Raw genomic sequence first — 230,686 nt, forward strand, 5'->3', positions numbered from 1 at the left:
TTGTCAGCAGTAGGGTGACAACCACAACAATGTTTGACAGTAGATTACCTACCGCTTCATCACGCTTAGCGCTCTCGCCGCCGATTTCGATGTGATAGCCAGCAGGAATTTCTAGCTGATTAATTTGATCCGTAATGGCGTTAAGCACTTTAGCTGGCAGCACACCACTGGTGATATAAGCCTCGATGGTGTTTACCCGCTCTCCGTTGCGCCTTGGAATAGCGCTGCGACTAACATTGATTTGACTGTCAGCTAACGCCGATAGCGGAATTCCTGAACCGTTAGCTGACACTAAATTCAAACCATCAAGACTACTGGTTTGGTCACGATTTTCATCGCCAAGTCTAACGCGAATTGGCAGTGATTCGGTTTTCTCTAATATGCTGCCGCCAGTAACACCGGTTGTTGCCATTTGAATTTGATTCGCTATATCAGCAAGGCTTAAGCCACTCATTAAGCTGGCATCTTCATTCACTTGTAGCCATACCTTTGGCGTGCTTGGACTCAGGGTTGCGCGAGTATGCAGCACATCGGGTGTTTGCGACAAAATTTGCCTTACTTCATCGCCAAGTAGTTTAAGCGTGTCGAGTGATGGACCGTAAATCATCAACTCTACCGGCGCGTTGAATGGCGGGCCTTGCTCTAGCTTGCGTACCAGTACTTGTGCTTGTGGGTATTCAACATCTAACTCGGATTGCAGCGATAAAATTAGCCTATTTGCCGCTTCAAAATCAGTCACTTTTACCATGGCTTGCGCATAGTTAGTCGCGCCTTGCTGACGTTGAGTGAGGTTATAGTAAAACGATGGCGTATTACCACCAACAACCCAGCTTACCTCAAGTATTTCTTCAATGGCCTGCAGCTTGGCATCAATTGATTTTACCTGAGTTAGGGTATTGTCGATGCTTACGTGAGATGCCAAATACACCTCTATTTGGAACATGTCTCTGTCTGATGGTGGGAAGAACTGCTCGGTCATTTTCCCAGCCGCAATAAAGCCGCTTACCGGTAACACACCCACTAAGATGGCAGTCAATATTGGGCGTTTAAGCGCAAAGTGCAAGCTAAAGGTAAATGCTTGGCTAAGACGCGGAAATGCCATGCCTTGCTGATACCAAGCTGTCGGCGCTTTATCTTGTGAAAAACGTCCAGCAAGCCCAGCAATCACAGTGTGAGAGATGATGTAAGAGCCAAGCAGGGCAAACATGACCGAAATAGCAATGCCACCAACGAACTCGCCAGCTGCACCTGGCATTAGTACGATTGGCGCAAACGCTAGCATGGTGGTAATGGTTGAGCCTGCAAGCGGTAACCACAGGTGGTGAATGGTGTTTTGCACAGCTTGTAGTTTACTTTGTCCGTCGCGGCGCTTTTGCGCAATGGCATCAACAATCACGATGGCGTTATCAACCATGATCCCCAGCGCAACAACCAGACCGGTAACCGACATTTGATGAATTGGCAGGCCTGTATATTTCATGCAGGCTAGGGTAAATAATGCGGTCAGCGGCAGCGATAGCGCCACAATCAATGCATTGCGTAAACCTAATGTCAGTAGCAGCACACCGACAATTAACACAAAGCCTTGCAACAGGTTAATGACCAAATCGCCAAGGCGCACGCTGGTGTAACCTTGCTGGTCAAATAGCCACTGCACCTGAATATTACTAGGTAAATTGACTTCAAAGTCTGCGATGACCTTTTCAACTTGTAACTGCCATTTATCGACGCGGTTGCTATCAATCATTCGCGCGGCAAGCAAGATACCTTGCTCTGAATCAACCAGTGCAATGCTACTGGCTGGGGTTTTCGGCTGACGACTTATTTTAGCCACATCGCCAAGGCGAATGATTTGCCCGAATTGATCAACTTTAAGTGGTACTCGGCGAATACGGCTTTGTGAATCTAACTCACCCGATACCTCAACGAGTGCGCGAAAGTGTTGGTTGTTGAGCTCGCCCGCAGAGATTTTACTGTCTGCATTAGTCAGAATTTGCGCAATAGCTGCAGGGGTTAGGTTTAACTGGCTAATCTTATGACCGTCTAGCTCGACCAGTATTTCTTCTTGCGGCGAGCCATAGAGTTTGACGAAATCTGTGCCATTGAGCACTCGCAGCTTACTTTGCAGCTCTTTGGCGTAGCGGTTAAGAATATCGGCGCGTACTGGCGAGTCATCTGCCCAAACCAGGCCTAAAATAGCGGTGTTTGCGTAACCAACCTGATCGTCCAGAATCCCGTTTTGCGCAGGCACTGGCAGTAGATGTTGTGAATCGCCGATTAAATCTCTTGCTCTTGACCAGACTGGTTCAGTGTCAATTACCGAGTCTTTTAACTCTAATTGAATCACCGAAATGCCTGGGCGAGAGGTAGACTGAACCAGTTTTAGCTCTTCTAGTCGCCTAAGCTCATTTTCTAAAACTTCAGTGACTAATGCTTCAACACGCTCTGCTGATGCGCCAGGGTACTGGGTAATGACTGATGCAAAACGGTTGGTTATGTGTGGATCTTCGGTGCGCGGCAAACTGGATATCGCGCCAAGTCCAGCAACAACCAGCAAGGCAATAAACAGACTTGCCAGACGACCATTTTCTAAAAAGGCTTTAATCATAATGCCTCCGCAGGTGTTGGGCTAACCTGCTGACCCGCGACTAGTTTGTGTAAGCCTTCAACCACTAGCAGTTCGTTGGCATCAATTGCGCCTTTAATAAATGCTTTGGTGTCATCGGTATAAATAATCTCAACATCGCGGCGCTCGGTAACGGTTTGACCTTGCTCACCTTGCTTAACCACAAACACATTCCATAAGCCGCGCACGCCATCAGTTAATGCTGAAATTGGCACCCAGTAACCTTGGGTTGCCATAGTTTGCTGGTAATCAAGATAGGCAATTTCACCATTAATGATGGTTTCTTTAGGATCGAGCGCGATACGTAATTGTACTGTGCGAGTAACGGTATCGACTTCGCCGCTAATACCAGCAATCAGCCCAACCATATCGTGCTTGCCAACGGTGACGTCGACTTGCTGATTAGTTCGTAGGGTTTGCGCCACATCAACAGGCACACCTATGTAGGCCAGCTGATTATGCTGACCAATGAGAGTAAATACTGGCGTGCCAGCATTGACCACTTCGCCTAAATTTTGCTGACGCTTGCTGATAATGCCTGAGAAGGGGGCTACTAGGGTTGATTTTTCAATGCGCAAGCTGGTGGAATCTAAGTTGGCTTCAAGGCTCTGTTTACTTGCTTTGAGGCTTTGAACGCGCTGCTCACTCTCGTCAAGTTGTTGCTCTGAGGCATAGTTTTGTTTGCTTAGCTTGACTACGCGATCAAGGTTGTTGATGGCCAAATCAAGATCCGACTGGGTTTGTTTTAACGTGGCTTTAAGCTGCTTTTGCTCAGCAAGTAGCAGACTGGTGTCGAGCTTTGCCAATATCTGGCCTTGGGTGACGCTATCACCACTGTCGACAAGCAGGGTATCGAGTTTTCCACCTAGCTCAAAACCAATGCCTGTGGTGTTAGCAGAGCGGATTACACCAGTGTAGGTTTGATGTTGATCAAATGAGTCTGACTTAGTTAGCGCTAAGGTGGTGACAGGTTGCAATCTTGCTTGAGTTTGCACCTCCTCTTGTTCACTGCAGCCGCTTAACGTTCCGGCGCTGAGCGCTGCGATGACGACAACCGAGGTTGATGCCTTTAATACACGCTGGTTGATGCCATGCATAGTGCGGCGGCAATTGGCTAGATAAGTCATTACAACATTCCTTTTGATCCTTTGTTGCTTTTTCTCAGCAGGCTTGTTTGCTAATGCGCATGTTTCACATCATTAATCACGCAAGGTTTGCGGCCTGCTTGCAACAATTTGTATACATTCTAGACTGGCAAGTCTAATTTAACCAAACTGGACTGTCTAGTCTAGTTTGTGTTTTAATGAACCCACATTAGTCAAATTATGGCTAACCGGTAAGGCGAGAAACATGCAAAAACACATACCAAACAACCCGATAAAACTGACTCGAAGTGAGCAAAAACGGCAGCAGATTTTAACTTCTGCGATTGAGTTATTTTGTAACCAGGGTTTTGTGCACACCAGTATGGACGAAGTCGCTAAGCTTGCAGGTGTATCTAAACAAACGGTTTACTCTCACTTTGGCTCCAAAGATATTTTGTTCGCTTCGGCCATTGAGTCTAAATGTGTGGTGCATCAACTCACCGGAGATTTGCTGGAAGACCCTGCTCAGCCAGAGTTAGCACTCAAAACCTTTGCGAAGCACTTTGGCGAGATGATTATTTCTGAAGAGGCGCTGACCGTTTATAAGGCTTGTGTCTCTCAGGCGGATACTCACCCAGATACTTCAAAGCTCTACTATGAAGCTGGGCCTTTGCATGTTTTTGAATTGCTTGAAACCTACTTTGCTAAGGTAAATGAGCTAGGTCGTTATCATTTCGACAAGCCAAGGGATTGTGCCGTGCGGTTTTGTCTGATGTTATTTGGTGAGCAGCGAGTCGCACTAGAGTTAGGGTTAAACTTTGAGGAAGACATGTTGCTGCGCCAGCAATACTTGCAAGACTGTGCTGATATGTTCTTACGCGCTTACCGAGCCGATAGCCGGTAATTAACCATTCGATACCTAGGGCCTGTTAATCTTTGCTGATTAGAATTTGTTCGAATTAAAAGCACTTTAATCGCGACGCGAGCGATGACGTCTAGTCACCTAAACCTATTGATTTTAACAACAGGGCTCGCAACAAACTAAGCTCTTTGCTAAGGGCGTAGGTGCTTTTAAACGAACCTTTCAGGCAGCGCTTGTTGTCATTTCTACTGCGTTAACGACTTATCATGTGGAGCAACCACACATCAAAGTCGTTGCCTTGTATAAATTTCCAACAAGCGGCTGCAAAAATAATCTTGAAAGACCAACTGGCCCTAATGCTATACAGTTTTTATTTCGATATTTTCTTCATTTAATTGAACATTTTTGTGAACATGGGCGTATATTATGACATGATCCAACTCACAATAATTATTGGCAGCGCAATCTGGTTTAGCCTGCCGAAACGAATGGACTTCGACAATGACTGTATCAAATAACGCTAAGTTTGTTTCCGGTAGTATTCTTGCTTTAGCTCTTTCCAGTTCCATTGGGAGCGCCCAAGCCGCCTATAGTTATTCGCCTTTTAAATTTAACGTCGCTCGTACCTCTGCGCCCAATGCTCAAGTTGGCGATCAAGGTAATGAGTTTAAGCGTGATGTTTGGATGATAGGTCTCGCTGCCACTATGCCGTTAAACAGGCAGTGGTCGATAGGCGCGAATCTGGGGTACGACAACCTCGATTATGGATGGAAAATTAATCAAGGTAACCAACTCGTGAGCAACGAAGTGCCTTGGAATTCAATCAACCGTTACAGTGTTGGCTTGTCGGTCAATTATCGACCAAACGAGCAGTGGATGTTAATGCTTGCTCCAAAGCTGCAATACGCTTATGCCAATACCGCGTCATCGTCTAACGCCGAGAGTTATGGTGTTGTGGGGATGGGTATGTACCGCTTTGAGTCGGGAAATATGTTAGGAATGGGTGTTGCGTACCTAAACGATATTTCTAAAGTACGCACTATTCCTTATCTGGCGGTGAAATGGCAGATAAATGACAACTGGGTTCTGACTAACCCATTTCAAGCTGGATTTAGTGGACCAGCTGGTCTAGAGCTTAGATACAAACTAAACGATGACTGGGACTTTGGATTTGGTTCATCACGTCGCACCGAGCGCTTCCTTGTGGAAGATGATGATGTCAGCATTGAAATTGAAGAATGGGTGAGCTTTTTACGTGCAGGTTGGCAGGCGAGCAAAAGTGTTCATGTCAACATGTATGGCGGCTATTACTTCTCTGGTGAAATGGAGCAGAGCCAAACAGAGTTTTCTCAAGAGATAGAAAACCAATTTGCCGGTGCAGTGTCGTTTGAAGTGAAGTTTTAGATATTCAGGCACACATGTATAGAGAAGGCCTCTAAGTTAAATGACTTAGCGGCCTTTTACTATGTTAGCTATCTTGGATTTAATCAGGCTAGGTATCTCTATCTTTAAATCTAGAAGTAGGTGACTTCTTTGACTTTTCTTGGGCGGTTTTGTTGCTGATATAAGTGCCATACCTGCTCAAAGTCTAAGGACAACTCTGTGACATAAAACTCCCCTGAAGGATAAGTTTTCACTATCTTAGCGCCTCGAATAATGCCACTAACACTGGCGCGAACCTGATCATCATTTAATACCCAATCACTCACAGAGCTATTAGCGTCAATACGCTGACCATAGACTTGCTCGGCAAGCTCACGGTAGGCGGCAATTTTCGACGCCTGCATTGCCATTAATACTTTTTGCGACTTGTTGTCACTAAGTTGTAACTCAAGTGGCGCGTAACCTACAGCAGTAATCGTTGGAAAGTTTTCAGGCGCTTCAGTTTCCCACTGCACATATTTATCAGGCGATGCGCAAGCGGTTAACGTCAGTAACAACGCTGCAATGATTAGGCTTCTCATTGGTTGTCTCCTATAACTGAATAGCGCCCATCGGCAGCATTGGCGTGGCGATATAACAAGCCGTTACGATTTTCGATAGTTGATGGCGCTTGCAGGTAACCTGACAGGCTTGCACCGTCAACAAACGACTGAACAGAAGATACCACGCGGTTATTGGTAATATCGACGATGCGGCCGTTAAACACTACGCCTTCATTAGTCAGTGACATGGTTGAAACAAGTACATGGGCAACAGGCAGGTCGCTTGGCAGCATCTCCCAGTTACGTGATAGTAAAAACTCGCCTTGATCAGTAACGCGAATAGCGTTGGCTACATTGAGGTCGACAACGTTGAATTCATGGGCGTGGAATGCTGTCATTAAACCTTGCTGCAACTGGGCTGCAAGTGGGTTGGTCTGGCTATAATCGGCTGTCATCACCGGGGTTGCCACTACCAATGGTTGGTCGCTTCTCAAGCCATCGTTTTGCAGCACGAGTTCATTGGCTAACGTCTCTGCCCAAGTATTTACCTGGCCTTTAGGTGCAATGCCTGATGCCATGACATCATAGGTTACTTGCGGCGACTCTGCTGATATCTGCCCATCAACTACCTGCAAGTCATTGCTAAACGATAAGCGCTCAGCAGTGGGAACTTGCGTTGAGCTACATGCGCTGGTGCCAAGTAGTGCAAGTGCAACAACTGACAAGTAATGCTGCAATTTCATATTTATTCCTTCGCCTTAAGCCATGGTTGACGCAAAAATCGTCTATGGCAAATACCTGATTATCTAAATTATCGGCGCGGCTTCAGATTACTTTACTGATAATCATGGCTTATATGTGCTTTCACTACTTGTAGCTACTTGAGCAGCTTAGGCATAAAATTTGCTTTTATCTAACTAGGTATAGATTGGCGTAGTATTCAGACAAAAATTTGGCAGTCTGGCCGCTAGCTGTGTTTGTGCTGACTGTAGACTCAATTAACGTCATCAGCGCATCACAAACAAACGTTAACGCTCAAATGTAGAATAGGTAAGCGAATGAAACATAAGCTTGAACAGGTTAAATTTCCAAGGTTTTGGCAATTGGCTGACTGTAGTAAGTTGTCAGTACACTTTTCGTTACCTAGCTGTTCGTTTACTCGCGCTTTGGCTGCACCTGCACTGGCAGCTTGTATTGCTTTGCTGTCAAATCCAGCGATTGCTGAGCAGGTAGAGGTAACCGGTAAAGCAACCATTGTGAATGGTAATATTGAGAAAGCCCGTGAAGATGCAATTAGCCAAGCGCTAAATTATGCCAGTCTTAAAGCCGGGGTTAACTTTTCCAGTAATCAACAAATTGACCAAGGTAAGCTAACGCTGGACTCGTTTCAAATTCAGCGTATTGGCGCAGCTAATGATGTGCAATTGGTTAGCGAGATAATCAGTGACGACAAAATCTCAGTCGTGCTAAGAATGGAAGTGGTTGAGCAGCAAAGGGCTGAGCAATGCGTTAGTCAGGGTTTAAAGGCGACAATCATGTTGCCGAAAGCCTCAATTAAGAATAAACGCGATCTAGCCTACGGTCAGCTAGCATATTTACAACGTGATTTTTCTATTCAATTTGGTGATGCGTTAAATGCCTATTCCCAGTACAGCGTTGCCAATGTGCATGCTGACGAGTTACTAGACCATACCAATAAGCTCACGAACTATCGCGGCAATGTGCTGCCTAGCTGGCTAAGTGAGGCGACCGATAGTCATTATGTATTGCAGCCTGAGATCACCGATATTTCCGTAGAGGATTATGAGACCTCATTATTTGGTTTGGTCGAGCATTATCCAGAGCGTTACATCAAATTTAAGCTTAATTTGTATCATGGCATTAGTGGTGAGCTTGTGTGGTCAGATTCTTTTGAAAGCTCGTCTACTTGGGAGTTTGACAAGAGCCAGGCTGTATCAACAAGCTCAGCGCGTTTTTGGCAATCCAGCTATGGTTTAAAGCTTAATGAGTTATTTGAGCGCAGTTTAATTGAGTTGGATAACCAACTTAATTGTCGACCTTTACTTGGGCAAATCGTTGCGCGTCAGGGTGATAGAGTTGTGTTGAACTTAGGCCGAAATAATGGCGTTAAAATGGGCGATAAATTCCAAATCGTTTTGCAGCGTAATATCCCCGATAGAATTAACACCATGCGCGCCGTGGCCAGTAAAACCCGCGCCAATGTGACTATTGATCAAGTGACAGAGAACACAGCGACTGCAATTATTTCTGGAATAGAAAGCGCTAATAACATCCAGATTAACGATATAGCGATCAAGATTTAACCAATTAAATTTTAACGAGTTTAATCCGTGAATATATCGATAACAAAGGGTTTTCATCGACGGGAATTTGCGTATAATCAGCCCAAGTCTCCCTATAGCTCAACAGGATAGAGCAGCCGCCTCCTAAGCGGCCGATCAGGGTTCGAGTCCTTGTGGGGAGACCAGTCCGCATGTTTTTTCCTTAAAAATCAAACTATTAACTTTTTCATTGAGTTCTGTGCCGCCTATGTGCCGCCTTTGAATACACGTTTTTAGCACTTTTTGTTATAACCATATCGAATAATCTCAGTTTTAAGGCATTAAGCTCGGTTATAGACTTTCAGCTCTGTTTTTTATAGTTTTAGGCTAAATCAAAGACAAGGATGAAGTTTCGCGATGAGTGAATCGAATAAGGACAAAAGTACTGGCGCTGATAATAGTCCCGACCAAGCTGGTGGCGATAGAATTAAACGAGATTTTTTCGATGAAATGCCTTTTGATATACGGGCTGTTATTAACGCAGCGTCAAATATTGATGACCAAGATGTATCAAATCTTGTTGGTAAGGCAAATGATACGCTTGATTCATTCATCGCTCTTATGGAAAGCGATTCAAAATTAAAGGAGTTGCTTCCAGAAGGTGTTAAGGAAGAAACCCTAGCCCGTGAATTGGCTAAACTACCCGAAAGCCAAGTTATCATCGAACAAGAAAGGCTGGAAGGCGCTAAGGTTTTTGAAGCATTTTTTTGTGACCTTATAGATCAAGATATAGCCCCTGATATTGAAGCAGCCAGAAAGTTGGCGGCTGCAAAATCAATTACTGATGCACTTGCTGACTTATTCCCTGCCGAACAGTCTCAAATCTTTAATTATATCCCTGAAGAAGTAGCTGAATTACTTCAAGGTGCCTTCGTTTGTCATATGGCAGGCCTGCCAGACCAAGCTAAATTGTTTTATAAAATCTTTACTCAAAAGCAGTTTATGAACGCTCCAATTTACACTGGGTTTCAAGACGAAATCACCAAAAATAAAGGTGCTATAGAGCTTGCAAAGCTTCACTCACAAAAAGGGCAAGATTCCCGCCATAGTAAGAATAGGAAACGTAAAGCATACGCTCTTGAACTATACAAACAGCGGAAGTTTAAGAACCCAAAACAAGCAGCTGAGCGGCTATTCCCGCGCATTAATGAATACGCTAAATCTCTGCAGCACCCTTTCTCTAGTGAATATCAAGGATTTAATACTGTTTATCGTTGGTTCTTAGAGCTAACAAAAAAAGCAAACTAAAAAGTGCTTCTCACCCTGAGAAACACCTTTTTGAGCCTCACAAGCGCATACACTTTACCAACATGATCATATTGTAACTCCGACAAACACAAACTAATCGGAGTTAATTATGCAAACACTACTCACCCCTGCGGAAGTGGCGAGACAATTAGGAGTGACAATCGGCACTCTCTCAGTATGGCGTTGTACAGGACGTTACCCTCTCAGATTTATCAAAGTTGGTCGTCGTGTGATGTACCGTCAAAGCGATGTTGAAAACTTCGTTAACGGGAGGGTTTATGACCACACTCTATAGTTTTTTTACATTAAACCTTTTTGATTGTGTTCTTATCTTTGGCTTGATAAAGCTTCAGGCAAAGCTCGAAGGTATAAATGGTTGGCTTCAAGGCTTTAACAGCAGATCGCCATTAACGAGTACCACTAAGGAACAGATAGATAAAACCACTTTATACCCGTTAACGGGTACAACGCCTAAATTGGTCTCAATGTACCCGTTACGGGCTGCTGCACTCGTTAACGAACATAAGCCCGTTAATGTAACGAAAACTCCTACTGATAATAAAGGGGGCAAGTAATGGCCGCATTAAGTAAAGACCAACTTGCCTTGCTTTATTGGCTAGGTAAAACAGGCAATAGCATCTCAGTGTGTATCGAACTATGCCCTGATATTGGCAAAATCATTAGAGGTGAACGACCGAGCACAAATGACCAGAAAACCGTTGAAGCATTTCAACGGCGAACACTATTTAAACTAAAGGCTTGTGGTTTCATTAAGGAGGATATCCATTACATAACGGGTATTCGCTATCTAATATGCACAATCAACCAACGAGGAATAGAAAAGCTAAAACAAATAGATGTCCAATTACAGGGGGAGCTTAACCATGCCTGAAGTTCATCCTCATGATGCGGATTGGGTTAAAAGCCGTTTGCTTGGCTTACCCCAAATCCATAAAAATGCTGTTATGAATAACTACCAAAAACAGCCAAACAGAAGGGAGGCTAACACCTACATTCGCCATATAGCAAAAGCAATATCGAAAGTGCTAGGCCATAGAAGTAGCATGTACTGCGTTAGCATTGAAGATAGCAATTACCAAATCAGAGCGAATAACCATGCTCGACAATGCACAATTATTGAAGCAAGGTTTAACTCAGTAAGTTTATTTAAGGCCTATAGCGCAATTGTAAGGTATGTAACTACTTACCAATTAACACCACATCCTTTGTCTGAAGAAGTATTAAGCAATCTTAAAAATGATTGTTTAAGTCAGGAAGAGTTAATCAAAGTGTTAGGTGTTATTAAACGTGCTTGTGATGCGTCGTGGTGGAAGCCTAAACTTAGACGGTTGCACAATAAGCAAATAGAAACTGTTTCAAGGTTACTTAACCTGGTTAACAAGCATCGTGGGATTTATGCGAGTAACACAACCGTTGAAAACTATATAGCACAATGGAAAAGTAACCGTGAATTGCTAGAGAATACCTTAGCTACAAACGAGCTGGACTACAGTGTGAGTCTGGCTGAACTTTCAGATTTGAATGTGTCCAACCCTAAAATTCGTAAAGCTGAATTAATGGTTCGCATCCGTGGGTTTGAGGAATACTCGCTTGAAATGGGTTATGAAGCTGTTTTCCTCACCATGACCACACCATCAAAATATCATCGAAGCTTTGCTAAATCAGGTGCTGAAAACCCTAAGTGGCAGGGTGCAACACCTTTGGATGGGCAACATTACTTAAACCGAACTTTTCAGCGAATTAGGGCATCTTTGAACCGAAATAAAATCACTCCATTTGGTTTTCGTGTTGCTGAACCTCACCATGATGGCACTCCTCACTGGCATTTACTGCTATTTGTACCTGAAGAGCAACAAGAAAAATTGGTTCAAATTTTTGAAGAGTATTGCTTACAAGAAGATGGTGATGAACAAGGGGCAAAAGAGTCCCGCTTCAAAGTTGAATATATTGATTCAAGCAAAGGGTCAGCTACTGGCTATATTGCTAAGTATGTTGCAAAGGGAGTTGATGGTGAAGGTGTAGAACATGACCTATACGGTAATGACTCGATAACTGCCGCAATCAGAATTCGGGTTTGGGCATCATGTTGGGGAATTCGCCAGTTCCAGCAAATTGGTGGTGTAGGTGTCACTCAGTGGAGAGAGTTAAGACGGCTAGACAAAATTACTGACCAAGGCTTACAGTGGATTGAAGACGTTAGACAAGCAGCTGATGAGTCTAATTGGTGTCGATACACCGAATTGATGGGAGGTGTATTTTGCAAGCGTGAAGATCAACTGATAAGGCCGCTTTATGCGTTTAAACAGCAAAGGTCTAATAGCGAGCACTCAAGCCAATCCCGTGATATTGCTAGAGAAGAAACATTTGAGCAATCAAATGCAACTCAAGAGGACTGTATTCCTCATCCAAGAATTGCTGCAATCAATACCGAAATCACCGAATTTAATTCGGTAAACATACCGAAAAATCCCGAAAACAATCCCGAAATCAATCCAGCAATGACCAAATTAGATTCGGGAATCGAGACCGAAAATCCTGCAATATTCAAGGAATCATCTACAAGTCGGTTAGTCGATTCAGGTGAGTTAACCGAACCACTAAAAATGAATAAGTATGGTGATGAGCTAATCACTCAGCTTAAGGGCATTGTCTGTTTAGGTTTTGAGATTATCACTCGAGTACACGAATGGACGTTGAGCTACTCTATGGCTGATGATGAAAATGCCCTTACTTGGAGTACTGTCAATAAGTGTACTGAAAGTGCTGATACAACTTTTAACCATTTATATTGAAACTGGTCACTGTCAATTCATTGAAAATTAAGTAGTATGTTATGGATTGAAAACACGTTTATATTGATACTTAAGGAAGAGTAATGATAGACCCATTGTCACAATTGTTTGTAGCTTATCTGCATACAGCCTCTAACAGTATTACTGAAGTCTATACAGACTCAATGAATACAAGTGTGACGACAAAAAGCTTGGTTTATCAGAATACCAATATTCGTTTACAGCATCAGCTCTGGAAAATCAGACCAAACAGTGTTTGTGCTAACCACTCACAACAAGCCACTCAATTCTCGAAGTGTACTCAACAAGCAAAAGCAATGTTCACTGAATTATGTTCAGAGCTTTCTTGCATGGATAATTTGAGCAACAAAGGCCGCAGCGTCACTAATATGTACTGTAACGCTTCGCTTAGTTACAAACCTATGGTTGCTTATATTGGTGAGCCAGAGCTGAAGTCAGAGCAAGAATTAAAGCAAAAAAAGTGTAATTTAATGATTTTGAAAGCAATGCAGGATGATAGCCCTGAAACGTTAGAACAAAAAGAAAAAGCCTGTGGAACTTAATACTAGAAAAAATCTATAAGGTAACTTTTAAGGCAATCTTTGGGGATGACGTAATGTTTACTCTGACCCCACTAATTTCAAATTAATGTATTATCATGGAAAATAGTTGAAGAATGATAGATATGGAAAATAGCTTTGTTAGTCGAAACCTAAGAAGAAGTATCGGGTACTCAGACATTTATAGATATGACATACTTTCTAATGAAGAAATAAGAAAAGTGACGATAAATGAATCGATCACACAACTCGAAAACGGTACTGTTTTTAATGGTTTCTTAAAAAGCCAATTGATTAACGATAAAAAAGCTTTCATTGTCTCAAATGCTACATCTATTCCCGTGCTTAAGCTATTATCCGAAAATTTAAAATCCGTATATAGTGTAAAAGCAAGTAATAGAGACACTATAATCCCACTATTAAAATCATTTATTCAAGAGAATACAAGTTACTCTATATTTAGATTTGACATTAAAGAGTTTTATGAGTCTTTTGATAGGCAAAAAGTACAAGAAAAAATAAAATCTGATTCACTTATTTCAAAAAGTAGTTTAAGAGTGTTAGAGCTATTATTTACAGAGCTAAATAGAATTAATTCTAAAGGGCTTGTAAGAGGGCTCGGGATTAGCTCTATAATATCAGAGCTGATGATGAAAGACTTTGATTTAAAAGTAAATGAAAACAAAAATATTTTCTATTACGCGAGATTTGTTGACGACATAGTCCTAGTATGCTCACCAACGACTAAAAGGTCAGATATTATATCCAACCTTAGTCAAATGTTACCTACACCGCTAGAGTTCCATAAGTCTGGCGACAAAACATATCACAGTAAATTAAACAAAACCAACAACACAATCCCTAAGAATATAACGCATAGCGCTGAATTCAGTTTTCTTGGGTATTCTTTTAGCGCATCAAATAATGTTAATCAAAATGACAATATTTACAACTTAAGAAAAAGACATGTAAACGTTGGTATATCAAAAAATAAAGTCAACAAACTAAAAAATAGGCTTAGGCAGAGCTTTATAAAATATTTATGTGGCAAGCCTCCAATGGGAACTGATTACGAAGAACTTTTGCTAAGACTTAAGTTTTTAACTGGCAACTATTATCTACCAATGAATAACCATGGCGTCAGGATAAAATCGGGTATTTATTATAATTACAAACATATAAATAAAATGTCAGATCTTGATGAGTTAGATCGTTACTTAAGGTTTTTATTATTTTCAAGAAAAAACAAACTATCGAGAAGAATATCAAGATCTATCCCCATAGATTTAAGAAGAGAGTTATCCCATTTTAGTTTTAAAAAAGGTCATGTTGATAAAAAATTTCATAAATTTAGCATGGATGAACTAAAAATAATAAATAGAGCCTGGCTATGAAGCAAAAAAAGAAATTAAAAACAAGCGACTTTAATCGAGTGCTTTTATCAGAGACTATTCCATCTGATATACCACTAATATTCACTAATAATTGGTTTTATCGGCATGCTTGTACTATTTCGTCAAAAAAAGATTCAACTCTTAAATGTATTTTGTCCGACCTGTTCGAAGAAAAAAATATATATAATCACACAATACCTATGCGCTTTCGTATAAGAAAAGACGAAAATAGCTATCGAGAAATAGGAATTTTACATCCAAGATCACAATACAAATTTATTGAGTTTTATAAAAACTTCACCAACAGCATAATACATTATTGCTCCAAAAGTAAATTTAGCATAAGACATCCATACAAGGTTTCTTCAAGTTACTATGTAGCCAATAAATATGAAAACGCAAAGAAATACAAAATAGATAGTTGTGAAAAATCTTCTGACGAAACAAAGTTCAAACATGCAACTTCATTTTTTTCATATAATTCTCATACAAAGCTGCACAATTTTTTCGATAGTTCTGACTTTGTTAGGTTAGAAAAAAAATATAACGAATTCTGGTGCGCTGATATTTCTAAATTTTTCGATAGTATTTATACACATTCTATTGAATGGGCAACTAAAAACAAAAAACACTCTAAATCAACAACTGGCACTATAGAGACCTTTGGAGCAATTTTTGATAAGCTAATGCAGTCCACGAATTACAATGAAACTAGCGGAATTATAATTGGAAATGAAATTAGTAGAATCTTCTCAGAAATAATTCTTCAGAAAACAGATAATGAAATTTCAAACTCTCTGTCTGCTCTTGGGTTTCAATATGAAAAGGATTACGAAGTAATAAGATATGTCGATGACTACTTCATATTTTCTATTAATGATACTGTAGCTGGCGCAATACTAAATGAAATACAGTCAGAACTAAGTAAGTTTAGACTTCATATAAACCAAGCCAAAACCATAAAGCAAAAAAGACCTTTTATTACTGGAAAATCAAAATCGAAGCTATTCGTAAATGAAGCGTTGGAAGAGTTGTTTTCATTATTTTTTCAAGATGATGGAACTTTCAAATTACTCAATAAAAAACCGATTAGAAAAAGAGAAAAAGTTGTAATAAAATTTTTAAATAAGGTTAAGATGGCTTGTGATTCCGATTCCAAAGCATATTCAACTATGGCGGGATATATTATCGGTTCAATACTCAGAAGAGTAACATTAATATCAGAGATTGATACTGAAATTTCAGAAGCTGATGCCACACACTTTAGGGATGCTTCTATTATTTTCTTAGATATTGCCTTCCATTTCTTTGGGATATCTCCAAATACAACAAACAGCAATAAAATATCTATGACCTGTTACATTCTATTTGCTTTTTTCGATGAGAATATAAAATCAGAATCAAAAACAATAAAACTATTGATAAGTCAATTCATCAAAGACTTTTTTGAATCAAGCTCTTGCCTTTCTTTAATAGGAAAGGATAGCTATTTCTCTATAGAATTAGCAAACCTACTGTATGTATCTAGAAATATGGGAGTTGACTATTTATTATCACCTAAAAATGTTAGTTCTGTTTTTGGGATTGAGCATATAGATAAAGATAGTAAGTATTTTATTGATAATGAATGTTGCAGCGACTATTTCAGAATAGTTAGCACTCTTTACTACATAGGAAATGAGAGTGAGTACAACACTATAAAACAAGAGTTATGTAAAGCCATATCAAAACGACTTAATCACATGAATATGATCTTTGAGAATACGAAAGTAATGTTATTAGCACTTGATTGTATTGCATGTCCTTATATAGATGAAATAGATAGAAAAAAATGGAATAAAAAACTACATACTCAGCTTCGAAATAATAAAAAAATTAAAAGTGTCGAGGAAACAGAACTCTTTGAAGTTATTTCTAGTAATTGGTGGTTTATATCTTGGGATTACCCAGATCTATGGAATACTTTAGAGAAAAAGCAGTTGATTTTAAACTACTAACTTAATAGAATCAGCTTGCCAAGGTCGGTGCGTTTCAAACAATTTTATTGTTGCCAGTTTTACAAAGTTACGTGTCTGCGTAAAACTTTTACTTTTAGAGGTGTTAGCTTGCCTCTAAGGGTAGCTACCCGCCCAAATCTTTGAGGTGCTGTAGCACACACCTTACGCCCGATCTTGGCACTCATTTTAAATTAAAAAACCAGCGTAAATTTTATCGGTCGCTCGCCCTAACAGCTCTCCATCTTCCTCGTCTGAAACCCGTTCAATATGAATTATTCGTGGTTTGCTTCTTCGTAGAATCCAGTTGACTTATTAACTACATAGAGTTTATTGCCCTGCAAATACTCACCCGCAGGTAAATTACTGGTGTTTTAACCCTCCCTTAAATCGTGAATGGTGACGTTTGGTAAAAATGGCCTGTAGAATCTAGGCTAAGATAGTAACTTTTTGAAACAGCTCTTTACGTTCATCTTCACCTAGCTGTTCGATTTCCCTCACTAATCTATCAACTTTCGATCCATGCACAAATGTCCCAAGTAAATGTGCTGTGGTGATCCCTAGTTCTTGCCTAACATGTTCAATATCTAAATGAGCATAGGTGCTGGCTGTGATACTGATATCGCTATGGCCTAAAAGCTTACTGGTTGTTTGGATGTTACCGCCACGCATGACGCTCCAACTGGCAATGGTTCGCCTTAAATCGTGAATGGTGACGTTATCACCTTTTTCTGTGCCACGAAGCTCTGCACGTTCTGTAATGCGATGCCAAAAGCTGCCTTTACCTGCCTTCTCGATAACATGACCTGATTGACTTCGTTCATTTGGAAATACAAACTTTTCACCTGTATTGGCTTCAGTGCTGCGACGTTGGAGAATGTCCATAGCCTCTTTAGTTAGCGGAACGGCATGAGGCTTTTTAGACTTAATCTTACTGGTAGGTATTATCCAAACGGCTCTGGTATGGTCTACTTCTTTCCATTCCATGCTAAACACGCAGTTTTTACGCTGGCCTGTAACCAAAAGCATCATTACTACGTCTTGGTATATTTGCGGTTCGTGTTCTAACGCCTCTAGTAGTCTTCTTACTTCATGCTCACTTAAAATGCGTTCGCGTTTGGTATCGGCGAGTTTCTTAATGTGTGCGAACGGGTTTAGTGGTTGCTCGTTGAACATAGATTTGAGCAAAGTTAGACATTTATTGCGAATAGCGGGGGAGTTGTTGGTGATAATTCGTTTTATGAAGTTATCTGCATCGGTCTTAGTAATGGTTTCCGCTTTTAAGTGGCCGATGTGTTGAAGGTGTTTAGCCCAAATTGATTGAGCGTCTTTCAATGATTTTGGTCGGCGCTCACCAGATTTGATTTTAATCTCAAACTCGGCGACATAAGCGTCAAAAAGTTGTTGTACGGTGATGGATAATGCTTCTTGGCGAGCTTGTTCTGCTTTGGCTTGGCGTTTAGATTCATTTGGGTTTATACCCTCTGAAATGTTTACCGCGACTTGCCTTGCTTGTTTACGTGCTTGCTCAATCGTAATGTCAGGGAAAAGACCAATAGTGACTGTAACGTCTTTTCCTAAGTGTTTGCGTCTAAAGCGAAAGTATCGCTTGCCAGAAGGCATAACTTCTAAAAGTAGGCCGTTGACGGAGTCTCGCTGCCCTAGATCGGCAATTCTATAGCGTTTTTTGGTGATTTTTGCCTGTTCGAAACCACGTTTTGTAAAGCTAATTCCTTTTTCCATAATCACTTAGCCTTAAAAATTGTGCCGCCTATGTGCCGCCTCTGGGATATATTTTGACTAATTTACAGTAAATTTAGTTAATGTCAAAAACCCAGTTTTGAACATAAAGCATTGAAAAATAAAGGTTAGTAAATATTGGTTAAATTTGGTTAAAGTCGGCAAACCTCACTTGTGGGGAGACCATATATTGCTTAAATACCGTGTTTTACATCGACTCCCATCATTGCCCATCACCCACCTCGTCATACAAAACTCGTGTGTCATACATAATTGCAAACCGACAAAGGCCTCATTAAAAAATGTAACTCTTTGGGCTCTCGCATGATTTACCCACTCAAGGTTTTAGATATTATAAATATTAGTCACAGTGGTTAAGTAGCAACTGTTCAATTTGTTACTGTCAGTTAGGGGGAAGTTTGTGATTAGGAAGTATGTAAAACAAGCTACAGATGAAACAGAATTTCTGGGGCATTTTACTGACCGAAACTTTATTAATTTTTGTCTAATCGCTTTTCAGAGTAAGCATCTTTAGCACGTTTTTGCCCAAAAGTTAGTTAGCATACTGGACAGGTTTATAACTCAAATCGAATGTCTATGAACTTCCAGTAGATATGAAAGCATGACTATGAATCCTTAATATAAAACTTGAATAACGGCAAGGAGTTACGCTCAAAGTAGGTGCGGCCTAACTCTTTCTGTCAATGTACTGCGAGATAGGGAAACCAGAGTCGGGTGATTGCGTAAAGCCCTGCCAATTATTAAAGAGGAAAGAACAAGTAACTGTTTGATTTCTGCTACTGAACCTTATGTGTTACTCGGCCATCCATAACTGTCATTAACAGCGAAATTTGATGTGCTGTGCCAGGCTTAGCCTCATATGGATCTGATTCTAAGACTACGAAATCGGCATATTTGCCTACTTCTAAACTACCAATTTTATCTTCCATGTTTAGCATCCAAGCAGCGTCGATAGTGATGGCTCGCATCGCCTGATGAATGGTCATAGGTTCCCAGCTAGGTGGAAAAACTTCTGTATTTTTAGGATCAGAGATATCTAAACCGGTAGTAGCGCCATCTACAACGAACAAAGGTGCTTGCATAGTTGGAGAGGTGCTTGGCACATCGGCTGAAATACCCACCTTTACGCCGTTGCGTGCAAAGTGTGCGTAGCGACCTAGAGAAGTTTCGATACGGGGGTAGCCAATCATTCTTTCATTATCTAGTTTGCCGCCGCCGAACGTGTTGGTGAAACTCGGAGTTGAGTTAACGGGTATCTTATTATCTATGATGCGCTTCTGGTCGTCAGGGTGAACCCAAATTGCATGGTGCAGTGCGCTACGATTATTTGCGTCTATCTTTCTTGCTTCTATTATCGCATCCACGGCTGCGCGAGAGGAGCGATCACCGTCGGTATGAATAAATACATCTAACCCTTCTTTTGCAGCTTTGGTTACAATCGACATTGTTGTGTCAGGCTGCACGTTAAATGTTCCTCTATGCTCTGGTTGATTTTTATAAGGGTCGATGAAAGGTGCGGTACCAGCTACTGTATTTCCCTCAGGATGGATTTTCAAACTACGAGAACGGAGTAAGTCACTGTTGTATTTTTTGTTCATTCTTACCCCAAAGTTTACAAATCGTTGAGGATCGCCTTTAGGTGTTTTGAAGAATGGTTGAGCTTGGACTCTTAAAGGGAGTTTGTCAGAATCAGCCCAGTCTTGAAGAATGTCCATCGCCGTCTCGAAGTCCTTTTCCATTCCTCCATGAACATCTTTGATGTTAGGCGTGACGATGCCTGGGACCAAAACCATCGTAGTACCGTTGCTCGCAGCAAGGTTTAATAGATACTCAGCGCTCTCAGGGATCATGTTGTCAGGATCCCATGCCCCAATATCAATATAAGATTGAAACCATTGAATTTCTATTGCGGCTCCTGTTGGATTTCCTTCGCTATCGCGCACCCAATATGTCACTCCCGGCACGGCATCAGGTGTATCCTTGGTTATATTTGCCGCTTTGAGCGCAGCTGTGTTCATCCAAGCATCATGAATCGTGTTATCTAGGATAATGGCTGGTCGGTCAGGGACGGCTTTGTCCAGATCCGCTGCGATGGGTAGACCTTCTAACATGTTTTTGTCCCAACCGACGCCTTTGATCACCTTATGATCCGGATTAGCTTTAGCGTACGCCTTAATTCTAGCCAGAGCATCTTGTTTTCCTGTTGCGTCGTAAAGCTGAACGCCTGAGGTCGTCCACTGTGAGGCTATTAGGTGATCATGTGTGCTTATGAAACCGGGCAATAGCGTCTTACCATCTAAGTCAATTACTTGAGTGTTTGCTCCTATCCAGCTTTTGGCGTCATCTTCTGTGCCTACCATGACAATTTTATTCCCCTTAATTGCCAAAACTTTGGCTAATGGTTTTGCCTCGTTCATAGTTCGAATATTTGCATTTGTGTAGACGATATCTGCAATGGTGTTACCAAAAGCATTAAAGGTGGTGAGGGCCAAAATAATAAAAACTAGAATCAACTTGTGCATAACGTTCACCATGGGATTAAGTGTATTTGAAAGATTAGTGATAGCTCATTAATTAGTTACGTATTGGAGTTCGAAGAGTTGGGGCATTAACTATCCGATGTCTAATAAACATAGAACAATTATTGTACTTAACAAGAACAGCATCATTGGTCCATGTTTAATGAAATAGCCCTTTAAGGTGGGTAAGTTGATCGCGAAATACTATGCTCTATACATACTAAATTCTGAGCAAGCCTACGGTTCCTTATGTGTTGGTTTGTAATGCTCAGTTTATTTTTTAGCAGTACATCTTGTGCTGCAGATACTATTGGGTGGTTTGATTTAGCTCCAAAAGTAGTCCACAACGATATTAAGTATTACGCCTACAAAGTTGTGAACTTACATAATGGCGTTGTACCTGATCATAAGTTTACAAGACTTCAGGAGATGCGTGACCAAGAGGAACTCCATCAAGTGGTCCACGAGATGAACAATCAGCATATTTGTAGTGGCATAATGTAGAGCACTGGCAAATAGAAAAGAGAGAGGAATAAGTAACTGTTTAAATTCTGCTATCGAGCCTTATGTTTTTTAGGCCATCCATAACTGTCATTTCAATAAAAAATAGAGCCCACTAGGGACTCTATTAATCAATTTATCTGTAAAACTTACCTTAAGCCTTAAAGTTACTGCCTAAGGTCGAAATCGTAGAGGTTTTACCTTTGTCGGTATATGTCATGCTTGATGAATTACGGCTGGCATGTAGGGCTTGGGAGAAACGATTGAGACTTGCCATGCTCAGTTCAATGAGTTGAGCATTTTCGCTGTTTAGCTGTTTGCATTCATCTAGCAAAGCTTTTGCATCTGTGACTCGCTGAGCGAGTGCTTGCTCATCGACCAACATTTGCTTATCTGGGTGAGTGGCTAGAGTTTTGTCTTGTTCCTGCAGAGAAGTAAGGCATTGCTGCTTCTGCTGTGCGAGCTTTAGCAGTTGGTCCGCATCTTGAGCGATAAGCGCTTCTTTTTCTGCGGATATAATGGTTCGCAGCGACGTCAGGGTAGCGTGCTGTTGGGAAAGCAAATTAGCAATTTCTGTCATAGGTTACTCATAGTTATGCCTGTCTATGCCCATGTGAAACACGTGAGCTAAACAATAATCTTTAGAGTAACGACAAACGATTACTCTTCGTTTAAATTCAGGCCGTCGAGCTGGGCTTCGAAACTAGCAATGTTTGCCGCTAGTTTTTCAGGGTCTACTTTATAGCGACCTTCTGAAATTGCTTGTTTGATTTCAGCAATCTTAGCCTGATCAACATCTGGTAATGCTGCCATTTTACTTTGTGCGCTTTGTAAACCTTGAGCTTGCGAAGTAATGCTTACTGAGTCACCTTTGACTGCAGAGCTTGCCTGCTCAGTTTTAGCACCGCTGCCAGCATCTTGGCTTGCTTTTGCTTGACGAGATGTCTGCAAAGGCGTGCTGGTGGCCGTTTTTAATTTGTTAATGTCAATTGCCATAATAGGCTCCAACGTAAGTGATGAGGTTTCCCAATAAGGCTATCGGCCAGTAGAAAAATAACTTTAGAATTATTTTACATTTTAACTTCTACTTCGCCAATGCCAATCACTTGCGCATCTAACTGTTTGTTAGAGTTTGTATTTTTGACTTTGATCACATCGCCTATATTACCATCACGCATGGCTTCGCCTGTGGTTTTTATTTGTAGCGTATCGGTTTTCGCCCAAATAGAAATTGCATCGCCTTTGCATACGAAACACAGGCTACGCTTTAACAGCGGTGAGCCTTGACTGGTTTTGCGTTTTACTCTAGTGCCAACAAGCTCATCGATGCTCGAGTAATATTCACCGCGAAGGCTGTATTGATCCATGTACGCCAGAGTGAGTTGGCTTGATGACAATACCGTTTTTGGTGACAGCACTTCTTTGGCCACGACAACCGGATATTCAATCGCGACTCGCACGGCGACATAGATTTGCCATGGGTAAGCAAGGTCGGGGCTATCGCAGCTAATTTTTACCGTATTAGTACGCGAGATTTCTCTATCTGTTGCCAGGTTTGCTGAAATCGGTTCATAGCATCTTGGTGGTTGCTGGCGGCCTTCTAGGTTTTGCGGCGTAATCGTTACTTTTGCATTGGGCTTTGGCGCAATTTTTTTAGAAATCACCTCTTTAGCTAACATATCTATGGTCGATAAGTTAGGAGTAACGATGCTTTGCTGAGCCTCACCTTTATTTGATTCGTTTGCCGGTGATTGATTGGCACTTAACGGCAAGGTGTGGGTTATCAGCAAACAAAATAATAAAATTTTTACTTTCATAATGAAGATACTAGCGAGTTTTGCCAGATTACACCTATACTCTTTAAATGTTATTCAAAATAATAACTTTGGGTTTAAATTTCATGTTTTGCATGAGAATTGAACATTTGTTGCAACACGCTGCTCGGCAAAATGTAATTACACTACTTTTGAGTTGATTTTGCGCAAGTTTGCGATAAGTTTGTGAACAAAGTTAATGAATCAAAGTTAATTTTGAAATAGGATTCCCTGTTGGGCATTAGCATTAATTAAGCAAAAACTATGCCCAGCTATGTAGTCAGTTTTTTGGCAAATGTCATTCATGTTCATGATTGCGCTATTTGAACATTCGTCGTTTAGTTAGTTATGGCGATGACCGTTGAGATAAAAACTTGCAACCACGTGAGAAGACAAAGCTATTTGGCTGGTGTCGCCATTGAGTAACACATTAACAACAACAAGGCAGTGTTATGTCGAGTATTCTTGAGTCTGTAAATAAACGTACGCAACTGGTTGGTCAAAATAGATTAGAACTGCTGCTGTTTAAATTAAATGGTCGTCAGCGCTTTGGGATTAACGTCTTCAAAGTGAAAGAGGTGCTGCAGTGTCCGCCGCTCACGAGTCTGCCAAAATTAAATTCTTATATTAAAGGTGTTGCCCATATTCGTGGGGCAACCATTTCAGTGATTGACTTAAGTGCGGCAACAGGTGGCCGCCCGTTAGAGTCGACTGAAAACTGCTTTATTATCATTTCTGAATATAACCGCAGTGTTCAAGGTTTCCTAGTGAGTTCAGTCGAGCGCATTATTAATATGAACTGGGAAGCGATTATGCCGCCGCCACAAGGTGCGGGTCGTTACTCATACTTAACTGCAGTGACAGAGATTGAAAATGAGCTCGTCGAGATTTTAGATGTAGAGAAAATCTTAGATGAAATCTCACCAGTAAAAACTGCTATTAGTGAAGAAGTTGACGAAACACTGACTATAGACCGTGAGCAGAACTACCACATTATGGTAATTGATGATTCAGCTGTCGCACGTAAGCAGATTATTCGCTCGCTTGAGTCATTGAACTTACAGATTGATACTGCAAAAGACGGTAAAGAAGCGTTAGATAAGCTTAAAGCGGTTGCTGAAGAGATGACCGATGTGTCTCAAGAGATCCCTCTGATCATCTCAGACATCGAAATGCCAGAGATGGACGGGTATACATTAACGGCAGAAATCCGTGATGACCCTAAACTGAAGAACATTAAAGTGGTACTACACACTTCATTAAGTGGCGTATTCAATCAGGCTATGGTTGAAAAAGTTGGCGCTAACGACTTTATTGCTAAGTTTAACCCTGACGAGCTTGCCGAAGCCGTTAACAAGCACCTGAGTGTATAAGTTATTAGTTTGAACATGGGCAGGGATAGCTCTTAATTTAGGAAGTAAATGTGACTAATAAATCACTTGCTGAATCAGAGTATAATCAATTTAGGCTTTTCTTAGAGCAGCACAGCGGAATTGTGCTCGGTGAGAACAAGCAGTATTTGGTGCGAAGTCGACTAGCGCCGTTAATGGGTAAGTATAACTTGCCGTCTTTATCTGAAGTGGTTAAACGTTCAATGAAACCTACCGAGCGGCAAATGCGCGCCGAGGTGATTGATGCTATGACCACCAATGAAACCTTGTGGTTTCGTGACCGATACCCATTTGAGTTGCTACAAAATACTTTACTGCCGAATTACGGCAAGTTAGGCAGACCATTGAAAATTTGGTCTGCGGCTTGCTCTTCAGGGCAAGAGCCATATTCGTTAGCCATGACTGTGCTGGAGTATCAGCAACGTAAGCCTGGTGCATTATCGGGCGGGGCGTCAATTCAAGCGACTGACCTGTCACCATCAATGCTAGAGCGGTGTAAAGAGGCTGAGTATGACAGCTTGGCATTAGCTCGTGGCTTGTCTGAAGAGCGCAAGCGTCAGTTTTTTGATGCTTTGCCATCGGGCAATATGAAGGTTAAAGCTAATGTGAAGCGCCTAGTCAATTTCCGCGCTCATAATCTTCTTGAAAGCTATAGTTTGTTGGGTAAATACGACATTATTTTTTGTCGTAACGTATTGATTTACTTCGCTCCTGAAGCAAAAGCTAAAATACTGCGGCAATTTGCTGCCGCTTTGAACCCAAAAGGGATTCTGTTTTTAGGGGCTTCTGAGTCTATCGCTGGATTGACTGACGAATTTGACATGGTGCGTTGTAATCCAGGGATTTATTACCAAAAGAAATCTTAATTTTATAATTCAATAGCTTAATATATTTTTTCTTGTGACACGCCACGTACGTTTGTTCGTGGCGTTTTTATTGCACGCCAATTAACCTCCCACCATCGTATTACTTTATAGTCTTTAAAATTGTTGGCACAGCCTTTGCTTTTATTCCAATAAGCGTTAAAGGAGGCAATTTTATGGCGATTAATTTTGATAAAGCATTAGGAGTACACCAACACTCGCTTGGTATTCGTGCCCAGCGCGCTGAGGTGCTTTCTAGCAATATCGCTAATGCCGATACTCCTCACTATAAAGCGCAAGACGTTAACTTTGAGGCGGCAATGAAAGCGGCAACTTCTCGCCAGAAGGGGCTATCAATGTCGCAAACGTCAGAAAAACACTTTGATCTTGCCGCATTAAGTCGTCAACACGTGCAGTACCGGGTACCAAATCAGCCCGATACCGGAGACGGCAATACAGTTGATATGCAGCAAGAGCAATCAGCCTTTATGCAAAATTCACTTGAGTATCAGATGTCACTTGGTTTTCTAGATGGCAAGTTTAAAGGCATGCGTAAGGCATTAACGGGGCAATAATTATGAGCTTATTTAATATCTTTAATGTATCTGGTTCAGGCATGTCTGCTCAGTCAGTAAGACTCAATACTACTGCCAGTAATATCGCTAATGCCGATTCTGTATCAAGCAGTATTGACCAAACTTATCGCGCTCGCCACCCAGTTTTTGAGGCCGAAATGAAAAAGGCACAGGGTCAACAAACTGGCAATCACAGCGTGAAAGTTGCGGGTATCGTTGAGAGCGACAAGCCGCTACTTAAAGAATTTGCTCCTGATCATCCTATGGCTGACAACGATGGTTTCATTTACAAGCCAAACGTGAATGTGATGGAAGAAATGGCAGATATGATTTCTGCGTCGCGCTCGTATCAAATGAATGTCCAGGTGGCGGATGCAACTAAGAATATGTTGCAGCAAACGCTTCGCATGGGTAAGTAATTTTAAGTATTTAGTGGAGATTAAGTCGTGAGCATTATTAATCCTTACAGCCAATCAGTGCCGCAAGCAGCGGGTACGACTTCAAACACCTCTGCGGTTACGAGTGCCTCTGTTCAAAAAGAAACTGTGGTTACAGGTAACTCATATTTAGATGGTTTGCGCTTGCAAGAAGAAGTGGTACCAGAAAACAACAATGACCAGATGCTTAAGCAAGAAGACTTCTTTGCTCTGCTCAGTCAGCAGTTGTCAATGCAAGACCCATTCAAGCCAGTTGACAATGACCAAATGATTGCTCAGATGGCGTCGTTTTCAACGGTAGATGGTATCGCAAACCTTAATGAAGAGATTATTAACTTAAATACAGTAATGAGCTCAAGTCAGGCGCTTCAAGCCTCTGGCCTTGTTGGCCGTAAAGTACTTGTGCCTTCTGATACAGGTCATTTGTCGGCAGAAAGCCCTGAAGTGAAAGGGGTGATCACGACGCCTTCCGCAGTCGACACTATCACGGTTCGAGTTGAGGATGAGTCTGGTCAGACAGTAGCGACATTTGAAGTAGATGGCAGCGCCGGCGGTAACATCGACGTGTCATGGGACGGTTTAGATAAAAATGGGGAACCAGTACCTGAGGGACAATACTCGCTCAAGGCCACTGGTAATGTGGATGGTACTTCAGAAGAGCTACCTGTATCGACTTATGCTCACGTGACCAGCGTGTCATTGGGTACAGCGTCAACAGGTGCAATTTTGAATTTACGTGGTATAGGCGGCATTAAATTGTCTGATGTGCTAGCGGTATCTGAAAGCTAATACATAACTTTTTAAGCATTGATTTGCTAGTCAGAAAGCTAGCTAAACGAAGGAATAACAGGGGTTTATTATGTCATTTAATATTGCATTGAGTGGTATTGCAGCAGCACAAAAAGACTTGAATACTACCGCGAACAACATTGCGAACGCTAACACGATTGGTTTTAAAGAATCTCGTGCAGAGTTTGCTGACGTGTACGCCAATTCTATTTTCTCCAACAGTAAAACAGCAGTTGGTGGTGGTGCGACAACAACGCAAGTGGCGCAGCAATTTCATCAAGGAAGCTTACAGTTCACTAATAACTCGTTAGATATGGCGATTAGCGGTGGTGGTTTCTTTGTGACGTCATCTGAAATTGGAACCCAGGACCATGCATTTACTCGTGCCGGTGCATTTAAAGTTGATACTAACAACTATATGGTCGACTCAGCGGGTAACTTCTTACAAGGCTTCCCAGTAGATGAAGACGGTAATTCGACTTCGGTGAGCTTAACCACTACTCAACCGATTAAAATCCCTGATACTGCAGGTAGTCCTGTAATGACCTCTAACGTGGGTCTGCAGATGAACCTTAACGTAGGTGAGAGTGAGTTAGACCCTGCAGCGTTCGATCCAAATGACTCAGACACCTTTAATAGCTCTACATCAGTGACCGTTTATGATTCGCTAGGTGAAGCTCACATTATGACCACTTACTTTGTCAAGCCTCAAGGCGGCTCGCATACAGGTGAGAGTAACTGGGTAGCATACTACGCAGTAGATGGTAAGCCGGTAAATATGACTGGTGGTACAGCAGGTACTTACCCACAAGATACAACCGGTGACGGTAACCCTGATTCAACTGGTACTGCGCAAACAACTGGTGGTTGGTCTGGTAGTGTTGTTAAGTTTAACGATGTAGGCGCATTTACCGGTACAGACCCTGCAGTACTCACAACTGAAGTGTTAGGTGTAAACGGTGCTGATGTATTGGGTCCTGGCGCTGATGGTTCACAAACAATTACGATTAACTATAACAACCCAACTCAGTATGCATCGCCATTTGAGGTGACAGAGTTAACTCAAGACGGCACCACGGTTGGCCGTTTGACCAATGTAAACATCGGTAGTGATGGTCTGGTTAATGCCAGTTACAGTAACGGTTCTAGTGTACCGCTTGCACGTGTTGCACTGGTACGTTTTGCTAATGAGCAAGGCTTAACTCAGGTGGGTAACACTTCTTGGAAAGCCAGCCTAGACTCAGGCCCAGCGCTTGCTGGTGAAGCAAACAGCGGCACATTTGGTAGCATTCGTTCATCAGCGCTAGAGCAGTCGAACGTTGACTTAACCACTGAGTTGGTTGACTTAATTTCTGCGCAGCGTAACTTCCAGGCTAACTCGCGTACCCTAGAAGTGAACAACACCCTTAACCAAACAGTGTTGCAGATCCGCTAACTTCTATCTATCGTGTTGCCGCTTCCTTGCGGCAACACTTTTCCTTATTTTTGATGTCATTTTTCATTCCCGCTTCTCGCTAAGTTTTTGACTACTCCTCACTCGTCTAGTTACCGCTAATTTTAAATTAAATCAAACTATATCAATGTCTTATTTCGGTCGTTAAACATAACTTTGTTTTTGGCACGGCAGTTGCAGATATCTTTGCATTAAAGCAACTAAAGCAAAAAGTTTGACGGAGCGGTTATGGACAAATTTCTTTATGTCGCCATGACAGGGGCAAAACAAGGTATGAACGCACTTGCAGTGCGTGCCAATAACCTTGCCAACGCCAATACCGATGGCTTTAAAGCAGACATGAATCAGGCTCGCGCCATGCAAGCCTTTGGCGAAGGTATGCCTACCCGCGTGTTTTCTATGGCTGAAAGCCCTGGCGCAAACTTCAGAGAAGGCCCTATTCGCACCACAGGTCGTGATTTAGATATTGCCATTAACGGTGATGGTTGGATGGCGGTGCAAGCGCAAGATGGCAGCGAAGCTTATACCCGCGCGGGCAGTTTAAAGTTTGATAGCACAGGTTTGCTTGTTAACAGCTCAGATCGAGCGGTGATGGGAGAGGCCGGTCCTATTGTACTGCCACTGCCGATTGAAAAGGTTCATATCTCCGGCGAAGGCATTATTTCTGTTCGCCCACAAGGTGCGACCGCTGAAGTGATTGAAGAGGTTGGCCGGATTAAATTCGTTAACCCAGGCAACGATCAAATGATGCGCGGTGAAGATGGCTTGTTCCGTTTAGCTTCCGGTGAAGTTGCAGCAACAGACCCAACAGTGCGTGTTGAAAATGGCGCAGTTGAGGGCAGCAATGTTAACGCTGTTCACGAGATGGTTGAGATGATCAACATTCAGCGTCAGTACGAAATGCAAGTCAAGATGATGAAAAATGCGGAAGAGCTAGACCGCGCGTCATCATCATTATTAAGAATGAGTTAGGAGTAACAAATTATGCACCCAGCACTCTGGATCAGTAAAACCGGCCTTGATGCTCAGCAAACCGATATCTCTGTTATTTCTAACAATGTCGCTAATGCTAGCACTGTAGGCTTTAAGAAAAGCCGCGCTGTATTTGAAGACCTGCTATATCAGACTGTAAACCAAGCTGGTGGCGTTAGCGCTGACAACACCAAGTTGCCAAATGGTTTGAATATGGGTGCAGGTACTAAAGTTGTTGCCACCCAAAAAATGTTTACCCAGGGCAATATGCTTACCACTGACAATGCGCTGGATCTAATGATTGAAGGTTCTGGCTTTTTTGAAGTGCAGCTACCTGATGGCAATACCGCTTATACCCGTAACGGTCAGTTTAGTTTGGATGATACTGGTCAAATCGTGACGCCAGGTTCAGGGTATGTGGTTCAACCCGCAATCACCATTCCTGAAGATGCCACCAGTATTACGGTATCGTCGCAAGGTGAAGTGTCTGTGATGACCGCTGGCGCAACTGAAAGTCAGGTAGTTGGCCAGCTTTCTATGTCTGATTTCATTAACCCTGCGGGTTTAGACCCGTTTGGTCAAAACCTGTACACAGAAACTGGTGCCAGTGGTGCACCTATTCAAGGTACACCATCTGAAAACGGCTTAGGTGCCATTCGTCAAGGCGCGCTGGAAACGTCGAATGTAAACGTTACTGAAGAGCTGGTGAACTTGATCCAGTCACAACGTATCTATGAGATGAATTCGAAAGTAATTTCAGCGGTTGACCAGATGCTGTCTTACGTTAACCAAAACTTATAGAGGTGGGTTATGGGTAAGTATCTTTTTATGGGCACGCTGATATTGATGCTCGGCTGCAGCTCAACTCAAAATAAACCAATTCCGGACGATCCGTATTACGCGCCTGTGTACCCGGACGCTCCGCCGACTAAGGTGCAAAATACCGGCTCTATTTTTATGGACGCCCATGCTTCAAGCCTGTATTCAGATATTCGCGCCCATAAGGTTGGCGACATCATTACAGTGGTGCTAAGAGAGTCAACTCAGGCAACGAAAAGCGCCAATAACGAGATGAAAAAAGATAACTCGATTGGTGTTGAGCCAGTTTATGCCGGTGGTAAAAACGTCACAGTCAAAGGCGTTCCAATTGATTTTCGCTATTCAGATAGCATGAATACCAAGCGTGAAGCCGATGCCGACCAATCAAACAGCTTAAACGGCAGCATCTCTGCCAATGTGATGCAGGTGCTAGGTAACGGTAACTTAGTTATTCGCGGCGAAAAGTGGATATCTATTAATAATGGTGATGAGTTCATTCGCGTGACTGGCATTGTACGTAGTGAAGACATCACTCCAGACAACACGATTGAGTCAACTCGAGTGGCCAATGCGCGTATTCAATATAGCGGTACTGGCACCTTTGCCGAGTCACAGCAAGTTGGTTGGCTAAGTCAGTTCTTCTATGGCAAATGGTGGCCATTCTAGGAGCAGCTTATGAAAACCAAATTGATTCTTTGTATCGCACTCATTGCGATGACATTAAGCTCATCCACTTTCGCGCAGCGACTAAAAGATATTGCCAACATCCAAGGTGTGCGTAGCAACCAACTGGTAGGTTATGGTTTAGTCGTGGGTTTGCCAGGTACCGGTGAGAAAACTCGCTATACCGAACAAACCTTTAAAACCATGCTTAAAAACTTCGGTATTAACTTACCTGAAAACGTTAACCCTAAGATTAAAAACGTTGCGGTAGTGGCTGTTCACGCTGAAATGCCAGCGTTTATTAAGCCAGGTCAAAACCTTGACGTTACCGTATCAAGTTTAGGTGAAGCTAAGAGTTTACGTGGTGGCTCACTGCTGCAAACCTTCTTAAAAGGGGTTGATGGCAACGTGTATGCTATCGCGCAAGGTTCGCTGGTAGTTTCAGGTTTTAGCGCTGAAGGTTTAGACGGCTCGCAAGTTATTCAAAATACACCAACCGTGGGACGTATCCCAGGTGGCGCGATTGTTGAGCGCAGTGTGGCATCACCATTTGCCAATGGCGACCATTTAACCTTCAACTTACGCCGAGCAGATTTCTCTACTGCTAAAAGAACTGCTGATGCGATTAACGGGTTACTTGGCCCTGGTATGGCACGAGCGATTGACGCTAGTTCAATTCAAGTTAGCGCACCGCGTGATGCATCACAGCGCGTCTCTTTTCTTGCCACATTGGAAAACATTGAAGTCGAGCCAGCTGATGAATCAGCCAAGGTAATCGTTAATTCCCGTACCGGCACTATTGTTGTTGGCCAAAAGGTTAAGTTGTTGCCTGCTGCGGTAACCCATGGTGGTCTTACTGTCACCATTGCTGAGGCAACTCAGGTGTCGCAGCCTAATCCATTTGCGGGCGGGCAAACTGTGGTGACCACCGAAAGCACCATTGATGTAGATGAAAGCGACAATCGTATGTTTATGTTCAATCCAGGCACGACTTTAGATGAGTTGGTTCGAGCGGTGAATTTAGTCGGCGCTGCGCCATCGGATGTATTGGCAATTTTAGAAGCACTAAAAATGGCAGGTGCTTTGCATGGTGAACTCATCATCATCTAAAAATTGTCGCTAAGGCAAATGGTATCACTATGGATAAGCTGTCAAATTCATCGCATTTTCTGGATCTAGGGGGCCTAGATTCACTGCGCGCCCAAGCCCAGAAAGATGAAAAAGGGGCTTTGACAGCAGCCGCCAAGCAGTTTGAAGGTATCTTTATTCAAATGCTGATGAAAAGCATGCGTGATGCCAATTCCGCCTTTAAAGCTGATAGCCCATTTAACAGCCAGACTACCGAGTTTTTCGAGCAGATGCGCGACCAACAAATGTCGGTCGATTTATCTTCCAAAGGCATGTTGGGACTCGCAGAGTTGATGGTGCAGCAGTTAGACCCAGCATCGAGCAATGTTAAACCCGCATCTGTACTGCGAAATGGTACTGACAGCGATGTGACGGGTTTAGCAACTCAGGCGGTAGATTACTCGCGCAATAAGCTGCGAATTAATACGGCTCAGCCAGCTCAGGCTGATATAGATAACCTTCAAAATACAGGTTTATCTAGCAGTTTCCAGGCAGGTATTGCCGGGGCGCAAGCTGCAGGTTTTAACCCTGATGAAGAGTTTAATGCCCAACAGCAGATGCAAAGTATTTTGCAAGGCAATATCGGGGCATCACAAGCGCTTGCCACTAACTATTCATCAGCAATGAACGCTGGTTTTGGCGGCAAGCTACAAAGCGGCAAAAGCTTGCCTAATTCATCATCGTCTATGCAGGGTTTTGATACCCCTGAGCAATTTGTTTCAACACTTTATCCATATGCCAAAAAAGCGGCGCAATCACTTGGCACTACGCCTGAAGTATTAATTGCCCAATCTGCGCTAGAAACTGGCTGGGGACAAAAGGTGATTAAAGGCGCTGACGGCGCGCCGAGCAATAACTTATTTAATATTAAAGCAGATAAGCGCTGGCAAGGCGACAAAGCCCAGGTTAGCACGCTGGAATATGAGCAAGGTGTTGCAGTAAAGCAAAAAGCTGATTTTAGAGTTTATGACAGCATTGAGCACAGTTTTAACGATTTTGTGGAATTTATTAGTGGTAGCGAACGCTACCAACAAGCAACGAATGTTGCCGCCAAGCCTGAGCAGTTTATCAAGGAATTACAACAAGCAGGCTACGCGACTGACCCACAATATGCCAACAAGGTAATTAGAGTCATGCAATCAGTCACGCAAAGTGTCAAGTCAATGTTACCTGGGGAGAATAACTAATGGCGGTAGATTTATTAAATATTGCTCGCACCGGTGTATTGGCTTCTCAATCACAATTGGCGGTGGCCAGTAATAATATTGCGAACGTCAACACTAACGGTTATCACCGCCAAGTGGCAACGCAGTCTGCACTTGAATCGCAATATTTAGGTGGCAACTTCTTAGGCACGGGTAGCTACGTTAATGACGTAAAGCGTATTTATAACGATTATGCGGCGCGCGAGCTTCGTATTGGTCAAACTGCATCAAGTGCTGCGCAAACTAGCTATTCCAAATTAAGTGAGCTAGACCAGCTATTCTCTAAAGTTGGCTCTATGGTGCCGGATGGCTTGAATAACTTCTTTTCCAGCATTAACAGTGTGGCTGATTTGCCTACCGATTTAGGTCTACGCAATAACGTCATTGACAGTGCAGGGCAGCTCGCAACCAGCTTGAACCAAATGCAGTCTTATATTGATGGTCAGGTTAAGCAAACCAATTCACAAATTGAGTCTATCACCACGCGCATTAATGAGATCAGTAAAGAGTTGGGTAGCATCAACCTTGAGCTGATGAAAACTCAAACTGAAGATCCACAGCTGCTTGATAAGCAAGACGCGTTAATTAATGAGCTAAGTGAATATAGTGCAGTGAATGTCATTCCACTAGAGAATGGAGCTAAGTCTATTATGCTCGGTGGTTCTGTAATGCTGGTGTCAGCTGAAGTGTCAATGACAATGGGCGTCACGCCTGGTGACCCATATCCAAATGAACCAAGACTGACAACTAGTTCTGGAAACAATTCTTTAGTGGTTGACCCAAGTAAACTAGGTGGCCAGCTAGGTGCTTTGTTTGAATATCGAGATGAGTCTTTAATGCCGGCGAGTCACGAACTTGGTCAACTGGCTTTAGGTATTGCAGACACTTTTAATCAAATGCAAACCAAGGGTTTTGATTTGAACGGAGAAGTCGGTGGTGACATGTTCCGTGATATCAATGACCCACTAATGGCAATTGGCCGCGCTGGTAGCTATAGCACCAACACTGGTAATGCGACGCTATCTGTCAACATTGATGACGTGGGTACGCTTACCGGTTCTAGCTACGAGTTAAAGTTCACCGCGCCAGCAACCTATGAGCTAACAGATACACAATCAGGTGAAGTCACGCCGCTTACACTAAACCCGCCAAGTGAGTTGGTAGGTGGTGCTGGTTTTACTATCAATATTGATGCAGGTGCAATGGCTGATGGCGATCGATTTGAAATTCGCCCAACAGCGAATGCGGCGAGCAGTATTGCAGTAACCATGACTGATCCTCGCAAACTTGCCGTTGCTGGCCCAACGATTACCGCAGATGAAAACAATACCTCTGCAGCAAGTGTGTCGCTAAATGGTATGGATCCAACGGCCGCTGGCTTTCCTGGCGTAGGCAGTGAAATTACTTTCCAGTTAAATACCGCCACTAATACTTATGAAGCATTTGATGCCGCAGGTACTTCGCTCGGTACAGGTACTTATACGCCACCTGAGGTGAACGCGTTTGGTATTAGTTTTGATGTAAGTAACACCAATGGTGCGACGGCTGAGCGTTTCAAGTTTGATTTGACTTTTGCTGAAGGTAACAACAATAACGCCATCGAGATGGCTAAGCTTGCCAACGAAAACCTAATGAATGGTGGAACAACCACGCTGACTGGCGTATTTGAAAACACCAAACTTGATATTGGTAGCAAAACCAAAGCTGCAGAAGTGCGCGTTGGTTCAGCTGATGCCATTTATCAGCAGGCATATAACCGGGTACAAACTGAATCTGGCGTAAACCTTGATGAAGAAGCAGCAAATCTACTGCGTTTTCAGCAAACTTATCAAGCGTCGGCTCGAATCATGTCAACTGCACAAACCATTTTTGATTCATTGATTGGCTCAGTTCGATAGGGGTAATTAGCAATGCGTATTTCTACTGGACAAATGTTCCATCAAACCACAACAAGTATTCTCAACAGGCAGAGTGATACGAATAGAATTCTTGAGCAATTATCGACAGGAAAAAAGATCAATACTGCAGGTGACGATCCCGTCGCTGCGATCGGTATCGATAATTTGACGCAGCAAAATGCACTTGTTGATCAGTACGTTAAGAATATCGATTACGCCAAAAACCGATTGGGCGTGACAGAAGGTAAGCTCGGCAGTGCTGAAACTTTAATTGCTAGCATGCGTGAGCAATTGCAACGTGGTGCAAACGGCAGTTTATCGCAAACCGAGCGGCAAATGGTTGCCGAAGAAATGAGGCAAAGCCTTGATGAGCTGATGTCTATTGCTAATACCAAGGATGAGTCTGGTCGCTATTTGTTCGCTGGTACCGAAGTCAATCAATTGCCTTTCGCTTTTGATGCTAACGGGGAAATTATATACAGCGGTGATAGTGGAGTACGCGACAGTGTTGTAAGCAGTGGGATCACCATCGGCACAAATGTGCCGGGTGATACGGCGTTTATGAACGCACCTAATCCGCTTGGTGATTATGGCGTCAATTATTTGCCGTCACAACAAGGAGACTTTACCGTACAAAAAGCAAGTATTTTTGACGATAACGTCCATGTATCAGGCACTTACACCTTTGATTTCGTCGATAATGCCGGGGTGATTGACCTGCAGATCACTGATCCCAATGGTGCGACTACCACAGTGCCAAATTTTGATCCCACAAATCCTGTCACGATCAATGGTATGGAGGTAAAAGTAGAAGGGACACCAGCCGCTGGTGATTCATTTACCTTAGAACCACAAGAAACCGTTAGTATTTTAGATACGCTAAATCAAGCACTTGCGTATCTTGAAGATCCTGATGCTGTATCTACACCACAAAATAAATCAATTTTGGCACAACTATTGAATAATATTGATAGTGGTCAAAATCAAGTCAGTACTGCTCGCGGTATTGCTGGTAACAGCTTGAAAAGCTTAGAAAGCATTTCAACTAACCATGCGGAAGAAAAGGTCGTTAACTCTAGTGCCTTATCTTTGCTTGAAGATTTGGACTATGCGGAAGCGATTACAGAATTCGAAAAACAACAATTGGCTTTAAATGCAGTATCGAGTGTGTTTGGTCAAGTCGGATCACTGTCTCTATTTAATTACATCTAGGTAGATGTAGATCGTTAAATTGTAAGATTTAGCCAAGCTCCAAGTCTTGGCAACAAAACTAGGAATGAGGAAAGATTTATGGCTATTACAGTTAACACCAACGTTACGTCAATGAAGGCGCAGAAAAACCTAAACCAATCAAGTAGCGCATTGGCGACTTCTATGGAACGTTTGTCGAGTGGTATGCGTATTAACAGCGCAAAAGACGATGCGGCAGGTCTAGCTATCTCTAACCGCCTTAACTCCCAGGTTCGCGGTCTTGAAGTGGGTATGCGTAACGCGAATGATGCGATTTCGATTGCGCAAATCGCCGAAGGCGCGATGCAAGAACAAACCAACATGTTGCAACGTATGCGTGACCTATCAATTCAGGCCGAAAACGGTGCAAACAGTGCGGATGACTTAACGTCTATCCAAGAAGAGATCACTCAGCTGGTAACAGAGATCACTGCGATCGGTAACTCAACAGCGTTTGGTAATACTAAGCTAATGACTGGTGACTTCTCTGGCGGTAAGCTATTCCAGGTTGGTCACCAAGAAGCTGAAGATGTCACTGTGACAGTAAACACCAACAACTCAACAACGCTGTCGGTTAATACTGTGAATATTACCACTTCAGCTGGCCGTAACTCTGCATTAGGTAAAATTGATGCGGCAATTAACAAGATTGATACCCAGCGCGCAGACTTGGGTGCGGTGCAAAACCGTTTATCGCACAACATTGCTAACAGCGCTAATACTCAAGCAAACGTTGCAGATGCGAAATCGCGTATTGTAGATGTGGACTTTGCCAAAGAAACATCTCAGATGACGAAGAATCAGGTGCTACAGCAAACGGGCTCGTCAATGCTTGCGCAAGCGAACCAGTTACCTCAGGTAGCATTGTCATTACTTGGCTAATATAAAGACTAGCCAGTTCTGACGGCGATAGGTGACTGTATTTGTTCTATTGCTGATGTGAGCCCTTTTGCTTATTGGTAGAAGGGCTTTTGTTTTGTGGAACTGATCTTTCCTTTGCCTTATTTTGCGAGGGATTTTGGTTAAAAATGAGGTGTTTTGATCATTTTTAGCACAAAAAATTGATTCTTAACCTATTGATTTATATGTGATGTTAACGATTGTGAGTGAAAAATAGCAATTTTTTTTAAAATTTTCCTAAAGCAAAATAATACCTGGCCGTTAAATATACTGTAACCAGTAAGAAATGCCTGACTTGCTCAGCTTAAACAGCAAACAGGCTTAAGTTTTAAGTCAGGTAATTTTATAGAGGAAAAACATCATGGCTATTACAGTAAACACTAACGTAACATCATTAAAAGCCCAGAAAAACTTGAACAGTTCTAACAGTGCATTAGCCACCTCTATGGAACGTCTATCTTCTGGTCTTCGTATTAACAGTGCTAAAGACGACGCTGCGGGTCTTGCGATTTCTAACCGTCTTAACTCACAGGTTAACGGTCTTGAAGTAGGTATGCGTAACGCGAACGACGCTATCTCGATTGCTCAAATTGCAGAAGGTGCGATGCAAGAGCAAACTAACATGCTTCAACGTATGCGTGACCTAGCGATTCAATCTGAAAACGGTGCAAACAGTGCTGACGACTTAACTGCGATTCAAGAAGAAATTACTCAGTTAGCTGCTGAAATCACTGCAATCGGTGATACCACTGCATTTGGTAACACTAAACTAATGACGGGTGATTTCTCTGCTGGTAAAACATTCCAGGTTGGTCACCAAAATGGTGAAGATGTAACTGTTAAGGTTAAAGATACCGATGCAACAACACTTTCTGTAAATGCGATTGTTGTTACTACATCTGCTGGTCGTAACTCAGCACTAGGTAAAATTGATGCTGCAATCAAAACCATTGATACTCAGCGTTCCGAGTTAGGTGCGATTCAGAACCGTTTATCTCACAACATTGCTAACAGTGCTAACACTCAAGCAAACGTTGCAGATGCTAAATCTCGTATCGTAGATGTGGACTTTGCGAAAGAAACTTCTGCAATGACTAAGAACCAAGTACTGCAACAAACAGGTTCTGCAATGTTAGCGCAAGCTAACCAGTTACCTCAGGTAGCACTATCACTACTATAATCTAGTTAGATAGTTCAATAAAAAGTTGTGATAGGGAGGTTCGTTTACGGATCTCCCTTTGTCGTTAAGCCGGTACTATGATTGACTAAAGCGCACGGCTATTGTGTTAAAGCGAGGTGATATATGGAGATCCAACAAAACACCGCGGCGAGTTTTATTACTCAGGCTGAATCAAATAAGGCTGAGTTAAATAAGCAGCCGCTATCTGCCGAGGATAAGGCGACGCCGACAGAGCTAACACGTACATCTAGCATTCAGGCTGTAAAGCAAGCTGAAAAAGCTAAAGAAGGCGAAGATAAGCAGCAAGAGCAAGAGGAATTAACCCAGGTAGCTGATGACCTAACTGAAATGGTGTCAATGATGCAAAAAGGGCTAAAATTCTCTGTAGATAAAGATTCTGGTGAACAAGTTATTAAGGTTCAAGATATTGAATCTGGTGATGTGATTCGTCAAATTCCAAGTGAAGAGGCGCTGCGCTTAGCTGAAAAATTAAGTGAAGTGTCTGGCATTTTGATGAAAATTGAAGCCTAAGAACAAACTATTGTTCTTTGGCGCTTTTTTTGGCTTTACCCTTAAGGTATAACACCTGGGTAAAAGGAGTAATATATGTCTTTAACAGCAACAGGTATCGGGTCAGGTCTTGATATCACTTCGATTGTGAAAGTTCTTGTTGATGCAGAAAAAGTGCCAAAAGAAGCTATCTTTGATAACACCGAAGCGAATATTAAATCCAAAGTATCGGCAATTGGCACCCTAAAGAGTAAAATCTCAGCTTTCCAAGATGCCATGGAAAAGCTTAAAGATGGTAGCTCGGTTAACCAACGCACGGTATCGACTGGCGAAAGTATGTATGTAAGCGCTGAAGCAACAAGCTCCGCCAAAGCTGGTAGCTATGAAATTCAGGTCGAACAGCTTGCTAAATCCCACAAAGTTGGTGGTGCGTTTAAATCTGATGCTGCGCAAACAGTTGGTGCCGGTTCAATTGATTTAACTATAGGAAGCGAGAGCTTTTCAGTTGATATTGAAGCGACTGATGATCTAAATGCGATCGCCGCTAAAGTTAACGATGCGACAGATAACATAGGCGTAACTGCAACTGTGATTACCAGTGATGGTGGTAGTCGCATCGTATTTACGTCAGATACCGAAGGTACAGATAGTCAAATTTCTGTTAATGCAACAGATACTAGTGGTACTGGGTTATCTGATATGTTTAATGGTGCGAACCTGACTGAAGTTCAAGCTGCGCAAAACTCCATTGTTCATATTGATGGACAAAAACTTACGTCGCAAACCAACGAAGTCAGTAATGCAATATCTGGGGTGACGTTAGAGCTAACCAAAGCAGATTTGAACGAAACAACCACGCTAAAGATTGGGCTCGACGAAGAGGGCGTTAAAGAAAATATCCAGGGGTTTGTTGATGCCTATAACTCTCTGGTTGAATCAATAACAGATCTTTCAACGTACGACACCGAGAAAGAAGAAGCTGCTGCATTGCAAGGTGATTCGTTGTTGAGATCGCTAAGTTCTCAACTTCGCTCGATCGTGAGCGACCGTGTAGACGATGGTAATGGCAATACCACAGCGCTCTATGATATTGGTGTTGAACTCGACCGTTACGGTAAGCTGAACATAGACTCAAGTAAACTTGATGAAACCATCAAGAATGATATGGATAGCCTAGAAAACCTTTTTGCCAAGGACACAGTTGGTCTGGCCGTTCAGTTTGATGAACTTGCTGAAAATTACGTAAAATCAGGTGGTCTGATTGATTCTCGTAACAATAGCTATACGGAAGAAACTAAGCGTTTAGCGGATCAGCGTGAAGCTTTTGAATTGAAAATGACCCAGCTAGAAGCAAGATTAACCAAGCAATTTAATGCGATGGATCTTGTTGTTGCTAGCCTCAATGCCGAGAGCGCGGGACTTTCAGCTAAGCTCGCCTCATTACCAGGTGTCGTCTCACAATAATTTTAAAAATGGGTAGTTAGAGACTTATCCAGAGCAAGTCGTTAACATAAGCTACCCACTAGAGTTATCAAAGTAGGTAACTAAATTGCAGCAGTATAATGATATTGGGCAGCTCAATCATGAGATTGGGTTGCTCCTCGATGCGATAGACACCACGCCAGCAGAAGAAGAAAAATCTGATTTGTTGGTACAAACCTTGCTAGACCTTATTGGTGAGCGTCAAACTTTCGTACAAGCTATTATCGAAAGTGAGGATGTGACGCAACAAGAGGTGCAGGCTCAACTTCAGTTAACTCAAGAGTTTGCCGCTAAAGCCAATAAAGCGCTAATTCATCGTCGTGACTTGCTGACTACGCGTCAGTCAAACAAGCGAAAAATTAACGTTTACAAAGACATAGATTTAAATAGGTAGGTGAAAGATGAGAGGTTCATTACAGTCTTATCGTAAAGTTTCCCTTGAAAGTGAGATTGCAGTTGCTTCCCCTCATAGGATCATTCAGATGATGTTCAGTGGGGCGTTAGAGCGTTTAGCGCAAGCTCGATTCGCTATTGAGCGCAATGATATTGAGAACAAAGGGATTTTCATTGGTAAGGCCATCGGGCTTATCAATGGACTAAATAACAGTTTAAACATGGACGAAGGCGGAGATATCCCCGTTAACCTAAGTCGATTGTATGATTTTATGTTGATAAAGCTCTCCGAAGCCAACATCAATAATGATGTGAAGGCTATCGATGATGTGTCAGAGATCCTACGTACCATCAAAGAAGGTTGGGATGCTATCCCTAATGATGAGCATCATATGAGTAGTGCTGATAGCGCTAATTAAGCTTTAGTGAATAAAGACGCTTTCGGGCGTCTTTTTTTGTGCCTGTAATCTGACGGTCATACCATAAAGCGTTAAAAAAGCTGATAAAGTGAGCAAAATTGAACTAAAATCAACCGAGTGTTTGATTATATTTAGTCAGTGCTTGCTAATAGCTTCAGCTTAATACACTATTTGTATATTCGTACCGAATGCTAATACTTATGTGTAAGTGTCGGTGAATTGTGTAGTGAAAGTAGAAATATCTGCATAGCGAAATGACGGTTCGTTGAGCAGGCTAAATTACAGTATGTAAGTGGATTTTTATAGTAAAAGAAAGTCACATTATAGTGATTACTATTAAACACTTCAGCTTACTCTGGAGAGATGACTCAACGTAAACCTAGTACTTTTTAAAGCTTGGCTTTCTGAATGATGCAAATAGAACAAAAAATCTTAATTGTCGGAACCCCATCAGAACGCGTTTCCCGCTTGTGCTGTATTTTCGAGTTTTTGGGAGAACAGTGCGAAATTATAACTGCAGATGCGTTGGTTGAGCTGCTAGAAGCTGCTCGTTATCGAGCTCTTGTCATTGCAACTGATGAAGTTGTCCCTGAATCTATCAAAAACATTGCTTCTGTTGCGCCTTGGCAACCGATTTTGTTGCTCGGTGCAGCTGAGCTAAAACTTTCCAATATTTTGGGTATCGTTGAAGAGCCGCTAAGTTACCCTCAATTGACCGAGCTGCTGCATTTTTGTCAGGTGTTCGGCCAAGTCAAAAAAGAACAAGTTCCTACCAGTGGTAATCAAACCAAACTTTTCCGTAGCCTTGTCGGTCGCAGTAACGGTATTGCCAACGTACGCCACTTGATAAATCAAGTCGCAGGTTCAGATGCAACAGTACTGGTGTTAGGCCAGTCAGGAACTGGTAAAGAAGTTGTGGCGCGTAATATTCATTACATGTCAGAACGCCGTGATGGCCCATTTATTCCTGTTAACTGTGGTGCGATTCCTCCTGAGTTATTAGAAAGCGAGCTTTTTGGTCATGAAAAAGGTTCGTTTACAGGCGCTATTTCAGCTCGTAAAGGCCGGTTTGAATTGGCTGAGGGCGGTACCTTATTCCTTGACGAAATTGGTGATATGCCGCTGCAGATGCAGGTAAAGTTACTGCGTGTATTACAAGAGCGTGTGTTTGAGCGTGTGGGCGGCAGCAAAACCATTAATACTAATGTTCGCGTTGTCGCTGCAACTCATCGTGATCTTGAATCCATGATTGAGGAAAACGAGTTTCGCGAGGATTTATACTATCGTCTCAATGTTTTCCCAATTGAAATGCCTGCATTGAGTGAGCGTAGTGAAGACATTCCACTGCTTTTGCAAGAGCTTGTTAGCCGCGTGTTTAATGAAGGTCGTGGTAAGGTTCGTTTTACTCAACGTGCGATTGAATCACTTAAAGAGCATACCTGGTCAGGCAATGTGCGCGAATTATCTAATTTGGTTGAGCGTTTAACTATTCTGTACCCTGGTGGTCTAGTTGATGTTAACGATTTGCCAAGGAAGTATCGCCATATTGACGTACCAGAGTACTCTGTTGAGGTCAGTGAAGAGCAACTTGAACGAGATGCATTGGCTTCAATCTTTAATGATGAAGAGCCTGTTGAGATCCCTGAGACTCGTTTCCCTACAGAGCTTCCTCCAGAAGGGGTGAATCTGAAAGATTTACTTGCAGAGTTAGAGATCGACATGATCCGTCAAGCGCTTGAGCAACAAGATAGTGTCGTTGCTAGGGCCGCAGAAATGCTTGGTATCCGCCGTACCACTCTAGTTGAGAAAATGCGAAAGTATGGCATGGGCAAAGACTAAGCCTAAATTGGTGCTTTAAATAAAAACCTGCAGCAGCAGGTTTTTTTGTACCTGAGCGCCGGCTTTTATCCTTGTCAAAGCTGAGCTAAATTAAGCTAACTGAACTAGGCTTAACAGCGCAAGTGCTGACTTCTATTAGCCTTCAGCAGTCATTCTTTAAGCTTTATTGCAAATTAAATTAATCGACACATCTGCTTTAATATGAGCTGAGGTTTGGCTTTGCCGCGAGTTTTTGATTTGAATATTGCTTAGTGTTTGCTCTGGCACTATTTCAGATCTCACTGGGGCTAATATGAATTAGCGTGTTAGCGAACATTAACCATTGGCATGATACGTGCAGAGTAACGTCAAACGTAAATCTTTTGACGGAGTTTCCATGTATTCAGCTCAAGCTATCACTGAATATCAATCGAACAATGATAAGCAGCCTCAGGCAGCGCTTAGGCAAGTGGATTGTCAATCAGTTGAAGCACCAAGCACGGATGCAAGTATGACTATTTCTACCTTAAAAGAGGCGGCGAATATGTCTAATCAAATGGCGCACATTCTTCAGGCTATGCCGTCTGGAGTGGTCATTATTGATGGTAATGGTGTAGTAACACTCGCTAACCCAGTTGCAACGGAATTGTTAGGTAGGCCATTGCAAGGGGCAAAGTGGTTTGATGTTATCAATCGCTCATTTGCGCCGCAAAAAGACGATGGTCATGAGGTGTCGCTGAAAAATGGCCGCAGGGTTAAATTGGCGATTACCCCTCTGACTCCAGAGCCTGGCCAGTTGATAGTGTTAACAGACTTAACAGAAACTCGCTTACTCCAAAAGAATTTATCACACATGCAACGCCTATCTGCGCTAGGAAAAATGGTAGCATCATTGGCTCATCAGGTGCGCACGCCATTGTCTGCAGCGTTGCTGTATGCATCAAATCTTGGTAGTCCTAAACTAACAGAATCCGCCAAGCAGCGTTTTCAAATCAAACTTGTCGACCGATTAAATGAGCTCGAGCGCCAAGTAAATGACATGCTGCTAATGGCTAAAGGTCGCCAGGATGAACTAGCTGATACAGTGACGCTAGGTCAGCTGATTGAGCGTGTTATGGATAACTGTGAGCCGATTGCGCTTAAGCATAGTTGCGAACTAACCGTTGAAAATACCAGTGAGAGCCAGATACAAGCCAATGCTAGCGCCCTAAGCTCAGCATTTAACAATCTAATCATTAATGCGCTGGAAGCCGGTGCTAACTTAGTCAAAATTGTTGCGAGTGAAGATCAGCAGCAAGTGTTTATTGATGTGATTGACAATGGCAAGGGTCTCGACAGTGCCAACGCTAAGCAAATTTTAGAGCCTTTCTTCACCACAAAGTCACAAGGTACAGGCCTCGGCTTAGCCGTGGTGCAATCAGTAGTGCGTAATCATCAAGGTGATATTCAACTTAAAAGCAAACCGGGCGAGGGCTGTCATTTCCGACTAACCTTTAATAAGCAAAATGCTCGTCAAGGAGGACAAGATGCCTGAAGCGAAATTACTGTTAGTTGAAGATGATGCATCTTTACGTGAGGCATTACTTGATACCCTAATGCTCGCTCAATATGAGTGCGTTGATGTTGCTAGTGCTGAAGAAGCGATTATGGCGCTAAAGCAAAATACCTTTGATATGGTGATAAGCGACGTACAAATGCCAGGTATTGGTGGTTTAGGTTTGCTGAATTATTTACAGCAACATCACCCTAAAACGCCGATGTTGTTGATGACCGCATTTGCCACCATTGACAGCGCGGTAGAAGCGATTAAGCAAGGTGCGGTAGATTACCTCGCCAAGCCGTTTGCACCAGAAGTATTACTGAATCAGGTGTCACGCTACTTACCCCTTAATGACAACTCTGGGCAACCGGTAGCGGCAGATGATAAATCTTTGGCATTGCTGAATTTAGCTAAACGTGTTGCTAGCTCAGATGCGTCAGTGATGATCATGGGGCCTAGTGGTTCGGGTAAAGAGGTGATGGCGCGTTATATTCACGACAACAGCCCACGTCATGAAGCGCCGTTTGTAGCTATTAACTGTGCGGCTATTCCTGAAAACATGCTTGAGGCGACGTTATTTGGCTACGAGAAGGGCGCTTTTACCGGTGCTTATCAAGCCTGTCCTGGTAAATTCGAGCAAGCCCATGGCGGAACTTTACTGCTTGATGAAATCTCTGAGATGGAATTGGGTCTACAAGCAAAACTGCTCCGAGTTTTGCAAGAGCGGGAAGTAGAGCGTTTAGGCGGACGTAAGACCATCAAGCTTGATGTGCGCGTACTGGCAACTTCAAACCGAGACTTGAAAGCCATGGCAACTTCAGGTGAGTTTAGGGAAGATTTGTACTACCGCATCAATGTATTTCCTCTGACTTGGCCAGCGTTAAACCAGCGCCCCGCGGATATTATTCCACTTGCTAATCACTTACTGGCTAAACATGCTGAGCGCTTGGCAATCACACCTGTGCCAACACTTGATGAAGCCGCCACGCGGCGGTTACTGACTCATCGCTGGCCGGGGAATGTGCGAGAGCTAGATAACGTGGTGCAGCGCGCCTTGATTTTACGAGTCGGTGATGAAATCAGTGCTAACGACATTATTCTCGATAGCGCTGACGTGCCAGCTGCGGTTGAACCCGCAGCAGAATTGACGAGTGCGCCACAAGTGGAAGCGCTAGGCAGTGAGCTTAAAGCGCAAGAGCACGTGATTATTCTTGAGACCTTGAATCAGTGCAATGGTAGCCGTAAACAAGTGGCAGAAAAGCTTGGGATCAGTGCCAGAACACTAAGATACAAGATGGCAAAAATGCGCGATATGGGTATTCAGATCCCTGCCTAAGTGCATATGAATAAGTGTAGCCTGTATGCTGTTATCAGCAGCAGGCTATTCTCTTTGTGTAGCTAAACCTCACAAGAAACAGCAACACTTGCTGAATTAATCAACAATCACTTCCCTAAAAAGTTCAACAGTTATTCTGTTGGCATCCTAATTGCTTTAACTCTATATAGATTGAGAATGCCGTCAATTAATCGACGAAGGAGTTAAACATGCAGATCAGCAACAACCCACTACTACAAGAAATGCAATCACTACGTGGTGAAATTGCTCCTTCAATTGACACCAACATTCGTCCTGGATTAACTCAGCAGGTAAACAACACATCGGGAGCTGATTTTGGTCAGCTGTTGTCAGATGCAGTTGGCAATGTAAGTGGGCTGCAAAAGAACTCGGCAAACTTGGCAACGCGCCTTGATATGGGTGATACAACTGTGACGTTGTCAGACACGGTAATTGCGCGTGAGAAAGCCGGTGTAGCTTTTGAAGCAACCGTGCAGGTTCGCAACAAGTTAGTAGAAGCATATAAAGAAATTATGAGCATGCCAGTATAGTCACATTTAGTGGCTTTCTTAGTTGGTGTTGGCAGACAGTGATTGACAGTTATTTAGATTAAATAGGTAATTATCGTGAGCACAGATGTGATGGTTGGAACGGATACCACAGTAGATACAGGTATCCAACAAGAGAACAAACCAGGCTTACTTGGCAGCCTGGGTGGCGTAGACATGATGCGCCAGGTGATCATGATCCTGGGCCTTGCTATCTGCTTAGCTGTTGCTGTGATTATTATGATCTGGGCGCAAGAGCCAGAGTATCGCCCGTTAGGTAAGATGGAAACGGATCAAATGATCCAGGTACTTGATGTGCTGGATAAGAACCAAATTCCATACAAAATCAATGTTGATGTGTTAAGCATTCCTGAGAACAAATACCAGGACGTAAAATTGCTGCTTAGCCGCGCCGGAGTTGATAGTGCAGCGCCCGCTGATGATTATCTAAGTAAAGACAGCGGATTTGGCGTGAGTCAGCGCATGGAGCAAGCTCGCCTTAAGCACAGTCAGGAGCTTAATCTTGCTCGCGCTATTGAAGAGTTAAACAGTATCAGCCGCGCCAAAGTTATTTTGGCCTTACCTAAAGAAAACGTATTTGCCCGCAATGCATCTAAACCTAGTGCAACGGTAGTTGTGAACGTACGCCGCGGCGGGTTAGGTCAGGAGGAAGTCGATAGTGTCGTTGATATTGTGGCTTCTGCCGTGCAAGGGTTAGAGCCATCACGCGTTACCGTCACTGATTCAAATGGCCGTTTACTTAATTCAGGTAGTCAAGAAGGTACATCAGCTCGTGCCCGCCGAGAACTAGAGCTAGTCCAACAGAAAGAAGCAGAATACCGTAAGAAGATTGACTCAATCTTGATGCCAATCCTTGGTCCTGAGAACTTTACCTCTCAAGTTGACGTGAATATGGACTTTACGGCGGTTGAGCAAACTGCAAAGCGTTTTTCTCCTGACTTACCTGCTGTTCGTAGTGAAATGACTGTGGAGCGTAACTCAACCTCTGGCGGTGTAGGCGGTATTCCTGGCGCACTAACCAATCAACCGCCAATGGAGTCAAATATTCCTGAAGAAGCGGGTGCCGGTACAGAAACCAATCGTCAGCAAGGTGACTCATTTAGAGAAGCGACCCGTAATTTTGAGTTAGATACCACTATTAGCCATACCCGTCAGCAAATCGGCACAGTACGTAGAGTAAGTGTGTCAGTGGCTGTAGACTTTAAGTCTGGCGCGCCAGGTGAGGATGGCCAGGTCACTCGCGTACCACGTACAGAGCAGGAATTAACTAACATCCGCCGTTTGCTTGAAGGTGCAGTTGGCTTTAGTAGTCAACGTGGTGACGTGTTAGAAGTGGTGACTGTGCCATTTATGGATCAATTACTAGTTGAACTGCCAGAGCCTGAAATGTGGGAACAGCCATGGTTCTGGCGCGCAGTGAAGTTTGGCCTTGGCTTTGTTGGTATGCTGCTGTTAGCCTTCTTAGTGGTTCGCCCTATGATGAGCAAATTATTAAACCCTGAGGGCCCAGATTTACCAGAAGAAACCCGTTTAGGTAATGAGCTTGCTGAAATTGAAGATCAATACGCAGCCGATACCTTAGGTATGTTAAATACCAAAGAAGCGGAATACAGTTATGCAGATGATGGTTCAATTCAAATCCCTAATCTGCATAAAGATGATGATATGATTAAAGCTATTCGCGCCCTTGTTGCGAATGAGCCTGAACTGTCCACCCAAGTAGTGAAGAATTGGTTACAAGACGATGAGCAATGATAACGAACAAGACGTAGAAAAAGCAGTTGCGTCGTTTGACCCAGATTCCGTTACCGGTATTGAAAAAACCGCCATTTTACTGCTGAGTTTAAGCGAAGCAGACGCAGCATCGATATTAAAACACCTTGAGCCTAAACAGGTACAAAAGGTCGGTATGGCGATGGCGGCGATGGAAGAGTTTGGTCAAGAAAAGGTGATTGGCGTTCATAAGTTGTTTTTAGACGACATTCAAAAGTTCTCGTCGATTGGTTTTAACAGCGAAGAGTTTGTCCGTAAAGCCTTAACTGCTGCGCTTGGTGAAGATAAAGCAGGCAACCTGATTGAACAAATCATCATGGGCAGCGGCGCGAAAGGCTTAGACTCGCTCAAGTGGATGGACGCACGCCAAGTTGCCACCATTATTCAAAATGAGCATCCACAAATTCAGACTATTGTGTTGTCATACCTAGAGCCCGATCAGGCCGCCGAGATTTTCAGCCAGTTCCCTGAAAATACCCGTTTAGATTTGATGATGCGTATTGCTAACCTTGAAGAAGTTCAGCCTGCAGCACTGCAAGAGCTTAACGACATCATGGAGAAACAATTTGCTGGTCAAGGTGGTGCACAAGCGGCGAAGATGGGCGGCTTGAAAGCAGCTGCAAATATTATGAATTTCCTTGATACTGGCGTTGAAAGTCAGATTATGGAAACCATGCGTGAGTCTGATGAAGAAATGGCTCAGCAAATTCAAGATCTTATGTTCGTATTTGATAACCTTATTGATGTGGACGATCGTGGTATTCAGGCATTACTACGTGAAGTGCAACAAGATGTATTGATGAAGGCTCTTAAAGGTGCTGATGAAGCCCTTAAAGAGAAAATTTTGGGTAATATGTCTAAACGTGCCGCAGAGTTGTTAAGTGACGACCTTGAGGCTATGGGTCCAATTCGTATTAGTGAAGTGGAAGTGGCACAAAAAGAAATCTTGTCGATTGCGCGTCGATTGAGTGACAGCGGTGAAATTATGCTTGGCGGCGGTGGCGGTGAAGAGTTCTTGTAGGCTTACTATATTCATCATTGCCACTAAAGTTTGTCATCACTAAACATGCGCCTGACGAATAATGTATAGAACAAAGCGCAAAACGCATAAGAGTTAACATCAAAGGTGTCACTATGACCAAAGACCAAGAGTTTAGTCACTGGCAGCTTCCAGATGTCACTGAAGAGCCTGATACCAGTATTTCCAACCTATTTGGTAGAGTTGCAGCTCAGCCACACAAGCCTGAAGTGAGCGAAGAAGAAAGCGTCGAGCCTTTGACGCTTGCTCAGCTAGAAGAGATGAGCCTAGCCGCGGAAAAGGAAGGCTTTGAAGCGGGCAAGCAAGAGGGGTATCAGCAAGGTCTTGAGAATGGTCGTCTAGAAGGACTAGAGCAAGGCCACAAAGAAGGCTTTGAACAAGGCGAACAACAAGGTTTTGAAGCAGGTCAAGCGCGCGCTCAGCAAGTGCTAGAGCAATTGTCTCAACTGGTAGCGCAAATCGAAAAGCCACTGCAGATTGTTGATGCAGAAGTAGAGAACGAATTACTCTCTGTAGCCATGGCGCTTGCCAAAGCGGTGGTATGCCATGAAATTCAAACTAAACCTGAGCACATTTTATCGGTTATGCGCCAAGGTATTGCTGCGCTGCCAATCAAAGACCAAGCTGTCACCATTAAGGTCAATATGGCAAACGCTGAGTTAATTAGTGAAAGCTATAGCGAACAGCAACTTACGAAAAATAGCTGGCAAATTGATATTGACCCCGCGTTAGGTGAGAGTGATTGCATCATTGAAAGTCAGCGTTCAAGCGTAGATTTATCGCTAGAGCAGCGAATGAATCAAGTATTTTCTGAAATGCAATCAAACTTGAGCCAGCAGCACCATCAATTGCACGAATACAAAGCTGAATCGAATTATCAAACTGTTGCTAAGCCTTCTGCTGAGCCTCCAATTCAACCGTCATCTGAACAGGCTCCTCAAGTGCAGTCTCCTGACTATGCTGAAATAGAAGATGTAGCCGCAGAAGGTGCTGACACTCAAGATGTTGAAGCCCACAATGGTCAAGGTGACGTTGGCGATGAAAGCACTGAAGCTGATGGCGCAGTGCCACAAGCTGATAATCTGCAAGCAGAGCCTGATGTAGATTCAGACAGTACTAAAGAGGCTGACTAATGGCAACGCGTGAGCATCAGCTACTCAATAAGATAAAAACGTTTGGACAAAAGGTGCCTCCATTGCGCCCAGTAGCTAGCGGCCAGTTAGTGCGTGTTGTGGGACTAACCTTAGAGGCCACAGGTTGTCGAGCACCAGTAGGTAGCCTTTGTAGTATTGAAACCGTTGCTGGTGAACTTGTTGCTGAGGTAATTGGTTTTGATGACAAGCTACTGTATTTAATGCCAGTTGAAGAGCTTAGAGGTGTTTTGCCTGGTGCACGGGTACAGCCTTTGGGCGAGCAGTCAGGTCTCAATGTCGGCTTATCATTACTAGGCCGCGTACTCGATGGCGGCGGAGAGCCGCTTGATGGCTTAGGGCCGTTAAATACCGACCAAAAAGCGTCGCGTCATGCACCATCCATTAACCCACTTTCAAGGCGCGCCATTAGTGAACCATTAGATGTTGGCGTAAGAGCAATTAATGCCATGCTGACAGTGGGAAAAGGCCAACGTATGGGGCTGTTTGCGGGCTCAGGTGTGGGTAAATCTGTACTACTTGGAATGATGACCCGCGGCACAACAGCAGACATTATTGTCGTAGGGCTAGTGGGTGAACGTGGCCGAGAAGTGAAAGAATTTATTGAAGAGATTTTAGGTGAGCAGGGCAGAGCGCGCTCTGTGGTGGTGGCTGCGCCTGCTGATACTTCGCCACTGATGCGTCTGCGCGCCTGTGAAACTTCTACCCGCATTGCTGAGTATTTTCGTGACCTTGGCTATAACGTATTGCTGCTAATGGATAGCTTAACTCGTTATGCTCAAGCGCAGCGTGAAGTTGCGTTAGCCGTGGGGGAGCCGCCGGCGACCAAAGGTTATCCGCCATCGGTTTTTGCTAAATTGCCAAGACTGGTTGAGCGCGCCGGTAATGGCGGACCTGGGCAAGGCTCGATTACGGCGTTTTATACTGTGTTGACTGAGGGCGACGATCAACAAGACCCTATTGCCGATGCCTCAAGAGCGATTCTAGATGGTCACGTGGTGCTCTCAAGGCAGCTCGCTGATTCTGGCCATTACCCTGCTATTGATATTGAAGCATCCATTAGCCGTGTTGCGCCTATGGTGATCACCGACGAGCATTTAGACTCAATGCGCAAGGTGAAGCAAATGTACTCCCTGTATCAGCAAAATAAAGATCTGATCTCCATTGGTGCCTACTCACAAGGTAGTGACCCACGTATAGATAACGCCATTAGGCTACAGCCAGCGATGAATGCGTTTTTGCAGCAAAGCTTCAAAGATGCGATTAGTTTTGACGATAGTCACTTGATGATGTCGCAAATCGCGGGTCAGTGTCAGTAAGAGGTAGCTAATGGCTAAACCTGACCCATTAAAAACCGTATTAAAAATTGCCGCTGATGAAGAAGAGGTAGCCTCGTTGCAGCTAAAGTCGGCACGCCTTGAGCTGCAGAAAGGGCAAAACCAGCTCACTGCGCTTAACGACTATCGTTTAGATTACATGAAGCAAATTGGTGCCCAGCAGGGACAATCACTCAGTGCCAGTCAATATCATCAGTTTCATCGTTTTATTAAACAAATCGATGATGCCATTGCTCAGCAAGTCAGCGCAGTAAAAGAGTCTGAAAAGCAGGTTGGTTATCGCCAAGAAAATTGGCAACAGAAGCAGCAAAAGCGTAAAGCGGTCGAAATGCTAATTGAAAAGAAACGCCTCGCCGCACAAGCTGCTGAAGCTAAGCGAGAGCAAAAAGCTTCAGATGAGTTTGCTATTCAGCAGTTTTTCCGAAACCGCTAATACCTCCAATTAATGGAAGTAGGTTCCACGTCATTTATCAAACACTACTTAGCAGGGCTAGATAAGACATTACCGTTTAGCAGCAATTCAATTAGTTTGTGATTTAGCTAGTTTGAATGAAACTGCTTGATGCAAGTGCATCAAGCCGGTGGTTTGAATGCTAGTTATTTAAACCAAGTAGTACAGGTAACTCCATATACTGGGCGATAGTATCTTGTCCCCATGCGATAAGCTGGCTGTCTTTAAATAGCAGTGGAGTACACTCATCTTTGGTGGTCTTACTGTCAGACTTTTGATGGTGGGTGCGGTAATACATCAATTTAAAGTTACCATCATCGCTTTGTTTAGCTTCAACAAAGTCTGCACTGCCAAGCAGCTGATTGACCTGTTTGATGGTGTAGCCGAACTCTAAATCACTCATTTGGCGGGCATTATGCTCTTGCCTGTCTTCCCAAGGCCTATCATCAGGGCTAGGTTCATAAACAGTCATCGTTACGCCAACAAACACTAAATAGGCGATAAATACACCACCAATGACCACAGGGGCTTTATTAATCACAACGGTTCCATCCAGTTCTTATACCAATTGGTATTACTATCAAAAATTATCCTTGCTAACGCTACCTAAGTAACAACTTTGTTACAAGTCATCGAAAGAGTTATTTGCTGGTTTGGGAGAGTCTAAATTGTTTCAAATTAATATTTAGCGGAATGTTTGTCTGTAATTGCCCAAGCTTGTAGCTGAGTCTTGCCATATCTTTGCCGTCTGCAAGTTTTTTAGCCTGCTTGGCACCGAGGTTATCCAGCGAGCGATACAGATTGGCAAGATTACGAAACTTAGATAATAAATCTGCGGCAGATTTTGGGCCGATACCATTAATGCCGGGGATTTTATTGCCGCTATCGCCAGCAAGCGCTATAAAGTCCAGCAGTTGGTGTTGCTGCACGCCAAGCTTTTGCTCATAAGCAAGCAAGTCAAACTCTGCCTTTTTAAAGTAGTCCCACAGTAACAGGTTGTTTTGCGGCAGCTGACTAAATCCTTTATCGGTCGAGACAATCACAACCTTGCCTTTCTCAGCGACTTTTAAAGCCAGTGTTGCAATGACATCGTCAGCTTCTGACGCTGCATCTAATGAATGGATATGCTGCTCAGCGAGTGACGTTTTAATGTCTCTAAGCCCTTTAGCGAGAGCCTCAGGCATTGCCTTACGGCCTTTTTTATAGTCAGCGTATAGCTTTTTGCGCCAAGACTCTGCATCACCGTCCCAAACCACAATGACATGGCTAGGGGAGTGAGTGCCTATCAAGCTATGACAGGCGCTTAGCGTTTTATTGGTAACGGTAGTGATGTCATTTTCATCTGGTAGGGCTGCATGAATGCGCCTAACTAGGTTGAGTCCGTCAATGATCAGCAGATTATTCATTATTTTATTATTGTGTAGCAGGGCGTATAGTCGCTGCCTGGTAGCTTCATTCGTTGTTGTTCAACAAAGGCTTGCAGCAGCTTGTCGAGCAAAGCCATTAACTTAGGGTCGCCTTTAATGGCAAATGGACCGTGCTGCTCAATTAACGCCATGGTCTCAGTTTTTACGTTACCAGCGACAATACCTGAAAATGCCTTTCGCAGATGCGCGGCAAGCTCGGCACTATTGCGCTGAAAGTTAAGGTCTAAATTTGCCATAACTTCATGGGTTGGATCAAAAGGTAATTGAAATTCAGGCTCAATTTTTAGTGACCATTGGTATTGATAAGCATCACCAGTTTTCAGGCGGTATTGTTTTACCTCACTCATGCCTTGTTTCATGATTTGTCCGACTTTGACTGGGTCGTCAATCACGATTTGATACTTGTTTTGCGCATGCTTGCCAAGGGTTGCGCCAACAAACTCATCAATTTGATGAAAGTACTCGGCGCTGGATTCAGGCCCGGTCAGCACAATGGGGAAAGGAATCGACTGATTGTGATGGTTTAGCAAAATACCCAAAAGATACAGCAGCTCTTCAGCCGTGCCAGCTCCGCCTGGAAAGATAACAATGCCGTGGCCAATACGAACAAAGGCTTCAAGGCGCTTTTCTATATCGGGCAAAATAACCAATTCATTAACGATTTGGTTTGGTGGCTCTGCGGCAATAATGCTTGGTTCTGTTAGGCCGATATAACGGGCATTTTTAACCCTTTGTTTAGCATGGCCTATGGTTGCGCCTTTCATTGGCCCTTTCATTGCGCCTGGGCCACAACCGGTACAAATATCTAGCTCACGTAGCCCTAGTTGATAACCCACTTCTTTGGTGTATTTGTACTCGTTATCTTTAATGCTGTGACCGCCCCAACACACCACAACATTAGGGTCTTTCATTGGTGAGATAGCCTGGGCGTTACGCAAGATATCAAACACCACATTGGTGATATGAGTCGCATTGGAGAAGTTAATGTGTTTGAGGTTGTCGTATTTGTTGCTGAGGTAAATCAAATCTCGAAGCACTGCAAATAAATGCTCCTGAATACCTGCGATAATTTCACCATCAACAAATGCTTGCTCAGGTGGATTTGTCAGCTCAATTTGCACGCCGCGCTCACGCTGCAACACTGCGATATCAAACGAGGCGTACTCACTGAACAGATCTTCTGAGCTATCGCTAATTAGCCCTGAGGCGAGTACGGCTAATGAGCAGTTACGATACAGTTGATAAAGCTCACTTTTTACGCCTTGCTGCAGGCGATTTACTTCAAGTTGCGACAGCTGATCTAAGCTACCACGGGGACTAATTTTAACAATCATAACAACTCCCTGTTGCGATATAGGGTTAGGTTAGTGAGATCAGTAGATAGGCCAACTAGAGATAGGATCGGGCATGACCTCAGCTAACGATATAGGCTAAAAAGTCAGGCAAATTCGAATACGTTTGCCTGACAGTTTTCAACCTAGCGGTACGAGTAAATAGTGTGAGGGTTTGTACGTTAAACACTTGTACGTTAAACATTTGTACGTTAAATCAAGGCTTAAAGGTCAATCACCACTCGGTCACGGCCATTGTTTTTCGCTTTGTAAAGCGCTGAATCTGCACGTTCAAATGCTTCTTCAACGGTTTCATTTTCCATTACTTGAGCCGCGCCGATAGAAAGCGTAACTGTAATACGCTGATTTTTAAACTTAAATGGGATATTTTTAATCTTCTCACGCACCCGGTTTAGCAGCTGCGAAATATGCTCTTCGTTGACATCAGGCAGCAAGAGTACGAACTCTTCACCACCATAGCGGGCGACGAACTCACTCTCACGCAATGAGTTTTTCAGCGCCATAGCAATGACTTGCAGAGTTTTATCGCCCGTGGTGTGACCAAAATTATCGTTTACAGACTTGAAGTGGTCGATGTCGGTAATCGCGATCCACAGCGGAGTTTTAAAGCGGATATGGTTACGATACTCTTGATCCATTCTATCTTCTAATGCTGTGCGGTTAGCAAGCTGAGTTAACGGGTCAAGTAGATTCAGTTTTTGATGCTCGAACAACTGCTCTTTGTAGCTATTGGCTTCTTGAGTGATGTTATTTAACTCTTTGCGCATCGACTCAATCGACTTTTTCAAAATCGCTTGCTCGCGCTGCTCAAGTGCTTCTTTACGCGATAGTGCATCTTTTAATGAGCTAAGTTGCGATGTGAGCTGCTGCTTAAGGTCGGTAACATCATCTACATCTACAATAATGCCGTCGGCATTACTCACCCTAAGGTTAATCTCTTTATTTAACTGCTGCTTTAATTGGTGGCTACGCTGGTTATTATTGTGCGAGCTGTTAACAACGTCACGTACCACAGTTAATGCATCATTTAGCGCATATAGGAAGTCTTGAGATGCAGACTTTTCGCGGGCGATATTATCAAGTAGCAGCCCTAAAATGGTTTGGTATGACTCAAGCAGCACATCAAGGGTAATTTCACCTTGCAGCACTTCTTTCATTACCAAAATTTGGTCGCGCTGGTCTTTTCTAAATTCAATTTCAGAAATCTTAACTGCGAGCTCACGTGCAAGTTGAATATGCTGCGGTAAAATTTCGTAGTCATCAGCGTTTGCTAGGGTGTCGCCAAGTATTTGTTCATAAAAGCCAATAATGGTTTCAACTTTTGGAATGTAATCCCAAACTGTGTGAAAAGGCTTGTTGAGATCTTGCTTAAAGTAATTAATCTCTTTTTTGACTTTGTCAGGCGTTGAGTTGATACGCTGGATCTGGCGAATGATTTTTGACAAACCAACACGGCTATCTTCGAGCTGAGTCATGGTTTGGCTATATTGGCTTTTTAGTAAGCGTTCAATATCAATTAGCTCGGGTAGGGCTTCTTCAAATAAATCAATATTCTGCAGGTTATGACGTAACTTAGCTAACTTGTTGTCTAGCTCTAGGTTTTGCCCCTTGCAAGCTAAACTTAAGTGACCGATAAACTGAATGAGCGTTTTAAACTTATCGTTACGATCATTGCTTATCTCATCTAACGCTGTCTTTGCGGCATTTAATTTCTGCTTTAGCAAAGATATTTGTGAAACAGCGATGTTGGAATCTTTCATTTATAGCCTTTTACTGCACTAATATTACGCTCAAATTAGAGCAATTGTACAAATCCGTTTGGAGCTAGAACTAAAGTTGTGTCTAGCACCATTATAGTGATGTTGTAAGGATAATGTACCTTGGATTAAGTATTTAGAACAAAAATCACCTTATTGAGACTCAATTAGTGATTCATTCCTCACTTTTAACTTTGGCCAATTCACTTTATCTAAATCATGGTTTGACTCAGCTCGAATAATGCCGCGACTTAGCGCCTGATTTAAATTTAGATAAAGAGGCGCTGCGAAAATTGCCGCAGGGGCAAAATTGAGTGTTTTAAGTGAAATATAGCTTTTGGGTAAGCCAATAGTACTAGCCGCGGCTAGTGCAAACTGTACTGCTTCAATTTGCAGTTGTGGTGATACATACACATCTGGATTATCCAATAGGGGCAAATGCACGTGCCCTAAGGCAATCATCTGATTGCTTTCTTGCTCTTGGAATCTTGGGATAGCTTGCTGCTCTTTTACTCGACTTAAGGCTTGTTCTATAGCTGTGAGAATTTGTTCTGGTAGATGACGAGAGTTAAAGTAACAGGCGATAACGCCAGGGCGAATAATGTATGCTGAAACCGGCAATAAATGCTCTAGCTGATCAACAAACTGTTGCGTCTTAGCATTTGATTCCGTGAGCCCTAAATTTAAATCATCGTTATTCAGAGCGCGCACATTTACCAGAGATAATGTTCGCTGGGCTTGCGAGTCACTGGCTGCTCCAAGCTTGTTGACTAGCCCTTGGTAACCTTTCACTTGTGTTATAGGATCACGCTGCTGCTCAGACTCTAGCTGAGTCAATTTACGCGCTACTGAGCGTTGGCGTTTTAGGGTGATAACAAAGGCTAAGAAAAACAGCACAGTGGTGATAAGCAAGCCGACAAGCCTAAGTTGATTACGCTTTTTATGTGCGGCTTGTTCATCAAGCTGATTTTTAATTAGTCCAAGTTCAAATTTAAGCTTCTGCACAGTGAGATCGCTGGTGCTATCTTTATTCTGTGCGACTGACTCCATTCTGTCATCTACCACAATCATTTGCTCAAAAACTGCAATTGCCTTATCAAGCTGACCAGTATTTTTGTAGGCTTTGGCTAGATACTCAAGTGCCTCTAAGGTTTCTTTATCCAGAGATTGCAGAGTCGCGAGTTTCAGTGCCTCTTGAGCGTGATTAATCGTAGCGCTCCACATGTTTTCATTTGCAGTGACTTTGGCAAACAGTAGCTCGTTGTGGACAAGGTAATGATTAAGCTTACGGGAGCGGAATACTTCATTGGCTTTTTGCAGGGACGTTAATGATGCTTGAATATCACCAATTTCAGCATAAGCTTCGCCAAGATTATGAAAGTTAATCCCAAGCGCTATTTCGTTATTGAGCTGTCTATTTACCTGCTCAGAGTTGAGGTAATAGTCGATCGCCTTATGCCACTCTTGCTTACCTTTGTATGTGATGGCGATGGCACTTAGGGCCTGAGCGACATAGCTTAATCTGTTTAAGCCTTGATAGGTGGCAACTGCATCATGGCCGTACTTTAAGGCATCGTCCCATTGCTCTAAGTCGCGATAAGTACGGGCGAGGCTGAGCTGGGTGCCAGCTTGCAATGCCTTGTATTGCAAGCGATTCGAGATACGAAACGCTTCGCTGTAATGCTGCAGGGATTTCGCTTTGTCATCATTGCGGCTGTAGTATTTCCCCAGCGCTGACTCAGCTAATGAGATGAAATACTCATTACGTAGTTGATATGCAATATCGCGAAAATGATTCAAGTGGGACAGCGCAGGCACTGGGCGGTAAATCAGGTGATTTAAACTACTCAATTGCTCATGGACTATGTAGCGAAACAAGGTTGCATGTGGGCTAGACTCTGAAGCAACTTTAGTGAGAGCTTCGTTAAATTCGCTAATGGCAGTTTTGTATTCCTGGTGACGTCTCGCCTTATACCTTGCCTGCAGCATAAGCACCATAGCTTGATCTAGGTTTGATTGCGCTAGTACGTCAAGTTGATTAAGTAGGGTTTGGGCTTGTTGGTATTTATTTTTACTCGCCACACTGGTTTCTAACGTTAACCTTGCGAGCGTCACTAGGTTTTGATGTAACTCAGGCGCTGACATGCCAGTAACAGCGGCGGCCTGCTGCAAGTCTTGCTTATTGTTAATGATGAGCGGGTATTGGGTTTTGTTGAGTAGCGTTTGATACAGCTGCTGAGGGTGTTCGCGAAATTGAATTTCCAACTGTTCAAGAGAGTTTGCGTTAACCATGTTGACCATCACGCTCAACATCAGCCCTATCAATAAAAAACAGATCCGCATTATGTGATTACTCTTCCTTGTTCGCTGTTAACTTTGCACTAGCACCACGCTGCCTTTTAACGAAATCTCAATCATCTAAGGCGAGAAATAAATTGTAACGGCAGATGGTAATTTGCTGTGAGAGTTTATTTTGCTTGATATACTGCCTCGCCAGTTAGCAATTTGAAAACATGCTTGAAACACGTTCGGGCGTAACTGTAAAAAGACTCTTACAAAAAACACAAAAATATCATACCAGAAGGAACAAAGAGTGAAACTAAACTCAACGGCTATTTTCGTTAGTTGTGCGCTAGCGACATCAACTTGGGCGCAATCTGCTTTAGCTCAAGTGGAATATCACATTGACTTGACCGAACCACAGCATCATAACGCCAAAGTAACCGTTGAGTTTCCTAAAGCCCAAAGTGATGAATTGGTCATAAACCTGCCTGTTTGGCGCACGGGACGTTACGACATTTTACCTGTAGCGGATGGCATTCGTAATTTTAAGGCTACAGACAGTCGCGGCAAACGATTACCTTGGGTACGCAGTGCCAGTGGTGAGTGGCGTGTTGAGTTAACTAAGCCAACTAAGGTGAGTGTTACTTATGATCTACATGCTAACGAGCTAGGTGACAGACTACGCCATATCGACGATTCTCATGCGTATCTAGACGCATCTGGCGTATTTATGTACAGCCCTGAGTTTAGAGACCAACAAGTGCTCGTTAATATGGATGTGCCAAAAGGTTGGCAAAGCCATTCAGGCATGGAAAACGGTCGTAAATCTCACTCATTTAAAGCAGACAACTATGATGTGCTGGTGGATTCACCGATTGAAACTGGTATTAATCAACATTTTAGCTTTGAAGCCGATGGCCGTGATTATGAAGTGGTGTTTTGGGGCGAGGGCAACTATGACACTGAGCAAGTGGTTAACGACTTAGCAAAAATTAGCGGTACAGCGAGCGCAATTTGGGACGACTACCCATTTGAGCGTTATGTATATATGGTGCATGCCACAAGCGGCGTACGCGGTGCTACCGAGCACTTAAACTCAACGATTATTCAATTACCTAGATTTATGTTCCGTGAACGAGCTGATTATCTAAGATTTATTAGCACAGCCTCTCATGAATTTATTCATACCTGGAATGTGAAAGCTTACCGCCCGCAAGGTATGGTGCCTTATGACTATCAGTCTGAGAACATGACATCGTTGATTTGGCTGTCTGAAGGCTCAACCAGCTACTTTCAAAATCAGTTGCTATTGCGCGCTGGGGTGATGACGCCAAAAGAATTCTTTGCTGATTTAGCTAAGCGTATCGATCGTAATATGCACACCCCAGGGCGCGATATTCAGTCGATTGCCGAGTCGAGTTTGGGGCAGTGGGTAAATACCTATGGTGATTATGCAATTAACCATAGTGTGAGCATCTACTCTGAAGGTTACTTTACCTCGATGGCGCTCGATTTAGACTTAATTGAAACCACCGAGCAGCAGGTGACGTACCGAGATGTACACCGCGCGCTTTATCGTGATTTTAAAATCCCTAAAGGCTTTACCGTTGCCGATGTGAAAAACATCTTGAAGGATATTTCAGGTAAAGATTATCAAGCTTGGTGGCAAGAATATGTCGATGCACCTAAAGCGCTAGATTTTGATACTTTGCTCGCGCAAGCCGGTTTAAAAGCTAACTACCCAAAAGACAAGCATACAATTGATGCAGGCATTACCTTATCTTCCAAACACGATGATTTAACGATTTCCCATGTGCGCCGTGACGGACCTGCGTGGCAAGCGGGTGTGATAGCCGGTGATGAAGTAGTGGCAATTAATGGATTAAAAGTGACGGCATCTGGCTTTAGTAAACGCTTAGAAGATTTTAAAGATGGGGATGAGGTTAAGCTGACCATTTTTAAAAATGATCGCCTAACCGATGTTGAGCTGACGTTACGTCAAGCACCAAAAGGCAAACTGGCTATCTCTGGTGTAGAAAACCCGAGTGATGTACAAAAGGCCACGCTTAAAGCTTGGCTTGGCATAGATTGGCCATTTGATGATCAAGGTAAGTTTGTCAAAAGTGATTCGGTCACTAAGTAACTTGACGTTATGACAAGGCTTGGTGGTTTAGGGATGAAACAAAAAACGCGGCATCAGCCGCGTTTTTCTGTTATTAAACTAAATTTTTTAATTCAAAGACTTATGCCAGTATGGGTAAACAAGTACTAGCGACATTTACCTGAATTACAACCGCCGCCAGAGCCACAGCCGCCGAATTTGCCACGTGCCATTGGGGCACTTTGCCAATCAGGTTCTGGGAAAATAGGCCAGGACACTTTCTTAATCGTTTTGCCTTTCATATCAATGTGGGCCTTGAACAGGTTTTCGCCATCGGTGCTAAATTCAAACATAAACTTCGCGTTCCAGCACAGGCCAGTTTGCCCACCAATACTTGGGCTAGCATTCAACATGGCAATAGATACAAATTGCACTCGTTGTTTACCGCAAGACTGCTCGGCATAGGCTTTGCTTAGCTCAGCCATTTGCCTTAATTGCCAGAAGAAAGCGGCAATCACCACCACGGCAACAATAATTAAAAAGTCACTCATCATTGACTTAATGCCTTAAATAAACCGCCAATTGCGGTAGAAAGTTGGTTGCTACGCTCAGGGCTGCGCAGTTCAGCCAGCAGCGGATTACGCAAGCTTGGAATTGCCACGATATCAGCAAATACCTGGTTGAAAAAGCCTTGTGGCTGCTTGGCTAACGCCTCTAGGTAAATTTTGCGGATCTGGTCATCTTTTAGTGCTAGCCAGTTTCGAGCTGCGATAGTGATCAGCAACTCTTGCCCGAGTTTATCCTGCTTATCTAGCTCTTTAATTGCCGTTTGAGACAGCTCAACGTTTGACGCTAGGGCGCGCAGATAAGTACTTTTATGATCGTTTGGCACTAAATTCAGGCTACGATAGATACGCTTAGCAAGCTCAGGCTCAATGTAAACATGCTCAAGGCACTGACAAACAGCGGCTTGCACCTCAACAGGCGCTAGGTCAAAGCATTGAATAAGCTGCTCGGTGTGGTCAAACTGCTTAGCGCGCACGCATACATCGGCAATGCCTTGAATACCCAGTTGTTGCCAGTTATCGAGTGATGTTTGCCCCGATAGATACTGTACAGCAAACTCATATTGGCTAGAGGCTTGTTGCCCAAGCTGTTGACGCACTAGCGCGTTAAATATCGCCAACTTTTCCTGACTTGGCTTAAAGGTGAAAGGGTGGTTACCAAGCTGCTCTTGCTGCTCGTCAGATAAAGGCTGCGTTGGGTCGCGGCCTAAGGCTTCGATAACCATTTTAATAAATTGAGTGCGCTGAGCTGGCGATAATAGTCCGCGCTCATCTAATGGCAGTTTTAAAAACCAAATGTACGGTGTTTGCGACTCTTGCCAAAATACGATGGCAAATTGAGCGTGACCTTGAATCGGGTACGGGTAAGGCGCTTGTAGCTCTTCAATTTGATGGAAAGCCATCATGTCGATGCTTTGTACCCTGCGGCCTAAATCATAAACTTGAAACTGGGTGTTGGCAGTGGCTAAAAACTCACTGAGGGTATTAATTTGCGTCATAGGGCACTAACTATATTGTATTCGGTTCATTGGTGTCGTTTATGGTTTGTTCTCTAAGCTTAAGCAGCCTATGCAATCAACGACTAATCTGTGGGTATTAATGGGGCTAGATGGTATCATATTCAACCTTTTTCAGGTGTTTTATTGAGTTTTTATGAGTCATCAGCAAGTGCAGCAACAATTAGTCGAACTTGAATCTTTATTGAAGAGTCAGCAACTGTGGTCAACGCAGGCTCCGAGTGCACAGGCTTTAGCCAGCTCAGCGCCGTTTGCCTGCGATACCCTTGCCCTTGAGCAGTGGCTGCAGTTCATTTTTATCCCTAAAATGACGGCGCTAATAGAAGCTGGTCTCCCGTTGCCATCAAACATGGCAATTGCTCCTATGGCTGAGCACGTGTGGGATGGCATCACAGAGCGAAAAGCGCTTATCCAATTTATCGCCCAGCTAGATGCACTAGTCGGCTCGCCTAAATAGAGAGCATGGTAGTAATAATGAATAAGCATGATTTCGATAATCAAAATGAAACTTTGACTGAAAAACCAGCCACATCTGACTCTGCAGACGTTGAAGTAGAGGCATTAGTAGCAGAGGCATTAGCAGAGCAACAAGCACCTGAGATTGAAGTGCTTTATGAAGATGAACACTTGGTTGCTATTCATAAACCCGCTGGTTTGTTGGTGCATCGCAGTTATCTTGCGCGAAAAGAGAAGTTTTTTGCCATGCAGCTTACCCGTGACAAAGTTGGCTGCCATGTGTTTCCAATTCATCGACTAGACAGACCAACATCAGGCGTTTTGCTATTTGCCAAATCAAGTGAAGTGGCAAACTTGATGTGCCAGCAATTTGAGCAGCACACCATTGAGAAATGCTATTTAGCCCTAGTGCGCGGCAATATTTTACAAGGTGATATTCTCGATTACGCCCTTAAATATGAAGCCGATGATATTGGTGACAAATATGCTGCCAAAGACAAAGCTGCTCAAGATGCGGTGACTGAATATCTGCCACTGGCTAATTGTGAAATTCCCTACAGCTCAGGGCGTTACCCAACCTCACGTTACGGTCTAGTCCGTTTGTTACCCCAAACGGGGCGCAAGCATCAACTGCGTCGTCATATGGCGCACCTGCGTCATCCGATTGTTGGTGATACGACTCATGGTGATGGCAAGCAAAACCGCTTTTTTAGGGAGCACACTGGTATAAACAGGCTGTGGCTGATTGCTAAAAGCTTAAGTTTCATCCACCCAATCACCCATACTCGTATGCACATTGAAACTGAGTTAGAGAATGAGTGGCTCACGGTATTTAACCTACTGGGTATGGATGACTGTTTAGATTCAGGCGCAGCAATGGACATCGCTGCGTTGTAGTTAAGATCTTGCGATACAGCTAAACACTTGCAACCTTTTCGATAGCTGCTTACATTAACAATAAGCAGTCGAAACAGTCGTCAGAAAAATCGACAATCGTTAGACGATTGAAATACTTATGGAGAAGTAACCATGCAAACCGTCAATATCGTTTATGGCACTGTATACGGAGCCGCACAGTTCACAGCAGAAACAATCAATACCGCGATAGCTGATTTAGGTTACACCGCCAGGTTACTTCACCCAGTCGACTTAGCCAGCTTTACTCCACCGCAAGATGAGCTATTAATTATTGTGAGCTCCACTACCGGCCAAGGTGATGTACCCGACGATATCTTACCTTGGTTTAGCCAACTGCAATCGCAAGCTCCATACTCGCCAAAGTTACGCTTTAGCATCGTTGGCTTGGGCGATTCCAGTTATGAGAACTTTTGCGGCGCTGCGGATCAATTAGAAGAGCTATTTATTGAACTTGGCGCGCAAGCATTAACGGAAACACTGAAGATTGATGCGTGTGAAACCATGGAACCGGAACAAGAGGCAAGTCAATGGATCTCAGTGTGGCATGGCGCGGCTCAATCACTAGACGCGGCGTAAGTTTTATTCATCAACACTGGTTTAGATTCGCTCAGCGCTTAAGCCAGGCATTATTGATCCCTGTTGCTATTTTACCGGCTGCAGGGATTATGCTCGGCTTAACTGTTAACCCTCTGCCATTTATCCCCCAAGAGTTAAACGTAATTTTCTCGGCTGTCGGCCATTTAATCTTTTCAATGATGCCTTTGTTATTTGCAGTGTCGATAGCGATTGGGTTTTGTAAAGACCAAGGCATCGCGGCATTTTCTGCCGTTTTTGGCTTTGGCGTGTTTACCTCTACGATGGGCGCGTTAACAGAGCTATATGATTTACCTTCAATTCAGATTTGGGGTATCGATACCATAGATACCGGGATTGCCGGAGGTATGCTAATTGGCGCCTCGACTTGTTTAGCGGTTAGTCTGAGTCATCGTGTCACGTCCTTGGGGATCTTTTCGTTTTTTGAAGGGCGGCGTAGTGCGCCTTTAATTAATATTCCTATCTCTATGTTGCTCGGGTTCGTCGCCGCGAATCTGTGGCCGCCGATGTTCGAATTAATTCAACAACTATCAAACTGGGCTGTGTATCAAGACCCTGCTTTTGCATTTGGGTTGTATGGCACCACAGAGCGACTATTAATCCCGCTTGGATTACATCATATATGGAATGCGCCATTTTATTTCGAAGTGGGGCAGTATATGAGCGAAGACAATCTAGTACGCGGCGAAATTGGGCGGTATTTAGCGGGTGACCCATCTGCCGGCAACCTAGCCGGTGGCTATCTAATAAAAATGTGGGGCTTACCTGCAGCAGGGTTTGCCATATGGAAATGTGCTGATTCCAGCGAGAAAAACCGCGTTGCAGGTATTATGTTATCGGCCGCAACAGCTTGCTGGCTAACAGGTGTCACTGAACCACTCGAATTTGCCTTTATGTTTGTCGCGCCGCTGCTGTTTTTTGTACATGCGCTACTGACAGGTCTTGCTTATAGCCTGTGTATCTGGCTTAACATTAACCACAGTATTGTGTTCTCACACGGTCTAGTAGATTTTACTTTGCTGTTTTCGCAATCATCAAACACCAGTTGGTTTTGGGTGCTTGGCCCGATGACAGCGCTGCTCTATTACAGTCTGTTTAGAGTGTCTATTTTGGCCTTTAACTTGAAAACGCCAGGCAGGGTGGCGGTAAGCTCAAATGCACAGCAAAAAGAAAGCTTAATTGCCATGATAGGGGCATTAGGCGGCAAAGATAATATTACCGAGCTTAGTGCATGTTTAACCCGCTTGCGAATTAGCGTTAAACAAGCGGATATTATTGATAAAACCCGTTTAATGGCACTGGGAGCAAAAGGCGTTGTAGTGGTCGGCCAAGGCGTTCAGGTGGTTTACGGCACCAAGGCTGAGACTATTCGTAAATTATTGCAACGGTATATGGAGTCGCGCCGTTAAATCAGATAATAGGGCTGGCAAGGTTTTTTATTTGTTGGTCTGGATTGCATAATCTTCAGTATTTATGCGCTTTTTTATTAATAACTCATTGCTGCAGTAAAACCTGCTCATATATCTTCTGAAATCGCTATTTGTATCGCTATCTTGTTCATCACAATGTCACACTGCTGGTAAGTAATATTTAGCGGAGCCAATATATGCCTTCATCACCTAGTGAACTTTCGCTATCGAAAGCGAGCAATACATCACAACAAACTTCATCCGAGCCAAAGAAATTTGATAAACCAAAGAAACCTGAGAAGCCAGAGTTGCAAAGTTTAAGTGTTAACCGCAAAGTGTTAATTACAGACTGCGCCGATGCGCAGGGGTTGATAGCAAAAATCACTGGTGTGTGTTTTCAGCATCAACTCAATATCATAAAAAATAAAGAGTTTGTTGACCGCGATAATAACCGCTTTTATATGCGCACTGAGCTTGAAGGTGAGTTCACTGATCAACTGTTTCTTGATGATCTAGCCAAAGTACTGCCCAAGCAAAATCACGTAAAGCTGGTCGAAGCGGGTAAAAAGCGCATTGTGATCATGGTGACCAAGGAAGCCCATTGTTTAGGCGATATTTTAATGAAGGCTTACTATGGTGGGCTTGATGTAGAGATTGCTGCTGTAGTGGGCAATTACCCTGAACTTGGTAAATTGGTCGAGAAGTTTTCAATTCCATATCATTATGTTGATCATCTCGGTGTGACCCGCGAGCAACATGAGCAGGCTATGTTAGACGTTATCTTGCCCTACCAGGCTGATTATTTGGTGCTGGCTAAGTTTATGCGCGTACTGACGCCAAATTTTGTTAGTCATTTTACCCATCGAATTATCAATATCCATCACTCATTTTTACCGGCATTTATTGGCGCATCGCCATACAAACAGGCATGGGAGCGTGGAGTGAAAATCATCGGCGCGACAGCGCACTTTGTTAATGATAATCTCGATGAAGGGCCGATCATTAAACAAGATGTCATCAATGTTGATCATAGTTATAGCGCTCAGGAGTTAGCTCACCACGGGCGCGATGTTGAAAAGAGCGTATTGAGCAAGGCGCTGCAGTTGGTGTTAAGTGAGAAAGTTGTGGTTTATGGCAACAAAACGGTCGTGTTCTAAGGCCTTTCCCGAATAGAGAGCTCGAATAAAGAGTTCGATAAAGAGTTCAAATATTGGGTTCGGTAGTGGTTTAGTAGCACATAGCGCGATTACACAAATAACAATAAAAACAATAGTAAGGACAAACTCGATATGTATGCAGTGATTTTTAAAGCCAAAGTGGGCGAGCAAGATGAGCAATACCCTGAAATGGTCGCAAGAATGCGAGAGCTAGCATTCGAGAAATATCACTGTGTCGATTTTATTGCGGTCACCGAGGGTGATATGGAAGTGGCTATTTCGTACTGGAACAGCGAAAAAGACATTGAGCGATGGCACCGAGATGTCGAACATGCTAAGGCGCAAATGTTCGGTAAACAAAAGTGGTATCAGGAATACCAAGTAGAGGTCGTTGAGATAAAAAGAAAATACGGCAGTAACTATTAGTCAGTACGTCTTAGCTAGTACATCTTAGCGCTAGCACTCTTAAACAAGCACGAGTGACCTAACGCTAAAAATTACCGCCGTTATTGTTAACTAAATTACAAGCTCTAGTTTAGTTATATGCGCCACTTGAGTAGTGCAGTTCATAGCTGTGGCTGTAAATCTCAAGGATATTACCAAACGGATCTTCCATATAGATCATGCGGTAAGGTTTTTCACCTGGATAGTAGTATCGTGGTGCTTTCATACGCTTTTTACCGCCAGCTGCAACAATTTTCTCAGCCAGTTCTTCAACATTCGGGTCTTGAACGCAGAAGTGGAATACGCCAGTTTTCCAGTATTCAAAGTTGTTTTCTGGGTTTTCCTGGTTGACGAATTGGAACAACTCAACACCGATGCGGTCACCTGTTGACAGGTGAGCAATTCTAAATGAACCCCAACCCGCGCCGAATACGTCAGTACACATTTCGCCAATTGCGCTGTCATCTTCAACAATTTCAGTAGGCTCCATGATCAGGTACCAACCTAGAACCTCTGTATAGAATTTAACCGCGGCCTCTAAGTCTGGTACTGAAATACCGATGTGAGAAAAGCTGCGTGGGTAAGTATTAGCCATTTGATACTCCTAATTTATGTCGCAATCAATTTGATGAGCTCAGTTTAGGTAAATGCTGTAAGAAATTAAAATTATCATTTATGATTAAATTGATAATTATTTTTTATTTACTTTTGCATTATCGTGTCAGCGTAGGAGACTAATACGCATGTTGAGTCCAAATTGTTTAAAAACCTTTATTACCCTAGTTGATGTTGGTCACTTTGGACAAACAGCAGAGAGGCTTTTTATGACCCAGCCAGGCGTTACTCAGCACGTGAAAAAACTAGAGCAAGAGCTAAAGCGGCCACTTTTAAATCGTTTAGGTAAAGGTTTTGAAGTGACAAGGGAAGGGCAGGCGCTATATCAATATGCAAAACGCTTGTTTGCAGAGCATAGCGAGTTTATTGCAACATTGGATAAAGATGATGCAACGCAAGGTGAATGCCGCATAGCAAGTTCAGGTTCAATGGCAATGCAGTTGTACTCAAAGTTAATTGAGCACCAAACCAATCACCCCAATTTGACCATAATGCTCGAAGCTGCGCCCAACAAAAGCATCATTAATCATGTGATTGACGGTGATATTGAGCTTGGCTTAATTACCCAGCAAATATCTCATCCGCTGTTGAATGTGGTGCAATTAGGTGAGCAACGATTATGCGTTGTTATTCCTAAAGATGAGCCGCACCGCATGTGGGATTTTGATGCCTTGCTTGAGCTTGGCATGATTAACCATCCAGATGGGCAGCACTACTGGTTAAGTTTTGTTAGGCATTATTTTGCCAAAGCTATGCCGCTTGCTCATGAGGTAAATGTGCGTGGGTTTGTTAATCAACTCAACCAGATATTACTGCCCGTGTCTCAAGGCTTAGGTTTTGCTGTGCTACCTGAGTTCGCAGTAAAGCACTCACCTTACTATGACAAGGTTACCATTGCTGATTTTGACCAGTTTAACTCAGTTAATGTTACCGAGCCTTTGTTGATGATTAGCAATAACCAAAGGCAGCTGCCGAGCCGTTATAAAGCTGTAATTGACATCATTCGTGCCAACATCTGAAGAAGATTCATTTAGCGGCAAATTTATCAGTGATTAAGAATTTGATTTAGCGCCTGATTAATATCTGAATATTCAAAATGATAACCACTCGCCAAAGCATGGTTTGGCACCACATATTGTCCCTGAGTGAGTAAATCTGACATTTCCCCCATAGCTAGACGCAGTGCAAGAGCTGGGGTTGGAATGAGGGCTGGACGATGCAGTGCTTTGCCAAGAGCTGTGGCAAAGTCTTTTTGACTAATCGGGTTTGGAGATACAGCATTAAATACCCCCTGAGTTTGACTGTTCTCAAGTAAAAACTTTAGCAGCCCAATAAGATCGTCAATATGAATCCAACTAAAGCCTTGTTTGCCATCTCCAATGGGGCCGCCAAGACCGAGCTTAAATGGCAACAACATTTTCTCTAGCGCGCCACCATCGGCGCCAAGTACCAGACCAATGCGGGTGATGCATACTCGTGTTTGCTCAGATTGTGCTTCAAGTGCTAGGCGCTCCCACTCTTTACACACATGGTGGCTAAATTCTTCATGAACTGGGCTATCTTCAGTGACTTGTGTCATACCTTGCCGGCCGTAAAAGCCTATCGCTGACGCGCTAATAAAGGTGTGGGGTGGTTGACTACTTTGATTGACTAGCTGGGTCAGCGCTGAGGTGATGTTCCAACGGCTGTCGCAAATGACCTGTTTCTGTTTGTCGCTCCAGCGTTTGCCAACGATTGGCTCGCCAGCAAGATTGATAACTGCGTCAATATGGTTCAGATCGTTTAGCTCAATTAATGACTCGACATACTCGTGTTGAGTGCCAAGTGTGGTGGCTGCGCGTCTTGCATCACGAGTGAGGATGACAAGTTGATGGCCAATGAGTGCAGATACAAGTTCTTTGCCAACAAAACCGGTGGCACCAGTAATTAATATCTTCATCAAACTGATACCTCCGCGTTGATGTAAATGAAGTGCGCTATGTAAGTTATTTGTTTAGCTTAGTTCGTACGCAAAAATATACGAAGTCAGCTAACTGTGAGATCAGTCGTTGTGCTTATGGTAGCAGAGCTCCATTGACACCGAGTCGGCAAATCTCAGGGCATGTGGCTTATCAATTTCGACACTGGCGTACTCAACCCAATTGTGCTCACTGGCAATCGCAAGCACTTGACTGGTTAGGTTTTCTAGCAGTGAAAAGCGGTTATTTTCAATTAGCGCAATAACCTTTTTGGTAATGGTACGATAGTTAAGTGCTTCGTTAATATCTTCGCTTTGACGCGCTTGCTCAGCACAGTAATGGATCACGACATTGACTATCACATCTTGCTGGTTGTCGATTTCTTCTTGTTTGATGCCGATATAGGTACGTAGGCGAAGGTTTTTTATGCGGATAATTGCTGTATTTGGGTTGAGCATAGATATTGGTCCTAGTAACTTGTTTTAAAAATATTTATTGTCGGTATCATTAGCAAAGACTGACGCACAGAGCTTTAGTTAAGACAGTAAAGCATTTTCAGTTGCTTTGCACTTTTGCGTTAACTCAAATCAACTAACACCGAAAAGATTCAGGTGTTAGAACTTCAAGCAAATGAAAACAACCAGCACCAACAACTAAGGGTTTATATATGAAGGGACTACAGGATTCATCCATGGCAATAAGAAGCTTTATTGTGATGGCCTGTCTTATCGTGATTATGGCGGGGGTAAAGGCGGCAAGCCCGATTGTAGTACCGTTTGTACTGTCGGCATTTCTTGCGATGATTTGTAACCCAGCTATCGTCACCATGACCCGCTATAAAATCCCTAAAGGTGTGGCGGTGCTCATTTTGATGTTGTTCATCGTGCTTATAGGTTTATGGTTGGCAAGCCTAATTGGATCATCTATCAATGAATTTTCTAAGCAAGTGCCTGTTTATCGCACGCAATTAATCGATCAGTTTTCATGGATATTAGAAAAGCTCAAAAGCTTTAATATTCATATTTCAAAAGACAAGGTACTTGATTACTTTGACCCAAGTGTCGCCTTGAGTATGACTACCAATATGCTCTCAGGCGTAGGCAATGTGATGGCTAACTTGTTCTTAATCATACTGACAATTGTGTTCATGCTATTTGAAGCGCAAACCTTACCGAAGAAGTTTCATTTAGCGCTGGATGACCCTGATATGCGCTTAAAGCAAATCGACAAATTTCTGCAGTCGGTGAATCAGTACATGATGATTAAAACCCTGGTGAGTCTAGCAACCGGTGCCGTGGTGGGTATTGGTTTAACTATCATTGGGGTTGATTATGCACTGCTATGGGCGGTGATTGCTTTTCTGTTTAACTACATCCCCAATATTGGCTCTATTATCGCGGCGGTTCCTGCTGTGCTACTGGCGTTTATTCAAATGGGGCCGGGAGCTGCGGGTATTACCGCGGCCTTGTATCTAGGTACTAACACGGTGATGGGTAATGTGGTTGAACCTAAGTACATGGGTAAAGGCCTTGGTTTATCGACTCTTGTTGTGTTCTTGTCATTAATTTTTTGGGGCTGGATGCTAGGCTCGGTTGGTATGTTGCTGTCGGTGCCATTGACTATGATTGTTAAAATTGGCTTGGAGTCGAGTCAGTCTGGTAATTGGCTGTCTATCTTACTCTCTGATGCCAGCGAGCTTGATGCGGAATCTGTCGAAAATACTGCCAATGTTGACAGTGCATCAGAGGCGCAGCCAAAGCTGATTGATAGTGCTGGCCAGCAGAAGCAAGAAAATAGTCAAGATAGCTAAGCTTAGCGCAAATAACCGCGTTAACTGGATTACAGCTTATAGCAAGGCAAGAACTTTTAGGTTCTTGCCTTTTAATTAAGTGCTAGTAGAGCAAGAAGTTAAAGCTAGCAGTTAAATTTATAATTTATAAAAAGTCAGGCAAAGAGATATGAAAGGTTTGTTGGCTGCAATTAGCCAAGCAAAAATCACAGACAACGCCGAGCGCTTATTTCATGGGCGTGGTGGGTTGTTTTCAGGTGAAGAGCATTTGCTAGCGGATTGGTTTAAGCCAGTGTTGCTCATTACCAGTTTTAAAGAGCTCGATGAAGCAGCTAAGCAGCAACTGCTTGATGCCGTAGCAGAGCAGTGGAAGTTAAGTCATGATGACGTAGCGCTTAATTTGGTGTTTCAGTATCGCGCAGGAGGACAAACTATCACTGAAGTTATTTGCGGTGAAGTGCCCGAGCCTCATGTGATTACAGAGAATGGGGCTCAATTCGAAGTGCATTTACTTCGCGGGCAAAACCACGGTTTGTTTTTGGATATGGTCAATGGCCGAAAGTGGGTTAAGCAGCATAGCCAAGGTGCCAACGTACTTAATTTATTCTCCTATACCTGTGGTTTTAGCGTGATGGCGCTTCAAGGCGGGGCGAAGCAAGTGGTGAATATGGACATGAGTAAAGGTGCTTTATCGATTGGTAAACGTAACCATTTACTAAATGGGCTTGATGCCAATGCACGCTTTTTTGGTCATGATATCTTTAAGTCATGGGGTAAGCTCACCAAGCTTGGTCCTTACGATTTGATTATTGCTGATCCGCCAAGTAATCAAAAGGGCAGCTTTGTGGCAACTAAAGACTATCAAAGGTTGTTAAAGCGTTTACCTAGTTTGTTAGCGCCAAATGGAGAAGTCCTGCTGTGTCTTAACGCGCCTGAGTTAAGCTGTGATTTTTTGATGCAACAGGTAGAGCAAACTGCGCCTGAGTTAAGATTTAAAGAGCGCTTAAGTAACGCTGAAATTTTTAAGGACATCGATGAGCAAAAGTCACTTAAAGTTCTGAGGTATAAGCTTTAATTGTTTTAGTCATCGGGGGAATGTTTCAATTGTAAATGCTGGTTATAAGGATCATCTTGTAACCGGCTATGACAACCAATCTCCTTTCAAAATCAACATGATATACAGTAAATCCTTCTAAGCAGCCGCCTTTTAATTATTTTTGCTGAATTTCACATTTTTACAACAAAAGTTGTGTTTCCTACCTTATACTGAACATTAGCATGCGTTAATTTTTAAGGGTAAATAGTTCACTTTACCTTATCTTAATCGGTGTATGTGAATGATTTGATTGATATAGGCGGTAAAACAAACGATTGTATGATCTAGATCAAGTTAAGTCAGCTTTACCAATTTGTGAGTATTTAGATCACATTTTGATTGGCGATAAAATTTGCTCGATTCAAATGATAACAGTGAAAACAGCAATTTAATCATTAAAAAAATCGCTCTTGGAGGGTCCATGAGTACCGAAAAAGAAAATGAGAAAAAGCTCGAGTTTCGAATTTTTATCTTCTTAACCGTGTTTTTAGCTCCGATTTTATCAGCCTTACTTGTAAGCGCTTTGGGATTTAGCATTTGGTTTAGTCAAATTCTGACTGGCCCACCAGGTGCGGGATAATCCAACAACAATAACAACGAACAAAACTATTGGATGTAATTTGATGAGCAATGAACTTCACGTAACCAGCCTTATTGTGCAAGTACAACCAGACATGATGGCTGAAGTTAGACAGCAAATTATGGCTATCGAGAATGCTGAGTTATCAGCAAATAACGAAGTCAAATTAGTCGTTGTTGTCGAGGGACCAAGCCAAAAGTCGCTAATGGATGATATCTCAACAATTAATGCGATTCCTGGCGTGTTGTCGGCCACCATGGTTTATCACCAAAGTGAAGCACTTGAAGAGGGTGAGTTATGAAAATGAATAGACGCGACTTTATGAAAGCCAACGCAGCGATGGCGGCGGCGAGTGTTGCGGGGCTGGCATTGCCAGCGCAAGCCAGCAATTTAATCACAAGCTCAGAGCAAACTAAGCTTGAATGGAACAAAGCGCCATGCCGTTTTTGTGGTACAGGCTGTTCAGTTATTGTCGCAACTCGTGACGGTAAGGTTGTCGCGACGCACGGCGATGCAAAGAGTGAAGTAAACAAGGGCCTTAACTGTATTAAAGGCTACTTCCTATCAAAGATTATGTACGGCCGTGACCGTATCCAAACCCCAATGCTGCGTATGACAAATGGAAAGTACGACAAGCATGGTGAATTTACCCCAATCAGCTGGGATCAAGCGTTTGATACCATGGCTGAGAAGTGGAAAGCCACTATTAAGAAAAAAGGCCCAACAGCGATTGGTATGTTCGGTTCTGGTCAGTGGACTGTATGGGAAGGTTATGCAGCTTCTAAATTAATGAAAGCAGGTTTTGGTTCAAACAACATTGACCCTAATGCGCGTCACTGTATGGCATCAGCTGTGGGTGGCTTTATGCGTACCTTTGGTATTGATGAACCAATGGGCTGTTACGATGACATGGAAGCTGCCGATGCGTTCGTGCTTTGGGGCTCAAACATGGCGGAGATGCATCCAATCTTATGGACACGCGTGACTGACCGTCGTTTGTCAGCGCCTCATGTTAAAGTTGCGGTACTTTCGACCTTTGAGCATCGTTCATTCGACCTTGCTGACATTCCAATGGTGTTCACACCGCAAACCGACCTCGCCATCCTTAACTTCATTGCCAACTACATTATTCAAAATGACAAAGTGAACAAAGACTTTGTTGGCAAGCACGTTAATTTCCGTAAAGGTCAAACTGACATTGGTTACGGGTTGCGCCCAACTCACCCACTAGAAAAGAAAGCCAAAAACGTGGCTACAGCAGGTAGTTCAACACCAATTGATTTTGAGCAGTTTAAGAAGTTTGTTGCCGATTATGATGTTGAGTCAGTGAGCAAACTGTCAGGTGTTCCTGAAGATAAGCTAATTGCACTTGCAGAGCTTTATGCTGATCCAAATCGTAAGGTAACTTCATTCTGGACTATGGGCTTTAACCAGCACACTCGCGGTGTTTGGTGTAACAACCTGATTTATAACATTCACTTGTTAACCGGTAAGATTTCTACTCCTGGTAACAGTCCATTCTCGTTAACTGGTCAGCCGTCAGCTTGTGGTACTGCACGTGAAGTAGGTACTTTCTCGCACCGTCTACCGGCCGATATGGTGGTTGCTAATCCTAAGCACCGTGCGAAAGCAGAGAAAATCTGGAAAATTCCAGCCGGTATTATTCCACCAAAACCTGGTTATCATGCTGTTGAGCAAAACCGTCGCTTAAAAGACGGTGATTTGAACTGTTATTGGGTTCAAGTGAACAACAATATGCAAGCTGCGCCTAACATGAATGAAGAAGGTTTACCGGGCTACCGTAACCCTGAAAACTTCATTGTGGTATCCGATGCTTACCCAACGGTTACGACTCAGGCGGCTGATTTGATTTTACCTGCTGCAATGTGGGTTGAGAAAGAAGGTGCATATGGTAACGCTGAGCGCCGTACTCAATTCTGGCATCAGCTAGTTAAAGCGCCAGGTGAATCTCGCTCAGATCTTTGGCAGCTAATGGAGTTCTCTAAGCGTTTCACCACAGATGAAGTTTGGCCGAAAGAGGTGTTGGCCGCTAACCCTCAATATAAAGGCAAAACCTTATTTGAGGTGCTGTATGAGAACGGCCAGGTTAACCAATTCCCGCTTTCTGATGCAGATCCTAAGTATCTTAATGATGAAAGTAACGACTATGGTTTTTACGTGCAGAAAGGTTTGTTTGAAGAATATGCAACCTTTGGTCGTGGTAAGGCTCACGATTTAGCACCATTTGATGTTTACCATAAAGAGCACGGTCTACGTTGGCCAGTTGTTGACGGTCAAGAAACTCGTTGGCGCTTCCGTGAGGGGGCTGACCCTTATGTAGGTAAAGGTAAAGGCTTTGAGTTCTACGGTAAGCCTGATGGACGTGCAGTTATCTTTGCATTGCCATATGAGCCAGCGGCAGAAGAGCCAGACAATGAGTACGATTTATGGCTATCAACCGGACGTGTACTTGAGCATTGGCACTCAGGTTCAATGACTCAGCGAGTACCTGAACTATATCGCGCCTTCCCTGATGCTGTGTGCTTTATGCATCCAGATGACGCTAAAAAGCGTGGCCTACGCAGAGGTGATGAAGTTCGCGTAGTATCTCGCCGCGGTGAAATCAACACCCGTATTGAAACCCGTGGTCGTAATAAGCCGCCAAAAGGTTTGGTATTTGTACCTTGGTTTGATGCGAGTCAGTTAATTAACAAGGTGACCTTGGATGCAACGGATCCATTGTCGAAAGAGACTGACTTCAAGAAGTGTGCGATTAAAGTGCTGAAAGCCTAAGGAGAGATATCATGAAACTAGCTAAATATTTATCTGTTATCGCTCTTGCAGGCTTGTCGCTAACGGTTGTGGCGCAAAGCGTACCGGACGAAAAAGTGGCGACACTGCGTCAAGTCGCGCTAGATAAAGAAGTCACACCGCCAGCGATGCAAAAGGTAATTAATACCGATGAGAAACAAGTGCGTAATTACCCGATGCAGCCACCAGTGATCCCGCACAAGATCGATGGCTACCAGATTGACCTAAAAGTGAATAAGTGTATGCAGTGTCATGCGCGAACCAGCACAGGTCACTCACAAGCGCCTATGGTCAGTGTGACCCACTATATGGATCGCGATAATAATTTCCTCGCGACGTTATCACCGCGCCGTTACTATTGTACCCAGTGTCACGTACCTCAGTTAGATGCTAAGTTGTTGGTTGAAAATGACTTTGTAGATGTACATGAGCTAATGAAGCAAAAGCAGTAGGAGTCACTATGATTTCGAATTTAATTGCTAAGATAAAGCTGATTTGGAGCGTACTAAACCGTCCAAGTGTGCACTACAGTTTAGGTTTTTTGACTTTAGGTGGTTTTGTGGCAGGTATTATCTTCTGGGGTGGTTTTAACACCGCCTTAGAAGTGACTAACGAGGAGCAATTTTGTATCGGCTGTCATGAAATGGAAAACAACGTTTATGAAGAACTCAAAACGACTATCCATTTTACTAACCGAAGCGGTGTGCGCGCGACATGTCCTGATTGTCACGTGCCACATAACTGGACAGATAAAATCGCTCGAAAAATGAAGGCTTCTAAAGAAGTTTGGGGCAAAATTTTCGGTACGATTAACACTCGTGAAAAGTTTGAAGCCAAACGCCGTGAGTTAGCCGAACATGAGTGGGAAAGGTTAAAAGCCAATGACTCGCTTGAATGTCGCAACTGTCATAACTTCGACTATATGGACTTTACTCGCCAGTCTAAGCGCGCAGCTGCTATGCACTCAACTTCGCTAGCAAGCGGTGAGAAAACCTGTATCGATTGTCATAAAGGTATTGCCCACCAATTACCTGACATGGCAGGTGTAGAAGGTTTCTAACCAAACGCCAGTTACTACCGGTACTTGTTAAATATACGATGAAGCCTGCTGATGCAGGCTTCTTTTTTGTTCGGGCGCGTCACCCTTTAGCTTAACTATTCTAATTCCTGTATCGGTCTAAGGCTGCAACCTACGCCAAATTTACCTACCAAATGAACGTTATTTGCTATAAATGATTTGTATTTTCTTGCGAAATTAACCCAAAAAAGGCTGCCATCTCATTGTTTTATCAACTAAGATAAATTTAATAATAAGTATCCAAGGACGTGAGTTTGCTGCTGAGTGCGCACAAAAAGAAAGTAGTTTTTGCTTTGTTGGAGTATATAACTAAAAAATACTCTCAAGGTGGCGTTTTTTGCTGTGCGTTGATGCTATGCGTATTGCAGTGTTTTGTTTCAATTGCCGCACAAGCAGCGAGTGAAAAAGCAGACTTCTGGATTGATAATGAATTTACCCCTTCTACGCTTACAAAAGCAGAGCAGCGCCAAGAGCTAGCTTGGTTTACCGAGCAGGCAAAGCCGTACCAGGGTATGACTATTCGCGTTGTGTCTGAGAAAATCAATACCCATCAATACGAATCGAGTGTGCTCGCAAAAGCCTTTTATGAATTGACAGGCATTCATGTTATTCACGAGCTAACGGGTGAAGATGATGTCATTAAGAAGTTGTCCGCGCAGATAATTACTAACGAGAATTTGTATGACGCCTACATTAATGACAGTGATTTAATTGGTACTCATTTTCGTAATCAGGCGGTAACTCCTATTTCGCAAATTATGAGTGAGCACGGTAAGCAAGCAACGCTGCCAACACTCGACCTTGATGATTTTATCGGTATTAAGTTTACGACAGGGCCTGATGGCGTACTTTATCAGCTGCCGGACCAACAATTTGCCAACCTATACTGGTATCGCAGTGATTGGTTTGAACGAGCAGATTTTCAGTCGCGTTTTCAACAGTTGTATGGCTATCCTCTGGGGGTGCCGCAAAATTGGCAAGCGTATGAGGATATTGCCGAGTTTTTCAGTGACAAGGTTCGCACGATAGATGGCCAGAGAGTATATGGCCATATGGATTACGGCAAAACAGATCCGTCCCTTGGTTGGCGTATGTCAGATGCCTGGCTATCGATGGCTGGGGTAGGTGATAAAGGTTTACCAAACGGGTTGCCTGTCGATGAATGGGGGATACGCGTAGAAGATTGCAGGCCTGTGGGGGCATCGGTTGAGCGTGGCGGCGCAATTAACTCGCCAGCGGCCATTTACGCCATTGATAAGTATGTTGATTGGCTAACACGATTTGCACCGCCAGAAGCAAAACAACTGACATTTTCACAAGCTGGAGATTGGCCTGCAAAAGGAGTAATTGCTCAGCAAATCTTTTGGTACACCGCCTTTGTTGACGACCTACTGCAACCAGGGCTACCAATTGTTAATGCTGATGGCACACCGAAATGGCGGGTAGCACCTTCGCCACTTGGACGTTACTGGCAGAGGGGAATGAAGTCAGGTTATCAAGATGCCGGAGCATGGACATTTTTAAGTAGTACCCCAAAGCAGCGTCAGGTTGCCGCTTGGCTCTATGCCCAGTTTGTGGTTTCAAAAACCGTCTCACTTAAGAAAACCTTAGTGGGCTACACCCCAATTCGTTTGTCAGATATTGAGTCCGATGCTATGACACAGCGAGCACCATACCTTGGAGGGTTAGTTGAGTTTTATCGTAGCCAGGCGCGTAATGTGTGGACGCCAACCGGCACCAATGTGCCTGACTACCCTGGAATGGCGAGTATGTGGTGGCAAAACATCAGCAGCATAATTGAGGGTGAGTATTCTGTAAAACAGGGAATGGATAAGTTTGCTCAGCAATTGGACGCTCATTTATTGATGCTTGAGCAAAAAGCCAAGCAAGATAGCGGTGCCTTGTGTGCGCCGATACTAAACCCAAAACAAGATCCTTCACATTGGCTCGCTCAGCCTGGCTCACCGAAGGCTGAAATTAAATCAAAATCTAAAGGCAAAACCTTACCTTATGAGGAGGCGATTCGTGTTTGGCAATAAATCGCTTCATCAACTTGTTTTCATCGCTTTATTGACCTTAATTATGGGGAAATCAAGCATTGCAGACACCAGTAAACCTCTCACCGTGGTGACTTTTCAGCAAGCGCCTTTCGCCGTAGAGGGTGATATAAAAGACTCAGGACTCATTGTTGAAGTATTAGACGAGTTATTTCGCCGCGCTGGTATTGAATACCATATGGTGTTTTATCCGCTTAAGCGCGGCATGGCGATGAGTGAGAACCTAGACAATCACTGTGTGTTACCCATTGAACGCAGTCAGGATAGAGAAACCAATTACCGTTGGGTTGGCCCGGTGCTTATTTCTCGCTACGGACTGTTTAGTTCTGATAGTACATCGAAACCCTTGATCACCCTCGATGATGCCAGTAGATATTCTATTGGTAGCTTTTTAGGTAGTGGTGTGGGGGAGTACCTTGAAGGTATGGGGTATAACGTTGAATTCACCAGTAATGCATCATTAAACCTGAAAAAGGTGCAGCGCAATCGTATCGATTTATGGGCGTCTGAGCTTGTTAGTGCCAATTGGATCATGCAACAAAATAAAGTCGACTTAGGTGAGCCTGAGCTAGTCTTTTTTACTTCACTGCGAGCCATGGCATGTAACAAAAACCTTGATAACAGTCGGTATAACGCTATGCAGTCATCATTAGAAGATATGTATAAAGATGGCTTTATGCATAGAGTCGCCACCAAGTACGGTGCTCGTTTGCTTACGGCGCAATACGGAGTAGGTGCTTCCTTCTAATCGCCACACTAAATTAGCGGTTTAACACTTTGCTAACAAACGATATGATGCATGCACAATATTCAAGGTGTATGCATTATGGCAAACAAAATAATAACCATAACTAAATTTGCTCTCTCATCGGTAATTGGACTAGCCCTGCTTGTCATCGTTGCTTTACTCGCCGCGCTTTATCTAAGTTTGCCCAAACTGTCTGACTCCATTAGCGCTGAATCTGTCGCCAACAAGGTAACCATTAATCGAGACAATATCGGTACAGCCATTATTTCTGCTATATCGCGAGCAGATGCAGCGTATGGTTTGGGTTATGCCCATGGTCAAGATAGGTTTTTCCAAATGGATTTACTACGCCGTAATGCTGCTGGTGAGCTGTCACAGATCTTTGGTGATAAAGCACTAAAACTGGACAAGAAGCGCCGCTTTCATCAATTTCGCAAACGTGCCCAGGCCATTGTTGAATCCTTACCGGTAGAAGATAAGACGTTATTAGATAGTTATAGCAAGGGGGTTAATGCGGCGCTTGCTAAGCACAGTGTACATTCATTCGAGTATTTGCTTACCAACACGCGTCCAGCGCCTTGGCAAGCGGAAGATAGCTTGTTGGTTATTTTTAGTATGTACCTTGATTTGCAATCAAACACCGTTACCCGTGATTTAACACTGACCCAAATTCAGCAGCAGTTTGGCTACGAGATGGTTGAGTTTTTAATCCAGCCCAGTCCTTATCAGGCAGCCTTAGATGGTAGTGAGCTTGCATTAAAGGCACTGCCGATACCTAGCTTAAAACATAATGATATTACTTCGGCACAGGTATCTAAAATAGAATCTGTCGAACTTGTTGGTAGCAATAACTGGGCGGTATCTGGCGCTTTGACTGAATCCGGCCATGGCATGGTTTCAGATGATATGCATTTATCCTTCGCAGTGCCGATTATCTGGTATCGCGCTCAGCTTAACTATGTGGCTGACAATGATATTTTTAGTGCTGATAAAGCGAACAAGCCGGTTCAAGTCACGGGTGTAAGTTTACCTGGTGCTCCAGCGATTGTTGTTGGCACCAATAACAGTGTCGCCTGGGGCTTTACCAATGCATACATTGATACTGCTGATTGGGTCAAACTTAATGGCGAGCCAACCTATACGGTAGATGAAATCATCACCAGCAAAGATGGTGAGCATATCTATCAATTAGAAATGTCAGATTATGGACCCGTAAAGACGATAGGTGATGATAAATACGCACTTAGCTGGGTTGCTCATCAAGCATATGCCGTTGATATGGGGTTGATAGCTTTGGAGCAGGTCAGTGATGTGACCGAGCTTAGTGAGGCCGTAGTTGATTTTGGCATGCCTGTGCAAAACATTGTTGCGGCTGATAAATATGGCTCGATTGCCTGGAAGTTATCTGGCGCGATACCAAGCAGAGTGCAACCTGCTGATACTGCAATTAATGCTGACAAGTTTAATGCCGATGCATGGCTGACAGATGAAACCAATATACCAGAGCAAATTAATCCAGCGATTAACCGGATTTGGACGGCAAATTCTCGAGTGGTTAGCGCCACCGAGCATCAAAGAATGGGTGATGGCGGTTATGCATTAGGGGCGAGAGCGAGCCAAATTCGAGATGGTATGTTTGCTAAAAAGCGTTTTGATGAGCAAGACTTCTATCAATTACAGCTTGATAACCAAGCGCAGTTTTTAACGCCATGGCATAGATATCTAGTCACTCACCTAGAGCAAGACTCACAAACCTTTATTAAAGATCTTAAACAGTTAAGAGAGTGGCAAGGCTGCGCCTGTAAAGAGTCGGTTGGTTACACCCTTGTGAAGTATTTCAGGCAAGAGATGATAGACAGAGTATTTGCTCCGGTGGAAACCAAGTTACAAAAACATGGCTTGAGCCTGTCAGTGGTTAAGCGTTATTTAGAGCCTGCAATTTGGCAACTTATTCGCCAAGAAAGTGATGATTGGTTACCTGCTGGTATGGCAAGTTGGGAGCAATTAACCGTAGAAGCCTATCAAGATGCGCGCAATAAACTACTGGCGAAATACAGTGATGGTCAGCAGCTGACTGACCTTGCCTGGGGTAAGGTTAACGCCCTTAAGGTGCAGCACCCATTTTCTAAGCAAGTACCAATATTGAGTAAGTGGCTTGATATGCCAACCCACGCTGGTTTTGGTGACACCTTTATGCCTTCAGTTCAAGGGGCGAGTTTTGGTGCGTCGCAGCGTTTTATTGTTCAGCCAGGATTTGAGGAAAATGGCATACTCACTGTACCAGGTGGGCAGTCAGGTCACCCTATGTCAGACTATTATCGCAGTGGTTTTAACGATTATGTTAATCAGCGTCACACGCCATTAATGCCGGGTGCGATTGTTCACAGCATTGATATTTCACCAAAACCTTAATTCAATTCTATCAAGCTAGGCGCAACATAGGCAGTTGTGCCTGAGTTGCGCTTGATTCGATAAAGTACCGTTCGATAAAGCCCCCTATGGTGTCATGTGCACCTGTTATCATTGTGATATTTCAATTGTTCATACTATCTAATAAATGTTGAGTGGATTCCTGTAGGGTTACTTTTTAGCACCATATGTTTTTCTAGTTAATTGGTGGCTGCTTTTTGAGCAGTTATGTTTTCTTCGTTTGTAAATCCAATTTAGCGAAATCCTCTACTCGTCTAGGCTCTAGCTTTGCCTGTAACAATGCTGTTACAACTTTGGCGGTTAAAACTTTAATGGCAAATATTGGCAACCATCTTCTTGCTTGTATCTTGAAAACGTCCCTAATTGATTAGAGCTGTGCGTTATGGACGTTGCCAAAATAATAAAAAGCAAGGAGAACACATGGCGGATCACAAGCAAGCGTCACAATCGATACATTCGCAAGAGCAAACAGCAAAAGGGTTTAAACAGGGGCACGACTGGCATGATGCGACTCAGGCAATTCATGCAGGGCATCAAGCTAATCAGCATGGTGCACTTGTTAGCCCATTACATCAAAGCGCAACGTTTGTATTTGATAACGCCGAGCAGGGTGGCGCTCGCTTTGCAGGTGATGAGCAAGGTTATATTTATACTCGTCTTGGTAACCCGACAACAGCTGAGCTTGAGCGTAAACTCGCCACCTTAGAAGGAGCCGATGATGCGGCGGCCACAGCATCAGGTATGGCGGCAGTATCGAGCGCACTGCTTACGCATCTAGGCGCAGGGGATCACCTTGTCGCATCTAACGCGGTTTATGGTTGTAGCTTTGCTTTGATGACTACTCAGCTTAAACGCTTAGGCATTGAATGCAGCGTGGTCGACTTTGATGATTTAGAGGCGATTGAGCGAGCGATTCAACCCAACACTAAGGTGATTTTTTGCGAAACACCGGTCAATCCGCATCTTAATGTGTTCGATATTAGCGCCATAGTCGATATTGCTAAGCGTCATAATTTAGTGTCAATTGTTGATAACACCTTTATGACGCCGCTATTGCAAAAACCGTTAGCGTTAGGTGTTGATATGGTTATTCATAGTGCGACTAAATACCTTAACGGCCATGGCGATGTCATTGCTGGCATAGTCTGTGGTCAAGCAGAGCATATGCACCGACTAAAATATGAAGTGTTAAAAGACTTTGGTGGTGTGTTGTCGCCGAATGACGCCTGGCTTATTTTACGCGGGATGAAAACCCTTGATGTGCGCTTGCAGCGCCATTGCGATAATGCGCAGGTGTTGGCTGAACACTTACAAAACCATGCAAGAGTAAAGCAGGTTTATTACCCGGGGCTTGCAAGCCATCAAGGATACAAATACCTAGGCAACCAGATGCGCCGCGCAGGGGGAGTGTTGGCGTTTGAGCTCACAGGTTCAATGAATGATGCCATTAACTTTGTAAATAACTTAAAGCTCATCACCATCGCAGTTAGCCTTGGCGATGCAGAGACACTTATTCAACACCCTGCCTCGATGACTCATTCGCCGTACACGCCAGAGCAACGTGCAGAGGCGGGCATAAGTGATACCTTGCTGCGGATTTCTGCAGGGCTTGAAGATGTGACTGATGTTATTGCTGATATCGAGCAAGCGCTTTCTACAATCTCATCTTAGTATTTGCATTTAACCCATGACGGACAAGAGTAACGGCGAAGCAGTTCTAGCAAAGCTTAGTACCGCCTCGCCAACTAAATTTTGCTTAATTAAGCGTTATAGTCGATAAGATGGGCAGTCGAAATGGCCGTAGATGAGCTGCAAATGATGACATTTTTTATTTTGAAACCATTAATAATGACTCGGTGATTGGTATGAGGAACAATTACTTGCGTTTTTTAGGATGCTGTAAAACACTATTATAAACAGCCTGCATTATCAAAGAGCACAGTGACATTGAGACTTTTATCCCTTGGCCTAAAACGTTGTCTCGCATTTAGTTCGAGTCTGGGACAGTATTTGAGCATAACTAAATCAGGCTACCCATCATCTCAACTTTGCGGTCTGAAGTTATTGGTATTGCTGTCTGTTGCCATAGCGTTGTCAGGCTGCCAAATTCAAAAGCTTAAGTCTGATCTTGAGGTTGCCAAACAAGAGTACGGCGTACTCACCATCGAAACCCTACCAACCACTATCCTTACAGATAACAAAAAGCGTGTTTATGTTGCTGTGTACCGAGGTAATGGTGATAGCAGAGAGATGGTGAACTTTCGCACCACAGCTGCCGGGCAAAGGCAGTATATGATAATGCCAATGGGGCAATACGAATTGCTGGCATTTGTTGATAGTAATGACGACTTAATTTATCAACCAGGAGAACCAATATTTTGGCAAAAGACTATTGCTCCAATTGCGCTTTCCTCATTAGACGAACAAGACTCTAGCTTGCAAGAATTGGATGCGCTTAAGCTGCAACTTGAGCCAAACCAGACTTTTAAGCAAAACCTTGACGTCAGTATGTTTGGGCTTAAACGGCAACTTGCTCAAGCAAAGGATAAGTTCTTACATCAAGTTGATTGGCAGGATCCGAGGTTTTCACAGCAAGTTGCACAACTTGGCATGTGGCAACCGGTTGCGTTTAGTGAGCAATTCGGTTTTGGGCTTTATACGCTAGATAAATTTGAGCCAAATAAACCAAGCGTGGTATTTGTGCACGGTATTAGTGGCTCACCCGCCCAATTTGAGCAGATTGCAGAGCACTTGGCTAAAGATGTGCAAGTGCTACTGTTTCAGTATCCAAGTGCTTATCCGCTGGATTATAGCGCGTATATTTTGCAAGTTGCTTTGGAAGAGGTGGTGAACCTATATCAACCATCGTCACTAGCTGTTGTTGCTCATAGTATGGGCGGGCTAGTGGCTAGAGGTGCATTAGTGGCAAGTGATAACCTTAACAGCCACTCAATAAAGTTTATCACTATGGCGACGCCATGGAGCGGACATTTTGCCGCAAGCTACGGTGTCGCTTACTCACCTGTTGTCGCGCCAGTTTGGCGCAGCATGGTGCCGGAGAGTCAGTATCTTAAGCAGATTTTTGCGACTGAATTATCTACTTATCATCAGCACTATTTGTTATTCGCCTATGCCAAAAGTCGCGGCGGTGAGGGGAGTGCCAATGATGGCTCAGTGTCACTGAAGTCACAACTTAATGAGCAAGCCCAGCGCGAGGCGCGAAAAGTGATAGGGGTTAGTGACGATCACACTGGCGTCCTTACCAACTCGCTGGTTTATCAATATATCAATCAGTGGTTATTTGACTAGGGCCTGTTGATCTTTGCTGATTAGAATTTGTTCGAATTAAAAGCACTTTAATCGAGGCGTGAGCGATGAAGTCTAGTCACCTAAACCTATCGATTTTAAAAAACAGGGCTCACAACAAACTTAGCTTTTTACTAAGAGCGTAGGTGCTTTTAAACGAACCTTTCAGGCAGCGCTTGTTATCATTTCTACTGCGTTAACGACTTATCATGTGGAACACCCACACATCAAAGTCGTTGTCTTGTATAAATTTCCAACAGGCAGCTGCAAAAATAATCTTGAAAGATCAACAGGCCCTATTAATCCAAATAACTAGGCAAAATGTAAGCGCTTGCGTGAATAATTTGCAGGAAAGTACCAACAAAATAAGTATTTTCATCATCTTGTGCTAAGCTCCCAGAAACAGTTGATTTGCAAACGAATAAGGATAATCAATGAAAGTCGTCATCCCTGTCGCTGGACTCGGCACACGTATGCTGCCAGCAACCAAGGCTATTCCAAAAGAGATGTTGCCGTTAGTTGATAAGCCGCTAATTCAATATATTGTAGATGAGTGTGTGAGTGCAGGGTGTATGGAAATTGTACTGGTTACCCACGCCAGTAAAAATGCCATTGAAAACCACTTTGATAAATCCTATGAGTTAGAGTCAACCCTTGAACAGCGTGTAAAACGTCAGTTGTTACATGAGGTGCAGTCTATTTGCCCTCGTAATGTAACCATCATGCATGTGCGCCAAGGTGAGGCTAAAGGGTTAGGGCATGCAGTTTTATGTGCTAAACCTTGTATTGGTAATGAGCCATTTGCGGTGGTGCTGCCTGATGTGATCCTTGATAGTTATAGTGCCGATCAGCGCACTGAAAACCTTGCTTCTATGATCAGTCGATATAAAGAATCGAATGCGAGCCAGATAATGGTATCGCCAGTGGATGACAACGAAGTCGACAAATATGGTATCGCAGATTGCTTCGGTGAGCAGTTGCTGCCAGGTCATTCAACCAAGATTGCTAAGATGGTAGAAAAGCCAGCTGTGGGCTCTGCGCCTTCAAATCTCGCAGTGGTTGGGCGTTACGTACTGTCTGAAAAAATATGGGACTTACTTGCTAAAACACCACCGGGCGCGGGGAATGAAGTGCAGCTTACCGATGCCATTGATATGTTGATTGAGTCTGAAGAAGTTGAAGCATTCAATATGACGGGCAAATCCCATGATTGTGGTGACAAACTAGGTTACATGAAGGCTTTTGTTGAATACGGATTACATGACCCGAAAATGGGTGACGCATTCAAAAAAGAGCTTAAGAAGCTATTAGCCCAAAATTAGAACTAGCGCAAAACTAGAACTCGTTAATCAGCACTCATATACAGATGAAAACCGCGAGAGTTAAGCTCACGCGGTTTTTTCGTTTTTCGACGAGCTATTGATGCTAGATAGCTTTACCTTTTAATAGCTTGCGCATCCACATTCTATTAGGGTTTAGCAAAGTTTGTGTGGTTAGGTTTAAAGGAGCAGTTTCGCCAGTAAGGTTAGCGGCTAGGGTTTCGGCAACCAATGGCGCGGTGCTAATCCCACGAGAGCCAAAACCACCTAAAAGGTACAGCCCATTTATGATTGGCGCTGGCGTATCTCGCCAATATTCAGGTGTTTGCTGCCATTGCTTCAATTGCATTTGCGCTTGATAGCGCGATTTAATTTCCTCGAAATCCGCAGCGCAGCCCATCACCGGGAAGTGATCTCGACTTACCATACGCACGCCAACGCGTGCTTGGTTATCACTGGTATCAATGTCTTTTGTCCAATTACAGCTCGGATAGCTCAGGCGCATCTTCTCCTGATTTTGCAGCTGCTCTGTTATGGAAAATTCAGAGTTTTCGGGGTTTTTAATATAACTTGCACCGACACAATGTTTGCCATCGTTAGCTGGTGTGAGGTAACCATTGGCGCAGATAACGCTTGATAATTTGCTGAGTTCGCCTTTTGAAGCAACATGGCTAACTTGACCACGAAATGGTGTAAGCGCGACTTCGGATGATTGTGAAAACTGCGTCAGCTGCGCGCCAGCAGCGATGACTAAGTGATCGTGCAAGTAGCTTTCACTCGTAGAAGCGGAAGTTAACAGCCAGCTTTCAGTCGCGGTGTTTGGCTTTTCAATAGTGCTAATTTCAGTATTTAAAACCAAATCTACTTCAGCGTGTTTCTGCGCTTCTTTAATCGCAGCTTCAGCTAACTCATAAGGACACACCCATCCGCCCAAAGGATAATAAAAGCCGCTTTTATCGAGTTTGACTCCTGCGATTTCACTTGCTTTTTCTGCGCTCACTGCTTGAGCAATTTGTTCAGGCCAAGCTTGTCCATCAATAATTTTCTGTAGTCGACTAATTGATTTATCGTCATAGCCTGTATGGATAACGCCGCAAAACTCGTGGCTAATATTATGCCCATTACTCACAAGGTGTTTGATTTGTTGACAGCTATACAGGTATGCCTGCTGAAAAAACTGACTTAGTGGACCATTATCTGGGGTGAGCAGGGGGTAGATTGCGCCTTGCTTGTTGCCAGATGCGCCTTGTGCAATAGCCTCGTCTTTACAATATATGGTGGAGCTAATGCCTCTTTTGGCCAGAGATAGCGCTAGAAAGGCACTGGCGAGCCCGCCACCTATAATTGCGATTGCTCTGCTTGTGTTTGCGCTATAGGTAATCGCTTTGGGCAAGGGGTTATAGGCAAACTGATTGCTTTGCTGACTACGCAGTACTTGTCGCTGCTCGAGTTCGAACTGTCGATTGAGCCTCGATGCTGAAGTTGTTTGTGTGTCATCGGTTAAGGTGTTGACTAACAGGAAACCTGTCGAGCGACAAATGCTAGCAAGGTGCGCTACTTGAGTCGTGATGTCACTGTTACTTAATTCATTTGAACCGAATTTTTCCTTTTCTAGCTCATTATTTCCTAGCTCATTTGTTCCAAGCAGGGCTACTTGAGCTTCATCGCGACTTAACCGCCCCAATTGCCAAAAATTTGCTGGGTTGAAATAGTGATCCCAATTGTCATTAAGTAACGTATCAGCACAGGCAATCACCAAATCAAAGGCTTGCTCAGTGTTAGCTTGCAGTTTGAGGTAGCTAGTCAATTCGGGTTGAGGTTCAAGCAGTTGATGTACATCAATGGTTAATTTGTAATCGCTGGTTTCAATTCGTTGGCAGCCATTAATATTGGTTACATCTAACTGCTGTAAGCTCTCGCTTAGCAGCAAGTTATCGCGGGTGAGGCTATATATGCTGATATGCACGCGCTTGTTATGCTGTTGATTACTAAGCGGCAGGTTGTTGTGTGACTGTTTACCCGTTGCTGTAGGTAACAGCTTGAGTAGCAGTGCTAAAGCATCGCCAGGGAAATGACTGACAACAGCGAGATTCACTTGAGTTGAGCAATCGCTTACTAGCAGGCGCGAGATGCACTGCTGCACAGAATGATAAACATTTGAAATAGGTGGAACTTGGGGCAAAATATTTTACTCACTGCACATTAGTTGGCATTATTTTACCCGTGTTTATGGAAAGCTGACCACTTAATTGCATTAAAGCAGATATGATTGCCGCAATTAAGTACCAATACGTACCAAATGGATAGATAAAAATGAAAAGAGTCGTGATCACCGGTTTAGGTGTGGTTTCAAGCATCGGCAATAACAAAAATGAAGTGATTGAGTCACTCAAGGCCGGTAAAAGTGGTATTACCCGTTCTGAACAGTTTGAAGAAATGAAACTGCGCAGCCACGTTTGGGGTGATATTAAGATTGATCCAGCTGAGCACATTGACCGCAAAGCACTGCGCTTTATGGGTGATGCAGCAGCATACGCTCACATCGCAATGCAACAAGCGATTGAAGATGCCAACCTGACTGAAGAGCAATACTCACACCACCGTGTAGGTTTGATTGTTGGCTCAGGCGGTGCATCATCATCTAATCAGGTTCAAGCGGCTGACACATTACGCTCACGCGGTGTTAAGCGCGTAGGTCCATACATTGTCCCTCGCATCATGGCTTCAACCACAAGCGCATGTTTGGCGACACCATTTAAAATCAAAGGTATGAACTACTCAATTAGTTCTGCATGTGCAACGTCTGCGCATTGTATTGGTCATGCAGTTGAGCTTATTCAAATGGGTAAGCAAGACATGGTGTTTGCTGGTGGTGCAGAAGAGCTAGATTGGACCCTAACCATGGGCTTCGATGCGATGGGCGCACTATCAACCAAATACAATGACACGCCAGAAAAAGCCTCTCGTACTTATGATGCTGACCGTGACGGTTTCGTTATCTCTGGTGGTGGCGGTATTCTAGTGGTTGAAGAACTAGAACACGCACTAGCTCGTGGCGCAAAAATCTACGCTGAAATCGTAGGTTACGGTGCATCATCAGACGGTTACGACATGGTCGCACCATCAGGTGAAGGTGCTGTACGTTGTATGCAAATGGCACTTGAAGGTGTTGATACGCCAATTGACTATATCAATACCCACGGTACTTCAACGCCTGTAGGCGACGTTCGTGAGCTAGAAGCATTAACTGAAGTGTTTAAAGACAAGGTTCCAGCAGTAGGTTCAACTAAGTCTATGACTGGTCACGCGCTAGGTGCCGCTGGTGTACATGAAGCGATTTACAGCCTACTTATGCTAGAAAACAGCTTTATTGCACCAAGCATTAACGTTGATACCCTTGATGAGAAAGCAGAAGGTATTCCGGTTGTGACTGAAATGCGTGAAGCTGAGCTTAATACCGTCATGAGCAACAGCTTTGGTTTTGGTGGTACTAACGCTACCCTAGTAATGCGCAAATACAAGTAACGCGTAAATACAAATAAAGCTCAAATAGCCTTATTGACTAATCGATATTTTAAACCGAGTGTTCGTTGTGGACACTCGGTTTTTTATTACCTGAAATCTACAGGTCTATTACTACTGAATTTCCCCGTTGTTGTCGGTAGAATACACCAATAATGTCAATCTAATCACTAAGCCCAAATTCACGCCCTATGAAAATCATTGCTGATGAGAACATGCCCTATGTTGTTGAACTATTTAACGAGTTCGGTGACATAGAATTTGTTGACGGTCGCCACTTAACACCAGAGCAAGCACAAGATGCTGATGTACTGCTGGTTCGCTCCATCACTAAGGTCAATGCTGCGCTGCTTGAGCAAAACCAGCAGCTCAAGTTTGTTGGCAGTGCCACAATTGGTACTGACCATGTCGATATTGATTATTTAGACTCAAGAAATATCCCGTTTTCGAATGCGCCAGGCTGTAACGCCACCGCCGTAGGCGAATATGCTTTTATCGCTATGTTAGAGCTAGCGACAAGATGTGGTGAAAGCTTAAAAGATAAAGCGGTTGGTATTGTCGGCGCGGGTAATACAGGCAGCGCCACAGCAAAGTGCCTTGAAGCTTATGGCGTCAAGGTCATGTTGTGCGACCCAATTAAACAACAAGAGGGTGATGAGCGCGCGTTTTACTCATTGGAGCAGGTGCTGGCTGAAGCTGATGTGATAAGCCTGCATGTGCCAATAACGAAAGATGGTGAGCATAAAACCTGGTTTTTATTTGATGAAGCAAGGCTGGCAGCATTAAAGCCTAACACCTGGCTGCTCAATTGCTGCCGTGGTGAGGTAATTGATAATAATGCCTTGATTAAAGTTAGGCAGCAGCGAAGCGACTTAAAGCTGGTGCTAGATGTCTGGCAAGGTGAGCCAAACCCTATCGCTGAGCTGGTGCCTTTGGTGGATATTGCCACGCCGCACATTGCTGGTTATAGCCTGGAAGGTAAGGCAAAGGGCACCTTTATGTTGTATGAAAAGCTGTGCCAGTTAACCAATACCAAGGTAACAAAAACCATTAGCGATTTATTGCCGCCATTTCATATCAGTGAATTTAGTTTATCAGTCAACACTGATTTGCTTGATGGTGCTAACCAAGCAAAACTTCTGGGGCTTGCGCGCATGGCTTATGATGTGCGCGATGATGACGTCAAATTCCGTCAACGGTTTGCGCAGCCAAATGGTTTTGATCAAATGCGTAAGCAGCATAAGCATCGCCGCGAGTTTAGTGCATTGACGCTTAACTTTGCTCAAGCACAATTATCTAATGAGCCTATGCTAGCTGCTGAACAACTCGGGTTTAAGGTGACATAAGTGCTATTTTTAAGCGCTTGAGAAAAAATCACTTTCCAAATGGTGTTTTTAGCCGATTAACGCTAGCTAAGGCGCGCTATTCTGGGTTAGATTGGTTTACTAGTTTGCTGTAAGGAGTCGAAGTCGAAAATGTCGCAAGAATTTAATGTTGTTGTCTTAGGGGCAACAGGCGCTGTGGGCCAAACCATGATCGAAATATTGGAAGAGCGTGATTTTCCAATTGCCAACCTTTATCCGTTAGCAAGTAGCCGCAGTGCCGGTAAAACCGTTAACTTTAAGGGTACCGAAGTTGAAATTCTTGACGTAGAGACCTTTGACTGGACCCAGGCGCAAATAGGCTTCTTCTCAGCTGGTGGCGATGTATCGGCTAAATGGGCGCCAATTGCCGGTGAGGCGGGTTGTGTGGTGATTGATAACACCTCACACTTCCGTTACGACATTGACGTGCCATTAGTGGTGCCAGAAGTGAACCCAGAAGCAATTGCCGATTTCCGTAACCGCAATATTATCGCCAACCCTAACTGCTCAACCATTCAAATGTTGGTTGCGCTAAAGCCAATTTACGATGCTTTTGGTATTGCGCGTATTAACGTATCAACCTATCAATCGGTTTCTGGTTCTGGTCAACAAGCGATTGAAGAGCTGGCGACGCAAACCACCAAGCTGCTGCAAGGTTTGCCTGCAGAGCCATCTGTTTATCCTAAGCAAATTGCTTTTAACGTGTTGCCACAAATCGATAAGTTTATGGATAACGGCTACACCAAAGAAGAAATGAAAATGGTGTGGGAAACGCAAAAAATCTTTGCTGACGACAGCATCATGGTAAACCCAACAGCAGTGCGCGTTCCTGCATTTTATGGCCACTCAGAAGCAGTACACATTGAGATGCATCAACCGGCAGAAGCTGATGATGTAAAAGCGGTACTGAGTCAGGCTGAAGGTGTTGTGTTGTTTGAGTCTGATGAAGAATACCCAACCGTTGTGACTGATGCCGCAGGGCAAGATCCTGTGTACGTAGGTCGTGTGCGTAAAGATATTTCGCACCCACACGGTATAAATTTATGGGTAACGGCCGATAACATTCGTAAGGGTGCAGCTTTAAACAGTGTCCAAATCGCTGAAATCTTAATTAGAGACTATTACTAAACCGAACTCGATGCCTTATATCTCGTTGTTAGTAATGTGATTTTAGTGCGATTTAGTTTAAAAAGCCTGCAGACTGCAGGCTTTTTTGATTTTAGCTTTTGTCATTGCTAGCGAGCCATTGTAATCTGGTTTATAGTCGTAAAGTTAATGTTTTAGGCACATTAACGATAACTAATTATAAAAATGAAAACGCTAAGTTAAGACAGGCGTTACTTAGGGAAGAATTGGATGACTTTTCGTACTTCAAACGTTGCTAAGCTTTTAGCGATTGTGAGTTTAGGTTTATCGGCAACCACTATAGCCTTGCCCACGCATGCTGATTCACTCAAAATCACCGGCCCTAATGGTGAAGTGAAGCAAGCTGAGGTACGTCAGTACGGCCCAACCACTTCATCAGATACCTTCTGGAGTATCGCGCAAAAAGTTCGTCCTAATCCAAATATCAGTGTTTATCAGGTCATGTCTGCCCTGTTTGACGCTAACCCGCATGCATTTAGTGGCAACAACTACAATACCCTCGAAAAAGACATGGTACTGATGATCCCGTCAGCAGATGTGATGGCGGCAATTCCAAAAGCTCAAGCTAAACGCCGAGCTGAATTAGAAGATCAACGCGCTGCGCAAATTCGTCAAACATCACAACCTCAAACCGCAGCAAACCAAGCGACGGCAAGCCAGACTAGTGTAAACCAAACTAATGTTAACCAACCTAGTGCTCAGCAAAGTGCCTCCTCTCAAGCTAGCCAGTCCCAGCCAAATAAACCTAGATCGAGTGCCAAACCATTACAGATCGTCAATCAACCTGCAGAAGCCGTGCCAGTTGTTGAGTCTCAAGTTGCTGCGAATGACGAGCTAGCAAGAGTTAACAGCGAGCTAGATGCTGAGCACAGCAAGAACTTGATGCTGACTGATGAGTTAGCGCGAGCGCAAGACCAATTAATGGTGGCGCAAAACGATAATCTGGCATTAAAGAACCGCATTGACGAAATGTCGTCATCAATTGGCGCTCTAGAAGAGCAGCTACAAATTCTGCGTGAGAAGCATCAAGCGCTAACCGTTGAGCATGATGCGTTACTTGAGTCCACAAAAGAGCCTGCAGTAGTACAAGAGCCGCCTAGTACCTGGCGCAAACTAATGGACAATATGTGGCTGCTTGTTTTACTCGCTGCACTGCCACTTGTACTTATCTTTGGTCTGGTTTTCTGGTTGCTTAACCGTAAGAAAAAACAGCAAGTACAAGCGGAGCAAGCTCAAGAAGCCGAGCAAGTCGACACAGTAGCTGACGAAACAACTTTGGCTGAAGTTTCACCAGAAGAAGATGATTTATCTGAGCTAGCGATTCACCTTGATGACGATGAAGAAGAAAGCATCGATGATTTGCTTGATCTAGACAATGTTGAAATGCAGCCCGAGGCTGACCTTGGTGCAGAAGCAGACATTGTTTTAGAAGAGCAATCCGAGGTAGAGCAAGTAGACGAAGATGATACCACCTCGCTTGATGATCTGTGGGCAGAAGCCATGGAAGAGCAAGATCAAGAGTTAGGCCCACTAGAAGATGATGAAGCATCAGTAGATGATGTCGACAATCTCGATAATCTGCTCGATGGTATAGAAGATACTCAAGAAAGTGAGTTGCCTCCAGAGTCTGAAGAAGACATGGAAGATTTACTCGCTGAATTTGACCTACCCGAACAAGAGTTAGAAGCAGAACCAGGGCCAGAGTCAGTAAAGGGCGATGACAGCGCTAATGTTGACAACGAAACAGCGCAAGATGACATCGACAGCCTGTTAGCTGATCTCGACGTTCCTGAAACCGACGAAGCTCCTGAACAAACAAGTGCTGAAGCAACAAGCGCTGAAGCTGAAGAGCCAGAAGATTTAAACGTTGAAGACGTTGATGCTTTGCTTGCTGAATTAGATATGCCTGCAGAGCCAGAGCCAGAGCCAGAGCCAGAGCCAGTAGATGATATTGATCAATTGTTGGAGTCGATTGAACAAGAAGCTGAACAACAAGACGTGCAACAAGATGAAGCACTTGTAGCCGATGATGACGTCGACTCGTTACTTGCAAGCTTGCAAGATGATGTTCAAGAGCCTTTAGCTGATCAAGAGCCTTTAGCCGAACAGGAGCCTTCAGCCGATCAACAGCCTTCAGCTGAACAAGACCCTGAAGAAGAGTTGCCATCAACTGAAGAAATTGACACTGGCGAGTTGCTCGAATCCAATGAGGCTGACCTAGGCGAGGAGCTTGAGCAAGAGCTAGAACAAGCAGCAGAGTTAGAGACTGAACTTGACAGCATTGGTGCAGATCAAGAGCAAATTGAAGATGTCGATGCGCTATTAGCTGAGCTTGAAGCTCCTGTAGCACCTGAAACCAGCGACACGCCAGTGTTAGATGAAGCCATTGCCAAAGAGCTAGACGCTGAGCTTGAAGAGCTGAATGAGCAAGAAAATGTTGCCGATGATGATATCGATGCACTGCTCGCCAACCTTGATGCTGACTCTACTGAGAGCACAAATTCAGCAAGTGATGCAGATGAGTTAGCCGCAGAACTTGGACTCGATGAAGAGCTGCATGACGATAGCGAACATCAAGAAGCCACCGACGAAGAGCTCGATGCCATGCTTGCCGATCTTGCTGGTACTGGTTCAGATGCCGCCAGTGAGCAGGGCGATGCAGTAGGTGAAGAGCCAAGCCAACTTGCATCTAATGATGACCTGTTAGCACCGCCGTCGGCAGAAAACGAGCAAGAGCTTGACCATACTAGTGACGAGCTAGATGAGATGCTGGCTTCACTTGCCGAGCAAGAAGCTCAAACTGACGAAGCACAAGATGAAGCGCAGCAAGATTTAGATTCATTACTGGGCAGCTTATCAAACGAAGCCGATGCGGCTGAGCAAACCAGTGCATTGAATGATCAAGATGATGCCCGAGCGCAGGAGCTTGATAGTCTGCTAGCTGGCTTTGACACTGACCAGTTAGATAGCGAACAGCCTGACTCTGACCCACTCGAGACTGACGCTCTTGAAGCTGATGCTCTTGAGACTAACAGTGATGAACTATCACTCACCCTAGATGACTCAAATCTACCAGAAATTGAACTTGAGCCAGAAGCGAGCGCAGATCTACCTGTTAATGATGATGCCGCCGCGCAAGAGTTAGAAGCACTGCTTGCCAATATGGGTAATGATGAAGTTGAAGATGTTGCAGATGCTGTTGCCGAAAGGCCAGTACAGAAAGACTCTGGCTTCTTCGATGACCTAAAAGCTGGCGATAAAGCCGATGCTAATGCCATTGATTGGGAAACCGATTTGTTCAATCAGGCGCAAATGGACTCATTAACGAGTGAGGGTGCTGACAAAGCGCCATTAGATGAGAAACCGCTAGATAAAAAACCAGAGCCGGCCAACGAGCAAAGCCTTGATTACACAGACGATGACTTGCTAGCAGCATTTTCTGAGTCATTGTCTGATGACGAGCGAGACACATTAAGCTCAGAAGATGAGTTCTTTATTCAAGACGACAAGCTAACTGTTGATGAAGCGTTGGCAGCACTGGATGAACCTAAAGCATCTGACGCTATCTCAAACGACGACCTGACTAGTTTTGAGCGCGAAAATGACTTTATCGATATTGATAAATTATTAAGTGATGCGGATGAAGAAACAGAGCAAGTTGATCAATACAAAGACGTTGATGTGGATGTCGGTGAGGTTGATTCACTCATTGGCAATGCCGAAATGGTCGATGTTGATGATGAAGAAAACTCGGTAAACGCCAAGTTAGATCTTGCTAGAGCCTACATTGAGATTGAAGATAAGGACAGCGCCATCGCGCTGCTTAAAGAAGTGCAAATTGATGGCAATCAACGTCAGCAAGATGAAGCGACTAACTTAATCTCAACGATTGAATAAAAGTTACCCAGCTAAAGACACGATAAACGGCGCAATACAAAGCGCCGTTTTTTTTGTGTTAAACTAGCGCCCATTCTCGGCTTTAAGGTAATTCATTAATGCGCATTGCATTAGGCGTCGAATATGACGGCAGTAAATATTTTGGCTGGCAACGCCAGGCAGACGTAGATTCAGTTCAAGCACAATTAGAAAAAGCACTCAGCTATGTAGCTAATGAGCCTATTGAGCTATTTTGTGCGGGTCGCACAGACTCTGGCGTTCATGGAACTGGTCAGGTGGTGCATTTTGACACCACAGCAGTGCGCCCAATAAAGGGTTGGACTCGCGGCATTAACACTCAGCTGCCCGATGATATTGCGGTGCGCTGGGCTAAAGAAGTACCAGACGATTTCCATGCCCGCTTTAGTGCAACGGCTAGACGCTATCGTTACATCATCTACAACCACAGCTTACGCCCTGGCATTATGCGCCAAGGGGTGAGTCATTATCATGGCGATATTGATGAGAGCCTAATGCACCAAGCTGCTCAGTACTTGCTGGGTGAGCAAGACTTTACTAGTTTCCGCGCGATTGGTTGTCAGTCAAACACGCCATTTCGTAATGTTCATCATGTCAAAGTGACCCGACAGGGCATGTATATCATGGTCGATATTAAGGCTAATGCCTTTTTGCATCACATGGTGCGCAACATTGTTGGCTCATTACTTGAGGTCGGCCTTAAGAATCAAAAGCCTGAGTGGATAGCACATTTACTAGCGGTTAAAGACCGTAATCTTGCCGCCGCTACTGCCAAACCTAATGGTTTGTATTTGGTTGATGTGACGTATCCACAAGAGTTTGATTTACCTAAGCTGGCATTGGGTCCGCTATTCATGCTCGATTGATATTGCTTCATGCTTGTGATCATAAATGAGCCAAAAGCCTATAACCGCCCCCTATAACTACTAGTAACAATAACAACCATATTCGGGATCGCACACTTGAATACATCAGCCAAGCAAACCATTGACTTAACAAACGCTAGCCTAAACAATTGGCTTGAGCACTTGCTCGCCATTCACCCAGCAGAAATTGATATGGGGTTAGGGCGCGTGTCGCAAGTCGCTAACAAGCTTGGCATCGACAAACTGCCAAATTCACAAGTGATTACCGTGGCAGGCACTAATGGCAAGGGCACCACCTGCGCCTTGCTTGAGTCGATTTTACGTCAAGCGGGTAAAAGTGTTGGGGTTTACAGCTCGCCACACATTCACCAGTTTAACGAGCGTATTCGCGTTAATCAGCAAGATGTGAGTGATGAACTCATCATTGAGGCGTTTCAAGCGATTGAGCAAGCACGCGGCGATATCACTATCACCTACTTTGAGTTTGCAACCTTGGCTGGGCTTTACGTCTTTGGCAAAACTCAGCCAGATGTCGTGCTGCTTGAGGTCGGCCTTGGTGGTCGGCTCGATGCCACTAATCTGATTGATTCTGATGCGACCATCATTACTGCAATTGACCTTGACCATCAAGAATACCTAGGTGATACCCGAGAAGATGTTGGCCGCGAAAAAGCAGGTGTAATGCGCGCTAATTGCTTGAGCATTATTGGTGAGCCAGATTTGCCAGAGTCAGTTATGGCTGTTGCTAAAGATATTGGCAGCCTTGTACGCCGAGTAGGGCATGATTTTAGCTACCAGTTAAATGAAGTTAACCCTGGTGAAACACTCCCTTATGATGAACGCCGGCTCAATGATGGACACAGCTGGCGTTTTAGCTCGGCAAGCGCCGAGTATCACCAGTTGCCTGTACCAAGTCTACCGCTGCCTAATGCTGCCAGTGCACTAGCGTTAATTAGTGAGTTTTGGCCTGAAATTACATTTGAACAAATCACCCAAGGTTTTGCAAAAGCAACGCTTTCAGGGCGAATAGAGCAGGTGAGTGAGCAGCCAGTTATTCTGTTAGATGTTGCTCACAATCCTCATGCGGCAAGGTATTTAGCTGTGCAATTACAAAGATACCAAGCGCAAGGCATGAATATTCGCGCTATTTGCGGCATGTTAAAAGACAAAGACATTGCCAGCGTTCTAGCTTGTTTTGATGGCGTGATATCTCACTGGGACATGGTGAGCCTAGACAACCCTCGCGGTGCAACGGCAAATGAACTCACAGCTGCACTGCAATCATGTGACTTGAAACAACAAGTTTCACTAAATCAATTTGATAGCATGGAACTTGCGTGGCAAAGTATGGTGACTTCGGTATCATCATCCGATAGCCAAGCAAATGAACTTATTATTGTATTTGGCTCATTTTTTACGGTTGCCGCGTTCCAAGCTTGTTTTCAATCAATGCCTTAAGCTGCCAACGACAACGAATTAATAGGATTTTATTGTGGATCGTCAATTTCAAAACCGCCTTGTCGGCACCATAGTATTGGTGGCGCTTGGGGTGATTTTCTTACCCGATTTATTAGATGGCAAAAAAGCCCAAGTTGTTGAAGAGTTTACTGAAATTCCGCTGCGCCCAATGAATCAAGGTAATGTTAACGAGCCGCATTATAGCGATGATGACTTTCAGGTTATCGACATTCCACAAGGGCAAGACTTAGGTGAGCTTGATGCGCAGTCAGCAGACCAAAGCGCTGACCAACCCATAGCGGCGACAACACCTGAAGCTAACACTTCAAAAGCTGCTGGCTCTAGCAATGAGTCAAAAAGTAAGCCGAGTACAGAGTCCAAACAACAATCAAGCTCTCAAGAAAAAGCCCAGCCAAAAGCTGAAAAACAAGTTGCTGCAAAACCTAAACCTGTCGCAGGGCAAATTAAGCCTGTTGCTGGTGAGATAAAACCTGTGAGTGCGGGTTACACCTTACAACTTGGCGGCTTTAATAATGCCAAGAATGTGTCAGCATTGATTGCGCAGCTTAGGCTGTCTGGCTACACCGCATATACGGTTCCTGCTAAACCAGTAGATGGCAAGTTAACCCGTGTATTTGTTGGGCCTGAAACCAATAAAGCCAAGCTTGAAAAGGCGCGCGATCCTATTCGCAAGCTCACGGGATTAGAAGGTAAAATTGTGCCGTTTAGCCCAACAAACTAAACAACCAAGTCGCCCAATATCAGTCGATATTGGGCGTAACTTTAACCGCGCGCTTGTACAGGTTTTTATTTGAGTTGAACTCAAAATCATTGTTCTCATTTTCGCATGAATAATTCGTACAACTAAAGGTGAGAAACTTGGTTTACTTTGCTAGAATCGCGCCCGTCTTAACCCTGATACCGGATCCTTATCTCCATGGTGTGGATTGATTACGCAATTCTAATTGTTATTGGCATGTCGACCTTGATCAGCTTGGTCCGTGGTTTTGCCAAAGAAGCGATGTCGCTTGTTGTCTGGTTTGCCGCCTTTTTTATCGCAAGCCAATTTTATCCCCAGCTAGCTGGCCACCTTACTCAAATTAGTGATGAATACATCAAAAACGGTGTGGCAATTGCCATTTTGTTTGTGGCGACCTTAATCCTAGGTGCACTCGTTAATTACTTATTAGGTCAGCTTGTTTCTAAAACCGGTTTATCAGGAACCGACCGCGTATTAGGCCTGTGTTTTGGTGCTATTCGCGGCGCGCTTATTGTCAGCGCAATCCTATTTTTCATGGACGCATTTACTCAGCTCAACCAACAAGATTGGTGGGCTGACTCAGTACTTGTGCCCGAATTTGGTGTGGTGATTCAGTGGTTCTTCGACTATATGGAAAACACATCAAGCTTTGTACCCAAGCAATAATTTTAAAAAACACTTCTAATGAGGAACCTTACCCATGTGTGGTATCGTCGGAATAGTAGGCAAATCGTCAGTTAATCAAACCATTTATGATGCGCTGACTGTGCTCCAACATCGCGGCCAAGACGCCGCGGGTATTGTCACCATTGATGGCAATGCATTTCGCCTACGTAAAGCTAATGGCTTAGTGAAAGATGTATTTGAAGCTAAGCACATGCAACGCTTACAAGGTCATTCAGGTATTGGCCATGTTCGCTACCCAACAGCGGGTAGTTCAAGTGCATCGGAAGCGCAGCCGTTTTACGTTAACTCACCGTTTGGTATCTCATTAGCTCACAACGGTAACCTAACCAACACCGTTGAGCTAACTCAAAGTCTGGTTGAAAAACGTCGTCACGTTAACACCACATCAGACTCTGAAATTCTGCTTAACCTACTAGCAGATGAGTTGCAGAAAACCACAAGCTTAACGCTTGAGGCAGACGAAGTATTTGATGCTGTTGCAGCTGTGCATAAGCAAACGAGTGGTGCATACGCCGTTGCGTCAATGATCATCGGTCAAGGTCTGGTTGCTTTCCGTGACCCTTACGGTATTCGTCCACTGGTTTTAGGTAAACATGAAACCGAAACTGGCACTGAGTACATGGTTGCATCAGAAAGTGTGGCACTTGATGCGGTTGGCTTTGAAGTAATGCGTGATGTTGCCCCTGGTGAAGCGGTTTACATTACTTTAGATGGTCAGCTATTCACGCGCCAATGTGCTGAGAATCCAAGCTACGCGCCATGTATCTTTGAATTCGTATACTTCGCGCGCCCTGACTCAACTATCGACAAAGCTTCTGTTTACGGCAGCCGCGTGAACATGGGTACTAAGCTTGGCGAGAAAATCAAAGCTGAGTGGGACGATTTAGACATCGACGTGGTTATCCCAATTCCAGAAACTTCATGTGATATCGCATTAGAAATTGCTCGTCACATGGATTTACCTTACCGCCAAGGTTTTGTGAAGAACCGTTACATCGGTCGTACCTTCATCATGCCTGGTCAGCAAGAGCGTAAGAAGTCAGTGCGCCGTAAGCTAAATGCAATCAACGCAGAGTTTAAAGGCAAGAACGTACTGCTAGTAGATGATTCAATCGTACGTGGTACCACATCAGAGCAGATCATTGAGATGGCTCGTGAAGCCGGAGCTAAGAAAGTGTACTTTGCCTCTGCTGCGCCAGAAATTCGCTTCCCGAACGTGTATGGTATCGATATGCCAACATCGAACGAGCTAATTGCTCACGGCCGCGATGCTGACGAAATTGCTAACATCATTGGTGCAGATGGTATCATCTTCCAAAACATCTCAGATTTAGTCGATGCAGTTGCGATGGAAAATCCTGAAATCAAGCGCTTTGAAACTTCAGTGTTTGACGGTAACTACATCACAGGTGACGTTGACCAAGCTTACCTTGATCACATCAACCAGCTACGTAATGACGATGCCAAAGCAAACCGCATGAAAGACATAGGGACTAACCTAGAGTTGCATAACGTTTGCCATCCATAAGCATTGATGCTTGTTAATCGATAAAAAACCAGCGCACGCTGGTTTTTTTGTATCTGGCCTAAAGCATTTGCTTCAATGGATGGTTATCATTCAATCAGCTTACGTTGTGATGACATTTAAAGCACGCCGTGAACACATCCGTGTGGGCTCTGTGAAAACATCCATGTTTTCAAAGGCTTTAAATGCCATCGCAACTATATGCTTTAACTTTAGTTGGTTAAGCTATGCTGCCTTCTAGGCAGCTAACATATAGCCACCTTCTTCAGAAGGTGGATTCTTTACATCTGGCTATAGTGTCCGTTTTAATACAAAGTCAAAGTCCACTAATAAGCGGCTAATAAATAAGGATGTGTTTATGAATCTAAATCAGGTGACGATTCCAGTGACGGATATGGCGGCTGCTTGTGTGTTTTATCGCAAACTAGGTATGACGCAAATTGTTGATACCGCCCACTATGCTCGCTTTCGCTGCCCACAAGGTGAATCAACGTTTTCATTAGCACTCACCTCAGAGCGTATTGAAAACCCAAGTGTTATTTATTTTGAGCATGAGCAGCTCGATGATTGGGTAGCGAGCTTAATTTCCAAGGGAATTGAAATCGCGCAGATGCCAACCGAGCAAAGCTATTTGTGGAAAGAGGCGGTGGTTATCGACCCAAGCGGTAACAAGGTTAAGCTATATTGGGCGGGAGATAATCGACTAAGCCCACCATGGCAAGTTGAACTTGGCCCGTTATAAAATGCCCGCTGATAAAGTGGTTTATAGAGCGCGAGTCTCTAGCGTTCTTGTATACAGGGAACTAGTTTATAGCTCATTGATTGATGAATCGGTGTTTAGCGAAAATGACTGCCGCACGCTACTGACAAAAGCTACTTACAAAAAAGAGCCCGCTATTTTCATAAAAATAGCGGGCTCTGACGTTAATTCTAATTAGGCTCAAGTACTAACTAATCTATTTCTTACCTAATCTACTTCTTACCTAGTCGATTATGCAATGCCGCTTTATAGGCCTCAATTGCTGGGAAAATTGCGGTAACACAGCTTGCTACTAATACCATGATCATTAAGCTAACAAGGCTTGGGCTGAGTAGGTTACTGGTAATAAACAGCCCATACTCGGTAGCAAAGAAGTCTTTCAGGGCAGTCAATGCAAAGGTCAATAAGGCGTAGCTAGTGGCAATCGCGCTTAAAGTGAGTAGCATTGCCTCTAAGAATATCAGTAGCATGATTTTCCATGGGCCTGCGCCTAATACCCTAAATACCGCAATTTCTGCCTGACGCTCATTCATTGATGCTAGCAGCATGCTAGATAAACCAAATAGGGTGGTTAACATCACCAAACCCGCGACTACTCGTAGTAGGTTTTCAACTGAGCCAACCAATTGCCAAAGCTCAGTCATTGCCACGCCCGGCAGAATTGCCATTAAGCGATCGCTTTTGTCATTGTTAAGCTCGCGCTGCATGGTAAAGGTGGCAAATTTGCTGTTTAACCCCACAAGCACCGCAGTAATACTCTCTGTAGGCAGTTTGGCATCCTGTGGGTTGGCAATCACTTGCGCGAGCCTTGATGGTGGCAAGTGAATCGCTTCAATTGCTGGCAGGCTAACATGCACGGTTTTATCCACTGGTGTGCCAGTTTTATCGAGCACGCCGCTAATTACAAATGGCGATTGGTCATGCTTGGTAAAGCTGGTGCTACCAATACCATGGGCGACTACAATTCTGTCACCCACCTTGTAGTTAAGCTTTTCTGCGACATCAGCGCCTACAACAGTTTCAAATAAACCATTAAAGCGCTCACCTTGAGAGAAAGTTAACTTACGTTTATCGCCATAGGCGAAGTGCTCAAAGTAGCTATCGTTGGTGCCAAGAACTCGAAAGCCCTTGTGCGAGTCGCCTAATGAGATAGGAATGGCCCATTTCACTTGCTCGTTATCAACGAGTTTTTGATAGCTGTCATATTTAATATTGTTGGTGGGACTGCCAAGCCTAAACACCGAATACAGCAACAGGTTTAACTGCCCACTTGGTGCGCCCACAATTAAGTCTGTGCCTGAAATGGTGCGGGTAAAGCTGGTTTTAGCCTGAGTACGCAAGTGTTCAACGCTGAGGAGTACCATTAAGCTGATGGTCAGAGACAGGAAGGTCAGCAATACGGTTTTCTTTCTGCTAAGCAGACTTTTTCTCGCTAAGGTAAGTAACATTAGGCATTTACCTCCTTGCTGATCAACGACTTAATATCCGTCTTTACATCAAAGTAGTCTTGCAGCGCACTGTCGTGGCTGACAAATATCAAGCAGGTATTGCTGCTTTTGGTCATCTCAACCAGCAAGGTCAAGAATGCATCCCTTGCTGAAGCATCAAGCGCTGACGTTGGCTCATCCACAAGCAGCACATCCGGTGAATTAATCAGAGCTCGCACAATGGCAACACGTTGCTGCTGACCAATACTTAACTGACTTACCGGCGTGGTTAATATGCCAGCGGGCAGTTTTAGCGCTTCGACCAGCTCACTTGCTTTAGCGCTAATGTCGCCTTTGTTATCAGCAAAATAGTGGGCGAGTTTAATGTTTTCTAACACGGTAAGGTAAGGAATGAGGTTAAAGGTTTGGAATACCACACCAATATGGTTAGCTCTAAACTTATCGCGCTGGCTCGCTTTCATCGTGGTGAGCGCTTGGCCCATGATTTCAATACTGCCGCTCTGCGGGGTTAACACGCCTGAAAGTAAATTAAGCAGGGTTGATTTTCCTGTGCCTGAGTCACCATGTAAAAACACGCTTTGGCCCTGGGGAACTTGCCACTGAGGAATATGAAATTGGGGGCTGTTAGCTTGTTTGTAACGATAACTAAGGTCTTTAATATTAATGGCTAGGGAAGACAAAAATCAGCCTCGTCAAATTGTAATGAGAGTTTGCAGCATCATACCATTTAATAGGAGTTATGTTATATTGTCCGCCCTAATTGGTTAAAGTTTGTGGCGAACAATGAAGAATATAATAATCGCTTTAGTCGTATTAGCGGCAGCTGCTGCAGGGGGCTATTTTTACTACGATAAGCCTGCTGAGAAGCCGGTCGTCGTTGACAAAAACTATCAAGAGTTGGTGTGGGATGCGTTAATGCCTGCAGATGAGCTAGAAATCATCTTAAACCCGCCCGAAGAAATCTATAACATTGAAGATGGCGCAAGCAATGATAATATTGATTCATTACAAGAGCTTGCTAAAAATGGTGGTGAGATAGGTCGCTATTACCAAGCCCTGACATCTGCCCGTGTAGTTGATTCTTTCAATAATGCAGATATCAAAATTCCCGGCTTTATTGTACCTTTAGTGTACAACGAGCAAGATAAGCTAACCGAGTTCTTTATCGTGCCATATTATGGCGCTTGTTTGCACATGCCGCCGCCACCGCCAAACCAAATGCTTTACTCGAAAGTAGAAGAGGGCATCGACATTATGGCGTCAACTTACTCGCCATATTGGTTTGAAGGCACAATGGCTATCGCCATGACGGAAAGAGACATAGGAAGTGCAGCTTATCAACTTGATGTTGATACTATCGTTCCTTATGTGGAACCGGAGGTCCAACAATGAAAACTGTAAAATCACTGCTGGCTGTAGGCGTTGCCCTTGGGCTTTTTAGTGCGCAAGGAGTGCAGCAAGCTCAAGCTTGTCAGTATCATTCAGGCCCAATGTTTGGTGCAATTGGTGCGCAGCACGGTCCAGGTCCAGGCAACTTCAGGCCTGTACCAAGGTTCAAGCTCAAGCACGAAGATGTTGTCACTGTGTCTGCCGGTGAGCATGGCGAAATCCCAATTCAATACCGTGTGCCGCGCTTTTATAAAGACATGGCGTTAGAGATTAAATCAGGTGCTCAATTGGTGATTGAGTCAGAGCCTACAGTGTCGCTTGAAGGCGCTGAGGGCGAATTGATTTTATCGTTTCTCGCTGAGGCAAAAGGTGCGCACAATATTGAAATGCTGGCTACAGGGATGCGCGATGGTCGTCCCTATAGCCTGATCAAGGTTATCCGCGTTAACGCTATTTAAAGCTAATCGAACTTGCCTGAGGAGTTAATGGTTTCGCTCCTTGGGCACTTCCCACAATCCACTGCGCTTCTAGCAGAGTTAATGTTGGCAATGACTTAAACAAGTTAAATTCTGCTGACGTAACTGACTTATCACACTCAAATACATAGCTAAACTCTGCATCGGCATGATTATGTTCGTCATGCTTATCGTGGTCATGATGCTCGTGCTTGTCATGATCATGCTTATCGTGATCATGGTGCTCGTGTTTGTCATGATCATGCTTATCGTGATCATGGTGCTCGTGCTTGTCATGGTCATCATGCTCGTGCTTGTCATCATGTTTATCGTGAGCATGTGCACCTAAAGCAAATTGTTTTTCCACATTATCTGTCGCTGACACGAGCTTGCAGCTAGCATTTAGGCTGACCACATCACTTGCGGTTTGAACCAGTTTGGCAAACTTAGTCACAGCTGCTTGTTGCTGTTTATCTTCAGCGCGGTGCTCGAAACCAAATGCGTTAATGGCAGGAATATTAAACTGCACATTCCACTGCTTGCCTTCATTGATGAAAAAAACTTCACCTTGGTCGTGTACGTGCTTATCAGCAGCAAATGCAGTAGGTGCGCAAATCATTGCAGCAACAAGTGTAGGGACTTTAAAATTCATAAGCACTCTCTTTAGGTCAATCTTTATTATTCGGCGATATCGTTGTTATTGCTAATACTCGACAGTAATGTTTGTGCCCAAATGATGTCAATCGACACTATGAGTCACGTACGATTAGTGTGAACTGTCAGTATTTATATACGCTTAATTTATCTCAATTATTTTCAGATTAGCGGTTAATGCACCCTCATCCGCTTGAGCTTAAAATGATATGTTGTATCATATCCATGTTAATCTGTAATAAACCGCTATTCACTAATCGATAATCGTTATTGTGAACCTAGTGCGGCAAATACTCAATAAGATCTACTCGAGTTTGCAATTAGGTTTACAACATACCCCATCAATAAAGAGTGCAAACCATGACAGCCACATTGATCAAGCATGCCAGTATCGTTAACGAAGGCAGCATTACTCAGCAAGATGTATATATAAAAGCAGGTAAAATCGCCGAAATTGCACCAAATATTGACGCAAAGCCTGGCGATACACTCATTGATGCGTCTGGCAAATATTTATTGCCGGGTATGATTGATGATCAAGTGCATTTTCGTGAGCCTGGCCTAACTCATAAAGGCAGTATCGCCACAGAGTCTCGCGCAGCGGTGGCTGGCGGAATTACTAGCTATATGGAAATGCCAAATGTTAGCCCATCAACCACCACAATCGATGCGCTTGAAAGCAAGTTTGACATCGCCGCTGCAAACTCTGCTGCCAACTACTCGTTTTATCTTGGTGCCACCGAAGACAACCTTGAGCAAATTAAACAACTTAACCCCAAGCGTCACTGCGGCGTAAAGGTATTTATGGGGGCATCAACTGGCGATTTACTAGTTGAGCATCCACAAGCGCTTGAGGCGATTTTTGAGCATTCACCTGTATTGATTGTGACCCACTGTGAAAATGGCGCTGTTATTGCCGAAAACCAGCAAAAGCTTAAGCAAGACCACTCACCGCTGACGATAGAAGATCACCCAAAACTGCGTGACGATGAATCTTGTTATGCATCGTCTAGCTATGCGGTAAACCTAGCTAAAAAACACAACAGTCAATTGCATGTGCTGCACATCACCACAGCCAAAGAACTAGACCTATTTGAAGCAGGCCCTGTTGCGGGTAAGTCAATTACTGCCGAAGCTTGTGTGCACCATTTATGGTTTAGCGCTGACGATTACGCTCTGCTCGGAAACCGCATTAAATGTAACCCTGCAATTAAATACCAAAGCGACCGTGACGCGCTGCGTAAAGCATTGCACACAGGGCAAATTGATGTTGTCGCCACCGATCATGCGCCGCATACACTTGAAGAAAAGAACGTGCCTTATGAGCAAGCGCCAGCCGGATTACCCTTGGTGCAGCATGCACTGCTTACCATGCTTGATCATGTTCAGCATCAGCGTTTAACCCTAGAGCAAGTAGTTGAAAAAACGGCGCACAATGTCGCGATTCGTTACGCTATTGAAGGGCGTGGCTATATCCGCGAAGGCTACTATGCCGACTTAGTGTTAGTTGATTTAGCGAAAACCACACCAGTGACTGATGAAAACTGTCTATACCACTGCAATTGGACGCCATTTGCTGGCCATGAATTCACATCACGAATTGCAGGCACCTGGGTAAATGGTCAGCAGGTATTTGATGGCGACAAGCTTATTGAAGCGCCAAATGCTGCAATGGCATTAGCGTTTGAGCGGTGATTTGTCATACCAATTGGGGTTAGCGCTCCTGATTTAATAGAACGAATAAAACAACATTAACGAGAACTGTCATGCTAAGAAAAAATCCAACTGGGCACATGCCTGTGGTCGCAGAAACGGCGTTTATTGATCCTACCGCCATTATTTGCGGCAAAGTCATCATTGAAGAAAACGTATTTGTTGGCCCTTATGCGGTTATCCGCGCTGATGAAGTGAACGCACAAGGCGACATGGAGCCAATTATTATTAAGCGCGACACCAATATCCAAGACGGTGTGGTTATTCACTCAAAAGCCGGCGCAGCGGTAACGATTGGCGAGCGTAGCTCTATTGCCCATCGTTCAATTATCCACGGCCCATGTGAAGTGTGCGACGATGTATTCATTGGTTTTAACTCCGTAGTGTTTTCTACCAAAATTGGTAAAGGCTGCGTTATTCGTCATAACAGTGTGGTTGATGGCTTAGACTTACCAGAGCAGTTCCACGTGCCGCCAATGACTAACATCGGCCCAGATTTTGACTTAAATACTATCTCTAAAGTACCACCAGAATATTCAGCATTTTCTGAGTCTGTGGTTTCTGCAAACCATACCCTGGTTGAAGGTTACCGGAGAATTGCTAATGAGCTCTAACCCTATCTCTCAGGTACCTACCAACATCATTACCGGCTTTCTTGGTGTGGGTAAAACCTCAACCATTATGAGCCTAATTGAGCACAAGCCAGAGCATGAACGCTGGGCAGTGCTGGTGAATGAGTTTGGCGAAATCGGTGTAGATGGCAGCTTGTTTCAAGGCCAGCATGCTGAGCAGCAAGTCTTTATCCGAGAAGTACCCGGCGGTTGTATGTGCTGCGCCGCAGGTTTGCCGATGGAGATCGCGTTAAATCAACTGCTCAGCACTGCTAAGCCAGACAGGTTATTGATTGAGCCAACAGGCTTAGGTCACCCTAAAGAAGTGCTTGAGGTGTTGTCATCTGAGCATTACCGTCAGGTATTGTCGCTGCAGCAAACCATCACTTTGGTTGATGCCCGTAAACTAGCTGAGCCTAAATATACTGAGCACGATACGTTTAATCAGCAAATTGTCATTGCTGATGTGATTGTCGGTAATAAGCAAGATCTGTATCGCGCTGATGAAGCTGAGCAACTCATTGCTTATGTCAATCAGGCTAACCCTGATGCGAAAGTGATTTTTGCCGAGCATGGTAAATTGCCGCTAAGTGCGCTTGAGGGTAAAACTCAAGGTTTATCCAACAGTACACATCATCACCACCATCATCACGGCAAACCTAAACCACTCGCGTGTGATCTGCCTATGCCAGAAAGCGGCTTGATTAAAGCCAGCAATCAAGGTGAAGGCTACAACAGTGTCGGCTGGCGTTTTGCGCCAGATAAAGTGTTCTCGCGTCAGTCATTGGTGCGTTTATTAGTTAATTTGGTGGTAGAGCGTATGAAAGCCGTGTTTATCACCGACATGGGAGTATTTGGCTACAACTTAACGCCGGACGGTATTACCGAAATTGAGCTTGATGAATGCTTCGAGAGCCGTATTGAGTTGATTTCGCAAGCTAATGCAGCCGGAAAAAGTACCATTGACGATGGCATGGAATCTCAGTTGCTGGCATGTTTGGTTGATTAGCAAGCTAAAGCATTTGTAAGCCTTTTTCGGCGTGAGCGCAAAGCACCTAGATTTAATCAAATCAGCTGTTGTTGATTGTTGCTATTGCGCTTTACCGCTTTGCTGGGTAAAGTACTGTTAATTCATACAGTGCTTTGTCCAGTTTTCTATGCGTCTATATATTGCCGAAAAACCAAGTCTTGGTCGCGCTATTGCCGATGTGCTACCTAAGCCACTTAAAAAAGCTGAGGGGTTTATTACCGCGGCTAACGGCGATTGCGTGTCATGGTGTATCGGTCACTTGCTTGAGCAAGCCGAGCCAGATGCCTATGACGACAAATACAAATCCTGGCGTATTGAAGATCTCCCCATAGTGCCTGAAAAATGGCAGCTCAAACCTAAGCCGAAAACCCGTAGCCAATTAACCGTACTGCGTAAGTTAGTAAAACAAGCCAATGAGCTGGTTAACGCTGGCGACCCTGATAGAGAAGGGCAGTTGCTGGTCGATGAGGTCATCTCCCATTTAGGCGTTAAGGGCGACAAGCTTGCCAAGGTGCAGCGCCTATTGGTGAGTGACTTAAACCCAAGCGCGGTAAAAAGGGCACTTGGGCAACTGCGCAGTAACCGTGAGTTTGTTCCACTATCAACATCAGCATTGGCTCGTAGCCGTGCTGACTGGCTATATGGTATGAACATGACCCGCGCCTATACTATTCAAGGTAAAAAGGTTGGCTATCAAGGTGTATTGTCTGTTGGGCGTGTACAAACGCCAATACTTGGCTTAATTGTCCGCCGCGATGAAGAAATCGCAAACTTTCAACCTAAGCCGTTCTATGAGGTGTTAGCGCATTTATCTGACGTAAATGAGTCAGAGCCTAACTTTAGCGCCAAGTGGCAACCAAGCAAAGCTTGTGAACCCTACATGGACGAAGATGGCCGTGTGCTTGCTAAAGGGTTAGCGCACAACGTGGCAGGCAGAATTACCGGTCAACAAGCCAAAATCACTAAGCTTGAATGCAAAACCAAAAAGCAAAATCCACCGCTGCTTTACAGTTTATCGTCACTGCAAATCGACGCCGCTAAACGCTTTGGTTTAAGCGCCAAAGCTGTGCTTGATACCTGCCAAAGCCTGTATGAAAAACATAAACTTATCACGTACCCGCGCTCAGATAGTCGTCACTTACCTAAAGAGCAGTTAGCACTTGCTCCTGCTGTTACCCAGGCTATATGCGCCAATGCGCCGCAACTCACTCAAGGAATTGACAGTCCAGATTTATCTTTAGTCTCTAAAGCCTGGAACGACTCAAAAGTCGATGCGCACCACGCCATCGTCCCAACCGAGAAAAAGGCAAACTTAGCCTCGCTAACTCGCGATGAAGCGAACCTTTACCAACATATCGCTCGCCAGTATTTGGCGCAGTTTTATCCGGCTTACGTATATGACGAAACTCAAGTCGAAATAGCGATTCAAGGCGGCAGATTCACCACCAAAGCTAAAGTCGACAAATCACTCGGTTGGAAACAGCTATTCCCCGCAAGCAGCAGTGCAGTGAAAAACGGCGCTAAGGATGATGCTGCCAGTGGGGATGGTGAAGAACTGGCCAAGCTGCCTAAACTCACTCGAGGTCAGGTGCTGTTTTGTCATCAAGGCGAAGTGGTAGAAAAAGTGACTCAGCCACCTAAGCACTTTACTGATGCAACCTTGCTTAGCGCAATGACCGGCATTAGCCGTTATGTCAGCGACGCAGAGATTAAAAAGACTTTAAAAGAAACCGATGGTTTGGGCACTGAAGCAACTCGGGCAGGAATTATCGAGCTGCTGTTTAAACGTGGCTTTGTTGTGCGCTCAGGCAAAGCGATTATAGCGACCGAGGTAGGCAAAGGTTTAGTTCACAGCTTGCCTGAGTCGGCTACCTTGCCTGATATGACAGCGCTGTGGGAGCAAAGCCTAGATGCCATAAGCCAAAAACAGTTACGCTACGACAGCTTTATGCAGCCATTGGTTAATCAAGTATCTCATCTTGTCTCTCAAGCAGCAGCCCATATTCCTACGGCATTACAAGGCGTTAAAGCGCCAGCTAAAAAATCTTGGGGCAAGGGCGCAAAAACAGCAAGAAAAGGTCGCAAAAGCTACAGTAAATCTGGTGCTTCGAATGCTAAAGCGGCATCAAAAACATCAACGACAAAAAAGCCAGCCTCAAAACGAGCAACTGCGAAAAAAGCTACCGTTAAAAACTAGCCGTTAGAAACCGATTTATTATCCCGAGTTGAGGTTATTTAGATAAAGATCAAATACCCCTAGGCTTTTTTCAGCAATAATTGCAAAATAGCGTTAGGTAAAATCTGAGGTGTATTATGCACAAAGATTTGCCGCTACCTAACTCGTTTTCAGCGCATTAAAGCCGTTTATTTAGAGGGAAGTTTCATGAAGTATCAAATCATACCGGTAACACCGTTTCAGCAAAATTGCAGTGTGATTTGGTGTAAAGACACCCTACAAGCGGCAATCGTCGACCCTGGTGGCGATATCGATCGCATTACCACAGAGGTTGAAAAGTTAGGCCTAACGCTAGTCAAAATTTTGCTTACTCATGGTCATATCGACCATGTTGGTGGTGCACAAGCGCTTGCCGAACAGCAAAATATCCCTATTGTAGGGCCACATATCGACGACAGCTTTTGGCTAGAGAATTTGCCAGGCCAAAGTAAAAATTTTGGCTTCCCAGAAGTTGGCGCTTTTACTCCAAATCAATATTTGAATGACGGCGACACTGTTGAGTTAGGCAACCAACAGCTGCAGGTGGTGCATTGCCCTGGCCACACGCCAGGTCACGTAGTGTTTTACTCAGCATCATCAAAAACTGCCTGGGTAGGCGATGTACTGTTTAGAAGCTCTATTGGGCGCACCGACTTCCCACAGTCGAATCATCAAGATTTGATTAATTCAATCACTAAAAAACTATGGCCATTGGGCAATGAAACCCAATTTATTCCAGGCCACGGCCCAATGTCGACATTTGCGGAAGAGCGTCAACACAACCCGTTTGTGGCAGATCAGTTACTGGGCTAACGGTCGAAGTCAGTATTAAGCGTGACACAATTAAGACATAGGCAACCAAGTGGTTGCCTATTTTTTAGGTGTGTGGGATTGCAGGTGTTCAAGCAACCGGCTGATTTAGCTTGGCTAAAATTCGCAATCAAGATGGCTGCAAGTGTCATTTTTTTCAAATGTGACGATTTTTTGATTGAGTAATTACTCATTTTTATTTAGCGTAGAAATGTAAAATTTTTGATCAAGGAGGGGATTGTGAGATTTTTAGTGCTTTTAGTATTGCTCTTACTGTCGTTCTCAGGCGTCTGTGCTGATGAACGTTACGTGAGTAATATCCAGCCACAGTATTTTGATGAAGATATCAATCGCCTAAAAGCGGCTGATGCCAGTATCGATTACAACGCCGAAAAAGATGAGTTTACTATCTATTTCTATGAGGGCATTTATGTCGTTGGTGTGAGGTTGTCTCGCGATGCGGCAGACTCGCTAATGTCAGCGATTTATAAGTATGAATCATGGAATAAGAAAGCCATTGCTAAAGCCGTCACCCTCGATAAAGAGATAACCAAAGTTAAAACCGGCTATACCTTTTGGCGTTTAGGCAATAGCCCGTGGCGAGTAGGGCGCTCAGTCGATCTTAGCCTGCACTTTTACTCACAATCACCAAAGCATCACCAACTAGTGTTTGTCATCCCTAAAATGCAAAGCATCAATAACCAGTACATCTCCTATCATCCAAAAGAGCCACATTTCGACCTAGAGCAAGCAGTAAACCTGCGTCAGCACTTTGAGCGAGACAATGTGCTTGCCTTTGTACAAAAAGTCCAAGAGCAACAGAGTCTAGAGGCCGAGTTTAATTAGGTTTATTCGTGGCCTTAACCGAATTACAAAGAAAAAAGCTCAAGCAATCGCTTGAGCTTTTTGGTGGTAGTGAGGCGTACCTTCTAATCTGAGCAACTTCTTTTTTGGCCTTTCAATTTTGAAATCAATTTCCAGCGCAAGCTACCAGTGAACTTATAGTGATCCACATATTGGTTAAGCTAATTCCAAAGTTTAGTTTCATCCATACTCATCACGCTTTGTTATGGTGCATTAGCTCCACTCCACACTGCAATTTATGTTCGGGTGCTCAATTTTTAAGTCTGTGAAGCCCGTTGTAAGTTGGTGATATGAACTTGGCATAGCTAACCGAAACTCTTGAGAACCCGTAAATTCTATATTTGCTGGCAAATTAACTAAACCTGTAATTGAATCGCAAAATGCATCCCAATTGTGACCATAAAAATCAGGGAAAGATAATGCTGACGACAAAAGAGCATGTAGTTGTTCTTCCGTTTTAATTGTACTCAAATCTATCTGCATAATTCCCTTGTGCTATTCACGCTTTGCTTAGGGCAGCCGGAACACACTGTAGGCTGCCCCGCGGACGCCGCGCTTTTTTCGGCCGGAGTGTACTTGAGCAACTTGTTAAGTGTTTGTGGCACCTTGCCCGCCTATTATTTGCGTTTGCAGCTCGGTAGAAACATTTACCCACGAAACACTAGGAGAAAATACCAGCTTACAGCCTTGCTCCGCTGCTGCTTTGATTATTTGATGATACCACTCAACGTAGCCCCATTTTCGAGGCTTAGTGGCATAGAGATAACCGCGCTCACTGTTCCAATGAACTTCCATAGCTTCGCGATAGATCATTGGGAAGGTCTCAGTTGCCGGCTTTAATGCGATTGTTAGCTAATTCCAGAAATTACAATAGATACTATGCCGATAAACCCTAAAAAATACGGGAGAATATCTTTAACAAATATGCTTTCGTGAAGTGCCCAGCTTATCCAGAATTTAGGCATAATCTTGCGTAGTTTTCTTTCGCTGTAATGATATACGACATGACCAATGTCACTAAAACAATTTACTGAATATGGATAAGTAAGCTGTATTCTTATATCTAGATAATCTCTCTTTGTTTGAGAGTCATATATAAACCATGATTTTGATAAGTCTATAAGCTTAATATTATCTAGTTTTCTATCTACGTAATTGATACTGCATGAAGAAGGACCGTCTTGTCTAATCTCATCTAAAGCCTTAGAGGTCAAGTATTTAAGAAGATAATTATCGATATTCTCATGCATGGATGGGTATACAGCCTTTCGCCAAGACTGATAGAAAGTAATGTAAAAGAATAATATTAAGAGGAAGATAGCTACTCCTAAAAATGATCCAGCATTATTCATTGCGATAAACCCTAAGTTTATCTTTGAGATGCTAGATTCACTTACGGTATATGCAATTGCCGAAAGCGATGTTATGAATAGCCATTTTCTATCTTTTTCATACTGTTCCATGTGATGCCACTTGATAGCTAACGCCTCAATAACCGGCGCAGCTTGCTGCGTCCGGCGCCTGAAAGGCGCGTAGTTGATTGACTTGTTAAGCGCTAATAGCCATGTAAGCTGAAGCGCGATATTTTTTCTGTTTTTAACTCGTTTAACGCACCGAAAACGCCATTTCTTCTTGGGATGGAGCATTCTGCGATATTGAACTCAATGTAACCTTCTTTTCTAATTGTTCTTAAATATACGGGAATAACTTCCATGTAGGCAGGAATGTTATTTTGCAGAGCGAGCATTGGGTAAAGGAGTTTGTGCTTGGCTAATGAATCAAACTCTTTCCCCGATTTTGCTTCAATCACGAAAAGGCATTCTTTTCCTTTTCGCTTTCCAACGAATAATGCGTCAATTTCTACTTGGCCTTGATTGTGTGTTAGCACTTCATTGCTATGGGAAGTTGGCTGAAAATCAAAAGTAAAAACACTTTGACCTGTGGCTGGAATACTTTGATTGTTGTCTTGTTCTATACCTAGAGCTTCTGTTAGAAGACCTGAAGCCATGGCTAAATTAACTATTGAGGTTTCTGTTAGCGTAGGAAGCAACTGAAATGCAAATAAACTACGAATTGATGCGCTAGGCAAAAATACCTCAAGTTCACTGTTGGAGAATATATCTTCATCTATGAAGAAATAGTCAGCCCACGATTCCACTGCTTTTGCGAGAGCGAACTCGGTGTTGCGACTGCCTTTTGGTGATCCTAATCGGAAGACCATGTAACCTGAATTCTTTAATTCAGAAGTAAGATCGCTAATTGAGTTTATTGAAATATATTGAGCCGTACGTTTGTTGCCTAATTTAGTTTCGGCAACATAGTCTTGGAAAGATCTTGGCGTGCCAATGATATCTCCAGAACCCTCAATTTCTTTGATTGCTTGATCGAACATGATTCTCGCTTAACATTTATATAGTGCGCATGCGCACATATTGGGATTAACGCGCATGCTCGTTTTGCCAATTATATAAATCGTGAGAATGCAGCTAACCAACTGTATTGATTATAAATACCAGATTATCCATATTTACGCCATACCGTAAAAGCGCGCATGCGCACATAATGGGATTTATGCGCAAATTAACCTGCTCATGGTCACTCGTGCTAGGGATTCATCTGATCATTGCGATTGTTGAGAATGGACTGGAAAACCTAGTAGCCAGGTGTTTTTGCTTGCACCCAAACCCGCCGATAAACCCTGAAACATTTTCCTACTTTCCATGTTTGAGCTGCTCTGTTAGCTTAGGTTTTGTGTCTTTACAATGTAGAGTTAAGCCCTGCAAAACTTATGGTTTTATGTGACTTTAGGTTCATGTCGGGCTAATGAATAGCGCTTTACATTTGCTCAACTGTTTTGCTTTTTAAACCTGCTCACTTTTTACCTGCACATTGTGAGCATCTTCGACCGATTTATTCATGGACAGAATATGGCGCAGCAACTTAGCGAAATTCTAGAAGCCTGGTTACCAAGCTATCAGCAAGATTGGGTGGCAGCGGTGATCACTCATGTGTCTGGCTCATCCTATCGTAAGCCTGGTGCCATCATGTTGTTTGACTCCCTTGGCAAAAGCCTAGGTATGCTCAGCGGTGGTTGTTTAGAGGCTGATTTACGCCGTCATGCCCAAAGGGTGATGCAAACAGGGCAAACCTTAACGCTAACCTATGATGCCAGCGATGAGTCTGATCAAAGCTATCAACTTGGTTGCGGCGGCATCGTCACTATTATGCTGGTGTCACTGACCAAGGCGAACGACTACCTTGGGTTGCTAAAACTCTATGATGCGCTTAATCATGGCCAAAGTTGTCGCTATCAATTAAGTATTCCATCTCAGCCTATTGCGTGTGACGAACTCAGTGCGCAAGTTGAAGTGCTGCATAGTAACACTCAAGCTTTACCTTTTACTGAAAAAACTCAGCTGCTCAACCTTGAGACTGGTGAGAATACTCCTGAGCACATTTTATCTGTGCCCGTACGCGCGCCAATTCATTTAGGTATTTTCGGCGGGGGGTTAGATGCCAAGCCAGTGTGTGAAATGGCGCAGTTACTGGGTTGGCGAGTGTCGGTATTTGATAGCCGCAGTGCTTATGCTCGCAATTATGATTTTGCCGGCGCTAAGATTTATAAACATAAAGCCAATGAGCTGCCAAGTGATGTACTTAGCTCGCTCAACTGCGCGTTTGTGTTGCATCACAACCTTGAGTTAGATGCCGATGCACTGCGGGTTTTGGCACAGTACCCGCTGCAGTATGTGGCGCTGCTTGGGCCAGGGCATCGCCGCGATAAAGTGCTGACTAAAGCAGAACTAACGGTGGATGACTTTTCCGGCGTGTTCTCAGCGCCCGCTGGGCTTGCCTTGGGCGGTGAGCTGCCAAGCTCTATTGCGTTAAGTATGTTGTCTCAATGCCATAGTGTGCTGTATCAAAGCAAGATGACCACCCTAGATAAGGTGATGAGCTAATGCCTGAGTTAGCCTCTGGTTTTGAATCAGGCACAGCGCCTGAACGAGCGAATGAGCTTGCATGCGTGATGTTAGCCGCCGGTGGTAGTCGCCGTTTTGGTGACTGTAAACTCGCGCAACCCTTACAGCCAGGATGCAGCGTGCTACAAACTAGCTTGTTAGAGCTAGTTTGTTTTAGCTCTAACAACGGCTTAAACGTACCGAAAGTGGTGTTAGGTGCTTACCAAGCAAAGCTTGCTGATTTACTACTAAGTTTTGAACCAAAGGTAAAAGTGGTTTGTAACCCAGACTGGCATCAGGGCATTTCAACGTCCATTATCGCGGGTCTACAAGCTGCTGTTTATCAAGGTAATAGCATTGATAACCAAGATGACGACAGCGATAACAGTAAACCTTGCGAGCACAAGCAAGCTCAGCAACTTTCCAGTCAACAATCTAAGCAACAAGCCAATCAACAAGCCAAGCAAGATAGTACCAACCAGATAAAAGCCGTGTTGATAACACTTGGCGATCAGGTCGCCATTCGCTCAGATGATTATCAGCGCTTATTCGATGCTTATAAACAAAGCGGGCAGATTTGTGCCAGTCGTTATCGCGACCAACTTGGCGTGCCCGCAATATTCCCGTATTCAGCATTTTCAAAACTTATGCAGCTTGAGGGTGATAAAGGCGCGAAAGCCATCATTAAGCAAGCTCAGTTGCACGGCAAGGTAACTGAAGTACCTATTGCCAATGCCCAATTTGATATTGATACTCCAACCGATTTGCAGTTGTGGTTGGCCAGCAAGGAGAGATAAATGGAAAACCCAACCCAAAACTTAACCATTAACGGGCGTAACTTTACCGTTAATGCCGAACCCAATATGCCTGTGCTATGGGTGCTAAGAGACATTCTTGGCCTTACCGGTACTAAATATGGTTGCGGCTCTGGTTTATGCGGCGCTTGTACTATTCATGTTGATGGCAAGCCAATGCGTGGCTGCTTAACCAGTGTTAAGCAGGTGAGCGGCAAAAACATTACCACCATTGAAGGGCTCGAGGCTGAAAAGCTCAAACAAGCGTGGGAGAAGCACAATGTGCCTCAGTGCGGTTATTGTCAGGCTGGGCAGCTAATGTCTGCGGCGGCGCTACTGAAAACCACTCCTAAGCCAACAGATGCGCAAATTAACGACGCCATGTCGGGTAATATTTGTCGCTGTGGTACTTATCCGCGTATTAAAGCGGCGATTATTGATGCTGCGGAGGCCTAATTATGAGCACATTTACTGCAGTTGAGAATATTAGCCGCCGTGACGTATTGAAGTTATTTGGCGCAGCGGGTGGTGGGTTAGCTCTAGGAGCAACAGGTATGGCGTGGAGCCCAATGGCGATTGCGCAAGACCGCCAGGCAAGCCTGAATTTATTCGTGGCGATTGGTGAGGACAACAAGGTTTACTTAACCTGCCACCGCTCAGAGATGGGCCAGGGTATTCGTACTGGTATTCCGCAAGTGTTGGCTGATGAGCTAGAGGCCGAGTGGGATAACGTAGTTGTGGTGCAAGGGCTTGCCGATGAGCGCTACGGCAGCCAAAACACCGATGGCAGCCGCAGCATTCGCAAACACTACACCACCATGAGACAAATGGGCGCAACTGCGCGAACCATGCTGGAGTCAGCAGCGGCTAATGAGTGGCGAGTCGACCCAAGTGAGGTATACGCCAAAGCGGGGCGCATTCATCACAAAGGCTCAAATAAGTCTTTAAGCTTTGGTGAGCTAGCGATGAAGGCAAGCGCGCTACCTACGCCAGAGGAGAGTGAAGTTACGCTAAAATCGGCAGACAAATTTAACTTTATTGGTAAGTCGCCACGCAGCGTTGATATAGACGCCATTGTTGATGGCAGTGCTGAGTATGGTTACGACATTAAAGTACCAAACATGTTGTATGCCAGTATTTCGCGCCCGCCTGTACTTGGCAGCGATGTAGAGTCATTTGACGAAATCGCTGCGCGTAAAGTGGCTGGCGTATTAGATATTGTAAAACTGCCCGTACCTCAAGGTGCGCCGCTGTTTCAAGCGCTCGGCGGCGTCGCTGTGATTGCCTCAAACAGTTGGAGCGCCGTTGAGGGGCGTAAAGCACTCAATATTAAATGGACTAAAGCCGATAACGATAGTCACGACAGCAAAGCTTATCTAGCCGAGCTAGTGACAAAAGTGCAGGGCAATAGTGGTCAGCCTGGCAAGGTTGTGCGCAAATATGGCAACACACCGACTAACTGGCAAGGCGATGATGTTGTTAATGCAACCTACACAGTGCCGTATCTCGCCCATGCGATGATGGAGCCGCCTGCTGCAGTAGCAAATGTAACCAAAGATAGCTGTGAAGTGTGGGCATGTACCCAAACGCCACAAAGTACCCAGGCCAATGTCGCAGGCGTGTTGGGGCTTAAAAAAGAGCAAGTGAAAGTGAATGTGACTATGCTTGGCGGCGGCTTTGGTCGTAAGTCAAAGCCTGACTTTAGTGTTGAAGCCGCGTTGTTGTCGAAACAGCTTGAACGTCCAGTAAAAGTCAGCTGGAGTCGTGAAGATGATATTCAAAATGGTTACTACCACGCGATTAGCGCCCAGCATTATCAGGCTAAGTTCGCTGATGACAAGGTTACCAATCTACTTGCGCGCACAGGCTTTCCATCAATTAGCTCAACCTTTGCTGAAGGTGTCGATGAGCCATCTGGCGGCGAGCTGGACTTGGGCTTTGTCGATGTGCCGTTAGCACTAGAGTCAATGCAGCTTGAAGTGGTTAAAGCTAAAGCTCATAGCCGAATTGGCTGGATGCGCTCTGTATGTAATATTCAACATGGGTTTGGTATTGGTAGCTTTGTCGATGAGTTAGCGGTAAAAGCGAATAAGCCATGTTTGCAAATGTGGCGTGAAATGCTAGGTAAGGCTCGCCAAGAGACCTTTAGCGATCAAGGTTTTGAATACGGCAACTATGGTGAGACCTTAGCTGATCATCCAGTGGATGTGGGGCGTTACCACGGCGTTATCGACAAGCTAGAGCAGCTCGTTAACGAGCAAGGTAAGCCAGGTAAAAATCAGGGCTGGGGTTTTGCGATTCACCGTAGCTTCACTGCGTATGTGGGCATTGCGACATTAGTTGAAGTGAACGATAACTCGCTAAATGTGATTAAGAGCATCGGCGTGATTGATGCTGGCCTTGTGGTGAACCCAGATAGAGTACATTCGCAAACTGAAGGTTCGATTATCTTTGGTTTGTCGCTCGCAATGATGGGCGAGATCACCTACAAAGACGGTAAGGTTGAGCAGTCAAATTATCATAACTACCCTGTGTTACGTATGCCGCAAAGCCCTGAAATCATTACTCATATTATTGACTCTGATGCCAATCCTGCTGGTGTTGGTGAGCCAGGTGTACCGCCTGTAGCGCCTAGCTTAACCAACGCGATTTTTGCTGCAACTGGCAAGCGTTATCGCGATTTACCGTTAAGCCATCACCTTGATGTTTAGCCAATCACTAAAAGTTTAAAAAACTAGACCTAAGCCCAGATTTTTATCTGGGCTTTTTGTTTATATGGCCGATAAATAACTATACTAAAATCCCAGTTAGCGTTTGCTGGCACTTTGTTACTACTCTACCGCCTGTCACGCTTCACTTTATGCTTAGGAATAGCAGTCTATGAAAGCTATCGAGTTTCGCAAAATCGACGCCCTGTTAATTAAACTTAGCCTTAACGGAAAATTCTTTGTTATTTGTGCTCTGGTATCTGTGATCACCTTAGCCGTTGCCATTACTAACCAACAGCAAATGCAGCAAGTTGCTCAGCAGGCATCGATTGCCCATGTACAGGGGCAGGCTGAAATGATCGCCAAAATTGCAAGGCAACAAAACTTAAGTGCGCAAGAACAAGCAAGCTTTGTTCGCGCTCAAGGGGCAAATTTAGCAAGCTCAGAGCAGACGAGCCGCCGCGGTGATTCTGTGACGGCTTCAGCGCCGCTTGGCGCTCAATATGTGGTATTGCAGCAGCCTGTTGCGCAGTTAGAGGCGAGCTTAACAGAAGATAAAAGCTGGTTATTTTGGCTAGCGCTGGTGGGGTTATTGCCGCTATTTCAGCTGTGCTACTGGACGTCGACTTCACTCGGCGGCGGTTTGTGGGACATGTATGCGGCAATTAAGCGTTTGGCCGATGGTGACTTAACCGTAAGGCTTAACTTTTTTGGCACCGATGACTTTAGTTTAATCGCCAAAGAGATTGATCGCAGCGCAGATAATATGAGCGAAATGGTGGCGGCAATTCGTGATAATGCCAACACCTTAAATCAGGCAGCGGAGAAGTTTGAGCAGCAGGCAACAGTTAGTGGCGGCGTGATTAATAATCAATATGCATTTTTGGACTCAGTATCTACGGCGATGGAGCAAATGACCGCAGCAATTGGCGAAGTGTCACATCATGCAGTTGATACATCAAACTACAGCCAAAGTAACGCTGAGCAAATTGCTAATAGTCAGGGGAATTTGCAGCAAGCTGTGCAGCATATTAATCAATTATCTGACAAGATTTCTGAAACCTTTCACTCGGTTGAAGAGTTATCCAATGAAGTGGCACAAATTAATGAAGTGGTTACTACTATTAATGCCATTTCCGAGCAGACTAATTTGCTCGCGCTAAACGCTGCAATTGAAGCGGCGAGGGCGGGTGAGCAAGGTCGAGGATTTGCGGTAGTGGCTGATGAAGTAAGAACCCTTGCTAGTCGCACGCAACAAGCCACGGTTGAAATTCAAAACATGATTGAAAGCTTACAAAAGAATTCGAGCAACTTAACCGCTATGACCACCATTATTGTTGATCAGGCGGCTGAAGGAAGCGCCAATATTCGTGAAGTGGGCGAGGATATTACTCAGGTGTCAGACTCAACCCAAAGAGTATTTGATATGAGCAGCCAAATTGCCACATCTGCCGAGGAGCAAAGTGCTACCGCGGTCGATATTGCCAGTCAGCTTAATGATATTCGCCAGCAGTCGGAGCAAATTAAGCAGCATGCGCAAGAAGCCGAGACTGTGTCACATGGCCTCACCGAGTCGTCTCATAATTTAACGCATATTCTTAGTCAGTATAAAACGGCGTAAATCGCGCCTCGTGTAGAGCTTAAGAGCTGAAGATAAAGGAACAGGTGAGCCCCATTGTGGCTCACCTGTTTCGTATTCTATTCAATAGCTTACCAAGGCCACTAAAAATCATACCCATGAGTTTTGTTGTGCCAAGCATAATGCCACCAATAATGAAATAAGCGATAAACATTTGCCAAGATTCAGCTTGCCAGAAAATATAGCCTAAGATGGCCAACGGGATCAGAAGTAAAAGTGCGATTTTGAAATAGTCTTTACTGTCCATATTGTTTTTATTATGTGTGCTGTATGGTGAATTAGGGGGGCTAGGTTAACGTTAAAATCTTAAGCTGCGATTAAGCTGTACAGTTTTTATATCGAACAGCTTACGTTTAAATTCAATTGGTTAGCACTCTAAATAATAAAAAGCCCTGTTAGATGACAATATCTATCAGGGCTTTTTCTATTTCAGCTGGCTAGCGCTCGTAGAGAGGCACTAGCTAAAAGTCGTCCAAATCGGCGCATGATCTGATGGTTTTTCAATGCCGCGTAGCTCGTAATCTACGTCTGACTCTAGGGCGCGCTCAGCCAGTGATTTAGTCACTAAAATCACGTCAATGCGCAGGCCGCGATTGTCATCAAAGCCTTTGCTGCGGTAGTCAAACCACGAGTAACGCTCTGTGCGCTCTGGATGTAGCTCACGGAATGAATCGACAAAGCCCCAATCAAGTAGTTTGGCCAGCCATTCACGCTCTTCTGGTTGGAAGCTACATTTACCGGTTTTTAACCAACGTTTACGGTTTGGCTCGCCGATACCAATATCAAGATCGGTTGGTGAGATATTAATATCTCCGATCACCGCAATATCTTCATCAGCGTTGTGGTTAGCATCTAAATGCAGCATTAAGTCTTTATAGAACTTACGCTTAGCTGGGAATTTGGTTTCATGGCCAATGTTTTCACCTTGCGGGAAATAACCATTTATCACGGTTAAGATGCGGCCATTGTCTTGCTTAAACTTACCAATAATGAGTCGGCGCTGTGCATCTTCTTCATCGCTGGCGTAGCCCTTGATGATTTCAACTGGCTCTTGTTTTGACAGCATAGCCACACCATAGTGGGCTTTACCTCCATGATAGTGAACCTTGTAGCCCATAGCCTCTACGTCAGCGACGGGAAAAGCTTCATCATGAACCTTAGTTTCTTGCAGGCCGATAATGTCAGGCGCTTGCGTGTCAATTAGGGCTTGCAGCTGATGCAGACGGGCGCGAATACCATTAATGTTGAACGAAACAATTTTCATTATGGCAGCACTCGCTTAAATGGTTTAACGATAACGTTTTGGTATACGCCAGCAGCTATGTATGGGTCAGCGTCGGCCCAAGTTTGAGCTTCTTCAAGTGATGCAAACTCGGCAACCACTAACGAACCTGTAAAGCCAGCTTCACCTGGGTTCTCGTTATCAATTGCAGGGTGTGGACCTGCGGTAAGTAAGCGACCTTCGTCAGCAAGCGCTTGTAGTCTTGCTAGGTGGTCAGCACGCACTGTCATGCGCTTTTCTAGACTGTTTTCAACATCAGTTGATGAAATCATGTACCACATTTTACGGCTCCATTTGTAAATTGTTGAAATAGCGAAACAAGCAGCTATTTGTCTTGTTTATCTTGATTTTGCATCTGTTCAATCGACTCTTTTGGCATGTGTTTAAACAAGTAAATCACAGTGCCTACGGTGTTGATCAGGGTTAGCGCGGTAAGGCCAAACACCTTGAAGTTAACCCAGGTTTCTAGCGGTAGGCTGAATGCCACATAAATATTGACTAGACCACACACTACGAAAAAACTTACCCAGTACCAGGTTACTTTAGCCCAGACTGCATCTGGCACAGTCATCTCTTGCCCTAGCATACTCTTGAGTACGGATTTACCCATTAAGTGGCTAACCGCTAAGCCGCCGGCGAACATGGCATAAACGATGGTGACTTTCCACTTGATAAAGGCATCGTCTTTAAAGAATAGGGTTAGTGCGCCAAAGAAGGTCACCATAGCAAAGGTGATCAGGTGCATTTTCTCAACTTTTTTGTATAGCGCGTAAGACACGGCAATTTGAATTGCAGTTGCTACGATGAGCGCGCCAGTTGCCGCATAAATATCGACAAACTTATAAACGGCAAAAAAGATGATGAGGGGCAGGAAATCCAGCAGTTGTTTCATGTTGTGGGTTGCTCTTTAAAACGGCAAGTATTGCTTAAAATAGTGAACGGCAGTGTAGCACGCAGCCCCATTACCTTGAAGAGCTTGAAGGTGCGATTTAGCTGCAGTTTGATTAACCATGGTTAATTTTCTATATCTTTAGGTTCGGTTAAACCCAAATGGTCGATTTAGCGCTGGCTCGCTTAATTGCCAGCTTGCTTTATGCGCTTAATAGATTAAGACAAGCTTGGTTGATTACCAGCTTAATTGATAAGCGACCTAACGAGATGACTCTGTTTCAGAGTTGGTGTCGCTATTCACACTAGTATCAGTGAGCCACAATTGGGTTTCATTGAGTAGCGCAGCGCTTGTTGGCGATAGTAATGGATTGGCGATTTCGAATTCGGTGCGCTCATCAATGCGGGCTTTTTTTAGCATGTCTTGAGTGATCGGATGCTGGTAAAACAAATTGTCGAAACTACCATCGTTAATGGCTTTCATTAAGCCGCGCTCAATTCGCTGCGCTAGTGCAAGGTTGTCTTTAGATACAAAGAAGTAAATGGGCGAAGCATATTTAATCAGTATGTTCTGCTCAAGGGCGATATCGTCACGCCTTGGCAATTCATCCCAAGGTTCATGCACTGCTCGTGGGAAGAAGTCGAAGCGATTAAAGGGCAACATATTGAGCAGTTGATTTGCTGAGCCAGGTACAGCCAATACGTTAAATCCACTGTGCTTTAGTATTTGTGTGTCGGGCCAATCACTGCCCTGTGCCATGCGCACTTGTTTTAGGTGCTTTAGGTTATCAATATTGTCAAATTTAGCCTGCTCACCTTTACGAATTATACCAATGCGATAGCCCATCATACCTTTGAGTAGCGGTACATAGACCGCCTGCATTTCTGATTCACGTTCAATGGATGTCATGGTCCAAATGATATCGAGCTTGCTTTGTTCCACCATCTTGACCGTGCGACCCTGGGGCATAGCTAGACTCACCGCATGGAGCTGATAGTGCCCTTCATTGATGGTTTTTTCCAGCGCTAGCGCGAGTAGGTCGATATAGTAGCTTTGTTTGCTGTCGTTAAACTCTGCAGACAGATTATATTTGATGACAATCGGTTTACTCTTGCTTGCGGTTGTTGGCCCTAACGCCAGAAGATTGGTTTGCAAACCCGTGTGACTTGTTTGGGTGATAAAGTGACTTGCTTGGGTGATAAAGTGACTTGCTTGGGTGATAGAGTGACTGGTTTCAGCGAAAGCGTAATTGACACTCAATAGCGACAAAAATAGCGCGGCGCTTAGCATGATGTGCGCAATGGTGGTTGCACAAAAAGATGCTCTGAATGACTTAGCTTGATTGAAGAACGTATCCATGTAATTCATTATTTTTAGTTATTTTTTTGACTGATTTTTGCGTGTAAGAAATGTTTATTACTCTCAGTATAGTCATTGAAATGAATTGCGAAAAAACAATTCATCTTTTGGAGAAGATGGCTTTGTGTTAGCTCCCGAGAAGGGAGCATAGCCTAATCTGCGAAAGTTAAAGCATGTAGTTGCAATGATATTTAAAGCCGTTGAAAACATGGATGTTTTCATCGAGTCCACACGGAAGTGTTCACGACGAGCTTTAAATTTCATTGCAACGTGAGCTAATTACTAAAAGTCTATTGAATGATAACGGCCTATTGAAGTAGGTGGTGTAGGGACGGGAAATAAAAACGGCGTATTTGCTAGCAAATACGCCGTTTGTTCAATTTAAGTTATTCAGCTTTAGCTGCTTAGCTGAGTCTAGCGTTGATCTGCTAGCTTCGAGCTGTTGCCGCTTTCATATTGCGGGTAAACTCGCCTAGCTCAGCAAGTAGCTTGGTTTCATCATCTTGATTGCGCTCGATGATTTTTACCACAGCAGAACCCGAAATTGCACCTGCTGCGCCAGCAGCAATAGCATCACGAACCTGACTTGGCTCAGCAATACCAAAACCAAGTAGCGGCGGCGGTGCGTTGTACTCTGCAAGTTTAGCCAGCACTTTATCAACTGGCTGACCCGCTTTAGATTCAGTACCAGTAACACCTGCGCGTGATAGTAGGTAAGTGTAACCTCGGCACAAGGTACTCACTTGTTTCAAGGTGGCTTCATCAGCATTTGGCGGAGCAATAAAAATCGGCTCAATGCCATATTTAGTGGCAGATTCAACGAACTCTGCAGACTCTTCCATTGGCACATCGGCAATCAATACTGAATCTACGCCTGCAGCTTGCGCTTTAGCGTAAAACGCGTCTACACCGTTGGCATAAACTAAGTTGGCATACAGCAATAGACCGATAGGTAAATCAGGGTGTTGCTCGCGAACCTGCTTGATGATGTCAAAACAAATCTGCGGTGTTGTACCCGCATCAAGGGCGCGAATGTTAGCGCCTTGAATGACTGGGCCGTCAGCGAGCGGATCTGAAAACGGGAAGCCAAGCTCTAGCGCATCGGCGCCATTTTCAATCAAGGTGTTGACAATTTTCAGTGACAGCTCAACACCTGGGTCGCCCAAGGTCACGAAAGGCACAAACGCGCCCTGGTTGTTGTCAGCCAGCTTTGCGAAAGCGCGTTGGTATCTTTGGCTAGATGTATTGGTTTGCTCAGTCATTACGCGCCTCCTTAGCTATTGTTTTGGGCTTCTTTATTTTCAAGGATGTCCGACACGGTGAAGATATCTTTGTCACCTCGCCCTGATAGGTTTACCACCAAAATGGTTTCCTCGGTTGCCTGTTTGGCAAGCTTAACTGCGTAGGCTAGCGCGTGTGACGACTCTAGTGCAGGGATAATGCCTTCACTGCGGGCAAGTAGCTGGAATGCTTCTAGTGCTTCATCATCGGTAGCTGACTCATAAGTCGCGCGACCTGTAGCGTTTAGGTGAGCATGCTGTGGGCCAACTGATGGGAAATCTAGACCCGCTGATACGGAGTATGATTCTTCAATTTGGCCTACGCTGTCTTGCATAAGCGGCGCTTTCATACCAAAGAAAATACCGGTTTTACCGTGTTTAAGCGGCGCGCCATGCATTGGGGTATCAATGCCTTTACCAGCAGGTTCAACACCAATGAGCTTGACGTCTTTTTCATCGATAAAGTCTGCAAACATACCAATGGCGTTTGAACCACCGCCAACACACGCAATAACGGCATCTGGCAGACGGCCTTCTTTTTCAAGAATTTGCGCCTTAGTTTCTTCACCGATCATGCGTTGGAATTCACGTACTATGGTCGGGAATGGGTGAGGGCCTGCCGCTGTGCCAAGGAGATAATGGGCTTTGTCATAACTAGCTGACCAGTCGCGCATTGCCTCGTTACACGCATCTTTTAGGGTGGCTGAGCCTGAAGTAACAGGGATAACTTCTGCGCCCATTAGCTTCATACGGAATACATTTGGCGACTGACGCTCTACGTCTTTAGCGCCCATATAAACCTTACATTTTAAGCCTAGTAGTGCACAGGCGAGGGCGGTAGCTACGCCGTGTTGGCCTGCGCCGGTTTCAGCGATAATCTCTTTTTTACCCATGCGTTTTGCAAGTAAGGCTTGGCCTAAAACCTGGTTGGTTTTGTGGGCGCCGCCGTGAAGTAAGTCTTCACGCTTTAGGTAGATTTTTACCAGCGGGTTCGGGCTTAAATTGCGCGTGAGTGTTAGCGCTGTTGGGCGGCCGGCATAGTTTTTAAGTAGGTCGGTAAACTCGGCTTTAAAGCTGTCATCGTTTTGCGCCTCAACAAATGCTGCCTCAAGCTGTTTGAGTGCTGGCATTAGAATTTGCGGCACATACATGCCGCCATATTCACCAAAGTAAGGGTCTAGTTTTAGGGTTGTCATCTTGTATCCCTTTAGTTTTGGGCATCATTGATGCCCTTTAAAAATCTGCTTGTGGCTTAGAGCTAGTTTCTACACTCTAATTTTTACGTAATAGTTCAAAAGCGGTATTAATCTTGGCGGCATCTTTGATGCCTGGGCTAATTTCTAGGCCTGAGTTCATATCTAATCCTGCAAAACCTTGTTGGCGGGCACTGTCGATATTGTCTAGGTTTAATCCGCCTGCAAGCATAGCCTGTGCTTTGTTTTTAATTGACCTTTGCCAATCAAAGGTTTGACCGCTGCCACCAAATTGACCTTGATGCTTGCTGTCATAGAGGTATTTATCTGCTCCTGCGACTAGCTCTATTTCAGCGTCTGTATCACTGGTATTGATAGCAATCGCCTTCCAAACTTCAACGACTAAACCATTATTACAGAGTGCTTGTTTTAGCTCAGCAACATACTCAGTGCTTTCATTGCCGTGTAGCTGCAGCGCAAACAAACTTAGCGTTTTCGCATGTTCAACTAGCTCAGCAATTGGTTGATTAACAAATACGCCAACCAGGTTTAGCTCAAGTTGCTGCTCGCTCATTTTATCGCGCAGGCTTTTAGCTGTATCGAGGTCAATCGCTCGTGGTGAAGGCGGATAGAAAATCATACCGCCAAAGCTTGCACCCGCGTGTGCGACTGCTTCAATATCTTCAATGCGAGTTAACCCACATACCTTGTTTGGGCCAAATACGAGCTGACGACAAGCAAGATCTAGGTTGTCTTGTGCCATCAATGAACTGCCAACTAAGTAACCATCCACCAGAGGGTTAAGGCGTTTAACTTGCTCATGGGTGTAAATGCCTGACTCGCTAATCACCACGCGATCAGATGGAATTTGCGGCGCGAGCTCTTCAGTGGTGGCGAGGTCTGTGCTTAAGTCACGTAGGTTACGGTTATTGATACCAATAATAGGCGCGTTTAGATCGATTGCGCGTTGCAACTCTTCCTGATTACTGACTTCGGTCAGGGTATCTAAATTGTATTTAGCCGCATGCTCTGCAAGCTCTAGGTACTGAGCATCATCTAACACTGACAGCATTAGCAAGATAGCGTCTGCACCTTGGTGCGCAGCAAGTTTGACCTGATAAGGGTCAACAAAGAAGTCTTTACACAAAATAGGCTGAGTAACCTTGGCTTTAACTAACGGAATATAGTCGAAGTGGCCTTGGAAGAACTGCTCGTCAGTTAATACTGAAATCGCCGCCGCGTAGCGAGTATAGGTACTGGCAATGGCTTCTAAATTAAAGTCATCGCGGATCAAACCTTTCGATGGACTCGCCTTTTTACACTCAAAAATATACTGTGCATTAGGCGCTTTAAGGGCATCGAACATGCTGCGAGTCGAGACCTGTGGCGTGAGTGCGTCTGCTTCGCCAAAGCGTTGTTTTAGCTGAGCAATGTGCTCAGCTTTGGTATCAACAATGCGTGTCAGGACGTTTGACTCTGCAGCCGTAGCAATTGGCGCTGTGGTTTCAAGTTCTGCGAGCTTGTTGTCTTTGCTTGCTGTCATGGTGTGTTCCTGTCTGGTTTTAATCGCTGGTTTATGACTGCGCCTGCTGACTTGCAGCTGCCAATTGATTCAATCGATTTAACGCTTCGCCCGAGGCGATTGTTTTAAGGGCTAATTCTGTACCCGCTTTAGCATTAGGTGCAAGGCCTGCAACGTAAAGCGCACAACCTGCGTTAACCGCAACTGCGTCACGCTGAGCATCAGTGCCTTTGCCTGCCAGAATCGCTTTAGTGATTTCAGCGTTTTCACTTGGCTCACCACCTTTGAGCGCTTCAATGCTGGCAGTTTTGACACCTAGCTCAGCAGGAGTGATGTTGTAAAAACGGATTTGACCATCTTTTAGCTCTGCAACTTGGGTTTCGCCATGCAGGGCGACTTCATCGAGTCCGCTACCGTGAACCACCATCGCGTGCTTAACGTTTAGCGCTTGTAGCACATTAACAATAGGAGCCAGCAGCTTGGGTGAGTACACGCCAAGTAGCATGTATTCAGGTTTTGCAGGGTTAACTAAAGGCCCAAGTATATTAAAAATAGTACGAGTTTTTAGTGCCTGACGCACAGGTACTGCGTGTTTCATTCCTTGATGATAGTGAGGTGCGAATAAAAAGCTCACGCCAATATTATCAACACAATCACTTGCTTGCTCTGGCGACATGGTCAAACCTATCCCGCAGTGAGATAGCACATCTGATGCGCCTGATTTACTCGATACGCCGCGGCTGCCATGCTTTGCGACTTTTGCGCCTGCCGCTGCTGCAACAAAGGTGGCAGTAGTAGAAATATTGATGGTATTAAAGCCATCACCGCCAGTACCCACAATATCAACCACGCCTGTCGATAGTGATGCCTCACTGCGCGGGAACGGCTTAGCAGCGCTGCGCATCGCATTCGCCGCACCGGTAATTTCAGCTACAGTTTCACCGCGCATTTTTAGCGCAGTTAGCATACCCGCCATAGCGATAGGCTCCATCTCACCCGCGATAATGGCACTAAACAGTTGCTGGCTTTGCTCAACGGTGAGCGCGTTACCCTTGTATAAGGTGTCTAGTAAAGGTTGTAGCTCGGCCATTATTGTACGTCTCCTTGACTTGCTGAAGCTGCTTGCGCATCAGCAGTTAAATAGTTGAGTGTTTGGGTAAGTAGTTGACTACCTAAAGTGGTTAAAATTGATTCGGGGTGGAACTGGAAACCAACGGCTTTGTCGTGCTCGTGTAAGATTGCCATCGGCATATCATCTGTGGTGGCAATCACATCAAGGCAATCTGGCACCTTGGTCGCAACTAGGCTGTGGTAGCGAGCGACCGGCAGTGGTGACGGTAAGTCAGCAAATACGCCTTTGCCGTTATGTACGGTTGGGCTGGCTTTGCCGTGAACCACAAACGGTGCGCGCTCAACCTTGCCGCCATAGTATTCCACCATGGCTTGATGGCCTAAACAGATCCCCAGCATTGGCACTTTGCCAGCGACCTTGTCGATTAGTTGCATCATGCTGCCCGCTTCATGTGGTGCACCTGGCCCTGGCGATAGCACTAGCGCGCTTTTACCTGATTCGTTAAGTAGCTTTTCTGCTAGGTAATCAGCACTCACATCGTTACGGTAAATTACCACTTCAAAACCTAGGCTGCGGAATTGATCAACCAGGTTATAGGTGAACGAGTCGAAGTTATCGAGTAGGTAGAGTTTGACCGCTTGTTTCGCTTGCATGCTCATTAAAGGCCGCCTCCCATTTTGATTGCTGAAATCACCGCTTGGGCTTTTTGTCTGGTTTCATCGGCTTCGGCTTGTGGGTCTGAATCAAACACCACGCCAGCGCCGGCTTGAATGTGGGCAACATTGTCTTTAACAAAGGCTGAGCGGATCACAATGCAGGTATCCATATCGCCTAAGCCATTTAAGTAACCCACTGCGCCGCCGTAGCTGCCGCGGCGCGCTTGCTCTGCTTCTCGCACCAGTTGTGATGCGCGTACTTTTGGCGCGCCAACCAGGGTGCCCATATTCATGCAGGCTTGATAAGCGTGCAGCGCGTCTAAATCTTCACGAAGTTGACCTGTTACGCGGCTAACCAAGTGCATCACGTGTGAGTAGCGGTCGACTTTGAGTAATTCTGCCACTTTGCGGCTGCCGCTTTGGCTAATACGGGCGATGTCGTTTCGAGCCAAATCTACTAGCATTAAATGCTCTGACAGTTCTTTTTTATCTAAGCGCAGCTCTAATTCAATGCGGCTATCTAGGTCGGCATCGATTGCGCCATTGGCATCTTTACCGCGCTTGCGAGTACCGGCAATGGGATAAACCTCAACTTGATTCGATTGCGACTCGTATTTCAGTGCGCTTTCTGGCGATGCGCCAAATAAGGTGAAATCTGGGCCTCTAAAATAGAACATGTACGGGCTTGGGTTGGTCAGTCTAAGGGCGCGGTATGCACCCAGGGTATTAGGGCATGGCAGGCTAAAACTGCGTGATGGCACCACTTGGAAGATATTACCAGCAACAATATGCTCTTTTAGTTCAACTACAGTTTGTTTGAACTTGTCATCTGAGATATTGACCTCAGTTTCGGCTTCAACGCTGATTAACTCAGCAACACTGCTTAATGTTTGTGTGTCTGCAGCGATTTGCTGCGCGCGCTGTTTAAGTGTTTGCGCCGTCTTTTTCGAAATTGATTGATCGCTATCAAACTGGTGAGTGATGATTTCAGCGGTTTCAGTTTGGTGGTCTACAAGGACAAGGGTTTCAGCAAGGTAGAATAGGTAGTCAGGGCAAGTGTTAGCGGCATTTTCAACTTGTGGTAGAGGCTCTACCGTATCGATTAGGTCATATGCTAATACGCCGCCTAAAAATAGATCTTCAAAGGCCAATTCACCATCGGCTTTGCTGATGTGTTTTACCAGTAAACGCAGGCCATCAAGCGGAGAGGTTGACTTTAATCTGGCGTCTTCATCCTGACAGGCATCAGATTTACTCAAGTTAACAATAAGGCTGTTAGGCTCTTGGAATATTTCAGTTTTGCCAAAGGCTGCTTCATTGTTAAAGAAGTCTGCAATCGCGCCGAGTAAGCTAGCGCCATTGTCCGTTAGCGCGTTAAAGGTGATTTGGTAACTGTCACAACGCACCATTAATGCTGCATGGGTTAACACTATGCTTTTAAGGTGATCTTTGCTGTCAATTTCAGCTGACTCAAGCAGCATGGTATGGGGCTGATTATTGGTCACATGCTGATATAGATTCAGCGGATCAGCATGGTAGGTCATTGCCTGCTTATTGGTGCTGACCTGTGCTAATGGGCGGTTATGGGTCATTATCCGTTTGCCTCTATGTTGCTGCCATGAGTTGGCCTAAAAAACTAAAACCTAAAAAACTATAAATAGTTAACTTGTTCAATCTGTTGCTGTTTTATGTAGGCCAGATAGCAAAAAAGCCCACATTTCTGCGGGCTTTTTCGTAAATTCTTGTTGCTAAATTTAAGCGCAACGCATCACACCACCCGTCTAATTTGGGAAGTGCCACCACCAAGCGATGTTTTTTGCGTTGAATAAAGTCATTGTGCTCTTTGCTCTTCAAGCTAGTTCTTCAAATCTAGCTCTTAAAATTAGCTCGTATTATTTAGCTTTTTTGTCTGTGCCTATAGGAAAACCCAGCAGCGATTTAAAGTCAATTGAATATTCTACATTTTGAGTATTTTTTTACTAATCACTCAAAAGTTGACCATTTGCGGCAATTTTACAGAGGTGACATTCATTAAAACTCGTTAAATGGGTTAAAAATACAGCAAGGGTTGTTCGCATTTGAAAATAATTAAGCTTCTAGCCCCTATTAGCTGTGAATGTGCAGTACAATAAGCCTATGACAACTCAGAGTATCTTGGCTGATCTACATAGCCACACCACAGCATCTGACGGCGTTCTGTCTCCGTCACAATTAATCGAGCGCGCGCTGGATAAAGGCGTAGAAATGCTGGCAATTACTGATCATGACACAGTGGCTGGCCTTGCTGAAGCCCATCAATTTAATCAGGCGCAACCAAATAGTTTGAAATTGATTAATGGTGTCGAGATTTCAACTCGTTGGCATAACTTTGATATTCACATTGTTGGGCTCAATTTAGATATTGAAAACTCTGAGCTGCAACAATTTTTAACTAAACAAGTTAGCCTGCGTGATGAACGCGCCAGAGAGATTGGTGAGCGCTTAGCCAAAGCGGGAATTGAAGGCGCCTATGACGGTGCTAAGAAGTTTGCTGACGGCGCGGCGATTAGCCGTGGTCATTACGCCCGCTGGTTAGCTGAAAACGGCTATGCCAAAGATACTGCCAGTGTATTTAAACGCTATTTAGCCCGTGGCAAAACCGGCTATGTACCTAATAATTGGCAAGATATGGCGAATGCGTGCGAGATAATTCATCAGGCCGGTGGAATCGCGGTATTAGCTCACCCAAGTGGTTATAAACTATCTGCTAAGTGGTTAAAAAAATTAGTTAAAGAGTTTGCTCAAGCGGGTGGCGATGCAATGGAAGTGGTGTTAGGTCAACAAACGATTGACGATCGTAATTTGCTGATTTCCCTTAGCTTGCAGCATAACTTACTTGGCTCGGTAGGCAGTGATTTTCACTTCCCGAGCAATTGGATTGAACTAGGAAAAAATTTATTCCAGCCACCGGGCGTCACCTGGGTCTGGGAGTCGGAATCTTGGATGGAACGCTAATGAGTCAATTCTTTTATATTCACGATGAAAACCCGCAAGCGCGATTAATTAATCAAGCTGTGGCGATTCTAAAACAGGGCGGGGTAATCGTGTACCCAACCGATTCTGGTTATGCCCTAGGCTGTATGATTGGCGACAAAAATGCTATGGAGCGCATGGTGCGTATCCGCCGCATTGAAAACGATCATAACTTTTCATTGATGTGCCGTGATTTATCTGAGCTTGCTAACTTTGCACGTGTAGATAATCAGGCTTATCGCTTGCTAAAAAGCTGCACACCAGGCCCGTACACCTTTATTTTTAAGGCAAGCAAAGAGGTGCCAAGACGTCTGCAGAACGATAAAAAGCGCACCATAGGTATTCGTGTACCAGACAATGTGATTGCTCTGGCACTGCTTGAAGCGTTAGATGAGCCGTTAATGTCGACCTCATTGGTGATGCCAGATGAAGAGTTTGCTGAGTCAGATCCTGAGCATATTCGCGATATTTTAGAGCATCAAGTCGATGCGATTATTCATGGTGGCTACCTTGCTGAAAAGCAAACCACTGTGATTGATATGTCAGATGGTGACATTGAAGTCTTGCGTCACGGCGCTGGCGATGCGAGCGCATTTGAATAAAGCGTTTAGATTTATAACGCTAATCGTCTTGGAAAATTCGATAGCAAGATGCTGATTATAAAGGGGTATTGGTGATTATTCACTTGCCCCTTTTTTGTTGAGCGCGTAAAGTATCAAAATTGTCGTCATTGTGTGTTTAAACCTTAGGCGTTTGTGCGTATAATCGCGCGTTTGGTCAAGCCTAGCGGGCGTCGCACTCGATGCGGTCAGTAAAAACCGATAGATTTTTGCTCACTTACATCTAACGTTAAATGATTTAGATGAGTCAACTAGCCCTAAGGATATAATGCAAGCGACACAACAAAGCTTACCTTTAGCCATTGTTCGCGGCAAAGCGTTAGACACGCTGCCGAAAGACTTGTTTATTCCGCCAGAAGCGTTGGAAGTATTCCTTGAAGCGTTTGAAGGGCCTCTCGATTTACTTTTGTATTTGATCCGCAAGCAAAAAATGGATGTGGTCGATTTGCCTATTCAGCAAATCACCAGTCAATACTTAAGTTACATTGAAATCTTGACCGAAGCACGCATTGAGCTCGCCGCCGACTATTTGGTGATGGCTGCAACGCTCGCTGAAATTAAATCGCGCTTATTGCTGCCACGCATGGTGGTTGAAGATGAGCACGAAGAAGACCCACGTGAGCGCTTAATTAAGCAGTTAAAAGCTTATGAAGTGATTAAGCAAGCCGCTGAAGATTTAGATAATTTGCCGCGCCTGGGCCGAGATGTATTTCAAGCCAAGGCTGTTGCCCATAAAGATATTAAGCCTGTGGTTGTGGCGCCAGATGTGTCACTTGCTGAGTTAGCCAGAGCATTTGGTCAAGTGCTATCGCGCATTGAAGCCAATGAAGATCATCATGTGCAGCAGGAGCAGTTATCTACCCGCGAGCGCATGAGTCAAATCTTAGCGCGTTTGTGTGAAGGTGAGTTTGTCGAGTTCAGCACCTTGTTTGATGTCCGCGAAGGGCGAGCTGGTGTAGTGGTGACCTTTTTAGCCTTGATGGAGCTGATAAAAAACATGCTGGTGGATGTCAATCAAAACCAGCCGTTTGATGCTATTTATGTTAAGGCAAGTGGATAGTCATGGCTGACAATAATAAAATTAGTGATACGCAGCTAAAGCAATTAATCGAGGCCAGCCTATTTGTGCTTGGCAAACCGCTGACCATTAAGTTCATGCGTGAAACTGTACTTGCTGGTTTTAGTGTATCGCGCGCACGCATTCAGGCTGTAGTTAATGAGTTACAGCAAGATTATCAAGAGCGCGGCGTACAGTTGGTGAAGGTCGCATCTGGCTATCGTTTTCAAACATTGGAAATGCTTAATCCACTGTTGCAGCCACTGTGGCAAGAAAAAGCACCTAAGTATTCTCGAGCAGTAATGGAAACTCTTGCCGTTATTGCTTATCGCCAGCCAGTAACACGCGGCGATATTGAACAAATAAGAGGGGTGGCGATCAGCAGTCACATCATAAAAACCTTAGCTGATAGACATTGGGTAAAAGTAGTTGGTCATAAAGACGTGCCAGGGCGACCCGCCTTGTATGCCACCACCAATACATTTTTATCTTACTTTGGCTTAAACCGATTAGCAGATTTACCTCCGCTGTCGGACATTGAGTCACTACAGGCGATGTTTGAGCGTGCTCAACAAGCACCAGAGCCTGCAAATGATGCAGAGTCAGAGGCACCGCCAACTACAATAGAAGAGTCAACTAATGAGTGAAAAATTGCAGAAAGTCTTGGCCCGTGCAGGCCATGGCTCCCGTCGTGAGATGGAGGCATGGATTGCTGCAGGTCGAATTAGTATTGACGGTGAAATCGCTAAACTTGGCGATCGTATCGAATCAGATGCAAAAGTAAGAATTGATGGCCGCGCGGTATCAATCAAATCAGCTGATGACGTTGTTTGTCGCGTATTGGCTTACCATAAACCTGAAGGTGAAATTTGTTCTCGTAAGGACCCGGAAGGTCGCCCTACGGTATTTGACCGACTACCTAAAGTACGTGATTCACGCTGGGTAGCGGTAGGACGTTTGGATATTAACACCTCAGGTTTGCTGCTGTTTACCTCAGATGGTGAGTTAGCGAACCGCTTAATGCACCCGTCGAATGAAGTAGAGCGTGAATACGCTGTACGTACATTTGGCGAAGTGCCAGAGGCTGCAGTGCAGCGCCTACGCCAAGGCGTCATGCTAGAAGATGGCCCTGCTAACTTCGACAGTGTTAAAGCTGCGGGTGGTGAAGGTATTAATCAGTGGTGGCATGTTACTCTGCATGAAGGTCGTAACCGTGAGGTTCGTCGTTTGTGGGAGTCGCAAGAAGTGCAAGTTAGCCGCCTAATTCGTGTGCGTTATGGCATGATTGAATTACCTAAATCACTGCCTCGTGGTGGCTGGACTGAGTTAACCATGGAGCAGGTCAACTACCTACGTCAGGTTGCAGGTTTAGAGCCTGAAACTCGCTCATTCCTTGGTACTGACAAGCACTCAGTTTCACGTGCTAAAGTGAAAAGCGCTAAAATTCGCCGCGCAGTACGCAAGCACAAGGTGACTGGTGGCAAAAAGCCAACTCGTCAGCGTAGTTAATACGCAACTGTGTTCATAGGGTTATGAATAGCCATAAATATAAAAAGTCGCTTTGTGCGACTTTTTTTGTGCTTTGTTGTTATACCTAGCGCAATAAATTAGTGATCAGAGATGGCGCAGGATAATCGCTTGTTATAAGACAGAGTTTGTAGCTATCTATATGTAATATAACTATAATTTCCAAATAAGTGATAGGCCAGTTTAGCAGTTAAGTGTGTTCACATACTTGCGCTGATTAATAATAAACATTTGCGAAATCAAAGTGCTGAACTAGGGTTAATGAAGTTACTTTTTCTGGCGTAAATAAGGGACTTCACATGAAAAAATACTTTGCAATGGTATTAGGGTTGATTTTAATTGGCTGTGCATCTAGTCCAACCTGGGAGGGTATGTCTGAAGGACAGATCTCAGCTTGGAAATCTGCAGGTTTTGACGCTGCAGGAGCGCAAACATGGAGTAAAAATGGCTTTGCTGCTGATGAAGCAAAAGCTTGGGTTGACGCGAAGTTTAGCGTTGATGCTGCGAAAGAGTGGGCCAAAGCAAAATTTAGTGTAGAAGAAGCGACAAATTGGGTTAAAAGTGGCTTTGAGTTGGATGAAGCTGTCGATGAACGCGAAAAAGGTTTAACGCCAGTGAAGCCGTAAACGCTAATTTTATCGGTTGCTTTAGGCGATACTATGCTGAGCTGACGCGTTAAAGCTCTGGATATCGCTGTTTTTTGCTGCAATTAAGCTTAAATCTTCACTATTTAGTTGATTGCGGTAAAAAAATCAGTAAAGTATGCACTCGTTCACAGCGACACACGTTCATGTGAGTTGTAAGTGAAGCAAACATTTCAAAGTACTGACTTTCTGTTATTACTTTAACAGTTTGCCCGAGTGGTGGAATCGGTAGACACAAGGGATTTAAAATCCCTCGCTGAATAAGCGTGCCAGTTCAAGTCTGGCCTCGGGTACCATTATATGGTGCATAAAGCCTCTGCAATGCAGAGGCTTTTTTGCGTTTATAGCAATAGTAAAATTTTGAGACTTAAAATCCCTCGCGCTCTTGTTGAAAACAAGGCGTGCCACTTTGGTTTATAAAGAGCAGTTTGGTCTCGGGTACCATTCTATGGGGCATTTGTGTCTCTGAAGCCATCACTATCGTATCATTGACAACGATTTCCAGTTTTTCCAGGCTAATGAAGTTTGAGTAAATTAATGTCATCAACAAGGTCAATTTATGAAGCTAAGTGATTTATTTAACCCTCACCCAGAGCAATGGGGATTAAGAGGTGATCCTTACTTGTGGCAAGCTATGCAGGTACATTTTGATTCTGTAGATATGCCGCAAGATATTGAGCAACTGCAGCATTTAATCGAGTCGGCATTTATAGAGCTTACTGGTCGCCCTATGTCTTTGGATGAAACTATACATGTCGAAGACTTTGCTCATGGCGGTATGTCGAGTGGTGCAATATGTACAGACTTTTGGCGCGAGCGGGCATTACCGCTGTTATTCAAGCGTTTTGAACAAAGCCGTTAACTTGATTAATGTTTAATTAAATTTCCCGCACTCGCTTTTAAGGACACTATGACACCTGCAATTAATCTCGCAAAAAAGGCTAAAATATCCCATAAAGTGCATGAGTATCAGCATGATGCTAGCAGTGAGTCTTATGGTCTAGAAGCTTCTGAAAAGTTGGGGTTAGCACCTGAGCAGGTGTTCAAAACTCTGGTAGTTAGTCTTGATAGTAAGGAGCTAGTTGTCGGTATTGTTCCTGTCAATGCCAAGCTCAGCATGAAACTCATTGCCAAAGCTGTTGGTGCGAAAAAGGCAAACATGGCTGAGCCAAGCGAAGTGCAACGCTCAACTGGCTATGTGTTGGGTGGCGTGAGTCCTCTTGGGCAAAAGAAGCGTTTAAAAACTGTTATCGATGCGTCAGCGCAACAACAGAACACAATCTATGTTAGTGCAGGGCGCAGAGGTTTAGAAATTGAATTAAGCCCAGATGATTTAGCCAAACTTACTGGAGCCAAGTTTTCTGAGCTAGCGCAATAATATTAGTGCTCATTGTTAATAATTGTTTTTTATAGCTATTTATCCGTTGATTATATTGGTGTAGCTTTGGTTGTTCTGATAACGATTTGCGAATCAAGGAATGAACATGAGCTATAAAGCAGATGCGGAAAGCCTAGCAATAAACTACCTTCGAGATTTATTATCCCAAAACTATGATGCTATGCATCAGTACATTGGAGTGGAGCAGTTTAGTCTACAAAGTCATTTAACTATTGCGGAATTTTTGCAGTGCAGGGTCAATGAAGGAAAGCTCTCTAGCGAGTACAGGCAAGAACTCGAGTCTGATCTTGTGGAGCAAGGCCTAACGCAAGAAGAACTGGAAGAAACCACACTTGAACAACTATTGACGTACTATTTTGTTGAGATGTACCGCGTTAATTCAGGTGTTTTTGGTGGGGAAATATTGGGAGAGCTCGAGCTTATTTCATCTACCCAAACAGATGAAAATGAAATTTATTATGTATTCAAGGTTCATCAAAAAGTATCAGATGAGGAAAACCCTGAACTCACAAGAGAATTTTCCAGCGCTGAATTAGTCAGTGTAAAGCTATTAGGCGAGGTACCAGTGATTATTCATCCAGTCAAAGTTGTTTTGTGTGTCGAGTTGCTCGCAAAGGGCTTATTAGAGATTAATGGATAGTAATTATTGCCCTGCAATAAAAACTAACAAGTTATTTTTAGGAGTATTCAATGCCTCATTTTGTTATCGAGATTAGCGAGAACTTATTAGAACAACCCCCGCCAGTTTCTGTAGTAGAGCTTGTATATCAAGGCGCAGTTGAGTCAGAGCTATTCAATGAAAGCGATGTTAAAGTCAGGTTGACGCCTTATCGACACTTTTTGATTGGGCCGTTGTCAGATAACAAAGGTGACAGCTTCATCCATATTAACGACATGATTATCGAGGGTTGAACCCAGACGCAAAAAGCCCAGTTAAACCAATTGATAGTACGTAAGTTGATGACGCTCTTTGATGATGTTGCGACTATCACCATGAAACCCACAGATCTTCAAAAAAGTTACTTACTGCAAGCGCTCCGCTTTATAGCCTGACTTATCATAGAACTAGCATGGAGCTAGCAGGGTGCAGTTCCTTTCGCGTCGTGGCTTTGTTCGCCTCAGTTTGTGCTACTGTTCTAGTCTTGCCAACAAATCGGCAATTAAGCCTTCTCTGTCTGTTGCTGCGAGCACTAATAATTGTTCTGGCAAATTCGTTTCTTGGGCATGCTTACTGCTCCAAATAATCATTTCCAACAAAATCGGTAGTAGCGATTTACCTTGCTCGGTAAGCTTATAAATCTTCTTGCGTCTGTCATTTGGGTCAGTTTGTTTTTGGATTAAATCATCCTGTTCCAGCTTTTCTAGTCGGCTAGATAAAATGTTTGTCGCCATCCGTTCATCTGAGTTTTGCAGCTCTGAAAACGAGCTTTTACCAAAGAACATCAAGTCACGCACAATCAATAAACTCCACTTGTCACCAACAAAGTCGAGCAGGGTAGAGATAGGGCAGTCGGAGCGTTGCGTCATTCGTTCGCCTCATTAAGCATAGAAAGCATAGATACAAGAGATAAGTTTGTTTCGATCTTCATAATAATTAACTTGCAAAATAAAAGCTAATAATTTAACTTGCATTTTGAAAGTTAACGATAGTGTCGTGACTTACTCTAGGAGAGAGAAATGAGTACCCCGCTAATTAATGCAGCAGATTTTGAACAAACACACTGGAGTGATAAGGACAAAGCCAATGCCAACGCTGTAATCGCGTTTATTCAACAGCTGATGAACGAGCATGACTTTGATAGCTTAGCTGCGCGCTATGCAGGTAAGCCTTACAAGCAGCATAATCGCACTATGGCAGATGGCATTGATGGCGTGCTCAGTACCTTGCGCGATTTCATCAAGATTGCCCCTGAATTTAGTTATGAAGTAAAGCGCGTGCTGGTGGATGGTGATTATGTGTCAGTTCATTCCCATGCGACGCTCAAAGCTAAGCATCGCGGCGATGATAGCCAAGGGCTTAATATTATTGATACCTGGAAGGTTGAAAATGGCTATTTGGTTGAGCATTGGGATGCAGTGCAAAGCATGAGTTTATCGATGCGTACGTATGCACTATTCACCGGTGGCAAAGTACGCAACCAAAATGGTGTTTATTGATACCAATCAGCACAAGTATGTGCTCACTCTTACTGGCTAAAAGCGCTTATAACTTCGTTAGAAATTTTGTAGGTAGAATAACTAGCTAGCTGCAATTTCCGCCTTGTTCTAAGCGGTTTTTCCTGCGTAGTCTCTGATCACTTCATTATCCCAGTTGGTATAGCCCACGTTCGATAACAGATTGCAGCAAGTTCTAAGATTGGCTTGTTATCAAAGAGTTGCTGGGCCGTGGTGATTTACCTTGATGATGCGCTAATCGTCATAAGCCGCTGTAAAGCACGGCAGCGCTAATGTATAATCGCGGGCAATTTTTTGTATAGCTGAAAATATCCGCAATTGAGCAGGCATTTTTGTGTGATTAGCTATGCTTGTAGCTAGGGTCTGTTAATCTTTCAAGATTATTTTTGCAGCTGCTTGTTGGAAATTTATACAAGGCAACGACTTTGATGTGTGGTTATTCCACATGATAAGTCGTTAACGCAGTAGAAATGACAACAAGCGCTGCCTGAAAGGTTCGTTTAAAAGCACCTACGCTCTTAGTAAAAAGCTAAGTTTGTTGTGAGCCCTGTTTTTTAAAATCGATAGGTGTAGGTGACTAGACGTCATCGCTCGCGTCGCGATTAAAGTGCTTTTAATTCGAACAAATTCTAATCAGCAAAGATCAACAGGCCCTAGTATTCGTTAATGCACTCAGTGCGCATAAAGGAACCTCTGTGATTTATAGTAACAACATCACCATGCAGTTCGGCTCAAAGCCGTTGTTTGAAAACATTTCGGTCAAATTTGGCGGTGGTAACCGCTACGGTCTGATCGGTGCAAACGGCTGTGGTAAATCAACCTTCATGAAGATTTTATCTGGTGAGCTTGAGCCAACTAGCGGTAACGTGTCTATTGATCCGGGTGAGCGCATTGGTAAGTTGAATCAGGATCAGTTTGCTTATGAGGAATACTCAGTTGTAGACACAGTGATCATGGGGCACAAAGAGCTGTGGGAAGTTAAGCAAGAGCGTGACCGCATTTATGCTTTGCCAGAAATGAGCGAAGAAGAAGGTATCCGCGTGGCTGAGCTTGAAATGGAATATGCCGAAATGGACGGTTATTCTGCAGAAGCGCGCGCTGGCGATTTATTGATGGGCGTGGGTATTGGTGTTGACCAGCATTTTGGTCTGATGAGCGAAATCGCGCCAGGCTTCAAACTACGTGTGCTACTGGCTCAGGCACTATTCTCTGATCCAGACGTTCTGCTACTTGACGAACCTACCAACAACTTGGACATCGACACCATTCGTTGGTTACAAGAAACGCTGAATACCCGTAACAGCACCATGATCATCATCTCGCATGACCGTTACTTCCTGAACTCAGTGTGTACTCACATGGCAGACATCGATTACGGTGAGCTGCGTGTTTACCCAGGTAATTACGATGAATACATGATGGCTGCGCAGCAAGCTCGTGAGCGTCTATTGTCTGACAATGCTAAGAAGAAAGCGCAAATTGCTGAGCTACAAACGTTCGTATCTCGCTTCTCTGCTAACGCTTCTAAAGCTAAGCAGGCAACTTCACGTGCGAAGCAAATCGATAAGATTAAGCTTGAGGAAGTGAAAGCCTCTAGCCGTGTGAATCCGTTTATTCGCTTTGAACAAGAGAAAAAGCTATTCCGTAATGCACTAGTGGTTGAAAACCTAGCTAAAGGCTTCGATGAAACGCTATTTAAGAATTTAGACATCATCACTGAAGTGGGTGAGCGCGTTGCTATCTTGGGTGAAAACGGTGTGGGTAAAACCACATTACTGCGTACTTTAGTACACGATATCCCGCAAGATGAAGGTACGATCCAATGGTCTGAGAATCATAATATTGGTTACTACGCTCAGGATCATGAAGCTGACTTTGCCAACGACATGAACCTGTTTGACTGGATGAGTCAGTGGCGCAAACCTGAAGATGATGACCAAGCTGTGCGCGGCATTTTAGGTCGTATGCTATTTAGCGCAGACGACATTAAAAAGTCAGTTACCGTGCTATCTGGTGGTGAAAAAGGTCGTATGTACTTTGGTAAGCTAATCATGCAAAAGCCAAACATCTTGCTACTTGACGAACCAACCAACCACATGGACATGGAATCAATCGAGTCGTTAAACAATGCCCTTGAGCTATACGAAGGCACGCTATTCTTCGTATCCCATGACCGAGCGTTCGTATCGTCACTTGCCACGCGTATTATTGAAATCACCCCGCAAGGTGTGACTGACTTCAAAGGCACTTATGATGAGTTCCTTGCAAGTAAAGGTATCGAAGGCTAGTTCGTCACTTATAGTATTAATTAGTCTGCCAATTAATCACAGCGATTAAGCTTTTACCAAAACGCCCCTGGTTGCTCCAAGGGCGTTTTTTATTATCTGAGCCAACAGATTGATACCGCTTGATAAAAATATGATGTATTTATTACTTTAGCTCTTTGCTAGGTTGCCGTTACATTTACATGTACGTGTAACATTTTTCCATTTTTTGTGCTCGCCAATGGGCAAATCAGATAGAATTCAGGTGATGGATGATATGCCCATCGACACATAGTCTACGCTTAATAAAGGTCAGTTAACGTTTTACCACTAAAGGAGTAATAAATGGGATTGCAATGGATTGGCAATATCAAAATGTCCAATAAGCTTGCCTTGATGATCTTACCACCGCTACTGGCTTTCGTTTTTTATGGTGGCACCTTCGTTGTTAATAAATACCAAAGTCAAAGCCAATTAAGTACAGTACTTGAGCTTAGTGAGTTAGCCGTGGTTAATGGTGCACTGGTGCATGAACTGCAAAAAGAGCGTGGTATGAGCGCAGGCTTTATTGGCTCAAAAGGTCAGTCTTTTGCTGCGAGTTTACCTAAGCAGCGACAATTAACAGATGAGCAAGTCCGCCGTTATCAACAATTTATCGCCAGTCACGAACTGCCAAGTGAGTTTGGTAACAAGCTCAGTAATGTCGATGCCTCGCTAGGCCGCCTTGCTAGTGTGCGCCAACAGGTAGATAACCTGACTATTTCTCTAGCCGAAGAAGTGGCGTACTACACTGGAATGAATGGCGTGTTGCTGTCGTTGGTAGATGACGCCGCAAGTCAAAGCCAAATCAGTGAACTGAGCATTAAAATCAAGGCATTTGGTGCATTTCTACAGCTTAAAGAACGAGCGGGTATTGAGCGTGCTGTACTGAGTAGCACCTTCGGTAATGCAGGCTTTAAACCTGGTGCGTACAAAAAATTTGTTACCTTAGTGTCTGAGCAAAATACTTACGCTGAGCGTTTTAATGCTGCAGCAACCTCTACCACAGCCAATGAGTTTGCGATACGCATGTCGGGCGATGCTGAACAAGCTGTGCAGCGCTTTCGCGATATTGCTTTTAGTCAAGACGTGGCGCAAATTCAGTCGCAAAACCCAGAGCAATGGTTTGACACATCAACCCGCCGCATTGGTGTACTGACTGAGTTTGAAAAAGTGCTCGCAACTGATCTTATTGATATCACTAAATCTGAGTTATCCAGTGCCCAAACTCACATGTATATTGCCACCTTCAATTTGGTGCTGCTAACCGCATTTGTGTTGTTCATGTCGGTGAATATTTCCAACTATATTCACCGTAACTTAAAGCACATGCAAAAGCAGGTTACATCAGCCGGTGAGAATGCCGACATGGCGGTAAGGCTGGACATTCAAAGTCAGGATGAGTTTGGTCAGGTCGCTAAAGCCTTTAACGTTATGATGGATGATTTTGAAGGGATTGTGGCTCAGGTTAAATCAACGACCGGCGCGTTAGTTTCTGTGGTTGAACAAATTAATCAGTTCACCTATTCGCTTCGTCAAGACGTTGATGCAGGCTATAGCGAAGTCGAGCAAGTTGCTTCAGCCATGACTGAAATGACCGCAACCGTGAATGAGATTGCCCAACATGCTGAAAGCACCTCTGAAGCGTCAGCTAAAGCGAATAAGGAAGCACAAACAGGTAATTCGGATGTGAGCAAAACTAGTCAGGCAATTAGCCAATTAGCGAATGAGATCAACGAAGCTGGTGAGTCTATTCAGCAGCTAGATAACGATATTCAAGGTATCGTGGCGATATTGGATGTCATTAGCAGCATTGCTGAGCAAACCAATTTACTGGCGTTAAATGCTGCTATTGAGGCTGCTCGTGCTGGCGAGCAAGGTCGCGGCTTTGCAGTTGTAGCTGATGAAGTGCGTACCCTTGCGCAAAGGGCACAAAACTCTACCGATGATATTAAAAATATGACTGAGCGTTTAAAATCGGGCGCCGCAATTGCTGTTAAGGCCATGGAGCGTGGTCGCACACAAGCTGAAGCAAGTGTGGCGGAGGCTGAGCATGCAGGCGAAGAGCTATCAATTATTGTTTCTCTGGTGAGCGAAATCGACAGCATGAACGAGCAGGTTGCAGCCGCTACCCATGAGCAAACAGCGGTTTCCGAAGAAGTGAACCGTAATGCCATGAAGATAAGCGAGCTGTATGTGAACACTCAAGAGATCGCCAGTAAGATTGCCGAATTGAATGCAGGGCTACTTGATGATGCCAGTGTGCTAAATGCGCAGGTGAGCAAGTTCCATGTGTCTGAAAGTTAGGGGTAAAGACGGCAATGCACACTTTCATCGCCTTTGGCACGCAAACAAAACATTGATAAAGATATGAGTCACAATACACAAGCGACGCCACTACAAAGCCAGTATTTGCATGTGAACCAGCATTCATGGGATAGCAAGGTTGCGGTGCATCTCGACTCAAAGTTTTATGACGTAAATAGTTTTAAAGCAGGTAACACGAGCCTTAATCAAATTGAACTAGGTGCGCTTGGCAGTGTTGCAGGTAAAAAACTGCTGCACCTTCAATGTCACTTTGGTTTAGATACTTTGTCGTGGGCAAGGCTTGGCGCAAAGGTGACAGGGCTTGATTTATCAAGTAAAGCCATCGAAGCGGCAACAACACTGGCGAGTGAGTGTGGAATAGATGCCGAGTTTATTTGCTCTGATGTATATGAAAGTGAGCAAACTGCCAAAGCCAATTTTGATTTGGTATTCACCTCTTATGGCGTTTTATGTTGGCTGCCAGATATTGACCGCTGGGCGCGCACAGTCGCAAGTCATTTAAAAGTGGGTGGCGAGCTGTTTATTGCCGAGTTTCACCCAATACATGACGTATTTGATGGCTATCGTTATTTCCATGATGAACAAGCCGATATTGAAGTCAATCAAACCTACACCGAGAATAATCGAGATACCCAAACAACCGAGATAACTTGGTCGCACCCGGTTAGCGATGTGATTAATGCGCTTATCAAAGCTGGGATTCACATTGTTGAGTTCAATGAGTTTGATTACAGTCCATACAATTGTTTTGACAACCTAACGTCAAAGCGCGATGAGCAGCTTAATAAAGAAGTGTTCCAGTATTTGCATCAGGGTAACCCAGTGCCGCTGGTTTACAGCATAAAAGGAGTCAAAACCGTTTAAAGATAGGTCTTAGAGCGGTTTTATTGTTCATCGCTTTTACATTTTTCCAGCAGCTTGACGAAAAACTCGCTGCCTTTGCGCTCTGCAAAGGCAATGTTGCGCTCTGGGATCGTTTCAGGCTCGTTATAATCTGCCAGAGCTTGCTCCATACTCGCTTCACGAATGATGTGAATAGTTGGGTAAGGTGAGCGGTTGGTATAGTTGCTAGCACTATCAAACGGCTCCCCGTCAAAACAATAATCAGGGTGAAAACTGGCTAGCTGATATATGCCTTCATAACCTTGCTCGTACAGTAGGTCAGTGGCTAAATCGACTAAATCCAAGTACTGATAAAAACCTTCAAAACCTCTAGGTAAAATCACTAGCGTGGTTTCAACTTGTGGGTTGTCATCTAAAAACAAACATTCCTGAATGAAGTCTTGCAGCACAAGCTTAAGCTGTGTCAGTTCTATTGCATGGTAGCGAATGGTTTTGCGCTCAACCTCGCGTCTGGCAAAGGGGCAAATGTTGTACTTCATGATGACTGATTTGACCCAGTTTTCAGTTTCAACAACACAAGGTAGTGGGGCAGACATACACAACTCTCTACAAATTTGCAGCAATAAGCTTTGGGTTAATTGGCGGGTAACACCATAGGGATAATCGAGGCAACTAACAAGAGCGCCATGGAAATATTAAATATCCGCTGGTGGCGAGGCTCGGTTAATAAACGCTTGAGTGCAACCCCAAAACCAAGCCATACAATGGCGCAAGGCAGGGCAACACTAAAAAATACACTGGCAATAAGCACTACTTGCGGTTGCAGAGCTTGTTCAATGTTGGTGAAGGTGGCTATTGCGCCGACCGCCATAATCCAACCTTTAGGGTTTACCCACTGAAACGCCGCTGCTTGAACAAAACTAAAGGGTTTGGCTGTTTGCTTGCCTTCCATTTTGCTACTGCTATTGGCAATAAGCCAGGCAAGATAAAGCAGGTAAGCAATACCAACAACTTTAATGATCGAGTGAATGATTGGGTAGCTAGCAAATACTGCGCTTAAGCCTAAACCCACTGCTAATACCATTGCAGGGAAGCCAAGGCAGATCCCAAGCATATGCGGCATGCTGCGCTTAATGCCAAAATTGAGCCCTGAGGTCATTAGCATAATGTTATTGGGACCTGGTGTAATACCTGAAGAAAATGCAAACAGCGCAATGGCTGCGATCAGTTCCATTGATAGAGTCTCACCCGTTTATTATAAGTTTGTTGATAGCGAGTCATTGTAAACGTCATTGGTTTGATAAAACAGAGTGGCATAGCTAAGGTGAGTGAGTTTCACTAAAACGGCGCTGAGTTAAATCGTACGCTAACTTTATAAGGGTATTAATGTTTATCAATTTGCTATTGGTTCAGCTTAAGCGTACTTTGTAAAAAGTATCTATTTGTTTCTTGAGTATGTTTCTATACCTAACGAGTGTGAAGGGAGTGTTGGTCGATGCAAAACCGCTTTGATAAATGTGTGGCTAAAGCTAAGACAACAGCTAAGACAACAGCAATAACGATAGCCTTGGCGTTAACATTAGGGGCTTGTACTAGCCAGCCGGAAATTGTTGATAATTCTCCAACAAGCCGTGTAACAGTTGTTGTTTCTGGTGATCAGGATTTTATTCAGCAGCACGGTCAAAACCTTGCTTGGCATCCAGATGTAAACAGAATCCATACCCATAACCCGCAAGAAGTGGGCGAATTACAAAGACATATGCGTCGCTCTTTTAAGGCGGAGTTAGAGGAAAAAGGGTATCGTTTTGCAGCTGGCGAGGGGCAAGTCAACAATCCAGCGAGTTTGTATGTTGGCTTTGCTATCGCACTTGAATCTGAAATGTCTGACGCTGAAATTCTAAAACGTGCTGGATTAGTCGCAGGATTAAATACTCAGGGAATCGATAAGAAGTTTGAAAAAGGCTCAGTGTTTGTGGCATTTTTTCACCCACAAACCAATGAAGTTGTTTGGCGAGTTCTTGCCCAAGGCTTTACCCAGCCAGGAACTGAGATTGAAAAGCGAGAGCAGCGTTTCGATGAACTAGCACGAATGATGCTCAACTCACTGCCAAAGAGTGAAGTTTAGCTTGAGTTTGGGATAAGCAAGTATTCAATCAAAAAAGACGCCAATAGGCGTCTTTTTTAATTTATTCATGCGATAAAGCGCTTCGCAAAATCACGGATTAACTTCAACCTCGTATGAGCCGAACTTACGGATGTTAATTACGCCAGTATCAAAGATAAGGTACTGACCTTTAATACCTTTTAATATCCCCGTAACTTCTGGTACTTTATCAAAATTATGAGATTTCACCTTGGTTGGGAACTCGCTGATAGGGTAAGCAATGGCTTGAATGTTCTCATCTAAACGTTCAATTTGCATATCGCCATGTTCTGCGGCTAGTGCTTGCAGTTTATCTTCAATTAACGGAATTAACTCCGCAGCTTTTCCGACCAAATCAACATCATCATTATGGCCTTTAAGCATGGCTTGCCAGTGGGTTTTATCATTGATGAACTTGGCGAGTTCAATCTCGATAAGACCAGATAATTTACGGGTTGAGACCTTAAAAATCGGTAGACCTTGTGTTGCGCCTTGGTCAATCCAGCGGGTTGGAATTTGGCTATGGCGGGTAATACCGACTTTGATGCCTGAGGTGTTTGACAGATACACATAGTGCGGCACAAAACAGTGGTCTTGCGCCCACTCAGGCTCGCGGCAGGTACCTTGATCATAATGGCAAGTTTCAGGCTTCATAATGCACATATCGCAGCTGGCGAGTTTTTGCATGCATACATAACAGTGGCCCTGGGAGTAACTTTTCTTGGTTTTCTTGCCGCAGCTACAACAATAAATATTGCCCGTGTGTTTTAAGGTAAGGCTTTTGCCAATATACGGGTTAAGTGCAAGTAGCTCATCACCAACAGGCAGTTGATATTGCACCTCATTTTGCTCATCTAAGCTGGTTTTTAGTTTGGATAGTGTGCCTAACATTTTGCGTTCCAGTTTTTATATTTTGCCAGAATGATAGCACTGATAGATAAGGAACAGCATTAGTAATTCAGATAGAGGTAATCTGCTAATAAACTTGATTGTTCGCATTTTGATCGCGTGGATAGATTAATATTGCTGAAACGAAAAATCGACTGCAAGGGCAGTCGATTCTATAAATAGCAAAATGTGCGCAATGAGAGTAAAGCGCTTTAACTCAATTTATCCAGTAGCACATCATCACCTAAAGTATATAAGGCCTGCTCGATTTGTTCTTCATCAAGCGCTTTGGCGCTACTAATACCAAAGTTTGCCTTAAATAAGGGAATACCAGTGTGACTTGCTGATTCAAATTGACTGCTGAACTTTTCGATATTAATCCCTATGCTATTGAGCTGATTAGAGATTTGCAGCACGATGCCCGGGCGGTCATTAGCCACAAGTTGATAGCGTAAAGTGTGATCTGGCTCGCTTACTTTCTGTGCTTTTGCGTGAGTAAACGACAAACCTTCTATACATTCTAGGCCTTCAATGAGGTCGTCAATATGCTCCGCTGGCACTTCGATTTGTAATATTGCTGCAAAGAAGCCTTCAATGTGACGCATTTCTGAGTCTAGCCAGTTGCCGTTATGGCGACTAATTAAATTGGCAATCTGTTCAACTAATCCTTTTCTATCAGGGGCTTGCAGTGTGATTAGGTATCGCATCATATTCTATTCATCCTTTGCCAATATTTCATTGTTTGTAACAATACTGTCATCTTTGCGTCATATAATTCTCGCCACTTAAAATCGTGTCTACCGATAACGCGATAACTCATTGTCATAAATAGTTATTGGTAACACAGTAAAGTTAAGTTTCAAAGCGCTTAGTTCACACGAATAGCGACAGTGCAAACGAATATTAATTAGAGGTTCTTAATGGAAAGTCAGGTAACACAGCCTGGTTCGGCGAAAAACAATCTATTGATAGATGGTTATTCAAGTCGCAGAGCAATTAAGGATAAAGCAGCACAAATTGGAGTAACAATCGGCGGCACAATGGTATTTGTGGCGCTTTTATTGATCTTCTTCTACCTGCTTTATGTGATTAAGCCCATCTTCGATGGCGCCAGTGTTACACCCGTAACTCAAATTGAATTGAGCAAGGATGAGTCTACAGCGTTAATGGTTGGTAGCGATGAGCAAAATGAAGTGCTTTATCGTGTTTCAACTAGCGGTGTTGTTAATTTTTACTCAGCTACTACCAAACAGCTAATTAGCTCACACGAGCCAGAGTTAGCGCCAGGTGTAACTGTAACCAGCAGCGCAGCTTCTGAGCCAGCTGAACAACGTTTTGCACTGGGTTTAAGCAGCGGTGAAGTGCAAGTCATAGGGATTGAGTTTGGCGTAACCTACCCGGACAACCAACGTGTTATCACTCCTAAGATACGTCAGCTACTAGGCAGCGAGCCGTTTGTGGTTAACCCTGATGGTGGTATCCACAATCTGATTTTCGATTACAGCGACGACATGATGAGCTTTGCTTATCAAGATGATTCAGGCCAATGGCGTTTGAACCGTCAAGAAGGCGAAGAGAACATGATGACTGAAGAAGTCGAGTGGGTTGCCGTTGAAGCTGTAATTGCTGATGCGCCTGAATCAGTTAGTCAGGTAACCATGACGCCAGATCATCGCCAGCTGATGATGTCGACCAATAATAAAATCTTTATTTACGACATTCGTTACGCCGATGAAATTGAACTTCTGCAGGTACTCGATGTAAAAGAAGGCAACGCCAAGGTGAGTGGCCTTGATTTACTGCCGGGTGCAAGCTCAATCCTTGTGAGTTACGACAGTGGTTACATCAGTCAATACTTCCAGGTAAATAGTGAAAAAGGTCGTCTTTACCAAAAAATCCGTGACTTTGAAGGTGTTAAGCCAGTTAGCGTGATGACGACTGAGTTTTACCGTAAGAGCTTTGCTGTGCTAAGTGATGAAGGCGACTTAACCCTGCTTTACACCACCAGTGAGCGTAATTTACTTGAAGAGCGCTTTAACATTGCCGGTGCTAAAGCAATGGGCTTTAGCCCTCGTTCAAACGGCTTAGTGGTTGATGCTGGTAACAAGCTGCATTTATTTGCGGTGGATAACACCCACCCTGAAGTATCTTGGAGCGCATTGTGGCAAAAAGTGTGGTACGAAGGTTACCCAGAGCCGCAATATGTATGGCAGTCAACTTCTGGCTCTGACGACTTTGAAGCTAAGCTCAGCTTAATGCCACTGGCGTTCGGTACCATGAAGGCAGCGATGTACGCCATGCTATTTGCTGTGCCACTAGCCATTGCTGGTGCAATTTACACGGCTTACTTTATGAGCCCAGCAGTACGTAATGTAGTTAAACCAACGATTGAAATCATGGAAGCTCTGCCAACGGTAATTCTAGGTTTCTTAGCAGGTCTTTGGTTAGCACCGTTAATTGAAGATCACCTACCGGGTATTGCTATCTTGCTGGTGATGTTGCCGTTCTCAATCCTACTTACTGCATTTGCCTGGTATAGCATGCCGGACTCTTGGAAGCAGCGTTTACCTGAAACGTATCAAGAGCTAATGCTAGTTCCTGTAATCGCATTCATCGGTTGGTTCTCATTTACCATTAGCCCAAGCGTTGAGCTATGGCTATTTGATGGTGATACCCGTCAGTTCATCACCAACGATTTAGGTATTACCTTTGACCAACGTAACGCGTTAGTTGTGGGTATTGCGATGGGCTTTGCGGTTATTCCAACTATCTTCTCGATTGCTGAAGATGCGATTTTCTCGGTTCCGCGCCACTTATCAAATGGTAGCTTGGCACTTGGAGCAACTAACTGGCAAACCCTGACGCGCGTGGTGCTGTTAACAGCTAGCCCAGGTATCTTCTCGGCAGTAATGATGGGACTTGGCCGCGCAGTAGGTGAAACCATGATTGTACTGATGGCAACCGGTAACACCGCCATCCTTGAGTGGAGTGTGTTTGAAGGTATGCGTACGTTGGCTGCAAACATTGCAGTAGAAATGCCTGAGTCGGCAATTGGTAGCTCGCACTACCGCGTGCTGTTCCTCGCGGCATTCGTACTATTCATATTTACTTTCTTCTTCAACACCATTGCTGAGGTTGTACGTCAGCGTCTACGTGACCGTTACAGCTCACTTTAGGATAAGAAAATGAGATTACACATTAACATTTCGCCATTGGTCTTGAGAGGTTTATACAATGGGTAAGTGGTTTAAATCAGGATCCCCATGGATTTGGATGACTGGTGGTGCGGTTAGTATCAGTTTGATTGCCGTCATTGGCTTATTACTGCTAATTGCATCACGTGGTTTAAGTTACTTCTGGCCTGCTGATGTATACCAGTGGGAATTAGAAGATAGCGATGGCGTAAAAAGCACCCTAATCGGTGAAGTTTATGACCGTGAGCAAGTACCAACTGAGCGCTTAATTGCAGCTGGTCACAAGTTTAACGAGCATCCGGGTGAGTTTGTTAACCGTTACCTAGTAAAAACAGGTAACCGTGAGTTTGTTGGCCTAGATTTCCGTTGGATTTTAGAAACAGACATCGTTAGCCGTGCTAAGCCTGAAGGCATCGCCAAGGTAGAACGTACTAAAAACGGTAACTTTTACGGTTATCCAGTTGCGCTAATTGAAGATGGCAAACGTTTAGACCTTAACGAGTCGAACATTGAGCAGCCGCTGCATGATCACATCGAGCGCGCGGTTGATTTATCTGACCAGGCTCTAACGCTGCAAAAAAGTGACATTGGCTCAATTAACTATGACTTAGAGCGTCTGCGTCTTAAAGAGCGTAAGTTCGAACTAGACGGTAAGTTAACTGATGCAGCTAAAGCTGACTTTGCTGCACAAGCGAAAAAGCTTAACGATGATTATCTGGTATTAGAGAAGCAACTGTTTGATCTGCGCGACCAAGCTGCGCGTGACGCTGTGGTTATCCGCGACATGCGCGGTGAAGAAGTCACCATCAAGCTAGATTCTGTACTTGAAGTTAGCTACGTCAACCGTATGGGCTTTGTCAGCAAAGTCGGTCACTGGTTTGTCGGCTTAGGTCGCTTTATTAACGATGACCCGCGTGAAGCAAACACTGAGGGCGGGGTATTCCCAGCAATCTTTGGTACCGTATTCATGGTGATGCTAATGGCGGTAATCGTTACCCCATTTGGTGTTATCGCGGCAATTTACTTACATGAATACGCTAAGAAAGGCCCAATCACTAAGATGATCCGTATCGCGGTAATTAACTTAGCTGGTGTACCATCAATCGTTTACGGTGTATTTGGTCTTGGTTTCTTCGTCTACATGCTTGGTGGCTCAATTGACCAATTGTTCTACCCAGAAGCACTGCCGGCGCCAACCTTTGGCTCACCGGGTGTGATTTGGTCTGCACTGACTCTAGCCATTTTGACATTGCCAGTTGTGATTGTATCAACCGAGGAAGGCCTAAGCCGTATTCCTAGTGCAGTGCGTCAAGGCAGCTTGGCACTAGGTGCTACAAAAGCTGAAACCCTATGGCGCATTGTTATCCCAATGGCGAGTCCTGCGATTATGACTGGTCTGATTTTGGCAGTAGCGCGCGCAGCAGGTGAGGTTGCACCTCTCATGCTAGTGGGTGTAGTAAAGCTTGCACCAACTTTGCCAATTGATATGAACTTCCCGTTTGTTCACTTAGAGCGTAAGTTCATGCACCTTGGTTTCCATATTTATGACGTAGGCTTCCAAAGCCCGAACGTTGAAGCAGCAAGACCGCTAGTTTATGCGACATCATTCTTGCTTGTTTCGGTTATTGTTGCGCTGAACTTAACCGCAATTAGCGTGCGCAACCATTTACGTGAAAAATTCCGTTCGCTAGAACACTAATTAGCGATATCCTGAGGATAAATTAAATGATTTCGATAGATAGAACTGCAATGCAAACTGAAACAGTTGATCTGGCTAACCTGCCAGCACAGGATACCGCATTAGAGATCCGCAACCTTAACCTACGTTATGGTGAAAAACAGGCACTGTTTGATGTGTCGATGAAGATCCCTAAAAAGCAAGTAACCGCGTTCATTGGTCCATCTGGTTGTGGTAAATCAACGCTACTACGTTGTATCAACCGCATGAACGACCTAGTTGATAGCTGTAAGATTGATGGTGAAATCTTGCTTCACGGTCAAAACATTAACGACAAGAACATTAACGTAGCTAACCTACGTCGTAACGTAGGTATGGTGTTTCAGCGTCCAAACCCTTTCCCTAAATCAATTTATGAGAATGTGGTTTATGGTTTGCGCCTGCAAGGTGTGAACAACCGTCGTGAGTTAGATGAAGCAGCAGAGCGTTCACTGCGCGGCGCAGCAATTTGGGATGAAGTAAAAGATCGTCTACACGACAACGCATTTGGTTTATCGGGTGGTCAGCAGCAACGTCTTGTGATTGCACGTGCCATTGCCATTGAGCCAGAAGTACTATTGCTCGATGAACCAACATCAGCACTTGACCCAATCTCGACGCTGACGATTGAAGAGCTAATCTCTGATCTTAAAGAGAAATACACGGTTGTTATCGTAACTCACAACATGCAACAGGCAGCGCGTGTATCAGATCAAACCGCGTTTATGTACATGGGTGAGTTGGTTGAATATGCTGACACCAACACCATCTTTACCACGCCTCAAAAGCGTAAAACTGAAGATTACATTACAGGTCGTTACGGTTAATTGCGTTAGATGCTCACTCCACAGGAGTTTAGAGCTGCAGGATATTAACCAGATTAACGATTGAGCACAGTTTTAAGGTACAAATTTTATGGAAAATTTAAATACAAATAAGCATATCTCTGGACAGTTCAATACTGAGCTTGAAGATATTCGTAACCGCGTATTGGCCATGGGTGGCCTAGTTGAGCGTCAACTTGAACAAGCACTTGATGCATTAGCCGGTTTAGATGCTGAGCTTGCAAAAGCAGTTATCGAGGGCGACCACAAAGTTAATGGTATGGAAGTGGCAATTGACGAAGAATGTACTCGTATTATTGCTAAGCGTCAGCCAGCAGCAAGCGACTTACGTTTAATCATTACCATCTCTAAAACCATTACTGACTTAGAACGTATTGGTGATGCGTGTGTGCGTATTGCAAAAGCGGCTGTTGAGAAACGCTCAAAAAGCCAAGAGCCACTGCTGGTTAGCATTGAAAGCATGGGCCGTCATGCAACACGTGGCCTTCATGCAACCCTAGATGCGCTGGCGCGTATGGATGCAGAAAAAGCACTAGAGCTGCATAAAGAAGATGCCAAGCTAGATAAAGAATACGAAGGTATTATCCGTCAGCTAATGACTTACATGATGGAAGACCCTCGCTCAATTCCCGGTGTACTTGACGTATTATGGGCAGCGCGCGCAGTTGAGCGTGTAGGTGACCGTTGTAAAAACATCTGTGAGTACATTATTTACTACGTTAAAGGTAAAGACGTTCGTCATACCTCATACGAAGAAATGGAGCGCGGTGTAGCCGAGTAGCTTACGCTTACTTACGTTTTAGTCTCGCTTTATTAGCGAACTAATATAACTAAATAGCCTCAATTTTGAGGCTATTTTTGTTTATACCAATTGGTAATACTTCGTTTGTTTATCTTAGTCGTTTGTTTATTTTTGATTGAACCAGCCTAGTTCCCATCGCTCTCGTTACTCCAAGCTTTTGTGCTTTGCCTGTATGCTCATTTCACCCTATGGGTTACTTTGTCCTAAATTTAGCGCTCACTAATGGTCAAACTGTCCCTCTGTCCCCGAGATTGTTAATGAAAGTGGTCAACTTTGACCAGAACATCGCCGAGTAACCACAAAAAATGTGAGGAAGATCTAGATTGCTAGATTGGCACTCAAATTGCTCCTACCACTAAAGAATGATAACTAAGTTTGGTCAAAATTTGTGGTAAACGAGCGTACATCGGTGGCTAAGAGTGCTTCTACTCGGCAACCAAGCCCATTTCAATCATTTAATAAGCTGTCTGGCGAGCTAGGCGGGGCTTTTGCTGATCTTGGGACTTTTTTACCACTGATATTAGGCTTGATCGCGCTTAACGAGTTTTCTGCTCAAGGCATCTTTTTCGGTTTCGGTTGCTTTGCGCTTTTTAGTGCTTTTTTTTACAAAAGGCCTGTACCTACTCAGCCGATGAAGGTGATTTCAGCGCTCGTAATTGCTGAAGGTTTTTCTCCGGGCATGTTACAAGCTAGCGCCATGATCATGGGTATCGCCTTGTTAGTGTTGGCCTATAGCGGCGTGATTGAGTGGTTAGCAAAACAGATATCGCCTGCGATCAGTATTGGTATTCAGCTGGCTATTGGACTGCAGCTGATTTGGATTGGCGGCGCGATGATCAGCGAAATGTGGCTAATTGGTGTATCCGCCTTGTGTTTGTTGCTTGCGAGCCGATTTACGCCGCTGCCATTTCTAATGATGCCTATGGTGATTTTGTTGGGGATCATCTGGCAAATGAATTCGCAAATGCTACCTAATTTTCAATTTGCTGCAGAGCAAAGCTGGCAGTTAAGCTGGCCTGAGCAATCTGATTGGAGCAGGGCGGCGCTGCTGCTTGCATTGCCACAATTAGCACTTACCCTAACCAACGCTGTAATTGCGATTTCAGCATTATCAAAAGCTAAATTCCCTGAAGACAACCCGAAGAAACTCAGCGCTAAACGCTTTGCATTAAGCTCTGGCTGGGCAAACTTGTTGCTGGCACCATTTGGCGCTGTAGCCATGTGTCATGGGGCTGGTGGCTTGGCGGTGCAACATCACTTTGGCGCGCGCACCTATCTTGCGCCAGCGATTTTCGGTGTAACCTGTTTGGCGATAGCCGCATTTTGGGGTGAAGCCATTGCCACTGCACTATCGCTTATTCCTATGGCGGTTCTGGGGGCATTACTGGCTGTCGCAGGCGTTCAGCTTGCCTGGTCGCGGCGCTTTATCGACGGTAAGCCTTATTGTATTGCCGTTATCTTCACCACAGCCATGGCGTGTTTGCTGTTTAATACCGCAGTTGGGCTGATGGTGGGTTTAGTGATGGAGCGTTTTCGTCGCCACTGGTATCTGGTTAAGTTTCTTTAACGCTTTTATTGCCAACCATCTTCCTTTATCAAGTTTATCAACTTAAGCTATTTTGAATTAACATCTATGATGCTTGTGCTAGTAACAAGTGCGTAGCCGCTGTGCTTTGCACTCTACCAACTGTTCCCCAACAAGGATAACTATGAAAAAGACACTAACCCGCGGCCTGATGAATTTACTGCCTATGGTGTTGTCGATTTGGCTGTTTTGGTCGTTGTTTATCTCACTTGATGAACTTGGGCGTTTTTTACTTGAAAGTCTGAGTGTCACGCCACCGTTTGTTGGCGCAGGTTTTACGCTTGTCGCCTTGATTGTGTTTATCGCAGGCTTACTTTTTTCGGTTAGTCCCATTGTTTGGCTATATGGCTGGATAGAACGTCAGTTAATGAAATTTCCGCTGTTCAAATCTGTTTATGGCAGTATTCGCGACATTGCCGCATTGATGAATAAGGATAATAAGCCTAAAAATCAGCAAACTGTGCTGGTTAAGCAAGCTAATGGCGGTTACGTAGTGGGCTTTATTATGGGTGATGAAACACCAAAACCATTAACTGATGCGCTGCCTGAAGGCGATTGGGTGCCAGTATTATTTCAGCTTAGTTATCAAATGGCTGGAGTGACTAGTTTAGTGCGTAAGCAAGACTTAATTGAGGTGGATTGGTCGTTTGAAGAGGCAATGCGCTTTAATCTTACTGCAGGTATTTCAACGACTAAGCCGTAGGCATTCCCCGGCCTTTTAAATGGGAATTAATCCGGCATTTTTAGTGGTATAAAAAAGTGTTGAACAGCGCGTATTGATTGCACAAAACAATACGCGCACAGACAAGGTTTAAGGGGAGCAACCGCATAGCATTGCAGCTGTTTTAACGCGCTGTTTTTCTAGGCGAATACAAAAAACAAGCCCAAGAGCTAGGGTGCAAGCGTTAACTTGTAAATGCTAGGCGCCAAAATCTAACGTTAGCAATAGCCTTGGTTCGCCAGCATTTACCGCTGGTGAGCGATGCACTAATCCCGCCCCTTCATTGTCTAACCACTCTTCACCTTTGATTAGCGCCACATCACCGCAATTGAGTTGATTAATACACTCAGCTGATTGATAAAGCCCTGATAACGAATCACTTTGCCCGCCAGCGAGTCGACCTAACTTGTTGCGATTAACCTGATTGTGAGGCAACCATTCAGTGCAGCTGCCCGTATACGTGGTGACTAATCGACAAGGTACGCGATCAACATGAAACCTTGGGCACATGGCTTTATTGAGTACAGTTAGTCTAAGGCCAGTTTTTTCAAGCTCGAACAAGCAGCAAAACATCTCAACTAACTCAGCGATATTATCAACCAGAGCTTTGGGCGCTGAGCCTATTGTTAATCTATCGAGCTTATCAACTACATCATCTGGCGACACACTGACAGACTTTTCAAAATTAGGATTCGCAGCGACAAATTCTGCGACTGCTGTCTCGACATCCTGGCTAAGCGAGCGCTGCCACAGGGCAATGTTAGTATCTTCGCGGTAAATATCGGTTAGCACATTAGGAATATCTGCAATCGCAGCCTGACGAGTTTTGGCTTGAGGTTCAATTGCTGCGCTGTCTTTGGTTTCGCCCTTAGTTTCGCCATTGATTTCGCCACAGGTTTCGTCATTGACGTTTGTGCTTGTGCCTAGATTTTGTTGATCAGCTTGTGGCTCTGTGATTGTGAGATCCATACGAGATTTTCCTTATGACTGGCGCCTGACATTATTAATCAAAGAATGTTAACCCAGAGATTGTTAACCCTGGCTTTGTTAACCCCCAGCATTGTTAAGAGAGTGATTTTCGCTCTGACTTGTGAACGGGTGCTATAGATACGATATAACGTATCTTTAAATTGTAAATTAGTCGTCAATTAAATCAACTCTGTGCGGTGTTAACAGTTTGAAGGGTGGGTGAGTTTTAAGCAGGTTGCTAGAAAATATAAACGTGGAAGGTTTGTTGTAAGGCTAAAGATAGTAAAGCGCCCACCAATGCAAAAGCATGAGTGGGCGCTAATACCTTTTTTAAACAGAAGGTTATCAGCTAGCTGCGGGTTAGCTGGTACTGCTCAACAACCGTATCATTGTTAACATAGCTGGTAATGGCGATTTTGTTTGGATTGCTCAAATCCATAATCAGTTTAAATGCAGTTCGCTCATCGCTTTGATCACTCGCGACTTTTTCAAAGGTTAGCGTTTTGGTTTCGTTGTCCCACTTACCGCCGCTAAGTCTTTGTTGGTTGTCATCAACATTAACGAGAATGTCAGCACCATTTTGCGCTGAATTACCAATCAATATGTTGCCAGATAACGAGTCCGCGCCTAGAGATAGCTGTTTAAAGCGCAGCTCAATGCTATCTGCAACACTTATATTGCCGCTTAGCTCACCATCAAGAGCCAGTGTATTGCTAGCTTCGTCTTGTACCCAACCAGACAATTGCCATTGACCTACAAGGCGCATTAACGCGCGATTCGCGTGCTCTGCATCAGTATTTTGGGTAGTTGTGTCTTTTTGGCTATTAATCGCGGCGACGACTTTGTCGGTGCGGTTGTCTTCTTCATCTTGCTTCCAACCTTCATGACCACCCGAAATAGCACCAACGCCAGCACCAACAGCTAGGCCTGCACCAGGCTCACCGCGCGCCGCACCAATGAGTAAACCTAAACCTGCACCAATTAGTGCGCCAGTTTGCGCACCTTGTGTTTGTTTAGATGTTTGTCCTTCAGTGCTTGCGCAGCCTGATAAACCGATAACGGTTGCCAAAATAATTGATATTGATGTCTTTTTCATGTCGCCCTCTCAATGCGTGATATATATCTGAGAGCTATTATCTATATGCTTTAAGATAAAATTAAGTTAGGTAGTATTAGCTTTGTATATACATGGAGTGACAAAGGTTGAGCTTAGGTGGTACTTATACAGATAAGTGTTAATGAGGCAGCGTATTAAAAGTTAATCTTGATGTATCGAATTTGATTTAGTTAGCAATAGTACGCCTCGAAAAGTGAGTTTCAGGTAAGAGGAATAACTAAGCTCTCAGTACAGCATTAATTTTATTAAAATTGTCAAAAAACGTTTATGCTCATATAGGTGCAAATTTGCGTAAAATCAGTGGGTAATAATCATGGCAGTAAATGCAATAACACTTATTTTGAATGGTAAAAAAGCTGGGCTACCACAGATCCGCGAGGCTGTTTACGCATACAGAGATCAGGGAATCGATGTGTCTGTTCGCGTCACTTGGGAATCGCAAGACATGCCTAGGTTAATCGATGAGGCAATAGAGCAGGGCGCAAACAGGCTTGTTATTGGTGGTGGAGATGGCTCGGTGAATGAAGCGGTGACAGCGCTGCTTAACTCAAACTACGCATCGCATCTTGAGTCGCTTCCTGAAGTGGCTATTTTACCTCTAGGTACAGCAAATGACTTTGCGACTGCATGTGAAATACCATCAACACCAATGCAAGCGCTTGAATTAGCTATCAATGGCACTGCTACCTTAGTTGACGTGATTAAGGCAAACGAACGCTATTGCGTCAATATTGCTGCTGCGGGTTTTGGTGCTCAAGTGACAGCAGAAACCCCAGTAGAGTTAAAGAACTTCTTGGGAGGTGGGGCATATACACTTACTGGTTTAGCAAAGGCACTTGGCTTCAAACCATACCCAGGCAAGATAAATTCAGAATTTGGCCAACATAGCGGTGAGATAATCGTGGGGGCCATGTGTAACGGGCGTCAAGCTGGCGGCGGACAAGTACTTGCACCCAACGCTTATATAAATGACGGTTTGATGGATGTGACACTGCTTCGAGGTTTTTCTCCCGTTGAATTGCCGCAAGTGGTTGAAGAAATAAAGTCAATGAAGCGAGAGGCAAATTTTTGTCACCACTTTCAAACATCATGGCTTGAGTTTGATTTTGATATGCCGTTGCCCCTCAATTTAGATGGCGAGCCCTATCCAAATAAAAAGGTACGGTTTGAGTTAATCCCCCAGGTGCTTAAGCTTGTCGTACCTCAAAGATGCCCGTGCATCAAAACGCAAGTGGTTTAGTGGTTTGATGTCAATTGGGTTAACACATCTCCTTTTTAAAGACTCGAACTGCAATGACTGGCTATCGATTAAATGAGTCTTTGAGGCCTGTGGTTAGTTGGCCGACAGTTAACTGATGGAGTATTTTTTGAAAGTGTGATCCACGTTCGCATAGAGATAACTTGTTAGCTATGCTTCGCCTAAATATGCTAGCCTTAATGGTTAATTTCGTGTTTTGACGCCTGTCTTTAACAGGCTAGTGCTCAAGTATTCTCAAGATAAACGATGGATACGCACTGATGATTAGCATCTGCTAAGGTGCTGAATTCCTGCACGGTCTCCAACTAAGGAGTGTTATTTTGCCAAAGGCTAGTATTAACCCGCCTGTATTTTTTTCTTCAGTATTCATAATTGCAATGATGGTGCTAGTCAGCACTGTTTGGCCACAAGAGGCTGGCACAGCATTTAAGTCAGTCCAATCTTGGTTTGAGCATAAAGCCGGCTGGTTTTATATCTTAAGTGTCGCGATTTTTATCCTGTTTATTATTTTCGTTATGGTTAGCCGTTTTGGCGATATCAAACTCGGCCCTGATCATGCTGTGCCTGACTACAGTTATAAAAGCTGGATTGCCATGCTGTTTTCTGCCGGTATGGGCATTGGCTTGATGTTCTTCGGTGTTGCCGAGCCTGTGATGCACTACTTAGCGCCGCCGGATGCCACGCCTGAGTCAATAGCCGCAGCTAAAGATGCCATGAAAATCACCTTCTTCCACTGGGGGATGCATGCTTGGGCAATTTATGCTGTTGTCGCATTGAGCCTTGCCTACTTTAGTTATCGCCATAAGCTGCCATTGTTGCCTCGCTCAGCATTTTACCCACTCATTGGTGATAAAATTTATGGTCCAATAGGCCATGCTGTAGATACTTTTGCAGTTATCGGCACCATGTTTGGTGTGGCAACGTCACTTGGTTTTGGTGTGTTTCAAATTAACTCAGGTTTGAGTTATTTATTTAGCAGCATACCTAACAATGTCACTGTACAAGTGATATTGATTGTCGTGATCACTGCTATTGCTACTTTGTCGGTTTTCTCAGGTTTAGATAAAGGTGTTAAACGCTTAAGCGAGTTGAACCTAGGTTTAGCGATTTTATTGCTTGTCGCGGTTCTTTTACTTGGTCCTACCGTATCGTTACTGCAGTCGTTTGTGCAAAACACAGGTGGCTATTTGAGCGACCTTGTGAGCAAGACATTTAACCTGTACGCGTACGATCAAAAAGAAGATTGGATTGGTGGCTGGACGCTACTCTACTGGGGCTGGTGGGTGTCATGGTCGCCATTTGTTGGTACCTTTATCGCCCGTGTTAGTCGTGGGCGTACTATCCGCGAATTCTTAGTGGGTATATTGTTTGTACCATCATCAATCACATTCTTGTGGATGACGGTATTTGGTAACACAGCCATTGACGCCATCATGAATCATGGCGCGACTTACTTAGCTGATGCGGTCTCGACCGACGTTTCCGTTGCTTTGTTTAAGTTCTTTGAACACTTGCCTATGTCGAACCTATTGTCTGTGATCGCCCTGTGTCTGGTGGTTACCTTCTTTGTCACGTCATCAGATTCTGGCTCGCTAGTCATTGATAACTTGTCATCAGGCGGTGATGAAAGTGCGCCAGTTTGGCAACGTATTTTCTGGGCAGTGCTACAAGGTGTAGTAGCGTCAATTTTGCTTATAGCGGGTGGCTTACAAGCGTTACAAACAGCTGCTATTGCCAGCGCATTACCGTTTTTGATTGTCATGCTACTGATGTGCTTGGGCTTGTACCGGGCATTGCAAGATGACTGGCTTAAGCTTAATAGTGTGCAATTACATAACACCAGCGTGCAGTTTGCTAAGACCAATATGAGTGCCAAAGATCGTATTGAGGTGTTAGTCAGTCAGCCTACTCACGCACAAGCGCAAGAGTTTCTCGACGACATAGCAAGACCGGCCTTAAGCAAGGTTTGTAATATGTTCAAAGAAATGAGTGTGCAAGCTGAAATCGTACAGGTGGATGAACGTGTGCGCCTAGTGTTAGGTAACGATGATACTTCACGTTTTGTGTACGGATTGCGTATTCGAGCATTCAATATGAATGGTGTGGACATGGAAGTGTTCGACTCTGAGCAAGATTATTACCGCGTTGAGGTCTTTCTTGAGCACGGTGGCCAGCAATATGACGTGATGGGTTATACCGAAGAGCAGATTATTGCTGACATTGTGAATCAGTATGAGCGTTACTTGCATTATCTACACCTGTCGAACTCTGAGTTAGTGACAGAGTAGGTCTAATCGAGTGTTTTGCGTAATTGAGCGTGTGACTCGTTAGGCAAAATCACCATTAGCGCACAAGCTACATTCAACAACTACTTGCCCCAAGGATACGCACTGTTATCCTTGGGGTAATTTTTTAGATTGGAATAAAAACTATGGCTGCGAATCAAAGCAAACTCGACAAAGTATTGGCAGAAGCTGCTGAGTACAAAGCAAAACGCGAGAAAGGTTACCGTGAGCAAGCACTTAAGCTATACCCGTGGATTTGTGGTCGCTGCACCCGAGAGTTCACCCACAAGAACTTGAGTGAGCTAACGGTTCATCATGTAGATCATAATCACGACAATAACCCATCAGATGGCAGTAACTGGGAGCTGTTGTGTTTATATTGCCATGACAATGAACATTCAAAATACGAAGAGTTGATCCGCTATGGCAGCACTACTGAGGTGAAGCAAGAAGCGGCAACTTACAATCCATTTGCTGATCTTAAAGCTATGATGAATAAGAAGTAGCATTCGTGCTTCATTGCTTGAAGTTTCATTTGCTTCGCAAGAGCAAGAGTGCTGGTAGCTCGCAGTAGCTAATGATTATCTGGCTGCCAGTCGATAACCGTGTTGTAGCTGTGTTTTTGTACAGGTTTAATTTTGAGACGAGAATCAGCGCTAATTGCTTCTCGTTATGTAAGTGACAAAATTCTCGGTTTACAAAATGAAATACTGTTAAGTTGCTAATTGTTATAGTGTTACTCAGTTATCACTATTTACATAACGAGATCAGGTAATTCTCGGTTAAGTAAATTCTCGGTTTCTCCAGCGCTAGATGCTATTGCTGTTTCTAGATTTGGTTGATAAGTTATTGGAAATATTACTTAAAAAGCGTGAAGCAGTTTGAGTTCTGGCGAAATGTTAATGGATTAAATCGGAATTCCCGCTAATACGCTGTTATACGTACTTTTATGATTGATATCGAATTCGAGCCCCCTGAGAAAGAAATATGCGAGTGTTGTGGAAAAGAGTCCACTAGACTGACTAGATTTGTGTATCAAAATAATGATGCGTTTGCTGTGTATTATGCAAAGTTCACTGAAAGCCATGACGATAAGTCTCTTTTCGGTTTAATCGGTTTGGGTGAATGGGGAGACGATGAAAAAGGTCCTGAACAAAGGACTGCATTCGCATTTCAAATTTGGCTAGATGGTGACAATTATCAAGTTGGAATAATTGATTCCGATGAATGCCCTTGGAGCCATGTCACCTTTCTTGGTCAAATTTTAAACCGAGAAGAGGCTTTAAAGCATGACTGGCTTTCTGATGTATTTCACATCACTGATCATATGGTTACAGACGACAAAGAAATTGTCCGATACTTTAGTGATTAGTACGTATAACAAGCTGTTTAACAAGGACAAAATACAGTTGGCTTTTGCTCCTTCGTCGCTTAATTTTAACCAACTGTATTTTGCCCATTAACAGGGCGTTATAAATACCTAAAGGATTTAGTTTGGACGTAACATTCTTCGCAGCAAATAGTGATTGCGATTACAGCAGCTTTGAAGAAATATCTGAGTCCTCAATTCTGGGTGGAGGTTTCTTTACAAAGAACCAAATAAGCGACTTGTTAGGCTGCTTTAATTGCACCAGTTCTGCTCTAAGTGATTGTCTTTGGTTATTACCTTTAAATTTCACTGAAGCAATCACAACAATTGACGATGAAGCATTGAAAAAAGTTGCTGTAAACTGGTCTGAAGAAGTTTCGTGGGAGAATACGGATGTTAATTCTATGGATCTAGTAGGTCATTTATTAGAGTTAAAATACGCATATTTACAACATTCAGATAAAAGAATTTTCGCGCTATTTGAGTAAGTATTTATAACAAGTAGTTTAAGTGCAGGACTGTTAAAGTTTGGCTCGGTTTCGCTTCGCTAGACATATTAGCCAAACATTATCAACCCCTTAACAGGGCGTTAGTTTTCAAATGAACATCGTCGAAATTAATGCAATGATATTAGCCTTGGAATGTGGGGCTTTAAAAATAAATAACGTCACAGAATGGGCGGATTCATTGATCTTAAAAGCTGATGAACCTGATATCCGATTATTTGACGTATCTGTTTCAAAAAATACTAATGATGCCGTGTTAGCGCTTCAAGAGAAACAGCATGGCCACCCATAATTATTTTCCCCTCGGGACTCATAAACTGGTAGTTCACATAACAATCGCCTCTGTGCTATCTTTAAATTAAATTTGAATAGCGATTTATAGAGGAAATTATGACTAAATCTGGTGGGTGTCAATGTGGTAAAGTTCGCTACGAAGTAACTGGCGAGCCAATGAATCAAATGTTCTGTTATTGCACAGATTGCCAACAACGCACCGGTGGTGATAAGTGGTTTGGTGTCTGGTATTCACACGATAATTTTAAATTTACAGGTGCAGAAACCAAAGTTTTCACGCGTAAAGGTAGCTCTGGAGCAGATGTTCACAATCATTATTGCCCAGACTGTGGTGTAACTGTGTGTGCTGATATAACGATTGGTAAGTTTTTCACAATCAACGGCCCATCATTTGATACCGACGAACATTTGTCACCTAAAATGGCAATTTTTACAGCATCAGCACCCAAGTGGGCTGTGTTACCAACGGGTATTCCAGTGTTTGATACATTCCCATCAAGCTAGTGGACAGCATCTAACAATTTGCTTAACAAGGTGTCTGAAGCTTGGCCATTTTCATACAAATAGGGCTCTGGCATTTAGAGGAAGATTTTAAGTATGGTGGTGTTGTTCAACGCTAGCAGGTGTTGTATTTCAAAGGAGGGCAGTGAGTGTTTAGAACTATTTTACTAACGTTTATACTTAGCCTAAGCCCTTTGACTGCATTAGGATGCAGTTGTATTAGCGAAGCTAAAACTTATGAGGAAACCTTCAAAAAGTACGATGCGATTTTCACAGGTATAGCGTTGAATACCGAAACAACACCTGGAGACTGGAGCTCATCATTTTATAAAACTGAAATGCAAGTCCAAAAAGTCTGGAAAAATCGAGATGTAATGAGGTCAGTTTTTATAAAAACATATACAGAAAGAAATTCTTGTGGTGGTCCAGTACCGACAATAGGGAATAGGTTTCTTGTTTTTGCACACTCCACCCCTGATGGTTTATACGTAACTGGCGGTTGCTCTATGTTTATGGATTTAGATCAAACAGAGAAAGAAGTGGGTTCTTTAAGTTCAGAAGCAAAATTAGAGTGGGAAGCAATTAAGGCAGAAATATGGTCTGCTTTGGGAAAACCACTCATTGTTTTTAGAAATTGAAATATAAAAAGCAATTGAAGCCGCGTGAGCAACAGTTGGCTAAGTTCGACTTCGCTTAACATTATAGCCAAGCTTAACCCGCCTCAGTACTGTGTTGGTAGCCTAGGAAACTTTGATGCAATTTAACGACCTAAAGTCAGTACTCGATACCGATAATGAAAATGGGTTAACTTTCTTATCGCCAAATTGGAGGATATCGCAATTTCCAATTATTGGAGGTGACCAGTGGATTTCGGAAGAGCAGTTTCATGAAGTCTTTTCAGTTATTGGTGAGTATCAAACCGATGAAAAGGTGTTTGTTTTTGAGACGTTCGAGCGAGTTTTTAAAGCTACAGGTGTAACTAAAAGGCTTAATTCAGAGTTAAATTTAAACTGGGCTAGCTTTAAGCATTTTCAGCAGTCTACGGACATCCTCTGTTTCTATTTGGTACCCAAAAACTTAAGTTGGGTGTTTTACGGTAATAGAGAGTGTTGCTTATTTGCTAAAAGCTACTAATAAGTAAGTTCCGAAGGACGCAAAACGCTTGGCATTTGCTGATAATTTGCAAATTATGGTTAAGCAATATAAGCCGTTAAAACGGGGCGCATGGTGAGCATGATGAAATACTTCTTAAATTCTAAATCCCTGTCTCTATTTATAGCTCTTAGTCTTGCTATGTGGGTATATTTTGTACTGTTAGGTTATATTGGCGATCCGCGTTTAGCTGATTCGAGTCTAGATGGTGATGAGATGCACATGTTGGAAATGCTGCTTCTCACGCTATCGCTATTTTCCCTATTTTATCTTTGGGTATGCTCGATAGTTCATTGTTTTAAAAACAAGAGCAAACTTATTGCCCTAATAATAGCCTTTGTTTGGCCCCTGAGTTACTTGTATAGTTTATATGTCTTAGTGGAAAATTTCGGGAAGAGTGGTATTCGCTAACAACCATTTGAAGCGGGACAGCCAAAGCTAGGCTCATCTCACTTCGTCCTCTATTTTAGCCAAGCTATAAACTCCTGTTACCTTGGCGTTAACTTTCATGGATAGGAATAAATGACTGAGATTACAGAGAATATTTTTCTGGATAAAGTTGTATCGTTTTCTTCAAACGAAGAAACACTTGCTATGAAAAATGTCACTTTTAAAACCATTCAAAATCGGTTGTTTGTTGTTGGCAACATACAACTTAGTGCCACTATCGAAGATCTAGCGCATAACAAGGCTTGTGCTATCGCTTGGGATTCTGTTCATGATTTTATTATTTTTGACTCGGAGCATGAATACTCTCAATGGATAGAAGCATCTGAAACCTAGCTAACTAATAAAGCGCTGGACAACCAAACCTTAGCTCAGTTCTGCGCAATCCCTAGTTTGGGGCATTAGCCAGCACCAATAATCATCCCTAAACCAACTTCCTTTATAGAGCTGCTACCACAAGACCAACACCACTACGTTATTACTAAGAACCATAGGGAAGTCTTGAAATAGCTATCGCGCTACCTTGCCCACAGTGCGCAATTGGCTGTGGTAAAGGTGAGCATGAGTGATATCGATTCTAAGGTTTTTTTGAATGAATTCTTTGGCCTGCCTGCGCGTGGTCCTTATTTATTGCAGCAATGTGGTTTTGATGAGTTCATCAAACAATTCTTTAAGTCAGTTGATGAGCCTATTCCTGTCACTAATAAGGCTATTAATGCTGAAGTTAGTGTTGAAGTAATAGACCCACAATGCTGCGCGCTGCAATATCATCATTCATCAAGCGAAACCCTTATTGGCATCCGCAGAAATAGAGCAACAATTTATTGCGTGCTTGAAGGCAAGTTATTGCCAAAAGTGATTGATAGTGAGCTTAAAATTTACGATATATCTAGTCGTAAGCAGGTGTTCTCGAAAGCGTTTAAAAGCTCAAAGCTCGCAAAGCAATCTCACGTAAGTACCCATTCCGTTACAGGCAATACGGTTGTGCGACTGCGGCCGCAATTGCAGCCATTAGCCACAACTGATGTTGCGTTACATAGTACTGCCTACCACATGCAGTGTAGCCAGCTAGAAAGTGTGGCAAGTGCGGGTTTCGATGCACAGCATCATGTAGAAAATCGAGCTGGAGTGAAGCAGTACTTTAGCTTAATTGATCGGGCTATACGTGAGTTTAATGATATGTGCCGCGCTGATGCAGGTGATACAGCTTTGATGCTGATGTTTGGCTTAGACGATGACATTAAAGGCCACATTATGGCGTTTAGCGCCGAAGCTGAAAATGCGCAAAAGACACTAGCTGATGCCATTACCGACTATTGGGAAGAGATGTTATCCGACGCGCAGCTTAATTGATGAGCGCTCTCGCTCACAGCAAGCTGTGGCTTGCTAGCCCCGCTGAAACTGAGTTATGTGAGGCAGTTTTAAAAATTAGGGCTAGTACAGTCACATCTAGCCCTTGGTTTGCATTAGGTCACTATGCTAAAGCTAGTTCAACAATTGCTTTAACTTCTGTTTTTGCTCGTCTGAAAGCTCTACAGTTTCTATCAGTCGCTGAATTTGCTCAGCGGCGTCACCATCTTCGCCGTTGATGATAAATACGCGCTCGTCATCTAGGTTCGAGGTGAATACGTGGGGCTTGTCGCTGATGACATGTAACCCTTTAGTTTCTAACTCGACAATTTGTTCAACGATGTCATCTAAGCCATCGGTAAGTTGGTCTACTTCAATCTCGATTTCGGCGACTTGATGGTCAGCAAGCGATTCAAACTCAAGGCCAAGGTTTTCCATCTCTTTGGCTAACGCTTCCATTTTTGCCTGTTTACCTTCGAGTTTGGAGGTGTCGATTTCAATCAGCTTGACCTTTTTTTCAATCTGCGCAGTCTTTGCTTCAAGCTGTTGCTTTAATCCCTCAAGCTTTTTCTTCTCTTGTTCAGATAGTTGAACCTTTTTAATAAAGGCGACTTTATGACCTTTATCAATGCCACTTAGCGCAGACATGAGCGTCTTTTGCGCTTTAGCAGGAAGCTCAGATAGTTTTGCTTTAAGTGCCTGTTTGTCTTTGATTTCATCAGCAGTGAAGTCGTATTGGTAGTTTTCGCCATCAACCGTAACGTCAGCGTGAACTATCTCGTTGCTGTCTTGATTAATGCTTATGCTGATACTCGAGCGCTCGCTATCATCAACAGCATGACTGGCGGCATGTTCCATTGCAGCCTCGCTGACCTTAGCATTGGCAAGATTACTGCTACTAAATGCTGCCACTCCCATAAATAGCGCTCCTGCAGCGCAGGCGAGTAGAGTTGGGCGAAATGTTTTATTAGTCGTGTTTTGCATAATGATTCCCTTTAATTAATCAAATTCAACTGTCGATACCGATGAGTTTGCTCGCGAATATTCAAACTTTGCTAAAGACGTTTGCGTTAGCGGCTTCTGGTCACAGCTCAGTGTTTACACATTTCAGCTGATAACCAGATATTGTAGGAGGTATAGCGAGGGGCGTGCCAAGACGTTAATACCTATATTAATTAATGGGTTAACTTGAATTGGGGGCTTCAGCCCGTTGGTCGGGCTAAACTAAATTTCCCCATATGGGGAAGTGGTTTGCGCATATGGGAACATACTTGAGCCAAGGGTTTGTCTAACCTAGGCGAGATTTAAACTCAATTGCTTGGTATGTTACTTATCTACCATTAACTAACGAAAGATTAGTTATTGGTTTTTATTGGAATTTTCCAGTACTCGATATGGATTTTGTATTGATGAATAGCGTGACGAGCCAGGTAATCGCATACGCAAGCCACACTGGTATGAAACTTGTTATCGCTGTACATAGATCAATAGCTCTACGTAAGCACTGGCTTTGATGGAAAGCGTAAGTGTTCACTGAGTCTTTCGGGTGTTATCTCAACTGCAGTGTACAGATCTAGTGTTGAATCATGGGTAACTAATCGAGCTATGACTTAATAGCCCTGTTTTGGAGAAAGTATGTCTATCCGTTTGTTCTTATTTGCCGTGTTTGCAGGCCTTATTATCATCCTTGGGGTGAGCCAGGTAGGGTTGATGCATTATTTAAAGGCCGAGTTACAAACTGAGTTAGAGCAAAGCTCTAAAAGCTTGTCGCAAGATATTGTCAGTGTCGCGTTTAAGCAGATTAATCGCGAGCATGAGCAGTTAAAACAAACTGCTGATGAATTGCAACAGCTCGCCCCAAAACAGCCGCACCCGCCAAAGTCTATAAATACTGAAAAGCAACGCGTCATCATTGAGCGCAAAACGCAGCAGCAAGCGGTTAATGCCGAAGCCGAAGCCGAAGCCGAAGCCGAAGCCAAAGTCAAAGCCAAAGCCAAAGCGCAGCACCATGCCGAGCAGCAGCTTGAGCAGGCTATAGCCTTGGTCGAGCAGCGATTAGGTGATGGTTTTTTAGAAGGTAAGCTTTTAGAAAGTGACGTTCTCGATGGAGACGTATTAAAAGGGCTAACGCCTGAGCAAATTGCCGATCTCGACATCGAGCTACTGCATGTTGATGACGAGCAAGTTAAGCGAGTTTTTTATGATAAACACACTGGTGATATTAACGTGCTGGTGGATGATATTTCCCAGCAAGTTGAAATGCAGATTGAAGAGTTGACCGAACAGTTTATTGCCGTCGCCGCTGAAGAAAACGATTTATCTGAACGTGAAAAACAACAACAAATGGCCAAACTTAATGCGCAAATTAATCAGCAGGTAAAGCAGCTTTTAAAGCATGAAAAAGTCACACTTATTCGTGAAAAACAAGCTTTAATTGAAGAGCAAAAAACGGCGGCTAAAGCTTATCAACAGCAGGTTGAGCAAGTGGTTGCTAGTTTAACCTTAGATACAGATAACTGGCTTGATGATGGCGTAGTGATAGTGAAAGAGTTAGACGATGGCAATCAAGTCCATAGTCAAACTTTTAATGTGCAAAGTCAGGGCGCGAATAACGCGCTACAAAAATTCAATGACTCGCTAATGCTGTTGATTATTGCGTCAAGTGTGCTGACGTTGGCGCTGGCGTACTGGATTGCTTACGTGGTGACTAAGCCGCTGAGTCATCTGCATCAAGGGTTTGCCAAAGTCGGTAAGGGCGAATTTGGTGCGCAGATTAAACCAAGTGGGGTAAGTGAGCTTAAACGTATTCTGCAAGGCTTTAATAATATGAGTGTGAAGCTCAAGGATTGGCAAAATCAAATGCAGTCGGTCACTGAGCGTCAGCACCTTGCCGATATTGGTCAGGTGGCAAAAGGTATTGCCCACAGTTTGCGAAATCCGCTGCATACCATAGGCTTGCTGGCTGAGCAGTCGGCATTTGCAGATGATGTTGATGAGCGGCAACGCAATGCACAGCTCGTTAGGCAAAAAATGCAGGTGATGGATAAGAATATTCAGTCGTTGTTAATGCTTGCCAACACTCAGGTTGACCGCTCTGTCATCATTGATTTGAATTTAGTGCTGCAAGATATTTTGCTGGAGTTAACCATGACAGCGGCTGATGTAAAAATTGCGCTAGCTAACAGCTCACAGCCAATGTTGATACAAGGTGCTGAAACTGAAGTGCGCGCCATATTGCATGCAGTTGTTGTCAATGCGCTCGAAGCGCTGCAATCTCAAGCGCAGCAAACTCAAACCAAACAAATTAACATCAGCTCAAATCAGCAAGCTAACGCCTGGTGTATTCAAGTGGTAGATAATGGCCCAGGCATAGATGCCAGTATCAGCGACAAATTGTTTGAGCCACATGTGAGCAGTAAAGCGGAAGGTTCTGGTATGGGGCTTTATATGGCTAAACGCTTGATAGTTAGTCATTATCAAGGTGATATTGAAATTCATAATCGTGACCTTGGTGGCTGTGAGGTAAATCTCTGCTTTGCAATAAATGGCGCTATCAATGACGTTAGCAATGACGTTCACGACGACACCCAGCAAGCTGCTCAACAAGGAGAATCATAATGGAGGATGAGAAGTTAAAGCTGTTGGTGGTTGAAGACGATCCTGCGCAGCGCGAATTGATCCTAAAGGTATTACAAGATCAAGATTATCTGTTAAGCAGTACAGATTGTGTTGAAGCGGCGATAGTACAAATAAAGCAAAGTGAGCCTGATATTATTTTTTCAGACTGGAAACTCGGTGAGCTAAGTGGCATGGACTTGCTTAACTATGTGCGCCGTAACCACAGCGACTGCGGATTTATTATTGCCACTGCCTACGGCACCATTACCCATGCAGTTGATGCCATGCAAGCTGGGGCTGATGATTATCTCACTAAACCGTACCAACGGCAGGCACTTTTGATGTCGCTAGATAAAGTCGCCAAGGCGTGTCAGCTTAAAAAGCGTAACCGCAATTTAGAAGCTGCGTTATCTGAGCAGCAAGCGCTGGTGGGGCTTGTGGGAAAAGCGCCTTGCATGCAGCAGGTGTATCAGCGCCTAAAGCGCGTTGGGGCGACCGACGCTACAGTGCTGATTGGCGGTGAAAGCGGCACAGGTAAAGAATTAGCTGCGCGGGCGCTGCATCAGCTTTCTAGCCGTCAACATCAACCCTTTATTGCGATTAACTGTGGGGCAATTCCTGAAACGCTGGCTGAAGCTGAATTATTTGGCGCAGAAAAAGGTGCGTTTACTGGCGCGACTACTACTAAGGTTGGCAAGCTAGAGGCCGCAGAGCAGGGCACGGTGTTTCTCGATGAAATAGCAGAGTTGCCATTGCTGCAGCAATCTAAGCTACTGCGTTTTTTGCAAGAAGGGGTGATTTGCCGTTTGGGCAGCCATCAAGACATTAAGCTTGATGTGCGCGTAATTGCTGCGACTCACAGAGATTTAAAGCAAGAAGTAGCACAGGGGCGCTTTCGTGAGGACTTATTTTATCGTTTGAACGTGGTGCCAATTACCATGCCTCCTTTAAGGGAGCGTCAGGAAGATATTGGCAGACTTATTGAGCACTTTATGCGTTTGCATCAAAAGCACTATCAAGTGGAGTGTGAGCCGTTATCGCCTGCCACCCTTAAAGCACTGCTTGATTACTCATGGCCAGGTAATGTACGTGAGCTTGCCAATCGATTAGAGCGTTATACCTTACTGGGGGATGAGCAAGAGTTAGTCGGCGAGCTAACTGAATCGTCTACAACTCGTGTTCAGGCAGATGACCCGAGTGCATTTTGCTTGCCAGATAATGGTCTAGATTGGGAAGCGTTTGAGAAAAGCTGTTTAGCTCAGGTGCTAGATAAGTTTGACGGTAATCGCACTCAGGCTGCAAAATTCCTCAACATGGGTTACAAAGCGTTTTTGTATCGCATCGATAAGCACCAAATTGGTTAAGTCTTGCTTGGTGTCATCTAGGCTGAGTCAAACTAGCCGTAATGAGTTAGCTAGTTATTTTTGCCTCGGCAGCTAACCATTTATCTCGAGTTAAGGTGCCCGTGTTTGCTTCGCCTTCAAATTGCTGCTTTCGCGCGGCTAAGTTATCAATTACTTGTTGCTTGTAGTCATCGTTAGCTTTTGACCAGGCAACAATTTCATCTATGTGGCGGTAACAACCCATACAATAATCGTCGTCATTCAGGCCGCAGCGGGCAACGCAGGGTGATTGCATCTTGTTCTATCCTTGACTGTAAAACTGATCATTAGCATTAATGAGTCAGTATTGACCATCACTTACCAAGCCAAAATATAGTGATTACGCTTAATATATTGCTAGACAATATACAGCGGAGTGCTTAGGGTGATTTAATTATTATGTGTTTAAATTCAGCTTGTTACCACGTCACTGTGAAATGCTATCTATTTGAGTGAAATGCTGCAAACAAGTTGATAAGTTGCTTTGTTATACTTGCTAGTATGTTGCAAGTTCGGGGGAGAGTATCATGAATGCTAGACCGTTTTCAGCTTTGGTACTGATAAAAGATCGCTGCATGAGTTTGTGGTTGGCTTTGTCGCTGCTGGTTAGCGTATCGGGCTGTTCGCTGTTAGAGGTGAAATTGGAAAGTGGAGTAGAGCCGCTGACCCAGGAGCAACTCAACATGCGCCTGTTCTCCCGTGAGTTTAGCTACCGTTTTTATACTCAAGTTGAAACAACGGCAGACATGATTGCTGCTAACACTGATGACAAACAAGTTATCGCCAACACGCTTATGTGGAAGATCAACGCTGAGCAGAATGTGCAGCGGGCGATTTTTCAGGCTGCGCCCGTTGCAGCAATGGTCGATACTTGGGTGTTTACCGAACAAATGCACCAGTTTTTCGCAACCGGCAACGGCAGTCAGGCTTTTGGTGAGCAGCAGCAATTTGCTATCGATGCCAGCCGTGCACTTGCTGATCAATTCGCCAAGACCATCAAAGGCTTTATTAATAATTCTCGCTTTGAACGTAACTATGAATTTGTAAAGCAATACGTTGCAGCCAACCCCATCAATGACTTTAGCTTTAGCCGGGTATCAGCCTTTGATGAATGGTTAAGTTACAGCAATATCAATGAATTTGAAGCAGTCACCACCTTTGGCACCATGCCAGAAGTAATGAGTGATATGTCTGATCGTATGGCGATGACCACAGAACAGATGCCAAAAATTTTGGGCTGGAAGGCTGAGCTGTATGCGCTGTATGCAGAAGTTGGCCCAGAGGATATTGAAATCGCGCTTAATAATATGAGCGAAACCGCAAAGCGTTTTCAAACCCTAATGGAAAACTCACCTGAAATGATGCATCAGCTTGCCGCTGATTTGCGCGTTGAGTTAACCCCTTTAGTCAATGAGTTAAGCTTAGTGGCAGATGATAAACTGGCGCAACTTAGTAAAGAGCGTGAAGCCGTGAGTTTAATGATCGTGGCTGAGCGTCAAGCGATTGCTGAAATTATTGCCTCAGAGCGCGCTGCAGCGATGCAGGAGCTTGATGTGCTGTCAGCCAAAACGGTTGATTTGGTATTTGAAAAAGTCATTGTCACCATTAAAAGTGTGATTTTGTATGTCATCTTGTTCTTATTAGTGGTATTTTTCGCGCCTTTAGGGTTAGGTGTTTGGTTAGGCAAGCGTATGGGTTACAAATCTGCGCTTGAAACCGTCAAGGCTGCTGCTAGCACGTCGGCAGACACTAACTCCACAAAGCAATCTAATTCAGATTAATTTTGAGTATTTCATAAATGACGGCAAGCCATTTTCAACAGTCTTTAACCGAATTAAATGAGGTGTTGGCAAGGTTTGCTTGTCTGTGGCAAGTACAAGCTTTTTCAGCCAAGCGGTTGCCATGGCAAAGTGAGTTCCCCACGTTAGCTAAACAGGTTCGGCAGCTTGCTGATGATGACATTGATGAGCTAGATGTAGACCAAGTAGCCTTGGTTGAGTTCTTTCTACCTGCATTAGCTCAAGATGTCGCGCTTACAAAAGCTGAGCAATTAGCACTGAGTAAGCTGCTTGTGCAAGGCGCTGCAGCTAATGGTGACGATAACAGCTTGTACGCGTTTGCTGATAGCGTGCCTATTAATAGTGCGCCTGTTGATAACGCGCCGTCTGTTAATGAAGGTGTTGTTGCTATTAATGGCAGCGAACTAAGTCATTTTAGTGCAGGGATAAAAGGGCGTAAGTGGCAGCAAATAACTCGTTTTGCGAGTGAAGTAACCGCTGGCCGCTATTATCTACAAACCAAGCAAAAAGTCCATCCACAAACTAATCTGCAAGCGAGTCAACTGCCCAGCTCAAGCGCACAAGTTGAAAGTATGTTCGAGTGGTGCGCAGGTAAAGGGCACCTCGGACGTTTGCTCGCCAAGATAACCGACAAACCAGTTCATAGTCTTGAGTGGCAAGCGCAGCTTTGCGAGCAAGGTCAGGCCTTTGCTGATAAATGGCAATTACCGCAAACGTTTAGCTGCGCCGATGTGTTCGCTCTTGATGCTAACCCGCTTAAAGCCAAGCAGCATGCGGTAGCTCTGCATGCCTGTGGTGACTTACACGTTGAGCTGCTGCATCACGCAGTCGATGCCAACACCCAGGCTGTGTCTATCTCGCCTTGTTGCTATCATTTGATCCGCAATGCCAATTATCAGCCTTTGTCTGCTATTGCTAAGCAAGCCAAGTTTATTTTGTCAAAACATGACTTACAGCTGCCGCTGCAACAAAGCGTGATTGCTAACCCTAAGCAGCAACAGTTACGTCATCAAGAGATTGCCTGGCGTTTGGCCTTTGATAGCTTGCAGCGCGATGCAAGAGACTGCGATGAGTACCTTCCGATTCCCAGTGTTAAGCGCAGTCAGTTAAGTGGCGAGTTTAGTGACTTTTGTCTGTGGGCGGCAAAGGTAAAGTCTGTTGCCTTACCTGAGCGCGTTGATTGGCAGCATTATCTTAAACTTGGTCTGCAGCGACAGCGATTAACGCGCCGTATCGATTTGATCGCTCACTTATTTAGAAAGGCATTAGAGCAGTATTTGGTGTTAGACCGTTGCTGCTACATGGAAGAACATGGTTATCAGGTAACAGTGTCGCATTTTTGTTCAGAGCAGATCACACCCCGAAATACGCTTATTCAAGCGCAAAAAATGAGTTGTTAAGACTACTAGGCGTATCTTTCATCTTAAGCTGCTGTTTCTGTTGCTTTATTCTTATCAACTCTTGTTGACTCAAGGGGGCGTAGCCGTTGTTTGAGTAAGCAAAAATGAAAAAATATACCAAATAACACAGTGTTTATACCGTTTTTGATTGAATATTGTGGTTAATCTTGTTCAAATGGCGGGTTATTGAAATAACACTAATAAAAGCCGCTGTTAAAGCGGTCAAAAGTTAAGCGAAAATTACGGTTTAATGAAATACTCCCGCGTTTTTATCAACAGCCTAGCGTATGAGCTAGCGCCGCAAGTGGTATCAAGTCTTGATCTTGAAAACCGTCTTGCTCCACTTTATCAGAAGTTTCGCATTCCTATGGGGCAGCTTGCTGCGCTAACGGGTATCAAAGAGCGCCGCTGGTGGCCAAAAGGGCATCGTCTATCTGACGGTGCTATTGCTGCTGCTCGTAAGGCCGTGAATGAAACTGGGATTAATGTTAGCGACCTAGGCGCGGTAGTTTATACCGGCGTTTGTCGTGATCAGCATGAGCCAGCTACCGCTTGCCGCGTTGCTGCTGAGCTTGGCGTGTCAAAAGACACGGCAATTTATGATATCAGTAATGCTTGTTTAGGCGTGTTATCTGGCATTTTGGACATTGCTAACCGTATCGAGCTTGGACAGATTAAAGCTGGCATGGTGGTGTCGTGTGAATCAGCACGAGATATCGTTGATGCCACAATCGATCGCATGCTTGAAGATCCAACTATGCAAAACTTTGCTCAGTCGCTAGCAACCTTAACGGGTGGCTCTGGCGCTGTTGCCGTGGTGCTAACCGACGGTTCATTGCCGCTGAAAACTGAGCGTCAGCATCAGCTACTTGGCGCGAGTCACTTATCTGCACCAGAGCATCACGAGTTATGCCAATGGGGCCTGCAAGAAGCGGGTCACAACCTTTACCGTGAGTTTATGCACACCGACGCAGTGAATTTACTGAAAGAGGGCGTTGAGCTTGCCAAGCACACTTGGGATCACTTCTTAGCGCAGCGTGATTGGGTTGTGGAGCAGGTGGATAAGGTTATTTGTCATCAGGTTGGTGCGTCTAACCGTAAGCAAGTGTTGAACGCGCTTAATATTCCTCACAACAAAGAGTATCCGACTTATGAATCGCTGGGCAATATGGGCACAGTGTCACTACCGGTTACTGCAGCTTTAGCCCACGACAATGGATTTATTCAGCGTGGCGATCAAGTGAGCTTCCTTGGCATCGGCAGTGGTCTGAACTGCATGATGTTAGGCATTAAGTGGTAAGTAAGCCACTTCATAGAAATAACAATAAAGATTTAGGGAAGTCATGTTACAAGACCTCATGCCATTTAAGCAGAATTACCTCGACTTAAATGGCAATAAAATGCATTACCTTAACGAAGGTGAGGGCGAGCCAGTCGTCATGGTTCACGGTAACCCAAGCTGGAGCTTTTATTACCGCAATTTAGTGAGTGCGTTATCTGAAAATCATCGGTGCATTGTGCCAGACCACATTGGTTGTGGTATGTCTGACAAACCAGATGATGCCAATTACGACTATACGTTAAAGCAGCGCATCGACGATTTAGAAACCCTGCTAGATAGCCTAGGCGTTAAAGATAACATCACATTGGTTGTGCATGATTGGGGCGGAATGATCGGTACCGGTTTTGCTGCTCGTTACCCAGAGCGTATCAAGCGTCTAGTCTATCTCAATACCGCAGCGTTCCATCTACCTAAATCAAAGCCTTTTCCATGGGCGTTATGGATTTGTCGTGATACCTTGCTAGGTACAGCGTTAGTACGTGGTTTCAATGCGTTTTCATCGATTGCATCTTACGTTGGTGTAAAACGTAAACCTATGGATAAAGCGACTCGCAAAGCTTATGTCGCGCCATTTAATAACTGGAAAAACCGCATTTCGACGTTGCGCTTTGTGCAAGATATTCCGCTAAAGCCTGAACATCGCAACTATGATTTGGTTACCGAGATTGGCGATAGTTTAAAGCAGTTCCAGCAAACGCCAACATTGGTATGCTTTGGTTTACGTGACTTTGTATTTGATGCGCATTTCTATGCCGAGTGGCAAGAGCGCATGCCTTACGCTGAGTTCCATGAATTTGCTGATTGCGGTCACTATATTCTTGAAGATGCTAGTGAAGAAGTGATTGGCTTGATCAAAGGCTTTATTGAAAAGCATCCTTGATACTGTGCTGCTAAGGCTTGATTCAGAATAGGCTTGTAGAGTTTAGAATAAGCTCAAGAATGAATAATAAGCCAAAAAGTGACAGCGCAAATCAAATACAAAATAAGGGCTCTTCGGAGCCTTTTTATTTAAACCCTCAACCTAATGCCACGTTTATGACTTCTACATCAACATCTGCCAACATCTGCCGTCACCTTGCTCACGCTGCCGAGCACACGCCTAATGCACTGGCTGTAGCGGTACAAAAGGCGCAATCAAATGGTGATTATCGCTATCAAGAGCTCGATTTTGCCAAGCTGCATCGCGAGTCAGACACTATTGCACTTGGGCTTGAGCAATATGGCATTGTCAAAGGCATGAAAGCTGTGCTGATGGTGACGCCAAGTGTTGAGTTTTTCAGTTTGACCTTTGCATTATTTAAAGCTGGCATTATCCCAATTTTGGTTGACCCTGGCATGGGGATTAAAAACCTAAAGCAGTGCTTTGCTGAGTCTAAGCCTGATGCCTTTATTGGTATTACTAAAGCCAATATCGCAAGAAGGGTACTGAAATGGGGCAAGTCGAGCGTCACTAAGGTGGTGAATGTTGGCGGCAATGGCCTGACTAGATTGTTGACGGGTGGTATTGAGCTACACGAGATCGCAAAGCTTGGTGAGCAAGCAAATGCCAAGCGCGCTGAGGCATATCAAATGCAGTATTTAGCGCCTGATGAGTTGGCGGCAATCTTGTTTACCAGTGGTAGCACAGGTATCCCTAAAGGTGTTGAATACAGTCACAGTATGTTTGAAGGGCAAATTGATACCCTAAAGCTTGATTATGGCATTAAACCGGGTGAGCGTGATCTGGCCACCTTCCCATTGTTTTCATTATTTGGCCCGGCATTGGGCATGGCGTCAATTGTGCCAGATATGGATGCATCCAAACCTATTACTGCTAACCCAGCGCACCTATTTGCCGCAATCGACAAATACCAATGTAGCAATATGTTTGTCAATCCAGCGCTGCTTGAGCGTTTAGGTCAGGCAGGGCGAGGTGATGCGTTAGAAAAGCAGCACAAACTTAATAGCATTCAACGGGTTATTTCAGCAGGTGCGCCAGCAACCATATCTTCAATTGAGATTTTTAGCCGTATGCTTAACGACGATGTTGAAGTGCTTAACTCTTACGGCGCAACTGAATCGTTACCTATCAGTATGATTGGCAGCAAGGCATTAATGGATACCACAGCTATTACCGATAATGGTGGTGGTATTTGTGTTGGTCAGCCAGTTGATGGTGTTGATGTGCAGATCATCGATATTCATGAAGACGCCATTAAGCAGTGGGATGACACCCTAAGCTTACCCGTCAATCAAATTGGTGAAATTGTGGTAAGCAGCAATAAAGTGAGCCAGCGTTATTATCAGCGTGTGCAGGCAACGATTGATTCTAAAATTGAAGATGCGAATGGTCGCAAGCGTCATCGTATGGGAGATGTGGGTTATCTTGATGATGACGGCAAATTGTGGATGTGCGGCCGAAAAGCACATCGCGTTGATGCAACGCTAAGTTTGAATAGTGAAGAGTTAGGCTCTAACGGCAACGAACTAGACTCTAACAGTAAGCAGCAATCAAAGCGTTTTTACTCCATTCCTTGTGAGCGTGTGTTTAACACATTAGAAGATGTTAAACGCAGCGCTCTGGTTGGCATTGAAGTTAACGGTAAAACCGTGCCACTGATTTGCGTTGAGTTAGTCAAGCAACCTAACTGCAGCTCGGGTAAAGCATTGTATGCCTCATTGTTAAGTATTGCTAAGCAGCATGAGCATACCAAAGGTATTACTCGCTTTTTAATCCATCCTGATTTTCCTGTTGATGTGCGCCACAATGCTAAGATTTTCCGCGAAAAACTTAGCGTTTGGGCTCAAGCGCAATGGAAGGAATAGAGAGTGGAAGGAATAAAAAGTGGAAAGAGCAAATAGTTTCACAGCGTTAGAGTTAGTCTCAGTTGTAAAGTGAATAAAGCAAGCAAAGGAACACCTTAATGAACGCGTTAGTTTTACAAAATCTCACTGATATCGAGCAGCAGGTTTTAACTGATCTGGCGAGCCGTTTTAAAAAGGTATTAGTGACTGGCGCAGGCGGCTTTTTAGGTAAAGCGATAGCGCTGCGTTTACATTGCGCCGGCATTGAGGTGGTGGGTTTAGCTCGCGGTGAATATCCACAGCTAAGTGAGCTTGGCATTGATATGCGCCGCGGTGATATTAGCAAGCTTGCTGATGTTAGCGCTGCTGCTAAAGACTGTGATTGTGTGTTTCACGTTGCCTCAAAGGCGGGAGTGTGGGGCAGTAAGCAGAGCTACTTTGCGCCTAATGTTGATGGCGCGGCTAATGTTATTGCTGCCTGCAATGAGCACAATATTCAATACCTGGTTTATACCAGTACGCCTAGTGTGACCTTTGCTGGGCGTGATGAAAATGGCGTAAATGAATCTGAACCTTATGCCGAAACCTATTTAAATCATTATGGCGAGTCAAAAGCTGTTGCTGAGAAGATGATGTTGGCTGCTAGCACTGACAGCCTTAAAGTGACAGCGCTGAGACCGCACCTAATTTGGGGGCCTGAAGATCCGCATCTAGTGCCTCGGGTTATCGCCAGGGCAGAAGCAGGGCGCTTAAAGCTGGTGGGCAAGCAAGACAAGTTAGTTGATACCATTTATGTGGATAACGCTGCACTCGCGCATTTGCAAGCTGCGCTAGAGCTTACCAAGCAAGCTAAATGCGCCGCAAAAGCTTATTATCTTAGTAATGATGAGCCAATTACCATGGCCGATATGCTTAACCGCATTCTTGCTTGCAAACAATTGCCGCCAGTGAGTAAACGCGTGCCTGCGGGGCTAGCATTTGCTGTCGGTAGTATCCTAGAGTCTGTATATCACGCATTGGGCAAACAAGATGAGCCAATCATGACTCGGTTTGTGGCAAAGCAGTTATCTACTAGCCATTACTTTGACATATCTGCCGCAAAAGCAGATTTTGATTACCAGCCTATCGTGAGTATCGATGAAGGTATGCGCCGTTTGCGCCAGTGGTTGTCATAAATTGCTGCTATTCAATAAAGTGGTGATTTTGTTTTCAGCCCTAAACCACCTACTTCAGTAGGTGGTTATCATTTGTTTAGGCTTTGCCTGTAAACTCTAGTGTTTTCCAAAACTGGCAGCTTTGTTGTTATCGCTTTAATGTCGTGTTTTCCAGCAGTTTGCGTGCCGTTGGCTTTTAGTACATCGACAGATGCTATTGCTTCCACAATCTATTCCCTACATCTAGCACTATATCAATGTGCTTACTTTGTCCTGTTAACTAAGGGCATTTGGCTTCGTTTTAATCTCACAGCACTAGACCACACAAAACTGAGTTAAATCGCTTTTTACTGGCACCTTTTAGGCTAAAAAACAAACAAAACTCAGGGGTAATTTGCGTTTTAGCTCGATTTTTGTTCACTGTTCTTGAATTGGGATAGTTCCGTTTGGTGGTTGTTTTAATATAATTCTTTTATTTTTATATGGTTATGGTTCTTGTGTTTGTTACAGTTCTTTAGTTTGTGCTAATAAATGTGTTTTCATTTTTTATTGTTTTTGTTTTTGGTTTAATTGGCTTGGTTTTGTAATGTATTAAATAAACATGTTGTTATGCACTTGTATATTAAATATTAACTTCATAATTTTGTTTTAAACAGGTTAAAAATTGTTCTATTAGATTTATTTAATAAAAATTTAATCAGTTAAAAACCACTGGCCTCTCATTTCATACCTATTTTTGAATATAGCGTTTTATGCTGTCATTTTGTTAAAAACTGGTGGTATAAGCTGCTTTGGCTTTTTATTTGGTGCAACATACCGTTAACTTTGCTTGTTCATGCTGTTTGAAAACTTTGTTGTGTAAATGTGTCAATAAGTTTGCTTGTTTTTGTGACTTTAATCACTAATTTTGCTCTTGTTATTAAACCTGTGCTTTTCTAGCATTGCGTTGTTGATATATAGCGCCATTTTTAATTCTAATTTTAGAAGTGTGCTGAAGGGGTTTTATTTTTGTTAACCCACAATTGTTTGCTTTTTATGGGTCAACGATTTTTGCTTCTACGTATTTTTGTTGTGATTTTGTGAATGGATTCGGGGTCGTTTTGATTACAAATTCGCACGCGCTTCTTGTTGTTAAATTTTTGTGTTAACTCACTTTAGGAAATATTGGCAATTCCAATTAGTGTGCTGGTTAATAAATCAACAACTCAATCAATAATTATTATGCCAAATCCCAACCTCGTATGACGGTTGGCATTTACCAAAAGATGGAAATACACGCGATGCTAAGAAAAACTACCGTTGCAATCGCCCTAGCTTCTCTGTTCAGTGTTGGTTCAGCAACTGCTGTGTCTCTAGAGCAAAGTGATAATGGGGATTACATTCGCTTATATGGTGAAGTAGGTGTAGGTGGCCATTTTGCTACCAATGCAGATTATAACCATGACGAATTTTATGAAGCCAAAGGCTATGTTGATGACAGCTTTGCCACCATGGGTGTGCGAGGCGAGCGTAGCAACTATATTTATCGCCTAGAGCTAGACTACCAGCGCCGCAACTGGAAAGGTGGTGATGGCGAATTCGAACTAGCGATCGACAAAATGTATGTTGGTTACAAGTTTGACGATGTTCACTGGATTGAGCTAGGTCTTACCGATACCGCGTTCGACCAGTACGACCACTATGGTGACTTCACGTTCAACAAAGCTGTTGAAACAGGTGAAGCAGGCGACCAAGAAAACACAGTTAAGTACGAAGCACAGTTTGATCATTTAGTTTACGGTGCATCTTACTCGTATGAAGGTAAGCATAAGAATGGTTCGCCACAAGGTGACATTGTTAATGGTTATGTTGGTTGGTTAAAAGACACAGTGACGTTCGTAATTGGCCTTGAAGCTCGCGCTGGTTCAAATGGCGAATCAAAATACGGTAAGCAACGCCTACTAGGCGCTGGTGCTCGTTGGCAAACAACTGAAAACCTAGCCTTCGGTATTAACGCTTTTGTTGAAGATGAAGACTTAGCAACACGCCGTGCTCCTGGGATCGGAAGCGAGTACGTGTACCTAGAGTACGAAACATTCCGCAACTATGGCCTGACGTTGAGCAGTAAATACGTGCTTAATGAAAACTGGGAAATCATTACCTCTGCAAACCACGAACAGTATGAAAACTGGGACGTGGAAAGCCCTAACTTCGATTACACAGAACTACCTCCTGAATATGGCAAAGACCGTCAGTGGGTAAGTGCTGGTTTCAATTACCGTCCTGCACGCGACATTGTTCTTTCATTGGAAGGCCGTTTTGGCGAAGCGCCTGAAGCAGCTTACGCCTATGCGCGCATGTACTTCTAATCGCGTTGTAACTTATTGAAAAATTGCGCTAAGCAAATATCGAGATAATTATGAAAAAAACACTTTTATCACTAGCGGTCGCTAGTGTATTCAGCGCGGGCGTACATGCTGGTGTTGAAGATCTATTGATCACTGAAATGGTGCAAAAAGACTATGGTGCTGAATTAGGCGCTGTAGAGATCACTAACACCCATGCAACTGATGCATTTACCTTTACTGATGACACCGCAGTGTACATTTGGGGTAACGGCAAATACGAAAACCAAATGCTAAATGCAGATGGCCAGCCACTTATGAGTGGTTTGACTGTTGATGCGGGTAAATCTATCGTCGTGATCAATAAAGATGCTAGCGACGAGTATAAGAAAACGATTACTGACAATGGTGGTAGCTATGTTATTGGCACAGGTCATGCTGATACCAGTTACACCGACTTTTTCTTGAGCGGTAACGACGGTTTTTACATTAAAAATGGTAGTACTGTTATTGACCGTGTGGGTGATGCCAGCGATACCAGTGTGTGGGCGCCTGATACTACTTTACGCCGTCGTAAAGATGCTGATGGTAATGCCCCTGCGCAAACGGGTGACTTTGATGCTGCCCAGTGGGAAACAATCAGCCCACTTGATACTTCTACCGTTGGTGCTCCAAACCTTGCTGACGCATACATCCCATTCGTATGTGAGAACCTAACAGCAATTTCTGAGGTTCAAGGTGAAGGCAGTGCTTCTCCAATCGCTGGTCAAGATGTTGTCGTTGAAGGTGTGGTGACCGCTGTTGTTGAGTTGCCAAGCAAAGGCTTCTTCTTACGCGATATCGACTCAGACGGTAACCCACTGACATCAGACGGTATATTCGTTAAAAGCAGCAGCGCTGATGACAACATGGTTGGTCGCACAGTATGTTTAGGTAGTACCGTTGCAGAATCTTACGGTCAGACTCAACTTGCTGCTGAAACATGGGAAGTGACTAACAGCGATTACACTGCTACCACACCAACTGACATTGAAGTGCTTGAGTCAGACAATGGTTCATTCGAAACAACGCTTGAGCGTTATGAAGGCATGCTAGTTAATCTGCCTGAAGATATGAACCCGCTTGAAGAAGGCAATCAAGACATGCGCGTTTCGCGCAGCTTCAGCTTCAACTATGACAGCTACCGCAACAACATTACACTTGCTTATAAGCGTCCTAACTTACAGCCTAACCAGCTTAACGTAGCAGGTAGCCCAGAGTCATACGCAGCTGCTGAGCAAAATGATGATTACCGCTTAATCATTGAAAGCTCAACCAAAGCGCCAAATGGCGTTATTCCTTACTACCCTAACTTTGCTGTAAACCCTGCAAACAACTACATTCGCATCGACGACAGTGTAGTGGGTATGCAAGGTGTCATTAGCTATAGCTTTGGTGATTACGCACTGACGGTAACTAATGAGCTAAACGACACTAACTTTGTTCATAATCGCCCGCGTACTGACAGTCCAGATATTTCTGAAGATGTTGAAGCGGACCACTTCGCTATTCGCGTAGCATCACAAAACTTGTTCAACTACTTTAATTCACCATTTGGTGGTGATCAGAACCAGTTTGGTCAAAGCCGCGGTGCAGATACTCAAGCTGAATTCGACAAGCAAAAAACAAAGCTTGTTGAAGCTATTCGTGCGTTAGACGCTGACGTTGTTGGCCTAATGGAAATGGAAAACAACGGTTTTGGTCTTAAGAGCGCAGTTGCTGACCTAGTTAACGAAGTTAACGTTTACTACAACGACGAATACGCTGATAACTACGACAAACCATACTCAACCGAAAACCGCTATGTGTTTGTTGGTTTTGACCACAATGGTAATCAGATTCTTGATGAGTTGGACGCGCTTGGTTCTGACGCAATTGCAACCGGTATTATTTATCGCCCAAGCAAGATGAGTGTTGAGCGCACTCGTGTTGTGACTATGCCACAACAAAAAGCGCCAACCATTGTTAACGACAATAACGAAGTTATTAAAGACAACAATGATGAGATCCTTGAAAGCGGTCAAAACTACCACCGTGATGCACTGGTTGTAACTTTCGTTATTAACCAAACAGGTAAGCGTTTAACCCTTGCTGTAAACCACTTTAAGTCTAAAGGTTCTACTTGTTGGGAAGACTGGCAAGGTGTGGAATTTGGCGATGCAACTAAGTGGACTGAGAAAGCGCCAGACCCAGATTTCCAAGGTTCTTGTTCTGAGTTCCGTATTGCTGGTGCAGTGCAACTTGGTGATGAGCTAGAGAAAATTTCAGGCGACAAGATCATTCTTGGTGACTTAAATGCTTACGCAAAAGAAGATCCGCTACTTGTACTGACTGAAAACCCACGTAATAAAACGCTAACGACTGCTAGCTACACCTACGTAGGCACCAAGCCACAGTTCAATACCGACGGCACGCCTGTCAACATCACCAAAACTTATGGCTACGTTGATATCCTATCGAAAATTTTCGATGAAAAAGGCAAGTACGGTTGGAGCTACTCGTTCAATGATGAAGTAGGTTCTCTTGACCATATTCTAATTACTCCGTCTCTTGAAAGCCGCGTGATTGATGCGACTGACTGGCACATCAATGCCGCTGAGTCGAATCTTTACGACTACAACGACGAGTACAAGCCTGAAGGTCATAACTTTTACGCAGCAGATCACTTCCGCTCTTCTGACCATGACCCAGCGTTAGTGACATTAAGTTACTTACCGGGCGAGGCTGACAGCGGTCATGCTTTACATCTAACGCTCCTAAACAAGCTAATGAAGGTGCCTTATCAGGTTCCTGCATCTGCCGGTGCGCTTAAAGGTGATATCGCTAAAGTGAAGCTAACCCCATCTGACGACAAAGCTCAGTTAGACCTTAGTCAACTTGTTGAGCCAAACGTTGTACTGACAGAAGACGGCCAAGCAATGGTTACCTTCGAAGTGTTTGGTGCACCTGCTGCACACTACACAGCGAAAGTATACCTAGAGCGTGATGGTGCAATGGTTGCGGGCTCTGAGCAGAGTTTATCGATTCAGGTAGCCAAGCGTGATTCTCTAGTCGCTGAAATCAAAGAAGAGCAGCACGACAACACTGGTGGTAGCACTGGTTTCTTCAGCTTGCTTTCACTTCTTGGTTTAGCAGCGCTACGTCGCCGTAATCGTAAATAACAAGGATTTAATGACTTGTGCAGCGCTCAAAAGTTGAGTGCTTGCACTGGTCATTCACAAGAAAAAGATACGACTATGAATAAAAAAATGACAACAGTCGCTAAAGCGGTAGCTTTATTAATGGCGACTGCATCTACCGCAGCTCAAGCTGACTTAGTGATTACTGAGTATGTTGAGGGTGGTGGCAGCAATAAAGCAGTTGAGATTTCTAATTTAGGCTCAACAACTATTAATTTGGATGCTGCACAGTATGTGTTATCCCTTCACTCAAATGGTAAAACTGAGGCTGGAAATACTGCAACATTAACAGGCATGCTTGAGCCAGGTAAGAGCATTGTTTACCACAATGGAAGCGCAGACGAGCAGTTCAAAGTAGGCATTGAATCAACGGTAACCTATTTTAATGGCGATGACGCGTTAACGTTAACCAAAGACGGCGCTATTATCGACCGTTTTGGCAAGCTTGGCGAAGACCCTGGTTCAGAATGGTTAGATCCCAATGACAGTAACTTCTCAACCAAAGATAAAACGCTGCGCCGCAAGGCAAGTGTTACTACTGGCGATGTGAATGCTACAGCTGACTTTCCTGGTGCCAACAATGAGTGGGTTGTGTTTGATAAAGACACCGCTGATGGCTTAGGTTGTCCTGGTGAAGGTGCTTGTAGTGTTGTCGTCGAGCCTGGTGTGCTGTTAATTACAGAGTACATTGAAGGTAGTGGCAGTAACAAAGCTGTTGAGTTGTCAAATGTAGGCGGTAGTGAATTAGATCTCGATGCTGCGGTTTATCAAATTGGCTTGTACTCAAATGGTGCAACTGAGATTGGTAACAACGAAATTCTAAGCGGCAAGCTTGCTGTTGGTGAGTCAATCGTGTTCCACAATAGTGGTGCTAATGATGAGTTTAAGATTGGTACGGCGTCAACAATTACCTATTTCAACGGAGATGATGCGCTGGTATTAACCAAAGATGGTGCCGTGATTGACCGTTTTGGTAAATTAGGCGAAGACCCAGGCTCGGCTTGGACAGATCCTAACGACGCTAATTTCTCAACAGCAAACAAAACCTTGCGCCGCAAAGACAGTGTGACAGCCGGTGATACTGTTGCAGATGCTGACTTCCCTGGCACTGACAATCAATGGGTAACTTTTGACATTGATACGGCTGATGGCCTAGGTTGTGCGGGTGAAGCAGCATGTGGTTCAGAGCCTGATCCGCTTCCATGTAACAATTGTGAAATTTTAACGCCAGTAGCAGACCCTGACACCTTCGTACGTGAAGATTATTATTCCAATGTGATCAACGGTGACTTTGACTCTCCTGAAGCTTGGAAAAATGCTATCTCGGCAGCTATTTCTGTAGGCCATGTTGAAATCACTTATAAGCAGGTTTGGTCAGTGCTAACCTACTCAGATGAAGACCCGACTAACTCTGATAACGTTATCGAGTTGTACACGGGGAATTCAATCTCTAAACACAGCAATGGTGGTAACACTAGCGACTGGAACCGAGAGCACGTTTGGGCTAAGAGCCATGGTTTCCCAAGTGAGGGACAACGTGGTTATAAAGACGCTCATCACTTGCGCCCAACCAATACTAAAGTCAACTCTACCCGCAGTGCTTACGACTTTGACAACTGTGCGGATACAGGTACTGAGTTAACCGATGCTCCGGGTAACTACCTTGATACTGCTAAACGCTGCTTTGAACCTCGTGACGAGATTAAAGGTGATGTTGCGCGTATGATTATGTACATGGATACGCGTTATCAAGGTAATGATGATGACATGCCAGATCTCATCGCTGTAGACCGTATCACCACAGCTGATGAAGTGTCTGCCAACGAGCCGCTAATTGGTAAGCTTTGTACTATGTACGCTTGGCATCAGCAAGATCCAGTTGATGATTTCGACCGTCAACGCAACGATGCAGTTTACAAGTACCAAGGTAACCGTAACCCGTTTATCGATAACCCTGAGTGGGTTAAACAGGTATATGGCGATCAATGTGGTGACCCAGTTAACCCAGAGTTAGATGTTGATGTAATCATCGAAGCGCCAGAAAGCGTTAACGAAGGTGAAGCTTTTGTTGTTGATGCATCTAAAACCGTTGCTGAAGACGGCACTGAGCTAACGTTCGCTTGGGAGCAGGTATCAGGCCCAGAAGTTAGCTTTGATAGCACTGCTAAAGTGCTAAACATCACGACTCCTAAAGTTGATGCTAATACAACGCTAGCATTTAAGCTTGTTGTCTCTGATGGCACATTAGAAACCAGTGAAATGGTGAGCGTAGCACTAATCAATGTACCACTAGAGCTAGATATTAGCTTCAGCGGCGCAACTGTTGTGCCTGAAGGCGAAGAAGCTACCATCACTGCTGCCATAGCAGATGCGCCAGCAGGTCTAACTTATGCTTGGAAACAAGTGTCTGGCCAAAGTGCGGAGTTTACTGCTGATGGGTTAACGCTGAATGTTACTGCGCCAGAGGTCGATATTAACCAAACTTTAGTGTTTGAGTTTACTGCAGACAATGGTGAAGACACAGTGTCTAAGCTGGTTAACCTAGAAGTGACAAATACGCAAGAACCAGGTTGGACTAAGCCTGATGGTGGTAGCCTTGGTGCTGGCCTATTAATGCTATTACCACTAGCTTGGCGTCGCCGTCAATCTAAGTAGGTATTAGGTCATCTTTTGGATGATTAGCATGCTAATGTCAGCAGAGTGAAAGCTCTGCTGGCTTTTTTGTTTCGATAGCTAATGATACCAATTAGCACAAGTATGTGATCATTCTTACTGGTTAAAATCGCCTATAACTTCGTTATAAATTTTGTAGGTAGAACAACTAGCTAGCTGCAATTTATGCCTCGTTCTAAGCGATTTTTCCTGCGTAATCTCTGATCACTTATTTATCCCAATTGGTATGAAATGTCAGTCGTTGATTTAACATAGCGACAATGATTAAAAAATTGATTAATTGAGGGACTTTATGACACGGTCTCGTTTAAATACTCCGGTATTAAAATCGCGCTCAAAGTTAGCCATACTTGTCGCGAACTTAGCCTTGCTAACGACACTTTCAGGTTGCATGGATGGTGCGCCTAAATATGACAGTTGTGAAGCTGCGGGTGAATCTTGTACTCGCTTTACACTCGTTCATACCAATGACCATCACGGTCGCTTTTGGCAAAACGACAAAGGCGAATACGGTATGGCGGCACGCAAAACCCTTATTGATAGCATTCGCAAGGAAGTCAGCGAGGCCGGTGGCAGTATGTTGTTGTTATCTGGCGGCGATATCAATACCGGTGTGCCTGAGTCAGATTTGCAGCATGCAGAGCCTGATTTTCTTGGGATGAACTTATTAAAATACGATGCGATGGCAGTGGGGAATCATGAGTTTGATAACCCTTTGGCGATTCTTGATAAACAGCGTAAATGGGCGCAGTTCCCTATGCTGTCGGCCAATATTTATCGTAAAGTTGATGATGAGTGGCAACTGTATTTTGAGCCGTACCGCATATTTGATGTGGGCGGGCTTAAGCTTGCAATTGTTGGTTTAACCACAGAGCAAACAGCGCAAATTGGTAACCCTAAGTATGTGAAAGCGCTGCGCTTTAATAAGCCACAAATCGCGCTACGCAATACTTTAACTCAGATAAAGCACAACGAGAAACCTGATTTAGTCTTTGCCCTTAGCCATATTGGTCACTATCAGGATGGCAACCATGGCAGTAATACCCCAGGTGATGTCGCATTGGCTAGAAGCCTAAAGCGAGGTCAGCTTGACGGTATTATTGGTGGTCACTCACAAAACCCTGTGTGTATGGAAGCGCCAAATAAGTACGCAGATTTTAAACCAGGCGATGAGTGTCAACCTGATAGACAGCGCGGCACTTGGATTATGCAGGCTTATGAGTGGGGCAAGTATGTTGGCCGCGCTGACTTTGAGTACTATAACGATGAGCTGCATTTAGCCAATTACCGACTGCTGCCTGTGAACTTGTATGATGAGCAAGGTAAGCAGCATGGTGATTATGCTGAAGACCCGCAAATGATTGAGCTGCTAACGCCTTATCAGCAGCAAGGGCAGGGCATTCTTAACGAAGTTGTTGGCTCAACATCTGCCAAGCTTGTGGGTTCGCGTAAAGTGGTACGCAGCCAAATAAACGAGCTAGGGGTTCTCATTGCAACAGCGCAAAGCCGCGGTGTGGTGAAAGCTGACTTTGGCATTATGAACTCTGGTGGTATTCGCGCCTCAATTGAGCAAGGTGATATTCGCTACCGTGATGTATTAACCGTGCAGCCATTTGCCAACTCAGTGACAGTGACCAAAATGGTGGGTAAAGAGATTGAGCAGTATTTAGCAACTGTTGCGACACAAAGTCGCGGCTCTGGCGGGTTCGCTCACTTTAGCGGTATTGATATGACGGTGAATTGCCAAACCCAAAGGGTCAATATTCACAGCATTAACGGTGAAGCTTTTGATAAGACTAAGCGTTATAGTTTTAGTTTGCCTGGCTACAACGCTGGTGGTGGTAATGGTTACCCTGTGCTCAGCAACGCGGTAGACAGTGGTTATATTGACGCTGACTTGTTGAACCTTTATATCAAGCAACACAGCCCAATTGATCCAAGTAGCGACCAATGGAAGCACAAGGTGAAGTTTACTGGCGCAAGCACACCATTAGGGTGTGATGGCTAGTTCTGTTTCCAAACTTCGTTTGGAGAAAGTCGTGGGATTTCATCCCACACCCGAGCAAGAAGGGGATCAACAGCAATCCCCCTCTTGCATCTCCCTTTGCCGTCCCTACGAAATTGTTACCCTCATGCTTATTAAGAAAATGTCTAACGCTTTCGATAGGCCATCCATGGCCAAACGAAAGCTATCCAGATGTCCTATCTGGATTACGTCATTTTCTTAAGCGCCTTTCGGCAATTTCGAGGGGGGAAGGTTTGAGACTGGAGGTATAACTGGTCTAGTTAGGTAAATTTCACTCAAAAAACGCCTCAATGAGGCGTTTTTTTTTTACGTTCAAGTTGCTAAGACGTTGTATTGGACTGTAGGTTGCAAATAGCGATGCTATTAATCTTTAAACCACAATGAAGCTTGGAAAACACTTTATGAGTTTAACGCTCTCGTTACGGCATCTTTTAAGAAATCACCATAGTCATGGCCATTGTGCGCTAGCATTTTGGGGAACATGGAAATCGGGGTTGAGCCTGGGAAAGTGTTGATTTCATTTAGTAAAATCTCACCATCTTCGGTTAAGAAGAAATCGATGCGTGATAGGTGGCGTAGCTTCATGCCTTTAAAGGCTTTGATTGAGTATGCTTGTATTTTGGCAAGCTGTTCGGCGGTTAGGTTGTCAGCTTCAACTTTAGTGCTTGCCTTGCTATCTGCGGCATATTTCTCATCAAAGGTATAAAACGAGTTGCTATCGCAAATAATTTCGCCTGGTTTGCTGGCAATCACTTCACCTTGATATTCATACGCGGCTACTTCTAGCTCACGAGCAACAATGGTTTTCTCAACCACCACATAAGGTGAATACTTAAACGCGTCTTTAAGTACGTTTGCGATATCATCGCGGTTATCGACTTTGTAGCAACCTACAGATGAGCCTTGTGACGCGGCTTTAACAAACACTGAGCCCCATTTATCAAAGGCTGCTTGGGTGTCGCGAATGGCTTGGTCATTAAGCTGATGCAGAAACAGGTAAGGCGTATTAGGAATGCCAAGGGCGCTAAACCACATTTTTGCGGTAACCTTGTTAAAGCTGTTGCGTGATGCCTCTGCGTCACAACCAAAGTAAGGTAGGCCAATCAGCTCAAAGTAAGATTGAATATCGCCAGTTTCGCCCGGATAGCCATGAATACATGGGATAACAAAATCAATTGGCCAGGTTTTTGATGGCTCTGCAATGTATCTCAATTGACGCTCGCCAGTAAGCTCACAAATCTCACCATCTGACGTGATGTATTGCCCTTGCTTATTTAGTTCAACCTTTTGTACCTGGTATTCAGGAATGTTTTCGAGCGTTGTTTCAAAAAACTTGGCTGAAAGAAGGGAAATATCGTGCTCAGCGCCGCCGCCACCGCACAATAACAATACATTGATTTTCGACATCAAATGCTCCAAAGCGTAAAACCTATGCCACTGCTTTTTGACAGCTCAGAATGCTGCAAAAAACTGTAGCTTGTAATTATAAGACCAACTAGCAGCGCCCATGATAATGAGCCTTAGCAGGCACAATCAAGCAATGTTAGCGCTTGTTCATTTTAGTGGTGTTGTTTTAATCAATTTTGTTGTTTTTAGTAAGTTGAGCTAATTTAGCCATTTTAGAATTGTTCAGAGTTAACCCCAAAGCCTTTCGCCAAGCCCTGAGCTGCGCAAAGTGATGTTAGTACTTGCTCGCTCGAAAACCTTAGCTGTACCTAGGCAATAGAAATAGCTTTTAGCGCGCGTAATTGCGGTGTACACCAGCTCTTTTGTCAGCAGTTGCCATTGCGAAGTCGTTGGCATAGCTGGTAGTACAAACGCCACACAGTCAAACTCACTACCCTGAGATTTATGCACTGTCATCGCAAAGCAGGTGTCGTGCTTTGGTAGCCTTGCAGGTAGCACTTTTAAAATGCTGCCATCGGCTTGAATAAAGTGCGCCATCAGCCTGCTTGGGTTGGCATCATCTTGCAAAATGAGTCCGATATCGCCGTTAAACAGCCCAAGGTTGTAGTCATTGCTTTGGATAATAATCGGCCTGCCTAGGTAAAATTCTTGCTGCGGTTTGAGTAGCTGCTTTTGCTGCAGCGCTAGGGTCATGCTGGCGTTAATGCCATCAACGCCATATTCGCCGCTGCGCATGGCGCAAAGCAGGCGGAACTGGTTGTAGCTATCAATGATTTGCTCACTGGTATAAATGGCTGGCTGCTCATTAGCTGCGTGCTCATTAGCTGCGTGCTCATTAACTGCTTGGTCAGTTGCACCTTCACTTAACGCGAGTGAGCTAAACACGTTTTGGTTATGTCCAATCATGTCTAAATAGGGCTGATAGGCACTGCAAGCAAATTCGAGTAGCTCATTCTTGCCCGCGTTGTCGCTAGCTGCGATAGCATTTGCATCGTTAATTTGATGCTGAAACCAAACTAGCTCTGGATAATTACGTCTAATCACCTGACGGATCTGCCGAACATCAGCCTGATTCACAGCCGTTGCCAGCTTGCCAATACCCGCATCACCCACAAAGCGGTGGCTGTGGCGCAGCATACATAAGCTATCGCCAAAGCTGTTTTGCTGTGCAACTTGATATTGGCTCACATCTTCACCGGTAAGCTCAGCAATTAACTTGGCTTGATTGGCGCTGTAACGCATCGCCCAAGCATCGTTTATTTGCCCCTGAGATTCCCCGTTAAAGCTCTGATTAAACTGGGTATTTCTCAACCCTAAGCAAATATCAGCCAGCACAGCACCGGCCTCAACCGAGGCTAATTGGTCTTGATCGCCCAGTAAAATGAGCCTTGCGTTCGCAGGTAGGGCTCTGACGATTTTGTGCATCATGGGCAAATCCACCATCGACGCCTCATCAATCACTAACAAATCAAGCCTTAGCGGGTTATTAGCATGGTGACGAAAACGATGTGAGTGTGGGATAACACCAAGCAGGCGGTGTAAGGTCGAGGCTTCTTCAGGAATAGCGTTTAAGGCATCGATAAGTCTTTGATTATCACCAAGCTCGCCTTTAAGCCTCGCTTTGGAACCTTTGATGGACTCAGTTAATCGCGCTGCGGCTTTACCTGTAGGGGCAACCAGTTTCATGGTAAGTGATTGCTGACTTAGTAGCAGTAACAGCAGTTTAGTTACCGTGGTGGTTTTACCTGTGCCAGGGCCGCCAGTTATCACTGCTAAAGCTTGTGTCAGCGCTGTTGCGGTGGCAATTTTTTGCCAGTTAAAGCCTTGGGTTGGTGAACTGCTATCAACAGGAAACAGTATGTCTAAATCTCTTCGCGTACTGGTAATATCCAGCTGAAAATGGGACTGACTTAGTGCTAAAAGTTTGGCCGCGACCTGAGTCTCAAAGTAGTGGTACTTGTTTAAGTACAAACGACCAAGTTCAAGAATTAACGGCTTGTTGTCACCACTTTGACCAACAAAACTAAACTCGCTGATAAGCTGCTCAAGTTGTTGATGATTAACGCTGATTTGGCAGCTTGGGGTATTTGTTGATGTACTAAATAGGTTCTCGCCTAGCGGGTTTTCAAGATTAATCGAGTTAATCACCAAACAAGTATGCTGACCTGAAAGTCGCTGGCTCAGCAGTGCGCAGATTAATAGTTGCAGCGACTCCTGTTGCTGCTGGGTGTCGGCATCAACTTCTTCATTGCGACTTTGCAAACGGGTCAGCTCAAGCGCAAAGTGCCTATCGAGTGGAGTAAGTAAACCTTGTTGCTGCCAGTGCTGCAGTAATTGTTTAATTGGCGCTTGAGTGACTAACATGCTTGCGCTCCTACTGATTGACCTGACTTGAACAATTGATCTAACTCTTCGATTAATGCTTGTGGCGGCATGTCGTAATACACGCCGCTATTAGGGTGGGCTGGATTCATGCCGCGTAAGAATAAATACAAGCTGCCGCCCATGTGGGATTGGTAGTCATAATTTGGATGACGCAACTGCAAAAAGCGGTGCAGGGCGACCGTGTACAGTATGTATTGCAGGTGATAGTGGTGATCATATATCGCTGCGGTTAAGTTATCGCCTACATAATGGCTGTAATCATCGCCAAGGTGATTAGACTTATAGTCAGCAATAAAGTATTTACCTTGGTATTCAAAGGTTAAGTCGATAAAACCTTTGAGCATGCCCGATAGGGTATCGAAGCTAAATCCAGCTGGGTAACCGTAGCGGATAAGTATTTTGTTAAGCTTATCTGCACTCAGGGCTTCAAGGGGAAGATAAAACTCCATCTCTACCATAACCTGCTTAGCGCCAAGTTTTGACAAGGTAAACTCTGACGAGCTAGCTGGGATCTGCAATGGCGTTACCAAGATCTCTTGATACCACTGAGTTAATGGCGCAAGCCAGATTTGTTCATCAAAACCATAGCGCTTCATTGACTCAAGTAACGCATCTTCAAGCTCGCTATCTGCCTTGGTGAAATCAAACTCCTCCATCACCAGATGCATAAAGCTACCGGCGTTAGCACCGCGTTCAAAGGTAAAGCGGTTGTATTGCACCTCGTCTACTAGCAGTGTATTTTCTTCAAAGGGCTCTGCTGCTCCGTGGATAAATGCAGGCACGAGCTCTTTAGTTTGTGGGTTAAGCTCGATGTTAGTTTCTTGGTTAAAGTCTTCATCATCTGCGCCCGGGATTGCGGCAGGAGTGTGCTGCTCAACCTTATGAGCGTCTGTTACTAGACCCCTATCTTTTACTAAACCCCTATCTTTTACTAAACCAGAGTAACTGCCTACGCGCCAACTGATCCCTTGTGGTCTAGTTAATACCTTGGCAGCAAGCTCGGCTTCTTGCTCCTGAGATTGCGCTAGTGAACACACCTCTTGAGGCTCAATATCAATTATGTTGATAAAATCGAGCGCTGCTAATGGGCTCAATTGAGTTTTGATGTCGTCAATCAGGCAATTTTTGTCGGTAATGCCAAGCAGGTAGCCAATGGCGCTTTGGAATAATTGCGAGCTGATCCCTGCTTTTAATTTACGCGACTGATTGGCGATGCCAAGATAGCAGCGATACACAGGGCGGGTGAGGGCGACGTACAGCAAGCGTAAATCTTCAGCGAGTGCTTCGCGTTTTTGTATTTCCCAGCCATCTTTGCTGCCATCCAAATCCCAAATGAGTTGGTCGTCTTGATGATAAAGCAGTGGCTCTGGCGTGCGATTATTGCCGCGTACCAAACTGACAAAAGGCACAAAACAAATTGGGTATTCTAAACCTTTCGATTTATGAATAGTGACAATCTGCACCAGGTTTTGCTCACTCTCCAATCTTAGCTGTTGCTCGTCTTGACCATTTGCATCGATGAGCTGCTGCTCAAACCAATTGATCAATGCGCTACTGCCATCAAGCTCGGTGGCTTTTTGTTGCAGCAGCTCGGCTAGATGCCTAAAGTCGGTCAGGCGGCGCTCACCACTGGCTTTGATATTGCCAACTTCCTCGTCATCAATATTTAAGCTGGTTTGCCCCGAGCTTGTCAGCTTCTGGCTCAGCAGTCGTTGCACTAGCTTAGTGTCGCTCGCCATACGTAATAGCGCTGGCATAATGCCGTTGCTTAGCCAGATATCATGCCACTGCATAAACTGGTCGAGTAGGGTTTGACGCTTATTTTCATTTTGATTGAACTGATGGATTTGCTCGGCGCTATAACCAATTAACTCGCAAGCGAGCGCTGCGCGAATACGGCGTTCATCTTTAGGGTTAGCCAGCGCTTGCAAAATCAGGGCTATGTCGCAGGCTTCCTGGGTGTTGAACACACTGTCGCGGCTGAGAAATACTGCGCCAATGCCGCGTGAAGATAACGACTCTTTGATAACTGCGGCTTCATTTCTGTCGCGCACCAGTACCGCAATATCTTTAGCTTGTAGCGGCTTTTGTTTGATTAAGCACTGGTTGTTAGCTGCGTCATTTAACAGCTTTGCAATTTCATTGGCGGCATCTTCACTGAGTAATTGCCTTGCATTGGTTTTGTTAAGGCCAGCTTCAGGGTCTTCAGCAAGCAAGCGAATGCTTAATGAGCAAGACTCGTTACTATTGATTAGTTGTTTCTGCGCGGCTTGTGGCGGCGTTGCGACTTCATCAAATGGGATCGCGTCACTAATAAATGGGTCGTGGTGCAGCTTGAATAAGGCATTAACCGAGCTGACTAAGTCTTTACCAGAGCGGTAGTTGGTATCGAGGTTAAAATGCGCCTCAGTTTGCTTGCGCGCACTGATATAGGTGTAGATGTCAGCGCCGCGAAAGGCGTAAATGGCCTGTTTGGGATCGCCAATCATCAACAAGCCAAGCGCGGGGCTTGCACTACTTAAGCGGTCTGCTACGGCATCTTGTGACTGGTTTTGATGGTAAACCGCGCTAAAAATATCAAACTGTAGCGGGTCGGTATCTTGAAACTCGTCGATCATCGCCAGAGGGAAGCGTTTAGAGATGGCCTGACTGAGTACGCTGCCTTGCGCTTTAATCGCATCGGCAAGGGTGAGCAGTAAATCATCTGGTGTCATCAAGTTACGTTGACGCTTTTGCTCAATAAACCTGTGTTTAATGCCTTGTTGCGCTTTGACAAAAAACGCTGGCATAACCTGATTGATGGCTTCATAAACGCGCTCAATATGATCGAGCAATGGCGCTTGTTGCACCGTGGGTATTTCGCCGCCCTTATTGAGCTTGAGTGTTGATAAAGATAAATGCTCAAGCACCTTCATCGGTGGTAGGCCTTGACCAAATTGTGCCCAGGTTGCCAGTTGCTCGAACATCTGTGTGAGTTTGGGATAGCCATCGGCTTTCTTACCAAAACGTGCACCATTAAGCGGTAGCGCTGTTAATAGCTCAAGAGTAGTGTCTTGCTCCAGCGCAAAGCGTTTTTTTAAACGAGCAATGCTTTCAACTAACGATTGGCTGAGCTTAGTAAACTCTAGCGGCGTGAATGATTGCACCGCCTCGGTTGCGCCTAATAGCGGTCTTAGCTTTTTGGCTAGCTCATCTGGCGTGGCGACCTTGCTACTAATTAGCGCTGCCATGCTAGGTGGCAGCTGATAACACACCTCACGCCAGAAATCGCGCACCGCATGATGTAAGTATTCACTGTCATCAAGGGTAAATTCAGACTCAAATAGCAAAGAGGATTCAAACGCCATATCAGCCAGCACCCGCTGACAAAAACCGTGAATGGTATAAATGGCGGCTTCATCAAGTGTTTTCAGCGCTAAATCAAAGCGTTTAATGGCAAGCTCGCGCTCTGCTTCAGGTGTTTGTTGATAGAGCGCTTCGATAAATTCATCATCTGTGGCCACGCCAATAAAGCGCTTAAATGCCAGTTGGATACGTTTGCGAATACGATCGCGTAACTCTTCGGTGGCGGCATTGGTAAAGGTTACCACCAAAATTTGCTCACAGGTGAGCGGTGCTTGGCCGCCATGGCCAAGTAGTAGTCTGAGATACAAACCAGAAATTGTGTAGGTTTTACCAGTACCAGCACTGGCTTCAATCAAGTTAGTACCGGAAAAGCTTAGCGCTAAAGGCTTAAGTGGCTTAACGGCTATTGCTGATTGTGGCATCGCTGTTTGTTGAGTTTTTTCAACTGTGGCTTTTACAATTGGGGCTTTGGTATTTAACTCAGACATTAGCTTAGCTCCTTAGCGCCAGCAGCTTGATTAACGACTTGAGCGTGCTGCTCGATGGCTGCACCAGTAACAAAGGTTTCTAATTCGTCGAGTGCATCACTGTGATACAGGCTCACCATAGGGGCAAACAGATAGTCGACATTTTGGGTAAATGCTGGCGTGTCGAAGTTGTCAGGGAAGCTAAATAAGCGTTTGTTGTGCGCCTCATCGCCCTCTAAAAATGATGACTGGCTACTGTGCCATTGACCTTCTGCGGCATTTAACTTTTCTTGATGCTCACCCTCGGTGCTGGCATATACAAAGCTGGTACGTGGCGGTAAGCAAAGTGGCGTAGATTGACCTGCGACAAAGTAGCGCATAAAACGTGATAGCTGCGCGTTGGCTTGTTTGGCGCTAAGCGGGGCAAAGCTATGGAAGTTTTTAATATCAATCAGGTAGCTATGCTTGGTTTCGCCCATGGCGTTTAAGCATAGATGGCGCAGGTACAGCTGAATAATATCGCGACCATGGGCCTGACTTGGGCGATAGCCCACAATGCCCTTAGTGCATAGGTTATCGATACGGCCGGTAAGCTGCAGTGTAGTCAAATGGGGCGTTGTTTTGCCCAAATCGACATTGCACTCTAGATCAATGTTAATCGCGGTTAGCTCGTCAACATTATCGTCTTGATACAGGTAACGTACGCGGCTCACCAGTGGAGCAATATCTTGCTGATAACGCTCAAGGATCAAATCGTTAAAGGGGGCGAGTGGCAATCCTCCTGCAGCTTTTAAAGTATTGATTAGTTGATCTGAAGTGTCGTCCTGTTCATTGTCTGCACTGTTTTGGGTATTGCCTAATGTACTGGCTAGCGCATTGCTAATGAGCAGTGATTGTGTGTTGTAACGCGCAAGGTTGTCTTGAGCGAATGGCTCGTCATTATCATCGGCATCGATATTAAGCGATAAATCCAGCTGCAAAGTACGGTTAAAAAAGTACTGTGCAGGGTTGCGATAAAAACGCATTAGCGCTGATAGCTCAATGTCTTGTGTGGTATCAAACGGCAACAGATTTTCATCTAATTCATGTGATGACGTTGGCGCTTCAATGTTAATAATCGGCTTGCTACCAATAAAGGCTGTTGGCGCTTGTTGCCCTGGCTGCGTGGGCGGACACCATTGCTGATTAAAGCTGTGCAAGCTTGGTTTTAGCTCATTGGCTTGATAATGCTGTTTATCGAAAGGCTGTAATGGCTGCTCGATGATAAGCTGCTCAAGCACGGCTTTGTCCAGCATTGTTTGTTCAAGCTGGGCAGGATTATCTGACGCCGCAGCTTCAGGCAAGTAGCTCATTTGAATAAACTCAATGAGCTCAGATACCAACATTGACGGTAAACGCTCGGTATTATCGCGCTCGCTGTGACCAATATAGCTGATATATAGCTGCTGCCTTGCAGATAATAGGGCTTCAAGGAACAGGTATCTATCATCAAGCCTGCGAGAACGGTCGCCTTTTTCTGCGCCAAAGTGCGCCATCAAATCAAACCCGACAGGGTGTTGTACTCTAGGGTAGACGCCATCGTTCATGCCCAGCAAACATACCACTTTAAATGGAATTGAGCGCATTGGCATTAGGGTACAGAAGTTGATGCTACCGGCAAGATAACGTTGACCAACGCGTGACTCTGTCAGCCTTTGAGTAAACCACTGGCGTAAGATTTCAATTTCCAGTTTGCCTTTATGACCTGCATTGGCAAGCTCAGTATCTAATGCCGCTAAGGCTTCGCGCACCGCAAGGAGCTGTTGCTGCTCATCATCTATGGCGTCATAACAATCATCAAGTAATTGACCGAGCAGGGCGAGTTTGTCGTGACTGTTGATGTCGGCTTTAAACTGCTCGCTAAAGTAATCTATGGTTTCGATAAAGTTAAGTAGTTTACCAAGCGCCTGTGCTGATTGCCCCTCAACGCCTGCAACAGGCAAGGTGTGCTGATAAATATCGGCATCATCATGCATGGCATAACCAAGAATGAGGCGTTTGATGCCAAATGCCCATGAGTTTTGGCCAAACTCTGGTAGGCCAAGCTCGGCTCGGCTTTGCTCGTCACGCCCCCAACGAACATTGGCATCTTCTAACCAACGTCTGATCAGGTTTAAGTCGTCATCATCAAGCCCAAAGCGGCGCAGAATTGCTGGTACTTCGAGTATGCTGATGATTTCGCTTAATGAGAAACGGCTCTGGTTGATATTGAGCAGGGTTAGAAAGCTATTAATTAATGGTGATTCTTGGGCTGCGCCGCGATCGGCAATGGCATAAGGCAGATAGCGGTTGGCCTTGTGCGCTGAGTTTTCATCATGCCAATAGTTGGCTAGGTCTTCAAAGTGCTGGCTGTTGGCCGTACCAAAAACTGCGTCGATATAAGGCGCGTAGGCGGCAACGTCGGGCAGCATGATCACAATATCTTTTGGCGCCAACTCTGGATTATCGCTTAGCAGATTTAAGATATGATCGTGCAGCGTTTCCACTTCCCTAAGTGGGCTATGGCAGCTGCGCAGGGTAATGGAGTCATCTACTTTTGACAGCGTTCTGCGGCCATTGATGTCTTGGTAAATATCAGCCTGCGGGCCAAGGGCTCGGCCTAAGGTTTCCATTTGCAAAATGTCGTATTGCACGCCATGGAGCAGGTTGTCTGGCTCAACTTCGATATAGCAATCATCGCCAAAGTCGGTGTGAGATTCTGGCAGGCTCAGCATTAAATCCAATAGCTCGCGCCCCATTTTACCGTTGTTAGCCAGTAGTGGATTGCCGACTTCTAGGGTGCTTTCCCAGTTGGCATCAAGCTGCTTTTTGCCCGCATATTGCAAGGCCATACGCGCACGCACTTTCGGGTCGACAATATCGCCCCAATAGTGCTGACAAGGGCTGAGGGAAAAGATAGTGACATCAATGCGCGTGGCAAGTTTATACAGCACCTCAAGGGTTTGCGGCGGCATGGATGAGATACCAAATACGAATAAACGGTTGGGTAGTTCGCTGATGTCGGTATTTGGATTTTCCAGCGCGCTAAGTAGGTCTGCGTGTAGGTTGGCCCTGTGATACTCGCTTTGCGCCAAGGTGTCGCGGTTATAACTGATTAGCGCTCGCCACAGTTTGGCTTGCCATAATTGATTTTCATCGAGTTTAAGTTTGGGGTGTATCTCAGTTAGCGGCTGCTGTCGCTCCCAGGCTAAAATCCACTGAGGCCTGTACACTAGGTATTGGTCAAAAATATCGGCAATACGGCCACATAATTGATACAGCTTAACGCCATCAATTTGCGCTAACTGCTCATTATCAATTGGCGACGTGAGGCTTAAATACTGAGTTAACGGGCTAAAGTCGGTATCACTAAGCAGTGTCGGCAAAAGGTCAATGAGCTTCCAGGTCATCGCTGCTTTGGTAAAGGCGTTATCTTTAGGCACATTGGGCAGTAAGCTATGGCACAGTTGCCAGGTAAAGCTTGATGGCAGTGGGAAGGTCAGCCCTGCAGCGATTTGATTGTACTTGGCGACTTCTAACCTTAACCAGGTCGACATGCCGGGGCTTTGCACCAGAATCGATTCATCGGCAAGGAGCGGCGCACCTTCAGCAGGCGTTGCCAAGCATAATGACAACTGTGCTGATAGCACTTCCATTTGATTTGATTGAATTAATTTAAGCATGCTCAGTCCGCTAAGCTCTAACTTGAAGAGAATATTGTATGTGTGTAATGGCGTAGCACAAGTAAATCAGTACGCGTAATGAAGAATTTGCCTTAAAGCGCACAAAAGCGTAATCCTAAATACAATTTATAATAACGCCTGCGCAACTCATTGGCTTGTGGCTGGCTAAGTGGTTGGTATTTAAGTTGATTGTAGATGGTGCTGAACTCACTAAACTTTTGCGCTACTTGCGGATTGCTCGATGCCAGAGCTTCACTCACCTGAGTGTCAAACTGACTGACGGTCTGTCCGTTTTGTCTTGTAATGCCGCGTTTATTTAAGCGGGTGCAAATTCGGTTATAGCGCTTAATTAGGCTGTCTTTTTGCTTAGCACTGCTAAACAGCCCAGCGTAATAGGCGATCATGGTGGCAATAGCAATCAGGCTAACTAGCATAAATAGCGCCACTTTACTTGCATCTGCGCTGCCTAATAAGTTTGCTAGCAACTGTTGTTTGCGGCTTTCATCAAAGCCAAGTACCCACATGCTCCAATAAAAATCGATACTCGCCATTTGTTGCCTGAGCTTGTTAAGCAGCGGGTAGTCCTTCATACGTAAGGTACTGAATGGACTGTCGGCAAGATAGGTGTCTTGGCTGTTAAAGGTTGCGTCAAAGCCATCGAGAATACGCTCTGGGGCGATCATCGCGGTTGGATCAAAGCGTTGCCAGCCTTTACCTTCAATCCACACTTCAGCCCAGGCGTGCGCCATATATTGATACACGCTGTAATAGCGTGCATTCGCGTTGTATTCGCCGCCTTGATAACCGGTGACCATACGCGCTGGAATGCCGCTAGCGCGATTTAAATAAACAAAAGCAGAAGCATAATGCGCGCAGAAGCCTGCACGGTTTTCAAATAGAAAGTCATCAACTTGCTGCTCGCCCAATGGCGGCGGGGTTAAGGTGTAATAAAACGCGTTTTCGGCAAAGTGGCGCATAAACGCATCGACACGCTCTAGTTCATCTGGGTATTGCTGTTTAAATGATTGGCCCAATGCCAGAGTTTGTGGGTTGAGGTTTGCGGGCAAGCCTAGATTAATCTTGCGGGTATTGTCGCTGAGCTCGAGCTCCATTACTTGCTGAGGATAGGAATCGACTCGGTAACTTAAGCGCTGGTCAATCGGGCGCACTGAGTACAGGCGATAATCTTGCAGCTCGACCACATGGGGCGCGTCAGAGTAGGCAACGTTTAACCCATAAAGCCATTTCTTATGGCTTGGTTCACTGATAATGGTATAAGCGAGGCGCTCGCCACTATTTGGGGGTACTTGACGTTTGGGCTTTTCAACGAATGCCATGCGCTGCTTGTGTTTAATGCTATGGTCTTGGCGCCAGGTTTTGCCGTCGTATTTTTCCATTACTAAGGTGCGCCAATAAAGCTCACTATTAGTTAATTGCTGGCGGTCGGAGTCAGCTTCAAATGTTGCTCTAAAGGCGAGCTCGTCAGAGCGGGTGAGCTTGCCTATATCGCCAAAGCTAAGTTCATTGGAAAGCCCGGTTTGTGCCACTTTTAGGTTCGGCGCCAGCCATAATGGACCAAGGCGTGGAAACACCACAAAGAGCAAAATCGCTAACGGTAAACTTTGTAGCATGATTTTAGCTGCAAAAATGGCATTGGCTTTTTTCAAGGCTTTGTCTTGATAGACGCTGATCAACACGCAAGAGTTTATGACCGCAACTAATAGCATTTGCATAGTAAACAGCATTGATTGCTGCTCAAGTAGGGCAAAAGCAATTAAGAAATATCCTACTAACACCACGACTTTTACGTCTCTTAACTCACGCATTTCAATATACTTCAGCGCATAACCTAGCAGCAGCAAGTTAACGAGTGCATTGAGCGCGCCGATTTCGGATGCAACTAACCCCAGTGTTGAAGCTGCGCCTATGGCGAGCGAAGTGACGAGCAGCTTAGGCGGGGCAGAGACTTTGCCAAAATAAATACCGATGCGCCACACAAAGCAAATGGCACAAATGCCAATACTCCAAATGGTGGCATTGCTATATAAAGGCAGCAGCACCACGACATTGGTGATGAGCAACCAAAACAAGGTATTGCGACTAATGATGCTATCGAAATTATCTTTCATCATCGGCCTCGCTTTGGTCATGCAAGTCATTAGCTGCCATGGCAGGTTTAAACAGTGCGATAGCTTGCTGACACGCCTGACGATGGGCCTCACCCGTTTCAGGTTCGATAGTTTGCCCAACAAGTGCTAAGCCAAACATTTGCTTGGCCTTGGTTAAGGTGTCAACTTGCCAGGCAAGGTGGCTAAGTTGCGACTCGGGTGGCTCACCACTTCGAGGATTGAAGGTAAGCCACACTGGTGCGCCTTCTGGCTCGGCAAATTCTTTGCTCAGCATGCCGCGGCCTTGTGCCCATTGTTTCCAGGCGACCTGTTTAAGCGACTCGCCCGGCACATAGCCTTTTAACCCTTTGAAATCATCGACACCGGGTTTGAGCTTACCGTGCTGCTCATTAATTGGGTCAGGCGTGTCAACACTGCTTAGCTGAATATCACTTGGCAGCGGTTTGGCGTAAATCACATGCTCAAGGTCAAGATCGACATAAGACCAGGCTTTACACAAGCCTAAAGGGAAGTTTGATGAAACGGTAATTCGCCCTGGCTTTAGTAGTCCGCGTTTCGGTTTGTCGAACGGCACTGAGGCATCGGTTAGTTCGTTGCTGTGATGTACGCGGATATGCCTTTGTTCGCTAAAGTTTAAACAAATTTGTTGATGGCTGGTGGACTTATGTTGTTTTGTTGTTTGGCCGCTTAGTTTTATCGGGAATGGCATAGATTCACCAGCATGTGCTTCTGGCGCAGGCAAAGCGCTAAAAGTGAGTCCAGCGAGGTTTTTATAGCTGTAGATAATGCAGGTATGAAATACGCTGGCCAGTAGCAGGCTTAAACCTATGACCAAGTTGTTTTGATAGTTAGTACCAAACAGGTACAAGACGACCACCAAGGTTAACCAAGCAAGCCCAAAGGCGCTAGGCAAAATAAAAATGCCGCGATGACTTAGAGTGACTTTTGCTTGTGGTGGAAGGCGGCGCTTAATCCAACGCTGCCAGCGTTGTTGCAGTGCCTTGGGTATAAACCGCTTCGTCCATGGCTGAGGTGATTTTTTGCGCTTAGCGAACATCAGCGGATAGGGTTCACTTGGGTCAAGATTGTATCTGACAACGCGCGGCCTTGCAGGGCACTGGCGCTGCGAATTCGATGCTCAGCTACTGAAGTGAATACTGCCTGAATATCTTCTGGTACGAGATATTGTCTGTCGTTGATAAATGCCCACGCTTTAGCTGCTTGCAACAGAGCGATACTCGCACGCGGTGATAAACCATTGGCTTCAGCCTGCTGGCGTGAAAAATCAACCAAGGCAATTAAGTACTTCAGTACCGCATCTGATGCTGTCACTTCACCTACTTGACGCTGCAGTTCAAGAAGCTCTTGTGGTGATATACATTGTTTTATTTCGACTCGCTCAGCGCCTTGTTGATGGGTTTTGAGCATTTCAAGCTCAGCATCTTCATGAGGGTAACCAATCGAAATGCGCATCATAAAGCGATCTAACTGTGACTCAGGCAGTGGGAAAGTGCCTGATTGATCTACCGGGTTTTGGGTGGCGATAACAAAGAATGGCTGCGGCAGTGAGTAGGTTTGTCCATCCTGAGTGATTTGATTTTCAGCCATGGCTTCAAGCAAGGCACTTTGGGTTTTTGGGCTGGCGCGGTTAATTTCATCTGCCAGCAACATCTGGTTGAATAGCGGCCCTTTGTGGAAGGTAAAGCTCTGGATATTTTGGTCAAAAATCGAAACCCCAAGTAAGTCTGCAGGCAGCATGTCGCTGGTAAATTGGATCCGTTGGTAACTCATACCAAGGCCACTTGCGAGGCCATGAGACAAGCTGGTTTTACCCATGCCGGGAAGATCTTCAATTAACAAGTGGCCTTTAGCAAGAATACAAGCAAGTGCCAGTTTAATTTGATCGGGTTTGCCGATTAAAACTTGCTCTAGTTGGGTTAGAAGTGAGTGAATCTTTGCGTTGGCCACAGTGTCTCCCTAACGAATTGGGTTAAGCACATACCTGTACTTGTAATAATTATTGTATAAGCGATTGATGCGCAAACGTAAGTTGACTGTATCTCGATTAAGCTAAATTAGCAAAGCTAGGCAATCGCATAAAGTTCGATATAGCGATGCCCAGCCGTTTAGTTGAACAGCTATTTAGTATTTGAACGCTAACTCTTGCTCGCTAAACATAGGCTCGGCGACTTTTTCTTGGTACTGAAAAATAAGCCGATAGCTAAATACCGCTTGCACATACTCACGGGTTTCTCGATAAGGGATCGACTCGATAAAACTCATCACATCAAGTTTGCCATCAGATCGTTTTAGCCAACGTTTCACATTACTTGGCCCAGCATTATACGCCGCAGTAGCCAATACGCGGTTGCCATTGTATTGGTCTACAAGTTGCCCATAGTAGGCACTACCAAGCATGATATTAAGCTCAGGCTTGTACAATGAGCGTGTGCCAGCGTATTTGAGCTTGTTGCGTTTGGCGGTTTGTTTGGCGGTGGCTGGCATCAATTGCATTAATCCTCTGGCGCCAACACCTGAGGTCGCATAAGGATAAAAAGCACTTTCACGGCGACTAATAGCCCGGGTTTCGTACTCACTTACCTGGTATTTTTTGCTGGCTTTTTTGAATGTGGCTTTTTCAGCTGGCGGAAAACGCAGCTTGAGGGCATTCCAGGTTTTAGCTTGAATACTTGATTCAACACCTAAGTCATACCATTGTTGGTTAAGTGCATATAGGCCATATTCTGCGCGCATGGCTTTATCTTGACGGCGCAGTAGGGCAACCCATTCCCCGCGGGCATCAATTAACTTATCTATAGCTCTAAGCTCTATCACGCGAGCAAAGCCTGGGTCGTCGTATAGCTTGGCTTTAAGTTTACTATCAGATGCTGGCATCTTGTTGTTCATTGAAAATGGCACCTTGATTTGCTCAGCAGCATAAAAACCATAAAAATTACGGTTTTTACTTAATGGGTCGTACATGGCTGAGTCAAACTGACCTGGCTTACTATCAAGCCTTGCTTGCCAATACTGCCAGCGAGCGTTTGCCTTAGCTTTCTCAGACAGTAGAGGCATAAATTGGGCTAAGGCTTTTAAGTCAGCGTCGCGAATTGCCCAGCGTAGGCGCATTTCAACAAGGTCATCTGAATCTAAATCTTTTAGTTGACTGTCGGCGTAGGCTAGCACGCTTTGTTTTTGATGAACGAGTGCGCGACGCACTAAATAGTGATTAAGCTGATGCGACTCATACTGACTAAAACGGTCTTTGTTATCGTATTTTTGATAGAGCTTGGTGGCTTGTTTCAGGTCGCGCTTTGCAAGTTTTCTAAGGCCAACATAGACAATATCGCCCACGACTTTTTGACTGCCACTAAATTTGCGGGTATGACGCAAGCTGTTAGGGTCGCTGTATACCTTTAGCAATAAATCGACTTCAGCTTTACGGCTTGGCAGCTTTTTACCTAGCCACCTAAGTAAGCTGGTTTGGTTAGCGTTAAAGCTAAGTAGCATACGTTGCCATATTAGGGCGTCCGTACGTTTACCCGCTTTGGTCCATACTTTAAATAGTGGATCGCAAGCTTTTGGACGAGAGCGACCATGTAACCACAATTGCTCAGCGCCTTTGTAACCAATCTGTTTGTCACCGCGCTGCAACTGAGCGCGGTTGTAATAGCATTGCAGCGTGACATCGCGCGGCGTGTCAGGTGAGATGGTTAGAAAGTCTTGCCAACGCTTTTGCTCACCAGCAGCCGATAAATAGCGGTACCTTAAGGTGTTATAAAGCGCTGTGGTTTCAAATTTGGCTAGGGCTTTCTTGGCGTCTTTGCCGCTCATTTTCATGATGCCAGCTGACTGCTCATGGTAATCGAGATAAATGTTAAGCGGGTAGTTAGGAATTTGCTTGCGTAGCTGTTTATATTTATTTAGCTGCTTTTTATCTAATGCTGCTTTGGCATCAAGGTAGATTTGTTGCTCTTTGGTGTAGTTACTGCTTGCGACAGCATTGCCACCGAAACCGGCAATCGCTAAAGCACAAACGCTCAGCATGAGAAGGCTCACAATATGGCGCGGATAGTGATACGAAAACCAGTTTTGCTGCATGAATGCTTATCCCTAAACTTCAATCAAAAAACAATATAAAGGACGCAAGTGCTGTGGCTTTTAGGAATGTATACTCCTGTCCACCGCGGCTTTGGTGTGCTTGCTCACTTGTTTACTGACAACACTGAAATGAGCTGTGTACTGATTGAATCAAGTACCAAGTGTAGCTGAGCAATTACATATTATGCTTAACGCTTACTTTAAATAGAGGTAATTAATGAAATCTTAATTTTTATCGCTCGATTCGTCTAATGCTTGTTGTAATAAATTATTTTCAATTTGTTTACTGGTTTCCACGCCTAATTGCTGCATTTGATGCGCCTGGCGAATGACATTGCCTTTACCTGTCGACAGTTTATTCATTGCTTGTTGGTAAGTTCTGTCAGCGGTTTCTAATGCACGTCCCAGTTTGTCCATGTCATCTAAATAACCACAAAGCTTGTCGTAAATTTTACCGGCTTGCTTGGCAATGGCTTGCGCGTTTTGATTTTGATATTCATAACGCCAAATATTATTAATGGTGCGCAGGGCAACCAACAGGTTGGTTGGGCTGACCAACATAATATTTTGCTCCAGCGCATAATTAACTAAGCTAGGGTCGTGCTCGATTGCAAGCAAGAACGCTGGCTCAATTGGAATGAACATCAACACATAATCCAAACTCTTCAGACCGTGAAGTTGATGATAGTCTTTTTGGCTTAGCTCTTTGATGTGCTGGCGAATCGAAATTGCATGCTCTTTTAACGCCTGTTCACATATTTGTGGATCTTCGCTGTTGAAGTAACGCTCATAAGCACTTAACGATAATTTGGCGTCGATAACCACGTCTTTGTCATTTGGCAGATGCACGATAACATCTGGCTTGAAGCGCTTGCCGCTGTCATCTTTCAGTTGTTGTTGAGTGTCGTATTCGTGGCCTTCACGCAGGCCACTTTCTTGTAATACTCGCTCTAGGATCACTTCACCCCAGTTACCTTGTTGCTTGTTGTCACCTTTTAGCGCGTTGGTGAGGTTAATGGCATCTTGACTCATCTTGAGATTAAGTTGCGCCAAATGTTCAAGTTGATGCTTAAGGGCGCTGCGCTCAGATTGTTCATGGGTGTATGACTCATGAACTTGCTTACGAAAACCTTCAAGTTGCTGTTTTAGCGGACCAAGTACACCATCCATTTGGCTGATGTTTTGCTTCTTTAAATTTTCGCTACGTTCTTCAAAGATGCGGTTGGCGAGGTTTTCAAACTGTTCTTTTAGTCTTTGCTCCGCAGATTCAAGTAGCGCAATTTTATCTGCCATGGCTTGTTGCTGCGTATCTGCCTGCGCTTTAATGCTCAGTTGCATGGCATTGGATTTAGACAAGTTAAGTTTAGACTCCATTAACTTGTGCTCGGTTTGTGCTAGCAGCTGCTCGGTTTGTTCTAAACGCTGAGCTTGAGCTTGAGATTTACCTAACTGCGCCAGCAGTTGCTCAACTTTGTCACGCAGATGGTGTTCGCTGTCTTGTTTATCATCGAGCTGAGTTTGCAATTGCTCTAGGGTGACATCATGGCGAGTTTGCATATCGTTGATTTGTGTTTGATGCTCTTGAATTTGCATGTCGGTGAGCATTTGCCATCGCTTGCGGGTGAGTCGCTGATTAAGTAAGGCACCAAGCATGAGGGCGAGAACAGCAACTGCGCCAATGGCGGCAAATTGCAGCGGAGTAAAGTCTAGGGAAACAGGCATGGTAGCGGCTCTAAAAATCAAAAAACTTAGCTTGGCATGCTTTGCTATTCGCCCGCAAGCCTAGCTTATAGGCTTATGCGTTAATTGCTTGGATTTTCGGCATAAAACTGGTTTCTAGCGAGTTAGAAAATTAATTCAATCGTTTTGAAATATTTACTCGTATTTATCTGTCTAATCTATACATGAGCATGTGGGCACTTCATGAACATTTGGATACACGAACAGACCCTAGTAGCCTGACATAGTCGATAACGGTGGTAGCAATGACAGCAAAAAAAGCATTTAGCAAAGGTATTCAACATCAAGCCAGTTGGCAGTTAAAAGATAATCAGGTGACGCCAGAAGCTGTGTTTAACCAGCGCCGCCATATCGTAAAAGCGCTAGGGCTAGGCGCGCTTGGCGCGAGTATTCCTGGTTACGTACAAGCGGGAATTTTTGATTTGTTTGGTGATAAAAAGCCGCAGGCACAGCCTTTTGTTACTCAAGGCCTTAATTTTACTCAGCCACAACTTTATCAAGCGCAGCAGGCATTAACCCCTGAAAACAAAGTCACTCGTCATAATAATTTTTATGAGTTTGGCACCAGCAAAAGTGACCCGTTTGATAACGCGCAGCATTTTAAGGTTAAGCCATGGACATTACAGATTGATGGTTTGGTAGATAACCCGCTAACGTTAGATGCTGATGACTTAACCAAGATGTTTGCCCTTGAAGAGCGCACGTATCGTTTGCGCTGTGTTGAGGCCTGGTCGATGGTGATCCCCTGGGTTGGTTTCCCGCTAGCAAGTTTGCTTAAAAAGGCGGGGGTGAAAGCCAGTGCGACTCACGTGGCGTTTGAAACTTTGTTTGATCCAGAGCAGATGCCTGGGCAAAAAAGTCGTTTAATGGGCGGTGGTATTCATTACCCATACGTTGAAGGCTTAACGATTGCAGAGGCGATGAATGATTTGTCGCTGATGGCAGTCGGTTTATATGGAAAAACCTTGCCACCACAAAACGGCGCGCCAATTCGTTTGGTGGTGCCTTGGAAGTATGGCTTTAAGAGCATTAAATCGGTAGTGCGGATCCGAGTGATGGACAAGCAACCGCCAACCAGCTGGAACCAGCTTGCACCTCATGAATACGGCTTTTACGCTAATGTGAATCCAAAAGTTGATCATCCACGTTGGTCACAAGCCAGTGAAAGGTCAATCGGTGAAGGGGGCTTGTTCTCTGCAAAACGTATCGACACCCAGATGTTCAATGGTTATGGCGAGCAGGTCGCGCACTTATATAAAGGCCTAGATTTAACAAAGAACTATTAAGGGGCAGTTTTATGCGGTTAAGCCCACGAGGTTTGTGGTGGCTAAAGGCTGGATTACATCTGGCTTGCTTGTTGCCCATTATTTATCTGGTTTACATTGTCGCTACTGATCAAGCTGGCGGCGACCCAGTGCAGTTAATCATTCATTACACCGGTATGGGAACCATCAATAGTTTACTGGCGACCATGTTGGTATCGCCTTTAGCTAAATGGTTAAAGCAGAGTTTACTTGTACGTACGAGGCGTTTGCTTGGGCTGTATGTGTTTGCCTATGCAAGCTTGCACATAGCGGCATTTTTAAGTTTGGACCTACTGTTCGAGTGGCAACTTTTGCTGCAAGAAGTGGTTAAACGGCCTTATATACTGGTCGGCGCAATCGCTTTTGTCATATTGGTTTTACTGGCATTGACTTCTTTTGAAGCGGTTAAGCGCAAAATGGGTAAGAGCTGGTTAACCTTGCATAGATTTATTTACCTTGCTGCAATTTTGGCTCCGGTACATTTTTATTGGTCGGTTAAATCGGAGATCATCGAGCCAGGGATTTATCTGTTGGTGTTTGCCGTGTTGCTTTGGCTTCGCAGGGCACAGATTGTCCAATGGCTGAAACCGAGCCGAGCAGGCAAAGCGCAGGCAAACAAAGGGCGCAGCGGGGGAGCTGCCAAACATGCTGTTAAAGCTGCTACAAACAAAGCTACTGCAGTAACCACTAAATCGAGTAGTAAAGCCATAAGCTAATCTTCAAACATTTAGTGAGGCGTAACCATAAAAAAGGGCCTAAGCAGGCCCTTTTGCATTTATGTACCTAAATCCTTACTCATATTGAGTTGTAGGTAAAGCATTTGAACGAATAGCAAGCTTACATTAGCTCACTGCTTAGCTTAACAAAGGTCTCAATGTTGCAACGCTAAAGCGTTAAGTGTGATGACAGTGAATGCTGACCTTGATCTTCGATAATGTCAGCAATCTGCTGTTGATCTACGTGTGTTAAGCCTGAGAACTCGTTAAGTAATCTGTCTTGCACGTCAAAAGGCATTCCCATCGCGTCCATAAACATGTGAACGCGTAAACTATCTCCTGACTCTAGTAAGTCTACGAGCATGCTTGCTTCGTACTCGACTAATCCATTGATAATGTAACCCCCATCTAATCTACATGGGTACTAACAAGTATAGTAAAGCCGGCAGCGCTCAGTAGATCGAAAAGCATTAAACGGTGGTGTCTTTGTAATAGAAATGCATAAAAACCGTAACCAAGCCTGTAACACTTTCAGGTTTTTCTATCAAAAGTCGCAATAAACGAAAATTTCACCATGATTTTAATTCAAAACTGAAAGTTTTTTGTAATTATTGCGTGCATCGGCACTTCGATTGAGTATAATGCGCCCTAACAGAGAGATTGCTTATCTTCTGTATCTAGCAGTGTTAGACCGATGCGATAGCAAAAAGAGTCTTATATAAAAACACGCTAGGCCCTACGCCACTTTAGGCGCACTTTGATACTTAAAAAACGACCTAACTATTTGGAGTGACTTATGGAAATTCAGGAATACGATAACGCGTACTATCAGTTAAAAGATGAATTACAAGAGTCTATGCCTTCTGAAGAAGAGTTTGATTAGACAATACTTTTTCAGTTTGGATTTGCTCCAATACGAGAAAAATAATAAATAAAAATAGCAGCCCTTAGGCTGCTATTTTTATTTTCACTCTTCAATCAGTTGCTTCAGCAGTCGGTTGTCATTCGATTAGTCTTGCGTATTTTCGACATCATAAGGGTCAAGCCTTGGGAATATATGCTGCTAGTCACTATTTGGCTTTTGTTGCATGTTATAGTCAAGGGTTCGTAAGGTCGCAATTAAGTACGTAAGGTAGTTTATGTTTTTTCATGTTGAACCAGAGTGTAAACCCTATTCAGCTTTCAGAGTCAAACATGTCACATTAACCTTGCTCAAGATAACGCTGGGTTGTGTGAGTTTTGGCTTGCATGCTTCAACCAATGAAGTCGACGCTTATGAAGAAAGATTGGCTCAACTAGAAGCTGAAAATGCGCAAATATCAAAAAGACTATTGCGACTAGAGCAGCTAGTTGATGGGTTAAATACTCATACAGGTAATAAAGTTGAGATGTTAGACCTGGTGCAGCTAGTTAAGCTCTACTCGTTGCCAAGTCACGCTCAATCTAACGTGCAAGACTGGCGTATAGGTGCAAATAATCCTGCAATTAATTGGCAATCTGATGGTATTGATTGGCAAGACTCTGCCTCAGAGTATAGCGCTGTCCGTAAAGCTGAAGTTATCGTTACTATTGATGGAAAGCCGATTGAGGTATTAAAAAAGCGCTTGCAGCCTCACGCTTGGTCATTGACGCTTAACGGAGCTCGCGCGGGTGTTTCTTCCGTTGTGATCGATGCAAATATCAATAGCCCTTATCTTGAAGGGGAGTCGTTGCTTAGGCAGTTTGATAAAGCCGGAGTCGATTATACATTGCTGCAATGTGATGAGCTTAATGCTGCCACTTTCGCAGATAGAGTTTATCGCTATCAAGCCAAAGCGTTAAAAACGGGCTGGATGAGGTACGAATATAGCTGTGGAAGTGGTGGGTGTAGTCAGCGTATCGAGCTGCTTTACCAAAAACCAAAAGATGGTGACTTCGCAGAGTTAAGCTCCGTAGCATGCCCTAAAAGCAAATAGTTCGAGCAACATAAAAACAAAAATATCTATGTTGAAAGGACTTGAATATTGAGCTGGCTAACTGGGTTGCTGAGGTTAAATAATAAAAATGCCCGCTTGGAACATTCCTCTAATAAGGATTTTCAAGCGGGCATTTAGTTATTGGGTTTGTCTATTGAGATTACTGCACGTTTTCTGCGTCGCCAAATGCACCAGCAAACAGTGCTGATGAAAGGTAGCGCTCGGCTGCTGATGGCAGTACTACAACGATATTTTTATCAGCAAATTCAGGCAGCGCTGCAATGCGGTTAGCTGCAACCACAGCTGCACCTGAAGAAATACCGACTAGGATACCTTCTTCTTCCATTAAACGGCGCGCCATTGCAATTGCATCTTCATTGCTTACTGCTTCTACGCGGTCAACCAGTTCTAAATCTAGGTTGCCAGGAATGAAACCGGCACCAATACCCTGGATTTTGTGTGGTCCAGGTTGTAGTGGCTCACCCGCTTTTGCTTGAGCGATAACAGGTGAGTCAACTGGCTCAACTGCAACTGAAGTAATTTGCTTGCCTTGTGCTTTTAAGAAGCGACTTGCACCAGTGATAGTACCACCAGTACCAACGCCAGCTACAAGTACATCTACTGCACCGTCGGTGTCATTCCAGATCTCTGGACCGGTTGTTTTTTCATGGATTTCTGGGTTAGCTGGGTTGCTAAATTGGCCTAAGATTAGGTACTTATCTGGTGCTTGAGCATGGATTTCATCGGCTTTGTCAATCGCGCCTTTCATGCCTTTCGCGCCTTCGGTTAATACCAGGTTTGCACCTAATGCTTTAAGCAATTTACGACGCTCAAGGCTCATGGTGTTAGGCATGGTAAGGGTTAACTTGTAACCACGAGCAGCTGCAACATAAGCTAACGCAATACCTGTGTTACCAGAAGTCGGTTCAACAATCTCTACATCTTTGGTCAGCTTACCGCTTTTCTCTGCGTCCCAAATCATGTTGGCACCAATACGGCACTTTACGCTGAAGCTAGGGTTACGGGCTTCAATTTTAGCCAGTACGTTACCGTTGCTTACTCGGTTGAGTCGAACTAGTGGTGTGTTACCTAAAGTATATGAATTATCTTCAAAAATCTTGCTCATGAGTCCATTGCTCCTTTGTTTGCATGATTCCATGATAGTCGCCAAGGTGGCTTTTAGAAGTGAAAAATTGTTCTTCTTTATTCCATTTGGTTATTACACAAAAACCTATTATTCTAAAGCACCCAATATTCACTGGGTTTAGAGACAGATCCAAGGTCTGACCATTCGGTTTTACCGCATATTTGTGTATAAATGTTCAAAAATTACGTACTAAAATAGCCACATAAATCATCGCAATGTATCTCTAACTTATCGGCTAGCTATAGTGTAGCTGCAAATGAGCCGTGAGATACCTAAATTGCGGACACTTGCGTTGCGGATACAAGAATAATGAAGAAAGTGGTTATTTCAGGTAGTGGTCTTTTTGTGCCACCAAATACGGTAACTAATGAAGAATTAGTTGCGAGTTACAATCAATATGTTGATCAGTTTAACCAACACAATGAACAACAAATTAAAGCTGGTACTGTAGTTGAGTTGCCGTATTCAAGTTCAGAGTTTATTGAAAAAGCCTCCGGGATTAAGCAGCGCTATGTCATGGTTAAAGAGGGCATTCTTGACCCTAATGTGATGATGCCATTGATTGCAGATCAACCATCTGAAGCACTATCAATGCAAGCTGAGATGGGCATTGAAGCGGCAAAACAAGCGTTGACTCGCGCTAACTGTAAAGCAGAAGACATTGATTTAGTCATTGTTGCTTGTGCTTATACTCAAAGGGCTTATCCGGCAATAGCTATTGAAATTCAGCGTGAATTGGGCACCAAAGGCATGGCATATGACATGTTAGTTGCTTGCTCATCAGCCACCTTTGCGATTACCAACGCGATAAATGCGATTCGAGGTGGTACTGCTAACCGAGTACTGGTGATTAACCCAGAGCTCACATCACCTCAAAGTAACTTCAAAGACAGAGATAGCCACTTTATTTTTGGTGATGTGGCAACCGCTGTTGTGGTGGAACGTCAAGATTTAGCTCACGTAGAGCATGCCTTTAATGTGTTATCAACGAGCTGCATGACAGACTATTCAAACAATATCCGAAGCAATTTTGGTTTTGTAAATCGCTGTGATCCGGAATGTGTTGCTACGCCAGATAAACTGTTCCATCAGCAAGGGCGTAAGGTGTTTAAAGAATTGTTACCTATGATATATCAACACCTTGAGCAACAATTGAGCAATGAGCAAATAAAAGCTGAAGAATTTAAGCGTTTATGGTTGCACCAAGCTAATATAAATATGAATATGTTCGTAGTGAAAAAGTTACTTGGTGATAACGTTGGTTCACAAACTGCACCAATTGTACTTGATGAGTTTGCCAATACCGCATCAGCGGGATCAATAATCGCATTCCATCGCCATCAAGATGACTTTAAAACCGGTGAGCTTGGACTGCTTTGTTCGTTTGGTGCCGGTTATTCGATAGGGAGTATCGTGCTCGAAAAGTGCTAGGTAACTTGAACGAGGGTTTAGGTTCAGACAAGTGCTCATCGATGTGCGAAAAATTGTTTGCAGGTGGATAGATTGCGCATTCTGATTGTTGAAGACAGCGATGCTGTTTCAAAAATTCTTAAACATCTTATCATTCAAGAGCTAGCTTACGAGGTAGATGTGGCACCTGATTATCAGAGTGCCATCGAACTTCTTAAAACTAACAAATATTTTGTGGTCGTGGCTGACCTCAATTTACCCGATGCTCCAAATGGCGAAATTGTTCGAGCCGTGCTCACTGAGCATCAAACGCCGTGTATTGTATTAACCGGTAACCTAGATAGCGCGCAACGCAAAAACCTACTTAAACTCGGTATCGTTGACTACATTCTTAAAGAAAACCGCTTTAGCTACCAATATGTGGTTAAGCTAATTGCACGCCTCAACCGCAACCGCGATGTCAAAGTACTGGTAGCAGATGACTCAGTTGTTAGTCGTAAGTTTGTTAGAGCTTTACTCGAGCAACACTTGTTCCAGGTGCTTGAAGCAAATGATGGCGCAGAGGCGCTGCAGGTTCTTGAAAAAGAGCAGGGCATTCAACTGCTTATTACTGATTACAATATGCCCAATATTGATGGGTTTGAGCTGATTTTGCGTGTTAGAGAGAATTTTAGCCGTGAAGATTTAGCCATTATTGGTTTATCTAATGACAATAATGAGTCGTTATCGGCACGTTTTATTAAAAATGGTGCGAATGACTTTTTGCAAAAACCATTCGTACATGAAGAGTTCCACTGCCGCGTGCTTAACACGTTAGATTCGTTAGACATGATCCGCAGGTTGTGGGAAAAAGCCAATAAAGATTACCTGACAAAAGCGTTCACTCGTCGCTACTTCTTTGGTCAATACAACCGAGATGTTAAAGATGCTAAAGAGCCGAGTGTGTATTCGGTAGCCTTGTTGGATATCGACTTCTTTAAAAAGGTAAATGATACCTATGGCCACGATGTAGGCGATGAAGTATTAATTGAATTTGCTAAACGGTTAAACCAAGCCTTTGGTCAGCACTTTACAGTAGCCCGTTTTGGTGGTGAGGAGTTTGTTGTCGCGTTCAAAGGCCTCGATGCTGAAAAGTCATGGACCTTGATTGACAAATTTAGGCAGCAATCATATGCAACAATGATCAATACTGAGGCTGGCCCTCTCGAGGTGAGCTTTAGTGGTGGTGTAGCAGCAATTGATGCTTGCGAAGGTATTGATAGTGCGCTTAAGCACGCTGATGAATTGTTATATCAAGCAAAACAAGCTGGACGTAATCAGGTTAAAGTTACTTAGTTCTCATTGTTTACTCCATTAACGGCAAATGATCTAGAATCAAGCTTTTAACTTCATTAAAGGTAATTAGTCCAAGAAAAATCCCATTCCTACCTTCAACAATCATATGAGAGTTAGGAAATATACAGAAATGAACAAGCAATTTGTTTATTGGAATGTCTGTTGTGCAGGTAGCGTATTCTTTATCCATTACTTGATGAGCTCGTTTTGACAAAGTTAATCTGTCTCTAGACGTTTCAGCATCTGTGTCTACATATGGACTAATTAATCTGTCTGTATTAGTTGGGGTGATAACACCTTGAATTTTGTTGTTTTTAACAACTGCAACGACTCTATCATTATCAAGTATTGATAAAAAATCTTGAATTCGATCATCAGGTTCCACAATATGAACGTGTGGAATGCATAGGTTTGTTATTGATATATTGTTGCTATTTGAAGTTGGGGTCAGATTGTGGTGTTTTATTATTTTACAAATTTCACTTGGGGTGTTTGTATGATCATTTAGCTGTTTTGGTTTACAGAAAAAATACCCTTGAATTAAATCAACGCCTATTTGTTCCAATGTGTTTAGCTCCGAAATCGTTTCAACACCCTCAACAACTATCTGGCCATTGAGTAAGTGAATGAAATTAGTAAACATTTTAAGCATTTTTTGCTTAACATTATCTGTATCTACGCCTTTGGTAATCTCTTTGTCAATTTTAATTACATTAAGTGGTAATTTTGTTAGGTTGTCAAACGATGTATAACCACTGCCAAAGTCATCTATGCTGACTTTCAACCCCTCATTACATATTTTATGTATACTGGAAACGACGGATTTGTTGTTTGAGAATACTGAAGATTCAGTTAGTTCAATTGTTATTCGTGATATGTCTATATGAGACTCTTTTATGGTTGCAAGTGTTTTGGTCAGATTTTCACTGTTGTTTTTAGTAAAAACCATAGAGTGATTAATCGATAACCCTAAGTTCGGATTGTCTAGTACTTCACTCAACTGGCTTAATTCACTTATTGCTTTTTTAGCAATAATACTATCAATTTTATCGATTAAGTCAGCGTCTTCTGCAATATCAATCAATTCTTGTACTGAATAGCTAAAAGGTAGAGAGAATTCAAACCTTGCAAGTGCTTCTACTGAGCAGATTTTTAAGTTTTTTAAACTAACGATAGGTTGATATGCAACATTTATCGTATTGTTTTGTATAGCTTTTTTTAACTCGTTTTGCAATTTTACTCTCTTGTTGCTGATTGAGTTAACTCTTTTGTCGTAATAACAGATCCTGTGATTGTTATAGTGTATTTTATCGTCAGGTTTTGAAAGCAGCGCTTGTGCGGAGTGACCAAGCAGCTCTGTATTATTGCTAGCGTCAGTGCCAAATATTGATATGCCAACATCAATTTTTAGATCGGATTCGAAAATATTTTCATTAGATGCAATTTTATCAATTGCTGCAGTTATCGATTTATGAATGTCCTTAATGATTTTTGTGGATATGCAAATGCCACTTATTTGATTGTTATTTAATAAGCCATATTTTATTTTTGTTGTGTCGTCAGCTAAACTTTGTCGAATGATCATGTTTAACTTATTTGAGTTTTTGATCCCTGCATTAAAGGTATTCATCATGAATACATACATGCATTCATCATTGTTGACTAGTTCTTTATGCTTATCAATAACGTCAAAGAATTGTTGTTTGTTTTCCCATGCCCAGGAGCAAACTTTAAAGTTTGTATCGACAACGGCGTCATAAAAGAAGTCCACCGGAGTTAAATGGAGTATGCACAATTTTGTGTGGTTTTTCTTGTAGAAGTAAAATGAAGTGTTTAACTCAAAGGGAACCGGTTTTCCTTCAGTGTCAAACAACTCAATATTGCCGTTCCACCTTTTCTCTGTGTTACAGCTATGTATGAGCTCTTTGTATTTTGAATCTTCTTTATTAAAAAGTATGTTTACAGGTTGCCCAATGGTTTCGTGATTCTTGAATCCAAGTTTTTTGGTTACCATTTTATTTGATGTGAGCACCTCCATCTTATCATCACATATTATCAACATGCGTTCTGCGTGATAGAATATCTCTTTTAAAAGTAAGGACTCCTGGTTTGTATCAAGTAATCTTTTTAATACTGTTATTTCTCCTGATATCTCAGAGTCGCTTGTGCCAATAATGTTGAATGCCACCAGAAATCTTTCACTATCTAAGTTTAGTATCAAATTGCATGAGGTCGGTTTTTTGTTGCGAATACTTTCTTTTATTTTTATTTTTAGTTGTTCAATCTGATGTTCGTCAATTAAAGTTGTGAGGGCGCTTGAAGGTATACTGCCAGAGTTTTTCTTATAGATGATGTTAACCAACTCTTTCGACTCGAATTGTTTAGAGTGTAGGTCTAATTTCCAATCGAAATTTTTATTTAATAACGAGCTGTTCTTAGTTAGCAGCATATTGAGCTCCGTTTACACTACAATGTTGAACTTAGAGTTGACTTGTACGACTAGTATTATGTCGTCCCTTGTGTATGCTTCTTCTATTAGTTTTATTAGTGGCTTTTCGATGTGAGCCTCTAAGTGGGCGCTGTTAAAAATATCTCTGTATGGGTTCTTCTCTGGTAGGTAGTTGGCGCGTATTTTCGTAGTTTTAATCCTCTGTATATTCGATGAGCTCGCTACTTTCTGTAATTTCGCTTCAAATTCATCGACTTTGTCCAACAATCCAAGAATTGTAAAGGTTAGAGAGTTACACATTAATTCTATATCTTGAGTCTTGGAGGTGGATTTTTCTTCAGCTTTAGGTTCGCTATTTTCTATCGATATATAGCTAGTGACAATTTGGCGAATTTCCTTTGGGTATAGAGGTTTCACTGCAATTTCATACTCAATACCTCGTCGCTTCATATCTTCAAGCTCTGGCATAAACTCTTCAATATAGGCAGAAACAATATATATTTTTGTAGAAATGCCTAACTCATGGATCTTTTTTACTACTTGAGTACCGCTTAAGTTAGGCATTTTCAGGTCTACAAATACAACTATGGGGTTATGCTTGACAATTAGCTCTATACCTTGAGCGCTGTCACTAGAGGTGATTAGGTTTACTTTTGTAGACGACAAGGCCATTTCATAGGCTTCAAGTAAGCACTCTTCATCGTCAATAGCAATAATGTTTGGGTAGTTCTGACTCATTAATCTATTCCTTATTAGTGAGTTGAAGGCAATTAAGTTCAATGGTAAATGTCGTTTCTACTCCCTGAATGCTTTCAACAGTGAGTCTTCCCTGAGCATTGGTTATTAAAGTGTTGGATATACTAAGACCTAAGCCCGTTCCTTTTCCGACTGGTTTTGTTGTGAAGAAAGGATCGAAGATTTTGAATTTTATGTCATCTGGTATTCCTGGCCCGTTGTCGGTTATTGTTATTCTACATATGTCACCTACCTGTATAATTAATAAGGTTATTTGAGGTGAGGGTTGTGTTTCTATTGCTTGGGCAGCATTTAAAAGTAAGTTAAGCACGACTTGTTCTAAATGATCTTCCTCTATAAAAACTTTTACTCCGTTACTTAAGTTTTGGTATTTAAAATCTATGCTTGAGCCGTTAATGCTGCTGTTGAATAGCTCTACCACTCTGTCGATGGTTGCGTTAATATCGCAGTTATGAATACCTTTCTTTTTATTTCTTGAGAATACGAGCAAACCCTGGGTAATTCTTTGTATTCTACCCAGTAGCCTTTCTGTTTTGGCTATTTTGTCAGCTATCTTTTCGTTGGTATTCAATGTTGATATAAAGTCCATGTACCCAAGAATTGCCATCACAGGGTTGTTGATTTCATGTGCAACTCCACCAACGAGCGTACCAATAGTTGACTGTTTCTCCATAGATACTACTTGTGCCTGCGTTTCGTTTAGTTTTTCTATGAGCTTAAAATTTTGCTCATCTGTTTTTCTTCTTTGTTCTACCTCAATAGCCAAAGCATTTTTTGATACGGTAGTTCGTTGTAAATTTTCACGCATAATATTTGCTGAGTTACCTAGCTGTGATATTTCTAGAAAACCATTTATTTCAATTTGAGATGCTAAGTTTCCTTGGCCGACTTTTTCTAGCTTTTTACCAAGTACGTTTATTGGGTTAGATATTTTTGTGATGATCAATATTGCAAGTGCAGCCAAAAGAATGATTAGCGTTAGAGTGACAAACAACAGTGTGAAATACATTTTGTTAAAATGTTTAGTCATCGTGTTTCTAAGAGATTTTGATACTGTGAGTGAAGAGTTGTTCAGTTGATGAAGAGAGGATATCAGTGCGACAGGTGTCACGCTTGTCGTCCGTTGTGAACTATTTACTGTTTGCAGTAGCTCCATTTGCCTTTTGGCTGATTGGCTTAACACTTCTAGTTCGTCAAAATTATTATATTTCAGGCTTCTTAACTCAGTCTCTAACTTGTTTTGTGTGTTATTCCACTGGTTCTTCACCCTGTTATTTGGGGTTAACATATAATCATAAGCAAGTACTAATAGCTTAAAGCTGTGATTAGAAATGTTAGTTGCGACCATTGCTTCATGTTCAGTTGACTTTAAGTCACTGTGTAGGTTCGTCAAATGAATCGACGCACCAACAAATACGAGCATCACCGCACATAAATAGATAGTTAAGGTGTTTTTTAAGCTATTCATCAGTAATGATACTCACTCGGTCGTTTGATACCGTCGCCAATGGGCTTGTATCGATGAATTGCATAATATTTATATTGTTTTTGTCATTGCCTCCATTAGTGTCATTTTGTAGTTGAGCCCAGTGTAATTGTCGTTCCCATAGGCTGAGCGCAGACTGGGGGAGGTTTATTCGTGCATTTGATGTAGAAAAACTTTGTTTCAACACGCCTTGTTGCACACCTAAAGCGTTTGAAAAACTTTGAATCGCACGATCAGGATTTTGTTTTATATAAAGCTCTGCTTCAATAATAGCCGATAAGACGTCTTCAACAATTTGCGGGTTATGCTTAAGATAAGTGTCAGTGGTAAGTAGTACCTCAAATTGAATGTAGTCATGGGGGAATTTGAATATTTTTACATCGTCTCCGAGCAACTCAATCGCTTGTGAAAGGTATGGTTCTCGCATTGTAAACGCGTCGATTTTCTGCTGGTAAAGCAAGTCGGCTAGCTCTTCAGCTTTCGCGAATGTTGTTGTTATTGAATCGAGTTCTATACCATAAATAGGTAATATCGAGTCGTGGAAGTGGTGAACGGTAGAAAACTTCTGCGTAGCGATTGTTTTTCCTCGAAGGTCAGAAATTTCATTTATTCCGCGTAGTTTATTTGCAGCGATTCCATTTACATCATCAGTGTAGTAGAGCGTAGCAATGCACTTTACGGGCTGTTTACGGTCAATCGCAAATACGAATGGAATATCCGCGGTATTGGCAAAGTCTGCTTCGCCTCTGAGTAGTCCCTCATTCAAAGCGCGTTTACCACTGGGGTAGTATTTTATTTTAGGGTCGATACCGTATTTAGCGAAAAAGCCCTGCTCAGCAGCAATATGCACGCTAATAGAGCCTAGTTGCTTGGGTAGGGCGAAGGTCACCTCTGAGCTTGGGTGAGTTATCGTTTGTTGCTCACCGCAGCTTGTTAACAGAGCGAGGGATAGTAATATGACTAATTTGAACTTATATGCTTCCATGCTTAGGCTCACAGCTTAATTCAATTCATTCGCTTGAATTTTAAGCTTAGCTCGAGTTTGATTAACTGCCAGTATATAAGTAGAAGAATTTACGTTGTTGATTAGCTTAGAAGTAGCTTAGTCGCTTGGGATGCTAATTAGAGTTTGAATGATGAAGTGAGGTAAACATTACCGAGTTACTGGCGAGAAGCTTAAATTTTTTGCATGTCTTTTTAAGGTTGAAGTTCGGTCTCCAGTAATAACCGGCTGCTAAGCATTTTAACTCGTAAAAGCTTCAGTAAATTATCAAACACTGGTGACGTGATATCTTATTTACTGAAGCGATTAAAGTTTGGTCTAGGACTTAGTTAGAGCAACCAAGCATAGCTAACCTTCATAAAGTAGGTTTTGTCATTTTGGGTTAGCGAGTCAATGTCATCGTTTGCGACAAAGGCATCGCTATAACCCAAGTAAAATACACTTTGTGGGTTGAGCTTATAGCCGTACAACAACTCATTACCCAAGTCCTGGTATACCTTATCTGGGTTACGGTATTGATATAAGCTTGGGTCGCGCTCAATGTGTGTATAGATACTAGATAGGCGGATAAAGCTATTAAGGCTGAGCTGCCAATTAAGGCGCAGGTCGCTTAAGTTTGCCGTGAATAGACGGCCTTGCTCTACATCGAGCGTTTGGTATCGGTGTGATACATCTAGCGCAATCGACTCAGTGATCTTCCATTCAACCTCAGGGTTAAACATGGTTTTAGTGCCAAGTTGGTTGTTGGCGTAGTCAATTTCGTCACCATAGTTAATATCGAGCTCCAGTTTCAGTGGGTCAATTGGCGTAAAGTAGCCATATAGCCAGCTTAAGGTGACATCAAAATCATCGGTATTGCCTTCAATAGCAAGTTTAGATGGGTCAAGACGCAAGCCAACGCGGTTCTTATGAACAATACCGCCAGCAATATAACTTTGGTATCCGCCTTCTAAGCGCAGTGACATTTCGGTTTCTTGCTCAATTTGTTCACCAGCCTGATTATGGGTGACATCCCAGTCGCCAGATAGCTGCACTGAGCTAAAGAAACTATCGCTCGGGTACCAACGGTAACCGCCACCAGCAACAAGTTTGCTGTAGTCAACGTTTTCAATGAAACCTAGGTCTGCGCGGAAATCTTCACCAGTGGAAATATAGTATACTTGGCCCCACCAGTTACGTCTGTCATGGACATACTTGATACGATAAACGTTGTCGCTGATCTCTCCGTCTTTTTTGGTTCTCAAAACCCGCTCGTTGTAGTTACAGTTAGTAAAATCACAATCAGGTGCAGGTGCGCTGCAGTCATCACCACGACAGAACTGTTGGAATAAATCTTCTGGATACTGAGTTTTAGAGTGGGCGAACTGCGCGGTGATGGTGTCATGCTCAGTTGGCTGATACTTAACGTCGGTACTTGCCACATAGTTATGGTAGTCATCAGACTTTTTCATGGTGATCATCGCACCAACAGATAACTCACTATTCGCATCATATCGGTAGCG

The 230,686-nt window shown here is 44.0% G+C and carries 193 protein-coding genes, 2 tRNA genes and 1 other annotated feature (2 of these 196 only partly in view); of the genes, 133 read left to right on the plus strand and 62 right to left on the minus strand.

All coding sequences use genetic code 11. The features are described 5' to 3' along the window. Nucleotides 1-2,608 carry the 5' portion of an efflux RND transporter permease subunit gene (locus tag G3R49_RS06295; protein WP_167869052.1) on the minus strand. The gene continues 473 nt to the left of window position 1, outside the view, so the window shows 2,608 of its 3,081 coding nt (coding positions 1-2,608); its start codon is at nucleotides 2,606-2,608; its stop codon lies beyond the left edge, outside the window. Next, nucleotides 2,605-3,753 carry an efflux RND transporter periplasmic adaptor subunit gene (locus tag G3R49_RS06300; RefSeq protein ID WP_245335281.1) on the minus strand — a complete coding sequence of 383 codons (1,149 nt, stop codon included), beginning with the start codon at nucleotides 3,751-3,753 and terminating at the stop codon, nucleotides 2,605-2,607. The genes G3R49_RS06295 and G3R49_RS06300 overlap by 4 nt, the downstream gene beginning before the upstream one ends. A 223-nt stretch (nucleotides 3,754-3,976) precedes the next feature. On the opposite strand from G3R49_RS06300, the gene G3R49_RS06305 reads away from it, so the two are divergent. After that, nucleotides 3,977-4,615, plus strand: coding sequence for a TetR/AcrR family transcriptional regulator (locus G3R49_RS06305; RefSeq protein WP_167869053.1), 639 nt, complete (start codon nucleotides 3,977-3,979; stop codon nucleotides 4,613-4,615). A 459-nt stretch (nucleotides 4,616-5,074) separates the two neighbouring features. Further along, the gene (locus tag G3R49_RS06310) at nucleotides 5,075-5,977 is read left to right on the plus strand and encodes a DUF6268 family outer membrane beta-barrel protein (RefSeq protein WP_167869054.1); all 903 of its coding nucleotides are present in this window, start codon (nucleotides 5,075-5,077) and stop codon (nucleotides 5,975-5,977) included. A gap of 110 nt (nucleotides 5,978-6,087) precedes the next feature. Here G3R49_RS06310 and G3R49_RS06315 read toward each other — a convergent pair whose 3' ends face one another. Then, nucleotides 6,088-6,537, minus strand: a complete 450-nt coding sequence (locus G3R49_RS06315) for an LPP20 family lipoprotein (protein WP_167869055.1) — start codon at nucleotides 6,535-6,537, stop codon at nucleotides 6,088-6,090. Continuing rightward, nucleotides 6,534-7,241, minus strand: coding sequence for a FlgO family outer membrane protein (locus tag G3R49_RS06320; RefSeq protein WP_167869056.1), 708 nt, complete (start codon nucleotides 7,239-7,241; stop codon nucleotides 6,534-6,536). Before G3R49_RS06320 ends, G3R49_RS06315 begins: the two co-directional genes overlap by 4 nt. A gap of 315 nt (nucleotides 7,242-7,556) precedes the next feature. Between G3R49_RS06320 and G3R49_RS06325 the strand changes: the two genes are divergently transcribed. From G3R49_RS06325 to drt3b, 9 genes are all read left to right on the plus strand, one after another. Then, nucleotides 7,557-8,822 (plus strand): flagella assembly protein FlgT, encoded by a 1,266-nt coding sequence (locus tag G3R49_RS06325; protein ID WP_167869057.1) that lies wholly within the window; start codon nucleotides 7,557-7,559, stop codon nucleotides 8,820-8,822. 88 nt (nucleotides 8,823-8,910) lie between these two features. Next, a tRNA-Arg gene (locus G3R49_RS06330) sits at nucleotides 8,911-8,986 on the plus strand. A 211-nt stretch (nucleotides 8,987-9,197) separates the two neighbouring features. Next, nucleotides 9,198-10,088 carry a hypothetical protein gene (locus G3R49_RS06335; protein WP_167869058.1) on the plus strand — a complete coding sequence of 297 codons (891 nt, stop codon included), beginning with the start codon at nucleotides 9,198-9,200 and terminating at the stop codon, nucleotides 10,086-10,088. A gap of 109 nt (nucleotides 10,089-10,197) precedes the next feature. Further along, on the plus strand, nucleotides 10,198-10,383 hold the full coding sequence (locus G3R49_RS06340; RefSeq protein ID WP_210147133.1) for a helix-turn-helix domain-containing protein: 186 nt from the start codon (nucleotides 10,198-10,200) through the stop codon (nucleotides 10,381-10,383). Between the two features lie 279 nt (nucleotides 10,384-10,662). Then, nucleotides 10,663-10,980: a hypothetical protein gene (locus G3R49_RS06345; RefSeq protein WP_167869059.1), complete on the plus strand. Its 318-nt coding sequence runs from the start codon at nucleotides 10,663-10,665 to the stop codon at nucleotides 10,978-10,980. Continuing rightward, complete coding sequence (locus tag G3R49_RS06350) at nucleotides 10,973-12,901, plus strand: replication endonuclease (protein ID WP_167869060.1); 1,929 nt, start codon at nucleotides 10,973-10,975, stop codon at nucleotides 12,899-12,901. Before G3R49_RS06345 ends, G3R49_RS06350 begins: the two co-directional genes overlap by 8 nt. Before the next feature lie 95 nt (nucleotides 12,902-12,996). Then, a complete protein-coding gene (locus G3R49_RS06355) occupies nucleotides 12,997-13,464 on the plus strand; it encodes a hypothetical protein (protein WP_167869061.1) in 468 nt (155 codons plus the stop codon). Between the two features lie 122 nt (nucleotides 13,465-13,586). Beyond that, nucleotides 13,587-14,855, plus strand: a complete 1,269-nt coding sequence (drt3a, locus tag G3R49_RS06360) for an antiviral reverse transcriptase Drt3a (RefSeq protein ID WP_167869062.1) — start codon at nucleotides 13,587-13,589, stop codon at nucleotides 14,853-14,855. Continuing rightward, nucleotides 14,852-16,852 (plus strand): antiviral reverse transcriptase Drt3b, encoded by a 2,001-nt coding sequence (gene drt3b / locus G3R49_RS06365; protein ID WP_167869063.1) that lies wholly within the window; start codon nucleotides 14,852-14,854, stop codon nucleotides 16,850-16,852. The genes drt3a and drt3b overlap by 4 nt, the downstream gene beginning before the upstream one ends. A gap of 426 nt (nucleotides 16,853-17,278) precedes the next feature. On the opposite strand, the gene G3R49_RS06370 is transcribed toward drt3b, so the two are convergent. The 5 genes from G3R49_RS06370 to flgA all read right to left on the minus strand — a co-directional run bounded on the left by G3R49_RS06370 (nucleotide 17,279) and on the right by flgA (nucleotide 23,447). Next, the gene (locus tag G3R49_RS06370) at nucleotides 17,279-18,592 is read right to left on the minus strand and encodes a site-specific integrase (protein WP_167869064.1); all 1,314 of its coding nucleotides are present in this window, start codon (nucleotides 18,590-18,592) and stop codon (nucleotides 17,279-17,281) included. 794 nt (nucleotides 18,593-19,386) lie between these two features. Continuing rightward, on the minus strand, nucleotides 19,387-21,132 hold the full coding sequence (locus G3R49_RS06375; protein WP_167869065.1) for an amidohydrolase: 1,746 nt from the start codon (nucleotides 21,130-21,132) through the stop codon (nucleotides 19,387-19,389). 652 nt (nucleotides 21,133-21,784) lie between these two features. Continuing rightward, nucleotides 21,785-22,210 carry a flagella synthesis protein FlgN gene (locus G3R49_RS06380; RefSeq protein WP_167869066.1) on the minus strand — a complete coding sequence of 142 codons (426 nt, stop codon included), beginning with the start codon at nucleotides 22,208-22,210 and terminating at the stop codon, nucleotides 21,785-21,787. A gap of 80 nt (nucleotides 22,211-22,290) precedes the next feature. Then, nucleotides 22,291-22,626, minus strand: a complete 336-nt coding sequence (gene flgM / locus G3R49_RS06385; protein ID WP_130597744.1) for a flagellar biosynthesis anti-sigma factor FlgM — start codon at nucleotides 22,624-22,626, stop codon at nucleotides 22,291-22,293. Nucleotides 22,627-22,700: 74 nt separating this feature from the next. Then, a complete protein-coding gene (gene flgA, locus G3R49_RS06390; RefSeq protein ID WP_167869067.1) occupies nucleotides 22,701-23,447 on the minus strand; it encodes a flagellar basal body P-ring formation chaperone FlgA in 747 nt (248 codons plus the stop codon). A gap of 449 nt (nucleotides 23,448-23,896) precedes the next feature. Here flgA and G3R49_RS06395 point away from each other — a divergent pair, with 449 nt between their 5' ends. From G3R49_RS06395 to fliJ, 28 genes are all read left to right on the plus strand, one after another. Next, a complete protein-coding gene (locus G3R49_RS06395; RefSeq protein WP_167869068.1) occupies nucleotides 23,897-24,817 on the plus strand; it encodes a chemotaxis protein CheV in 921 nt (306 codons plus the stop codon). A 50-nt stretch (nucleotides 24,818-24,867) separates the two neighbouring features. Continuing rightward, the gene (locus tag G3R49_RS06400) at nucleotides 24,868-25,701 is read left to right on the plus strand and encodes a protein-glutamate O-methyltransferase CheR (RefSeq protein WP_130597741.1); all 834 of its coding nucleotides are present in this window, start codon (nucleotides 24,868-24,870) and stop codon (nucleotides 25,699-25,701) included. Nucleotides 25,702-25,874: 173 nt separating this feature from the next. Continuing rightward, entirely contained in the window at nucleotides 25,875-26,273 is a 399-nt protein-coding gene (gene flgB, locus G3R49_RS06405) for a flagellar basal body rod protein FlgB (protein WP_130597740.1), read from the plus strand. A 2-nt stretch (nucleotides 26,274-26,275) separates the two neighbouring features. After that, nucleotides 26,276-26,692: a flagellar basal body rod protein FlgC gene (gene flgC, locus G3R49_RS06410; protein WP_130597739.1), complete on the plus strand. Its 417-nt coding sequence runs from the start codon at nucleotides 26,276-26,278 to the stop codon at nucleotides 26,690-26,692. A 27-nt stretch (nucleotides 26,693-26,719) separates the two neighbouring features. Next, nucleotides 26,720-27,499, plus strand: coding sequence for a flagellar hook assembly protein FlgD (flgD, locus tag G3R49_RS06415; protein WP_130597738.1), 780 nt, complete (start codon nucleotides 26,720-26,722; stop codon nucleotides 27,497-27,499). Between the two features lie 70 nt (nucleotides 27,500-27,569). Continuing rightward, complete coding sequence (gene flgE, locus G3R49_RS06420) at nucleotides 27,570-28,934, plus strand: flagellar hook protein FlgE (protein WP_130597737.1); 1,365 nt, start codon at nucleotides 27,570-27,572, stop codon at nucleotides 28,932-28,934. A gap of 246 nt (nucleotides 28,935-29,180) precedes the next feature. Continuing rightward, on the plus strand, nucleotides 29,181-29,924 hold the full coding sequence (gene flgF, locus G3R49_RS06425) for a flagellar basal-body rod protein FlgF (protein WP_167869069.1): 744 nt from the start codon (nucleotides 29,181-29,183) through the stop codon (nucleotides 29,922-29,924). Between the two features lie 12 nt (nucleotides 29,925-29,936). After that, nucleotides 29,937-30,725, plus strand: coding sequence for a flagellar basal-body rod protein FlgG (gene flgG, locus G3R49_RS06430; protein ID WP_130597735.1), 789 nt, complete (start codon nucleotides 29,937-29,939; stop codon nucleotides 30,723-30,725). A 9-nt stretch (nucleotides 30,726-30,734) separates the two neighbouring features. After that, nucleotides 30,735-31,409 carry a flagellar basal body L-ring protein FlgH gene (gene flgH, locus G3R49_RS06435; RefSeq protein ID WP_167869070.1) on the plus strand — a complete coding sequence of 225 codons (675 nt, stop codon included), beginning with the start codon at nucleotides 30,735-30,737 and terminating at the stop codon, nucleotides 31,407-31,409. A gap of 9 nt (nucleotides 31,410-31,418) precedes the next feature. Continuing rightward, on the plus strand, nucleotides 31,419-32,516 hold the full coding sequence (locus G3R49_RS06440) for a flagellar basal body P-ring protein FlgI (RefSeq protein ID WP_130597733.1): 1,098 nt from the start codon (nucleotides 31,419-31,421) through the stop codon (nucleotides 32,514-32,516). 29 nt (nucleotides 32,517-32,545) lie between these two features. After that, the gene (gene flgJ, locus G3R49_RS06445; RefSeq protein WP_167869071.1) at nucleotides 32,546-33,721 is read left to right on the plus strand and encodes a flagellar assembly peptidoglycan hydrolase FlgJ; all 1,176 of its coding nucleotides are present in this window, start codon (nucleotides 32,546-32,548) and stop codon (nucleotides 33,719-33,721) included. Beyond that, a complete protein-coding gene (flgK, locus tag G3R49_RS06450) occupies nucleotides 33,721-35,637 on the plus strand; it encodes a flagellar hook-associated protein FlgK (protein ID WP_167869072.1) in 1,917 nt (638 codons plus the stop codon). Before flgJ ends, flgK begins: the two co-directional genes overlap by 1 nt. A gap of 12 nt (nucleotides 35,638-35,649) precedes the next feature. Further along, nucleotides 35,650-36,849, plus strand: a complete 1,200-nt coding sequence (flgL, locus tag G3R49_RS06455) for a flagellar hook-associated protein FlgL (RefSeq protein WP_167869073.1) — start codon at nucleotides 35,650-35,652, stop codon at nucleotides 36,847-36,849. Between the two features lie 78 nt (nucleotides 36,850-36,927). After that, on the plus strand, nucleotides 36,928-37,749 hold the full coding sequence (locus G3R49_RS06460) for a flagellin (protein ID WP_130597729.1): 822 nt from the start codon (nucleotides 36,928-36,930) through the stop codon (nucleotides 37,747-37,749). Nucleotides 37,750-38,128: 379 nt separating this feature from the next. Beyond that, the gene (locus G3R49_RS06465; protein WP_130597728.1) at nucleotides 38,129-38,947 is read left to right on the plus strand and encodes a flagellin; all 819 of its coding nucleotides are present in this window, start codon (nucleotides 38,129-38,131) and stop codon (nucleotides 38,945-38,947) included. 123 nt (nucleotides 38,948-39,070) lie between these two features. Then, a complete protein-coding gene (locus G3R49_RS06470) occupies nucleotides 39,071-39,478 on the plus strand; it encodes a flagellar protein FlaG (protein ID WP_130597727.1) in 408 nt (135 codons plus the stop codon). 75 nt (nucleotides 39,479-39,553) lie between these two features. Continuing rightward, nucleotides 39,554-40,921, plus strand: coding sequence for a flagellar filament capping protein FliD (gene fliD / locus G3R49_RS06475; protein ID WP_167869074.1), 1,368 nt, complete (start codon nucleotides 39,554-39,556; stop codon nucleotides 40,919-40,921). A gap of 85 nt (nucleotides 40,922-41,006) precedes the next feature. Further along, nucleotides 41,007-41,333: a hypothetical protein gene (locus G3R49_RS06480; protein ID WP_167869075.1), complete on the plus strand. Its 327-nt coding sequence runs from the start codon at nucleotides 41,007-41,009 to the stop codon at nucleotides 41,331-41,333. Between the two features lie 7 nt (nucleotides 41,334-41,340). Continuing rightward, nucleotides 41,341-41,751: a flagellar export chaperone FliS gene (fliS, locus tag G3R49_RS06485; protein ID WP_167869076.1), complete on the plus strand. Its 411-nt coding sequence runs from the start codon at nucleotides 41,341-41,343 to the stop codon at nucleotides 41,749-41,751. Nucleotides 41,752-42,159: 408 nt separating this feature from the next. Then, on the plus strand, nucleotides 42,160-43,590 hold the full coding sequence (locus tag G3R49_RS06490) for a sigma-54 dependent transcriptional regulator (protein ID WP_167869077.1): 1,431 nt from the start codon (nucleotides 42,160-42,162) through the stop codon (nucleotides 43,588-43,590). Nucleotides 43,591-44,080: 490 nt separating this feature from the next. Beyond that, nucleotides 44,081-45,103 carry a PAS domain-containing sensor histidine kinase gene (locus G3R49_RS06495; protein ID WP_167869397.1) on the plus strand — a complete coding sequence of 341 codons (1,023 nt, stop codon included), beginning with the start codon at nucleotides 44,081-44,083 and terminating at the stop codon, nucleotides 45,101-45,103. Then, entirely contained in the window at nucleotides 45,096-46,445 is a 1,350-nt protein-coding gene (locus G3R49_RS06500; RefSeq protein ID WP_167869078.1) for a sigma-54 dependent transcriptional regulator, read from the plus strand. Before G3R49_RS06495 ends, G3R49_RS06500 begins: the two co-directional genes overlap by 8 nt. Before the next feature lie 209 nt (nucleotides 46,446-46,654). Further along, nucleotides 46,655-46,996 (plus strand): flagellar hook-basal body complex protein FliE, encoded by a 342-nt coding sequence (gene fliE / locus G3R49_RS06505; protein ID WP_130597721.1) that lies wholly within the window; start codon nucleotides 46,655-46,657, stop codon nucleotides 46,994-46,996. 87 nt (nucleotides 46,997-47,083) lie between these two features. After that, nucleotides 47,084-48,769 carry a flagellar basal-body MS-ring/collar protein FliF gene (gene fliF, locus G3R49_RS06510; protein ID WP_167869398.1) on the plus strand — a complete coding sequence of 562 codons (1,686 nt, stop codon included), beginning with the start codon at nucleotides 47,084-47,086 and terminating at the stop codon, nucleotides 48,767-48,769. After that, entirely contained in the window at nucleotides 48,759-49,808 is a 1,050-nt protein-coding gene (fliG, locus tag G3R49_RS06515; protein ID WP_130597719.1) for a flagellar motor switch protein FliG, read from the plus strand. The genes fliF and fliG overlap by 11 nt, the downstream gene beginning before the upstream one ends. 98 nt (nucleotides 49,809-49,906) lie before the next feature. Then, complete coding sequence (gene fliH / locus G3R49_RS06520; RefSeq protein WP_348633916.1) at nucleotides 49,907-50,959, plus strand: flagellar assembly protein FliH; 1,053 nt, start codon at nucleotides 49,907-49,909, stop codon at nucleotides 50,957-50,959. After that, nucleotides 50,959-52,296: a flagellar protein export ATPase FliI gene (fliI, locus tag G3R49_RS06525; RefSeq protein WP_130597717.1), complete on the plus strand. Its 1,338-nt coding sequence runs from the start codon at nucleotides 50,959-50,961 to the stop codon at nucleotides 52,294-52,296. The genes fliH and fliI overlap by 1 nt, the downstream gene beginning before the upstream one ends. A 10-nt stretch (nucleotides 52,297-52,306) precedes the next feature. Continuing rightward, nucleotides 52,307-52,747, plus strand: a complete 441-nt coding sequence (gene fliJ / locus G3R49_RS06530; RefSeq protein WP_130597716.1) for a flagellar export protein FliJ — start codon at nucleotides 52,307-52,309, stop codon at nucleotides 52,745-52,747. A 160-nt stretch (nucleotides 52,748-52,907) separates the two neighbouring features. On the opposite strand, the gene G3R49_RS06535 is transcribed toward fliJ, so the two are convergent. From G3R49_RS06535 to G3R49_RS06555, 5 genes are all read right to left on the minus strand, one after another. After that, on the minus strand, nucleotides 52,908-53,306 hold the full coding sequence (locus tag G3R49_RS06535) for a DUF3192 domain-containing protein (protein WP_130597715.1): 399 nt from the start codon (nucleotides 53,304-53,306) through the stop codon (nucleotides 52,908-52,910). A gap of 100 nt (nucleotides 53,307-53,406) precedes the next feature. Then, complete coding sequence (xni, locus tag G3R49_RS06540; RefSeq protein ID WP_167869080.1) at nucleotides 53,407-54,171, minus strand: flap endonuclease Xni; 765 nt, start codon at nucleotides 54,169-54,171, stop codon at nucleotides 53,407-53,409. Then, nucleotides 54,171-55,526, minus strand: coding sequence for a nucleotide 5'-monophosphate nucleosidase PpnN (ppnN, locus tag G3R49_RS06545; RefSeq protein ID WP_167869081.1), 1,356 nt, complete (start codon nucleotides 55,524-55,526; stop codon nucleotides 54,171-54,173). Before ppnN ends, xni begins: the two co-directional genes overlap by 1 nt. A 221-nt stretch (nucleotides 55,527-55,747) precedes the next feature. Then, nucleotides 55,748-57,304, minus strand: coding sequence for a GGDEF domain-containing protein (locus tag G3R49_RS06550; protein WP_130597712.1), 1,557 nt, complete (start codon nucleotides 57,302-57,304; stop codon nucleotides 55,748-55,750). Between the two features lie 150 nt (nucleotides 57,305-57,454). Beyond that, the gene (locus tag G3R49_RS06555; protein ID WP_167869082.1) at nucleotides 57,455-59,644 is read right to left on the minus strand and encodes a lipopolysaccharide assembly protein LapB; all 2,190 of its coding nucleotides are present in this window, start codon (nucleotides 59,642-59,644) and stop codon (nucleotides 57,455-57,457) included. 250 nt (nucleotides 59,645-59,894) lie between these two features. Here G3R49_RS06555 and G3R49_RS06560 point away from each other — a divergent pair, with 250 nt between their 5' ends. Beyond that, complete coding sequence (locus G3R49_RS06560) at nucleotides 59,895-61,727, plus strand: PDZ domain-containing protein (protein ID WP_167869083.1); 1,833 nt, start codon at nucleotides 59,895-59,897, stop codon at nucleotides 61,725-61,727. Nucleotides 61,728-61,852: 125 nt separating this feature from the next. Here G3R49_RS06560 and G3R49_RS06565 read toward each other — a convergent pair whose 3' ends face one another. Both G3R49_RS06565 and G3R49_RS06570 read right to left on the minus strand, forming a co-directional pair. Continuing rightward, nucleotides 61,853-62,239, minus strand: a complete 387-nt coding sequence (locus tag G3R49_RS06565; RefSeq protein WP_130597709.1) for a DUF3301 domain-containing protein — start codon at nucleotides 62,237-62,239, stop codon at nucleotides 61,853-61,855. Then, nucleotides 62,236-63,249: a DUF3549 family protein gene (locus tag G3R49_RS06570; RefSeq protein ID WP_167869084.1), complete on the minus strand. Its 1,014-nt coding sequence runs from the start codon at nucleotides 63,247-63,249 to the stop codon at nucleotides 62,236-62,238. Before G3R49_RS06570 ends, G3R49_RS06565 begins: the two co-directional genes overlap by 4 nt. A 154-nt stretch (nucleotides 63,250-63,403) precedes the next feature. Between G3R49_RS06570 and G3R49_RS06575 the strand changes: the two genes are divergently transcribed. The 6 genes from G3R49_RS06575 to G3R49_RS06600 all read left to right on the plus strand — a co-directional run bounded on the left by G3R49_RS06575 (nucleotide 63,404) and on the right by G3R49_RS06600 (nucleotide 68,227). Further along, nucleotides 63,404-63,724, plus strand: coding sequence for a YqcC family protein (locus tag G3R49_RS06575; protein ID WP_130597707.1), 321 nt, complete (start codon nucleotides 63,404-63,406; stop codon nucleotides 63,722-63,724). Between the two features lie 17 nt (nucleotides 63,725-63,741). Then, a complete protein-coding gene (gene truC / locus G3R49_RS06580; RefSeq protein ID WP_167869085.1) occupies nucleotides 63,742-64,620 on the plus strand; it encodes a tRNA pseudouridine(65) synthase TruC in 879 nt (292 codons plus the stop codon). A gap of 132 nt (nucleotides 64,621-64,752) precedes the next feature. Further along, nucleotides 64,753-65,217: a flavodoxin gene (locus G3R49_RS06585; protein WP_167869086.1), complete on the plus strand. Its 465-nt coding sequence runs from the start codon at nucleotides 64,753-64,755 to the stop codon at nucleotides 65,215-65,217. Beyond that, the gene (locus tag G3R49_RS06590; RefSeq protein WP_130597704.1) at nucleotides 65,169-66,644 is read left to right on the plus strand and encodes a PTS transporter subunit EIIC; all 1,476 of its coding nucleotides are present in this window, start codon (nucleotides 65,169-65,171) and stop codon (nucleotides 66,642-66,644) included. The genes G3R49_RS06585 and G3R49_RS06590 overlap by 49 nt, the downstream gene beginning before the upstream one ends. Nucleotides 66,645-66,841: 197 nt before the next feature. Continuing rightward, complete coding sequence (gene purU / locus G3R49_RS06595) at nucleotides 66,842-67,801, plus strand: formyltetrahydrofolate deformylase (RefSeq protein WP_167869087.1); 960 nt, start codon at nucleotides 66,842-66,844, stop codon at nucleotides 67,799-67,801. A 132-nt stretch (nucleotides 67,802-67,933) separates the two neighbouring features. Next, entirely contained in the window at nucleotides 67,934-68,227 is a 294-nt protein-coding gene (locus tag G3R49_RS06600) for an antibiotic biosynthesis monooxygenase (protein WP_167869088.1), read from the plus strand. A 109-nt stretch (nucleotides 68,228-68,336) separates the two neighbouring features. Here G3R49_RS06600 and G3R49_RS06605 read toward each other — a convergent pair whose 3' ends face one another. Then, nucleotides 68,337-68,840: a lactoylglutathione lyase family protein gene (locus G3R49_RS06605; protein ID WP_130597701.1), complete on the minus strand. Its 504-nt coding sequence runs from the start codon at nucleotides 68,838-68,840 to the stop codon at nucleotides 68,337-68,339. A gap of 148 nt (nucleotides 68,841-68,988) precedes the next feature. On the opposite strand from G3R49_RS06605, the gene G3R49_RS06610 reads away from it, so the two are divergent. Then, on the plus strand, nucleotides 68,989-69,879 hold the full coding sequence (locus G3R49_RS06610; protein WP_167869089.1) for a LysR family transcriptional regulator: 891 nt from the start codon (nucleotides 68,989-68,991) through the stop codon (nucleotides 69,877-69,879). Nucleotides 69,880-69,905: 26 nt separating this feature from the next. Here the strand turns inward: G3R49_RS06610 and G3R49_RS06615 are convergent, their stop codons facing one another. Together G3R49_RS06615 and folX are read right to left on the minus strand one after the other, a co-directional pair. Beyond that, complete coding sequence (locus G3R49_RS06615) at nucleotides 69,906-70,799, minus strand: TIGR01777 family oxidoreductase (protein ID WP_167869090.1); 894 nt, start codon at nucleotides 70,797-70,799, stop codon at nucleotides 69,906-69,908. 102 nt (nucleotides 70,800-70,901) lie between these two features. Continuing rightward, nucleotides 70,902-71,276 carry a dihydroneopterin triphosphate 2'-epimerase gene (gene folX, locus G3R49_RS06620; RefSeq protein ID WP_130597698.1) on the minus strand — a complete coding sequence of 125 codons (375 nt, stop codon included), beginning with the start codon at nucleotides 71,274-71,276 and terminating at the stop codon, nucleotides 70,902-70,904. Nucleotides 71,277-71,485: 209 nt separating this feature from the next. On the opposite strand from folX, the gene G3R49_RS06625 reads away from it, so the two are divergent. From G3R49_RS06625 to galU, 13 genes are all read left to right on the plus strand, one after another. Further along, entirely contained in the window at nucleotides 71,486-72,628 is a 1,143-nt protein-coding gene (locus G3R49_RS06625; protein ID WP_167869091.1) for an AI-2E family transporter, read from the plus strand. A 148-nt stretch (nucleotides 72,629-72,776) separates the two neighbouring features. After that, nucleotides 72,777-73,682, plus strand: a complete 906-nt coding sequence (locus G3R49_RS06630) for a class I SAM-dependent methyltransferase (RefSeq protein WP_167869092.1) — start codon at nucleotides 72,777-72,779, stop codon at nucleotides 73,680-73,682. A gap of 442 nt (nucleotides 73,683-74,124) precedes the next feature. Continuing rightward, nucleotides 74,125-74,283, plus strand: a complete 159-nt coding sequence (locus G3R49_RS06635; RefSeq protein WP_130597695.1) for a periplasmic nitrate reductase, NapE protein — start codon at nucleotides 74,125-74,127, stop codon at nucleotides 74,281-74,283. Between the two features lie 43 nt (nucleotides 74,284-74,326). After that, entirely contained in the window at nucleotides 74,327-74,584 is a 258-nt protein-coding gene (locus tag G3R49_RS06640) for a chaperone NapD (RefSeq protein ID WP_130597694.1), read from the plus strand. A 2-nt stretch (nucleotides 74,585-74,586) separates the two neighbouring features. After that, a complete protein-coding gene (gene napA, locus G3R49_RS06645) occupies nucleotides 74,587-77,076 on the plus strand; it encodes a nitrate reductase catalytic subunit NapA (RefSeq protein WP_130603201.1) in 2,490 nt (829 codons plus the stop codon). Between the two features lie 11 nt (nucleotides 77,077-77,087). Then, nucleotides 77,088-77,546, plus strand: a complete 459-nt coding sequence (locus G3R49_RS06650; protein ID WP_130597693.1) for a nitrate reductase cytochrome c-type subunit — start codon at nucleotides 77,088-77,090, stop codon at nucleotides 77,544-77,546. An 8-nt stretch (nucleotides 77,547-77,554) separates the two neighbouring features. Next, nucleotides 77,555-78,154 carry a cytochrome c3 family protein gene (locus G3R49_RS06655; protein ID WP_130597692.1) on the plus strand — a complete coding sequence of 200 codons (600 nt, stop codon included), beginning with the start codon at nucleotides 77,555-77,557 and terminating at the stop codon, nucleotides 78,152-78,154. Between the two features lie 380 nt (nucleotides 78,155-78,534). Further along, the gene (locus G3R49_RS06660) at nucleotides 78,535-80,211 is read left to right on the plus strand and encodes an ABC transporter substrate-binding protein (RefSeq protein ID WP_245335282.1); all 1,677 of its coding nucleotides are present in this window, start codon (nucleotides 78,535-78,537) and stop codon (nucleotides 80,209-80,211) included. Beyond that, nucleotides 80,198-80,977, plus strand: coding sequence for a transporter substrate-binding domain-containing protein (locus tag G3R49_RS06665; protein WP_167869093.1), 780 nt, complete (start codon nucleotides 80,198-80,200; stop codon nucleotides 80,975-80,977). Before G3R49_RS06660 ends, G3R49_RS06665 begins: the two co-directional genes overlap by 14 nt. Before the next feature lie 78 nt (nucleotides 80,978-81,055). After that, nucleotides 81,056-83,389, plus strand: a complete 2,334-nt coding sequence (locus G3R49_RS06670) for a penicillin acylase family protein (RefSeq protein ID WP_210147134.1) — start codon at nucleotides 81,056-81,058, stop codon at nucleotides 83,387-83,389. 438 nt (nucleotides 83,390-83,827) lie between these two features. Then, nucleotides 83,828-85,078, plus strand: a complete 1,251-nt coding sequence (megL, locus tag G3R49_RS06675) for a methionine gamma-lyase (RefSeq protein WP_167869094.1) — start codon at nucleotides 83,828-83,830, stop codon at nucleotides 85,076-85,078. 339 nt (nucleotides 85,079-85,417) lie between these two features. Beyond that, nucleotides 85,418-86,716 (plus strand): alpha/beta fold hydrolase, encoded by a 1,299-nt coding sequence (locus G3R49_RS06680; RefSeq protein ID WP_167869095.1) that lies wholly within the window; start codon nucleotides 85,418-85,420, stop codon nucleotides 86,714-86,716. Nucleotides 86,717-87,147: 431 nt separating this feature from the next. Beyond that, entirely contained in the window at nucleotides 87,148-88,035 is an 888-nt protein-coding gene (galU, locus tag G3R49_RS06685; RefSeq protein WP_130597688.1) for a UTP--glucose-1-phosphate uridylyltransferase GalU, read from the plus strand. 103 nt (nucleotides 88,036-88,138) lie between these two features. Here galU and mnmC read toward each other — a convergent pair whose 3' ends face one another. Then, on the minus strand, nucleotides 88,139-90,214 hold the full coding sequence (mnmC, locus tag G3R49_RS06690) for an FAD-dependent 5-carboxymethylaminomethyl-2-thiouridine(34) oxidoreductase MnmC (protein ID WP_167869096.1): 2,076 nt from the start codon (nucleotides 90,212-90,214) through the stop codon (nucleotides 88,139-88,141). A gap of 131 nt (nucleotides 90,215-90,345) precedes the next feature. Here mnmC and fabB point away from each other — a divergent pair, with 131 nt between their 5' ends. The 10 genes from fabB to G3R49_RS06740 all read left to right on the plus strand — a co-directional run bounded on the left by fabB (nucleotide 90,346) and on the right by G3R49_RS06740 (nucleotide 104,017). Beyond that, a complete protein-coding gene (gene fabB / locus G3R49_RS06695; protein ID WP_130597686.1) occupies nucleotides 90,346-91,557 on the plus strand; it encodes a beta-ketoacyl-ACP synthase I in 1,212 nt (403 codons plus the stop codon). A 188-nt stretch (nucleotides 91,558-91,745) separates the two neighbouring features. Further along, nucleotides 91,746-92,900 (plus strand): 4-phosphoerythronate dehydrogenase, encoded by a 1,155-nt coding sequence (locus G3R49_RS06700; RefSeq protein ID WP_167869097.1) that lies wholly within the window; start codon nucleotides 91,746-91,748, stop codon nucleotides 92,898-92,900. Between the two features lie 129 nt (nucleotides 92,901-93,029). Beyond that, the gene (locus G3R49_RS06705; protein WP_130597684.1) at nucleotides 93,030-94,046 is read left to right on the plus strand and encodes an aspartate-semialdehyde dehydrogenase; all 1,017 of its coding nucleotides are present in this window, start codon (nucleotides 93,030-93,032) and stop codon (nucleotides 94,044-94,046) included. 228 nt (nucleotides 94,047-94,274) lie between these two features. Continuing rightward, complete coding sequence (locus tag G3R49_RS06710; RefSeq protein WP_167869098.1) at nucleotides 94,275-97,961, plus strand: FimV/HubP family polar landmark protein; 3,687 nt, start codon at nucleotides 94,275-94,277, stop codon at nucleotides 97,959-97,961. Nucleotides 97,962-98,059: 98 nt separating this feature from the next. Beyond that, nucleotides 98,060-98,845 (plus strand): tRNA pseudouridine(38-40) synthase TruA, encoded by a 786-nt coding sequence (gene truA, locus G3R49_RS06715; RefSeq protein ID WP_167869099.1) that lies wholly within the window; start codon nucleotides 98,060-98,062, stop codon nucleotides 98,843-98,845. Between the two features lie 96 nt (nucleotides 98,846-98,941). Further along, nucleotides 98,942-100,303: a bifunctional tetrahydrofolate synthase/dihydrofolate synthase gene (gene folC / locus G3R49_RS06720; protein ID WP_210147135.1), complete on the plus strand. Its 1,362-nt coding sequence runs from the start codon at nucleotides 98,942-98,944 to the stop codon at nucleotides 100,301-100,303. 34 nt (nucleotides 100,304-100,337) lie between these two features. Continuing rightward, entirely contained in the window at nucleotides 100,338-101,045 is a 708-nt protein-coding gene (gene dedD / locus G3R49_RS06725) for a cell division protein DedD (RefSeq protein WP_130597681.1), read from the plus strand. Between the two features lie 195 nt (nucleotides 101,046-101,240). Continuing rightward, nucleotides 101,241-101,729, plus strand: a complete 489-nt coding sequence (locus tag G3R49_RS06730; protein WP_130597680.1) for a CvpA family protein — start codon at nucleotides 101,241-101,243, stop codon at nucleotides 101,727-101,729. 34 nt (nucleotides 101,730-101,763) lie between these two features. After that, nucleotides 101,764-103,278 (plus strand): amidophosphoribosyltransferase, encoded by a 1,515-nt coding sequence (gene purF / locus G3R49_RS06735; RefSeq protein WP_130597679.1) that lies wholly within the window; start codon nucleotides 101,764-101,766, stop codon nucleotides 103,276-103,278. A gap of 355 nt (nucleotides 103,279-103,633) precedes the next feature. Then, entirely contained in the window at nucleotides 103,634-104,017 is a 384-nt protein-coding gene (locus G3R49_RS06740; protein WP_130597678.1) for a VOC family protein, read from the plus strand. A 230-nt stretch (nucleotides 104,018-104,247) separates the two neighbouring features. On the opposite strand, the gene G3R49_RS06745 is transcribed toward G3R49_RS06740, so the two are convergent. Further along, the gene (locus G3R49_RS06745) at nucleotides 104,248-105,483 is read right to left on the minus strand and encodes an FtsX-like permease family protein (protein ID WP_167869100.1); all 1,236 of its coding nucleotides are present in this window, start codon (nucleotides 105,481-105,483) and stop codon (nucleotides 104,248-104,250) included. Continuing rightward, entirely contained in the window at nucleotides 105,483-106,163 is a 681-nt protein-coding gene (locus tag G3R49_RS06750) for an ABC transporter ATP-binding protein (RefSeq protein WP_167869101.1), read from the minus strand. Before G3R49_RS06750 ends, G3R49_RS06745 begins: the two co-directional genes overlap by 1 nt. Nucleotides 106,164-106,266: 103 nt before the next feature. On the opposite strand from G3R49_RS06750, the gene G3R49_RS06755 reads away from it, so the two are divergent. Together G3R49_RS06755 and G3R49_RS06760 are read left to right on the plus strand one after the other, a co-directional pair. After that, complete coding sequence (locus G3R49_RS06755; protein WP_130597675.1) at nucleotides 106,267-106,875, plus strand: DUF3299 domain-containing protein; 609 nt, start codon at nucleotides 106,267-106,269, stop codon at nucleotides 106,873-106,875. Further along, entirely contained in the window at nucleotides 106,872-107,330 is a 459-nt protein-coding gene (locus tag G3R49_RS06760) for a hypothetical protein (RefSeq protein WP_130597674.1), read from the plus strand. The genes G3R49_RS06755 and G3R49_RS06760 overlap by 4 nt, the downstream gene beginning before the upstream one ends. Here the strand turns inward: G3R49_RS06760 and G3R49_RS06765 are convergent. Continuing rightward, nucleotides 107,323-107,979, minus strand: a complete 657-nt coding sequence (locus tag G3R49_RS06765) for a DUF2796 domain-containing protein (protein WP_167869102.1) — start codon at nucleotides 107,977-107,979, stop codon at nucleotides 107,323-107,325. The genes G3R49_RS06760 and G3R49_RS06765 overlap by 8 nt on opposite strands. Nucleotides 107,980-108,341: 362 nt before the next feature. Here G3R49_RS06765 and G3R49_RS06770 point away from each other — a divergent pair, with 362 nt between their 5' ends. The 6 genes from G3R49_RS06770 to G3R49_RS06795 all read left to right on the plus strand — a co-directional run bounded on the left by G3R49_RS06770 (nucleotide 108,342) and on the right by G3R49_RS06795 (nucleotide 115,206). Beyond that, nucleotides 108,342-109,676, plus strand: coding sequence for a dihydroorotase (locus G3R49_RS06770; protein WP_167869103.1), 1,335 nt, complete (start codon nucleotides 108,342-108,344; stop codon nucleotides 109,674-109,676). Between the two features lie 71 nt (nucleotides 109,677-109,747). After that, nucleotides 109,748-110,308 (plus strand): DapH/DapD/GlmU-related protein, encoded by a 561-nt coding sequence (locus G3R49_RS06775; protein WP_130597672.1) that lies wholly within the window; start codon nucleotides 109,748-109,750, stop codon nucleotides 110,306-110,308. After that, complete coding sequence (locus tag G3R49_RS06780; RefSeq protein ID WP_167869104.1) at nucleotides 110,298-111,314, plus strand: GTP-binding protein; 1,017 nt, start codon at nucleotides 110,298-110,300, stop codon at nucleotides 111,312-111,314. Before G3R49_RS06775 ends, G3R49_RS06780 begins: the two co-directional genes overlap by 11 nt. Before the next feature lie 148 nt (nucleotides 111,315-111,462). Beyond that, nucleotides 111,463-113,532, plus strand: coding sequence for a DNA topoisomerase III (locus tag G3R49_RS06785; RefSeq protein WP_167869105.1), 2,070 nt, complete (start codon nucleotides 111,463-111,465; stop codon nucleotides 113,530-113,532). Nucleotides 113,533-113,718: 186 nt separating this feature from the next. Next, nucleotides 113,719-114,363, plus strand: a complete 645-nt coding sequence (locus G3R49_RS06790) for an MBL fold metallo-hydrolase (RefSeq protein WP_167869106.1) — start codon at nucleotides 113,719-113,721, stop codon at nucleotides 114,361-114,363. A gap of 237 nt (nucleotides 114,364-114,600) precedes the next feature. Then, complete coding sequence (locus G3R49_RS06795; protein WP_130597669.1) at nucleotides 114,601-115,206, plus strand: hypothetical protein; 606 nt, start codon at nucleotides 114,601-114,603, stop codon at nucleotides 115,204-115,206. A 231-nt stretch (nucleotides 115,207-115,437) separates the two neighbouring features. Here G3R49_RS06795 and G3R49_RS20330 read toward each other — a convergent pair whose 3' ends face one another. The 4 genes from G3R49_RS20330 to G3R49_RS06815 all read right to left on the minus strand — a co-directional run bounded on the left by G3R49_RS20330 (nucleotide 115,438) and on the right by G3R49_RS06815 (nucleotide 117,616). Then, a complete protein-coding gene (locus G3R49_RS20330; protein WP_167869107.1) occupies nucleotides 115,438-115,707 on the minus strand; it encodes a barstar family protein in 270 nt (89 codons plus the stop codon). Between the two features lie 105 nt (nucleotides 115,708-115,812). After that, on the minus strand, nucleotides 115,813-116,070 hold the full coding sequence (locus tag G3R49_RS06805) for a hypothetical protein (RefSeq protein WP_348633917.1): 258 nt from the start codon (nucleotides 116,068-116,070) through the stop codon (nucleotides 115,813-115,815). A 2-nt stretch (nucleotides 116,071-116,072) separates the two neighbouring features. Continuing rightward, nucleotides 116,073-116,687, minus strand: a complete 615-nt coding sequence (locus tag G3R49_RS06810) for a hypothetical protein (protein WP_167869109.1) — start codon at nucleotides 116,685-116,687, stop codon at nucleotides 116,073-116,075. A 92-nt stretch (nucleotides 116,688-116,779) separates the two neighbouring features. Next, a complete protein-coding gene (locus G3R49_RS06815; RefSeq protein WP_167869110.1) occupies nucleotides 116,780-117,616 on the minus strand; it encodes a hypothetical protein in 837 nt (278 codons plus the stop codon). A 535-nt stretch (nucleotides 117,617-118,151) separates the two neighbouring features. On the opposite strand from G3R49_RS06815, the gene G3R49_RS06820 reads away from it, so the two are divergent. The 5 genes from G3R49_RS06820 (at nucleotide 118,152) to G3R49_RS06840 (ending at nucleotide 124,306) form a co-directional block, all read left to right on the plus strand. Further along, nucleotides 118,152-119,183 carry an XdhC family protein gene (locus G3R49_RS06820; RefSeq protein WP_167869111.1) on the plus strand — a complete coding sequence of 344 codons (1,032 nt, stop codon included), beginning with the start codon at nucleotides 118,152-118,154 and terminating at the stop codon, nucleotides 119,181-119,183. Further along, nucleotides 119,183-119,980, plus strand: coding sequence for an NTP transferase domain-containing protein (locus G3R49_RS06825; protein ID WP_167869112.1), 798 nt, complete (start codon nucleotides 119,183-119,185; stop codon nucleotides 119,978-119,980). The genes G3R49_RS06820 and G3R49_RS06825 overlap by 1 nt, the downstream gene beginning before the upstream one ends. Beyond that, a complete protein-coding gene (locus G3R49_RS06830; RefSeq protein WP_130597664.1) occupies nucleotides 119,981-120,433 on the plus strand; it encodes a (2Fe-2S)-binding protein in 453 nt (150 codons plus the stop codon). Between the two features lie 2 nt (nucleotides 120,434-120,435). After that, nucleotides 120,436-122,688, plus strand: coding sequence for a molybdopterin cofactor-binding domain-containing protein (locus tag G3R49_RS06835; protein WP_167869113.1), 2,253 nt, complete (start codon nucleotides 120,436-120,438; stop codon nucleotides 122,686-122,688). A gap of 169 nt (nucleotides 122,689-122,857) precedes the next feature. Then, the gene (locus G3R49_RS06840) at nucleotides 122,858-124,306 is read left to right on the plus strand and encodes a methyl-accepting chemotaxis protein (protein ID WP_167869114.1); all 1,449 of its coding nucleotides are present in this window, start codon (nucleotides 122,858-122,860) and stop codon (nucleotides 124,304-124,306) included. Between the two features lie 475 nt (nucleotides 124,307-124,781). Here G3R49_RS06840 and xthA read toward each other — a convergent pair whose 3' ends face one another. The 10 genes from xthA to G3R49_RS06890 all read right to left on the minus strand — a co-directional run bounded on the left by xthA (nucleotide 124,782) and on the right by G3R49_RS06890 (nucleotide 135,169). Continuing rightward, a complete protein-coding gene (gene xthA, locus G3R49_RS06845) occupies nucleotides 124,782-125,588 on the minus strand; it encodes an exodeoxyribonuclease III (protein ID WP_130597661.1) in 807 nt (268 codons plus the stop codon). After that, a complete protein-coding gene (locus G3R49_RS06850) occupies nucleotides 125,588-125,887 on the minus strand; it encodes a YciI family protein (RefSeq protein ID WP_167869115.1) in 300 nt (99 codons plus the stop codon). The genes xthA and G3R49_RS06850 overlap by 1 nt, the downstream gene beginning before the upstream one ends. A gap of 44 nt (nucleotides 125,888-125,931) precedes the next feature. Further along, complete coding sequence (locus G3R49_RS06855) at nucleotides 125,932-126,498, minus strand: septation protein A (protein ID WP_167869116.1); 567 nt, start codon at nucleotides 126,496-126,498, stop codon at nucleotides 125,932-125,934. A 258-nt stretch (nucleotides 126,499-126,756) separates the two neighbouring features. Further along, entirely contained in the window at nucleotides 126,757-127,854 is a 1,098-nt protein-coding gene (locus G3R49_RS06860) for a hypothetical protein (RefSeq protein WP_167869117.1), read from the minus strand. A 428-nt stretch (nucleotides 127,855-128,282) separates the two neighbouring features. Further along, nucleotides 128,283-129,116, minus strand: a complete 834-nt coding sequence (gene trpA, locus G3R49_RS06865) for a tryptophan synthase subunit alpha (RefSeq protein ID WP_167869118.1) — start codon at nucleotides 129,114-129,116, stop codon at nucleotides 128,283-128,285. Nucleotides 129,117-129,127: 11 nt separating this feature from the next. After that, nucleotides 129,128-130,330, minus strand: a complete 1,203-nt coding sequence (gene trpB, locus G3R49_RS06870; RefSeq protein WP_167869119.1) for a tryptophan synthase subunit beta — start codon at nucleotides 130,328-130,330, stop codon at nucleotides 129,128-129,130. A gap of 76 nt (nucleotides 130,331-130,406) precedes the next feature. After that, nucleotides 130,407-131,870: a bifunctional indole-3-glycerol-phosphate synthase TrpC/phosphoribosylanthranilate isomerase TrpF gene (trpCF, locus tag G3R49_RS06875; protein WP_167869120.1), complete on the minus strand. Its 1,464-nt coding sequence runs from the start codon at nucleotides 131,868-131,870 to the stop codon at nucleotides 130,407-130,409. A 31-nt stretch (nucleotides 131,871-131,901) separates the two neighbouring features. Beyond that, the gene (trpD, locus tag G3R49_RS06880; RefSeq protein WP_167869121.1) at nucleotides 131,902-132,939 is read right to left on the minus strand and encodes an anthranilate phosphoribosyltransferase; all 1,038 of its coding nucleotides are present in this window, start codon (nucleotides 132,937-132,939) and stop codon (nucleotides 131,902-131,904) included. Further along, on the minus strand, nucleotides 132,939-133,574 hold the full coding sequence (locus tag G3R49_RS06885; protein WP_167869402.1) for an aminodeoxychorismate/anthranilate synthase component II: 636 nt from the start codon (nucleotides 133,572-133,574) through the stop codon (nucleotides 132,939-132,941). Before G3R49_RS06885 ends, trpD begins: the two co-directional genes overlap by 1 nt. A 5-nt stretch (nucleotides 133,575-133,579) precedes the next feature. Continuing rightward, on the minus strand, nucleotides 133,580-135,169 hold the full coding sequence (locus G3R49_RS06890) for an anthranilate synthase component 1 (protein ID WP_167869122.1): 1,590 nt from the start codon (nucleotides 135,167-135,169) through the stop codon (nucleotides 133,580-133,582). Nucleotides 135,170-135,279: 110 nt separating this feature from the next. Then, nucleotides 135,280-135,388: a sequence feature (Trp leader region), on the minus strand. Nucleotides 135,389-135,713: 325 nt separating this feature from the next. Here G3R49_RS06890 and G3R49_RS06895 point away from each other — a divergent pair. The 11 genes from G3R49_RS06895 to G3R49_RS06945 all read left to right on the plus strand — a co-directional run bounded on the left by G3R49_RS06895 (nucleotide 135,714) and on the right by G3R49_RS06945 (nucleotide 142,748). Continuing rightward, complete coding sequence (locus G3R49_RS06895; protein ID WP_167869403.1) at nucleotides 135,714-136,571, plus strand: PHP domain-containing protein; 858 nt, start codon at nucleotides 135,714-135,716, stop codon at nucleotides 136,569-136,571. Further along, nucleotides 136,571-137,191, plus strand: coding sequence for an L-threonylcarbamoyladenylate synthase (locus G3R49_RS06900; RefSeq protein ID WP_130597652.1), 621 nt, complete (start codon nucleotides 136,571-136,573; stop codon nucleotides 137,189-137,191). Before G3R49_RS06895 ends, G3R49_RS06900 begins: the two co-directional genes overlap by 1 nt. 286 nt (nucleotides 137,192-137,477) lie before the next feature. Further along, complete coding sequence (locus G3R49_RS06905; RefSeq protein WP_167869123.1) at nucleotides 137,478-138,269, plus strand: ScpA family protein; 792 nt, start codon at nucleotides 137,478-137,480, stop codon at nucleotides 138,267-138,269. Nucleotides 138,270-138,271: 2 nt separating this feature from the next. Continuing rightward, entirely contained in the window at nucleotides 138,272-138,913 is a 642-nt protein-coding gene (scpB, locus tag G3R49_RS06910; RefSeq protein WP_167869124.1) for an SMC-Scp complex subunit ScpB, read from the plus strand. Then, a complete protein-coding gene (gene rluB, locus G3R49_RS06915) occupies nucleotides 138,906-139,775 on the plus strand; it encodes a 23S rRNA pseudouridine(2605) synthase RluB (protein ID WP_130597649.1) in 870 nt (289 codons plus the stop codon). Before scpB ends, rluB begins: the two co-directional genes overlap by 8 nt. Before the next feature lie 317 nt (nucleotides 139,776-140,092). Beyond that, on the plus strand, nucleotides 140,093-140,419 hold the full coding sequence (locus tag G3R49_RS06920) for a hypothetical protein (RefSeq protein WP_130597648.1): 327 nt from the start codon (nucleotides 140,093-140,095) through the stop codon (nucleotides 140,417-140,419). Between the two features lie 228 nt (nucleotides 140,420-140,647). After that, nucleotides 140,648-140,733, plus strand: a tRNA-Leu gene (locus tag G3R49_RS06925). A 263-nt stretch (nucleotides 140,734-140,996) separates the two neighbouring features. Then, nucleotides 140,997-141,299 (plus strand): MobA protein, encoded by a 303-nt coding sequence (locus G3R49_RS06930; protein ID WP_167869125.1) that lies wholly within the window; start codon nucleotides 140,997-140,999, stop codon nucleotides 141,297-141,299. Nucleotides 141,300-141,347: 48 nt separating this feature from the next. Further along, a complete protein-coding gene (gene ybaK, locus G3R49_RS06935; protein ID WP_167869126.1) occupies nucleotides 141,348-141,815 on the plus strand; it encodes a Cys-tRNA(Pro) deacylase in 468 nt (155 codons plus the stop codon). Nucleotides 141,816-141,921: 106 nt separating this feature from the next. Next, nucleotides 141,922-142,476, plus strand: a complete 555-nt coding sequence (locus tag G3R49_RS06940) for a hypothetical protein (protein ID WP_167869127.1) — start codon at nucleotides 141,922-141,924, stop codon at nucleotides 142,474-142,476. 50 nt (nucleotides 142,477-142,526) lie between these two features. Beyond that, nucleotides 142,527-142,748 carry a 5-carboxymethyl-2-hydroxymuconate Delta-isomerase gene (locus G3R49_RS06945; protein WP_167869128.1) on the plus strand — a complete coding sequence of 74 codons (222 nt, stop codon included), beginning with the start codon at nucleotides 142,527-142,529 and terminating at the stop codon, nucleotides 142,746-142,748. 216 nt (nucleotides 142,749-142,964) lie between these two features. Here the strand turns inward: G3R49_RS06945 and G3R49_RS06950 are convergent, their stop codons facing one another. Next, complete coding sequence (locus tag G3R49_RS06950) at nucleotides 142,965-143,363, minus strand: helix-turn-helix domain-containing protein (RefSeq protein WP_167869129.1); 399 nt, start codon at nucleotides 143,361-143,363, stop codon at nucleotides 142,965-142,967. Nucleotides 143,364-143,513: 150 nt separating this feature from the next. On the opposite strand from G3R49_RS06950, the gene G3R49_RS06955 reads away from it, so the two are divergent. The 4 genes from G3R49_RS06955 (at nucleotide 143,514) to G3R49_RS06970 (ending at nucleotide 149,506) form a co-directional block, all read left to right on the plus strand. Further along, nucleotides 143,514-143,993 (plus strand): nuclear transport factor 2 family protein, encoded by a 480-nt coding sequence (locus tag G3R49_RS06955; RefSeq protein WP_167869130.1) that lies wholly within the window; start codon nucleotides 143,514-143,516, stop codon nucleotides 143,991-143,993. 713 nt (nucleotides 143,994-144,706) lie between these two features. Continuing rightward, a complete protein-coding gene (locus tag G3R49_RS06960) occupies nucleotides 144,707-146,299 on the plus strand; it encodes an ABC-F family ATPase (RefSeq protein WP_167869131.1) in 1,593 nt (530 codons plus the stop codon). 321 nt (nucleotides 146,300-146,620) lie between these two features. After that, complete coding sequence (locus G3R49_RS06965) at nucleotides 146,621-148,621, plus strand: methyl-accepting chemotaxis protein (protein WP_130597642.1); 2,001 nt, start codon at nucleotides 146,621-146,623, stop codon at nucleotides 148,619-148,621. 63 nt (nucleotides 148,622-148,684) lie between these two features. Next, entirely contained in the window at nucleotides 148,685-149,506 is an 822-nt protein-coding gene (locus G3R49_RS06970; protein ID WP_167869132.1) for a bifunctional 2-polyprenyl-6-hydroxyphenol methylase/3-demethylubiquinol 3-O-methyltransferase UbiG, read from the plus strand. A 20-nt stretch (nucleotides 149,507-149,526) separates the two neighbouring features. On the opposite strand, the gene G3R49_RS06975 is transcribed toward G3R49_RS06970, so the two are convergent. Continuing rightward, complete coding sequence (locus G3R49_RS06975) at nucleotides 149,527-150,081, minus strand: DUF1415 domain-containing protein (RefSeq protein ID WP_167869133.1); 555 nt, start codon at nucleotides 150,079-150,081, stop codon at nucleotides 149,527-149,529. A 38-nt stretch (nucleotides 150,082-150,119) separates the two neighbouring features. Further along, entirely contained in the window at nucleotides 150,120-150,719 is a 600-nt protein-coding gene (locus G3R49_RS06980) for a LysE family translocator (RefSeq protein ID WP_167869134.1), read from the minus strand. 261 nt (nucleotides 150,720-150,980) lie between these two features. Here G3R49_RS06980 and G3R49_RS06985 point away from each other — a divergent pair, with 261 nt between their 5' ends. Beyond that, nucleotides 150,981-151,610: a DUF4136 domain-containing protein gene (locus tag G3R49_RS06985; protein WP_167869135.1), complete on the plus strand. Its 630-nt coding sequence runs from the start codon at nucleotides 150,981-150,983 to the stop codon at nucleotides 151,608-151,610. 90 nt (nucleotides 151,611-151,700) lie between these two features. Here the strand turns inward: G3R49_RS06985 and G3R49_RS06990 are convergent, their stop codons facing one another. Continuing rightward, on the minus strand, nucleotides 151,701-152,519 hold the full coding sequence (locus G3R49_RS06990) for a DUF2797 domain-containing protein (RefSeq protein WP_167869136.1): 819 nt from the start codon (nucleotides 152,517-152,519) through the stop codon (nucleotides 151,701-151,703). 209 nt (nucleotides 152,520-152,728) lie between these two features. Next, nucleotides 152,729-153,226 carry a glycine cleavage system protein R gene (locus G3R49_RS06995; RefSeq protein ID WP_167869137.1) on the minus strand — a complete coding sequence of 166 codons (498 nt, stop codon included), beginning with the start codon at nucleotides 153,224-153,226 and terminating at the stop codon, nucleotides 152,729-152,731. Nucleotides 153,227-153,436: 210 nt separating this feature from the next. Between G3R49_RS06995 and G3R49_RS07000 the strand changes: the two genes are divergently transcribed. The 6 genes from G3R49_RS07000 to G3R49_RS07025 all read left to right on the plus strand — a co-directional run bounded on the left by G3R49_RS07000 (nucleotide 153,437) and on the right by G3R49_RS07025 (nucleotide 161,362). Further along, the gene (locus G3R49_RS07000; RefSeq protein WP_167869138.1) at nucleotides 153,437-155,692 is read left to right on the plus strand and encodes an ABC transporter permease subunit; all 2,256 of its coding nucleotides are present in this window, start codon (nucleotides 153,437-153,439) and stop codon (nucleotides 155,690-155,692) included. Nucleotides 155,693-155,750: 58 nt separating this feature from the next. Further along, nucleotides 155,751-157,409, plus strand: a complete 1,659-nt coding sequence (pstA, locus tag G3R49_RS07005; RefSeq protein ID WP_167869139.1) for a phosphate ABC transporter permease PstA — start codon at nucleotides 155,751-155,753, stop codon at nucleotides 157,407-157,409. Between the two features lie 26 nt (nucleotides 157,410-157,435). Then, nucleotides 157,436-158,254: a phosphate ABC transporter ATP-binding protein PstB gene (pstB, locus tag G3R49_RS07010; RefSeq protein WP_130597633.1), complete on the plus strand. Its 819-nt coding sequence runs from the start codon at nucleotides 157,436-157,438 to the stop codon at nucleotides 158,252-158,254. 88 nt (nucleotides 158,255-158,342) lie between these two features. Continuing rightward, nucleotides 158,343-159,053: a phosphate signaling complex protein PhoU gene (gene phoU / locus G3R49_RS07015; RefSeq protein ID WP_130597632.1), complete on the plus strand. Its 711-nt coding sequence runs from the start codon at nucleotides 158,343-158,345 to the stop codon at nucleotides 159,051-159,053. A 430-nt stretch (nucleotides 159,054-159,483) separates the two neighbouring features. Continuing rightward, nucleotides 159,484-160,641: a putative sulfate/molybdate transporter gene (locus tag G3R49_RS07020; protein WP_167869140.1), complete on the plus strand. Its 1,158-nt coding sequence runs from the start codon at nucleotides 159,484-159,486 to the stop codon at nucleotides 160,639-160,641. A 142-nt stretch (nucleotides 160,642-160,783) separates the two neighbouring features. Continuing rightward, nucleotides 160,784-161,362, plus strand: coding sequence for a DUF502 domain-containing protein (locus tag G3R49_RS07025; protein ID WP_130597631.1), 579 nt, complete (start codon nucleotides 160,784-160,786; stop codon nucleotides 161,360-161,362). A 216-nt stretch (nucleotides 161,363-161,578) separates the two neighbouring features. Here the strand turns inward: G3R49_RS07025 and G3R49_RS07030 are convergent, their stop codons facing one another. Both G3R49_RS07030 and G3R49_RS07035 read right to left on the minus strand, forming a co-directional pair. Beyond that, a complete protein-coding gene (locus G3R49_RS07030; RefSeq protein ID WP_167869141.1) occupies nucleotides 161,579-162,349 on the minus strand; it encodes a DUF1826 domain-containing protein in 771 nt (256 codons plus the stop codon). A gap of 349 nt (nucleotides 162,350-162,698) precedes the next feature. Further along, nucleotides 162,699-163,445 carry a glycine zipper domain-containing protein gene (locus G3R49_RS07035; protein WP_130597629.1) on the minus strand — a complete coding sequence of 249 codons (747 nt, stop codon included), beginning with the start codon at nucleotides 163,443-163,445 and terminating at the stop codon, nucleotides 162,699-162,701. Between the two features lie 334 nt (nucleotides 163,446-163,779). Here G3R49_RS07035 and yegS point away from each other — a divergent pair, with 334 nt between their 5' ends. The 11 genes from yegS (at nucleotide 163,780) to G3R49_RS07090 (ending at nucleotide 172,631) form a co-directional block, all read left to right on the plus strand. Continuing rightward, nucleotides 163,780-164,706, plus strand: coding sequence for a lipid kinase YegS (gene yegS / locus G3R49_RS07040; protein WP_167869142.1), 927 nt, complete (start codon nucleotides 163,780-163,782; stop codon nucleotides 164,704-164,706). A gap of 335 nt (nucleotides 164,707-165,041) precedes the next feature. Beyond that, nucleotides 165,042-167,012: a BCCT family transporter gene (locus G3R49_RS07045; protein ID WP_130597627.1), complete on the plus strand. Its 1,971-nt coding sequence runs from the start codon at nucleotides 165,042-165,044 to the stop codon at nucleotides 167,010-167,012. 143 nt (nucleotides 167,013-167,155) lie between these two features. After that, a complete protein-coding gene (locus G3R49_RS07050; protein WP_130597626.1) occupies nucleotides 167,156-167,515 on the plus strand; it encodes a YajD family HNH nuclease in 360 nt (119 codons plus the stop codon). Nucleotides 167,516-167,958: 443 nt separating this feature from the next. Continuing rightward, on the plus strand, nucleotides 167,959-168,381 hold the full coding sequence (locus G3R49_RS07055) for a hypothetical protein (RefSeq protein WP_167869143.1): 423 nt from the start codon (nucleotides 167,959-167,961) through the stop codon (nucleotides 168,379-168,381). A gap of 122 nt (nucleotides 168,382-168,503) precedes the next feature. After that, nucleotides 168,504-168,866, plus strand: a complete 363-nt coding sequence (locus G3R49_RS07060) for a hypothetical protein (RefSeq protein ID WP_167869144.1) — start codon at nucleotides 168,504-168,506, stop codon at nucleotides 168,864-168,866. A gap of 112 nt (nucleotides 168,867-168,978) precedes the next feature. Next, nucleotides 168,979-169,176 carry a hypothetical protein gene (locus G3R49_RS07065; protein ID WP_167869145.1) on the plus strand — a complete coding sequence of 66 codons (198 nt, stop codon included), beginning with the start codon at nucleotides 168,979-168,981 and terminating at the stop codon, nucleotides 169,174-169,176. Nucleotides 169,177-169,274: 98 nt separating this feature from the next. Continuing rightward, complete coding sequence (locus G3R49_RS07070; RefSeq protein WP_130597623.1) at nucleotides 169,275-169,682, plus strand: GFA family protein; 408 nt, start codon at nucleotides 169,275-169,277, stop codon at nucleotides 169,680-169,682. A 146-nt stretch (nucleotides 169,683-169,828) separates the two neighbouring features. After that, entirely contained in the window at nucleotides 169,829-170,317 is a 489-nt protein-coding gene (locus G3R49_RS07075) for a hypothetical protein (RefSeq protein ID WP_167869146.1), read from the plus strand. Nucleotides 170,318-170,432: 115 nt separating this feature from the next. Beyond that, nucleotides 170,433-170,813 carry a hypothetical protein gene (locus tag G3R49_RS07080; RefSeq protein ID WP_167869147.1) on the plus strand — a complete coding sequence of 127 codons (381 nt, stop codon included), beginning with the start codon at nucleotides 170,433-170,435 and terminating at the stop codon, nucleotides 170,811-170,813. A 540-nt stretch (nucleotides 170,814-171,353) separates the two neighbouring features. Further along, entirely contained in the window at nucleotides 171,354-171,614 is a 261-nt protein-coding gene (locus tag G3R49_RS07085; protein ID WP_167869148.1) for a hypothetical protein, read from the plus strand. Between the two features lie 225 nt (nucleotides 171,615-171,839). Continuing rightward, nucleotides 171,840-172,631, plus strand: a complete 792-nt coding sequence (locus tag G3R49_RS07090; RefSeq protein WP_167869149.1) for a hypothetical protein — start codon at nucleotides 171,840-171,842, stop codon at nucleotides 172,629-172,631. A gap of 132 nt (nucleotides 172,632-172,763) precedes the next feature. Here G3R49_RS07090 and G3R49_RS07095 read toward each other — a convergent pair whose 3' ends face one another. Next, on the minus strand, nucleotides 172,764-173,612 hold the full coding sequence (locus G3R49_RS07095; RefSeq protein WP_167869150.1) for a hypothetical protein: 849 nt from the start codon (nucleotides 173,610-173,612) through the stop codon (nucleotides 172,764-172,766). A gap of 651 nt (nucleotides 173,613-174,263) precedes the next feature. On the opposite strand from G3R49_RS07095, the gene G3R49_RS07100 reads away from it, so the two are divergent. After that, nucleotides 174,264-176,246, plus strand: a complete 1,983-nt coding sequence (locus tag G3R49_RS07100; RefSeq protein ID WP_167869151.1) for a HAMP domain-containing sensor histidine kinase — start codon at nucleotides 174,264-174,266, stop codon at nucleotides 176,244-176,246. After that, nucleotides 176,246-177,610, plus strand: a complete 1,365-nt coding sequence (locus G3R49_RS07105; RefSeq protein WP_167869152.1) for a sigma-54 dependent transcriptional regulator — start codon at nucleotides 176,246-176,248, stop codon at nucleotides 177,608-177,610. The genes G3R49_RS07100 and G3R49_RS07105 overlap by 1 nt, the downstream gene beginning before the upstream one ends. A gap of 46 nt (nucleotides 177,611-177,656) precedes the next feature. On the opposite strand, the gene G3R49_RS07110 is transcribed toward G3R49_RS07105, so the two are convergent. After that, a complete protein-coding gene (locus tag G3R49_RS07110; protein WP_130597615.1) occupies nucleotides 177,657-177,884 on the minus strand; it encodes a DUF1289 domain-containing protein in 228 nt (75 codons plus the stop codon). Nucleotides 177,885-178,155: 271 nt separating this feature from the next. Here G3R49_RS07110 and G3R49_RS07115 point away from each other — a divergent pair, with 271 nt between their 5' ends. From G3R49_RS07115 to ushA, 10 genes are all read left to right on the plus strand, one after another. Further along, the gene (locus G3R49_RS07115) at nucleotides 178,156-179,409 is read left to right on the plus strand and encodes a chemotaxis protein (RefSeq protein WP_348633912.1); all 1,254 of its coding nucleotides are present in this window, start codon (nucleotides 178,156-178,158) and stop codon (nucleotides 179,407-179,409) included. 17 nt (nucleotides 179,410-179,426) lie between these two features. Beyond that, nucleotides 179,427-180,827 (plus strand): methyltransferase, encoded by a 1,401-nt coding sequence (locus tag G3R49_RS07120; protein ID WP_167869153.1) that lies wholly within the window; start codon nucleotides 179,427-179,429, stop codon nucleotides 180,825-180,827. 250 nt (nucleotides 180,828-181,077) lie between these two features. Beyond that, nucleotides 181,078-182,127 carry a 3-oxoacyl-ACP synthase III gene (locus tag G3R49_RS07125; RefSeq protein WP_167869154.1) on the plus strand — a complete coding sequence of 350 codons (1,050 nt, stop codon included), beginning with the start codon at nucleotides 181,078-181,080 and terminating at the stop codon, nucleotides 182,125-182,127. Nucleotides 182,128-182,170: 43 nt separating this feature from the next. Further along, the gene (locus tag G3R49_RS07130; protein ID WP_167869155.1) at nucleotides 182,171-183,049 is read left to right on the plus strand and encodes an alpha/beta fold hydrolase; all 879 of its coding nucleotides are present in this window, start codon (nucleotides 182,171-182,173) and stop codon (nucleotides 183,047-183,049) included. A gap of 155 nt (nucleotides 183,050-183,204) precedes the next feature. Then, the gene (gene oleC, locus G3R49_RS07135; protein ID WP_167869156.1) at nucleotides 183,205-184,974 is read left to right on the plus strand and encodes an olefin beta-lactone synthetase; all 1,770 of its coding nucleotides are present in this window, start codon (nucleotides 183,205-183,207) and stop codon (nucleotides 184,972-184,974) included. Between the two features lie 98 nt (nucleotides 184,975-185,072). After that, nucleotides 185,073-186,128, plus strand: coding sequence for a 2-alkyl-3-oxoalkanoate reductase (gene oleD / locus G3R49_RS07140; RefSeq protein ID WP_167869157.1), 1,056 nt, complete (start codon nucleotides 185,073-185,075; stop codon nucleotides 186,126-186,128). A 1,259-nt stretch (nucleotides 186,129-187,387) separates the two neighbouring features. Further along, entirely contained in the window at nucleotides 187,388-188,455 is a 1,068-nt protein-coding gene (locus tag G3R49_RS07145; RefSeq protein ID WP_130597609.1) for a porin, read from the plus strand. Nucleotides 188,456-188,505: 50 nt separating this feature from the next. After that, the gene (locus G3R49_RS07150; protein ID WP_167869158.1) at nucleotides 188,506-191,631 is read left to right on the plus strand and encodes an ExeM/NucH family extracellular endonuclease; all 3,126 of its coding nucleotides are present in this window, start codon (nucleotides 188,506-188,508) and stop codon (nucleotides 191,629-191,631) included. A 75-nt stretch (nucleotides 191,632-191,706) separates the two neighbouring features. After that, on the plus strand, nucleotides 191,707-194,304 hold the full coding sequence (locus G3R49_RS07155; RefSeq protein WP_167869159.1) for an endonuclease: 2,598 nt from the start codon (nucleotides 191,707-191,709) through the stop codon (nucleotides 194,302-194,304). A 310-nt stretch (nucleotides 194,305-194,614) separates the two neighbouring features. Beyond that, on the plus strand, nucleotides 194,615-196,330 hold the full coding sequence (ushA, locus tag G3R49_RS07160) for a bifunctional UDP-sugar hydrolase/5'-nucleotidase UshA (RefSeq protein WP_167869160.1): 1,716 nt from the start codon (nucleotides 194,615-194,617) through the stop codon (nucleotides 196,328-196,330). 417 nt (nucleotides 196,331-196,747) lie between these two features. Here the strand turns inward: ushA and G3R49_RS07165 are convergent, their stop codons facing one another. The 9 genes from G3R49_RS07165 to rmuC all read right to left on the minus strand — a co-directional run bounded on the left by G3R49_RS07165 (nucleotide 196,748) and on the right by rmuC (nucleotide 215,605). After that, the gene (locus G3R49_RS07165) at nucleotides 196,748-197,755 is read right to left on the minus strand and encodes a D-alanine--D-alanine ligase (protein ID WP_167869161.1); all 1,008 of its coding nucleotides are present in this window, start codon (nucleotides 197,753-197,755) and stop codon (nucleotides 196,748-196,750) included. 228 nt (nucleotides 197,756-197,983) lie between these two features. Beyond that, complete coding sequence (recD, locus tag G3R49_RS07170; RefSeq protein WP_167869162.1) at nucleotides 197,984-200,119, minus strand: exodeoxyribonuclease V subunit alpha; 2,136 nt, start codon at nucleotides 200,117-200,119, stop codon at nucleotides 197,984-197,986. Further along, entirely contained in the window at nucleotides 200,113-203,907 is a 3,795-nt protein-coding gene (gene recB, locus G3R49_RS07175; RefSeq protein ID WP_167869405.1) for an exodeoxyribonuclease V subunit beta, read from the minus strand. Before recB ends, recD begins: the two co-directional genes overlap by 7 nt. A 65-nt stretch (nucleotides 203,908-203,972) precedes the next feature. Continuing rightward, nucleotides 203,973-207,653, minus strand: a complete 3,681-nt coding sequence (gene recC, locus G3R49_RS07180) for an exodeoxyribonuclease V subunit gamma (protein WP_167869163.1) — start codon at nucleotides 207,651-207,653, stop codon at nucleotides 203,973-203,975. Between the two features lie 92 nt (nucleotides 207,654-207,745). After that, the gene (locus G3R49_RS07185; protein ID WP_245335283.1) at nucleotides 207,746-209,785 is read right to left on the minus strand and encodes a DUF3488 and transglutaminase-like domain-containing protein; all 2,040 of its coding nucleotides are present in this window, start codon (nucleotides 209,783-209,785) and stop codon (nucleotides 207,746-207,748) included. Next, complete coding sequence (locus tag G3R49_RS07190; RefSeq protein WP_167869164.1) at nucleotides 209,772-210,839, minus strand: DUF58 domain-containing protein; 1,068 nt, start codon at nucleotides 210,837-210,839, stop codon at nucleotides 209,772-209,774. The genes G3R49_RS07185 and G3R49_RS07190 overlap by 14 nt, the downstream gene beginning before the upstream one ends. Beyond that, a complete protein-coding gene (locus tag G3R49_RS07195) occupies nucleotides 210,839-211,750 on the minus strand; it encodes a MoxR family ATPase (RefSeq protein WP_167869165.1) in 912 nt (303 codons plus the stop codon). The genes G3R49_RS07190 and G3R49_RS07195 overlap by 1 nt, the downstream gene beginning before the upstream one ends. Nucleotides 211,751-211,924: 174 nt before the next feature. Next, nucleotides 211,925-213,883: a transglycosylase SLT domain-containing protein gene (locus tag G3R49_RS07200; RefSeq protein WP_167869166.1), complete on the minus strand. Its 1,959-nt coding sequence runs from the start codon at nucleotides 213,881-213,883 to the stop codon at nucleotides 211,925-211,927. Between the two features lie 225 nt (nucleotides 213,884-214,108). Continuing rightward, nucleotides 214,109-215,605 carry a DNA recombination protein RmuC gene (gene rmuC, locus G3R49_RS07205; RefSeq protein WP_167869167.1) on the minus strand — a complete coding sequence of 499 codons (1,497 nt, stop codon included), beginning with the start codon at nucleotides 215,603-215,605 and terminating at the stop codon, nucleotides 214,109-214,111. Between the two features lie 263 nt (nucleotides 215,606-215,868). On the opposite strand from rmuC, the gene msrP reads away from it, so the two are divergent. Beyond that, complete coding sequence (gene msrP / locus G3R49_RS07210; RefSeq protein WP_167869168.1) at nucleotides 215,869-216,909, plus strand: protein-methionine-sulfoxide reductase catalytic subunit MsrP; 1,041 nt, start codon at nucleotides 215,869-215,871, stop codon at nucleotides 216,907-216,909. Nucleotides 216,910-216,920: 11 nt separating this feature from the next. After that, nucleotides 216,921-217,643 (plus strand): protein-methionine-sulfoxide reductase heme-binding subunit MsrQ, encoded by a 723-nt coding sequence (gene msrQ, locus G3R49_RS07215; protein ID WP_167869169.1) that lies wholly within the window; start codon nucleotides 216,921-216,923, stop codon nucleotides 217,641-217,643. 169 nt (nucleotides 217,644-217,812) lie between these two features. Here msrQ and G3R49_RS07220 read toward each other — a convergent pair whose 3' ends face one another. Further along, the gene (locus tag G3R49_RS07220) at nucleotides 217,813-218,007 is read right to left on the minus strand and encodes a hypothetical protein (RefSeq protein ID WP_210147138.1); all 195 of its coding nucleotides are present in this window, start codon (nucleotides 218,005-218,007) and stop codon (nucleotides 217,813-217,815) included. Between the two features lie 775 nt (nucleotides 218,008-218,782). Here G3R49_RS07220 and G3R49_RS07225 point away from each other — a divergent pair. After that, a complete protein-coding gene (locus G3R49_RS07225; protein ID WP_167869170.1) occupies nucleotides 218,783-219,598 on the plus strand; it encodes a hypothetical protein in 816 nt (271 codons plus the stop codon). A gap of 160 nt (nucleotides 219,599-219,758) precedes the next feature. Here the strand turns inward: G3R49_RS07225 and cysK are convergent, their stop codons facing one another. After that, nucleotides 219,759-220,724: a cysteine synthase A gene (gene cysK, locus G3R49_RS07230; RefSeq protein ID WP_130597596.1), complete on the minus strand. Its 966-nt coding sequence runs from the start codon at nucleotides 220,722-220,724 to the stop codon at nucleotides 219,759-219,761. 330 nt (nucleotides 220,725-221,054) lie between these two features. On the opposite strand from cysK, the gene G3R49_RS07235 reads away from it, so the two are divergent. Together G3R49_RS07235 and G3R49_RS07240 are read left to right on the plus strand one after the other, a co-directional pair. Further along, the gene (locus tag G3R49_RS07235; protein ID WP_130597595.1) at nucleotides 221,055-222,176 is read left to right on the plus strand and encodes a beta-ketoacyl-ACP synthase III; all 1,122 of its coding nucleotides are present in this window, start codon (nucleotides 221,055-221,057) and stop codon (nucleotides 222,174-222,176) included. A 72-nt stretch (nucleotides 222,177-222,248) separates the two neighbouring features. Beyond that, nucleotides 222,249-223,490 (plus strand): response regulator, encoded by a 1,242-nt coding sequence (locus G3R49_RS07240; RefSeq protein WP_130597594.1) that lies wholly within the window; start codon nucleotides 222,249-222,251, stop codon nucleotides 223,488-223,490. 10 nt (nucleotides 223,491-223,500) lie between these two features. On the opposite strand, the gene G3R49_RS07245 is transcribed toward G3R49_RS07240, so the two are convergent. The 5 genes from G3R49_RS07245 to G3R49_RS07265 all read right to left on the minus strand — a co-directional run. Further along, complete coding sequence (locus G3R49_RS07245; RefSeq protein ID WP_167869171.1) at nucleotides 223,501-225,939, minus strand: EAL domain-containing protein; 2,439 nt, start codon at nucleotides 225,937-225,939, stop codon at nucleotides 223,501-223,503. A gap of 12 nt (nucleotides 225,940-225,951) precedes the next feature. Beyond that, nucleotides 225,952-226,677, minus strand: a complete 726-nt coding sequence (locus tag G3R49_RS07250; RefSeq protein WP_167869172.1) for a response regulator — start codon at nucleotides 226,675-226,677, stop codon at nucleotides 225,952-225,954. Nucleotides 226,678-226,681: 4 nt separating this feature from the next. After that, nucleotides 226,682-228,163, minus strand: coding sequence for an ATP-binding protein (locus G3R49_RS07255; protein WP_130597591.1), 1,482 nt, complete (start codon nucleotides 228,161-228,163; stop codon nucleotides 226,682-226,684). Beyond that, complete coding sequence (locus G3R49_RS07260; RefSeq protein ID WP_167869173.1) at nucleotides 228,156-229,166, minus strand: ABC transporter substrate-binding protein; 1,011 nt, start codon at nucleotides 229,164-229,166, stop codon at nucleotides 228,156-228,158. Before G3R49_RS07260 ends, G3R49_RS07255 begins: the two co-directional genes overlap by 8 nt. A 347-nt stretch (nucleotides 229,167-229,513) precedes the next feature. Then, a protein-coding gene (locus tag G3R49_RS07265) for a carbohydrate binding family 9 domain-containing protein (protein WP_167869408.1) crosses the window boundary here: on the minus strand, nucleotides 229,514-230,686 show its 3' portion. It continues 1,167 nt past the right edge of the window; the window shows 1,173 of its 2,340 coding nt (coding positions 1,168-2,340); the start codon falls outside the window, past its right edge; the stop codon is at nucleotides 229,514-229,516.

The sequence above is a fragment of the Shewanella sp. WXL01 genome (genome assembly GCF_012263345.1).
Classification (GTDB): domain Bacteria; phylum Pseudomonadota; class Gammaproteobacteria; order Enterobacterales; family Shewanellaceae; genus Shewanella; species Shewanella maritima.

What these genes read in the sequence shown, in the direction of transcription:
- G3R49_RS06300 (WP_245335281.1), bottom strand. Translation starts at nt 3,753, where the DNA reads ATGACTTATCTAGCCAATTGCCGCCGCACTATGCATGGCATCAACCAG.
- G3R49_RS06305 (WP_167869053.1), top strand. Translation starts at nt 3,977, where the DNA reads ATGCAAAAACACATACCAAACAACCCGATAAAACTGACTCGAAGTGAG.
- G3R49_RS06310 (WP_167869054.1), top strand. Translation starts at nt 5,075, where the DNA reads ATGACTGTATCAAATAACGCTAAGTTTGTTTCCGGTAGTATTCTTGCT.
- G3R49_RS06315 (WP_167869055.1), bottom strand. Translation starts at nt 6,537, where the DNA reads ATGAGAAGCCTAATCATTGCAGCGTTGTTACTGACGTTAACCGCTTGC.
- G3R49_RS06320 (WP_167869056.1), bottom strand. Translation starts at nt 7,241, where the DNA reads ATGAAATTGCAGCATTACTTGTCAGTTGTTGCACTTGCACTACTTGGC.
- G3R49_RS06325 (WP_167869057.1), top strand. Translation starts at nt 7,557, where the DNA reads ATGAAACATAAGCTTGAACAGGTTAAATTTCCAAGGTTTTGGCAATTG.
- G3R49_RS06335 (WP_167869058.1), top strand. Translation starts at nt 9,198, where the DNA reads ATGAGTGAATCGAATAAGGACAAAAGTACTGGCGCTGATAATAGTCCC.
- G3R49_RS06340 (WP_210147133.1), top strand. Translation starts at nt 10,198, where the DNA reads ATGCAAACACTACTCACCCCTGCGGAAGTGGCGAGACAATTAGGAGTG.
- G3R49_RS06345 (WP_167869059.1), top strand. Translation starts at nt 10,663, where the DNA reads ATGGCCGCATTAAGTAAAGACCAACTTGCCTTGCTTTATTGGCTAGGT.
- G3R49_RS06350 (WP_167869060.1), top strand. Translation starts at nt 10,973, where the DNA reads ATGCCTGAAGTTCATCCTCATGATGCGGATTGGGTTAAAAGCCGTTTG.
- drt3a (WP_167869062.1), top strand. Translation starts at nt 13,587, where the DNA reads ATGGAAAATAGCTTTGTTAGTCGAAACCTAAGAAGAAGTATCGGGTAC.
- drt3b (WP_167869063.1), top strand. Translation starts at nt 14,852, where the DNA reads ATGAAGCAAAAAAAGAAATTAAAAACAAGCGACTTTAATCGAGTGCTT.
- G3R49_RS06370 (WP_167869064.1), bottom strand. Translation starts at nt 18,592, where the DNA reads ATGGAAAAAGGAATTAGCTTTACAAAACGTGGTTTCGAACAGGCAAAA.
- G3R49_RS06375 (WP_167869065.1), bottom strand. Translation starts at nt 21,132, where the DNA reads ATGCACAAGTTGATTCTAGTTTTTATTATTTTGGCCCTCACCACCTTT.
- G3R49_RS06380 (WP_167869066.1), bottom strand. Translation starts at nt 22,210, where the DNA reads ATGACAGAAATTGCTAATTTGCTTTCCCAACAGCACGCTACCCTGACG.
- flgM (WP_130597744.1), bottom strand. Translation starts at nt 22,626, where the DNA reads ATGGCAATTGACATTAACAAATTAAAAACGGCCACCAGCACGCCTTTG.
- flgA (WP_167869067.1), bottom strand. Translation starts at nt 23,447, where the DNA reads ATGAAAGTAAAAATTTTATTATTTTGTTTGCTGATAACCCACACCTTG.
- G3R49_RS06395 (WP_167869068.1), top strand. Translation starts at nt 23,897, where the DNA reads ATGTCGAGTATTCTTGAGTCTGTAAATAAACGTACGCAACTGGTTGGT.
- flgB (WP_130597740.1), top strand. Translation starts at nt 25,875, where the DNA reads ATGGCGATTAATTTTGATAAAGCATTAGGAGTACACCAACACTCGCTT.
- flgC (WP_130597739.1), top strand. Translation starts at nt 26,276, where the DNA reads ATGAGCTTATTTAATATCTTTAATGTATCTGGTTCAGGCATGTCTGCT.
- flgE (WP_130597737.1), top strand. Translation starts at nt 27,570, where the DNA reads ATGTCATTTAATATTGCATTGAGTGGTATTGCAGCAGCACAAAAAGAC.
- flgF (WP_167869069.1), top strand. Translation starts at nt 29,181, where the DNA reads ATGGACAAATTTCTTTATGTCGCCATGACAGGGGCAAAACAAGGTATG.
- flgG (WP_130597735.1), top strand. Translation starts at nt 29,937, where the DNA reads ATGCACCCAGCACTCTGGATCAGTAAAACCGGCCTTGATGCTCAGCAA.
- flgH (WP_167869070.1), top strand. Translation starts at nt 30,735, where the DNA reads ATGGGTAAGTATCTTTTTATGGGCACGCTGATATTGATGCTCGGCTGC.
- G3R49_RS06440 (WP_130597733.1), top strand. Translation starts at nt 31,419, where the DNA reads ATGAAAACCAAATTGATTCTTTGTATCGCACTCATTGCGATGACATTA.
- flgJ (WP_167869071.1), top strand. Translation starts at nt 32,546, where the DNA reads ATGGATAAGCTGTCAAATTCATCGCATTTTCTGGATCTAGGGGGCCTA.
- flgK (WP_167869072.1), top strand. Translation starts at nt 33,721, where the DNA reads ATGGCGGTAGATTTATTAAATATTGCTCGCACCGGTGTATTGGCTTCT.
- flgL (WP_167869073.1), top strand. Translation starts at nt 35,650, where the DNA reads ATGCGTATTTCTACTGGACAAATGTTCCATCAAACCACAACAAGTATT.
- G3R49_RS06460 (WP_130597729.1), top strand. Translation starts at nt 36,928, where the DNA reads ATGGCTATTACAGTTAACACCAACGTTACGTCAATGAAGGCGCAGAAA.
- G3R49_RS06465 (WP_130597728.1), top strand. Translation starts at nt 38,129, where the DNA reads ATGGCTATTACAGTAAACACTAACGTAACATCATTAAAAGCCCAGAAA.
- G3R49_RS06470 (WP_130597727.1), top strand. Translation starts at nt 39,071, where the DNA reads ATGGAGATCCAACAAAACACCGCGGCGAGTTTTATTACTCAGGCTGAA.
- fliD (WP_167869074.1), top strand. Translation starts at nt 39,554, where the DNA reads ATGTCTTTAACAGCAACAGGTATCGGGTCAGGTCTTGATATCACTTCG.
- fliS (WP_167869076.1), top strand. Translation starts at nt 41,341, where the DNA reads ATGAGAGGTTCATTACAGTCTTATCGTAAAGTTTCCCTTGAAAGTGAG.
- G3R49_RS06490 (WP_167869077.1), top strand. Translation starts at nt 42,160, where the DNA reads ATGATGCAAATAGAACAAAAAATCTTAATTGTCGGAACCCCATCAGAA.
- G3R49_RS06495 (WP_167869397.1), top strand. Translation starts at nt 44,081, where the DNA reads ATGACTATTTCTACCTTAAAAGAGGCGGCGAATATGTCTAATCAAATG.
- G3R49_RS06500 (WP_167869078.1), top strand. Translation starts at nt 45,096, where the DNA reads ATGCCTGAAGCGAAATTACTGTTAGTTGAAGATGATGCATCTTTACGT.
- fliE (WP_130597721.1), top strand. Translation starts at nt 46,655, where the DNA reads ATGCAGATCAGCAACAACCCACTACTACAAGAAATGCAATCACTACGT.
- fliG (WP_130597719.1), top strand. Translation starts at nt 48,759, where the DNA reads ATGAGCAATGATAACGAACAAGACGTAGAAAAAGCAGTTGCGTCGTTT.
- fliI (WP_130597717.1), top strand. Translation starts at nt 50,959, where the DNA reads ATGGCAACGCGTGAGCATCAGCTACTCAATAAGATAAAAACGTTTGGA.
- fliJ (WP_130597716.1), top strand. Translation starts at nt 52,307, where the DNA reads ATGGCTAAACCTGACCCATTAAAAACCGTATTAAAAATTGCCGCTGAT.
- xni (WP_167869080.1), bottom strand. Translation starts at nt 54,171, where the DNA reads ATGAATAATCTGCTGATCATTGACGGACTCAACCTAGTTAGGCGCATT.
- ppnN (WP_167869081.1), bottom strand. Translation starts at nt 55,526, where the DNA reads ATGATTGTTAAAATTAGTCCCCGTGGTAGCTTAGATCAGCTGTCGCAA.
- G3R49_RS06550 (WP_130597712.1), bottom strand. Translation starts at nt 57,304, where the DNA reads ATGAAAGATTCCAACATCGCTGTTTCACAAATATCTTTGCTAAAGCAG.
- G3R49_RS06555 (WP_167869082.1), bottom strand. Translation starts at nt 59,644, where the DNA reads ATGCGGATCTGTTTTTTATTGATAGGGCTGATGTTGAGCGTGATGGTC.
- G3R49_RS06565 (WP_130597709.1), bottom strand. Translation starts at nt 62,239, where the DNA reads ATGATGAGTGACTTTTTAATTATTGTTGCCGTGGTGGTGATTGCCGCT.
- G3R49_RS06570 (WP_167869084.1), bottom strand. Translation starts at nt 63,249, where the DNA reads ATGACGCAAATTAATACCCTCAGTGAGTTTTTAGCCACTGCCAACACC.
- G3R49_RS06575 (WP_130597707.1), top strand. Translation starts at nt 63,404, where the DNA reads ATGAGTCATCAGCAAGTGCAGCAACAATTAGTCGAACTTGAATCTTTA.
- truC (WP_167869085.1), top strand. Translation starts at nt 63,742, where the DNA reads ATGAATAAGCATGATTTCGATAATCAAAATGAAACTTTGACTGAAAAA.
- G3R49_RS06585 (WP_167869086.1), top strand. Translation starts at nt 64,753, where the DNA reads ATGCAAACCGTCAATATCGTTTATGGCACTGTATACGGAGCCGCACAG.
- G3R49_RS06590 (WP_130597704.1), top strand. Translation starts at nt 65,169, where the DNA reads ATGGATCTCAGTGTGGCATGGCGCGGCTCAATCACTAGACGCGGCGTA.
- purU (WP_167869087.1), top strand. Translation starts at nt 66,842, where the DNA reads ATGCCTTCATCACCTAGTGAACTTTCGCTATCGAAAGCGAGCAATACA.
- G3R49_RS06600 (WP_167869088.1), top strand. Translation starts at nt 67,934, where the DNA reads ATGTATGCAGTGATTTTTAAAGCCAAAGTGGGCGAGCAAGATGAGCAA.
- G3R49_RS06605 (WP_130597701.1), bottom strand. Translation starts at nt 68,840, where the DNA reads ATGGCTAATACTTACCCACGCAGCTTTTCTCACATCGGTATTTCAGTA.
- G3R49_RS06610 (WP_167869089.1), top strand. Translation starts at nt 68,989, where the DNA reads ATGTTGAGTCCAAATTGTTTAAAAACCTTTATTACCCTAGTTGATGTT.
- G3R49_RS06615 (WP_167869090.1), bottom strand. Translation starts at nt 70,799, where the DNA reads ATGAAGATATTAATTACTGGTGCCACCGGTTTTGTTGGCAAAGAACTT.
- folX (WP_130597698.1), bottom strand. Translation starts at nt 71,276, where the DNA reads ATGCTCAACCCAAATACAGCAATTATCCGCATAAAAAACCTTCGCCTA.
- G3R49_RS06625 (WP_167869091.1), top strand. Translation starts at nt 71,486, where the DNA reads ATGAAGGGACTACAGGATTCATCCATGGCAATAAGAAGCTTTATTGTG.
- G3R49_RS06630 (WP_167869092.1), top strand. Translation starts at nt 72,777, where the DNA reads ATGAAAGGTTTGTTGGCTGCAATTAGCCAAGCAAAAATCACAGACAAC.
- G3R49_RS06635 (WP_130597695.1), top strand. Translation starts at nt 74,125, where the DNA reads ATGAGTACCGAAAAAGAAAATGAGAAAAAGCTCGAGTTTCGAATTTTT.
- G3R49_RS06640 (WP_130597694.1), top strand. Translation starts at nt 74,327, where the DNA reads ATGAGCAATGAACTTCACGTAACCAGCCTTATTGTGCAAGTACAACCA.
- napA (WP_130603201.1), top strand. Translation starts at nt 74,587, where the DNA reads ATGAATAGACGCGACTTTATGAAAGCCAACGCAGCGATGGCGGCGGCG.
- G3R49_RS06650 (WP_130597693.1), top strand. Translation starts at nt 77,088, where the DNA reads ATGAAACTAGCTAAATATTTATCTGTTATCGCTCTTGCAGGCTTGTCG.
- G3R49_RS06655 (WP_130597692.1), top strand. Translation starts at nt 77,555, where the DNA reads ATGATTTCGAATTTAATTGCTAAGATAAAGCTGATTTGGAGCGTACTA.
- G3R49_RS06670 (WP_210147134.1), top strand. Translation starts at nt 81,056, where the DNA reads ATGGCAAACAAAATAATAACCATAACTAAATTTGCTCTCTCATCGGTA.
- megL (WP_167869094.1), top strand. Translation starts at nt 83,828, where the DNA reads ATGGCGGATCACAAGCAAGCGTCACAATCGATACATTCGCAAGAGCAA.
- galU (WP_130597688.1), top strand. Translation starts at nt 87,148, where the DNA reads ATGAAAGTCGTCATCCCTGTCGCTGGACTCGGCACACGTATGCTGCCA.
- fabB (WP_130597686.1), top strand. Translation starts at nt 90,346, where the DNA reads ATGAAAAGAGTCGTGATCACCGGTTTAGGTGTGGTTTCAAGCATCGGC.
- G3R49_RS06700 (WP_167869097.1), top strand. Translation starts at nt 91,746, where the DNA reads ATGAAAATCATTGCTGATGAGAACATGCCCTATGTTGTTGAACTATTT.
- G3R49_RS06705 (WP_130597684.1), top strand. Translation starts at nt 93,030, where the DNA reads ATGTCGCAAGAATTTAATGTTGTTGTCTTAGGGGCAACAGGCGCTGTG.
- G3R49_RS06710 (WP_167869098.1), top strand. Translation starts at nt 94,275, where the DNA reads ATGACTTTTCGTACTTCAAACGTTGCTAAGCTTTTAGCGATTGTGAGT.
- truA (WP_167869099.1), top strand. Translation starts at nt 98,060, where the DNA reads ATGCGCATTGCATTAGGCGTCGAATATGACGGCAGTAAATATTTTGGC.
- G3R49_RS06730 (WP_130597680.1), top strand. Translation starts at nt 101,241, where the DNA reads ATGGTGTGGATTGATTACGCAATTCTAATTGTTATTGGCATGTCGACC.
- purF (WP_130597679.1), top strand. Translation starts at nt 101,764, where the DNA reads ATGTGTGGTATCGTCGGAATAGTAGGCAAATCGTCAGTTAATCAAACC.
- G3R49_RS06740 (WP_130597678.1), top strand. Translation starts at nt 103,634, where the DNA reads ATGAATCTAAATCAGGTGACGATTCCAGTGACGGATATGGCGGCTGCT.
- G3R49_RS06745 (WP_167869100.1), bottom strand. Translation starts at nt 105,483, where the DNA reads ATGTTACTTACCTTAGCGAGAAAAAGTCTGCTTAGCAGAAAGAAAACC.
- G3R49_RS06755 (WP_130597675.1), top strand. Translation starts at nt 106,267, where the DNA reads ATGAAGAATATAATAATCGCTTTAGTCGTATTAGCGGCAGCTGCTGCA.
- G3R49_RS06760 (WP_130597674.1), top strand. Translation starts at nt 106,872, where the DNA reads ATGAAAACTGTAAAATCACTGCTGGCTGTAGGCGTTGCCCTTGGGCTT.
- G3R49_RS06765 (WP_167869102.1), bottom strand. Translation starts at nt 107,979, where the DNA reads ATGAATTTTAAAGTCCCTACACTTGTTGCTGCAATGATTTGCGCACCT.
- G3R49_RS06770 (WP_167869103.1), top strand. Translation starts at nt 108,342, where the DNA reads ATGACAGCCACATTGATCAAGCATGCCAGTATCGTTAACGAAGGCAGC.
- G3R49_RS06775 (WP_130597672.1), top strand. Translation starts at nt 109,748, where the DNA reads ATGCTAAGAAAAAATCCAACTGGGCACATGCCTGTGGTCGCAGAAACG.
- G3R49_RS06780 (WP_167869104.1), top strand. Translation starts at nt 110,298, where the DNA reads ATGAGCTCTAACCCTATCTCTCAGGTACCTACCAACATCATTACCGGC.
- G3R49_RS06785 (WP_167869105.1), top strand. Translation starts at nt 111,463, where the DNA reads ATGCGTCTATATATTGCCGAAAAACCAAGTCTTGGTCGCGCTATTGCC.
- G3R49_RS06790 (WP_167869106.1), top strand. Translation starts at nt 113,719, where the DNA reads ATGAAGTATCAAATCATACCGGTAACACCGTTTCAGCAAAATTGCAGT.
- G3R49_RS20330 (WP_167869107.1), bottom strand. Translation starts at nt 115,707, where the DNA reads ATGCAGATAGATTTGAGTACAATTAAAACGGAAGAACAACTACATGCT.
- G3R49_RS06810 (WP_167869109.1), bottom strand. Translation starts at nt 116,687, where the DNA reads ATGGAACAGTATGAAAAAGATAGAAAATGGCTATTCATAACATCGCTT.
- G3R49_RS06815 (WP_167869110.1), bottom strand. Translation starts at nt 117,616, where the DNA reads ATGTTCGATCAAGCAATCAAAGAAATTGAGGGTTCTGGAGATATCATT.
- G3R49_RS06820 (WP_167869111.1), top strand. Translation starts at nt 118,152, where the DNA reads ATGGCGCAGCAACTTAGCGAAATTCTAGAAGCCTGGTTACCAAGCTAT.
- G3R49_RS06825 (WP_167869112.1), top strand. Translation starts at nt 119,183, where the DNA reads ATGCCTGAGTTAGCCTCTGGTTTTGAATCAGGCACAGCGCCTGAACGA.
- G3R49_RS06830 (WP_130597664.1), top strand. Translation starts at nt 119,981, where the DNA reads ATGGAAAACCCAACCCAAAACTTAACCATTAACGGGCGTAACTTTACC.
- G3R49_RS06835 (WP_167869113.1), top strand. Translation starts at nt 120,436, where the DNA reads ATGAGCACATTTACTGCAGTTGAGAATATTAGCCGCCGTGACGTATTG.
- G3R49_RS06840 (WP_167869114.1), top strand. Translation starts at nt 122,858, where the DNA reads ATGAAAGCTATCGAGTTTCGCAAAATCGACGCCCTGTTAATTAAACTT.
- xthA (WP_130597661.1), bottom strand. Translation starts at nt 125,588, where the DNA reads ATGAAAATTGTTTCGTTCAACATTAATGGTATTCGCGCCCGTCTGCAT.
- G3R49_RS06850 (WP_167869115.1), bottom strand. Translation starts at nt 125,887, where the DNA reads ATGTGGTACATGATTTCATCAACTGATGTTGAAAACAGTCTAGAAAAG.
- G3R49_RS06855 (WP_167869116.1), bottom strand. Translation starts at nt 126,498, where the DNA reads ATGAAACAACTGCTGGATTTCCTGCCCCTCATCATCTTTTTTGCCGTT.
- G3R49_RS06860 (WP_167869117.1), bottom strand. Translation starts at nt 127,854, where the DNA reads ATGGATACGTTCTTCAATCAAGCTAAGTCATTCAGAGCATCTTTTTGT.
- trpA (WP_167869118.1), bottom strand. Translation starts at nt 129,116, where the DNA reads ATGACTGAGCAAACCAATACATCTAGCCAAAGATACCAACGCGCTTTC.
- trpB (WP_167869119.1), bottom strand. Translation starts at nt 130,330, where the DNA reads ATGACAACCCTAAAACTAGACCCTTACTTTGGTGAATATGGCGGCATG.
- trpCF (WP_167869120.1), bottom strand. Translation starts at nt 131,870, where the DNA reads ATGACAGCAAGCAAAGACAACAAGCTCGCAGAACTTGAAACCACAGCG.
- trpD (WP_167869121.1), bottom strand. Translation starts at nt 132,939, where the DNA reads ATGGCCGAGCTACAACCTTTACTAGACACCTTATACAAGGGTAACGCG.
- G3R49_RS06885 (WP_167869402.1), bottom strand. Translation starts at nt 133,574, where the DNA reads ATGCAAGCGAAACAAGCGGTCAAACTCTACCTACTCGATAACTTCGAC.
- G3R49_RS06890 (WP_167869122.1), bottom strand. Translation starts at nt 135,169, where the DNA reads ATGACCCATAACCGCCCATTAGCACAGGTCAGCACCAATAAGCAGGCA.
- G3R49_RS06895 (WP_167869403.1), top strand. Translation starts at nt 135,714, where the DNA reads ATGACAACTCAGAGTATCTTGGCTGATCTACATAGCCACACCACAGCA.
- G3R49_RS06900 (WP_130597652.1), top strand. Translation starts at nt 136,571, where the DNA reads ATGAGTCAATTCTTTTATATTCACGATGAAAACCCGCAAGCGCGATTA.
- G3R49_RS06905 (WP_167869123.1), top strand. Translation starts at nt 137,478, where the DNA reads ATGCAAGCGACACAACAAAGCTTACCTTTAGCCATTGTTCGCGGCAAA.
- scpB (WP_167869124.1), top strand. Translation starts at nt 138,272, where the DNA reads ATGGCTGACAATAATAAAATTAGTGATACGCAGCTAAAGCAATTAATC.
- rluB (WP_130597649.1), top strand. Translation starts at nt 138,906, where the DNA reads ATGAGTGAAAAATTGCAGAAAGTCTTGGCCCGTGCAGGCCATGGCTCC.
- G3R49_RS06920 (WP_130597648.1), top strand. Translation starts at nt 140,093, where the DNA reads ATGAAAAAATACTTTGCAATGGTATTAGGGTTGATTTTAATTGGCTGT.
- G3R49_RS06930 (WP_167869125.1), top strand. Translation starts at nt 140,997, where the DNA reads ATGAAGCTAAGTGATTTATTTAACCCTCACCCAGAGCAATGGGGATTA.
- ybaK (WP_167869126.1), top strand. Translation starts at nt 141,348, where the DNA reads ATGACACCTGCAATTAATCTCGCAAAAAAGGCTAAAATATCCCATAAA.
- G3R49_RS06940 (WP_167869127.1), top strand. Translation starts at nt 141,922, where the DNA reads ATGAGCTATAAAGCAGATGCGGAAAGCCTAGCAATAAACTACCTTCGA.
- G3R49_RS06945 (WP_167869128.1), top strand. Translation starts at nt 142,527, where the DNA reads ATGCCTCATTTTGTTATCGAGATTAGCGAGAACTTATTAGAACAACCC.
- G3R49_RS06950 (WP_167869129.1), bottom strand. Translation starts at nt 143,363, where the DNA reads ATGACGCAACGCTCCGACTGCCCTATCTCTACCCTGCTCGACTTTGTT.
- G3R49_RS06955 (WP_167869130.1), top strand. Translation starts at nt 143,514, where the DNA reads ATGAGTACCCCGCTAATTAATGCAGCAGATTTTGAACAAACACACTGG.
- G3R49_RS06965 (WP_130597642.1), top strand. Translation starts at nt 146,621, where the DNA reads ATGGGATTGCAATGGATTGGCAATATCAAAATGTCCAATAAGCTTGCC.
- G3R49_RS06970 (WP_167869132.1), top strand. Translation starts at nt 148,685, where the DNA reads ATGAGTCACAATACACAAGCGACGCCACTACAAAGCCAGTATTTGCAT.
- G3R49_RS06975 (WP_167869133.1), bottom strand. Translation starts at nt 150,081, where the DNA reads ATGTCTGCCCCACTACCTTGTGTTGTTGAAACTGAAAACTGGGTCAAA.
- G3R49_RS06980 (WP_167869134.1), bottom strand. Translation starts at nt 150,719, where the DNA reads ATGGAACTGATCGCAGCCATTGCGCTGTTTGCATTTTCTTCAGGTATT.
- G3R49_RS06985 (WP_167869135.1), top strand. Translation starts at nt 150,981, where the DNA reads ATGCAAAACCGCTTTGATAAATGTGTGGCTAAAGCTAAGACAACAGCT.
- G3R49_RS06990 (WP_167869136.1), bottom strand. Translation starts at nt 152,519, where the DNA reads ATGTTAGGCACACTATCCAAACTAAAAACCAGCTTAGATGAGCAAAAT.
- G3R49_RS06995 (WP_167869137.1), bottom strand. Translation starts at nt 153,226, where the DNA reads ATGATGCGATACCTAATCACACTGCAAGCCCCTGATAGAAAAGGATTA.
- G3R49_RS07000 (WP_167869138.1), top strand. Translation starts at nt 153,437, where the DNA reads ATGGAAAGTCAGGTAACACAGCCTGGTTCGGCGAAAAACAATCTATTG.
- pstA (WP_167869139.1), top strand. Translation starts at nt 155,751, where the DNA reads ATGGGTAAGTGGTTTAAATCAGGATCCCCATGGATTTGGATGACTGGT.
- pstB (WP_130597633.1), top strand. Translation starts at nt 157,436, where the DNA reads ATGATTTCGATAGATAGAACTGCAATGCAAACTGAAACAGTTGATCTG.
- phoU (WP_130597632.1), top strand. Translation starts at nt 158,343, where the DNA reads ATGGAAAATTTAAATACAAATAAGCATATCTCTGGACAGTTCAATACT.
- G3R49_RS07025 (WP_130597631.1), top strand. Translation starts at nt 160,784, where the DNA reads ATGAAAAAGACACTAACCCGCGGCCTGATGAATTTACTGCCTATGGTG.
- G3R49_RS07030 (WP_167869141.1), bottom strand. Translation starts at nt 162,349, where the DNA reads ATGGATCTCACAATCACAGAGCCACAAGCTGATCAACAAAATCTAGGC.
- G3R49_RS07035 (WP_130597629.1), bottom strand. Translation starts at nt 163,445, where the DNA reads ATGAAAAAGACATCAATATCAATTATTTTGGCAACCGTTATCGGTTTA.
- yegS (WP_167869142.1), top strand. Translation starts at nt 163,780, where the DNA reads ATGGCAGTAAATGCAATAACACTTATTTTGAATGGTAAAAAAGCTGGG.
- G3R49_RS07050 (WP_130597626.1), top strand. Translation starts at nt 167,156, where the DNA reads ATGGCTGCGAATCAAAGCAAACTCGACAAAGTATTGGCAGAAGCTGCT.
- G3R49_RS07055 (WP_167869143.1), top strand. Translation starts at nt 167,959, where the DNA reads ATGATTGATATCGAATTCGAGCCCCCTGAGAAAGAAATATGCGAGTGT.
- G3R49_RS07065 (WP_167869145.1), top strand. Translation starts at nt 168,979, where the DNA reads ATGAACATCGTCGAAATTAATGCAATGATATTAGCCTTGGAATGTGGG.
- G3R49_RS07070 (WP_130597623.1), top strand. Translation starts at nt 169,275, where the DNA reads ATGACTAAATCTGGTGGGTGTCAATGTGGTAAAGTTCGCTACGAAGTA.
- G3R49_RS07080 (WP_167869147.1), top strand. Translation starts at nt 170,433, where the DNA reads ATGCAATTTAACGACCTAAAGTCAGTACTCGATACCGATAATGAAAAT.
- G3R49_RS07085 (WP_167869148.1), top strand. Translation starts at nt 171,354, where the DNA reads ATGACTGAGATTACAGAGAATATTTTTCTGGATAAAGTTGTATCGTTT.
- G3R49_RS07090 (WP_167869149.1), top strand. Translation starts at nt 171,840, where the DNA reads ATGAGTGATATCGATTCTAAGGTTTTTTTGAATGAATTCTTTGGCCTG.
- G3R49_RS07095 (WP_167869150.1), bottom strand. Translation starts at nt 173,612, where the DNA reads ATGCAAAACACGACTAATAAAACATTTCGCCCAACTCTACTCGCCTGC.
- G3R49_RS07100 (WP_167869151.1), top strand. Translation starts at nt 174,264, where the DNA reads ATGTCTATCCGTTTGTTCTTATTTGCCGTGTTTGCAGGCCTTATTATC.
- G3R49_RS07105 (WP_167869152.1), top strand. Translation starts at nt 176,246, where the DNA reads ATGGAGGATGAGAAGTTAAAGCTGTTGGTGGTTGAAGACGATCCTGCG.
- G3R49_RS07110 (WP_130597615.1), bottom strand. Translation starts at nt 177,884, where the DNA reads ATGCAATCACCCTGCGTTGCCCGCTGCGGCCTGAATGACGACGATTAT.
- G3R49_RS07115 (WP_348633912.1), top strand. Translation starts at nt 178,156, where the DNA reads ATGAATGCTAGACCGTTTTCAGCTTTGGTACTGATAAAAGATCGCTGC.
- G3R49_RS07120 (WP_167869153.1), top strand. Translation starts at nt 179,427, where the DNA reads ATGACGGCAAGCCATTTTCAACAGTCTTTAACCGAATTAAATGAGGTG.
- G3R49_RS07125 (WP_167869154.1), top strand. Translation starts at nt 181,078, where the DNA reads ATGAAATACTCCCGCGTTTTTATCAACAGCCTAGCGTATGAGCTAGCG.
- G3R49_RS07130 (WP_167869155.1), top strand. Translation starts at nt 182,171, where the DNA reads ATGTTACAAGACCTCATGCCATTTAAGCAGAATTACCTCGACTTAAAT.
- oleC (WP_167869156.1), top strand. Translation starts at nt 183,205, where the DNA reads ATGACTTCTACATCAACATCTGCCAACATCTGCCGTCACCTTGCTCAC.
- oleD (WP_167869157.1), top strand. Translation starts at nt 185,073, where the DNA reads ATGAACGCGTTAGTTTTACAAAATCTCACTGATATCGAGCAGCAGGTT.
- G3R49_RS07145 (WP_130597609.1), top strand. Translation starts at nt 187,388, where the DNA reads ATGCTAAGAAAAACTACCGTTGCAATCGCCCTAGCTTCTCTGTTCAGT.
- G3R49_RS07150 (WP_167869158.1), top strand. Translation starts at nt 188,506, where the DNA reads ATGAAAAAAACACTTTTATCACTAGCGGTCGCTAGTGTATTCAGCGCG.
- G3R49_RS07155 (WP_167869159.1), top strand. Translation starts at nt 191,707, where the DNA reads ATGAATAAAAAAATGACAACAGTCGCTAAAGCGGTAGCTTTATTAATG.
- ushA (WP_167869160.1), top strand. Translation starts at nt 194,615, where the DNA reads ATGACACGGTCTCGTTTAAATACTCCGGTATTAAAATCGCGCTCAAAG.
- G3R49_RS07165 (WP_167869161.1), bottom strand. Translation starts at nt 197,755, where the DNA reads ATGTCGAAAATCAATGTATTGTTATTGTGCGGTGGCGGCGGCGCTGAG.
- recD (WP_167869162.1), bottom strand. Translation starts at nt 200,119, where the DNA reads ATGTTAGTCACTCAAGCGCCAATTAAACAATTACTGCAGCACTGGCAG.
- recB (WP_167869405.1), bottom strand. Translation starts at nt 203,907, where the DNA reads ATGCCACAATCAGCAATAGCCGTTAAGCCACTTAAGCCTTTAGCGCTA.
- recC (WP_167869163.1), bottom strand. Translation starts at nt 207,653, where the DNA reads ATGCTTAAATTAATTCAATCAAATCAAATGGAAGTGCTATCAGCACAG.
- G3R49_RS07185 (WP_245335283.1), bottom strand. Translation starts at nt 209,785, where the DNA reads ATGATGAAAGATAATTTCGATAGCATCATTAGTCGCAATACCTTGTTT.
- G3R49_RS07190 (WP_167869164.1), bottom strand. Translation starts at nt 210,839, where the DNA reads ATGTTCGCTAAGCGCAAAAAATCACCTCAGCCATGGACGAAGCGGTTT.
- G3R49_RS07200 (WP_167869166.1), bottom strand. Translation starts at nt 213,883, where the DNA reads ATGCAGCAAAACTGGTTTTCGTATCACTATCCGCGCCATATTGTGAGC.
- rmuC (WP_167869167.1), bottom strand. Translation starts at nt 215,605, where the DNA reads ATGCCTGTTTCCCTAGACTTTACTCCGCTGCAATTTGCCGCCATTGGC.
- msrP (WP_167869168.1), top strand. Translation starts at nt 215,869, where the DNA reads ATGACAGCAAAAAAAGCATTTAGCAAAGGTATTCAACATCAAGCCAGT.
- msrQ (WP_167869169.1), top strand. Translation starts at nt 216,921, where the DNA reads ATGCGGTTAAGCCCACGAGGTTTGTGGTGGCTAAAGGCTGGATTACAT.
- G3R49_RS07220 (WP_210147138.1), bottom strand. Translation starts at nt 218,007, where the DNA reads ATGCTCGTAGACTTACTAGAGTCAGGAGATAGTTTACGCGTTCACATG.
- G3R49_RS07225 (WP_167869170.1), top strand. Translation starts at nt 218,783, where the DNA reads ATGTTTTTTCATGTTGAACCAGAGTGTAAACCCTATTCAGCTTTCAGA.
- cysK (WP_130597596.1), bottom strand. Translation starts at nt 220,724, where the DNA reads ATGAGCAAGATTTTTGAAGATAATTCATATACTTTAGGTAACACACCA.
- G3R49_RS07235 (WP_130597595.1), top strand. Translation starts at nt 221,055, where the DNA reads ATGAAGAAAGTGGTTATTTCAGGTAGTGGTCTTTTTGTGCCACCAAAT.
- G3R49_RS07245 (WP_167869171.1), bottom strand. Translation starts at nt 225,939, where the DNA reads ATGCTGCTAACTAAGAACAGCTCGTTATTAAATAAAAATTTCGATTGG.
- G3R49_RS07250 (WP_167869172.1), bottom strand. Translation starts at nt 226,677, where the DNA reads ATGAGTCAGAACTACCCAAACATTATTGCTATTGACGATGAAGAGTGC.
- G3R49_RS07255 (WP_130597591.1), bottom strand. Translation starts at nt 228,163, where the DNA reads ATGAATAGCTTAAAAAACACCTTAACTATCTATTTATGTGCGGTGATG.
- G3R49_RS07260 (WP_167869173.1), bottom strand. Translation starts at nt 229,166, where the DNA reads ATGGAAGCATATAAGTTCAAATTAGTCATATTACTATCCCTCGCTCTG.